This is a genomic window from Oribacterium sp. Sow4_G1_1 (assembly GCF_052116105.1).
GTDB lineage: Bacteria > Bacillota > Clostridia > Lachnospirales > Lachnospiraceae > Oribacterium.
Map to the genome: position 1 here is coordinate 57,672 of NZ_JBQKLS010000003.1, position 204,387 is coordinate 262,058.

The 204,387-nt window shown below is 55.5% G+C and carries 171 protein-coding genes, 7 tRNA genes, 4 pseudogenes and 1 other annotated feature (1 of these 183 cut by a window edge); of the genes and pseudogenes, 48 read left to right on the forward strand and 134 right to left on the reverse strand.

Annotation, left to right across the window (positions count from 1 at the left end; all coding sequences use genetic code 11):
* A protein-coding gene (locus ACTQ52_RS02950) for a LysR family transcriptional regulator (RefSeq protein WP_410042770.1) crosses the window boundary here: on the forward strand, positions 1-754 show its 3' portion. 137 nt of this gene lie to the left of the window's left edge; only the last 754 of its 891 coding nucleotides appear in the window; its start codon lies beyond the left edge, outside the window; it ends in the stop codon at positions 752-754.
* A gap of 52 nt (positions 755-806) precedes the next feature.
* Here the strand turns inward: ACTQ52_RS02950 and ACTQ52_RS02955 are convergent, their stop codons facing one another.
* From ACTQ52_RS02955 to trmB, 4 genes are all read right to left on the reverse strand, one after another.
* A complete protein-coding gene (locus ACTQ52_RS02955; RefSeq protein WP_441981763.1) occupies positions 807-2,405 on the reverse strand; it encodes a C40 family peptidase in 1,599 nt (532 codons plus the stop codon).
* A gap of 220 nt (positions 2,406-2,625) precedes the next feature.
* A tRNA-Lys gene (locus tag ACTQ52_RS02960) sits at positions 2,626-2,698 on the reverse strand.
* Positions 2,699-2,723: 25 nt separating this feature from the next.
* Positions 2,724-2,796, reverse strand: a tRNA-Lys gene (locus ACTQ52_RS02965).
* A 163-nt stretch (positions 2,797-2,959) separates the two neighbouring features.
* Positions 2,960-3,628, reverse strand: a complete 669-nt coding sequence (gene trmB, locus ACTQ52_RS02970; RefSeq protein WP_441226461.1) for a tRNA (guanosine(46)-N7)-methyltransferase TrmB — start codon at positions 3,626-3,628, stop codon at positions 2,960-2,962.
* A 396-nt stretch (positions 3,629-4,024) separates the two neighbouring features.
* On the opposite strand from trmB, the gene ACTQ52_RS02975 reads away from it, so the two are divergent.
* The 4 genes from ACTQ52_RS02975 (at position 4,025) to ACTQ52_RS02990 (ending at position 10,085) form a co-directional block, all read left to right on the forward strand.
* Positions 4,025-5,335, forward strand: coding sequence for an SH3 domain-containing protein (locus ACTQ52_RS02975; RefSeq protein WP_441981764.1), 1,311 nt, complete (start codon positions 4,025-4,027; stop codon positions 5,333-5,335).
* A 157-nt stretch (positions 5,336-5,492) separates the two neighbouring features.
* Positions 5,493-6,200, forward strand: coding sequence for a response regulator transcription factor (locus ACTQ52_RS02980; protein ID WP_410042774.1), 708 nt, complete (start codon positions 5,493-5,495; stop codon positions 6,198-6,200).
* Positions 6,200-8,374, forward strand: coding sequence for a sensor histidine kinase (locus ACTQ52_RS02985; protein ID WP_441981765.1), 2,175 nt, complete (start codon positions 6,200-6,202; stop codon positions 8,372-8,374). Before ACTQ52_RS02980 ends, ACTQ52_RS02985 begins: the two co-directional genes overlap by 1 nt.
* On the forward strand, positions 8,364-10,085 hold the full coding sequence (locus ACTQ52_RS02990; protein ID WP_410042776.1) for a D-alanyl-D-alanine carboxypeptidase family protein: 1,722 nt from the start codon (positions 8,364-8,366) through the stop codon (positions 10,083-10,085). The genes ACTQ52_RS02985 and ACTQ52_RS02990 overlap by 11 nt, the downstream gene beginning before the upstream one ends.
* A gap of 46 nt (positions 10,086-10,131) precedes the next feature.
* Here ACTQ52_RS02990 and ACTQ52_RS02995 read toward each other — a convergent pair whose 3' ends face one another.
* A complete protein-coding gene (locus ACTQ52_RS02995) occupies positions 10,132-10,725 on the reverse strand; it encodes a M48 family metallopeptidase (protein WP_441981766.1) in 594 nt (197 codons plus the stop codon).
* A complete protein-coding gene (locus tag ACTQ52_RS03000) occupies positions 10,718-10,948 on the reverse strand; it encodes an HPr family phosphocarrier protein (RefSeq protein WP_410042778.1) in 231 nt (76 codons plus the stop codon). Before ACTQ52_RS03000 ends, ACTQ52_RS02995 begins: the two co-directional genes overlap by 8 nt.
* 435 nt (positions 10,949-11,383) lie before the next feature.
* Between ACTQ52_RS03000 and ACTQ52_RS03005 the strand changes: the two genes are divergently transcribed.
* Complete coding sequence (locus tag ACTQ52_RS03005; RefSeq protein WP_410042779.1) at positions 11,384-11,986, forward strand: hypothetical protein; 603 nt, start codon at positions 11,384-11,386, stop codon at positions 11,984-11,986.
* Positions 11,987-12,157: 171 nt separating this feature from the next.
* On the opposite strand, the gene ACTQ52_RS03010 is transcribed toward ACTQ52_RS03005, so the two are convergent.
* The 14 genes from ACTQ52_RS03010 to ACTQ52_RS03075 form a co-directional block, all read right to left on the reverse strand.
* Positions 12,158-13,648 (reverse strand): UxaA family hydrolase, encoded by a 1,491-nt coding sequence (locus tag ACTQ52_RS03010; RefSeq protein ID WP_441226465.1) that lies wholly within the window; start codon positions 13,646-13,648, stop codon positions 12,158-12,160.
* A gap of 182 nt (positions 13,649-13,830) precedes the next feature.
* Positions 13,831-15,324, reverse strand: coding sequence for a tagaturonate reductase (locus tag ACTQ52_RS03015; RefSeq protein WP_441981767.1), 1,494 nt, complete (start codon positions 15,322-15,324; stop codon positions 13,831-13,833).
* A gap of 256 nt (positions 15,325-15,580) precedes the next feature.
* Complete coding sequence (locus tag ACTQ52_RS03020) at positions 15,581-16,039, reverse strand: MarR family winged helix-turn-helix transcriptional regulator (protein WP_410042782.1); 459 nt, start codon at positions 16,037-16,039, stop codon at positions 15,581-15,583.
* Positions 16,040-16,118: 79 nt separating this feature from the next.
* Entirely contained in the window at positions 16,119-16,523 is a 405-nt protein-coding gene (gene fabZ / locus ACTQ52_RS03025) for a 3-hydroxyacyl-ACP dehydratase FabZ (protein WP_410042823.1), read from the reverse strand.
* A gap of 167 nt (positions 16,524-16,690) precedes the next feature.
* A complete protein-coding gene (fabF, locus tag ACTQ52_RS03030; RefSeq protein ID WP_410042783.1) occupies positions 16,691-17,974 on the reverse strand; it encodes a beta-ketoacyl-ACP synthase II in 1,284 nt (427 codons plus the stop codon).
* A 31-nt stretch (positions 17,975-18,005) separates the two neighbouring features.
* The gene (gene fabG, locus ACTQ52_RS03035; protein ID WP_441981768.1) at positions 18,006-18,761 is read right to left on the reverse strand and encodes a 3-oxoacyl-[acyl-carrier-protein] reductase; all 756 of its coding nucleotides are present in this window, start codon (positions 18,759-18,761) and stop codon (positions 18,006-18,008) included.
* Between the two features lie 117 nt (positions 18,762-18,878).
* Positions 18,879-19,937 (reverse strand): ACP S-malonyltransferase, encoded by a 1,059-nt coding sequence (locus tag ACTQ52_RS03040; RefSeq protein ID WP_441226468.1) that lies wholly within the window; start codon positions 19,935-19,937, stop codon positions 18,879-18,881.
* Between the two features lie 104 nt (positions 19,938-20,041).
* Positions 20,042-20,968 (reverse strand): nitronate monooxygenase, encoded by a 927-nt coding sequence (locus ACTQ52_RS03045; RefSeq protein ID WP_410042786.1) that lies wholly within the window; start codon positions 20,966-20,968, stop codon positions 20,042-20,044.
* Between the two features lie 9 nt (positions 20,969-20,977).
* A complete protein-coding gene (locus tag ACTQ52_RS03050; RefSeq protein WP_441981854.1) occupies positions 20,978-21,991 on the reverse strand; it encodes a ketoacyl-ACP synthase III in 1,014 nt (337 codons plus the stop codon).
* Between the two features lie 105 nt (positions 21,992-22,096).
* Positions 22,097-23,023, reverse strand: coding sequence for an acetyl-CoA carboxylase carboxyltransferase subunit alpha (locus ACTQ52_RS03055; RefSeq protein ID WP_441981769.1), 927 nt, complete (start codon positions 23,021-23,023; stop codon positions 22,097-22,099).
* Positions 23,020-24,054 carry an acetyl-CoA carboxylase, carboxyltransferase subunit beta gene (accD, locus tag ACTQ52_RS03060; protein WP_441226470.1) on the reverse strand — a complete coding sequence of 345 codons (1,035 nt, stop codon included), beginning with the start codon at positions 24,052-24,054 and terminating at the stop codon, positions 23,020-23,022. The genes ACTQ52_RS03055 and accD overlap by 4 nt, the downstream gene beginning before the upstream one ends.
* 84 nt (positions 24,055-24,138) lie before the next feature.
* The gene (acpP, locus tag ACTQ52_RS03065) at positions 24,139-24,360 is read right to left on the reverse strand and encodes an acyl carrier protein (protein WP_410042789.1); all 222 of its coding nucleotides are present in this window, start codon (positions 24,358-24,360) and stop codon (positions 24,139-24,141) included.
* A 423-nt stretch (positions 24,361-24,783) separates the two neighbouring features.
* A complete protein-coding gene (locus ACTQ52_RS03070) occupies positions 24,784-27,702 on the reverse strand; it encodes an AAA family ATPase (protein WP_441981770.1) in 2,919 nt (972 codons plus the stop codon).
* Between the two features lies 1 nt (position 27,703).
* Positions 27,704-29,059, reverse strand: a complete 1,356-nt coding sequence (locus ACTQ52_RS03075; protein ID WP_441981771.1) for an exonuclease SbcCD subunit D — start codon at positions 29,057-29,059, stop codon at positions 27,704-27,706.
* Positions 29,060-29,351: 292 nt separating this feature from the next.
* Between ACTQ52_RS03075 and ACTQ52_RS03080 the strand changes: the two genes are divergently transcribed.
* Positions 29,352-30,818, forward strand: coding sequence for a bifunctional metallophosphatase/5'-nucleotidase (locus ACTQ52_RS03080; protein WP_410042792.1), 1,467 nt, complete (start codon positions 29,352-29,354; stop codon positions 30,816-30,818).
* 210 nt (positions 30,819-31,028) lie between these two features.
* Here ACTQ52_RS03080 and ACTQ52_RS03085 read toward each other — a convergent pair whose 3' ends face one another.
* The 9 genes from ACTQ52_RS03085 to ACTQ52_RS03125 all read right to left on the reverse strand — a co-directional run bounded on the left by ACTQ52_RS03085 (position 31,029) and on the right by ACTQ52_RS03125 (position 39,807).
* Positions 31,029-31,694, reverse strand: a complete 666-nt coding sequence (locus tag ACTQ52_RS03085; RefSeq protein WP_441981772.1) for a hypothetical protein — start codon at positions 31,692-31,694, stop codon at positions 31,029-31,031.
* Between the two features lie 175 nt (positions 31,695-31,869).
* Positions 31,870-32,370, reverse strand: a complete 501-nt coding sequence (locus ACTQ52_RS03090) for a GNAT family N-acetyltransferase (RefSeq protein ID WP_441981773.1) — start codon at positions 32,368-32,370, stop codon at positions 31,870-31,872.
* Positions 32,363-33,454 (reverse strand): alpha/beta hydrolase, encoded by a 1,092-nt coding sequence (locus tag ACTQ52_RS03095; RefSeq protein WP_441981774.1) that lies wholly within the window; start codon positions 33,452-33,454, stop codon positions 32,363-32,365. The genes ACTQ52_RS03090 and ACTQ52_RS03095 overlap by 8 nt, the downstream gene beginning before the upstream one ends.
* 99 nt (positions 33,455-33,553) lie before the next feature.
* Positions 33,554-33,907, reverse strand: a complete 354-nt coding sequence (locus ACTQ52_RS03100) for a cupin domain-containing protein (protein WP_410042797.1) — start codon at positions 33,905-33,907, stop codon at positions 33,554-33,556.
* 138 nt (positions 33,908-34,045) lie between these two features.
* The gene (nspC, locus tag ACTQ52_RS03105) at positions 34,046-35,257 is read right to left on the reverse strand and encodes a carboxynorspermidine decarboxylase (RefSeq protein ID WP_441981775.1); all 1,212 of its coding nucleotides are present in this window, start codon (positions 35,255-35,257) and stop codon (positions 34,046-34,048) included.
* Positions 35,257-36,516 carry a saccharopine dehydrogenase C-terminal domain-containing protein gene (locus tag ACTQ52_RS03110; RefSeq protein WP_441981776.1) on the reverse strand — a complete coding sequence of 420 codons (1,260 nt, stop codon included), beginning with the start codon at positions 36,514-36,516 and terminating at the stop codon, positions 35,257-35,259. The genes nspC and ACTQ52_RS03110 overlap by 1 nt, the downstream gene beginning before the upstream one ends.
* An 84-nt stretch (positions 36,517-36,600) precedes the next feature.
* Positions 36,601-37,455, reverse strand: a complete 855-nt coding sequence (gene speB, locus ACTQ52_RS03115; protein WP_441981777.1) for an agmatinase — start codon at positions 37,453-37,455, stop codon at positions 36,601-36,603.
* Positions 37,455-38,312: a polyamine aminopropyltransferase gene (gene speE, locus ACTQ52_RS03120; protein WP_441981778.1), complete on the reverse strand. Its 858-nt coding sequence runs from the start codon at positions 38,310-38,312 to the stop codon at positions 37,455-37,457. Before speE ends, speB begins: the two co-directional genes overlap by 1 nt.
* 25 nt (positions 38,313-38,337) lie before the next feature.
* The gene (locus ACTQ52_RS03125; protein ID WP_441981779.1) at positions 38,338-39,807 is read right to left on the reverse strand and encodes an aminotransferase class I/II-fold pyridoxal phosphate-dependent enzyme; all 1,470 of its coding nucleotides are present in this window, start codon (positions 39,805-39,807) and stop codon (positions 38,338-38,340) included.
* Between the two features lie 612 nt (positions 39,808-40,419).
* Here ACTQ52_RS03125 and ACTQ52_RS03130 point away from each other — a divergent pair.
* The 3 genes from ACTQ52_RS03130 to ACTQ52_RS03140 all read left to right on the forward strand — a co-directional run bounded on the left by ACTQ52_RS03130 (position 40,420) and on the right by ACTQ52_RS03140 (position 42,849).
* The gene (locus ACTQ52_RS03130) at positions 40,420-40,701 is read left to right on the forward strand and encodes a DUF1294 domain-containing protein (protein WP_441226477.1); all 282 of its coding nucleotides are present in this window, start codon (positions 40,420-40,422) and stop codon (positions 40,699-40,701) included.
* 159 nt (positions 40,702-40,860) lie between these two features.
* Positions 40,861-41,826, forward strand: a complete 966-nt coding sequence (locus ACTQ52_RS03135) for a ketopantoate reductase family protein (protein WP_441981780.1) — start codon at positions 40,861-40,863, stop codon at positions 41,824-41,826.
* Between the two features lie 111 nt (positions 41,827-41,937).
* Positions 41,938-42,849 carry a hypothetical protein gene (locus tag ACTQ52_RS03140; RefSeq protein WP_410042800.1) on the forward strand — a complete coding sequence of 304 codons (912 nt, stop codon included), beginning with the start codon at positions 41,938-41,940 and terminating at the stop codon, positions 42,847-42,849.
* A gap of 188 nt (positions 42,850-43,037) precedes the next feature.
* On the opposite strand, the gene ACTQ52_RS03145 is transcribed toward ACTQ52_RS03140, so the two are convergent.
* The 3 genes from ACTQ52_RS03145 to ACTQ52_RS03155 all read right to left on the reverse strand — a co-directional run bounded on the left by ACTQ52_RS03145 (position 43,038) and on the right by ACTQ52_RS03155 (position 46,144).
* Positions 43,038-44,327, reverse strand: a complete 1,290-nt coding sequence (locus ACTQ52_RS03145) for a TRAP transporter large permease (RefSeq protein ID WP_441226479.1) — start codon at positions 44,325-44,327, stop codon at positions 43,038-43,040.
* Positions 44,327-44,815, reverse strand: a complete 489-nt coding sequence (locus ACTQ52_RS03150) for a TRAP transporter small permease (RefSeq protein WP_441981781.1) — start codon at positions 44,813-44,815, stop codon at positions 44,327-44,329. Before ACTQ52_RS03150 ends, ACTQ52_RS03145 begins: the two co-directional genes overlap by 1 nt.
* Positions 44,816-45,001: 186 nt before the next feature.
* Positions 45,002-46,144, reverse strand: coding sequence for a TRAP transporter substrate-binding protein (locus ACTQ52_RS03155; RefSeq protein ID WP_441981782.1), 1,143 nt, complete (start codon positions 46,142-46,144; stop codon positions 45,002-45,004).
* Between the two features lie 386 nt (positions 46,145-46,530).
* On the opposite strand from ACTQ52_RS03155, the gene ACTQ52_RS03160 reads away from it, so the two are divergent.
* Both ACTQ52_RS03160 and ACTQ52_RS03165 read left to right on the forward strand, forming a co-directional pair.
* Positions 46,531-48,213 (forward strand): alpha-glucosidase, encoded by a 1,683-nt coding sequence (locus ACTQ52_RS03160; protein WP_441981783.1) that lies wholly within the window; start codon positions 46,531-46,533, stop codon positions 48,211-48,213.
* Positions 48,214-48,462: 249 nt separating this feature from the next.
* Positions 48,463-48,954: a DUF6935 domain-containing protein gene (locus ACTQ52_RS03165; RefSeq protein WP_441981784.1), complete on the forward strand. Its 492-nt coding sequence runs from the start codon at positions 48,463-48,465 to the stop codon at positions 48,952-48,954.
* A 442-nt stretch (positions 48,955-49,396) separates the two neighbouring features.
* Here ACTQ52_RS03165 and ACTQ52_RS03170 read toward each other — a convergent pair whose 3' ends face one another.
* The 3 genes from ACTQ52_RS03170 to ACTQ52_RS03180 all read right to left on the reverse strand — a co-directional run bounded on the left by ACTQ52_RS03170 (position 49,397) and on the right by ACTQ52_RS03180 (position 51,774).
* On the reverse strand, positions 49,397-49,705 hold the full coding sequence (locus ACTQ52_RS03170) for a type II toxin-antitoxin system RelB/DinJ family antitoxin (RefSeq protein WP_410042806.1): 309 nt from the start codon (positions 49,703-49,705) through the stop codon (positions 49,397-49,399).
* A 160-nt stretch (positions 49,706-49,865) separates the two neighbouring features.
* Entirely contained in the window at positions 49,866-51,068 is a 1,203-nt protein-coding gene (locus tag ACTQ52_RS03175; protein WP_441981785.1) for a type I restriction enzyme HsdR N-terminal domain-containing protein, read from the reverse strand.
* 40 nt (positions 51,069-51,108) lie between these two features.
* Positions 51,109-51,774 (reverse strand): EcsC family protein, encoded by a 666-nt coding sequence (locus ACTQ52_RS03180; RefSeq protein ID WP_441981786.1) that lies wholly within the window; start codon positions 51,772-51,774, stop codon positions 51,109-51,111.
* Positions 51,775-52,047: 273 nt separating this feature from the next.
* On the opposite strand from ACTQ52_RS03180, the gene ACTQ52_RS03185 reads away from it, so the two are divergent.
* Positions 52,048-53,880, forward strand: coding sequence for a zinc-ribbon domain-containing protein (locus ACTQ52_RS03185; RefSeq protein ID WP_441981787.1), 1,833 nt, complete (start codon positions 52,048-52,050; stop codon positions 53,878-53,880).
* A 141-nt stretch (positions 53,881-54,021) separates the two neighbouring features.
* On the opposite strand, the gene ACTQ52_RS03190 is transcribed toward ACTQ52_RS03185, so the two are convergent.
* Entirely contained in the window at positions 54,022-54,243 is a 222-nt protein-coding gene (locus tag ACTQ52_RS03190; RefSeq protein WP_441981788.1) for a hypothetical protein, read from the reverse strand.
* Between the two features lie 123 nt (positions 54,244-54,366).
* On the opposite strand from ACTQ52_RS03190, the gene ACTQ52_RS03195 reads away from it, so the two are divergent.
* From ACTQ52_RS03195 to ACTQ52_RS03230, 8 genes are all read left to right on the forward strand, one after another.
* The gene (locus tag ACTQ52_RS03195) at positions 54,367-54,558 is read left to right on the forward strand and encodes a hypothetical protein (RefSeq protein WP_441981857.1); all 192 of its coding nucleotides are present in this window, start codon (positions 54,367-54,369) and stop codon (positions 54,556-54,558) included.
* A complete protein-coding gene (locus tag ACTQ52_RS03200; protein ID WP_441080832.1) occupies positions 54,555-55,361 on the forward strand; it encodes a hypothetical protein in 807 nt (268 codons plus the stop codon). The genes ACTQ52_RS03195 and ACTQ52_RS03200 overlap by 4 nt, the downstream gene beginning before the upstream one ends.
* A gap of 67 nt (positions 55,362-55,428) precedes the next feature.
* Positions 55,429-55,854, forward strand: coding sequence for a phage holin family protein (locus ACTQ52_RS03205; protein ID WP_010936765.1), 426 nt, complete (start codon positions 55,429-55,431; stop codon positions 55,852-55,854).
* Positions 55,844-57,322 carry a GH25 family lysozyme gene (locus tag ACTQ52_RS03210; protein ID WP_441981789.1) on the forward strand — a complete coding sequence of 493 codons (1,479 nt, stop codon included), beginning with the start codon at positions 55,844-55,846 and terminating at the stop codon, positions 57,320-57,322. Before ACTQ52_RS03205 ends, ACTQ52_RS03210 begins: the two co-directional genes overlap by 11 nt.
* Before the next feature lie 115 nt (positions 57,323-57,437).
* A complete protein-coding gene (locus ACTQ52_RS03215; protein WP_441981790.1) occupies positions 57,438-57,644 on the forward strand; it encodes an SHOCT domain-containing protein in 207 nt (68 codons plus the stop codon).
* 52 nt (positions 57,645-57,696) lie between these two features.
* Positions 57,697-59,256: a recombinase family protein gene (locus ACTQ52_RS03220; protein ID WP_441981791.1), complete on the forward strand. Its 1,560-nt coding sequence runs from the start codon at positions 57,697-57,699 to the stop codon at positions 59,254-59,256.
* Positions 59,257-59,260: 4 nt separating this feature from the next.
* Complete coding sequence (locus tag ACTQ52_RS03225) at positions 59,261-59,677, forward strand: integrase (protein WP_075714313.1); 417 nt, start codon at positions 59,261-59,263, stop codon at positions 59,675-59,677.
* Complete coding sequence (locus ACTQ52_RS03230) at positions 59,677-61,245, forward strand: recombinase family protein (protein WP_441981792.1); 1,569 nt, start codon at positions 59,677-59,679, stop codon at positions 61,243-61,245. Before ACTQ52_RS03225 ends, ACTQ52_RS03230 begins: the two co-directional genes overlap by 1 nt.
* A gap of 44 nt (positions 61,246-61,289) precedes the next feature.
* On the opposite strand, the pseudogene ACTQ52_RS03235 reads toward ACTQ52_RS03230, so the two are convergent.
* Positions 61,290-61,595: pseudogene (locus ACTQ52_RS03235) on the reverse strand (phospholipase D-like domain-containing protein); the annotation flags it as partial.
* Between the two features lie 107 nt (positions 61,596-61,702).
* Between ACTQ52_RS03235 and ACTQ52_RS03240 the strand changes: the two are divergent.
* The gene (locus ACTQ52_RS03240; protein ID WP_002575858.1) at positions 61,703-62,503 is read left to right on the forward strand and encodes a helix-turn-helix domain-containing protein; all 801 of its coding nucleotides are present in this window, start codon (positions 61,703-61,705) and stop codon (positions 62,501-62,503) included.
* Between the two features lie 80 nt (positions 62,504-62,583).
* On the opposite strand, the gene ACTQ52_RS03245 is transcribed toward ACTQ52_RS03240, so the two are convergent.
* From ACTQ52_RS03245 to rlmD (ACTQ52_RS03255), 3 genes and pseudogenes are all read right to left on the reverse strand, one after another.
* On the reverse strand, positions 62,584-63,804 hold the full coding sequence (locus ACTQ52_RS03245) for an MFS transporter (protein WP_002584949.1): 1,221 nt from the start codon (positions 63,802-63,804) through the stop codon (positions 62,584-62,586).
* 728 nt (positions 63,805-64,532) lie between these two features.
* Complete coding sequence (locus ACTQ52_RS03250) at positions 64,533-65,192, reverse strand: hypothetical protein (RefSeq protein ID WP_441981793.1); 660 nt, start codon at positions 65,190-65,192, stop codon at positions 64,533-64,535.
* Between the two features lie 246 nt (positions 65,193-65,438).
* Positions 65,439-65,885, reverse strand: a pseudogene (gene rlmD, locus ACTQ52_RS03255) (23S rRNA (uracil(1939)-C(5))-methyltransferase RlmD); the annotation flags it as partial.
* A gap of 217 nt (positions 65,886-66,102) precedes the next feature.
* On the opposite strand from rlmD (ACTQ52_RS03255), the gene ACTQ52_RS03260 reads away from it, so the two are divergent.
* Positions 66,103-67,527 carry an ATP-binding protein gene (locus ACTQ52_RS03260; RefSeq protein ID WP_441981794.1) on the forward strand — a complete coding sequence of 475 codons (1,425 nt, stop codon included), beginning with the start codon at positions 66,103-66,105 and terminating at the stop codon, positions 67,525-67,527.
* 131 nt (positions 67,528-67,658) lie between these two features.
* On the opposite strand, the gene rlmD (ACTQ52_RS03265) is transcribed toward ACTQ52_RS03260, so the two are convergent.
* From rlmD (ACTQ52_RS03265) to ACTQ52_RS03290, 6 genes are all read right to left on the reverse strand, one after another.
* A complete protein-coding gene (gene rlmD / locus ACTQ52_RS03265) occupies positions 67,659-69,173 on the reverse strand; it encodes a 23S rRNA (uracil(1939)-C(5))-methyltransferase RlmD (RefSeq protein ID WP_441981795.1) in 1,515 nt (504 codons plus the stop codon).
* 5 nt (positions 69,174-69,178) lie between these two features.
* Positions 69,179-70,783: an ABC transporter substrate-binding protein gene (locus ACTQ52_RS03270; protein WP_441981796.1), complete on the reverse strand. Its 1,605-nt coding sequence runs from the start codon at positions 70,781-70,783 to the stop codon at positions 69,179-69,181.
* Complete coding sequence (locus ACTQ52_RS03275; RefSeq protein WP_410044063.1) at positions 70,776-71,582, reverse strand: ABC transporter permease; 807 nt, start codon at positions 71,580-71,582, stop codon at positions 70,776-70,778. The genes ACTQ52_RS03270 and ACTQ52_RS03275 overlap by 8 nt, the downstream gene beginning before the upstream one ends.
* The gene (locus ACTQ52_RS03280) at positions 71,582-72,367 is read right to left on the reverse strand and encodes an ABC transporter permease (protein ID WP_410044051.1); all 786 of its coding nucleotides are present in this window, start codon (positions 72,365-72,367) and stop codon (positions 71,582-71,584) included. The genes ACTQ52_RS03275 and ACTQ52_RS03280 overlap by 1 nt, the downstream gene beginning before the upstream one ends.
* A 14-nt stretch (positions 72,368-72,381) precedes the next feature.
* Entirely contained in the window at positions 72,382-73,836 is a 1,455-nt protein-coding gene (potA, locus tag ACTQ52_RS03285) for a polyamine ABC transporter ATP-binding protein (protein ID WP_441227381.1), read from the reverse strand.
* Between the two features lie 136 nt (positions 73,837-73,972).
* Positions 73,973-74,530 (reverse strand): cupin domain-containing protein, encoded by a 558-nt coding sequence (locus ACTQ52_RS03290; RefSeq protein WP_441227380.1) that lies wholly within the window; start codon positions 74,528-74,530, stop codon positions 73,973-73,975.
* 1,031 nt (positions 74,531-75,561) lie between these two features.
* Here ACTQ52_RS03290 and ACTQ52_RS03295 point away from each other — a divergent pair.
* Positions 75,562-76,530, forward strand: coding sequence for a 3'-5' exoribonuclease YhaM family protein (locus ACTQ52_RS03295; RefSeq protein ID WP_410044054.1), 969 nt, complete (start codon positions 75,562-75,564; stop codon positions 76,528-76,530).
* A 209-nt stretch (positions 76,531-76,739) separates the two neighbouring features.
* Here the strand turns inward: ACTQ52_RS03295 and ACTQ52_RS03300 are convergent, their stop codons facing one another.
* Positions 76,740-78,107 (reverse strand): S1C family serine protease, encoded by a 1,368-nt coding sequence (locus ACTQ52_RS03300; RefSeq protein WP_441981797.1) that lies wholly within the window; start codon positions 78,105-78,107, stop codon positions 76,740-76,742.
* Positions 78,108-78,174: 67 nt separating this feature from the next.
* Here ACTQ52_RS03300 and ACTQ52_RS03305 point away from each other — a divergent pair, with 67 nt between their 5' ends.
* From ACTQ52_RS03305 to ACTQ52_RS03315, 3 genes and pseudogenes are all read left to right on the forward strand, one after another.
* A complete protein-coding gene (locus ACTQ52_RS03305) occupies positions 78,175-80,661 on the forward strand; it encodes an endonuclease MutS2 (protein WP_441981798.1) in 2,487 nt (828 codons plus the stop codon).
* Positions 80,662-80,777: 116 nt separating this feature from the next.
* Positions 80,778-81,147 (forward strand): annotated as a pseudogene (locus ACTQ52_RS03310) (response regulator); the annotation flags it as partial.
* A gap of 350 nt (positions 81,148-81,497) precedes the next feature.
* Positions 81,498-81,797, forward strand: a pseudogene (locus ACTQ52_RS03315) (winged helix-turn-helix domain-containing protein); the annotation flags it as partial.
* 85 nt (positions 81,798-81,882) lie between these two features.
* Here ACTQ52_RS03315 and ACTQ52_RS03320 read toward each other — a convergent pair.
* The 5 genes from ACTQ52_RS03320 to ACTQ52_RS03340 form a co-directional block, all read right to left on the reverse strand.
* Entirely contained in the window at positions 81,883-83,295 is a 1,413-nt protein-coding gene (locus ACTQ52_RS03320; RefSeq protein ID WP_441981799.1) for an ATP-binding protein, read from the reverse strand.
* Position 83,296: 1 nt separating this feature from the next.
* Positions 83,297-84,247, reverse strand: coding sequence for an ROK family glucokinase (locus ACTQ52_RS03325; protein ID WP_441981800.1), 951 nt, complete (start codon positions 84,245-84,247; stop codon positions 83,297-83,299).
* A gap of 15 nt (positions 84,248-84,262) precedes the next feature.
* A complete protein-coding gene (locus tag ACTQ52_RS03330) occupies positions 84,263-85,549 on the reverse strand; it encodes a DUF5711 family protein (RefSeq protein WP_441981801.1) in 1,287 nt (428 codons plus the stop codon).
* Positions 85,550-85,553: 4 nt separating this feature from the next.
* The gene (locus ACTQ52_RS03335; protein WP_441981802.1) at positions 85,554-86,474 is read right to left on the reverse strand and encodes a sugar phosphate nucleotidyltransferase; all 921 of its coding nucleotides are present in this window, start codon (positions 86,472-86,474) and stop codon (positions 85,554-85,556) included.
* Positions 86,475-86,543: 69 nt separating this feature from the next.
* On the reverse strand, positions 86,544-87,731 hold the full coding sequence (locus ACTQ52_RS03340; protein ID WP_441227196.1) for a hypothetical protein: 1,188 nt from the start codon (positions 87,729-87,731) through the stop codon (positions 86,544-86,546).
* A gap of 471 nt (positions 87,732-88,202) precedes the next feature.
* Here ACTQ52_RS03340 and ACTQ52_RS03345 point away from each other — a divergent pair, with 471 nt between their 5' ends.
* Complete coding sequence (locus ACTQ52_RS03345) at positions 88,203-89,246, forward strand: threonine aldolase family protein (protein WP_410043283.1); 1,044 nt, start codon at positions 88,203-88,205, stop codon at positions 89,244-89,246.
* Positions 89,247-89,289: 43 nt separating this feature from the next.
* Here ACTQ52_RS03345 and ACTQ52_RS03350 read toward each other — a convergent pair whose 3' ends face one another.
* A complete protein-coding gene (locus ACTQ52_RS03350) occupies positions 89,290-89,736 on the reverse strand; it encodes an HIT family protein (RefSeq protein ID WP_441981803.1) in 447 nt (148 codons plus the stop codon).
* A 124-nt stretch (positions 89,737-89,860) separates the two neighbouring features.
* Positions 89,861-91,078: a M20 family metallo-hydrolase gene (locus tag ACTQ52_RS03355; protein WP_441981804.1), complete on the reverse strand. Its 1,218-nt coding sequence runs from the start codon at positions 91,076-91,078 to the stop codon at positions 89,861-89,863.
* Between the two features lie 305 nt (positions 91,079-91,383).
* Here ACTQ52_RS03355 and ACTQ52_RS03360 point away from each other — a divergent pair, with 305 nt between their 5' ends.
* Positions 91,384-92,421 carry a L,D-transpeptidase family protein gene (locus ACTQ52_RS03360; protein WP_441981805.1) on the forward strand — a complete coding sequence of 346 codons (1,038 nt, stop codon included), beginning with the start codon at positions 91,384-91,386 and terminating at the stop codon, positions 92,419-92,421.
* Between the two features lie 259 nt (positions 92,422-92,680).
* Here the strand turns inward: ACTQ52_RS03360 and ACTQ52_RS03365 are convergent, their stop codons facing one another.
* The 5 genes from ACTQ52_RS03365 to ACTQ52_RS03385 all read right to left on the reverse strand — a co-directional run bounded on the left by ACTQ52_RS03365 (position 92,681) and on the right by ACTQ52_RS03385 (position 98,609).
* Positions 92,681-93,976 (reverse strand): ATP-binding protein, encoded by a 1,296-nt coding sequence (locus ACTQ52_RS03365; RefSeq protein WP_410043294.1) that lies wholly within the window; start codon positions 93,974-93,976, stop codon positions 92,681-92,683.
* A gap of 253 nt (positions 93,977-94,229) precedes the next feature.
* Positions 94,230-95,081, reverse strand: coding sequence for an alpha/beta hydrolase family protein (locus ACTQ52_RS03370; RefSeq protein WP_441981806.1), 852 nt, complete (start codon positions 95,079-95,081; stop codon positions 94,230-94,232).
* Between the two features lie 121 nt (positions 95,082-95,202).
* Positions 95,203-96,453 carry a dicarboxylate/amino acid:cation symporter gene (locus tag ACTQ52_RS03375; protein WP_441981807.1) on the reverse strand — a complete coding sequence of 417 codons (1,251 nt, stop codon included), beginning with the start codon at positions 96,451-96,453 and terminating at the stop codon, positions 95,203-95,205.
* Positions 96,454-96,641: 188 nt separating this feature from the next.
* The gene (locus tag ACTQ52_RS03380; protein ID WP_441981808.1) at positions 96,642-97,958 is read right to left on the reverse strand and encodes an MATE family efflux transporter; all 1,317 of its coding nucleotides are present in this window, start codon (positions 97,956-97,958) and stop codon (positions 96,642-96,644) included.
* 66 nt (positions 97,959-98,024) lie between these two features.
* Entirely contained in the window at positions 98,025-98,609 is a 585-nt protein-coding gene (locus tag ACTQ52_RS03385; RefSeq protein WP_410043298.1) for a cysteine hydrolase family protein, read from the reverse strand.
* Between the two features lie 246 nt (positions 98,610-98,855).
* Between ACTQ52_RS03385 and ACTQ52_RS03390 the strand changes: the two genes are divergently transcribed.
* From ACTQ52_RS03390 to ACTQ52_RS03405, 4 genes are all read left to right on the forward strand, one after another.
* Entirely contained in the window at positions 98,856-99,458 is a 603-nt protein-coding gene (locus ACTQ52_RS03390; RefSeq protein ID WP_410043299.1) for an ECF transporter S component, read from the forward strand.
* Between the two features lie 268 nt (positions 99,459-99,726).
* Positions 99,727-100,500, forward strand: coding sequence for an energy-coupling factor transporter transmembrane component T family protein (locus tag ACTQ52_RS03395; RefSeq protein WP_441981809.1), 774 nt, complete (start codon positions 99,727-99,729; stop codon positions 100,498-100,500).
* Positions 100,501-100,671: 171 nt separating this feature from the next.
* A complete protein-coding gene (locus ACTQ52_RS03400) occupies positions 100,672-102,486 on the forward strand; it encodes an ABC transporter ATP-binding protein (protein ID WP_441981810.1) in 1,815 nt (604 codons plus the stop codon).
* A gap of 272 nt (positions 102,487-102,758) precedes the next feature.
* Positions 102,759-103,370 carry a uridine kinase family protein gene (locus ACTQ52_RS03405; RefSeq protein WP_441981811.1) on the forward strand — a complete coding sequence of 204 codons (612 nt, stop codon included), beginning with the start codon at positions 102,759-102,761 and terminating at the stop codon, positions 103,368-103,370.
* Positions 103,371-103,652: 282 nt separating this feature from the next.
* Here the strand turns inward: ACTQ52_RS03405 and ACTQ52_RS03410 are convergent, their stop codons facing one another.
* The 14 genes from ACTQ52_RS03410 to feoB (ACTQ52_RS03475) all read right to left on the reverse strand — a co-directional run bounded on the left by ACTQ52_RS03410 (position 103,653) and on the right by feoB (ACTQ52_RS03475) (position 121,874).
* Positions 103,653-105,284 (reverse strand): ATP-binding protein, encoded by a 1,632-nt coding sequence (locus ACTQ52_RS03410; RefSeq protein WP_441981812.1) that lies wholly within the window; start codon positions 105,282-105,284, stop codon positions 103,653-103,655.
* Positions 105,285-105,376: 92 nt separating this feature from the next.
* Complete coding sequence (locus tag ACTQ52_RS03415) at positions 105,377-106,924, reverse strand: vWA domain-containing protein (RefSeq protein WP_441227184.1); 1,548 nt, start codon at positions 106,922-106,924, stop codon at positions 105,377-105,379.
* A 21-nt stretch (positions 106,925-106,945) separates the two neighbouring features.
* Positions 106,946-107,932: a leucine-rich repeat protein gene (locus tag ACTQ52_RS03420; protein ID WP_441981813.1), complete on the reverse strand. Its 987-nt coding sequence runs from the start codon at positions 107,930-107,932 to the stop codon at positions 106,946-106,948.
* A complete protein-coding gene (locus ACTQ52_RS03425; RefSeq protein WP_441981814.1) occupies positions 107,889-108,734 on the reverse strand; it encodes a GDSL-type esterase/lipase family protein in 846 nt (281 codons plus the stop codon). Before ACTQ52_RS03425 ends, ACTQ52_RS03420 begins: the two co-directional genes overlap by 44 nt.
* A 65-nt stretch (positions 108,735-108,799) precedes the next feature.
* Positions 108,800-111,199, reverse strand: a complete 2,400-nt coding sequence (lon, locus tag ACTQ52_RS03430) for an endopeptidase La (RefSeq protein ID WP_441981815.1) — start codon at positions 111,197-111,199, stop codon at positions 108,800-108,802.
* Positions 111,200-111,456: 257 nt separating this feature from the next.
* Positions 111,457-112,308: an SDR family oxidoreductase gene (locus ACTQ52_RS03435; RefSeq protein ID WP_441981816.1), complete on the reverse strand. Its 852-nt coding sequence runs from the start codon at positions 112,306-112,308 to the stop codon at positions 111,457-111,459.
* A gap of 148 nt (positions 112,309-112,456) precedes the next feature.
* Positions 112,457-113,479, reverse strand: a complete 1,023-nt coding sequence (locus ACTQ52_RS03440; RefSeq protein ID WP_441981817.1) for an SPL family radical SAM protein — start codon at positions 113,477-113,479, stop codon at positions 112,457-112,459.
* Positions 113,480-113,624: 145 nt separating this feature from the next.
* On the reverse strand, positions 113,625-114,608 hold the full coding sequence (locus tag ACTQ52_RS03445; protein ID WP_441981818.1) for a hypothetical protein: 984 nt from the start codon (positions 114,606-114,608) through the stop codon (positions 113,625-113,627).
* A gap of 96 nt (positions 114,609-114,704) precedes the next feature.
* A complete protein-coding gene (locus ACTQ52_RS03450; RefSeq protein ID WP_441981819.1) occupies positions 114,705-115,841 on the reverse strand; it encodes a TlpA disulfide reductase family protein in 1,137 nt (378 codons plus the stop codon).
* Between the two features lie 178 nt (positions 115,842-116,019).
* Positions 116,020-116,904: a 4Fe-4S binding protein gene (locus ACTQ52_RS03455; protein WP_441981820.1), complete on the reverse strand. Its 885-nt coding sequence runs from the start codon at positions 116,902-116,904 to the stop codon at positions 116,020-116,022.
* The gene (locus ACTQ52_RS03460; protein WP_410043374.1) at positions 116,897-117,034 is read right to left on the reverse strand and encodes a CD1871A family CXXC motif-containing protein; all 138 of its coding nucleotides are present in this window, start codon (positions 117,032-117,034) and stop codon (positions 116,897-116,899) included. Before ACTQ52_RS03460 ends, ACTQ52_RS03455 begins: the two co-directional genes overlap by 8 nt.
* A 157-nt stretch (positions 117,035-117,191) precedes the next feature.
* The gene (locus ACTQ52_RS03465) at positions 117,192-118,829 is read right to left on the reverse strand and encodes a DUF4234 domain-containing protein (protein WP_441981821.1); all 1,638 of its coding nucleotides are present in this window, start codon (positions 118,827-118,829) and stop codon (positions 117,192-117,194) included.
* A 26-nt stretch (positions 118,830-118,855) separates the two neighbouring features.
* Entirely contained in the window at positions 118,856-119,257 is a 402-nt protein-coding gene (locus ACTQ52_RS03470; RefSeq protein ID WP_410043313.1) for a DUF2752 domain-containing protein, read from the reverse strand.
* 205 nt (positions 119,258-119,462) lie between these two features.
* Entirely contained in the window at positions 119,463-121,874 is a 2,412-nt protein-coding gene (gene feoB / locus ACTQ52_RS03475) for a ferrous iron transport protein B (protein WP_441981822.1), read from the reverse strand.
* A 264-nt stretch (positions 121,875-122,138) separates the two neighbouring features.
* On the opposite strand from feoB (ACTQ52_RS03475), the gene ACTQ52_RS03480 reads away from it, so the two are divergent.
* Positions 122,139-122,882 carry an MATE family efflux transporter gene (locus tag ACTQ52_RS03480; protein ID WP_441227175.1) on the forward strand — a complete coding sequence of 248 codons (744 nt, stop codon included), beginning with the start codon at positions 122,139-122,141 and terminating at the stop codon, positions 122,880-122,882.
* 302 nt (positions 122,883-123,184) lie between these two features.
* On the opposite strand, the gene ACTQ52_RS03485 is transcribed toward ACTQ52_RS03480, so the two are convergent.
* Complete coding sequence (locus tag ACTQ52_RS03485; protein WP_441227174.1) at positions 123,185-123,784, reverse strand: hypothetical protein; 600 nt, start codon at positions 123,782-123,784, stop codon at positions 123,185-123,187.
* Between the two features lie 250 nt (positions 123,785-124,034).
* Between ACTQ52_RS03485 and ACTQ52_RS03490 the strand changes: the two genes are divergently transcribed.
* Complete coding sequence (locus tag ACTQ52_RS03490) at positions 124,035-124,949, forward strand: class I SAM-dependent methyltransferase (protein WP_441981823.1); 915 nt, start codon at positions 124,035-124,037, stop codon at positions 124,947-124,949.
* A 93-nt stretch (positions 124,950-125,042) separates the two neighbouring features.
* Here the strand turns inward: ACTQ52_RS03490 and ACTQ52_RS03495 are convergent.
* The 17 genes from ACTQ52_RS03495 to ACTQ52_RS03575 form a co-directional block, all read right to left on the reverse strand.
* Positions 125,043-125,114, reverse strand: a tRNA-Gly gene (locus ACTQ52_RS03495).
* 68 nt (positions 125,115-125,182) lie between these two features.
* Positions 125,183-125,254 (reverse strand) — tRNA-Gly (locus tag ACTQ52_RS03500).
* Positions 125,255-125,358: 104 nt separating this feature from the next.
* Positions 125,359-125,431 (reverse strand) — tRNA-Phe (locus ACTQ52_RS03505).
* 4 nt (positions 125,432-125,435) lie between these two features.
* Positions 125,436-125,506: transfer RNA gene (locus ACTQ52_RS03510), tRNA-Gly, on the reverse strand.
* A gap of 199 nt (positions 125,507-125,705) precedes the next feature.
* Positions 125,706-127,799, reverse strand: coding sequence for a glycoside hydrolase family 13 protein (locus ACTQ52_RS03515; RefSeq protein WP_410043318.1), 2,094 nt, complete (start codon positions 127,797-127,799; stop codon positions 125,706-125,708).
* Between the two features lie 167 nt (positions 127,800-127,966).
* On the reverse strand, positions 127,967-128,497 hold the full coding sequence (gene hpt, locus ACTQ52_RS03520; protein WP_410043319.1) for a hypoxanthine phosphoribosyltransferase: 531 nt from the start codon (positions 128,495-128,497) through the stop codon (positions 127,967-127,969).
* Positions 128,490-129,908 (reverse strand): tRNA lysidine(34) synthetase TilS, encoded by a 1,419-nt coding sequence (tilS, locus tag ACTQ52_RS03525; RefSeq protein ID WP_441227172.1) that lies wholly within the window; start codon positions 129,906-129,908, stop codon positions 128,490-128,492. The genes hpt and tilS overlap by 8 nt, the downstream gene beginning before the upstream one ends.
* A 69-nt stretch (positions 129,909-129,977) precedes the next feature.
* Entirely contained in the window at positions 129,978-130,289 is a 312-nt protein-coding gene (locus ACTQ52_RS03530; RefSeq protein ID WP_410043321.1) for a septum formation initiator, read from the reverse strand.
* Positions 130,286-130,525, reverse strand: coding sequence for an RNA-binding S4 domain-containing protein (locus ACTQ52_RS03535; RefSeq protein ID WP_410043322.1), 240 nt, complete (start codon positions 130,523-130,525; stop codon positions 130,286-130,288). The genes ACTQ52_RS03530 and ACTQ52_RS03535 overlap by 4 nt, the downstream gene beginning before the upstream one ends.
* Positions 130,526-130,723: 198 nt before the next feature.
* On the reverse strand, positions 130,724-131,014 hold the full coding sequence (locus ACTQ52_RS03540) for an HU family DNA-binding protein (protein WP_410043323.1): 291 nt from the start codon (positions 131,012-131,014) through the stop codon (positions 130,724-130,726).
* Between the two features lie 178 nt (positions 131,015-131,192).
* Positions 131,193-134,879 carry a transcription-repair coupling factor gene (gene mfd, locus ACTQ52_RS03545; protein ID WP_441981855.1) on the reverse strand — a complete coding sequence of 1,229 codons (3,687 nt, stop codon included), beginning with the start codon at positions 134,877-134,879 and terminating at the stop codon, positions 131,193-131,195.
* Between the two features lie 112 nt (positions 134,880-134,991).
* Positions 134,992-135,585 (reverse strand): aminoacyl-tRNA hydrolase, encoded by a 594-nt coding sequence (gene pth, locus ACTQ52_RS03550; protein WP_410043325.1) that lies wholly within the window; start codon positions 135,583-135,585, stop codon positions 134,992-134,994.
* A gap of 428 nt (positions 135,586-136,013) precedes the next feature.
* Complete coding sequence (gene spoVG, locus ACTQ52_RS03555; RefSeq protein WP_410043326.1) at positions 136,014-136,289, reverse strand: septation regulator SpoVG; 276 nt, start codon at positions 136,287-136,289, stop codon at positions 136,014-136,016.
* 15 nt (positions 136,290-136,304) lie between these two features.
* Positions 136,305-137,426 carry a glucose-1-phosphate adenylyltransferase subunit GlgD gene (gene glgD / locus ACTQ52_RS03560; RefSeq protein WP_410043327.1) on the reverse strand — a complete coding sequence of 374 codons (1,122 nt, stop codon included), beginning with the start codon at positions 137,424-137,426 and terminating at the stop codon, positions 136,305-136,307.
* Positions 137,423-138,697, reverse strand: a complete 1,275-nt coding sequence (locus tag ACTQ52_RS03565; RefSeq protein ID WP_441981824.1) for a glucose-1-phosphate adenylyltransferase — start codon at positions 138,695-138,697, stop codon at positions 137,423-137,425. The genes glgD and ACTQ52_RS03565 overlap by 4 nt, the downstream gene beginning before the upstream one ends.
* Before the next feature lie 400 nt (positions 138,698-139,097).
* Positions 139,098-140,489 (reverse strand): asparagine--tRNA ligase, encoded by a 1,392-nt coding sequence (gene asnS / locus ACTQ52_RS03570; RefSeq protein ID WP_410043329.1) that lies wholly within the window; start codon positions 140,487-140,489, stop codon positions 139,098-139,100.
* Between the two features lie 142 nt (positions 140,490-140,631).
* Positions 140,632-141,072, reverse strand: a complete 441-nt coding sequence (locus tag ACTQ52_RS03575) for a hypothetical protein (protein WP_441981825.1) — start codon at positions 141,070-141,072, stop codon at positions 140,632-140,634.
* A 557-nt stretch (positions 141,073-141,629) separates the two neighbouring features.
* Between ACTQ52_RS03575 and ACTQ52_RS03580 the strand changes: the two genes are divergently transcribed.
* The 3 genes from ACTQ52_RS03580 to ACTQ52_RS03590 all read left to right on the forward strand — a co-directional run bounded on the left by ACTQ52_RS03580 (position 141,630) and on the right by ACTQ52_RS03590 (position 146,483).
* A complete protein-coding gene (locus ACTQ52_RS03580; protein ID WP_441227169.1) occupies positions 141,630-142,709 on the forward strand; it encodes a metallophosphoesterase family protein in 1,080 nt (359 codons plus the stop codon).
* Entirely contained in the window at positions 142,709-144,940 is a 2,232-nt protein-coding gene (locus ACTQ52_RS03585) for an ATP-binding protein (RefSeq protein WP_441981826.1), read from the forward strand. The genes ACTQ52_RS03580 and ACTQ52_RS03585 overlap by 1 nt, the downstream gene beginning before the upstream one ends.
* Positions 144,941-146,273: 1,333 nt before the next feature.
* Positions 146,274-146,483: a CopG family antitoxin gene (locus ACTQ52_RS03590; RefSeq protein ID WP_441226642.1), complete on the forward strand. Its 210-nt coding sequence runs from the start codon at positions 146,274-146,276 to the stop codon at positions 146,481-146,483.
* 112 nt (positions 146,484-146,595) lie between these two features.
* Here the strand turns inward: ACTQ52_RS03590 and ACTQ52_RS03595 are convergent, their stop codons facing one another.
* Entirely contained in the window at positions 146,596-146,853 is a 258-nt protein-coding gene (locus tag ACTQ52_RS03595) for a hypothetical protein (RefSeq protein ID WP_441981827.1), read from the reverse strand.
* Positions 146,854-147,223: 370 nt separating this feature from the next.
* Here ACTQ52_RS03595 and ACTQ52_RS03600 point away from each other — a divergent pair, with 370 nt between their 5' ends.
* Positions 147,224-148,315, forward strand: coding sequence for a hypothetical protein (locus ACTQ52_RS03600; protein WP_441981828.1), 1,092 nt, complete (start codon positions 147,224-147,226; stop codon positions 148,313-148,315).
* Between the two features lie 169 nt (positions 148,316-148,484).
* Here ACTQ52_RS03600 and ACTQ52_RS03605 read toward each other — a convergent pair whose 3' ends face one another.
* The 3 genes from ACTQ52_RS03605 to ACTQ52_RS03615 all read right to left on the reverse strand — a co-directional run bounded on the left by ACTQ52_RS03605 (position 148,485) and on the right by ACTQ52_RS03615 (position 150,792).
* The gene (locus ACTQ52_RS03605; RefSeq protein ID WP_410043334.1) at positions 148,485-149,177 is read right to left on the reverse strand and encodes a 5'-methylthioadenosine/adenosylhomocysteine nucleosidase; all 693 of its coding nucleotides are present in this window, start codon (positions 149,175-149,177) and stop codon (positions 148,485-148,487) included.
* Between the two features lie 11 nt (positions 149,178-149,188).
* Complete coding sequence (locus ACTQ52_RS03610; RefSeq protein ID WP_441226645.1) at positions 149,189-150,271, reverse strand: undecaprenyldiphospho-muramoylpentapeptide beta-N-acetylglucosaminyltransferase; 1,083 nt, start codon at positions 150,269-150,271, stop codon at positions 149,189-149,191.
* 92 nt (positions 150,272-150,363) lie between these two features.
* Positions 150,364-150,792 carry an HIT family protein gene (locus tag ACTQ52_RS03615; RefSeq protein ID WP_441981829.1) on the reverse strand — a complete coding sequence of 143 codons (429 nt, stop codon included), beginning with the start codon at positions 150,790-150,792 and terminating at the stop codon, positions 150,364-150,366.
* 214 nt (positions 150,793-151,006) lie between these two features.
* Between ACTQ52_RS03615 and ACTQ52_RS03620 the strand changes: the two genes are divergently transcribed.
* Positions 151,007-151,183 (forward strand): DUF4250 domain-containing protein, encoded by a 177-nt coding sequence (locus ACTQ52_RS03620; protein ID WP_441981830.1) that lies wholly within the window; start codon positions 151,007-151,009, stop codon positions 151,181-151,183.
* 112 nt (positions 151,184-151,295) lie between these two features.
* Positions 151,296-151,751, forward strand: a complete 456-nt coding sequence (gene dtd / locus ACTQ52_RS03625) for a D-aminoacyl-tRNA deacylase (RefSeq protein ID WP_441981831.1) — start codon at positions 151,296-151,298, stop codon at positions 151,749-151,751.
* 58 nt (positions 151,752-151,809) lie between these two features.
* Here dtd and ACTQ52_RS03630 read toward each other — a convergent pair whose 3' ends face one another.
* Positions 151,810-157,107, reverse strand: coding sequence for a Spy0128 family protein (locus ACTQ52_RS03630; RefSeq protein WP_441981832.1), 5,298 nt, complete (start codon positions 157,105-157,107; stop codon positions 151,810-151,812).
* Between the two features lie 571 nt (positions 157,108-157,678).
* Between ACTQ52_RS03630 and ACTQ52_RS03635 the strand changes: the two genes are divergently transcribed.
* Positions 157,679-158,512, forward strand: coding sequence for a hypothetical protein (locus ACTQ52_RS03635; RefSeq protein WP_441981833.1), 834 nt, complete (start codon positions 157,679-157,681; stop codon positions 158,510-158,512).
* Between the two features lie 79 nt (positions 158,513-158,591).
* On the opposite strand, the gene ACTQ52_RS03640 is transcribed toward ACTQ52_RS03635, so the two are convergent.
* Complete coding sequence (locus ACTQ52_RS03640) at positions 158,592-158,903, reverse strand: type II toxin-antitoxin system RelE/ParE family toxin (protein ID WP_441226651.1); 312 nt, start codon at positions 158,901-158,903, stop codon at positions 158,592-158,594.
* A complete protein-coding gene (locus ACTQ52_RS03645; protein WP_441226652.1) occupies positions 158,893-159,153 on the reverse strand; it encodes a type II toxin-antitoxin system Phd/YefM family antitoxin in 261 nt (86 codons plus the stop codon). The genes ACTQ52_RS03640 and ACTQ52_RS03645 overlap by 11 nt, the downstream gene beginning before the upstream one ends.
* A gap of 252 nt (positions 159,154-159,405) precedes the next feature.
* On the opposite strand from ACTQ52_RS03645, the gene ACTQ52_RS03650 reads away from it, so the two are divergent.
* A complete protein-coding gene (locus ACTQ52_RS03650) occupies positions 159,406-159,657 on the forward strand; it encodes a DUF3791 domain-containing protein (protein WP_441981856.1) in 252 nt (83 codons plus the stop codon).
* Between the two features lie 181 nt (positions 159,658-159,838).
* On the opposite strand, the gene ACTQ52_RS03655 is transcribed toward ACTQ52_RS03650, so the two are convergent.
* The 10 genes from ACTQ52_RS03655 to rpmG all read right to left on the reverse strand — a co-directional run bounded on the left by ACTQ52_RS03655 (position 159,839) and on the right by rpmG (position 168,214).
* Entirely contained in the window at positions 159,839-161,128 is a 1,290-nt protein-coding gene (locus ACTQ52_RS03655) for a replication-associated recombination protein A (protein WP_441226653.1), read from the reverse strand.
* 2 nt (positions 161,129-161,130) lie between these two features.
* The gene (locus ACTQ52_RS03660) at positions 161,131-161,529 is read right to left on the reverse strand and encodes a VOC family protein (protein WP_441981834.1); all 399 of its coding nucleotides are present in this window, start codon (positions 161,527-161,529) and stop codon (positions 161,131-161,133) included.
* 129 nt (positions 161,530-161,658) lie between these two features.
* Complete coding sequence (locus ACTQ52_RS03665; protein ID WP_441981835.1) at positions 161,659-164,637, reverse strand: zinc-ribbon domain-containing protein; 2,979 nt, start codon at positions 164,635-164,637, stop codon at positions 161,659-161,661.
* Between the two features lie 254 nt (positions 164,638-164,891).
* Entirely contained in the window at positions 164,892-165,263 is a 372-nt protein-coding gene (gene rplL, locus ACTQ52_RS03670; protein WP_410043346.1) for a 50S ribosomal protein L7/L12, read from the reverse strand.
* 144 nt (positions 165,264-165,407) lie between these two features.
* Positions 165,408-165,905, reverse strand: coding sequence for a 50S ribosomal protein L10 (gene rplJ, locus ACTQ52_RS03675; RefSeq protein ID WP_410043347.1), 498 nt, complete (start codon positions 165,903-165,905; stop codon positions 165,408-165,410).
* A gap of 40 nt (positions 165,906-165,945) precedes the next feature.
* Positions 165,946-166,081: a sequence feature (ribosomal protein L10 leader region), on the reverse strand.
* A 44-nt stretch (positions 166,082-166,125) separates the two neighbouring features.
* The gene (gene rplA, locus ACTQ52_RS03680) at positions 166,126-166,818 is read right to left on the reverse strand and encodes a 50S ribosomal protein L1 (RefSeq protein WP_410043348.1); all 693 of its coding nucleotides are present in this window, start codon (positions 166,816-166,818) and stop codon (positions 166,126-166,128) included.
* Positions 166,819-166,836: 18 nt separating this feature from the next.
* Positions 166,837-167,262 (reverse strand): 50S ribosomal protein L11, encoded by a 426-nt coding sequence (gene rplK / locus ACTQ52_RS03685; RefSeq protein ID WP_036606756.1) that lies wholly within the window; start codon positions 167,260-167,262, stop codon positions 166,837-166,839.
* A gap of 65 nt (positions 167,263-167,327) precedes the next feature.
* Positions 167,328-167,858 carry a transcription termination/antitermination protein NusG gene (gene nusG / locus ACTQ52_RS03690; protein WP_410043349.1) on the reverse strand — a complete coding sequence of 177 codons (531 nt, stop codon included), beginning with the start codon at positions 167,856-167,858 and terminating at the stop codon, positions 167,328-167,330.
* Positions 167,859-167,867: 9 nt separating this feature from the next.
* Entirely contained in the window at positions 167,868-168,065 is a 198-nt protein-coding gene (gene secE / locus ACTQ52_RS03695) for a preprotein translocase subunit SecE (protein WP_410043350.1), read from the reverse strand.
* Entirely contained in the window at positions 168,065-168,214 is a 150-nt protein-coding gene (rpmG, locus tag ACTQ52_RS03700) for a 50S ribosomal protein L33 (RefSeq protein WP_410043351.1), read from the reverse strand. The genes secE and rpmG overlap by 1 nt, the downstream gene beginning before the upstream one ends.
* Before the next feature lie 311 nt (positions 168,215-168,525).
* On the opposite strand from rpmG, the gene ACTQ52_RS03705 reads away from it, so the two are divergent.
* On the forward strand, positions 168,526-169,437 hold the full coding sequence (locus ACTQ52_RS03705) for a LysR family transcriptional regulator (protein WP_441981836.1): 912 nt from the start codon (positions 168,526-168,528) through the stop codon (positions 169,435-169,437).
* Here the strand turns inward: ACTQ52_RS03705 and ACTQ52_RS03710 are convergent, their stop codons facing one another.
* The 16 genes from ACTQ52_RS03710 to ACTQ52_RS03785 form a co-directional block, all read right to left on the reverse strand.
* Positions 169,438-170,295: a double zinc ribbon domain-containing protein gene (locus tag ACTQ52_RS03710; RefSeq protein ID WP_441981837.1), complete on the reverse strand. Its 858-nt coding sequence runs from the start codon at positions 170,293-170,295 to the stop codon at positions 169,438-169,440.
* Positions 170,276-172,618, reverse strand: coding sequence for an SF1B family DNA helicase RecD2 (gene recD2 / locus ACTQ52_RS03715; RefSeq protein WP_441981838.1), 2,343 nt, complete (start codon positions 172,616-172,618; stop codon positions 170,276-170,278). Before recD2 ends, ACTQ52_RS03710 begins: the two co-directional genes overlap by 20 nt.
* Before the next feature lie 155 nt (positions 172,619-172,773).
* The gene (locus ACTQ52_RS03720) at positions 172,774-173,778 is read right to left on the reverse strand and encodes a rod shape-determining protein (RefSeq protein WP_410043355.1); all 1,005 of its coding nucleotides are present in this window, start codon (positions 173,776-173,778) and stop codon (positions 172,774-172,776) included.
* Positions 173,779-174,485: 707 nt separating this feature from the next.
* Positions 174,486-175,685, reverse strand: coding sequence for a pyridoxal phosphate-dependent aminotransferase (locus ACTQ52_RS03725; protein WP_441981839.1), 1,200 nt, complete (start codon positions 175,683-175,685; stop codon positions 174,486-174,488).
* A gap of 744 nt (positions 175,686-176,429) precedes the next feature.
* Positions 176,430-177,662: a putative ABC transporter permease gene (locus ACTQ52_RS03730; protein WP_441981840.1), complete on the reverse strand. Its 1,233-nt coding sequence runs from the start codon at positions 177,660-177,662 to the stop codon at positions 176,430-176,432.
* Between the two features lie 28 nt (positions 177,663-177,690).
* Positions 177,691-179,031 (reverse strand): acyltransferase family protein, encoded by a 1,341-nt coding sequence (locus ACTQ52_RS03735; protein WP_441981841.1) that lies wholly within the window; start codon positions 179,029-179,031, stop codon positions 177,691-177,693.
* Positions 179,032-179,246: 215 nt separating this feature from the next.
* Entirely contained in the window at positions 179,247-180,929 is a 1,683-nt protein-coding gene (locus ACTQ52_RS03740) for a phospho-sugar mutase (protein WP_410043359.1), read from the reverse strand.
* Positions 180,930-181,109: 180 nt separating this feature from the next.
* Positions 181,110-182,627 (reverse strand): CCA tRNA nucleotidyltransferase, encoded by a 1,518-nt coding sequence (locus ACTQ52_RS03745; RefSeq protein ID WP_441981842.1) that lies wholly within the window; start codon positions 182,625-182,627, stop codon positions 181,110-181,112.
* A gap of 88 nt (positions 182,628-182,715) precedes the next feature.
* Entirely contained in the window at positions 182,716-184,152 is a 1,437-nt protein-coding gene (proS, locus tag ACTQ52_RS03750; protein ID WP_410043361.1) for a proline--tRNA ligase, read from the reverse strand.
* A gap of 155 nt (positions 184,153-184,307) precedes the next feature.
* Entirely contained in the window at positions 184,308-184,691 is a 384-nt protein-coding gene (locus ACTQ52_RS03755) for a VOC family protein (RefSeq protein ID WP_410043362.1), read from the reverse strand.
* A 132-nt stretch (positions 184,692-184,823) separates the two neighbouring features.
* Positions 184,824-186,038: a chorismate synthase gene (gene aroC / locus ACTQ52_RS03760; protein ID WP_410043363.1), complete on the reverse strand. Its 1,215-nt coding sequence runs from the start codon at positions 186,036-186,038 to the stop codon at positions 184,824-184,826.
* Between the two features lie 23 nt (positions 186,039-186,061).
* On the reverse strand, positions 186,062-187,141 hold the full coding sequence (locus ACTQ52_RS03765) for a lactonase family protein (protein WP_441981843.1): 1,080 nt from the start codon (positions 187,139-187,141) through the stop codon (positions 186,062-186,064).
* 212 nt (positions 187,142-187,353) lie between these two features.
* Positions 187,354-187,575, reverse strand: coding sequence for a FeoB-associated Cys-rich membrane protein (locus ACTQ52_RS03770; RefSeq protein WP_410043365.1), 222 nt, complete (start codon positions 187,573-187,575; stop codon positions 187,354-187,356).
* 142 nt (positions 187,576-187,717) lie between these two features.
* Positions 187,718-189,925 (reverse strand): ferrous iron transport protein B, encoded by a 2,208-nt coding sequence (feoB, locus tag ACTQ52_RS03775; RefSeq protein ID WP_441981844.1) that lies wholly within the window; start codon positions 189,923-189,925, stop codon positions 187,718-187,720.
* 92 nt (positions 189,926-190,017) lie between these two features.
* Complete coding sequence (locus ACTQ52_RS03780; RefSeq protein ID WP_410043367.1) at positions 190,018-190,248, reverse strand: FeoA family protein; 231 nt, start codon at positions 190,246-190,248, stop codon at positions 190,018-190,020.
* 119 nt (positions 190,249-190,367) lie between these two features.
* Complete coding sequence (locus ACTQ52_RS03785; RefSeq protein ID WP_441226665.1) at positions 190,368-190,586, reverse strand: FeoA family protein; 219 nt, start codon at positions 190,584-190,586, stop codon at positions 190,368-190,370.
* Between the two features lie 236 nt (positions 190,587-190,822).
* On the opposite strand from ACTQ52_RS03785, the gene ACTQ52_RS03790 reads away from it, so the two are divergent.
* The gene (locus ACTQ52_RS03790; RefSeq protein ID WP_410043369.1) at positions 190,823-191,278 is read left to right on the forward strand and encodes a metal-dependent transcriptional regulator; all 456 of its coding nucleotides are present in this window, start codon (positions 190,823-190,825) and stop codon (positions 191,276-191,278) included.
* Between the two features lie 291 nt (positions 191,279-191,569).
* On the opposite strand, the gene ppk1 is transcribed toward ACTQ52_RS03790, so the two are convergent.
* The 7 genes from ppk1 to ACTQ52_RS03825 form a co-directional block, all read right to left on the reverse strand.
* Positions 191,570-193,693, reverse strand: coding sequence for a polyphosphate kinase 1 (gene ppk1 / locus ACTQ52_RS03795; RefSeq protein ID WP_441981845.1), 2,124 nt, complete (start codon positions 193,691-193,693; stop codon positions 191,570-191,572).
* Positions 193,642-194,562 carry a Ppx/GppA phosphatase family protein gene (locus ACTQ52_RS03800; RefSeq protein WP_410043371.1) on the reverse strand — a complete coding sequence of 307 codons (921 nt, stop codon included), beginning with the start codon at positions 194,560-194,562 and terminating at the stop codon, positions 193,642-193,644. The genes ppk1 and ACTQ52_RS03800 overlap by 52 nt, the downstream gene beginning before the upstream one ends.
* A 219-nt stretch (positions 194,563-194,781) precedes the next feature.
* A complete protein-coding gene (locus ACTQ52_RS03805; protein ID WP_441981846.1) occupies positions 194,782-195,516 on the reverse strand; it encodes a glycerophosphodiester phosphodiesterase in 735 nt (244 codons plus the stop codon).
* Positions 195,517-195,529: 13 nt separating this feature from the next.
* A complete protein-coding gene (locus tag ACTQ52_RS03810; RefSeq protein WP_410044018.1) occupies positions 195,530-196,987 on the reverse strand; it encodes an ABC transporter substrate-binding protein in 1,458 nt (485 codons plus the stop codon).
* A gap of 111 nt (positions 196,988-197,098) precedes the next feature.
* Positions 197,099-198,016: a carbohydrate ABC transporter permease gene (locus ACTQ52_RS03815; RefSeq protein WP_410044019.1), complete on the reverse strand. Its 918-nt coding sequence runs from the start codon at positions 198,014-198,016 to the stop codon at positions 197,099-197,101.
* Entirely contained in the window at positions 198,016-198,879 is an 864-nt protein-coding gene (locus tag ACTQ52_RS03820) for a carbohydrate ABC transporter permease (RefSeq protein WP_441981847.1), read from the reverse strand. The genes ACTQ52_RS03815 and ACTQ52_RS03820 overlap by 1 nt, the downstream gene beginning before the upstream one ends.
* A gap of 2 nt (positions 198,880-198,881) precedes the next feature.
* Positions 198,882-200,024 (reverse strand): ABC transporter ATP-binding protein, encoded by a 1,143-nt coding sequence (locus ACTQ52_RS03825; RefSeq protein WP_441981848.1) that lies wholly within the window; start codon positions 200,022-200,024, stop codon positions 198,882-198,884.
* Between the two features lie 357 nt (positions 200,025-200,381).
* Between ACTQ52_RS03825 and ACTQ52_RS03830 the strand changes: the two genes are divergently transcribed.
* Positions 200,382-200,452 (forward strand) — tRNA-Cys (locus ACTQ52_RS03830).
* 148 nt (positions 200,453-200,600) lie between these two features.
* Here the strand turns inward: ACTQ52_RS03830 and ACTQ52_RS03835 are convergent.
* Together ACTQ52_RS03835 and ACTQ52_RS03840 are read right to left on the reverse strand one after the other, a co-directional pair.
* Positions 200,601-200,732 (reverse strand): hypothetical protein, encoded by a 132-nt coding sequence (locus tag ACTQ52_RS03835; RefSeq protein ID WP_410044022.1) that lies wholly within the window; start codon positions 200,730-200,732, stop codon positions 200,601-200,603.
* Positions 200,733-200,936: 204 nt separating this feature from the next.
* Positions 200,937-202,163 carry a class I SAM-dependent rRNA methyltransferase gene (locus ACTQ52_RS03840; protein ID WP_441981849.1) on the reverse strand — a complete coding sequence of 409 codons (1,227 nt, stop codon included), beginning with the start codon at positions 202,161-202,163 and terminating at the stop codon, positions 200,937-200,939.
* A gap of 182 nt (positions 202,164-202,345) precedes the next feature.
* Between ACTQ52_RS03840 and ACTQ52_RS03845 the strand changes: the two genes are divergently transcribed.
* Complete coding sequence (locus tag ACTQ52_RS03845; RefSeq protein WP_441981850.1) at positions 202,346-203,164, forward strand: PHP domain-containing protein; 819 nt, start codon at positions 202,346-202,348, stop codon at positions 203,162-203,164.
* Between the two features lie 28 nt (positions 203,165-203,192).
* On the opposite strand, the gene rpiB is transcribed toward ACTQ52_RS03845, so the two are convergent.
* Positions 203,193-203,660 carry a ribose 5-phosphate isomerase B gene (gene rpiB, locus ACTQ52_RS03850; RefSeq protein WP_410044025.1) on the reverse strand — a complete coding sequence of 156 codons (468 nt, stop codon included), beginning with the start codon at positions 203,658-203,660 and terminating at the stop codon, positions 203,193-203,195.
* A gap of 287 nt (positions 203,661-203,947) precedes the next feature.
* On the opposite strand from rpiB, the gene ACTQ52_RS03855 reads away from it, so the two are divergent.
* Positions 203,948-204,190, forward strand: a complete 243-nt coding sequence (locus tag ACTQ52_RS03855) for a polya polymerase (RefSeq protein ID WP_441981851.1) — start codon at positions 203,948-203,950, stop codon at positions 204,188-204,190.
* Positions 204,191-204,387: the final 197 nt, after the last annotated feature.

Here is a 204,387-nt window from a genome sequence, read left to right on the forward strand (position 1 = left end):
TAAGCTCATGCACCGCGGGAAGCGTGGCATCACCCTGACACAGGTCGGGCAGAAGCTCTACGAGCATGTGTCGATCGCGTACGAGCAGCTGAGTTTCGGTGAGCGGGAGCTCCAGAAGGATGTCAATATGGAAAGCGGTCACGTCACCATCGCCGCCTCCGAGAACGCACTTCGTCTCGTGCTGCTGCCGGTGCTGCGGGACTTTAAAAAGAACTTCCCGGAAATCAGCATCAGCATCTCAAATCACTCGACGCCTCGCGCACTGAAGGCACTGCGGGACGGCCTCGCCGATATCGCACTCGTGACCACACCGCTGGCGATTCATGGTACGCTCTCGATGGAGCCACTCTTTGCCTTTAAGGAAATCCCCATCGTCGGTCCGGGGCTCCGGCACCTTGCGGAGCAGCCCATGTCTCTGCGTGAGCTCGATACCTATCCACTCATCAGCGTCGGCCGCGATACCGGCACCCGCGAGCTCTATGTGCAGTACTTTCTGAATCATCAGCTGCCGTTCGATCCGGAGCTGGAGGCCTCCTCCACGGATCAGATCCTGCCGATGGTGGCGTATGATCTCGGGATCGGTTTCTATCCAGAGGCACTCGCGCGGGATGCCCTCGCGCGTGGTGAGGTCTATCGTATCCAGCTCACCGACCCGCTGCCGGACCGGACCTTCTGCGCGGTCGTCGATCAGTCACGTTCACTGTCGACAGCGGCGGAGACGCTGCTGCAGGAGTTCGTCAAGCTTCGGCATTAAAAAACTCCGTTGGAGAGGGGCACGTCCCTTTCTAACGGAGTTTTTATATTGATCAGCTGAAGATTCTCCAGCCGGCGATGAAGTGGTTCGCCCACCATGGACCGAGTGATCTATGTACGACACGTCCGTTCGAGGAGGATGCATCGATGACGCTGCCGCCACCTGCACAGATGCCGACGTGGCCGGATACGACGATGATATCTCCTGCCTGGAGCTCGTTGTAGGATACGCGACGGAATCGTCCCGGATTACGCCATCCGGAGGAGGTCATGTAGGATACACCGACACCTGCCTGGTTGAGACACCAGTAGACGAAGCCGGAGCAGTCAAAGCTGTTCGGTCCCTTGGCGCCCCATACGTATGGGCAGCCGATCTTCGATGCGGCGATGGATACCAGTGCACCTGCGGATCCGGAGACCGTCGCTCCGCCGCCGACATTGCCGCTCACTGCACTGCTGTTATTCTTACTGCTGCTCTTATTACCGGACGAGCTGCTGTTGTTCCGGTTCGTACCTGTGCTGCTCGAGCTGTTCTTCGGCCTCGACTTCGCCTTGCCGCTGTAGAACATGTTCATGGTCTGTGCACCGGCCGCACCATCCTGGCCGAGTCCGTTTACCTTCTGGAAGCTTGCGACGGCGTTCTTCGTCACTTCACCATAGTAGCCGGTGATGTTGCTCTTATCGAGGTAGCCGTACTTCGCGAGGTACTCCTGCAGGTTCTTGACGGAATCGGACTGCTCGCCGAGACGCATCGCGAACGGCATCGCGTTCGGATTCTCGAGCGCTGCTCTGGTATCCGGACCGAGGTAACCATCGACGATCTGGTCGTTTCGTGCCTGGAAGGCCTTGATGGCCGCCTGCGTGCCCTGTCCGAAGTTACCATCCGCTTCCCCACTGAGATAGCCGAGGTTGATGAGGTACTGCTGGTACTTCTTTACGAGGTCGGACTGCTCGCCGAGAGCGACGATGTTTGCCTTTACCTCATCTGAATAAAGAAGATTATAGGTTGCGGTGCCGTATATACCATCCGGATTCAGTCCGTTCTGTGTCTGGAGCTTTTTCATCGCCTCCACGGTCGTCTCGTCATAGGTACCATTGACATCCGAGGCGTGGTAGAGATAACCAAGGTTATACAGACGATACTGCGCATTCGTAACATCCGCACCCTGGAAGCCCGGCTTCAGCGCATAGTGCGGAGCCGTATCACTCATGATCGCATCCCAGGTCTGGACACCGCAGATACCATCCTGCGCCATGCCGACCTGACGCTGGAAATACTTGACCGCCTGTGAGGTCGCTTCTCCATAGTAGGTTGTCGGTTCATCAGGATCCATAAATCCGAGATCCATCAGGCGCTGCTGGAGATCGGCAACGACGGAGTTGATGACGCCGACCGTCAGGTTAACCGGTGCGAGGTCCTCGGCGGATCCGTCGATGGTGACACCGGCGATGGACGGAAGGACGTTCGAGTTGACCCCCAGCGCGGCGACGGCATCGACCGTGGCGGCTTCCGGAGCCGTGGTCACCACGATCTCTGATTCTGTCTCGGTCGCCATCCGGGTATCCCCGATCTGCTGCTGACAGCCGGTCAGCACCAGCATACTGCCCGCCAGCATCAGTGCTGTCAGACGGGTAAAGTTTCGATTTAACATATATTCGTAACCTCTCTGCTGCGTGTTCACTGTGCAGGATACACCGCACAGCTTGCCATTTTAAATTTCATCTGTATAAAAGTACATTATACCATGTCATGGCCGCTGTACATTTAAAATTCTCTTACGATATGTAAATTTCGAGACAGGAGACCGAATGGTCAGCCTGAACTTTTTCATAAAAAACAAGCCACATGCTTTCACATGTGGCTCTTCGTCGTGCACCTTCAGGGACTTGAACCCTGGACAAACGGATTAAGAGTCCGCTGCTCTACCAACTGAGCTAAAGGTGCATAAAACAGATATGAACTTTTCGAGTGCACCTTCAGGGACTTGAACCCTGGACAAACGGATTAAGAGTCCGCTGCTCTACCAACTGAGCTAAAGGTGCATTTGTCTTTCGTGTCGTGTCTTCCGCTCGACGCCTATGTAATATACAAAATCTGTTTTTGATTGTCAACAGGTTTTCAAAACTTTTTCAAAAAAATTTTGACCATATGTAACAGTTCAGGCAGGCAGGGGACCCTCCGGGTCCCCTGCCTGCAGAATTCTGTTTATGCTTCGTGTACTGGCGGTGTCGCGATCAGCTTGAAGATCGGATTTCCCTTTGCGGAGAACTTCTCTTCATATTCGGTCATGATATTGCCCTGGTTCATACGCTCGTCGTGGTGAAGGTCGCGGGTAACGGCGGTCAGGGTCCAGCCGGCTTCCGGGATGGACAGGAGGGAGTAATCAAAGAGGCCTTCGTTATCCGTCTTAAACTCGAGGTCGCCGTCCTGCTTCAGGAACTGCTGATAGATCTTCATGAAAACCGGGCTGGTGAGACGGCGGTTCGCCTGGCGGTCCTTCGGCCACGGGTCGGAGAAGTTCAGGTAGACGCGCTCGATCTCGCCGGCCTCGAAGACATCTGCGAGGAGGCGAGCGTCGATAGAGATGAAGGTGAGGTTCTGGAGTGCTTCACCTTCCGCCATCAGAGCTTCTCGCTTCTTCAGCGCCTTCAGCATCACGGTATCGTAACGCTCGATGCCGATGTAGTTGATCTCCGGGTGCGTCAGCGCCATCTGCTCGATGAACTGGCCTTTACCCATGCCGATCTCCACGTGGATCGGGTGCCCGTTACCGAAAAACTGCTGCCACTGTCCCTTGTTCTTCTCTGGTTCGTGTACGACGTACTCAGACTGCGCGACGTAGTCCTCTGAGCCGGTGATATGTCTTAATCTCATAATCTTTCACTTTCTGTTTCTATGTATAGGATGCCGATTCTGCACTCGCCTTCGAGACGTGCACGAAAACGACGGTTTTTCGCAGTGTAACATACATTCCGCGCAGTCGCAAGCAGGGGCTCGGCATTGCGCCCCGCCGATATCCACATCCCAACCCTACTTTTTCAGCACTGCTTCAGTTACGGCGTCTATACTGCTTCTGAATAACCGTTCATGCAGGGGCAGCTGCGTGACTGAAAAAATGCTTTTTCCTTGAAGTGATTTTGGAAATTGGTTATACTTAGACTGTATATTTAAAGAAGGTTTTTCCGAAAAAAGACATTCTTTTTTCTCAAAAAAATATCTTTCCGTGCCGTTTTCCGGCGCTGGGACATGTTCCCGTCAAGGAGGTTTCTGATGCCAACACCAAGAGAAGCTAGTATCTGGGGCAAAATTCGCACCGACTTAAATGAGGCTCAACAGAATATTCTGAACGGTCGCTATGCTGAAGCCATGGTTCTGGACCGTGAGATTCTGAAGCGGATCGTCCGTATGCAGGTGGATAAGGCGGTTCTCGTTTCGAACAATCTCGAGAGTGATATCGAGCAGCTGTTTGAAAACCGGCTGATTTCAAAGGAGACGCGGGATCAGTATCACGCCATCCGTTTATATGCGGAGCAGACCGAGAACGGTGTCCAGGCGACGGCGCAGGCGGCGAATGATTCCTTCTCTCTTCTGAAGGATGCACTCGAGCATTATGTAGACTCGAACGCGCAGCGTTCATCCGGAGGCGGCTACGAAACACGCAGCTTCCAGGGTTCCAGCCGCTTCTCCAGCGGTTACAGCGGACCGGCGGCAGGTGAGAGAAGTTTCGCTGCGGCAGGTTCAAATTCGTATGCTTCTACAGATGCAGCAGACAGCGTGAGCAGCAGCTATGAGGCAGACGGTTCAGACGATGCCGATACCGTGCGCCGTTATACTGCGACAGAAAACGAGGGCGGATACGATACGGCTGCCGGTTCGGAAGATTTCGGCGCAGGAGCTGCTACAGCACCACGTTCATCCTTCGATGCGAGTGGTGTCGATCTTCCATTAGGAAATGCGCCACGTCGTTCCGGCAGTAATGTGCATCACCGCTCCAGCCGGAATACGAACCAGCGTCCGACCCGGCCGCTTCGTGATTCCGAGCGCGTATCCCGGAATGGAAATCGTCGTCCGGCCGCAACCAGTACAGCGAAGCGGGCAGCCGCTTCTGGTCGTCGCAATGCGAACCGTCCACGTGGCGGTCAGAAGGGCAGAAAGCAGGAGCTGGATCTGTACGGCATCCTGAAGTACGTGATTCCGATTCTCTGTCTCATCCTCGCGGTCATTCTGATCCGCGTTCTGATGGGCAACTCCGGCAGTGCGACGATCGAGACGACACCAGCTGCCACCGTAGCCGCCACCGAGCCGGTGATGGAGACCGAACCGATCGTTCCAGAGACGACGGCCACACCGGAGCCGACGACCGCGATCTATATGACCACGACCGGCGTCAAGGTTCGTACCGAGCCGAATACCGACTGCCGTGTACTCGCCGTTCTCGATGCCGGCACGCAGGTCACCTATAAGGGTGAAGCCGATGGCTGGGTCAATATCGACTACAACGGCGAGGATGCCTACATCAAGAGCGATTTCGTTCAGCCGGTAGCCGCAGAAACACCAGCTGCAGAAACCCCTGCCGCCTGAATCCGCATAACATCACCCGAAGAGCTGTGCCCGCTGCACAGCTCTTCTTTTATCTTCATAAAACCGTCACATATTTCGATGCTTTCTTTTTTTGCATTGCTCCTCATAGTACGGTATACTAATGTAGTTAATTTATATTTTTTCATGGAGGTTTTCTATGCAGACAATACTGGTATGCGATGACGATAAGCAGATCGTCGAGGCGATTTCCATCTACCTGACCGGTGAGGGCTTTCATGTTTTAAAAGCCTACGATGGCTATGATGTACTGGACATCATGGAAAAGAATAAAGTTGATCTTCTGATCGTCGATGTGATGATGCCGGGGCTCGATGGTGTACACACTGTACTGAAGGTACGTGAAACGAGCTCGATCCCAATCATCATGCTCTCCGCAAAGGGGGAGGATAACGATAAGATCCTCGGTCTCAATGTCGGCGCCGATGACTATCTCACGAAGCCGTACAATCCGCTCGAGCTGGTGGCCCGCGTAAAGTCTCAGCTGCGCCGCTACACACAGCTCGGCAACATGGGTGAAACCACGAGCGAAAATATCTATGCCTGTGGTGGTCTCGTCATGAACGATGACACGAAGGAGGTCACCGTCGATGGCAATCCGATCAAGCTGACCCCGATCGAGTACAATATCCTGCTGCTGCTCGTAAAGAACGCGGGCAAGGTATTCTCTATCGACGACATCTACACCTCGATCTGGAACGAGCAGGCGATCGGCGCGGATAACACCGTCGCGGTGCACATCCGCCATATCCGTGAAAAGATCGAGATCAATCCGCGTGAGCCACGCTACCTCAAGGTCGTCTGGGGTGTCGGCTATAAGATCGAGAAGCAGGACGGCGACAAGTAATGATCAAAAAAGTAATCAGCGCGATTGTGAACGCCATCGCCATCCTGATGGTGCTCGTGAGCATCGGCATCCTCACCTTCGGCGCGGCGGGCGGAAATGCGCTCGAGTATGTGTCGCAGCCGGACTACATCGAAAGCAATGCCTTCGAGAACCAGGCCCACCAGACCATGGCTGACGTCTTCGACTATATCAAGCTCACGGATATCTTCGAGGAGGACGGCAAGTTGAATCTGAATCAGATCATCGCACAGGCCGACGTCAATGGGCAGAACGTTTCCTATTCCCTGGATTATCTCATCCAGTACGGGCGTTCCATGGGCTACTACTTCGATACGAAAAACCAGCTTCGGGAGGGCGGCGTAGCGACCGTCACGAAGGAGATGGATGAGCTGAAGCATCAGATCGTCGTACAGTACCGGGCCTACATGCCGAACTATAAGCAGCAGAGCCCGACCGATGGGCAGATGTCGCTCGGCACACTGACGAAGGAGGCACTCAGCCATCTGGCACGCTACTATGCCGTCAAGAGCGAATTTGATCCTGCACGTACAAACTTCTATTTTAATGTCATCTATCAGAAGGATCAGGAAAGCCGCGTCTATACCAACGCCCCATCACTGAGCGAGGACGAGATTCGCAGCCTTCCGAAGTACGCCTATACCGATTCGAGTTCGCTGGAGGTCATCTCTGACTACCACGACCTGCCGCAGGATCTCATCATGCTTCTGCAGGCGAGAAGTCCGTTCGGCAGTAACTGCCAGTATCGTTTTTCCACGGGTATCGACACCAGCTTTCCGGTGCAGGATTCCTTCGCAGACGCTTCACAGGAGTACAACGAGCGACGTGAAAACAGCATCATCGGTCTGACACTCCTGATCCTCTCGAGCGTCAGCTTCATCGTAAGCCTCGTGCTCCTCATCACCTGGACCGGCCATGGCGCGGAACAGAGCGACCGAAAGCCCCATCTTCTTCCGTTTGATCACCTGCCGGTCGAGCTTCGGATGCTGATCGGTGCCCTCTTTGGACTGATCGCCTTCCTCGTTACACCGGTATTCCTGAGCTCGCTCGAAAACATCCTCGGCGTCATCGATAACTGGAGCTTCTGGGAGAACTGCATCCGCTTCCTCGCGGATTACTTCGTGGCACTGCCACTCACGCTTTCGATCGTGCGCAGCTTTAAGGCCGGTCGTCTCTGGGCGGATTCGCTTCTGAACGGCACCGCTGGCCTCATCGGGCACTATATCCATGCGGCGGAAAAAACCACCCCGAAGATATTTACCTATGTGCTCTTCGTGCTGCCGAATCTGCTGGCTGCCGGTATGGTCGTAACGCTCTTCGTCCATTTCTTCCAGGCACAGAGCCTCCGGGCCTTTCTGTCGGCACTTGGCATCGCGATCATCATCCTCGCGATCGACTGCTACGCCTGGCGGATCGCCACCGGTCTCAGTCAGGCCGTGGATGAACAGGTCAAGGCAGAGCGCCTGAAAGCAGACCTCATCACGAACGTCTCGCATGACCTCAAGACACCGCTGACCTCCATCATCAGCTACGTCGATCTTCTGAAGCGAGAGAACATCGATAATCCGAACGTGCAGGCGTATCTGAAGGTGCTCGATCAGAAGTCCACACGTCTGAAGACACTGACGGAGGATCTGGTCGAAGCCAGCAAGGCAAGCTCCGGCAACGTCAAGATTGACTTCGCCGATATCAACTACACGGAGATCGTCGAGCAGGCACTCGGTGAGTTCGAGGACAAGACTTCAGCTGCAAAGCTCGAGATGATCCTCAGCTATCCGGAGCATCCGGTCATGATCCGTGCCGACGGCCGCCACCTCTGGCGTGTCATCGAGAACCTGCTGAACAACTGCTGCAAGTATGCGCTTCGTGGCTCCCGCGTCTACGTGGATGTCACCGAGGATACAGAGACAGGCACCGCTGCCTGCACGATCAAAAACATCTCCTCCCGTCCGCTGAATATCTCCCCGGAGGAGCTCACCGAGCGTTTCGTACGCGGTGATGTCAGCAGGACCACAGAGGGCTCAGGCCTCGGTCTCTCGATCGCGAAGAGCCTCACGAAATTAATGGATGGCGAGCTCGTCATCTCCATCGATGGCGACCTGTATAAGGCCGCGATCGTGCTGAAGACCGCCGCCAGGGATACAAATGAAGGATAAGAAAAAGAAACAAACGAAATATCTGTCACGCTTCGTCCGACGCAGTCTCCTGACACTGAGCGCGCTCTCACTGCTCTCCGCCACCGTCGTTTCGGATCCCTCTGGAACGATGCGGTCTGAGGCAATGTCGTCGACCGGGAACATCCTCACGGATGCCGGACGATCGGTGACATCGGTACTCAGCTCCGCGCTGTCTGCAAGTGGATGCGCACCACTCACCGCCTATGCAGCGACCTGGCCGACACCGGAATTCAACGTCGAATCCGAGGGCGCGATCCTCATCGATGCCGATTCCGGCGCTGTACTGTATGAAAAGAACGCGACGACCGCCTACTATCCGGCTTCGATCACGAAGGTACTGACCGCCATCATCGTCCTCGAGAACTGTACGAATCTCGAAGACAAGGTCACATTCTCCTATGCCGCGGTCAATGGGAATCTCGAGCAGAACTCGACGATCATCGGTGCGGTTCCGGGCGATAAGCTCTCCGTGCGGGACTGTCTCTATGGTCTGCTGCTTCAGTCGGCCAACGACTGCGCAAATGCCCTCGCCGAATACATCGCCGGCTCCAATGAAAAGTTTGCGGAGCTCATGAACCAGAAGGCAGCGGAGCTCGGCTGCGTGAATTCACATTTTGCGAACCCGTCTGGTCTGAATAATCCGGAGCACTATACCTGTGCGGCGGATTTCGCAAAGATCATGCAGTACGCGATCCAGAACGATACCTTCCGTTCCATCGACGCGACGCAGGTCTATACCCATGCGCCGATCAACAAGTATCCGAACGCGGATGCGCCGGAAAACACGATTTACGCCCATCACCATATGATGCGCCGTTCCTTCTCAGATTACTATCCGGGTGTGTTCGCCGGTAAGACCGGGTACACAACCCTCGCCGGCAACACACTGGTGACCGCCTGTGAACGCGACGGCATGACGCTGATCTGTGTCATCCTGAATGGACACAACTCGCAGTATCGCGATACACGAAATCTCTTCAATTTCGGATACGACCACTTCCAGTCGCTCGAGGTCGCCACCGCCGATGAGAGCTATAATAAGCTCGCCTCCAATCTGAAGGTAGACGGCATCCAGCTCGTGAATACGCTGGATTTCACCATCGATGCGTCCAACCATGTGACGCTCCCGAAGAACGAAAGCTTCGACAGTGTCCAGCGTTCGATGCGCTATGACCTGTCCGACAAGGAAAAAGCCGACGGCTCCTTCGCCCGGGTGGACTACAGTATGGACGACCGAAGCCTCGGCCAGGCCTATATCCGGCTCACGGATGACAGCGCGGCGAAGGCCGCGGCATCTCAGGATGCCGCGGTGATGGAGGCGAAGGTGCAGGAAACCGTACCAGAGACGATCCATCTCTCGGGGAAGACCGTGGAGGATACGAAGCCGAAGGTCGCCGGTCAGCTGCCACAGGAAAGCACGGCGAACCACGCACCGATCGTCCTGAACCGGGAGAAGGGCCGGATCGAGCTGCCGAAGCCGATCGTTCGGGTGCTGCTCATCCTGGCGGTCATCGCACTCGTCGCCGGACTCGTCTTCGTCATCTACTATCTTCTGGAGCGTCGGGAGGAGTTCCTCCGCTCGCGTCGCCGGAAGCGTATGCTGAAGCATACGAGGGACCTTACGCGGGAGCAGAAGGCCCGACGCGATATGATGCTGAACAGTCGTACCGGACGCCGGAAACGCAAATAAAAACCAGGGCGGAACGCCGCCCTGGTTTTTTATTATTTATTTTCACTTATGCTTCCAGCCGTCCGATGATGACACCACCGTGCTCCCGCAGCCAGCGCTTCTGCTCTGTATAGTCCGGAAGAATCGATGCAACCAGCGTCCAGAAGCGCGCGGAATGGTTCATTTCCTTCCGGTGACAGAGCTCATGCACGATGACATAGTCGATGACCTCCGGCGGCGTCAGCATGAGGAGACAGTTGAAATTGAGATTTCCCTTCGTGCTGCAGCTTCCCCAGCGGGTCCGCTGATGACGGATCGTGATACGTCCATAAGAGACGCCGATGCGCTCCGCGTACAGCGCTACACGTGGTGGGATGTACTGCGCCGCCTGATGGCTGAGCTGCCGCAGCTCCTCGTCCGTCAGCGGAGACAGTGTATCGGCAGATACACGCGCAGACTGGACCCGTGCCACGTGGGTACGGATCCAGTCCTGCCGTTCGAAGAGTATACGATTGATTTCTGCGTTCGTCGTCCGGTAAGGCACCTTGAGGATGACCTCCGCCCTACTGTTCACGGACAGCACGATCGATCGGCGTCGACTCCGCTCGATGCGAACGGAATCGTTCTGCTCGACGGTATGCCCCTGTGACAGCTTACTCAACGATGAACTTGTGAAGGGTCTGCTTCGCTGTCGGCAGATGCTCGGTATCGAGCTTCAGATTAAGAACCTTGCCAAGACCCATATATAAAATACCAAGAAGTGATTTTGCATCAACAACGCGAGAGCCCTGTACGAGATCCATATCAAACGGCATGCTGGTCGTTGCAGCCACGAACTCTGTAACCGCGTCGCGATCCTGTAACATAATGTTTAATGTGCTCATAATTTCCTCCTGCAATAACGTGAGAGTAAAACAGTGAAAACCTCTCGAAATACATCTCTGTTTTCCGGGATGATACCATCGAAAAAGCGCTCTTGTCATCGACGAAATAGGCTAAAATTTGCACAGTTACGCGTGCCTTACTTCAGCATAATAACGAAAAAATATTACAGTTTTGTCACTATGTAAAATTACTGTGAATTTTTTCGGTAATTACAGTGAAATGGCGGAATTCCGTCACTTTTTCAGCGTTTGACTGATATATCAGTTGTTCAAAAAGTTCGATTACCTGCCCGTAAAATCCGGTACCACACGTTTTAAAACTGTTCCGCTGTTATTTATAGTGCACTTTTATTTTTACGTTCATTCTGCTATGCACTTGAGAATCAAGGAAAGAAAAGGTAAAATTTACGAATGATGAAAAAGGAGATTTCCAGTATGGATCAGCATAAATTAAATGAAGTAAATGAACTTATGGCGCGGAATCAGGTGGAGGGTCCAGACGATCCTGTCTCCGGTGAATCGACGGAAGACCGCGCAGAAACTGCGGAGAGCACCGTAGTGAATGAAGCGGAGACGACGAACGCTCCGACGCCGAAGCCCCCGGTGCAGGCGGGCGAATCGGCGCTGGGAACCTATCGAAAGAATGCACGGAAGTTTGCACTGCTTGGTGTGGGCGGCTGCGTACTCGGTCTTGCCGCGCTTCTCATGCTACAGCAGCAGAATAATCCGCTGATGATTCTGGCCGCGGTGGTGATGCTCGGTGGTGCACTGTTCATGGTGACCGGCATGTCCGCGCTGCGCCCGGATGGCATGGTACGCGCCTTTGCACAGGTGGCAGCGATACAGCCGACGACCGCGCAGATGCAGGACCTTCTGGACGCCGTAAAGGGCCTGAGAGGTGGCGCCCTGCATCCGCAGGTGAAGCAGCAGGTACTTTCCGCTGTCGCCCGCTATCGTGGCTTCGAGGGCTATGACGAGGCGATCGCCGCTGAGATCGAAGAGATCATACAGCATACACGGAAGCGCGGCATCATCTGAATAAAGACCGCTGACGACTTCTGTCTTTGTCAGCGCTTTTTCCATATATGAACGCATTAAAAACGTCCCTGGAAACATTCCGGGGACGTTTTTAATGCAGATCGCCAGCCTCGGGCGTCCTGCGAGAAGTTCGCAGGACTGTGCCTCCGAATACTGGCATCATCATAAAATTTACAGCACGACGCCATCCTTGAAGATGGAGATCTCACGGAAGCCGTTCTGCTCTGCCTTCGTCTTCTTACCAGACGCGATTTCCTTCACGAGGTCGAGGAGACGACGACCGGCGTCATCGACGGACTCACCCTGGGAAGCCACCGGACCAGCGTTGAAGTCGATCCAGTTTGCCTTGCGCTCGGCGAGGCGATCGTTGGTCGCGATCTTCGCAACGGGTGCCGGTGCGCCGAACGGTGTGCCACGGCCGGTGGTGAAGAGAATCACCGTGCAGCCGGCAGCGGTCAGGTTCGTGCTGGATACGAGGTCGTTGCCCGGTCCATAGAGGAGGTTCAGGCCCTTCGTATGTACCGGCTCTGCATAGGCGAGGACGTCGGAAATCGCCGCCTTGCCGCCCTTCTGTACACAGCCGCAGGACTTGTCCTCGAGGGTCGTGATACCGCCCTGCTTGTTTCCAGGGGACGGGTTATCATAGACCACCTCGTTGTGGCTGATAAAGTAATCCTTGAAGCCGTTCAGCATGTGTGCTGCCTTGTCAAAGATTTCCCGATTCACGCATCTGCCCATCAGCATGCTCTCGGCACCGAACATCTCCGGGACCTCGGTGAGGATGGAGGTACCACCCTGCGCCACGATCAGATCGGATACGCGGCCGACGGTCGGGTTCGCCGTGATGCCGGACAGGCCATCGGAGCCGCCGCACTTCATGCCGAGCACCAGCTTATCGAGACCGACCGTCTCACGCTTAAACTGGCCGGCATACGCTGCGAGCTCATGAAGCAGCTTCGTTCCGGTCTCGAACTCATCCTCGACGTCCTGGCAGGTCAGGAACTTCACACGATTCGGATCGTACGCACCGAGCTCCTCGAGGAACTGCTCGTGGGTCAGATTCTCGCAGCCGAGGGAAAGCACCAGCACGCCGCCTGCATTCGGATGACGTACGAGATCTGCGAGCAGCTTACGGGTGGTCGCGTGATCATGACCAGTCTGAGAGCAGCCGAACGGATGCGTATAGGTATAGAGGCCCTCGATGCTGCCCTGCACGATGTCCTGATTCATCTCCACGAGATGCTTCGCCACATCATTGACACAGCCGACGGTCGGGATGATCCAGATTTCATTTCGCGTGCCGACCTTGCCATCCGGACGCACGAAGCCCTCGAAGGTCTCGACCGGCATGGTCTTCTTCTCCGGCACCGCCGGCTCGTAGGTATACTCCACCTCGCCGGACAGATTCGTCTTCATATCGTGGGTATGCACCCACTGACCTGGCTTCACATCCTCGGTGGTGTGACCGATCGAAACGCCGTACTTGATGACCTGGCCCTCTGCCGCGATCGGCGTGACGGCCACCTTATGTCCCTGTGGGATGTCCTCCGCTGCGACGAGGTCAATGTCATCGACCTTGATTTCATCACCCTTCGCGATCGGAGCGATGGCCACGACGACATTGTCCTCCGGGCTGATATGCACTACCTTTGCTCTTGCCATAATTTTCCTCCTGAAACCACAGGCCGGAGCAGTGATCTGTCCCGGCCGATGATGTAAGCATTGAACGAATCCACATCACGAAAGGTCCGCGATGCGAAGCCGCTGTTCGATTGTTTGCCACGCTGTCCCAGGCGATATGCTTTCCGGCTCTTCCAGAAAGCATATGTGCCGACAGGTTCACTTTACAGTACGCTTGCGTAAGCCGCCTTCGCACCCTGTTCACGGATGAGGGTGAGGTTCTGTACGGTCGCCTCCTCGAAGCCGGCGATCTCGGTGAGATCCTGGCCCCAGAACTCGGTGTTGGTCATCACAGCGTGTACGAGGGTCTTCACATCGTCATCCTTGTGTGCGAAGTAGAAGTCGAGGACGAAGGCGTCGTCCTGAATCTTGTACTCGTTGCCTGCCGGACGCTTGCATACGAGGCCATCCTCCTCACGACGCTGGATATCACAGCTGTAGAATGCCATGTACGCTGCGAAGCTCATCGTGAGCACTGCCGGAAGCTTACCGAACTTCTCAACATACTCGAGGAAGGAAGGCATATTTCTCGCTCTCCACTTCGAGGTAGAGTTGAGAGAAATGCTCATCAGCTGGTGATCAACGAACGGGTTGTTGAAACGATCCTCAACCGCAGAAGCGAACTTCTCGCAATCCTCCTTATCCAGCGGAAGGATCGGGATGATCTCATCCTGGAGCATCTTGTTCATGTAGTCACGGATGACCTCGTCGTGCATGCAGTCACGCACGATGTCGAAGCCTGCGAGGTATGCACCGAGTACGAAGCCGGTGTGTGCACCGTTCAGGATTCTTACCTTTCTCTTCTTATAAGGAGCAACCTCTGGAACGACATGTACATTTACGCCGGCCTTCTTGAACGGAAGCTTGTCCTCGAGCTCCTTCGGTCCCTCGATGTACCATACACCGAATACCTCGCCGACATCGGTCAGCGGATCGGTGTAACCGTTCTCCGCCTCGAGCTCTGCAACCTCCTTCGGATCGCGGATACGGCCCGGAACGATACGGTCTACGAGTGTGGAGCAGAACAGAACCTTCTCGTTTACCCAGTTCTTGAAGTCCTCGCCGAGGCCCCACTCATCGATGTGACGGTTTACGATCTGCTTCAGCACCTGACCGTTCGCGTCGATCAGCTCGCAGGAGAGAACGACGAGTCCGCCCTTGCCGGCCTTGAAACGCTCATAGAGCACTCTCGTCATCTTACCAGGGAAGGAAACCGGCGGCTCCTGATCGAACTTCGTGTCCGGATCATAGACGATACCGGCCTCGGTGGTGTTCGAAACGATGTACTCGAGATCATCCGACTTTGCAAGCTCCAGGAGTGCCTTAAAGCCCTCTGCAGTATACGGATTGATGCAGTCCTTGACAGCGGAGATCACACGCTTGTTGTTCACCTTCTGACCATTCTCAGAACCACGAAGGTACAGGGTGTAGAGACCCTCCTGCGCATTGACATACTCGGTGAGACCCTGTGCGATCGGCTGAACGAGGGTCACCTTACCGTTCCAGTCCGCATGCTCGTTTGCCATATCGAAGAAATAGTCAACGAATGCACGGAGGAAATTACCCTCGCCAAACTGCATCACCTTCACAGGTGCATCCTTCAGGACATATCCCTGATAACCAGACTGATCAAGTACCTGATAATTTAACTTCTCCATCTTAATTCGTTCCTTTCAGCTGTGAAATGCTCTAAAAATCGATGTCTATGCTTACCAGGGCAGCGCTTCCCTGCTCTTTATGTAAGCGCTTACATAGAATATATGCTTCTTCTCAAAATATGTCAATCAGAAAATCAGAATTCCCGAAAAGAAACGCAGAATTCGTCAAAAGAAACGAAAAAACCGGCCTGTTTTATGCTGATAGCACAAAAAGCCGGTTGATATCCCTCTTCTCCTGTTCACATTGATTTCCGAATCAGTCCCGCTTTCTGAGGTGCTCCGGATCGAGCTCCGGGATCATCTCCTTCGTGATGACCTGCAGCATCTCGTCGAGCTTCGCGAGGTCCTCCTCAGAGAAGCGTTCCTCGAAGCGCTTCACGACTTCATCGAGAAACTGGTAGCTACGGTGATAGTAGTTCTCGAGCTTTTCCGTCGGGTGGAGGTAGAACTCGCGGTGGTCTTCGTCCGACTGCACCTTCTCGATATATCCCTTCTGGACGAGTGCATTGACTTTATATGCCGCGTTCGGAGCCGAAATGCCCATCATCTTCGCAAACTCCGCCACCGTCGGCTCCCCGAGCGCCTTGATGCACTCGAGACTGAAGGCCTCAACCGAGGTCAGAGACTCATCCCGGCTGCTTTCCTTCGAAAAGACCCGCTTGTAGAAGTGGATGCGGAAGCGATTATAGAGATCGGCGATAGACTGGTTCAGCATGTAGCACCTTTTCCTTTAACTTACATTTCGTATGAACAGTTCGATTATATCATGCTCTCGCCGATTCTATACAATTTTTTTACTGTACCGCGAAGGTGAGCTCCGCCTGCACAGCGGTTTTTCCGTTGATGGTGGCGACGGCGGTACCCATGCCGACCGGGCCGTGCATGCGGGTGAGCTCACAGTGGAGCTCGAGGACGTCGCCCGGACGTACCTGCTTCTTGAAGCGGGCGTTCTTGATGCCGCCGAACAGCGCGATCTTTCCCTTATTCGCCGGCATGCTGAGGAGCGCGACGGCGCCGGTCTGTGCGAGGGCCTCGATGATGAGGACGCCTGGCATCACCGGATACTGCGGGAAGTGTCCCTGGAAGAAGGGCTCGTTCACCGTGACGCACTTTCGTGCATCGGCAAACTTTCCCGGCTCATAATCCACCACCTGATCGATCAGGAGAAACGGATAGCGGTGTGGGATGATCTCCTTGATCTCATCGACACGGAGCGGATGCGCTGCGCGTGCCGCCTCGACCGTGGCTGCGTTTTCGCCCGCTTCCGAAGAAGCGTGCATCTCTGCTGCCGCTGCGGTCATGATCTCAGCATCCGCCTCGGAAACAGACGGGTTCGTGTTCATCTCTTCTGTCATGGCATCTCCCTTCAGGCCTTCTTGAAAATCAGGCAGGCGTTGTGTCCGCCGAAGCCGAGGGAGTTCGAGAGGACGTAGTCGAGCTTCGCCGCACGTCCTTCGTTCGGCACGATGTCGAGGTCGCACTCCGGATCCGGCACCTGGTAGTTGATGGTCGCCGGGATGAACTGCTCCTCGAGGGCCTTCACGCTGAAGAGGGCCTCGACGCCGCCGGCCGCACCGAGCAGGTGACCGGTCATCGACTTCGTGGAGGAAACCGGAATCTCGTAGGCCTTCGCTCCGAAGACCGCCTTGATGGCCTTCGTCTCACAGGCATCATTGAGATGCGTGGAGGTACCGTGGGCGTTGATGTAGGAGATTTCCTCTGGCTGGATGCCCGCGTCTGCGATGGCGAGGCGCATGCAGTCGGCACCGCCCTCGCCCTCCGGGTTCGGGCTTGTGATGTGGTAGGCGTCGCAGTTCGCGCCGTAGCCGACGATCTCTGCGAGGATCTTCGCGCCACGGTGGAGCGCATGCTCACGCTCCTCGAGCACCAGGATGCCGGCACCCTCGCCCATGACGAAGCCGCCACGCTCCTGATCGAACGGGATGCTCGCGCGCTTCGGGTTCGTCGCAGCGCAGAGGGCACGCATGCTGGCGAAGCCGCCGATGCCGAGCTCCGTGATGCTCGCCTCGGTGCCGCCAGCCACCATGACGTCCTCATAACCATCACGGATGCGGTGGAAAGCGTCGCCGATGGCGTTCGAGCCGCCGGCGCACGCGGTCACCGGACAGGTGCACATGCCCTTGAAGCCGTGACGGATCGCAACGTTCGCTGCCGCCATGTTGGAAATCGCCATCGGAATGAAGAACGGAGACACACGCTCGAAGCCACGCTGAAGGGCCTTCGTATGCTCCTCCTCAATGGTGCTGAGGCCGCCGATACCGGACGAGATGATAACGCCCATACGGCTCGCCTCATATTCCTTCGGGCCGATGCCGGCGTCCGCGGCGTCGGAAGTCTTCAGCTCCGCTGCGCTCCCGATGCCGCTCTCGCGGATCGCCTCCTCGGCAGCCACGATGGCGAACTGCGCATAGCGCGACATATGCTTCTGCTCACGACGGTCGATGATGGCAGACGGATCGAAATCCTTCACCTCACCGGCGAGCTTGATCGTGAAATTTTCTGTATCGAAATGGGTGATCGGGCCGATGCCGCACTGTCCGGCGCGGATGGCTGCCCAGGAAGTCTCTGTATCATTGCCGGTCGGATTCACCGTACCGAGACCAGTGACGACGACTCTACGTTTATTCATTGTGTTCTCCTATATTTCTATATTAACTTTATCAGCAGCCCATGCCGCCATCCACACCGAGTACCTGACCGGTGATATAGCGGGCGTCGTCCGATGCCAGGAAGGCCGCCGCCTTCGCGACATCCTCCGGGCGTCCGAACTGGCGAAGCGGAATCTGCTGCAGCATCGCTTCCTTCACCTTCTCCGGCAGCACCTTCGTCATGTCGGTGTCGATGAAGCCCGGGGCGATGGCGTTCGCGATGATGCCGCGGCTCGCATACTCGAGGGCGGTGGTCTTCGTGAGACCGATGAGACCAGCCTTCGAGGCCGCATAGTTCGCCTGGCCGGCATTGCCATGCACGCCGACGACGGAGGAGATGTTTACGATGCGTCCGGAGCGCTGGTGCAGCATTTCCTTTCCGACGTACTTCGTCATCAGGAAGGCACCACGCAGGTTCTTCTCGATCACGAGGTCGAAGTCCTCTGCGCTCATGCGAAGCATCAGATTGTCACGTGTGATGCCCGCGTTGTTGATGAGCACATCGATGCGTCCGAAGCGCTCGAGCGCACTCTTTACGAGACCCTTTACGGCGTCCTCGTCAGATACATCCGCCTGCACAGCGAAGGCATCGACGCCTTCCGCCTGGCAGAGTGCAACCGTTTCCTCGGCGGCGGAAGCATTCCCCGCATAATCCACGAGGATGTGATAGCCATGACGCGCGAGCTCCACCGCGATGGCACGGCCGATCCCCCGGCCTGCACCGGTGACGATCGCTGCACCTGTGATCTTTTCTGTCGTTTCTGACATTTGTTTTTCCTCCGGCTGTTTCCAGACAGTCACTTCTGTTCCTGTGGAACACTGTATTTATAGAAAAATTGCGTTAAAAATGGATTTCTTCGACGCGACGCTGCGGGCGCTCTGCCCTCAGGCTTCCGCACAGAGCTTCGCGATGTCCTCAGAGGTCTCGATCGCGGTGACCGTGAACTCCGTGATGCCCATATCGCGGGCGACCTTCTTTACGAAACCGGCGAGCGTATGGCCCGGGCCGATCTCGATGAAATTCGTCACGCCGTCCTCAAACATCTCACGGAGAATCGCCTCCATGCGGACCGGCTTCTGCACCTGCTCTTCGAGAAGCTCCGGGATCGCCCGGCGAAGTCCAGCGAGGGTCGTCGCCGTCGTGGACTCCACGGATGCACTGACCTCCTCACAGGTCCCGCCGAGGTAGTTAAACATCACCGGGCACTTCGGGCGCTGAAAACGGATGCTCTTAAAGTAGCGTGCGAGCGCATCGCCAGCGCTCTTCATAAAGACGGTATGGAACGGTCCGGACACGCGAAGCGGGATGCTCTTGCCGCTGCCACTCGCGCTGATGATTTCGGCCGCCTTCGTGACAGCTGCCTTCTCACCACCGATGACGATCTGTCCCGGGCAGTTCAGGTTGCAGAGAGAAACGATCTTTCCGGTCTCGAGCTGCGCCTGACGGCAGACCGTCTCGAGATCCTCAGCCGCTACACCGAGGACCGCGCTCATGCCGCAGTCGATGCCCTCGGACGCAGCCGCCATGCTGGCACCACGGAAGGCGACCATGTTCACCGTGGTCTCTGCGTCCATCACCTCTGCCGCCTCGAGTGCCGAGTACTCACCGAGCGAAAGGCCGGCGGTCACATCCGGACGGATGCCATGTACACGGAGGATCTCGGTCACGCCACAGGCGAAGGCCACCATCGCCGGCTGGGTGTAACGGGTCTCGTTGATGACACCATCCGGATCCTGGAAGACGAGACGGTGGAGATCATAGTTCTGATCGACGCCCTCGCCCCCTGCAAACTCCTTACGGAAGTCCTCACTCTTCGTATAGCGCTGAAGCGCATCGCTGACACTGTCAAACACCCGGCGGAACTCCGGATAATCACGGTACAGATCGGCACCCATGCCGACATACTGGCTGCCCTGTCCTGCGTATAAAAATGCTGTTTTCATGTTCTACCTTTCTATCTGCTTTCGATGACAGCCCGCGTGAGGCTACGCCACCGGAAATGCATCCTTTCTCACGTCCACCGACGCTGCACGAAACGCGCTTCGATTTATCCCTGACAGATATCCTCGAGGATCTCCGCGAGCGGTCGAATCGTATGCAGCTGTCCGCATACCTGCCCAGCCATCAGGGAGCCGGTCTTCACATCGCCCTCGAACACGGCGCGACGGAGGGAACCCAGGGTGAACTTCTCGAGCTCCATCTTATCGGCGCCAGCCTTCTCCTGCTTGATATAGGCGACGGTCATCTGGTTTTTCAGTACACGCACCGGTGTACCGCCGATCCGTCCGGTCACGATGGCGTCACTGCCCTGTGCCTTCAGAAGCGCGGCCTTATAGTTCTCATGGATCGGGCACTCCTCTGCGGACAGCAGCACCGTACCGATCTGTACGCCACAGGCACCGAGGGCCATGGCTGCCTTAAACTGACGGTGATCTGCGATCCCGCCGGCCGCGATGACCGGAATCGACACGGTGTCCACACACTGCGGCACCAGGGTCATCGTCGTCATCTCGCCGACATGTCCGCCGGACTCACAGCCCTCGGCGATGACGGCGTACGCACCGAGGCGCTCCATCAGCTTCGCGAGGATCGGGGCACCGACCACCGGAATCACCTTGATGCCGGCCTCCTTAAAGGCCGCCATATACTGTCCCGGATTGCCGGCACCGGTCGTCACCACCGGCACCTTCTCTTCGATGCACACCTGCACAAACGCCTCCGTGCATGGATTCATCAGCATGAGGTTCACACCGAACACCGGCTCGTAATCCGGTGTCGCAGCCTCCTCGATCAGCTTCCGTGCGGTCCGGATCTCGGTACGGAGCTCCTCCGCCAAGTGGATACCACCGGTTCCGATGAGGCCGAGCGCGCCGGCACAGGCACAGGCCGCCGCAAAGCGACCCGTGGCGATGTTGGCCATACCGCCCTGGATGATCGGATATTTCGTTCCCAGTAATTCATTCAGTAATGTCATATCTCTCCTTTACCGTGTCGGTGCGTCATAGCTCAGGATGCAGCCGCCCCAGGTGAGTCCGCCGCCGAAGCCTGCGAGGATCAGTCGCTCGCCACGCTGAAGGCGTCCCTGCTGCTGCATATCGTAAAGCGCCGTCGGAATCGATGCAGCGCTGGTATTTCCAAGCTTTTCCATATTCATAAAAAACTTCTCTGCCGGCCAGTGCATCGCCCGGTAGACATGCCGGATGATGCGGGCATTTGCCTGATGGCAGACCACATGATCGATGTCCTCCATCGTCTCGCCGGACTGTTCGAGCAGGCCGCCGATGATGCGCGGGATGATGTCACAGGCGAACATGAACACTTCCTTACCGTCCATCAGCATATGGTCAATGCAGACGGTCTCTGCGTTCGTCTCCTCCCGCGCTTCATACGCACCCGTATAGACCCCCGGCGCGAGGATCACATCGGATCCGCGGGAGCCGAAAAGACGTACGTACGGTGCCGCTTCTTCTCTGTTTCCCGCTGTTTCTGTGCACTCGATCACGGCTGCACCCGCACCATCGCCGAAAAGAATCGCGGTGGAGCGGTCCTCCATCGAGAGGAGACGGGACAGCTGCTCTGTGCCGACCACGAGGGCATAGCGCCGGCCGCTCACAGCGGCGAGGCTGCGTGCGACCTCGAGGCCATAGATGAAGCCGCTGCAGGCGGCGTTGATGTCGAGGGCCGGCACCTCCAGAAGCCGGAGCTCCCGCTGAAGGATCGCTGCGATGCTCGGGGTTGCGAGGTCTGCGGACATGCTCGCCACGACGATCGCGCCGATGTCCGACGCCGGAACGCCCTGGCTTTCCGCCTCTGCGAGTGCCTTTCCGGCCGCCTCGATGGCGAGGGTCACGGCACTTTCCTCTGCCGTGCAGAAGCGGCGTGCGTGGATACCGGTACGTGGATAGATCCAGGCATCGGAGGTATCCATCTCCAGACTTAAGTCGTCATTGGTCACCAGTCGGCCCGGATACGCGGCCCCGAGGCCGATGAGTTTCATTTCGTTCAAGGTTTCTCCTCACTTATGTCAAAGCGCCTCCGCACCGGGCGACAGTGGTGTTCACACGCCGCTGCGCACCGGTGTACGCGGTGCCTGCGCTCACAATTAAATATTCCGGTACTTCTCCTGGCGCTGCTTCCGAACCTCCTCCGGGCTCAGCTTCAGAAGGTCATTCAGGCTCTTTTCAAGCACGATGTCGAGGCTTGCATAGAGGCGCTCCGGATCGGTCTGCGCACCGCCGAGCGGCTCCGGGATCAGATGATCCGCGACACCGGCCTCACGAAGATCGCGGGCGGTCAGCTTCATGACCTCGCAGGCCTCCTCGTGACGGCCTGCGTCCTTCCAGAGGATCGAGGCGAAGCCCTCCGGGCTCAGTACCGAGTACACGGCGTTTTCGAGCATGAGGATCTGGTTGGCAACGGAAATCGCAAGCGCTCCGCCGGAGTTGCCCTCACCGGTAACGACCGCGATAACCGGCACATGCAGGCTGCTCATCGCCGCGAGATTCCGTGCGATGGCCTCACCCTGTCCGTGCTCCTCTGCCTCCATACCAGGATAGGCACCCGGCGTATCGACGAAGGTGATGATCGGGCGTCCAAACTTCTCGGCCTGCTCCATGAGGCGAAGTGCCTTACGATAGCCCTCCGGACGCGGCATGCCGAAATTGTAACGGATATTCTCTTCCATCGTGCGGCCCTTGCGATGCCCGAGAACGGTCACCGGCATGCCCTTGTAGCGGGCGATGCCACCATAGATGGACGCATCCTCATCATAGAGATGATCCCCCTTCTGCTCGAAGAAGTCGGTGAAGAGATGCTCGATGAAATCGTCGATGTGCGGACGCTTCGGATGACGGGCCAGATAGACACGATCCGCCGCCGAGAGATCCGCACACTGGGCGAGCAGCTGTGTACGCTTCTGGTCCAGACGGCGGATTTCCTCCGCATTGGCCTCCATCTCTTCTTTCGTCAGTGAAAGCGTATGGATTCTCTGTTCGAGTGCTTCGGCCTGTTCGATGATGTCTTTAATCATGCATTTACCTCCCTGGTGGTGACCGCTCCAGGCTGCACGCCGGAATCGACATGCAGCTTCAGGATGTCGGTCAGTACATCGCGCATCTCACTGCGCTTCACGATGCGGTCCACGAAGCCGTGGTTCTCGAGATACTCGGCGCGCTGGAAGCCTTTCGGGAGCTTGCGGTTGATGGTCTGCTCGATAACACGTGGTCCGGCGAAGCCGATCAGTGCGCCCGGCTCTGCGAGGGTGATGTCCCCGAGGGTCGCGAAGCTCGCGGTGACGCCGCCTGTGGTCGGGTGGGTCAGGAAGCTGATGTAGAGACCGCCGTGCTCGCTGAAGGTCTCGATGGCTGCGCTGGTCTTCGCCATCTGCATGAGGCTGTAGATGCCCTCCTGCATACGGGCGCCGCCGCTTGCGCTGAAGATGAGGAGTGGCAGATGATGTGCGTCGGCATACTCGACCGCACGGGTCACCTTCTCGCCGACCGCACGGGACATGGAGCCCATGAAGAAGCGGCTGTCGAGGACGACCGTCACGAGGCGGATGCCCTCGATGGTGCCGACCGCGGAGATGACGGACTCGGAAAGGCCGGTCTTCTCCTCCTGCTTCTCGATCTTCTCCTTATAGCCTGGGAAGCCCAGCGGATCCTCGGCCGCGATATCTCTATCCAGCTCCTTGAAGCTGCCTGGATCGAGGATCAGCTTGAGACGATAGTAGCCGCCGAGCGGTGCATACTTTCCGCAGGTCGGACAGATGAAGCAGTTCTCCTCCCATCTACGACGGAGTGCACGACGTCCGCAGCTCCGGCAGGTGATGAAGCTCGACGGGATCATCACCGCCGGAAGACTCCGACCGCTGCTCTTCTCTCCCTCTGCCTTCGTATCCGCCTTCGCCTCTGCCTTTTCTGCCTTCTCAGCACCCGCGCTCTTTCCGGCAAGCGGCCAGGTAAAGTGAACACCGACGTGTCCGATCATATCCTCCCGGGCCTTCTTCTCGAACGCACGGTTCTTATACAGCTCATAAACCTTCTTGATAGGCGACTTCATGGCCCACCTCCTATATAAACCTTCTCTTTAGAACAGCCCGATTTTCTGATGAAAACCGAGCTGAACGCTTACATATACTCTGTTTTAGTTCTGGCAGTAATCAACGAGATCCTGTACGGTCGCCATCTTGCCGATCTCGCCATCCGGGATGGTCTTACCAAGTGCATCCTCGAGGGCCATGTGCAGCTCTACGAGCGAGAGGGAATCCACCTCGAGGTCCTCCTGGAAGCGTGCCTCCGGGGTAACCTTCTCCTCATCACATGCGAGTGTATCTACGATAATGTCCTTAACCTGCTCGAAATCCATTTTGTTCTCCTTTTGCCGTAGCCCGGCGATTCATCTTATGTTTGTGTTCTGTTTACGAGTATTTATAGTTAAACATTTTTTATTAAAATATTTTAACTTTCCTCGCGATGGTGCATAGAATACGTGAAGTAGCATAGGAAGTCAATGGAAGAAATTCAGAAGTGGAAATAGTTTTGAAAACTATGACAAACGGAGAGGAATGGAAAAGACGCATTTCCGTCCTTTTCATCCTCTCCGTTCTTTAAAAAATTTGAACTATGTATATTTTTTTAAATAATCGATGAACCATGTTTCGTATCTGGAGTCAAAGGGGTCTGACCCCCATAGGGCAGAATTCAGGTTCTCTCCGTAAGCAAATGGGGGTCAGACCCCATGCTTCTCACCACTTCATCGAAGCCGGTGAACACAGCTTCTTACCTGTTTTCAGGCGATCACCTCGACCTGGCTGCCGCCGGCGCGGTCCTTCGTGACGACGAGCTGCTTATCGATCTGCTGCTTCAGCTCTCCGACATGGGAGATGATCCCGACGAGGCGATGCCCCTCGGTGAGCTCCGCGAGTGCCTGGATCGCCGCATGCAGCGAATCCTCGTCGAGGGAGCCGAAGCCCTCATCGACGAACATGGTGTCGAGACGGATGCCGCCGACGCTCGAGCTGATCTCGTCGCTGAGTCCGAGGGCGAGGCTGAGGGAGGCCTTGAAGGACTCTCCACCCGACAGCGTCTTCACCGAACGCAGTGTTCCGTTATAGTGGTCGAGCACGTCCAGCTCGAGGCCCGATTGCGATTTGATATTGTCGGCACTCTTCCGACGCACGAGCTCATACTGCGCATCGCTCATGATCATGAGGCGCGTGTTCGCCCGCCGAAGGATGCGGTCGAAGTACGTCGTCTGGATGTAGGTCTCGAGCGTCATCTTCTCGCTGCCGGCTACCGTGCCGTTTGCGGTGTTCGAGAGCTCGCTCATCCAGGCATAGTGCCGCTCCTTCTCGCTGAGCTCTGCTGCGCCCTCCTTGATTCGTGTAAGCTGCGCCTTATTCGTCTCTATACGGGCAATGACACCATCGGCCTCCGCCCGCCGCTGCTGTCGGAGACCGCTGAGGCGTGTCTGCTCCGCCCGCTCCGTCCCGGCATCATACTGCGCACCTTCCGCCATCTTCACCTGCTCCGAAAGCTGCTGCAGCGAACCGCGCAGCTCCGCGAGTGTCTTCTCTTCGGCACGAAGCGCCTGCTCTGCCTGTGCGAGTGCCGCGTCGGCCTGGGTCCTAAGACCATCGAGGCGACTGATTTCTGCCCGGGCTTCGCGTTCCGTCGGGAACGGAAGCTTCGCCTGCTGCTTTTCGATTTCATCATGGGTGGCCTTCTGTGCCGTCTGCAGCTCGATCTGCTTCGCCTCCGCCTGTCGGATTTCTCCGCTCAGTGCTTCGAGCTTCCGCTCTGCCTCCGGGATCTGCTGTTCAAGGCCAGTTTTTCGCTTGGACCGAAGCGTCAGTTCCTGCACGGCAGCCTCAAGCGTGCCTGCTGCTGTCTGCGTGTCGGCACACGCCGCCTGCACACGCTGGTAGCCCTCGTTCAGTACCGCGGCGGTCACCACCACGGTTCCGGTCGGTGCCTGTGCGTCGCTGTGCTCCGATGGCCTACGTACCGCGTCCTCGTGCTTCGTTTCTGTCGTGCCCTCGCAGGTTGCGGCTGCCTCCGGTGCATCCGGGGTCTGCATCTTCACATCACCGAGGAGCATCGCACACTGCTGCAGCACATGCTGTGCCGAGGCCTCGTAGTCACCCTTCAGTCCATTGGCAGTCCGGCTCTTTTCATCCATCGCCCGGTGAAGCTGCTCCGACAGCTGCTGTGCCTTCTGCACATCGGCTTCTGTCGGTGCCGTCTCGGAAAGGGTCGCGAGATGACTCTCTTCGGTGATGACATGCCCGCAGACCGGACAGGTATCCCCTGACTTCAGATCGCGTGCGAGGATACCCGCCTGCTCACAGAGAAACGCCCGGTTTCGCTCCTTATAGGAAGCATCTGCTTCTTCGAAGCGGGTCATCGCCGTCTTCAGGGCCTCCTGTGCCGTCTTCAGCGCACGATGCTTTCGGCGGAGCGCCTCATAGTTCGCCTGCAGGGAACGGAGTTCACTCTGCTTCCGTGCATTGGCCTCCTGCGCCGCCTGCTTCGTCGCAAGCTCCGCCTCCACACTACCGAGGGTCTGCAGCTCCCGCTTCGTTGCTTCGAGCTGCTGCTGTCCCTTCGTCTGCTTCGCTGTCCGCTTCGCCTGTTCGGAAATCAGCTTGTCGAGCGCCTTCTCCCGCGCCGTCTGTGCCTGCAGAAGCGTACTGAGCTCCGCGTACTGCGGCAGCATCTCTGTGAGCACGGTGATCCGGCGCTCCAGTTCTTTTCGTTCCGGCTCCCGCGCCTGCTCCGCTTCATAGCGCTTCTGCAGCACGTCGAGCTTCGGCTCCGCCTCCTCGAGCTGCGCCTTCGTACGGTCGAGATCCGACTGCAGCTTCTGATACGCTCCGAGCGCCGTCAGGTGGCCGCTGATCTTTTCGAGCGCCGCGCTCGCCTCGTTGATTTCCGTCTCGAGCTGTCCGCGTCGCATCTCGTCGTCCGCGATGATCCTCTCGAGCAGTGTCAGCACGTCCGCCGTCAGCATCGCCCCTTTATGCGCGTACTCCAGTTCGACAGAGAGCGGGCTCAGCGGATCCGCCGTCGTGGACTGCACATAGTGCTCGATGGCCTTCCGCGCATCCTCCTTTTCGACGAAGAGCCGCTTCGCATCGCTCAGGATCTGCATCTGCAGTGCCTTATAGTGCTCGGTCTCGAAGAGCTTTCGGAAGATTTCCTGGCGCTCCTTCGTGTCCGCGAGCAGCAGCTTCAGGAAGTCGCCCTGCGCGATCATCGCGATCTGCGAGAACTGCTGGTGGTTGACGCCGAGTATCTCCAGGATCTTCCGGTCGACCTCCCGCGGCTTCGTGAGCACCGCGCCGTCCGGCAGCGTGAGCTCTGCGTCCGCCTTCTGGATCGTCGTGCCACCGCCACGCTTCGCCGGGCGCTCGTACTCCGGATTTCGCTTCACGGTATAGTCCTGCCCACGGTAACGGAAGCACATCTCGACCTCCGTCGGGGTCTCCGGCTCCGCATACTTCGAGCGCAGCATCCCGGCGGTCCGGTTCTCACCCGAGGCCTCGCCGAACAGAGCGAAGGTGATCGCGTCGAAGATCGTGGTCTTGCCGGCACCGGTGTCGCCCGTGATGAGATAGAGCCCGCGTTCGCCGAGCTTCTCCATATCAATTTCTGTCACGCCCTTATAGGGTCCGAAAGCGGATAGCTTTAATTTCAGTGGTCGCATTCTATGCCTCCCAGATTTTCTCCATCTGCGCCTGTACGTAACGTGCCTGCTCCTCGGTCATCTCCTTATGGTTCTGCTTCTCGAAGAGCTCTGAAAACAGGTCGAGCGGTGACTTCTCCTCGAGCTGTTCGAGCTCCAGACGCTCACTGCCCTGCCCACGCGTCCGCGCGTTGTCGTAGTCAAGCTTCATCAGGTTCGGGTAGATCACCTGCAGGTGCCGCGCCGCGTCCGGGATCTCGATCTCGTCGGTGAGCGTCGCGTGGATGTAATCGTCCGTCGCCGTGCCCTCGTAGTTCGCGCGCAGCGTAAGCTCCTCATAACTGCCACGGATCTCCCGCATGTCATGAAGTGGCCGGAGTTCCCGTGTGCTGATGCAGACGTCCACCACGCCGTCTGCTTTCTTCTCCCCGATCTCGACGACCGTCACGGACTTGTGATGGCGAGCCTCCGAAAAGCTGTATTTCAGCGGGGTGCCGGCGTAGCGGATGATCGGGCCGACGGTCGTGTTTTCCACCGTCGATGCGGGGCTTTCTGAACGGTCTGTTGAGGATGTTGCCGGGGTCGCATCCTGATCGGAAGCATCCTCCTCGGGTGTCGGCTGGAACCGGACCTGCTGCGGTCCGTGCAGGTGCCCGAGCGCCACGTAATCAAACGGTGCAAACACCGATGCGTCGACGTTATCGCTGCCGCCGACGGAGATGTCCTCTGAGTCGGAGCGGCTCGCACCGGTCACGAATTGATGCGTCACGAGGAGGTTCCGGTGCGTCGGATCGATGTCCATGTACGCGATCGCGACCCGCATGGCATCCGTGTAGCTCTCGATGGTCTCCTCCGGGTAGAAGCGACGGACATTGGCCGGCTTCAGGAACGGCAGGAGATAGACATCGACCGGTGGACAGGTGGATGCAGCTGCGGAGGTCGACGCTGATTCTACGGAGTGGGTACCGGCGTTCAGGTCGACAGCATTGGCGGCGGAGAGCGTGACGGACGCGGCGCTGTCCGGGCAGGTGATGCGCTTCACGTGGCCGTCGTACACCGGTGAGAGGTAGATGCCGGAGCGGTCCATGAGACGGTTTCCGAAGGCGATGCGCTCCGGCGAGTCGTGGTTGCCCGCGATGATGAACACGCGCAGCCTAAGCGCGGCGAGCTGGGTGAGGAACTCGTCGAAGAGCTCGACCGCCTCCGCGCTCGGAATCGCCTTATCGTAGATATCGCCGGCGAGGATGACGCCACCGTCCGGCCGCTCCTCGCGCAGGATCGTGAGAATCTGTTTCAGAATGTAACGCTGATCCTCCAGCATCGGAAATGCATTGACGCGCTTCCCGATATGAAGATCCGCGAGATGGATGAATTTCATGGTAAATCCTTTCGAACACTATCCTATTTCAGCCACACCGACATTAAGCTGGTAAGCTTTCACACGTATTTTATTATAAATGATTTTTCCTATATCAAGGAATGATTTTCCACTTTAACAATTCAGGGATATTGTGCCCTTATTTTTCAATAACATTCATTTTCAGAACAGAATCGCCTGCATTTTATATTTTCCACCCACTCATTTCATTAAAATAAAAATATTTAATATTGATTATAAGTTATACTATGAGTATATATCTGTCATTACCGCTGAAGAAAGGAGGCGCTTTATGAAGAACCTGAAGAAGCTGACGATTCTGCATTCGAACGATATGCATGGTGATTTCCTCGAGGAGGAGATCGACGAGAAGCTGGTGGGTGGTGTGTCACTACTCTCCGGCTATGTCAACAAGGTCCGCCGGGAGGAGCGGAATGTGATCTATGCCGTCGCGGGCGATATGTTCCGTGGCAGTGTCATCGATTCGGAGTATAAGGGCACCTCCACGATCGGCATCATGAACCTGGTCGGACCAGATGTCGCAACCATCGGAAACCATGAGGTCGACTACGGTCTCGCGCATCTCCTTTTCCTCGAAAAGTGCGCCGACTTCCCGATCATCAACGCAAATCTCCACATCAAGTCGAACGGTCGCCGCATGTTCCGGCCATACTGGATCGCGAAGCTCGACGGCATGAAGATTCTTTTCATCGGTATCATCACCGAGGAGGTCCTCGCTGCCACGAAGAGTGACGAGCTGATCGGCTCCTTCGTCGATATCGCGGAAGCCGCGCATGAGGTCGGCAACATCTGTAACGCGTACAATGCCATCGATATCGACTTCACCGTGCTCCTCACGCATATCGGCTTCGAGGAGGATAAGAAGCTCGCCGAGATGCTCGACCCGGACTGGGGCGTGGACATCATCATCGGCGGCCACAGCCATACACTTCCGGAGGCGCCGGCGAAGGTCAATGACATCTACGTCGTACAGGCCGGTACGGGCACGAATCAGATCGGCCGCTTCGACATCATGGTGGATACCGACCGGAACGCCATCGACAGCTTCACCTGGCAGATCATCCCGATCGACGACAGCCACTGCCCGCGTGACCGTGAGGTGGAGAACTTTATCCGACACTACCGGGATGTCACCTCTCAGAAGTACGATCGCATCGTCACCCGTTTCGCACATGAGCTGACACATCCGAAACGCAATCAGGAAACCTCGCTCGGTAACCTCATCGCGGATATCCTGCGCGACAGCTTCGCGATCGACCTCATGCTGATGGGCTCCGGTGCGATCCGAAGCGAGGTCCTCGGTCCGGTGGTGCACTACGGCGACCTCGTCGAGTGTCTGCCGTATGACGACGCAGTCTTCATGCTGAAGGTCACCGGCACGCAGCTCGAGCGCATGATCCGGCATATCCTCCGGGAGGATGCCTTCGTCGGCGAGCACACGGAGTTCTACCAGTTCTCGCATGGCATGCACATCGTCTGGTCCCGCAGCGCCCAGGCCTTCCGTGAGCTGACGCTCGACGGTGAGCCGCTGCACGCCGACCGCCTCTACACCGTCGCGATGCAGAAGTACCACTACACGAACCTGAAGCCGTTTCTCGACATCACCCTCGAGGAGGCAGAGGAAAACGGCAAGACCAGTGTACTCTCCACCTCGGCCCGCGATGTCGTCGAGGAGTACATCACCGTGAACCAGCACCTCGCACGCGAAGTGGAGGGACGTCTCGTCGTGGAGGCGTGATGCTCACATCCCGCTGCCGCCCCTCCGGCCTGAACAGTAACAGCCGGTGAGCGGATTTTCTGCTCACCGGCTGATTTTTAATGGAGCCTTTAGTGGACATCTCTTGCTTGACTGCCCACCTCAGTATACATCCTATCTATTCATATCTCGTTCCCACTCCATGCTTCTGATATTTAGCATTACCGGTGCTGACATATGACCGATTTTCTCTTAGAACGGGAGCTGGATCTTCGGAAGTGAGCCGAGGAGGCTCTTGAAGGTCTCGACATAGCCCTTCAGTTCGCTGACGACATCGAAGAAATCGTCGATCTGACCGCTGTAGGCCTGGTAGGTGCGCTGAAGCCTGCCGACCATATCGTCGATCTTTTCCATGGTTTCAAAGGCATCCTGCAGCTGCGTTTCGTAGGTCTGGAAGGTGCGGTAGATGTAGATGCCGAAACCGAAGAAGGTGATGAGCATGATCAGCACCAGTACGAGCACTGTAATCATGATGTAGCGGTTCCGCCGGATTTCGATCATCAGCTCTGCATTGGTCGGTCCCTCATAGCCGGCACCCGGCATGAAGCTGTCGCTGTTGCGGCGGGACTTCGCCTGCTTCGCGGCGGCTTCCTCTGCTGCGAGTCCACCGGTGTAGCTCGATGCATCTTCCTTTTTCACCGCCTGCAGCGGTACACCCATCCGCTCCGGATCGGCCGGACGGTTTTGGATGGCACGACGCGGTGGCTGGTTATGGGTCAGCAGCTCATTCGGATCGGCCGGGCGGCGCAAGCGCTCTGTTCTCGGCACGCCATTCACATCGTTTCGCGGTGCCCGCTTCTGCGTTCCTGCAGGTACGGTGCCGGCACCTGTCGTCGTATTCTTCAGCTCATCTGCCATCGCTGTTTCCCCCTCTTTATCGTCTGCAATAAGAATCAAAACTCATCATGATAAAGCCATTTTCTTCATGATAAGGACGTTCCTTTCAATCCGGTTTGAAATTTCATTTGAAGTAGTACAGATATATTTATTATACCACAGCGCCGCTTGCTTACCATCGGTCCATCAGAGGAAATTAATCGCCGAAGGTCAGCCGCATCTGGTGCCACTCGACGTTTCCATGTTTAGAGTCGCTGATGCCCTCATCCACGAAGCCGAAGCACGCGTAGTAGTGCACCAGGCGGTCCTTACAGGTCAGGACAAGGCCTTTTCGCCCCTGCTGCCGGGCGTCCTCGATGGCGCGGCGGAGCAGTCGTCCGGCGTAACCCCGATTCCGGTACGCCGGCAGAGTATTTACGCCGAAAATCATCTGCCATGCACCATGTTCGTCGTGCATCTCCGCACGCTCATACATCTCATCCGTGAGATCTGCTTCATCCGTCACGAAACCATCCACGAAGGAAATCAGCTGATCCCCCTCGTACAGCAGCCAGAAATGATCACCATAATACTGGATGCGCCCTTCAAACTCCTCCCGCGTCGCGGCCTCCGTTGCCGGGAAGCACGCAGCTTCCACTGCGGTGATCGCATTGATATCCACTATACGCGCATGTCGGATGTTAAACTCTTCACTCATTTTTTCCACACTCCAGGTTTGTTGAGCTTATACTATCTTCACTGTACAGTAGCCAGTCGATGGCGCGTTCGAACCAGTCGGCGATGTGGAGATCGATCTCGCGATGCTTCGTCGGTTCGACGACCTCCTCGGTCGAGAGACTGAGGCCATGCACACCCTTCGGATAGAGGTGGTACTCCACCGGGATGCCGTGCTCGACGAGTGCGTTCACGAGGAGCAGCGAGTTCTGTACCGGCACGGAATCGTCCTCGACGGTCTGCCATACGAAGGTCCGCGGAGTCGATGCGTGCACCTGGGTCTCGAGCGAGAACCAGCGGCGTGCGCGTTCGTAATCCGTATCCTCACCGTACTTCGCGATGAAGTCCTCTCGTTTTCCTAGCAGACGCTCGAAGCTTCCGGGATGACAGAACGCTCCAGAACTGATGACCGGATAGCAGAGTATCAGTCCATCCGGACGGAAGAGCTGCGCAGGATCGGCCGAGGTCTGATGCAGCGCCTCCAGTACCTCGGTGAAAATCGGATCGCCGTTCCAGTCCGTATCATCGAAGTGAATGCCGACAGAGGCAGCAACATGTGCGCCGGCGCTGAAGCCGCATAGATAAACCGGCTCCTCCGGGAAGAGCTCCCGCGTCTTTCCGATGGCCCAGGCGACCTGTTTCAGCGGGCGTAAGCCGAGGATTTCGCTCGCACAGTCATAGTTGAAGACAAGTGCACGAAAGCCATAGGCGTTAAAGGCATGGGCGATTGGTTCCCACTCCCGGTGGCTGAGAAAGCGGTAGCCGCCACCCGGAATCACGATCACCGTGCCACACTGCTTTCCAGTATGTACCGGATGCGGATAGCCCGGAATCGATACGCCTGTCTGCATCGCCCGATTTGCGCACCCACTGAGCGGATCAGCGAATTTCTCAGCATTGGCCCCGGAAGAGCCATGGGCACGCGCTGCGGTGAGGGCATCTGAAAAACCACCCTGGATGGCCTCCGCCTGCGCGGCGACGTTCAGCGGGAGCCGACCGGCGGAAAGCGTAGCCTCCTGGGCTTCCTCGTAGATCAGTTTTGCATCGTATATACCTGTGTAAATCATACTTGCCTCCATCTATCGTAAAAATCACGGGGCCTCGACGTTTCGAGCATCCCCGTGATATGGTCGTTCAATGCAGTCGCCCGGCAGTGCGTGTCGTACTCAGTCCTTCACGAAATCCTCGCGGTATGGTGTGAAGATGTCGATGAGCTGTCCGGCTTCGAGGCAGACACAGCCGTGCTCGACACCGTCGGTCTTCAGAAGGGTATCGCCCTCGGTGACGATGTGTTTCTCCCCATCGATCGTGAACTCGAACTTACCGGACTTGATATAGGTGATCTGGGTGTGCGGGTGATGATGGAGCTTGCCGATGGCACCCTCATCGAAGGTATTCTCGACGACCATCACGTCATCGGAGTACGCAAGGACACGCTTCGTGACGCCCTCCCCACCGGACTCTGTGACGATATCCTTATAAAATACCCAACGTTCATTCTTGTGCTCATGATGTAACATCTGTGGTTCTCCCTTTTCTGTGTCGCGGTCGCAGACGACCGCCTGTGATGCCTCTATTTTAGCGCCAGGTGAACCGCTTTACAAGATACATCAGCCGGTGAGCAGAAAATCCGCTCACCGGCTGATGTATTTTTTCCGTCACATCCGGCCCAGCCGGTACTTGAAGTCCCGGTAGCCGAAGTGAACGATCTCCTCGGTGCGGCCATCCGGCTTCCGGGTGTAAATCGCCGGCAGCGGCATGCCGTTGAAGGTGTTGTTCTTGCAGGTCGTGTAGATTGCCATGTCACCGAAGACGAGGAGATCCCCGATCTTCGGCTCCGTGTCGAAGCTGTAGTCGCCGATCACATCGCCGGCGAGGCAGGTCGGTCCGGCGAGGCGGACCGTGCAGGCCTTTTCGCCCACATCACCGGCCTGAAGCAGTGGCGGGCGGTACGGCATCTCGATGACGTCCGGCATGTGACAGGCCGCACTGGCATCGAGGATCGCGATGGTCGTATCCCCGTTTTTCACGACGTCCAGCACATGGGTCAGCAGGTAGCCGGCATTCAGCGCGCAGGCCTCGCCCGGCTCAAGATAAACCGTCACATCCCAGCGGTCCTGAGCGCGGCGGATGCACTGCTCGAGCAGTGCGATGTCATATCCAGGACGCGTGATGTGGTGGCCACCACCGAAATTGAGCCACTTCAGCCTCGGCAGGAGATCGCCGAACTTCTCCGCGACGGCGTCCAGGGTCTCCGACAGTGCATCGGCATCCTGCTCACAGAGCGTATGGAAATGCAGTCCGTCGAGAAGCTGTGGCAGCTCCGGATGGGCTGCCACAGCAGCCTCCCACTGTGCCCGTGTCGTGCCCAGGCGGCTGCCCGGGGCGCATGGATCGTAGATGGCATGGCCGTCCTGGGTCGAGTGCTCCGGATTGATGCGGAGGCCGAGGCTCTTTCCGGCGGCTTTCGCCTGTGGTCCGAACTTGAGAAGCTGCGCCGGGGAATTAAAGACGATGTGATCCGCGTAGTGAATCAGCTCTGCCATCTCATCTTCCCGGTACGCGGCACAGAATACATGCACTTCTTTTCCCGGCATCTCCTCTGCGCCGAGCCGCGCCTCGTAGAGGCCGCTCGCCTCGGTCCCCGCGAGATGCGGGGCGAGGATCGGATAGAGGTCATAGTTACTGAAGGCCTTCTGCGCGAGGAGAATCCGGCAGCCGGTCCGCTCCGCGAGGGCACCCAGGATCTCAGCATTGGCCTGAAGCTGTGCTTCGTCGAGCAGATAGCACGGGGTCGGCAGCGCATGAAAGGTCGCCGGGGTCACGCCGTCGATCGACGCGAACGGCGCACGGGTGTCCCGCGGCTCCATCAGTCAACGAGCGCCGGGTTATGATTCTCGCGGCGCGGAAGTCCGTACTTGTCGAGGGCGTCGAGGAAAGGATCCGGGTTGAACTCCTCGACGGTGTATACGCCCGGCTTGATCCACTCGCCGGTCAGCATCATGAGTGCGCCGCACATCGCCGGTACGCCGGTGGTGTAGCTGATGGCCTGGCTGCCGACCTCGCGATAGCACTCCTGGTGATCGCAGACGTTGTAGATATAGTAGTGCTTCTCCTGACCGTCCTTCTCACCGGTGAAGATGCAGCCGATGTTGGTCTTGCCCTTCGTGCGCGGGCCGAGGCTCGCCGGATCCGGGAGGAGTGCCTTCAGGAACTGAATCGGCACGATTTCCTGACCCTGGAAGCGGATCGGAGTGGTCGACAGCATGCCGACGTCCTCGAGACAACGCATGTGATCGAGGTAGCTCTGGCCGAAGGTCATGAAGAAGCGGATGCGCTTCACATCCGGCAGGTTCTTGCCGAGGGACTCGATCTCCTCGTGGTGCAGAAGGTACATATCCTTCTCGCCGACCTCGTCGAAGGTATACTCGCGCTTGATGCTCATGGCCGGGATCTCCACCCACTTGCCGTTCTCCATGTAGCTGCCCGGTGCAGATACCTCACGGAGGTTGATCTCCGGGTTGAAGTTGGTCGCGAAGGCATAGCCATGGTCGCCGCCGTTGCAGTCGAGGATGTCGATGGTGTCGATGCGGTCAAACTCGTGCTTCGCCGCATATGCGCAGTACGCCTGGGTCACGCCCGGGTCGAAGCCGCAGCCGAGCAGCGCGGTGAGACCGGCGTCCTCAAACTTCTTCTTGTACGCCCACTGCCAGCTGTAGTCGAAGTAGGCAGAGAAACCGGCTTCCTTGCAGCGCTTCTCGTAGATCGCACGCCACTCCGGATCATCGGTGTTCTCCGGCTCATAGTTTGCCGTATCCATGTAGTTGACACCACATGCGAGGCAGGCATCCATGATGGTGAGGTCCTGGTACGGAAGCGCGATGTTCATCACGAGATCCGGCTGGTAGCTGCGGATCAGCGCGCAGAGCTGCTCCACGTCATCGGCATCGACCTGTGCCGTCGTGATCTTCGTCTTCGTCGTCGGTGCGAGCTTCTCCGCGAGGGCATCACACTTCGACTTGGTACGGCTGGCAATGCAGAGCTCCGTAAAAACGTCACTCACCTGACAGCACTTGGAAATCGCAACACTGGCTACACCACCGCAGCCGATCACTAATACTCTACTCATAAGGGTACTCTCCTTTATATAAAATCATGTAACTGCCCCAACCAGATGCCCAGAGGGCCGGGCGGAACGATAACAAAACGAATACTACTTCAATGCCAGCAGGAGCTCACGGAGCACCTTGCAGGCGGTCGCGGTGGAAACACCGCTCGTATCCAGCATCGGGGCGAGCTCGTTCACATCGGCGGCGACGATGTTTGCCTTCGTCGCCGTGCGGATGGCTTCGAGCAGCTGCAGGAAGCCCACGCCGCCCGCCTCCGGTGTGCCGGTCCCTGGGAAGGCCGACGGGTCGAGGCAGTCGAGGTCGATGGTCAGGTAGACCGGCGTTCCCTTTTCCCGAAGCTTTTCGACGAGCTCCGAAAGTCCGGTGAAATCAAACCTGTGCATATCGGTATGCTCCGCTGCGAAGCGGAACTCCTCCCGCTCGCCGCTCCGGATGCAGAACTGGTGGATGCGGCCATCGCCGAGGAGGTCATGGCAGCGGCGAAGCACACAGGCGTGACTGAGATGCGCGCCGAGGTAGTCGTCCCGCAGGTCCGCATGGGCATCGAAGTGAATGATCTCGAGCTCCGGATACTTCGCGGCAACTGCGCGCACGGCACCGAGCGTTACGAGGTGCTCCCCGCCGAGCAGCAGTGGCAGCTTGCCATCCTGCAGGATCTCCGTAGCGCGGACCTCGATGTCCTGAAGCGCCATCTCGCTCGAACCGAAGCAGAGCTCGAGGTCTCCGCTGTCAAATACCTTCGTATCCATGAGGTCCTTATCCTGATACGGGCTGTAGGTCTCGAGGCCGAAGCTCTCGTGCCGCATCGCCGCCGGGCCGAAGCGTGCACCTGGTCGGAAGCTGGTGGTCGAATCAAACGGCGCGCCGTAGAGCACGATGTCCGCTTCCTCGTAGCCCGCGTCACAGCCGATAAAGTTTTCAATATTTGGTGTAAGCATCAGTGTCCCTCCACTTCGCGAAGCATCTCCTCGAGGAAGGCCGGGAGATAAAATGCACCCACATGCAGGCGGGTGGTGTAGTACCGGGTGCGCATATTGAGTGCCTGCCAGGCCTCTGCGTCCATGTCGTTGATCGGATGGTACTTCTTGCTGGCGAAGCCGAAGAGCCAGTAGCCGGCAGCGAAGGTCGGGATATGCGCCTGGTAGACCTTACTGATCGGGAAGGTGCTCGCAATGCGCTGATGACTGCGCTGCATCGCGGTCGCATCCTCGGTGTAGAACGGGCTGCCCTGCTGGTTCACCATGATGCCGTCCTCCTTCAGTGCCTTGAAGCAGGAGCCGTAGAACTCACGGGTGAAGAGACCCTCGGACGGCCCGAACGGATCGGATGAATCCACGATGATAAGATCATACTCGGCCTCGCACTGACGAATGAACTTGAGTGCGTTCTCATAGTAGATGTGCACGCGACGATCGTCCATACGGCAGGCATTGCCCGGAAGATACGCACGGCAGGCCTCGATGACCTGCGGGTCCATCTCGACGAGGTCGATGCACTCGACGCGGTCATAGCGGGTGAGCTCCCGCACGACGCCGCCGTCACCGGCACCGATGACGAGGATGTCCTTCGCGTTCCGGTGGACGGCCATCGGTACATGGGTGATCATCTCATCGTAGATGAACTCGTCACGCTCGGTCAGCATGACGTTGCCGTCGAGGGTCAGCACACGACCGAACTCCGGTGTTTCGAAGATGTCGATGCGCTGGTAGTCGCTCTGCTTCGAGTAGAGCTGACGGTTCACACGGATGCTGTGCTTCACATCCGGTGTATGAAACTCTGAAAACCACATTTCCATTTGTCTTTCCTCCTTCCGACGATGCTTACTCGGCGATGACGTTCAGGTGCAGAATCTCCGCATCCTCCGGTCCCGTCATGCTGCAGCCCTTCGCCTTCGCGTACTCGATATAATCGAGGATCTCCGCGGTGATCCGCTCGCCTGGTGCCAGAATCGGAATGCCTGGCGGGTAACACATGACGAACTCACTGCAGACCTTGCCTACGGTTTCACGCAGCGGCAGGCTCTTCTTCGGTGCGTAGAACGCCTCCTGCGGACTCGCAGCCACCTCCGGGTCGATGTACTCCTGGCTGAGCAGGCCCTCGCCGTTCGTATGGTAGCGTCGCTTGATTTCGGACAGCGCGCTCACGAGACGCTCGATCTCCTGGATGCGATCGCCGATGGAGAGGTAGGCGAGGATGTTGCCGATGTCGCCGAACTCGATCTGAATATCGTATTCATCCCGCAGGATGTCATAGACCTCGATGCCCGCGAGTCCGATGTCCAGCGTATGAACACTAATCTTCGTGGTATCGAAATCGAAGATGGAATCTCCGTTGCATAGCTCCTTGCCGAAGGCATAGTAGCCGCCGACGGCATTGATCTCCTCACGGGCGTACTCGGCCATATCCGCCACCTGATGGAAGACCTGCCGGCCGCGCAGGGCGAGGTTCCGGCGGGAGATGTCGAGGCTCGACATGAGGAGATAGCTGCCCGAGGTCGTCTGGGTGAGGTTGATGATCTGACGCACGTAGCCTTCATTGACGTTCGGTCCCGTCAGTAGGAGACTCGACTGGGTGAGGCTGCCGCCGCTCTTATGCATCGAAACCGAGGCCATGTCGGCGCCGGCTGCCATCGCGGACACCGGAAGACCGCCACCGAAATAGAAGTGGGTGCCATGGGCCTCATCGGCGAGGCAGAGCATGCCGGCATCATGGGCCATACGCACGATGGCGCGAAGGTCACTGCAGATGCCATAGTAGGTCGGGTTGTTTACCAGCACGGCGACCGCCTTCGGATGCTCGGCGATGGCCTTCGCCACCTGCTCACGCTTCATGCCGAGACTGATGCCGAGGCGGGTGTCCACCTCCGGATTCACATAGACCGGCACGGCACCGCAGAGCACCAGCGCGTTCAGGACGCTGCGGTGTACGTTTCGCGGCAGGATGATCTCATCGCCGCGCTTGCAGGCGGTCAGCACCATGCTCTGTACGGAGCTCGTCGTACCGCCGACCATCAGGAAGGCGTGGGCTGCGCCGAAGGCATCGGCCGCCAGCTCCTCTGCTTCCCGAATCACCGACACCGGATGGCAGAGATTATCGAGGGGCTTCATGCTGTTGACGTCGACGCCGACGCACTGCTGCCCCAGGAACGCCGTCAGCTCCGGGTTGCCGCGGCCACGCTTGTGTCCCGGCACATCAAAAGGGACCACACGCATGCGCCGGAAGTTCTCCAGCGCCTCGTGGATCGGTGCACGCCGCTGATCCAGACGCGTGCGTTTCGCATTTCCATTCATGTATTACCTCCGTTCGTGGGCCCCACCATGACATGCACGCTACTCACGCATTGCTTCTCGTTCGAATTCTGTTTCGCAGGCAACTCGAGTGCGCAGCTAAGCATGCATGCTCACAATGCGCTCATCATCCGCTGCTGCGAAGCAGAAATAAAAAAGGCAAGTCTGCATATACGCAAACTTGCCTGAAATCAGCTTATGTAGGGACAGGAAACGCCCTCCTCGGAGTCCGAAACCGGGTGTTCATCTGTCGTTTCAAAAAACTGAGCGTGTCGAGAGTCTATATAGCAATCTTACTTTTACTACTCTTTATTGACCAATTCACAAGTCTGCGCGTTTAACGTGCAATTTCATGGTTGTAAAGGAACCAACTTATAAAATCTGAGCTTCTAACTCAATCAATAAGGTAACCGAAGTTACCGATCGGCAGTGGACCCGGCTGTCCGTATGGCCTTAGCCCCAGTGGAGCGGTCCGTAGGTAAATTGCTTTGAAAAACTCTTACAAACACGATTCGTCTTTCAAATCGAGTTGATTATAAACAGAATAAAATTTACTGTCAATTATTTTTATGTGTTATTCTATCCCTGTAACATTTCAAGTATGAGGAACCGATTATGAATCAGTATGTAGATCAGAGCATCGCGCTCTGGGTCATCTTTATGAGCGTCATCGCCTTTCTGCTGTATGGGCTCGACAAGTATAGGGCGATCCACCATCGGTGGCGGATTCCGGAGCAGACGCTGATTCTGGCGGCGCTCGTCGGTGGCGCACCGGGTGCCCTGCTCGGCATGCGGATGTTTCATCATAAAACGCGGAAGTGGAAGTTCCGTATCCTGGTGCCGCTCGCCACGATCGCGTGGATGGCGCTGCTCGGCTATCGCTTCGTTATAGTGTAGCGCTGTGGATGCGAGAACCAGATGGAATGACATATGAAGAAATTTTGTTGTACTATGTAGTAAAGTCCCGCTATGCTGGAAACATCGCGACCGTTGGTCGCGCTGCTTTTTAGAATGTCCAGCGATGTGTGGACGAATCATGATATGACTGGAGAGAAAATGGAAAAGATAAAGTCAGTTGCGTTACTTGGGGCTGGTGCCGTCGGCTCCTATGTGATCTATGGATTTTCAGGCTGCCCTGATCTTCGCTTCAACCTCGTCGCTGAGGGCGCGCGTGCGGAGCGCTTAAAGAAAGACGGCTGTCTCATCAACGGGGATGTATACCATCCGGAGGTCCTGTCGTCTGCCGAGGCACACGGAGTCGACCTGCTGATCGTCGCCCTCAAGTATGGTGCCCTGAAGGAAGCATTGCCCGAGATCCGGGCGGTCGTCGGCGAACACACGACGGTCATGAGCCTCATGAACGGGGTCGACAGTGAGGACATCATCGCCTCTGCCATCGGTGCGGAGCACATGATCTACTCGATGATCAAGGTGGCGTCCTCCCGCCAGGAGGGCCGGGGCTGCTGCTTCGACCCGGAGACGACCGTCGGGATCATCTATGGGGAGGCCAATGCTCCTTACGAGAGTGCACGGATCCGCGCGATGGAGGATGTCTTCGGAAGGTCCCGCCTGCATACGCGGCACACGGACTGCATCCGCGAGGAGATCTGGAACAAGTTCCGGCTCAATGTATGCAACAACCTGCCACAGGCCATCCTCGGCGTCGGCGTGGGCTGCTACCGGGACAGTGCGCACATGAAAGCCATCAGCGATGGACTCCGCCACGAGGTGGAACAGATCGCAGAAGCGAGGGGTGTCGACATGGAGAAGCTCGCTATGCTGGACAGCAAGGGCTGTCTGGTGTCGCCGGCCGCGCGCTACTCAACTCTGCAGGATCTCGATGCTGGACGGCATACGGAAATCGATATGTTTTCCGGGACGCTGATGCGGATGGGCGAGGAATGCGGCATTCCGACGCCGTTTAACACCTGCATTTACCACCTGATCAAGGCACGCGAGGAAAAGAACGACGGCCTCTTCGATTATGAGGGAAAGACCGATAAAAGCTGCTGGGCGAAGTAAAAAGATCCTATCACGAAACAGCCTGCCGTTAAAACGGCGGGCCGTCTTTATGTGTGCGAAGCTGTAAAGTTTTTATGCGTCGACATCATCTGACGGATAGAAGGAGGTATCATGCCTGTCGAAAACACCACAAAAGCCTGGTTTCATCTGCCTGGCCTGTTCGAATATTATGAGCTCTATGCCCGTTTTCTCCCGCTGTACCGTGCACATCGGGCGTACTTCTATGATTGGTGCGAGATCGGCTCGATCTATGGCGCACCGCGCGACGCGATCTGGAGCGGTGGACGCATCAGTGATGGCACAGCCGCCCCGGAGAATGTGCTGACACTCATGCGGGACTACGGCATCTCTGCCCGCCTCACCTTCAGTAATTCCCTGCTGCAGCCGGAGCATCTGCACGATCCGGCCTGCAATGCGCTGTGCCGTCTGTTTTCGGAAGGAGCAGCGCCGGCGAACGGCGTGATCGTGTCCTCCGATCTGCTGATCGATTATCTTCGGACGCACTATCCGAAGCTCTATCTCGTCTCCTCGACCACGAAGGTACTGACGGATTTCACAGAGCTTCGTCATGAGCTCACGCGGCCAGAATTTCGTTTCGTCGTGCCGGATTTCCGCCTGAATAAGGTATGGCCATCTCTTCGTGCACTGCCACAGGCAGCGAAGAACAAGGTCGAATTTCTCTGCAACGAGTATTGCTGGTTCGGCTGTCGGGACCGAAAGGCCTGCTATGAAGCAGTCAGCCGCATCGCCCTCGGGATACCCGGTCCGGAGCATCACTGCGCTGCCCCGCATGCAGCCGAAGGCTATCGCTTTTCGAAGGCGATGGAGAATCCAGGCTTTATCAGCCTGGACGATATCCGGAACGTCTATCTTCCGATGGGCTTCTCGCAGTTTAAGATCGAGGGGCGGGGCCTCGGCAGTGCGCTGATCCTCGAGTTCCTGCTCTACTACCTGACCCGCCCGGAATACCAGATTCACGTGCGCGAGGCACTCTACCTCGACAACATGCTGGATCTCTTCTGATCCACTGCCTGCGTGGCGCCATCCTCACCTTAAGAATTTCGTAAGGGGGTCAGACCCCATTACGAAATTCTTAAAAAACGTTGAAGTCGCCGTAAGGGGAGCTGCCCTTATAACTGCAGACATCAAAAAAGCTCCCTCGCGGGAGCTTTTTCGTTATGCGCATGATAAACATACGCTTCATGGTATCCTTATGCAAACAGTGCCGGGAACAGGAAGGCTGGAATCTGAAGCCAGATGTCCGGGAACAGAATCATAACCGCAAGTACCGCAAGGGAAGACAGGAAGTACGGTAGTGTTCCCTTGAAGGCATCCTCGATCGAGATCTTCGCGATACTCGATGCGATGAGGAGGCAGAGGCCGTACGGTGGTGTAACGAGGCCGAGGGCCAGGGTTACGATGATGATCAGTCCGAGGATGATCGGGCTGATATTGAGTGCTGCTGCGGACGGAAGGATGATCGGGCAGAACAGGATCATCGCCGGTACCGCATCCATGAAGGTTCCGATGAAGAGAAAGAACAGCACAACGACGATCAGGAATACGGTTCTTCCACCCGGGATGGAGACGAAGAAGGACTGTACGATCATGTTCAGCTGATAGTAGCTGAGGAGCTCACCTAGTGCGTTCGCGGTTGCAAGTGCAAACAGGGAAAGGGAGGACAGCTTCATGGTCTCGATCAGGATCTTCGGAAGCATGTTGAACTTCAGTGAACGGTAGAAGAACAGGCCGATCAGAAGTGCATATACGCAGCATACAGCGGATGCCTCGGTCGGCGTGAAGAAACCGGTGACGATACCACCGATCAGGATAACCGGGGAAAGCAGTGCCGGAAGAGAATCCAGTACGAGCTTCGCCACATCCTTTGCAGGAACCGGGTCCATCTTCGGGAAGTTCTTCTTCTTGGAATACATCTTAACGACGGCCATCTGAGACAGTCCGAGGAGGATGCCAGGAAAGAGACCCGACATGAAGAGGGCACTCGTCGAGCAGTTTGCAATACCCGCGTACACAACCATGGTGATACTCGGAGGGATGATCGACCCGAGTGTAGAGGATGCTGCGGTGACACCGACAGCCGTTCCCTCATCATAACCGGTGTCGATCATGGCCGGGATCAGGATGGAACCGATACCTGCGGTATCTGCCTGTGAAGAACCGGAGATACCACCGAACACCATGGACACGAGAACGTTCGAGTATGCGAGTCCACCACGGAAACGGCCGACCAGCGCGTTACTGCAGGCAACCAGACGGTCCGTGATATCACCCTCGTTCATGAGGTTCGCTGCGAGAATAAAGAGCGGAACCGCGAGCAGGGTGAAGGAGTTCATACCATTGAACATCTTCGTGAATACAACCGTATTCGGGATCGTCGGCATCGACATGATACCGGTGAAGGAAACGACGCCCAGTGCGAAGGAAATCGGCACACCGATGGCAACAAATACGATAAATAAAATAACCAGTAGAGCGCCCATTATGCCTTACCTCCGTGAACAAGCTTCATAATCTCTTCATAGATCTGATAAACCAGATAGATGCTGGCGGTACCGCCGCAGATCGGAAGACACATCCAGGTCGGGCCTCTCTTGAAGCTCGGGATGTTCGTCCAGGTATAGTTCCAGAACTGCTTCGTGATCTGAATGCCATACACAAGCATCAGCACAGCGAAAATCAGCATGACGATGTCGATGACGATCTGAAGTACGCTCTTCGCCTTCTCATTCTTCAACTTGTCATAGAAAGAGGTGAATGCGAAGTGACGCTTGTCATCAACCATCGCAGCTCCACCCATAAATACTGCCCAGATGAACGAATACATCGATACATCCTCGGTCCATGTTGCAGCGATTCCCATAAATCTCGTCGCCATCTGGATGACGACGGTCATCAGGAAGATGAAAAGGAATACAGCTGCGACCATAACCTGTAGATTTTTCAGACCTTTAATTGCTTTTTTCATCATTTAACCCCAAGTATGTAGTGATAAAAACAGAGAAGCTGCAATCCGTTCCCTGCAGCGTCGATGATCTGCTCTTCGTTACGGTTTGCCCGCTTCTCTGTCTGAGATCTGTTTCAGTTTCTGATCTTTGTTTCGATGTCCGCTGTCAATTTCAGCTTCGATCGAAACAGATGTCCGAATGCCGGATGATTACTTGTTGGCTGGATTTGCCTTCTTTACCATCTCAAGCTCTTCTTCCATGCCGTTGTCCTTTGCGAACTTCTCCTGGATCGGCTCTGCAATCTTCTTGAATGCATCGATATCCATATCCTCAAATGCAGTAACCTCTGCGCCGTCCGCAATTACCTTCTCCTTGGAAGTCTTGAACATCGTGTAAACGGTCTCACGCTCAACCTCGGTTGCCTTCTTGCAGGCTGCGTCTACCCACTCCTTCTGCTCATCGGTCAGCTTGTTGTAGCGGTTGCCATCCATGAGGAGAAGACGGGTGGTGAAATCGTGGTGAGTCTCACAGATATAGTGACCGTTTGGCGTCTTGTGGTGCTCCTTCAGCATGAAGGATGTGTAATCGTTCTCAGCGGAATCTACAACGCCCTGCTGTAATGCCTGGTAAAGCTCGCCCCATGCAACAGAGGTAGGAACCGCGCCACACTGCTTCCAGAACTCCTGCTGAACCTGTGAGGACTGTGTACGGATGGTCATACCCTTCAGGTCTGCCGGTGTCTTGATGGCCTTCTTACCATAGTAATCACGTACGGAAGAGGTCCAGTAGCTCATAACACGGAAGCCGTTGTTTGTCTTGTCGAGGATGGTCTGCTGCATCTTGGCACCGAAATCGCCGTCAAGTGCTGCCTCCCAGTGATCGAAGCTGTCGAAGATGTAGTACAGGGAGAAGAAATCTACCTCTGGTACACCGATGGATGTCATGAATCCCGGAGATGCAACAACGAGATCTGCTGCACCCATGGAAAGCTTCTCTACGAGCTCGTTCTCGTTCTCGCCGAGGGTTCCCTTATGAACGGTTGCGGTCGCCTTTCCACCGGAAACCTCCTCCAGTGCATCCTTGAATGCGTCCATACCGATGGAGTATGGGTTCTCCTCAGAGGTCTGGTTCGATGCGATGATCAGGTTCAGCTCAACCTGTGCCGGATCTGCGCCGCCCTTGTTGTCCTCCGCCTTTGACTCAGCTGCTGCCTGGGTTGCTGCCTGACTTGCTGCCTGACTTGCTGCCTGAGTTGCTGCCTGAGTTGCTGCCGGTGTGCCGCTGCCTCCACATGCTGCGAGTGACATGGCCATCGCGCCTGCTACGACGAGTGATAAAATACGTTTTTTCATTATGCCTCCCTATGGTATAGAAAAAAATTCGTTTCGACGAAAGCGCACACTTTCGTCCAGTATCGTTATTATACAACTTATACAAATAATGTCAACTTATCCAGCATGCTGCCCATCACATTTTTGTGGTTATCCGGTCAACTATTTTATGTGCATTTTACAAAGCACAAAATAATATCCAAAACTCCATCTTCTGTTTTGAGCACTTTTTATATTCTCGTTTCATCGACGGCCTTAAGAATTTCGTAAGGGGGTCTGACCCCATTAAGAAATCCTTACGAAATTATGAAAGCGTCGTAAGAGGGTCTGCCCCCATAAATTCTTTTCTTTTGCGTCCGACTGATGTAATCTACATTATATATTTTTTCGAGGGGAAGGTACTTACTATGGAGAAACAATGGTGGCACACGAAAACAGCTTATCAGATCTATCCGAAAAGCTTCTGTGATACGAACGGAGACGGCATCGGCGATCTTCCGGGCATCATCGATAAGCTCGATTATCTGAAGGATCTCGGCATCGACATCCTCTGGCTCTCACCGATCTACTGCTCTCCGCTCGCCGATCAGGGCTATGATATCTCAGATTACTACAACATTGACCCTCGCTTCGGAACGATGGAGGACATGGATCGGCTGATCGCGGAAGCGAAAAAACGCGATATGTACATCCTGATGGATCTCGTCGTCAACCACTGCTCGGATGAGCACGCGTGGTTCCGGAAAGCCTGCGAGGATCCGGAAGGTGAATACGGAAAGTACTTCTACATCGAAGACTGTCCAGATGGAAAGCGGCCGTGCAACTGGCGCTCCTACTTCGGTGGCAGTGTCTGGGAACCGCTTCCGGGGCATCAGGACAAGTGTTACCTGCACATGTTCCATAAGAAGCAGCCGGATCTCAACTGGGAAAACCCGAAGCTGCGTGAGGAAATCTATACGATGATCAACTGGTGGCTCGATAAGGGGCTCGCCGGCTTCCGCATCGATGCGATCATCAACATCAAGAAGCCGCTTCCGTGGCAGGATTATCCAGCAGACCGCGCGGATGGCCTGTGCAGTGCGGGCGAGGTGCTGAAGCACGCCGACGGCATCGGTGCCTTCCTGAGTGAGATGCGTGACCGCTGCTTCCTTCCACACGGCGCCTTTACCGTCGGTGAAGTCTTCAACGAGAAGCCGGAAGAGCTTCCGGATTTCATCGGTGACCACGGCTACTTCTCCTCGATGTTTGATTTTAACGAGACCATCTTCGGTGGCAGTGGGAACGGCTGGTACGACCAGACGCCGATCACACCAAACGACTACCGAAGCTGCTGCTTCGCCAGTCAGAAGAAGGTCGGTGACATCGGTATGCTGTCCAATATCATCGAAAATCACGATGAACCGCGCGGCGTGTCCCGCTATATCCCAGAAGGTGAATGCAGTATCCCTGCGAAGAAGCTGCTGGCCACCATGAATATCATGCTTCGTGGCCTTCCATTTATCTATCAGGGTCAGGAAATCGGTATGGAAAATGTAGAATTCCAGTCGATCCGCGAGGTAAACGATATTTCAACGCTCGATGAATACCAGGTCGCACGGAAGGCCGGACTGACACCGGACGCCGCACTGAAGGCCGTCAACCGTCTGAGCCGTGATAACGCCCGGACACCATTCCAGTGGGACGCTTCGGCCAATGCTGGATTCACGGATGGCACCCCGTGGCTGCCTGTAAACCGTAATTACACGCGAATCAACCTGGCCAGTCAGAAAAACGACCCGGATTCCGTTTACCAGTACTACCGTCGTCTGCTGGCGCTCCGGAAGGACCCTCGCTATGCCGAGACGGTCGTTTACGGTGATCTGGTTCCAGTCTTCGAGGACCAGGACCGCGTCATGGCCTACTACCGAACGAGCGCTGCGCAGACCCTGCTCGTCATCGGAAACTACAAAACCGAGCCCCAGACTCTGACCCTCTCGTCGAAGATTCGAAAGGTCGTACTGAACAACCTGCCTCAACTGAAGACCGAAGGCGATACCATCACGCTGGAAGGCTATCAGGCCGTCATCCTGGATGTTTCCTCTGATAGCTGAGCAGAAAACACATTCCATCACAAGACATTTTCCGAGGATAAAGAGAAGAGCGAAGCCAATGTTGCCGAATCCGAAACATTGGCTTCGCTTTTTTATCGGAAATATGCGTATATAAAAATAAAAGAAAATATCCGTGTCCTGCCATGGTAAACTATAGCTATAAGGTAAACTCTTTTGTGATGATCCGTGCAGATATGTAAGTATGGGACGAGATGAAGGTTCCCGTACATAACGAAAAGGAGGTACGATATGAGCGTGATTACGATGGACCGCCTTCCGAAGACACTGGGAGAATGTAAGGCGATGCCGCAGGCAACACTGAAGAATCCGGAGGAAGTAGCCGCACTCACGGTCGCTGTGCTGGCCCTCTATCCTGAGAATCCGGCAGAGACCGAAAAGATGCTGGATTTTCTGCGCGGACCGCGACCATTAAATGGTATGGATAAGCAGTTTATCAAGGATCGTTTCCGCGGAAAGACCTATCTGATGCGATCCTATTTTGTCGGTTCGACACCAGAGAATAACTACACGCCGGCACTTCCGTATCGTGTTTCGGTATCGGAGAATGCAAACAGCCGGAGCGAGGATGGCTATCTTACACTCTATGTGACCTGCAGTGGTGCCGACAGCCCGAGACCGCTAAAACTCCGGAACAAGCCGTCGACCGGCGAGTGGTTCCTGTGGGAACAGCAGCTGCTGACCGGCATCCGGATCCCGAAGGCGGAGGATGCGTGGGCATAAATGAGTGAGTACATCATTTGAATCAACCACTCCTGGTATCCGTCAAAGTATCATTCTGATCCTTGGGATCTTCAGGCGCAGAAAATGCAAAAGCAAACGACCATCAACCTGCTCCGATGAGGAGTAAGTTGATGGTCGCAAAAGTGCCGTAGCTTCTTCTACCCATGCAATCAATTCATTAATCCGCCATAGGCAGATTCTATCATGTGTGCTGAAACCCCTTCCAAAATCTGTTCTTTTTCATTATACTGTTCGAACCTGTCGGAAATTCCGACAGGTTAAATCTTCATCTAACTCGCCTTCTTCATAGATATTTCGTATATGTTCCACGATATTGGTTCGAGATGATTGAAACAATTCTGCCATCTGTGCCTGCAGTTCAAAAGCAATGTATTCGAAGATTTCACGAAGGTCTGTCTCGGCCTGATCTGAAATCACGATATCATAAATCATAATCTTTGCGAATATCAGCAAAAACAGATTTTGCTGATCTAGTACGACCTGCCTGCATATCCGCATATCCTTTCTCAAGTTCTGTATTCATCTGTGCTTCTGATAATGCACTAACATCTACAGGACGAGCGGATGGCATTTTCACTTCAAAAGGAAGTCCTCTTTGAAGAATAATTTGTTTGTAAAACATATTTATTGCATTGGATGCAGGAATTCCTAATGCTGCTAAGATTCCTTCTGCCTGTTCTTTTACATCAGGCTCAATGCGTGCGTATAAATTTGCTGATTTTGTTGCCATAGTAAACACTCCTTTCGAGTTTTTTCTAACTATATCATATACATTTGTACAGACAAAAGCAATGCAAAATCAATATTTGACCCGTAGTGGACAATCGCTGACCGCTATGGGAGCCAACTGTCAAAAAACTTCCTATCTTTCGGTCATTAAGCCACCTGATTTAATGACGCTTCGCCTTCACATATTCTCTATATTCATCACGAACGATTGAATATGAAATCAAATTCTCTATAAGCCCAATGACATCTGGATCATCCAGACGCCATAGCCGATCATGTACGATACTGCCGAGAAAGAATCGTTTTCCACTGATGATTCGCGGATACCGATCTTCGACAAACATCCTGAGTTCATCAATTTTACCACTGCCCTGTCTTCCGACCGCAATTTTCCCACTATGATAAAAACTCACTTTATCACCAGTGATGGCCACATTATCCTCGACAACTAACTGTAACGCATGATGTGCCTCTTTTTCATCATCATGAGCAACCACGATGCAGGTTTTTACCTTATCCGGACTCGTGCTTTTACAATATGTTATAACGCCGATGGAGAAGAATTCTGTATTCTCATTGACCTTCACGAGAAACGATCGGTAAGGGCCAAAGAACTTACCGCCAGCTGCATTGCCATACGATAACATTCGTACGCCGTAATCTTCAATCAATTCAAACAGGCCATATTTTCCGGTCGGCATCTTGACGCGTGTATCCAGCAGACCTTCCCACAGATTAAATATCGGAACGGCGAGACTTAGTGGCGTTAATTTGCTGATACCATCCCCGTAATCATCGTCTTCTCTATCAGAAAAATCTTTCTTCAGGTAGGATTCCAGCCGGTCGAATGGGATTCGTGGTGGAAGCTCTCCGAGATCCCATTCTTCATATTGATCCGACAGCATCCCCTTATAATCCGGTAATGTCGTCAGGCTTATGTAATCATCCTTTTCCGCATCATATCTGAAGCAGTACTGATCAATTCCATTCGTAAGCATGGCATACGTAGCCCCCATCAGATCACAGTATTCAAACATCTGCTCCTTCGCCTTCATGTCCAGATACACGTTGGGTGCCTTGCACTCAATCACTGCGATCGGTACCGACTGCTGATCTGCATCCAGCGCATGAATGACGATATCCGCCCTCTTTTTGCTTGTGATGCCATAGTGCGATAAGTGCTGCTCCGAAATGATTTCCTGTATCGGAACATGCAGCGTATCCGTCAAATACAGGATCACGCTCTGCCTTACCGTTTCTTCCGGCGTAATATAAATCAGTTTTTTTCGGATAGGATCCAGATAGCATTCTCTGCCATTACGCTTATATATCGGGGGTAGTTTCCCCGAAAAGGCTGCTTCCATGTCTTTTCCTCCGGAATACTCTGTTGATGTAAGGCGATACCTAGTCGCTTCCGTAATCGAAATCGCCCTTGATGAATTGGTTATATGCTCGATTTCCAATAAACTTTGTGTCGACGAAATCAAAGCCACCACCAATAACTCCACCAACCACCGGGATTGCCTTTCCAATGTTAATGGCACCTTTCTCACCGAACTTCGTCAACATACGGAACCCAACCTTTTTGTTGATGGCAATTAGCACTTTACCAGGAATTTTATCTATAAGATTCTCCAGACCTTTCTGTCCAATCTTGATTCCGGCTTTCTTTACCACCTCCATAACCGATACTCCTGCCAGACAAGCATATACAAGGGTCTGTACTTGATCAGTATGAACATCGTATCCTGCCATATATGCTGCACATGCTATCATTCTCATCTGCACATACATAACAGAACCAACATTTGCAGGAATCGCTACAGGCAATGTGATGACGCCACCCAGGTTCGTTATAAATCCAGAAGTAGTACATTTGATCACCTGTTTATTGATCATATCTTTTGCGGCATCTTCAACTGCAACATTGTGCTGTAAATAGTCATCGGCCATTTTCTCGATAGGAGAACTGATCATAGGGATGCCTTGTATGCTTTTCGAGTACAAAGAATCCAAAAGATTCATCATATCCGCTTGAGATAAAACTTTCTGCATTTCTTTTTTTGCCATCTCAGTTCTCCTATAACGTGGTTCTTGTCATGTGTAACTATGCGAAAAAGCGCAGAGTCCGATAACCCGCGCTTCCAAATATACCATATGTGGTCAGAAACACATCGTGCTCTTAACATTTTAAATATATCAGAATTTCCACCTTCTCTCAATGAATTAAACTGGAGGTGATAACACTGATTTCTGAAGTGAAGTGCCATATTTTCTGCTATAGTAAATGTGGCTGCAGTCATTAACTGGTCAGCCAGAATGCACCGAAAGGAGCTGATCTTATTGGCGAAACGTTTTGTTGTTGGACAGCAATTTGGTGAATTGACCGTCCTTGAAGAGCTTGAACCGCACATAACGCCGAATGGTTCTCCTCAGAGAATTGTTAAAGTCCGTTGCTCTTGCGGAAATATCTACGAAACAAGGCTGACCTCTGCTCAGAAAAGCAGAATGTGCAAAGCCTGTCTCGACAAAAAGCGTAGGCAGGATATCACTGGTCAGCGTTTTGGAAAACTCATAGTCACATCGATGGCTGATGACTACATCTCCCCCAGTGGTCACCGGTTGTCACGATGCAACTGTCTTTGTGATTGTGGAAACACCTGTGTCGTAAATATGTCAGCACTTATTACCGGAGCAACAACTTCCTGCGGATGCACGCGGAATTCCAGAGGTCTTCTAAAAGATAATCAACACTTGGTGGCTCAATATGACTTTAAAAAAAACAAGGAACTGGATTTAGAATTCGATAAACTGACAGCTGCTTCAAACGTGAAAGTTTGGTGGAAATGTAAAAAATGCGGGAATAGTTGGTTGGCAACGATTGCAAGCCAAAATGATAAACACAAAAAACATGGCTGCCCTTACTGTTCTGGAAGATTTGTTATTAAGGGAAAAAACGACCTTCTGTCTCAGCATCCAGACGTTGTTGCTGAATGGGATTACGATAAAAATGCCATAGGCCCTGATGAAGTCTCCTCCAATTCCGCGAAAAAAGTCTGGTGGAAATGCAAGGAAGGGCATGAATGGAGAGCAACCATTGCAAACCGAGTCAAAGGCTCTGGTTGTCCACGCTGCAATATCGAGAACGTAAACTCCTTCTGTGAGCAGGCCGTCTTTTATTACATCAGCAGATACTTCCGCGATGCTGTCAACAGTGACATGTCCATAGGTATGGAGCTTGATATCTATATTCCTTCCATAAAGACAGCGATTGAATACGATGGAGAAGCCTGGCACTCTACTCAAAAAAAAATCAGAACCGATGTTAAGAAAAACCGGATATGTGATGAAAAAGGCATAACCTTAATCCGAATTCGTGAGCCGCGGATTGGCAAGCTTGAAAACTGTGTCTGTTTTGTTCGTAAAGACTCTACCACGAATGAAACGCTGGATACTGTTATTAAAGAAGTCTTACAGTATCTCGGCGTACAGAATGCCGATGTGGATACTACATCTGACAGTGGAAAAATATTGGCCCAGTTCGCTACGAAAAAGTATAAAAACAGCTTATCATACTGCTACCCTGAAATAGCTGCAGAGTGGCATTCAACAAGAAACGGAGGTCTGACACCAGACCGTGTCAATAAAAAGGCTCGCCTAAGAGCTTGGTGGCTAGGCAAGTGTGGTCATGAATGGCAGATGACAGTTTCTGATCGTACAAGAGATCCGGCAATCAGAAAAGATGGTAAAAGAATTAAAGGTCAGGGATGTCCATACTGTGCTGGAAAAAAGATTCTGATTGGATTCAACGATCTTCAATCTCAGTATCCGGAAATTGCTGCTGAATGGCATCCAACAAAGAACGGCGCTCTCAAACCGATGGATGTTATGCCTGGAAGTAAGAAAAAGGTATGGTGGCTTGGAAAATGTGGACACGAGTGGCAAGCAACTATAAGCGCCAGATGCAAGAGCAGCCAAGGCTGTCCTCTATGTTTTCAGCAAAAGAAAAGCCCTGCCGTAATCTGCATAGAAACTGGGAAGGTCTTTAATCACGGCACAGAAGCTGCCGCCTTTTTGGGGATTAATACAGCTGCATCGATATATAAATGCTGTAGAGGTGAAATAAAATCAGCCAGTGGTTACCATTGGAAATATTATCAAGACAGTGATAAATAATGTAAGAAAGGGATGTAGATTATTGCTGTCTGCGTCCCTTTCTTTTCATATCAGTCATCCAGTTCTTTCATTATTCCAAAGGTCGGCCCTGCCGACACCTCCCATTGATGGGAAGGATTATTCTTCATGCATTACTTTAATTTATATTTTTGCCAAAGCTCCTTTCATTCCAGTCAAAACTGTCTCCCCAAAATAGCGGATCATCCTTGGGAAAGAGCCAATTACCATTCCCGCAACCATTGCTTCGATAACAAGCGACCACTCTACCGGTGGCATAAACAGACAGCTCAGTCCTGCCAGGATGATAAAACCGCCTATCAGGCCAAATATAAAGTCAAATACTCCACCCGCAAAATTCATCATACAGATAAGCATGGTTAATACGATCTGCGCCGGTAACAGCACAAGCTGTACTACGACGGCAGACCTGCCCTCTACGTAAGAAATAAGGACACTTATACGGACGGTGAGCAGTGGGGACATCGTATGGTCTCTATGTATAAGACCTACGCCTATCAGGAATTTTTCTACAGCTACTACGGATATCATTTCCGTAAGGAGCTGTATTTGTATACGCCGTACCTCGCCACCATCAACAATCTCTCCACACCCGTTATCAAGACGGCGGATAAAACTATGAAAGTCACCTATACGCTGACAGAAACGGAGGAAGCATGATAAAGTTTGAAATCCCATATAACCTTGATCCGGCCTATCCGGAAAAGCTCCTGCAGAGGCCTGCTCTGATTCCGTACATTGATTGCATCTATGCCGCTGCGTGGAAGGATGACTGCGATAATACCCGCTTTGACATTACCTTCCGGAGCGACTATCCGAAAACCTACGAGGAATATGTCGAGCGCATCAAAAGCCTTCTCGCCCTCGGCATCCCTGTCTGCATACTCGCCCAGAAGAAGACAACCATCACCATGATCCGAAAATACCGCGCCCTTGGCATCCACCAGTTTATTCTGAATGATGACAAGCTGGCGGCAAGGATCAAGCAGGAATATCCGGAAGTGCGGCTTACGTTATCCATCACGCGGGCGCTGACCCTATCCGAGCTTCAAACCGGTGATTATTCCATGTATGACCGGATTGTATTGTTCCACTGGTTTGCCCGGCATCTGGAAGCTCTGCAACAGCTCCCGACCGGCTATCAGTACACCATGATTGCAAACAGCGCCTGCTACCATGACTGCAAATGGCATGACGAGCACTGGTTTCTTAAAGGCGATACACCGGAAAACTACGCCAAGGAATCTGAACACGTCTGTTCAAGCTGCACAGCGCTTCTGTCAAAAGGGAAACAGCAGTCAGCATATATCGAGCCAGAAGACCTGAGATACTTTGACCCATATGTCTCGTGCTATAAGCTGGTTGACCGCTATGATGATACGGACACCATTTTCAACACTTTGTATTCCTACTCCGCACGCATCGGTAGCGGCGGGAAGCCAAAAGAATACTATAACCTGTAACTCGGAATTAGGCAGCGCCAAGGCGGCAGCTGCTTTTTTCATGCCAAGAAAAAGGAGGAATCACAACATGAAAGAATTCTGGAACTCTATTCAATTAGCTTTTGCCGCTGTCGGAGGATGGCTGGGCTACTTCCTTGGAGGATGTGACGGGCTGCTGATTGCCCTGATTATCTTTGCTGTCTGCGACTATATCACTGGTGTTATGTGCGCCATCGTCGATAAGAAGCTGTCCAGCGAAGTGGGCTTCAAAGGTATCTGCCGCAAAGTGCTCATCTTCGTGCTTGTCGGCATTGGAAACGTCGTTGATGTTCAGGTGCTCGGCCAGCCGGGAGTGCTCAGAACGGCGATCATCTTTTTCTATTTGTCCAATGAGGGTCTGTCTCTGACAGAAAACTCCGCTCATCTCGGACTACCTATCCCTGAGAAATTGAAAGCGGTTTTAGAGCAGCTCCACGACCGCGACAGTGAGGAGGAACACAAGCATGATGAATAAAGGAATTGACGTATCCCATTGGCAGGGAAACATTGACTGGAACAAGGTCAAAAAGGCCGGTATCGAGTTTGCCATCATCAAAGCTGGCGGCTCCGATGCCGGTTTTTATACGGATAGTAAGTGGGAAGCAAATTACAAAGGTGCGAAAGCAGCCGGTATTCCTATCGGCGCATATTATTTTGTCGGTAAGGACTGCGTGACCGCTGCCGCCGGAAAAGCTGATGCAGAGCGCTTTCTGAAAATCCTGAAGGGAAAACGGCTTGAATACCCGGTCTACATGGATAATGAAGCACAACCTGCTTCTGCCAAGGTCGGTATCACGGAGGCCACCATTGCTTTCTGCGAGACAATGGAATCCGCCGGATACTTTGTCGGTGTTTACGGCTCCGCTGTTTCCGGTTTCAAAGAGCGCATGGGCGACTCCAAGCTCACGCCTTACGCTCACTGGGTAGCGCAGTATACCAGCAAGTGTTCCTATAAGGGCAAATACGGCATCTGGCAGTATTCTTCCAAAGGCTCTGTCGATGGCATCAGCGGCAACGTAGATCTGGACTATGGCTATGTGGATTATCCCGCCATCATCAAGAGTGGCGGCTTCAACGGCTATACGAAGGATGCCTTTGACGACAACACCCCTGCTCCAGCGACAAGCTCCCAGCGTGACCAGATCATCGCACAAGCAAGAGCATGGCTTGGAAAGAAGGAATCCGACGGCAGCCATAGAGAAATTATTGATGTCTATAACAGCCACAAGCCCCTCGCCAGAGGATATGCCGTGAAATACACGGACGCATGGTGTGCTACCTTTGTCTCAGCCCTCGCCATCAAGTGCGACCTGACCGATATCATTCCGAACGAATGCGGCTGCGGCCAGATGGTCACCCTTTTCCAGAAACTCGGTGAGTGGGTGGAGAATGATGCCTATCTCCCTTCTCCCGGCGATGTCATCTTCTATGACTGGCAGGATTCTGGTTCCGGAGACAACACCGGCTGGCCGGATCACGTCGGTATCGTCGAGGCTGTTTCAGGCAAGACCCTCACCATCATTGAAGGAAATAAGAGCGATTCTGTCAGCAGACGCTCTCTGCAGGTTGATGGAAAGAACATCCGTGGCTATGGCGTACCGAAGTACAATACCGGCTCCGTCACTCCTGATCCGGTCGCTCCGGGAAAGACCGTGGACGAGCTCGCCAAGGAAGTGCTGGACGGCAAATGGGGAAACGGTACCGACCGCAAAAACCGCCTCACTGCTGCCAGATATGACTATTCTGCCGTGCAGGCCAAAGTCAACGCTCTGGTGAAAGCAAAGAGTGAATCTGCTGTTTTCTATACCGTGAAAAGCGGCGATACCCTCTCTTCCATCGCCCAAAAGTATGACACCAGTGTTTCTGCGATTCAAAAACTCAATCCAACGCTCATCAAAAACGTAAACCTGATCCTGACCGGCTGGAAGATCAGAGTGAAATAACTGAATACCCAATCTGCATGCCTGCGAGTGTTCTTCGGAATGCCCGCAGTTTTTTTTATTTTCCTCCGCTCAAAACAGCCTGCAATCTCCAGTGGAAACTGGAGGTGGATATGTTATGCCAAACGAAAATACATATATTCAATCTGGATATTTTACACAGGAGCGGATTCAGGGCGATCTGGACTATAGCCGAGCGCAGGACATTGCCAAAAAGATGCTCAATGACGGTCTGATTTCTGTGGCTGAATTCAACAAATTAACCGCCATCAATCGGGAAACTTTCTCTCCCTTGTTCGCGGAAATAATGCCAGAAATACCTTGATATGTAGCGGCTTTAGAGTGATGTATAGACGTACGGAAAGGAGGGACTTCCCTTGAAAAAAGTAACAAAAATCGCGGAAGCAGCGAACACAAAAGTCAAGCTCAAGAAGATCAGGGTAGCCGCCTACTGCCGCGTCTCCACAGATTCCGATGCACAGCTTGAAAGTCTTGAGGCTCAGAAGACTCACTACGAGAACTACATCACTTCCCGTGATGACTGGGAGTTCGCAGGCCTCTACTACGATGAGGGCATCACCGGCACTAAGAAAGATAAGCGCCCGGAGCTCATGCGGCTCATCGGCGACTGCAAAGCCGGTAGGATTGACTTCATTGTTACGAAGTCCATCAGCCGCTTTAGCAGAAACACTACGGACTGCTTGGAGCTGGTCAGAAAATTGCTCGACCTGAACATTCCTATCTTCTTCGAGAAAGAGAACATCAACACCGGCTCGATGGAGAGCGAGCTTTTTCTGGCAATCCTCTCCAGCATGGCTGAAGGCGAGTCTGTTTCCATTTCGGAAAACAGCAAGTGGTCAATTCAGAAGCGCTTCGAAAACGGAACCTTCAAATGCAGCTACCCACCCTACGGATATGATTGGGACGGCGAACAAATGGTAATCAACCCTGAGCAGGCGGCTGTGGTAAAAGAAATCTTCGCGTCGCTACTCTCCGGCAAAGGCACCCACGCCATCGCGGATGACCTGAACCGGCGCGGCGTTTCTTCCAAGCGAGGCGGACGCTGGACAGCCACAACCATTCGCGGCATGCTTTCAAACGAGAAATACGTCGGCGACTGCCTTTTCCAGAAAACCTATTCCGATTCACAATTTGTCCGACACAACAACCACGGCGAGCAGACGCAATACATGGTCACGGATCACCACGAGCCTATCATCAGTCGGGATGATTTTGAGGCAGCAAAAGCTTTTATAAGTCAGCGGGCATCCGAAAAAGGCGTGACAAAGGGTACCGATAAATACCAAAACCGATATGCTTTCTCCGGCAAGATCATCTGCGGTGAATGCGGCGACACCTTCAAGCGCCGGATTCATAGCTGCACCGATCACAAATACATCGCGTGGTGCTGCAACACCCATATCAAAGACAAGGATAGGTGCCACATGCTATTTGTAAAAGACGATGCGCTGAAGCAGGCATTCACCACGATGTTGAACAAGCTGATTTTTTCACACCGGCAAATCCTGAAGCCTTACTTAGAATCATTGAAAACATCATCGTCAGATGATTCTCTTCATCGTATTCAGCAGATTCAAACCCTTCTGGCGCAAAATACCGAAAAGCGCGAGACTCTTACAATGCTCATGACGCAGGGCATCATTGATCCGGTGCTCTACAGTCAGGAAACAAACGAACTGCTTTCTCAAGCGGACAGCTTCCGGGATGAGATTGAAGCCCTGAAGAATGAAGTTTCCGGAGATGTAAACAAAGTCACCGAAACCACAGCACTGATTCATTTCGCAGAAAAGAGCGCCATGCTTCAGGAGTTCGACAAAGACTTATTTGACAGATATGTAAAACGCATCATCGTTCATTCCAGAAACGATATCCGGTTTGAACTGAAGTGCGGTCTAACGCTCAGGGAAAGGAAGTGAGGGCATGGGACATACACCATACGGATACAGAATTGAAAACGGCTGCGCTGTGATTAACGAAGATGAAGCCGCCAAAATCAGGAACCTATACGAGAATTACCTCGCCGGAATGGCACAGTCAAAAGCTGCCATCGAGGCAGGTATCGAGGCCTACCACAGCTCAGCAAAGCGTCTGATGCAAAACAGGCACTACCTCGGCGATGACTTCTACCCGGCAATCATCGATCAGGAGACCTTCGACAAGGCAGAAGCGATTCGTCTGGAACGTGCCGGTAAGCTCGGAAGGCTGAACCTTCTGAAAAGCTCAAAGCCTATAAAGGTTCCGACACACTTCTGGTTTGCAGAAGCGGAGAAAGAATACGAAGATCCGAGGCTACAGGCAGAGTATCTGTACAGCCTCATTGAAAGCGAGGCGATCTAATGGGAAATGTTATGGTCATCCCGGCCAAAAGGCAGGTCGGGAACACGGTAAAACAATCCGAGCAGAAAAAGCTCCGCGTCGCAGCCTATTGCCGCGTCAGCACGGATTCCGACGAACAGGAAACCAGCTATGAGGCGCAGGTCACGCATTACACGGAGTACATCCAGAAGAATCCCGACTGGGAACTGGCAGGCATATTTGCGGACGATGGCATATCCGGTACCAACACCAAAAAGCGTGACGAGTTCAACCGCATGATTGACGAGTGCATGTCCGGAAACATTGACATGATCATCACCAAGTCCATCAGCCGATTTGCCCGAAACACTCTCGACTGCCTCCAATACATCCGGCAGCTCAAGGACAAGAACATTCCGGTCTATTTCGAGAAGGAATCCATAAACACGCTGGATGCCAAAGGCGAGGTGCTCCTTACGATCATGGCGAGCCTTGCTCAGCAGGAAAGCCAATCAATGAGCGAGAACATAAAGCTCGGCCTTCAATACCGCTATCAGCAGGGCAAGGTTCAGGTTAACCACAACCGCTTCCTCGGCTATACCAAGGATGAGAACGGCAACCTTGTCATTGATCCGGAACAGGCCGAGATCGTAAAACGCATCTACCGGGAATACCTCGAAGGCTCCAGCATGGACAAGATTGCTTCCGGTCTTATGGCTGACGGCATTTTAACCGGCGCAGGAAAAGAAAAATGGCACACAAGCACCATCAACAAGATTCTCCGAAACGAGAAGTATATGGGTGACGCGCTGCTTCAAAAGACCTACACCACAGACTTCCTGACGAAGAAGCGCATCAAGAACAACGGCACCGTACCTCAATACTACGTTGAAGGCGACCACGAAGCGATCATTCCGAAAGACCTCTTCATGCAGGTGCAGGCCGAGCTTGTCCGTCGCCGGGCAGTTCACATCAGCCCGACCGGAAAGAAACGAGGCTTCTCCTGCAATCACTGTTTTGCCCAGATGATTTTCTGCGGTGACTGCGGTGAGCTTTACCGACGTGTCCACTGGAACAATCACGGCTGCAAGTCTATCGTCTGGCGCTGCATCAGCCGCTTGGAGCCGAGCTCGGCAGAAATGAACTGCACCAACCGGACAGTAAATGAGCTCCTGCTTCAGGAAGTCACGGTCAAAGCCATCAATCAGATTCTGACTGAGAGCGATACCTTCCTAAAACAGTTGCAAGCCAATATCGCCAAGGCTGTAGTCAGCGCTGACACCCTCTCGCCGGACGGCATCCAAGCTCGGCTGGAAGAACTGCAAAAAGAGCTTATCAAGAAGGCAAACAACAAGCAGGACTACGACGCCATCGCCGATGAGATTTTCCGCCTCCGGGAGCAGAAGGAACAGTCCGAAGTTGACAGCCACCACCGGGAAGAGACCATGAACCGAATCAAGGAGCTGCAAAGCTTCATCGCCAAACAGAAAACTGACATCACGGAGTTTGATGAGGCTCTGGTAAAAAAGCTCATCAAGAAGGTAAACGTTTTTACCGACCACTTCACCGTGGAATTCAAATCCGGGCTTGCAATCGAAATCGAAGCATAAAAAGGCTCCTCGCCACTGGATTTCCAGTGATGGGGAGCTATCTCTTATGAATTCCAAACTTTTTTATTCTTTAATTTCATAAATTCATCTGCAAAAGCAGTTGCTGTTGAATGATTCTTATCAATACTAATATGCTCTTTGTTATAATTTGCAGCTTTCGTCCAGTTAAAAGTCCCATGTATTGATGTATATAGGTCTATCACGCAGAATTTCTCATGCATAATATTCTGATAGTAAGATTGAACCGTTATCCAGTAAACCGGGAAGTCATCTTCTAATGAAAATTCCGCATTATGATTTCTATCACAATCATCGAGAGCAATTTCTATAACCAGTCCTTGCTGTTTTTTCTTGAGTAAATGGTAAAATAAAACTGTAAATGCCTATGCCGTTATGCTATGAGCATAGTACATAGCATAACGGCTTCTCTTTCGTTGAGCTAGCAAGGAGGGTGAATATGTCTTTATCCATACAAGAGCGATTAAAAGACCTACGTGTGGAGCGTGGCTTGACGCTGGGGCAGCTTGCGGAGCAGACCGGGCTTTCCAAGTCTGCGCTGGGCAGTTACGAAACGGAAGACTTCAAGGACATCAGCCACTATGCCCTTATCCGGCTGGCGAAGTTTTACGGTGTGACCGCTGATTATCTGCTGGGGCTGTCTGAAATGAAAAATCACCCAAACGCCGATCTTGCAGACCTGCGTTTGAGTGATGAAATGATTGACCTGCTGAAAAGCGGGAGGATAGACAATACCCTGCTGTGTGAGCTGGCGGCGCACCCGGATTTCCCCCGGCTGATGGCTGACCTTGAAATCTATGTGAACGGAACGGCACTGAAACAGGCGCAGGGTGCAAACGCCATAGTGGACACGATGAGCGCAACTGTTATAAAAAAGCATAATCCTGGCATGAGTGATACGCAGTTAAGACAGCTTATCACCGCCCATATTGATGAGGACGAGTTTTGCCGCTATGTGATACAACGGGACATAAACGGGATTGCCCTTGCTCTGCGGGAAACACACAAGGACGATTTTTTCAGCGTCCCAGAGGATAACCCGCTAAAAGAAATGCTGGAAACTGCTGGTGAAATCGTCAGCCAGGACAGCGACACGGAACAAGCGTACTTGGCGTTTATCTGCAAACGGCTCAAGCTGAATTTTAGGAAGCTGTCAGTAGAAGAACGGAAGTGGCTGAAAAAGATTGCGGAAAAATCCGACTTGCTGAAGAATCCAAAACCGCAGAGAGGACGAAGATAAAAAATGCCTGAACGGCGGTTCTGGTTTTTCAGAACCACCATCCAGGCATTTTGTTTAGTAATAGAAAAAGGTGCAGTTGATTATTGCGTATTGTCAATCTCTCTCAAACCGGGTAGTAAAAATACGGCAAGCGCAACGATGATAATGCCAATTCCGCAAATGACAAACCATTTCTCAACTCCCAGCCGCTCCGCCAGAGGCCCGGAAATGACAAGGCCAAACGGCATGGCGAGGGAAGCGGCGCTTGTCAGTAGAGAAAAAACTCTCCCCAGATATTCTGGTTTGACCGTTTCTTGAAAAATCGCATTTTGCACACCGTAAAATGGAGCGGAAATTCCCATAACAGTACAGCACACAACAAAGACAAGAAATGCGTCTGGCGGCAAAAGCCCGGAGAGCATATTGCTAACGCCCATCAGGAGAACGGAAAGACCGATGGTGTACCGCCGTTTCTTAAAACCGCCCCAAATGCTCAGAATGACTCCGCCAAGCAGCATACCAACCGCAAAAGCAATTTCAGCGGCAGAGGCATGGGCCGGTGTTCCTTTGAAGTATGACATACAGATGAGAGGAAAAAGCGTACTGATTGGCATATAAAAGAACATATAAATTACACCAATCCAGAGCAGAGCAAAGAGGCCCCTGTTTTGCTTTAATACCACATACCCCTCTTTCATATCCTGTAAAAACTGTTGTCTTTTCGTTTCTGGACATAGTTCAGGCGTTGGTATGGACGAAATCGCAACAGTCACACAGGCAAGGATTGCACCCACAATATCTAACAATATAATTGCATTAAGAGGCCAAACAGCATATAAAAACGCTGCGGCAGCTGGACTGATAATCGCACTTACTGCTTGCATGGTCTGCGTGTAACCAGCGCATTTTGTAAGTTCCTCTTTTGGCACAATCATAGGTGTTGCTGCGCTGAATGCTGGAGAATGAAAAGCAGTTCCCGCACTTCGGATTAACAGGACAACCATAATAGACCATACGGGCAATTCCATGTAAAACGCCACCAGCGCCAGAATACCGCCAGCGGCGGCAATTATCAAATCCGCACCAATCATTACGCTTTTACGGCTGTGCCGGTCAACAAAAGCACCTGCAAACGGGCCTAAACAGGCTTGCGGCAAAAATCCAATCAGTGTTGCCGCCGTCAATATGATTGCAGAATTAGTTTTCGCAACCAAATAAAAGATAATGGCCATTTGCAAAATACCGCTGCTAATAAAGGATATTGCTTGTCCGGCAAGAAGTGTAAAATAAGTTTTTCTCCATGAATTGTTGTTTTGGGTCATAATGCGAACCTCCTTTTTTATTGCATTGTTCCTTTGTTTCTGCAATAAAAAGCAGGCGTTGTCCCACAGAGAGGGCAGACGCCTGCATAACAACAAAGCACGAAAAAACACCACGATACAGTTCAAAGACTGCTCGTGTCAAACCTACGTGTTCCTTTGCATACGCACGCAAAAAAGCCCACCATCATGTGGAAAGGTACTTCTACTTTTTATTGCTTATTAGCGTACACAAATTAACACACGTAAGCCTCCTTCCAATCTCAAACTGTCGCACAGTATAACACACATCCGATAGACTTGTCAACCATTTTTAACCTTGTTTTCCATCTTGTTTTTCCATCTCTTACGGGCAGTAGCAAAGCCATTTTAGGGCTTTCCCGCCCATTTCAATTTTGGGAGAAGAAAGGCCCCAAAATGAACGAGTGCGGCCAAACACTTTTAGGGATTGGCCACCTTGTCCACCCATCCAGCGGGGCGGCGGGGAACGGTCAAGGCCGGGCGTCAGCCCATTCATTTCAGCCTTGACGGTTTCCTGCCGTCCTGCTACTTTTCCCGGAGTGTGGCCACACATCTGGTCACGGTGTCCAGAGCTTTGGGACTTTTTGTCCCATAGGCCGGGGGCGGAGGACGAGGGACGGGGGCTTTCATAATACGCCCTGTCTGCTGCTGAAATCAGCCCTTTGTTTCCGGCTTACCAGCCCCAAACAAAGCCCTGCTTTCCTGCCGCGTCAAATGCCCTTGCCCTCCCCGGCGGCAACGGTATTTTCAGGGCAACGCCGACAGAGCGTATAACACACTACACTTTGCTCCGCAAAGTCGTGTGCCAAATGGGGCGCTGCCCCCTTTGGAAACCCCCGCAACAAACAGGTGCTATGCACCCAGCCGGGAGCATAGCGCCGTTTGTTGTCAGCAGCCCGTTTCACGGTCTGCGTGTAGTTCCTTGTAAACTGACCTAATTCTTGATATAAAACCGGATCTGTAAACCAAGCCACAGAAATCCAGATCATATATTTTGCAGCACGGATCTCCTCAATAATCTGATTCCTGATATTTTCAAATAGTATTTCTTGACTAATATCTTCAGTGTCAGGCATAGCTCCCGGTTTAATCTCCACTCCCCACAGCTCATAATCATCGTTTGGAGGATAGATCTCATATATCATTTTTTTAAGATAATCGGCGTGTTTCTTTAACTCAATCATCTTCTCCGGAACGATACAAATATGAATATACTCTTGGAAATGATTCCATAAGTTTCTGGTAAAAACATTAGTCTTTTCAAACCTTAATGAGCAAATATTCAACAATTCAAGCAGCCCATCTTTTTCAGGGTAATCTCCGGCACGCACTGAATCAATGAGTAGTTTTCTATATTCAATTTCTGTCAATTATAGTCTCTCCTCCCTTAATAATTTTTCGCTCATCACTCAACAAGTAACATCTATCTCACAGCCACAACTACCCCAACATCTAACTCGGCAACTCAACATAGTAACATCTATCGTGGCAACTCAACTCTCACACTTTTTGACCCGATCTGCCTTTGGATAAGTTACCGAGAAGCGTTCGCTTTGCCCGATGCCAAATTTTCCCAATTGCCCGAAAACCGCAGTATTACTGGGCTTTCACGGCTATTATTCTTTGACCTTTGACATCAATACTACCGTCTCGACGTGTACCGTTTCCGGGAAGTTATCCACCGGGCGGACATGGCGGAGCTCATAGCCGGCGGCGCGGAGGTACTTCACGTCGCGGGCGAGGGTCGCGGAGTCGCAGCTCACGTACACGAGCTTTTCCGGAGCCATCTGGACGATGGTGTTGAGGGCCTTCTCATCGCAGCCCTTTCGTGGCGGGTCGACGCAGATGACGTCAATGCGCTCGTCCTGATGTACTTCATACCAGGCCGGGAGCACTTCTTCGGCGGCACCGACGTAGAACTCTGCGTTCGTGATGCCATTCAGCGCCGCGTTCTGACGGGCATCCTCGATGGCCTCCGGGATAATCTCGACGCCATAGACCTGCTTCGCCTTCTGGCTTAAGAAAAGGGAGATCGTACCGATACCGCAGTAGAGATCCCACATCGGGATATGCGCATTGGGGCCAGGCACCATAAACTCGAGTTTAGAATATTTTAACAAAAACTTAACGGTGCCTGGCCCCAATGTCAAATAGCAAAAGATCATTCCGAAGGACGATCCTTTGCTCCTTCGCTGAGCTCTTTGCTTCTATCATTGCAATAACTTTCTCCGCTAGGTATAATCAAAAAGGTCATTCTACAACCTCAAAGAAGGGATTTCTATGATAGAACAGCTCATTGCCGAAGCAACAGAATGTGATTTCAAAGTTGCTCTCGAAACAAAAAAGCCAAAAAGCTGGTTAAAAAGTGTCAGTGCCTTTTCCAATGGAATCGGCGGCACTCTGTTTTTCGGAGTCTCTGATGACCGGGAGCCTATCGGCTTGTCCGATGTTCAAAAGGATGCTGAAGCGATCAGCCGCTTAATCAAAGAACGTATCACACCATTACCGCAGTTTATCTTAAAGCCATTGCAGGAAGATGGTAAAAACCTGTTGGCTCTGGAGGTTTCTCCTGGCCGCAGCACCCCATACTATTACAAGGCAGACGGAGTGATGGAAGCATATATCCGTGTTGGAAATGAAAGCGTAATTGCACCGGATTACATTGTGAATGAACTGATCTTAAAGGGAACCAATCAGTCCTTTGACACCTTAACAACAGAAGCTGTGAAAAAGGATTACAGCTTCACACTCCTGGAGGCAACCTATCTGGAACGAACCGGCCTCCGCTTCGAGTCATCCGATTATGTCTCTTTCGGTTTGGCTGACAAAAATGGGTTCCTGACCAATGCCGGAAAGCTCATGACCGATCAGCACACAGTTTATAACTCCCGTATGTTCTGTACCCGGTGGAACGGCTTGGAAAAAGGCTCTATCTTTGATGATGCGCTGGACGATAAAGAATACGAAGGGAATCTGATTTATCTACTGAAAAGCGGCAGTGAATTTATTCGCAATAATTCCAAAGTCCGTTTTGTCAAAGAGGCACAGTATCGTGTAGACAAGCCGGATTATGCTGAACGAGCTGTGACTGAGGCTCTTGTCAATGCGCTTATCCATCGTGATTATATTGTGCTTGGCAGCGAAATCCATATTGATATGTTTGATGATCGGGTGGAAATCACATCTCCTGGCGGCATGTTTGGCGGCGGCTCAATTCAGGAATACAATATTTACAGTATTCGTTCGATGCGACGAAACCCTGTGATTGCTGACCTGTTCCACCGTATGAAGTACATGGAACGCCGTGGAAGTGGCCTGCGCAAAATCGTCAGTGAAACTGAAAAGCTGCCTGGATACACAGCGGCATATAAGCCTGAATTTTCCTCAACAGCGACAGATTTCAGAGTCATCTTGAAAAATGTAAACTACAACATGTGCGGTGCTTCCGTACATGATGCCGCACATGATACAGCACATGATGCCGCGCATGATACATCTGTGATCAGCAAGCAAAACTTGCTATTGAAATTTTGTGCAGATCCTAAAAGTCGAGATGAAATGCAAGCATATATTGATGTTTCCAGCCGTTCTCACTTCAGCAAATATTACCTCAAGCCTTTATTATCTTCTGGTAAACTTGAAATGATGTTTCCAGACAAGCCCAAAAGCAAAAATCAGAAATACACTACCGTTCATTCCAAATAACCAAGAAGCAGGGCATTGGGTCTCATCTCCCATTGTCCTGCTTCTTTTCATTCCAAATAATCCTTATGCATATCAGGACTAATCGGCACTTCCATCTCAACCCGGAAGTCTCTCTTTTTTTCTTTCCTAAGTCACTTTTTAGTTAAAAGAGCTACCGTCTCCACATGTACCGTTTCCGGGAAGTTATCCACCGGGCGGACGTGGCGGAGCTCATAGCCGGCGGCGCGGAGGTACTTCACGTCGCGGGCGAGGGTGGCGGAGTCGCAGCTCACGTACACGAGCTTTTCCGGAGCCATCTGGACGATGGTGTTCAGGGCCTTCTCATCGCAGCCCTTTCGTGGCGGGTCGACACAGACGACGTCAATGCACTCGTCCGGGTGTGCTTCATACCAGGCCGGGAGCACTTCTTCGGCCGCACCGACGTAGAACTCTGCGTTCGTGATGCCATTCAGCGTCGCGTTCTGGCGGGCATCCTCGATGGCCTCCGGGATAATCTCGACGCCATAGACTTGCTTCGCCTTCTGGCTTAAGAAAAGGGAGATCGTACCGATACCGCAGTAGAGATCCCAAACATTTTCCGTGCCCTGAAGGTCGGCGAATTCGAGCGCCGCGCCGTACATCTCTTCGGTCTGCACCGGGTTCACCTGGTAGAAGCTGAGCGGTGAGATGCGGAAGCGGACCTCGCCGATGGAATCTTCGATATATCCAGGGCCATAGAGATGCACGATCTTCGTCCCCATAATCACATTTGTATTTTCCATGTTCACGGAGAAGCTCAGGCTGTCCACATGCGGGCACTCCTTCGCACATCCGTTCCTGTCATCCGCTGCTTTATCCACATCCGCAGCGCGGCCATCCGACACATTTTCGCCGTTTTCCACCGTATCTGCGGAATCAACGCTGCGCAGCTCTGCTGCCGCGCCCGTCTGTCCACCATGCCCACAGAGCTTCTCCACCAGCGCCTCCTGGTGCGGGAGGCTCGTGCCGTTGATGACGAGGCAGACCATGTGCTGGCCGGAGCGGAAGCCCTTGCGACAGAGTACATGACGCACGAGGCCTTCGCCGCTCTTCTCGTCATATGGATCAATGCTGTAGTCCTCCATCCAGGTGACGATGGCTTCCAGTATCGCCTTATTTTCTTCGACGCCGAGGAGGCAGTCGTCGCAGGCGATGACGTCGTGGGTCCGGCCGGCGTAGAAGCCGGCGATGATCTTTCCGGACTTGTCACGGCGGATCGGGTACTGCGCCTTGTTCCGGTATCGGAACGGACTCTCCATGCCGACGATCGGCTGGAAGACCTCATCGAGAAGCGCCTGCGGCACCTCGCCGATGCGAAGCAGGTTGTTGTAGACCTTCTCCTGCTTGAAGTGGAGCTGTGCCGGGTAGCGCATCTGCTGGAGCTGGCAGCCGCCACACTGACGGGCGATCGGGCAGGCCGGGGTCTCCCGCGCCGGGCTCGGCGTAACGAGCTTCACGAGGCGGGCGAAGCCGTAATGCTTCTTCACCTTCGTCGCGGCGGCGATGACCTCATCACCGATGACCGTATCCTTGATGAACCAGACGAACTGGCCCTCGGTCTTTCCGATGCCGAGTCCCTCACTGGAGTAATCTGTAATCTTTACCTGAAACTGCTGATTTTTTTCCATAAATTTTATTCTTCTCTCTTCACACGCCGGATCTTCTGTACCGAAAGCCAGAGGATGCCGCCGAGGGCCGCGACCGCGAGGCACCAGCCCCACCATGGCATGTGCTCAACATTATAGCAACGCACATTGACCCACATGCTGTTGATCGCCTGGTTCTTCGCATCATCGAAGTACTGCATGATGCAGGTGCGGTGGATGTTTTCGGTGCTCGGATACTGTGCGCCGAGCTGCCGGCGGGTCTGCTCCTCCGGAACGGTCAGCACATAATCCGGATCTACGGTCTCGTCGTCGCCGGTGAAGAAGTAGGTCACATCGTACGGTACGGTGTCCTCCTCGCCTTCCTCCGCGCCGTAGTTCCAGTCGAGGTACTCAAGGATACGCGGATCATCACCACCCGATACGAAGGAGGTGTAGCCGATGTAGTACATGTTCCGGATTGCGTTATCCGGGCGGGACAGGAAATTGATCCACGCCTCGGCCGCCTGCTGCTTCGCCGGATCATCATGGATGCCGTTCTTCAGCATGATCCAGCCATCGAAGTAGATGTTGGACGCCTCATCCGGCATCGCAAATTCGAGCTCGTAGCCATCCTCCTCGGCCTGATCCATGGTATAGACGGCATCGCCGGACCACTGGTAATTGCCCGCCACCTTTCCGGTGACCATGTCTGCCTTTCCGGAATCGACCTCGAAGCTGTAGACATTGTCCTTCATGCCTTGCAGCCAGTCCTGCACACGATCGATCATCTCCGGCGAGGTGTCGTTTAAGTGGCTCTCCAGCTTCTCCTTATAGTCCGGATCCGCGAGAAAGGCTTCACTCGTCAGCTCGTCGTGGTTCAGCGCACCGACCGCGGCGAAGTAGCACTCACGCACACTGTCCTTGATGGTGACGCGCTTCCGGAACTTCGGATTCGTCAGCACATCCCAGGTGGAGGCCTCCTCACGGGTCATCAGCTCCGGGTTATACACGATGCCGGTGACGCCCCACATATAGCCGGCGGCATAGCGACTCCATGGCTCGCCGTGGATCTCGTGGTCCTCGAAGATCTTTCGAAGATACGGGGACACGCCCTTGATGTAGTAGTTATGCTCGTCCGTCGTGTCGAAGAAGTGCTCAGAAAGCGGCTGAACCTTGCCCTCACTGATCAGCTTCATGAACATGTACTCGGACGGGCAGATGAGGTCGTAGGTGTCGCCGAGGGTCAGCATGTTGTAGAGATCCTCGTTGGTACCGAAGGTGGAGTACTCGACCTTCACCTTCTGGCCGTAGGTCTCCTGGTACCAGTCCTCGAAGTCCTTCACCAGCGAATTTTCACCGAGGATATCCCCGCTTGGGAGGTCAATGACTTCATCAGCGTTCCACCCGCCCTGGTCGATGTACTCCTCCCAGTTGCAGACGCGCAGCGTGATGGTATCGTCGGACTTCGGGGCAGCGAAGGCCTCGAGGGTGCCGAGCGATGGAAGGAAGGAACTCAGTGCGAGGCACCCCGCCGTGAGAAGGGCGAGCGGCTTCCGGCTGCGATCGCCGACTGTCTGGCGCATGCCGTGTACTGTCCGGCGCGTGCCCGATGGAAGCATTGACCTGCGATAGGATGTAAACAGTTTATCCATGTACCGGCTCCTTTCTCTTCTCCTCCTGGATGGCACGGTAGTTTCCGACGGCCACCACCAGAATCACGATGAGGAAAATCACCGTCGACAGGGCCCAGAGTGCGGTCTTGATCGTCGTCTGGGAACCCTTCGTCGCGTTCACGACGTAGGTGCTGATGGTATCAAACATCGCCGGCTTCGTGTAGGTCGCGATGAAGTAATCGTCGAGGGACAGGGTGATGGCGAGGCCGAAGCCGGAGACGATGCCCGGCATGATCTGCGGGATCACGACCTGCTTCAGCGCGCGGAACGGAGTGGCCCCAAGGTCGAGCGCGGCCTCATAGAGGCTGGAGTCCATCTGCTGGATCTTCGGCATGACATTCAGGAACACAAATGGTGCGCTCAGGGTCACATGGCCGATGAGCAGCGGGATGTAGGTATCCTTGCTGATGCGCATGACGACGACCATCAGTACACAGATGGAGAAGCCGGTCACGACGTCGGCATTGATGACCGGAATCTGGTTCATCGTGCTCATCGCGGTCTTCACGCGCTCCTTCGAGTAGAAGGCGCCGATGGCACCGAGGCTGCCGAGGATGGTCGCGATCAGCGCCGAGGTGACGGCCAGGGTCAGGGTACCGAAGATCATCGTCCGAAGCTCCTCGGTCGTGAAGAGGGTCACATAGTTCTGAAGGGAGAAGCCGCGGATCGTACCGATCGTCGTGGCGTCGGTGAAGCTGTAGACGGCGAGGATCAGGATCGGCAGATACAGAAGGAGCAGCATCGCCACGAAAAATATGGATTTCCAGAGCTTTTTCATCACAGTACCGAGCCTCCTCTCCGGTGGTCGTCCTCACCCGTGCCGGTCAGCAGGGTGAAGAGGCAGATAAATGCCAGCAGGATCAGTGCGATCATGGAGCCTCCGTGCCAGTTGTACGCAGAGAAGTAGCTTCCGATGAGCGATCCCATGATATAGGTGCTGTTGTACAGCATGTCGAGCACAACATAGTTCGTCATCGCCGGCAGGAAAACCATCGAGATACCGCTGACGACGCCCGGCATCGAGAGCGGCAGGGTCACCTTCCAGAACGCCGTCTTCTCATCCGCGCCGAGATCAGCGGCGGCCTCCAGCAGGGAGTGGTCGAGTCGTGAAATCGTCGTATAGATCGGAAGGATCATAAACGGCAGGAAATCATAGCTCATACCGATGACCGCATTGAGAAACGGATGCATCGCGAGGTTGCCTTCAAGGAAGGTCAGCACCTCCTTCAGTGCCGTGATGCGCAGTGAGAAATTGATCCACATCGGCATCACGAAGATCATCACGATGACCGACTTCGCGCGGAAGTGGCTGGTCGCGAGGATGTACGCGAGCGGATACGCCAGCAGGACGCAGACGATGGTCGTCACTGCAGCGATCGCGAGGCTGTAAAACAGGGTGCCCACGGTGTTCGGATTCGTGAAAAAGCCGATGAAGTTCATCAGCGTGAACTGTCCGGAGCCGTTCGTGAAGGCATAGTAGAACAGCACCGCCAGCGGTGCAATCACAAACAGAATCAAAAAGAGCATATACGGGATGCCCAGATTTTTTCTGGAGAAACGCATAGATCGGCTCCTTTCTACTTCTTGATCGTAAAGCTCATCTTCTCGGTCGGCATGATGAGTCCGACACGGTCACCCATGTTCCAGAGGTCCTCATCGTAGACGGCGAAGTCCTGCTCGAGCTCGGTGTGGATGATGTAGAGGTAGTGGGATCCGAGGTAGATCAGGTTACTGATGTTGCCCTGGATGAGACCCTCCTCCTGGTTATCGGTCATGTCGATGTCCTCCGGCTGGATGGACGCCATGACGCGGATACGGCTGAGGTCGATGACTTCACCGTTCGCGTCGATGATGGTACCGTCCTCCTGACGCTTGCCACCCTTGATGAGCTTCGTGAGGCTCGCGTGGAGCAGCTGGCCGTTGTACTCGAGACGATAGTCCTTGTTGATATCTACCTGGAAGGTATTCGTATGATCCTCTGCGATCATGATGTGAATGCCGTCCGGCTCCAGGCATATACCTACGCGGTCGCCGACATTGGCCGCCTTCGTGGAGCGGGCCACGATCTCGTTCTTTCCGGACTGGATCGTGATTTCGTAGTGCATGCCCTTGAAGATCACGGCAGTCACGACGCCACGGATGGTACCGTTCTCCGGCTTCGTGATCTCGACATCCTCTGGACGAACGACGGCGGTGATGTGGGTGCCCTCCGGGACATCATCGACGCACACGAACTCACCACCGCAGAAACGGGTGGTCAGCTTCCCGGTCATGATGCCGCCGAAGATGTTACTCTCTCCGATGAAGTCGGCCACGAAGGCGTTCTTCGGCTCGTTGTAGATGTCCTCCGGGGTGCCGATCTGCTGGATCTCACCCTCACTCATGACGACGATCTTGTCGGACATGGTGAGCGCCTCCTCCTGGTCGTGGGTGACGTAGATGAAGGTGATGCCGAGCTTGTCATGCATGGCCTTCAGCTCGATCTGCATCTCCTGACGCATCTTGAGGTCGAGCGCGCCGAGCGGCTCATCGAGGAGGAGGATCTCCGGCTCGTTTACGAGTGCACGTGCGATGGCGATACGCTGCTGCTGACCGCCGGACAGGGTCGACACACTGCGGTCCTCGAAGCCCTCGAGGTCGACGAGGCTCAGCATACGCTTCACCTTCCGATCGATGACGTCCTTCGCTACCTTCTTCTGACGGAGGCCGAAGGCGATGTTGTCATAGATGTTCATGTGCGGAAAAAGCGCATAGCGCTGGAAAACCGTATTGATCGGACGCTCGTATGGCGGAAGTGAGGTGATGGACTTTCCGTTCAGGAGGATCTCGCCCGAGGTCGGGATGTCGAAGCCTGCGATCATCCGAAGGGTCGTCGTCTTCCCACAGCCGGACGGGCCGAGGAAGGTGACGAACTCGCCGCGCTTCACTTCGAGGTTAAAATCATGTACGGCGATGAAACCGTTGTCGTCGTACTGGCGCATCACATGCCTGAGCTCGATGATGTTCTCGCTTTTTACTGTTTCGTTTCCCATAATTCTTTCCCTTTATATATAAATAATATATGCGTTCAGTGTAGTGGGGACTCGGAGGGGCGGCAACGAAGGCACAGTACTCCGAGACCGGTGAAATCTAAGCCGGGTCCCCATTTGCTTGAACTGTAACTGAAACTTAAAACTCCGGCGGCGTGCTGATCCAGAGGAACTTCGCGGGCTTCGCGCTCGGATTCTCGATCCGGTGGACCTGCGTCGTTCGGTAGTAGAAGCTCTCTCCGGCCTTCACCGTGTAAACCGCCTCCCCGAAGTGCACCCGGATCTTCCCGTTCATGACATAGCCGAACTCCTCACCGGTATGCGGCTTATCCTCTTCGAGTGTCTGATGCGGGGCGAGTGTAACCAGCAGGGGTTCCATCTCGAACTTCTGCGCGGTCGGCACCAGCCACTTACGGCAGTTGCCCTGCTCATCCACCTTCTCGAAGCAGTCTGCTCCAGTGAAGACGATCTGCTCCTGCGTCGATTCCTTGAAAAATTCACCGGGCGTCGTCCCGAGGCACTCGATGAGATCCATCAGCGTCACCACCGACGGCGACACCTGCCCCCGCTCCAGCTGCGAAATAAAGCCCTTCGTCAGCTCCGTCCGATCCGCCAGCTCCTGCTGCGTGAGACCGTTTCGGTTCCGGAGATTCTTGATTTTCCGCCCGATCTCGACGTTCACCTGCTCTGCTGCCATGAGCGCTTCCCTTCCTGTGTATAACATGATAATTTCGTCTTCCGTCCCAGCTGATTCGCATCGTAATCCTGCAAAACCATGTCATGTACACACTAAACTTTTTGCTAAACTTGCAATATGCTATCACTAAACTTTTAAGCCGGAATTCATTATACTATAACTAAACTTTTAATCAATTAATAATTGACTTTTTACAGAAAAAATCGAACAAACTTGCAATGCAGCCCTATGGAGATCCAGATGGGTGGCGCGGTGGACGTTGCTGGTACCGGTCGCATAGCCCTTTACTATGGAAATCTGAATGGGTGGCACGGAGGGGCTCCCGGCCCATACTGTCACATTCCTATCTAATATGGTTTGATTTTGAAAATACTGGATACGTTTTTTGACCATAATCATCGAAATTGATTGTGAAGTATCCACTTTTAGGCGATTCCAAAAATATTGGATACGAAAAGCTTTATTTCATAAGAGCTCTCCGGGGTCTGGTATCCAGTATTTAAAAAAAGAAGTTATATTGGATATCTGCTTAAAGATATGTTTCTTTGAAGCACGAAATACATATCCACTATTTGAAAAATCGAGGAAGATTGGATAGTACGCATATATGCGTATGCCTGATTCTACGGAAAACTATCCAATAAGCGCCCTATCTCGAAATCGTGGATATTTTAGCTCTGTGTGCAAAAATGGTAAACGTTGCTGAAAGTATCCACGATTTCGAAATCCGTCGGTTATTGGATAGTGCCATCCATCTTTATCTAATTCCCCCACCCCGGGATTTTACGTGCATGACGCAATGGAACGTTGCGAGATGCCTTCGCTTGTGTTAGTATGGGCGACAGTGACGCGTATCCATAGACGCGCCCGGAACCTGTGATGATTTCCACGAAAAAGCGATGAGGATACCGTACCCCTCATCCGACGATGAGAAATCGTTGTGTTATTTAGAGCTATGGATTAGAAAGAATACATAAATGGAATTTAACGAGTTTTTCAGAGAACAGAACGCATCCACCCAGAACGGCGGAATGCGCTTTATTGAGAGCTTCTATGACGGCATGCGGGTAGCGGATATCTACCTCGTAAAGACGAAGAACGCTGCGCTCACGAAGAATGGTAAGGAGTACCTGAACGTGACGCTGCAGGATCGCACCGGTCAGGTGGATGCGAAGGTATGGGAGCCAAACTCCCCGGGCATCGCAGAATTCGATGTACTCGACTACGTCTATGTCGAGGGCAATGTCACCGTTTATAATGGCAGCAACCAGCTGAGCATCCAGCGCCTCCGCGTGGCGAAGGAGGGCTCCTTCGATCCGAAGAATTATCTTCCGGTGTCCGGTCGTCCGATCCCGGAGATGGATCAGGAGCTGCAGCAGATGATCAAGTCGGTGAAAAATCCGTACCTGAACAAGCTGCTCAATATGATCTTCCTCGAGAATGAAGGCTTCCATAAGGAGTTCATGCAGCACTCTGCCGCAAAGTCCGTACACCACGGCTACGTCGGCGGTCTCGCAGAGCATACCCTGTCGGTCGCAGCCATCTGTGATTTCTATGCGAAGCATTACCCGGATCTGCACCGTGACCTGCTGATCACCGCGGCGCTCTGCCACGACATCGGAAAGGTACAGGAGCTGACCGCGTTCCCACGCAACGATTACAGCGATGTCGGACAGCTGATCGGTCATATCGTCATCGGCTATCAGGCTGTTATCAATACGGCAAAGAAGATTCCGGATTTTCCGGAGACCCTCGCCGCAGAGCTTGGTCACTGCATCCTCGCGCACCATGGTGAGCTCGAGTACGGCTCCCCGAAGAAGCCGGCACTGATGGAGGCGATGGCACTTTCCTTCGCCGACAACGTCGATGCGAAGCTCGAAACCATGCGCGAAGCCATCGCTGCCGCAGGTAAGAACGGCAAGGCGCCGGACAGCAACGGCTGGCTCGGCTTCAACCGCCTCATCGACTCAAACCTTCGAAAGACCAGCGACCTTTCATAAATCATAAGTGAACGAAACGCCGTCACACAGAGGATATCCTCCGTGTGGCGGCGTTTTTTAGAATTCACCGACAGAAATCGGCGAGGAGCCTCGGAGTACTGTGCTGCTGTTGCCGACTCTCCGGGGCTTCTCGTTTAGATTTTTCCGGTCTCGGAGTACTGTGCTGCTGATGGCAGTCCTCCGGGGCTCCTCGTAAAATCCTCATGGAATCATCGTGCGCCGACCGTCAGCTTATACTCGACCTCACTGTACTCGGAGCCGCGCTGGCGCTGCACCTTCACCTTGATGTCGTCGCCGACCTCGAGCTCACCGAGCACCTTACGGAACGTCGGCATGTCATCGATCTCGCTGTCGTCGATCATGGTGAGGACATCACCGCTCTGGATGCCTGCATTGAACGCCGGCGAACTCTTATCGCACTCCTCGATGTAGAGGCCGGCCGGAAGTCCTGCACGGGCCATCTCGGACGTCACCTCCTGCGCATGGAAGCCGAGGTACGGGTACGCGATGCCATTCGACAGCTTCTGGATCTGTGCGAGGAAATCCGTCGCGACGGCGATGCGATGATAGCCATCCACCGTTTCCCCGAGGCGGCTGCTCACCCAGCCGATCAGCTCGCCCTTCGTATTCAGCACGAAGGCCCCGCTCTCCGGGCTCGCATGAAGATCCGCGATCATCGCGGCGATACTGCCATCGATGTAGGATGTGTTATAGCTGATGGACGAAATCCTGCCGGTCGTGCAGGATGGATAGCTGCCATCCGGGGCCCCGACCGCGAGGAGCAGGTCCCCACGCTGCAGGCGGCCTGCATTGCCGATGGTAATCGTCCGAAGCTCGTGACGGTCCTTCGCGCTGAGCGTGTGCTGGGCGATGGAAACCACCGCGATCCCATCCGCCTGGTCCTGTGCCTTCAGCTGTGCTTCATAGGAGGAACCGTTCACACTCACCGTGATCGCGTCGTTCTCCTTTATGATGTCCGCAGAGGTGAGCACCAGAAGCTCGTCACCGGTGCGTGCGATCAGGATACCGGCGGCCTGTCTGCCAGACTCCACCTCCATGCCGAACATGTCGGTGCTGGTCACGCGGCTCTCGACCTCGACGAGGCTCTGCTCCGCCTGCTGCGCGACATGCTTGAGCGCCGCGTTCAGCTTCTCGTAATCCGCCACCGTGTACGCATAATCTGCGAGCTCCTGCCGCACGATGTCCTCGACTGGGCTCGTCTCCGGCGGGGCACTCACTTCCGCAGCCTGTACCACTTCTGCAGTGGACTGTCCGACTTCCCCGGATGCCTCTGCTGTGGTTTCCGCTTCAGATGGAGCACTGCCCCCGGCTGTACTCTCTTCCGGAAGTGCAGCACCGCCCTCCGAAGCGATCACTTCCGTTTCCAGGACGACAGCCTCGCTCTCCATCGGATGCAGGCGCTCCCGGATCTCCGGCTCCAGGCCACCGAAAACAGCGGCGCTGACGGAACCAAACAGAAGTGCGGAAATCAGCACACGTGCATAGTGCCGCGTACGCTTCTTCCAGTCTCCCTTCCGACCTACGATATTTTCTTTGATAAAGTCTTTTTCTGCCATAGCACAATTATAACCATGAAGATATTTTCACGCAAGAAATTTGCCTTCATGTGCTATACTGATAGGCATGAATGAAAAAGTATTACACACACTCGAATTTAATAAGATTAAGGATCGCCTGACAGACTGTGCGAGCTCCCAGGAGGGACGCAAGCTCGTCCAGGCGCTGCTGCCATCGACGGATCTCGCAGAGATCGATCGAAACCTCGCGGAAACCGACGCGGCCATGCTCCGGATCGGTCTCTATGGCACGCTTTCATTTTCCGGCGTGAAGGACGTCCGTGACAGCCTGAAGCGGCTCGAGATCGCGGCTTCTCTGTCCGCGGCAGAGCTGCTCTCCATCAGTGGCGTGCTGACCGTCGCCGGTCGTGCGAAGGCCTATGCCCGTGACAGTGAGAAGACACCGGAGGCACCGAAGCCGGTGCCACGGGCGGTGCGTTTAAACGCCCACTACACAAAGAATCAGCCGGATCCGGAGAAGCTCCGGGAGGACGCGGCAGACGATGCACTGTCGCCGTACTTCCGTGACATCGAGCCGCTCTCTCCGGTCAATAAGGAAATCGTCCGCTGCATCCTCTCGGAGGATGAGATCGCCGACGACGCAAGTGCCGGTCTCTTCAGCGTACGTAAGAAAAAGCATGCCCTGGAGGAGCGCATCCACACGACGCTGAACGGCATCCTGAACGGCAGCCGTGCCCTGCTGCAGGACGCGGTTATCACCATGCGCGATGGCCGCTACTGTCTCCCGGTGAAGGCGGAGTATAAGTCGAGCTTCCCGGGCATGGTCCACGACCAGAGTGCGACGGGATCGACGCTCTTCATCGAGCCGATGAGCATCGTCAAGCTGAATAATGACATCCGTGAGCTCGAGGCCGACGAAAAGAAGGAGATCGAGAAGGTCCTGGACACCCTGTCCGGCTCCCTGATGCCTTACACGAACGAGATCCGTCGGAACATCGAGATCCTCGCGCACCTCGACTTCGTCTTCGCGAAGGCGAAGCTGGCGGCCTCCATGCGGGCCACCCGTCCGGTGCTGAACGATCACTACTACATCAACATCCTGCAGGGCCGTCATCCGCTGATCGACCCGAAGAAGGTCGTGCCGATCACGGTGTACCTCGGAAAGGAATTCGATCTTCTCGTCATCACGGGACCGAACACCGGTGGTAAGACCGTGTGTCTGAAGACCATCGGTCTCTTCCAGCTGATGGGCCAGTCCGGTCTCTTCATCCCGGCCGCCGAAGGCTCGGAGCTCGGTGTGTTCGAGGAGATCTTCGCCGACATCGGTGACGAGCAGTCCATCGAACAGAATCTGTCGACCTTCTCCGCGCACATGACGAACACCGTCCGTATCCTGAGCGAGGCCGACAGCCACAGCCTCTGTCTCTTCGATGAGCTCGGTGCCGGTACCGATCCGACCGAGGGTGCGGCGCTCGCGATGGCGATCCTCAACTTCCTTCATAATATGAAGACACGGACCGTCGCGACCACCCACTACGCAGAGATCAAGGTCTATGCCCTCTCCACCGAGGGCGTCGAGAACGCGAGCTGCGAGTTCGACGTGAATACCCTGAGCCCGACCTATCGTCTGCTGATCGGTGTCCCTGGTAAGTCCAATGCTTTCGCCATCTCACAGAAGCTGGGCCTGCCATCCTACATCATCGAGGATGCGAAGAGCCGCCTCGAGAACGAGGATGTCAAGTTCGAGGATGTCATCGCGAGCCTCGAGGAGAGCCGCGTGACCGTCGAGCGTGAGCGTGAGGAGATCGCGCGCTATAAGGCGGAGATCGAGGAGTATAAGCGCCGTGCGCGGGAGAACTCCCGCGGCGTCGAGAAGGGCCGTGACAAGATTCTCCAGAAGGCCCGTGAGGAAGCCGCACAGATCCTGGCGGATGCCAAGGAAACAGCGGACTCCATCGTGAAGGAGCTCCGGAAGCAGGAGCAGAACGGTGCGGCAGTCTTCGAGGCCGACCAGACCCGCTCCACGCTGAATAAGAAGCTGCGGGAGACCCAGGCGAGCCTCTCTGCCGCACAGAAGGTAAAGGGACCGGCCCAGCCAGTATCGGCGAAGAGCCTCCGCATCGGCGACACCGTCCATGTGGCTTCCATGAACCTGAACGCCACGGTCTCGACGCTGCCGGATCGCAACGGTAAGCTCTATGTCACCGCCGGCATCATCCGCACCCAGGTATCGGTGCGCGATATCGAGCTCGTGGATACCGGAAAGGTATCCGGCCCTGGTCTCGAGCCGACGAAGAAGGGAAAGAAGTCTCATGCCGGCAACATCCGCATGCAGAAAACGATGAGCATCTCTCCGGAGATCAATCTCATCGGCCAGACCACCGCAGAGGCGATCCCGGAGCTGCAGAAGTACCTCGACGACGCCTATCTCGCGCATCTGCCGCAGGTCCGTGTCGTCCACGGACGTGGTACCGGCGTGCTCCGAAAGGCGGTGCATGCACAGCTGAAGAAGCTGAAATACGTGGATTCCTTCCGCCTCGGCGAGTTCGGCGAGGGCCAGGATGGTGTCACGATCGTCATGTTTAAGAAGTAAGGGCACGCGAGTGCCTGCGATCGATGCGCGCAGGAACCCCCGGTGAAGAAACACCGGCGGACGGGTGCCTGCGGCAGCGTCGGAAGCATTGGCAGAAGAACGAGGAGGAAAGCCGGATGGCGGAGAAACAGAAAATTCTGATCGTGGATGATGACGCTTCGATTTCGGAGCTCATCTCCCTCTATCTCGAAAAGGAGATGTTTGATACGCGCTGCGCCGCGGATGGCGAGGAGGCGCTGCAGCTCTTTCCGGAATACCAGCCAAATCTCGTGATTCTGGATCTGATGCTCCCGGGCATCGACGGCTATGAGGTCTGCCGGCGGCTCCGGGCGAGCTCGCAGGTGCCGGTCATCATGCTGTCGGCGAAGGGGGAAACCTTCGATAAGGTGCTCGGACTCGAGCTCGGCGCGGACGACTACATGGTGAAGCCGTTTGAGTCGAAGGAGCTCGTGGCGCGGGTGAAGGCGGTGCTTCGTCGCTACCAGCAGGCCCAGGCGCAGGTCAATGCTGCCGTCGATGCCGCACTCTCCGCCCAGCAGGCGAAGGCAGGCACAGGGCTCACGATGAATAGTGCCGCGGGCGCGGCTGCTGCGGGCTTCGCGAAAAACGGCGGCGTCGGCGCGGCTTCACCGCAGGCACGGATGGGCGCGGGCTTCCTCGATACGACGGGGCTTCCAGCAGCGGATGCCGACGGCAATATCACCTTCCGGGCGTATGCTGAGGGCGACAGCGGCTCCGGCGAGCTGTACACCTACAACGGACAGACCGGACAGCTGCATCGCGGTGGTACGGACGCGCGGACACATGCGACGGATATGCTCGACGCCTACCGGAACGGTGACTACATCGAGTACAAGGATCTTATCATCAATAAGTCAAATTACGCCGTTTACTACAGTGGCCATGTCGTGGAGATGCCGCCGAAGGAGCTCGAGCTTCTCTACTTCCTGGCATCCTCACCGAATCAGGTCTTCACGCGAGAGCAGCTCCTCGATCACATCTGGGGCTATGAGTTCGCCGGAGATTCCCGAACGGTCGATGTGCACATCAAGCGGCTGCGCGAGAAGCTGCCGGGGAATCCGGACTGGGAGATCTCCACGGTCTGGGGCATCGGCTACAAGTTCAGAGTCATCTAACTGAGATATCATAAAGGACCCCCGAATGGGCGTCTGCAGATGCACGATACATCTGCCGTCGCCCATCCGGGGGCCTCTTTTCATCTTATGACTCTGGCAACTCGTAGCTGGCCTGTGGCAGTGTGAAGGTGAACTCGGTGCCGACGCCCTCCGTGGAGACGCAGTCGATGTTCTCACCGTGTGCGGTGATGATGGACTTCACGATGCTGAGGCCGAGACCGGTACCGTGCTTATCCTTGCCGCGGGACTGATCCGCCTTATAGAAGCGGTCCCAGATCTTCGCGAGGTCCTGCTTCGGGATACCGATGCCGGTGTCCTTTATGGAGACGAAGACCTTCTGGCCGCGTATCCCGGTGCGGATCGCGATCGAGGATTTCGGATTACTGAACTTCAGCGCGTTATCGATCAGGTTATAGAGCACCTGCTGGATCTTGCTGTAGTCTGCGTAGACCATCTCCTTCTTCTCGGCGAAGGTCAGCTCGAAGACGAGCTCCTTCTTCTGACAGGTCATCTCGAAGCTCGCACAGACGTCACGGATCACGCGGTTCACATCAAAGTTCGTCCGGCTGAGGAAGCCCTTCTTATCCAGGGTGCCCAGACTCAGCATTGACTGCGTCAGCTTCGTAAGGCGCTCCGTCTCGGAGATCAGGCGCATGAGGTACTTCGGCTCCAGCTCCTCCGGGATCGTACCGTCGAGGATGGCCTCGAGGTAGCCCTTGATGGAGGTCAGCGGGGAGCGGAAGTCATGGCTGACGTTCGCGATGAACTGCTTCTGATAGTCGTCCGACTTCGAGATCTCATCCGACATGAAGTTCAGGGTCTCCGCAAGGTAGCCCATCTCATCCTCCGAGTTCGTCGTGATCTTGTAATGGTAGTCGCCGGCGGCATACTTCGTGGCCCCCTCCGTGATACGCTTCAGCGGGCGGTAGACGATGACATAGAAGACGGCCATGATCAGCAGCGACAGGATGAAGATGATGAGCGCCGTGAGGTAGACGATGTTCAGGATGTCGTTCTGTGAAGCGACGATGTTTTCGACCGGCTCATGGATGAGAACATAGCCGCCGGTCGTGTAGCCACGGGTCACCGGCGCCATGACCGAGAGGACCTCGTCCGGATACAGATCGTGATAGCGGCCGAGCTTATAGCGCATGCCGGTCATCGTGCTATCGAAATCCGGGATCTCGATGTTCTTATGTGCCTCCTCCGCGGTGTCGCTCAGCACCTTTCCGTTTCGGTCCACGATCCAGATGTCGACATCAAGGAAGGTGGAGACCGCCTTCATCTGCTGACTCACCGCGTCGGTGCTCAGGTTCAGGTTTCCCGTCTCGGAATAGGTCGAGGAGATCAGTGTCGCCTCACTGTAGAGACTGTTCGCCCGCTCCCGGATCAGGTAGCGGTAGGTGAGTCCGGAGGACAGGATCGCCACGACCATGAAGCCCAGCACACCGAAGACGATATACGCCACGATAAATTTTACAAATAAGGATCGTTTCACTTTAGTTCGTCAGGACGAGCTTCGCGCTGCCATAGATGCCGGCGTCGTTGCCGAGGGTGGCGAGCACGATGTCTGCCTTCTTCGTGAGGATCGGCGTGTAGTCTACATAGTGCTTCTTCACGAGATCGATCAGGTACTGACCGGCTCTGGAAACACCGCCGCCGATGACATAGATCTCCGGATCCGCCACCATGGAAATCGTGGCGAGGGCACGGCCGAGGTAGTACATACTGGTGTCGATGGTCTTCACCGCGAGCGGGTCACCGGCCTTCGCACAGTCGCAGACATCACGGGCACTCAGCGCATCGCCGAACGCACGCATCGTGGAGGCTTCGTCGCTCGCCGCGAGATTACGCTTTGCCTCGCGGACGATACCGGTCGCACTGGCCACCTGCTCGAGACAGCCATGGCCGCCGCAGTTGCAGGCCTCCTGCTCACCGTCACGCACCTGGATATGACCGATCTCTGCGCCGGCGCCATGGACGCCTGCGATGATCTGACCGTCGATGATCAGTCCGCCACCGACACCGGTGCCGAGGGTCACCATCACGAGATTTGCGTGGCCCTTACCGCCACCCTGCCACATTTCGCCGAGGGCGGCAACATTGGCATCGTTACCGACGGCACAGCGGATCCTTCCGCCCATGAGCTCCTGCATCTCCTTCGCCGGCCAGTGATCATGCCAGCCGAGGTTGACGCAGACGTGCACATAGCCGTTCGGCTCGACCGGACCCGGCACACCGATACCGATGCCCTCGATGTCCGTGCGCTCGATGCCCTTCTCACAGAGACGCTTCTTCAGCGCATCCGCAACATCCGGGAGGATATACTTTCCGTCCTCTTCCTTACGGGTCGGAACCTCCCACTTATCCATCAGAACACCGGTGAGTGTGAAGATACCGCACTTCACCGTCGTTCCGCCTACATCAACGCCTACACAATACTGATTCATATGAGCCCCCTCCTGCTACTTCAGCTTTACAGATTCCATCGCGCCAGCACTTCCGATGAGCAGATCGAGGCCCAGCGGATTCTTCATGCCATGCGCTACCCGCGCTCTGGAGATCGAGGTATCGATGTTGCCGCTGTACTTCAGTGTGCCGCTCATGTCGTAAAGCTGGAGCGTGGTATTATTATAAACCAGGACCCTGTCCTGATCGATATCGAAGTTTGTATAGTTCAGCTGGAACGGCGTCGAGAACACCGTCTGGCCGTTCAGCCGGTATACGGTCAGCATGTACGGATCCGCGGAGGTCTCCGAATCGCTGTTATCCGTGATGATGCCAATGTAGTCGTCCGCATAGGTAATCGCCTGGATCGTCTGCTCGATCTCGACCTTCTGGCTGAGCTCCGGACTCGTCAGCACCTTCGTACTGAAGAAGGCGATGCCGCCATCATAGAAGGCCTGTGCATGCGTATCATCCGAGAAATGCACCCGTCCGGCGAGATGTCCGCTGAAATCGTCGGTGAAGCCACCCACGACACGGTTACTGCCGGCATTCTGGCCGATCTCACTCAGATTATAGAAGATGACCTTGTTCTGGATCGTTCCATTCTCGATGGAGGCGAACGACGCGATCAGCTCCGTGCCATCCGGTGATACTGCGATGTCCACCGGATATCCGTCACCGTCGAGCACCGACTTGATGGAAATATCCAGCGCCGCACCCTCCTTCGAGAAGACGGTGATATAGCTCGCCTTCGAATCCTCGAGAAGTGCATAGGTGACGCCGGTGCCGGCCACTGAAATCTTCGTAATCGGTAGATTCGTCTCTGCCTGTCCGGTGGTACCGGTCTTATTCATGATATAGATCGCGGTCTTACCCTGATCGGCGATTGCACAGTAGTCTCCACTGATGGACACATACGGACTGTTCATCTCGTAGGACTGATTCCAGATGGTCTTCCCCGACGAATCGATATAGGTCGCACCATCGCGGGTCACCTTCAAGAAGCCGTCGCCGAAGATCTCATAGTCCTCATAGTCCGACTCGCTCACGCCGTTTTCACCGGTGAAGCTGTTTCGCCAGTTCTGCGAAAAGCCCGTATACGGCCGCTTCATCATATATACTGCACCCGCCACAAGCGCGCCGAGCACCAGTACGACGACGAGAAAAACGAGGAGGCGGCGACGACTACGTCTCCGCTTCCCCTTCTCCTCAGCCTGCTCCGCCTCCTGCTGCAGCAGCTCCTTCGTATCGACGACGCGACGGCGCAGCTCCTGTTTTCGATTTTCTCTCTCAATATCTGCCATGTTTTTAATATAAGCTGTGCGGATATACGCCCTGATCTACGAGCTCCTGTAAGGACTGCTGCACGGCTTCCTTATCCTCTGCATAGGTCACACCGAACCAGCGGTCATGATCCTCCAGCACCTTGACCGTCGCCTTACCCGCGAGCATCAGCTTCGAAATCTCCGCCGGAAGGAGGTACTCGCTCTTCATCTCCTGACCGTGCTCGTCGAGCCATGCCGGGAAGTTCTCGATGAGGACATCCAGGTACTTCTCCGGAAGACCGAACATGTTCATGGAAACGATCGCACCGGCATCGACCTCGACCGGATTTCCATCGCCATCCTTACCCATGAGCTTTCCATCCGCCTGCTTCGCGATGTCGTAGGTCTCGTCGATCTCGTGGAGATAGCCGCCCTCGCCCATCACACAGACACCACGGTTGACGGTGCCGTGATCGGACAGGGTGTTTCCCACGATGTAGCCGGCCATGCACATATCGAAGGCCGGTGCATCCTCATCCATCGTATTTACGAGGTAGTCATGAATCAGTTTGAAGCCCTCACGGCCATAGAAGTCGTCCGCGTTGATGACGGCGAACGGGCAGTCGATGAGATCCCGCACCTGGATCAGTGCATGCGCGGTGCCCCACGGCTTCTTTCTGCCCTCCGGTACACGGTAGCCCTCCGGCAGCTTGTCGATCTCCTGGAAGGCATACTTGCACTTCGCGATCTTCTCGACACGGTCGCCGATGATCTCACGGAAATCCTTCTCGATGTCCTTACGGATGATAAACACGATCTCGTCAAATCCGGCTTCCAGTGCATCGTGGATGGAATAATCCATGATGATCTCACCACTCGGTCCCAGCTTCGCCAGCTGCTTGATACCACCGCCGAAACGGGATCCCAGACCTGCCGCCATAATTACCAGTGCCGTTTTTTTCATTTTACTTTACTTCCTCTCTTTTATTGTAACAATTCAAGTCGGGGGGCCTGCCTGAACTGTAACTATTTATTAATATCCGAGCCACGCGCCGTCTGCGCCGACATGAAGACCATCCGGGGTGGTCGTGTTCGTCAGCATCGCCCCGAAGGTGCCGTCGTGCAGCTGGTTGAAGTAGTAGAACTTATCGTTGATCTTCCACCAGCCATGGAGCATCGCGCCGTAGGTCGCGCCCTCGGTCGTATTGAGCAGATACCAGCGGCCATCCACGCGCTGGAGGCCGGTCAGCATCGCGCCGTCTGAACCCATGAGGTACCAGTTGAGGCCGTCTGGACAGATCCAGCCGGTCAGGAACTGATTGCCGGCGATGTAGTACCACTTATTCATGTACTGCATCCACTGTCCGCTGCCCGTGCCGGTCACACCGGTCGGATTCAGGGTGCTCGCCGGACTGCCCTGCTGGAGGTTGAAGCCCGGACCGAAGACCTTTTCTGCGTTGTTCTTCACCTTAACGGTCGAGTTACTCGTCACGATCGCGTTGGAACGCGCGGTCGGGATCGAGAAGCTGTAATCGGATTCGGTCTTATCACCATCGACCGTCGCGTCATCACAGATGAACATGGACTTCGCGATGAAACCGCCGCCATCGCCGGAGGCCGCTGCCTGCACGGAGATGTGGTCGACCGAGCGGCCACCCGAGCTGTAGCTGGAGACATTGACCGCGTGCTTCGGACCGGTCACCGAGGTTTTATTCTCGTGATAATCACCGTCTGCGTCCGTCCAGTAGATGTAGACGTTATACTTCGTCGCGTACATCACCTTATCCCAGCTGATCTCGTCGCCGTTATGCTCGAAGCCGGTCGGATTCTTCAGTACGTAGAACGGGTAGGTGGTGCAGCGGAGGCGGATCGCGTTTTCGTTCCGGCTCAGCATCTCGACCTTCGTCGCGCCGAGGACCTCGACGGCACAGGTTTCGGTGAAGCTGTTGCCCGCCATCGGGTGAACCTCGATCGTGTAGGTGTAGGACTTGCCCGGCTTCGTGCGATCGCCGGAGGTGCTGTAATCATACACGAAGTAGAGATGATCGTAGGTCGCCGGCTCCTCACCGCTCGACATGTCGCCGGCGGTCATGCTGCTCTCCTCTTCCGGGGCCAGATCGATGCGGACCGTGCTGATCCCGGCTGCCAGGGCCGTCATCGCGCTCATCGCAGACAGCATCACACAGGCTGCCGCCGTCAGGAAAAACGTACGGAGTTTCATCCTCGCTGCTCCTTTCTTTTCTATATCATGAACCTTTTCGAAGGGTTCGTAAAGTGTCGATAATGTATCATCTTATTGTACCAAGTTATGCAGGGGTTTTCAATAAGAGGGCGGCTACTGTTCAGACAGGGGACCCGGAGGGGGGCAACGGAGGCACAGTACTCCGAGACCGGTTCAATCTAAGCCGGGGACCCTAAGCGGCACTAGGCCCTCTGCAATCGCTGAGTTTTCTTCATGAAAACTCAGCGTTGCTAGAGGGTGCTAAGGAAAAAAGTACCAAGTGCCGCTAAGGGGACCCGGCTTGATTTCACACGGTCTCTACGTATGGCCTCCGTTGCCGCCCCTCCGGGTCCCCCGCCTGCCTGAACTATTACAAAATCTTCAAATCAGTTGGCTTTAACGCCGCGTAGTGTTAAAATGCTATCTATGTATGTTTCCGCACAGGGCGGAGAGAAATCCAGGAGGACGATCATGCTGAATTTTGCAAGTGATTATACAGAGGGCTGTCATCCGAAGGTGCTGGAGGCACTGACACGGACGAATATGGAGCAGCTGACGGGCTACGGTACCGATATCTACAGTGACCGTGCGAAGGAGAAGATCCGTGCATTCATCGGACATCCGGAGGCGGAAATCTTTTTCCTGACCGGTGGCACGCAGACGAACCAGACGGTGATCGATACGACGCTTCGGATGTACGAGGGTGTGGTCGCTGTGCAGTCCGGTCATGTCAACTGTCATGAGGCGGGCGCCATCGAGTTCACGGGACACAAGGTCCTGGCGCTTCCGAGCCACGACGGCAAGATGGATGCCGCGGAGCTCGACCACATGGTGGCAGCGTTCTATGCGGACGGCGACCACGATCACATGGTGTTCCCGGGCATGGTCTACATCAGCCATCCAACGGAGTACGGCACGCTCTACCGGAAGGCGGAGCTCGAGGCGATCGCTGAGGTCTGCCGGAAGTGGAAGCTTCCGCTCTTCCTCGATGGCGCACGTCTCGGCTACGGACTCATGAGCCGTGACACCGACGTAACGATCGAAGACATTGCCCGACTCACGGATGTGTTCTACATCGGTGGCACGAAGGTCGGCGCACTCTGTGGCGAGGCTGTCGTGTATCCGCACGGCGGGGCACCGAAGCAGATGGTGACGATGATCAAGGAGCATGGCGCGTTGCTCGCGAAGGGCCGCCTCAACGCCGTGCAGTTCGACGCGCTGTTCACCGACCAGCTCTACACGGAGATTTCGGTCAATGCCATCGACCGCGCAGAGGAGCTCAAGGCGGTTTTCCGTGACCGCGGATACGCGTTTTTCCTGAACTCTCCGACGAACCAGCAGTTTGTGATCCTGCCGAAGACGACGCTCGAGGCGCTGAAGGCACGGGACGTCATCTGCACCCCATGGGAGCCGTACGGCGAGGATCAGATGGTCGTCCGTTTCTGCAGCTCCTGGGCGACCACGAGTGCACAGGTCGCTGCACTCGCTGAGATTCTCGACGAAGTGAAGAAATAAAAAAACCGGAAGGCACTGCACGGGTGTCTTCCGGTTTTAAATTTTACTTTCCGAGAATCGCGTCGCGAAGCGGTGCAGCGATCTTCTCGAGCTCAGCCTCGTCGGTGATCTTATTCATGTTCGGATCCATCGCGAAGGTGCCGCCCCACTCGAACTGATCCTTATACTTCGGAACGAGGTGCATGTGAAGATGGCAGCCCGTGTCGCCGTACATACCGTAGTTCAGCTTGTTCGGGTGGCATACCGCATGAATCGCATTGGCAACCGTTACGACATCCGCGATAAAAGCTGAGCGATCTGCCTCGCTGAGTTCCAGCATCTCGGATACGTGGTGCTTCGATGCCACGATGCATCTGCCCGGATGGCTCTGCTCCTTGAAAAGATAAACGGTGGAAGCCGGAAGCTCACAGATCTCATAACCGAACTTCTTTACCAGCTCGCCCTTTGCGCAGTATGCACAGTCTGGATGTTCCTTCGCCATATCTGCCATATCAAAATCCTCCTTTTTCATGCTCATGCTGTCGACCAGCACGCTTATGTTCATTCTCTACGATTATATCACCGATGGCGCAGTATGGAAAGCGCTTACAGAGTGATGTTGCAGACCATCCTTTTTATTCTGATAACTCTTTTAACACATCACAAAGCAGTTCAAAGCCGGTCTGTATATCCGCTGCAGCGGTGGCTTCTGCCGGATTATGACTGATACCTCCGATACTCGGCACGAAAATCATCGCGGTCGGGAAATGCTTTCCGAATACCATCGAGTCGTGACCTGCACCACTGTTCATATGCTTATATGCCAGTTGTTTTTCTTTACAGTGCCGTTCGATCACCTGAATCACGTTCGGATCCATCTGTGCGGACGCCAGGCAATGATTCTTGCTAAGCCGGGTCTTAAAGCCCTTGCGTTCGATGGATTCCAGCGCACGCTTCAGAATCACTTCATCCTGAAGCAGTGCCTCTTCGCTGCCATCGCGCATATCGATGCGCAGATCTACGTGATCTGCGATGACGTTCTGCATCCCAGGAAATACCTGCAGCATGCCATAGGTCAGGGTGGCGGAAGGGGCCTGCTCCATCATCTGACGGGTAGACTCTGTGATAAATTTCGCAGCAGCCACCACCGGATCGTGCCGTAAAGACATCGAGGTGGTACCTGCATGGTTCTGGCTTCCCTGAATGGTCAGCTCATAGTTAAAGATACCGACGATGCTGTCCACAATACCGATCTGCTTCTGCTCACTTTCAAGCACCGGTCCCTGTTCGATATGTAGCTCTACGATCGATTGAATATCATCACGTTTCGCGCTTTTCAGCGCTTCCGGCTGATACCCGGCAGATAACAGTGCTTCACGAAGTGTGACACCATCACGGCCGACTTCCTCAAGATCCTCCTCTTTCAGCGTGCCACAGATCGCACGGCTCCCCTGACAGCCAGAAGCGAAACGACTGCCCTCTTCCTCCATCAGACCGACCACTTCCAGGCTGTGCTTCGGAACGTAGCCCGACTGTTTGAGGTATCCCAGCGCGGCTACACCGGTCACAACGCCCAGTGCGCCATCATATTTTCCACCATTCTTTACAGTATCCAAGTGGGATCCCGTCAGTACGGTACCTGGCTCTGTCCCCGGAAGCCGCCCATACACGTTCCCGATCGCATCCTCTCTGTATTCCAGCCCCTGCTCTTCGATCCACTCACGCAGGATGTTCTTCGCGATTCTGTCTTCCGGAGTGTACGCTGCACGCCAGATCTCTCCGTCGATACGTGTCGCATCGGCCAGCTGACACAGCATCTCTTCTATTTTCAACCCAGCTTCGTTTCCCATCATAAATGTCACCTCATTTTCGAGAGCACTATCGAATAACCGTCAGATTTTGAATATGTGAATACTTTAATACTTTTCATCGTTTTTGCAAGAGAACCTGAACTATTACCGAATACCTAATAATATCGTAAGAATCGGTAAGCTTCTCTCTATAGCATTTTCCGTTCGGATTCGCTAACATAGAGATAGTGAACTTCGCGTGATACGTATCCCGAATCGTAGACGGCTTTTGCTGTCCATCGCAGGGGCTGGTGAAATCCGTTTTCACGAGTATATGACGTTCCCGGAAGTTTTTGGAGGGTGAATGTATGAGAAAGAGCATGAAGAAGTATCTGGCGGCGGTTGTGGCGATGAGCGCGCTGCTGCAGCTGACCGCGTATGCGGGGCCTGGTTTTTCGGCGAGCAGTTCGCGGGCGGCTGCGGCGGCTGCAAACGCGCAGTATGAGGCAGCGGCTCAGGCGGCAGCTCAGAAAGCAGCTCAGCAGAAGGCGCAGAATAGCAAGGGTACGGGCGCTTCCTCCATCGACATGAATTCGATCAATCAGGGCACCGTATCCCCGGCGGAGGCCATGGCCATCGGTCAGAAGCTCGCCACCGTGAACGGCATGAGTGTCACCTACCAGCTGCCAAACAATCAGACGGAGGTCCTCGACGGTCTGACGATCGCAACCTGGGTAAATGGCAGTCAGGGCCTGACCGTATCCGTCGATGCGGCGAAGGTGGCCGCCTATGTACAGGGGCTCCGGAATAAATATGATACCCCGGCCGGTACACAGACCTGGCAGAGTGCGGACGGCACGGCGAAGTCCATCAAGACGAATTATGGCTGGCACATCGATCAGGCGAAGGAAACCGAAGCCCTGATTGCAAACATTCAGAGCCTTCAGTCCGTGACCCGCGAACCGGTGTACGCCTCCCGCGCCGTGCAGACCGAGATGCCACAGTGGGGAAAGACCTTCGTGGAAATCGACATCTCCTCTCAGCATGTCTACTTCTATCAGAATGGCAACTGCGTCTGGGACAGCAAGTGCGTCACCGGTACCGCAACAGATCCGGACCGTGCCACCCCGACCGGTGTCTTCGCGCTGAAATACAAGCAGCGGGACCGTGTCCTCCGCGGACGCATCAATCCGCAGACCGGAAAGCCGAGCTATGAATCTCCGGTCGCCTACTGGATGCCGTTTAACGGCAACATCGGTCTCCATGATGCAAACTGGCGTTCCAGCTTCGGCGGAAACATCTACCTGAAGAGCGGAAGCCACGGCTGCATCAACCTGCCACCGAAGAACGCGAAGACGCTCTACGAGCTCATCACGCCAGGCACGGTCATCGTGGTATGTGACTGATGGAAGGTCGGAGACATTGACCTAAGCCAGCGTGTTTTCTGCTTTCAGAGCCCTATACAAAGATTTGAATCATCATTGCCAGAAAGGCCGGCCCATATCAACTAAGATTAGTTAAGCGGTCCGGCCTTACCTGTGCCTGGTCACGAGTGAACAGCAACCACGATGATCGATATTTTTATGCACATTCTTCAGGCTATAACTATTCGTAAATCATAGTGTGCTATACGGAATCTTATGAAGAATTCGTCTGCGATCATACTTATTTTTCCAGTATCTGCGGATCCAGAAGGAAGTCATAAATATTCACAGTCAGGATACCATACTCATCGTAATATGGCTGAACGATGTCTTTGGTAACAACGATTTTCTTGAAAGAATCATCAATCTTTCTAAACGGTCTGATTTCCTGAGTGCGCTTTGCTTCATCTGGCAGCGAGTATGCAGACTGGATATAGTATCTAAGCGAACCAAGATTGCATACAAAATCAACCTCAAGTTGTTTGCGAATAACTTTACCGTCCTGATCACGATCTGCAATGGGGATTACACCTACATCAACACTGTAACCACGCATACGAAGTTCATTATAAATTACGTTCTCCATAGAATGGGTTTGCTCAAACTGGCGAAAATTGATTCTTGCATTGCGAAGTCCAAGATCGGAAAAATAGTATTTCTTTGGAGTTTCGATATAATCCTTTCCTTTAATGTCATATCTTTGTGCTGATTCAATCAGGAAAGAATCCTCAAAACAATCCAGATATTTCTTAATGGTAGCGGAAGTAATTCTGGATTTCTTAACCGTCTTGAACGTATTCTTCAATTTTTCCGGATTGGTCAGCGAACCAATAGCAGAGGAAAGAATGTTCAAAAGATCTTCCAGTTCTCCAATGTTCTTCACTCGGTTACGCTTGATAATATCTCGAAGATAAATTTCATTGAACAGATTCTGTAATACAACTGCCTTCTCGTTTGCTCCCTCACGAAGAACAACCAGAGGGATACCGCCATATAACATATATTCAGATAATCCCATGTATTTATCACCGTTATAAATGGTCATAAACTCGGCAAAGCTCAGAGGATACATATGAACCTCGTCGCCACGACCGGCGAACTCGGTGGCAATGTCTTTGGACAGGAGCTTTGCATTACTTCCAGTCACAAATACATCCATATTATCTTTGCGCAGATAACCATTCAGAACAGCCTCAAAGCAATCCAACATCTGAATTTCATCAAGAAGCAGATAATACATTCCTTCGTCTACGACTTTGGAATGGATATATGCCATGAATTTTTCGGGTTCAACTCCACGCTTTTCCTTTTCAATCTGAATCAGGCTTTCGCCAATCAGATAAAGATCATCTGCTGAGTCAAAGGCAAAACGAATGATGTGGTCATCATCGACTCCGTTTTCCAGCAGGTGATGATAAAACAGATTATTCAATAAGTAGGATTTGCCACATCGACGAATACCAGTAATTACCTTAATCAGTCCATTGTTTTTTCTTTTTATCAACTTATCCAAATAAAAATCTCTGCGAATCTCCATATCAAAATCTCCTTACGAAAGATTTTTGCAACATGTTGCACTTTTCTATTTTATTATGTCCAGATAGACTTCAAAAATCAATATGGCAGTAAGAAATCAGAATAGATTTTTGTAACTTGTTGCATTTTTCTATTCTACAATCACATTATATGCTGATGAGATATCGTTCCGATCTGAAAAACCACAAAAGAAAATCCGGACAGGCTGTCCACAAACAACCTTCCGGATAAGAAAAAACAGTCAAAAATATAATTCAGATCAGCTCCAGCAGCCAGTCGGTGATGGTTTCGATGAGGGCGATGCGGCAGCTCTGGAAGCCATGGTCACCCGGGAGATAGACCTTCCGGTGGTTTGCGGCGGTGCCGAGCTTCTCGAGCTCGGTCCAGAGTGGCTCGATCATCTCCTGTACCGGTGCGACCTGATCGAGGATGCCGCCGATCATCAGAAGGTTTCGATCCTTCATGTCCTGTACAGCCTGGGTGAAGTGAAACGTCTCCCAGTGCGCCTCCGCATCCTGGAAAACACGATTCTGTTCTTCCTCTGTGTTGAGACGGAGAAGTCGGCCATCGGAGGATGCGATCATGTCCCGGAGGCTCTGCTCCTCATGCTTCGTGAAGGCATAGGCGAGGTCATAGGGTGCCATCATGATGGTACCCCGGATCCACGAAAGTGCCCGCGTCGCCTGGAGAACGGTGTTGCCGCCCATGCTGTGTCCGCAGAAGAAGATCCGCTCTGGATCTGCACCATAGCGCTCTGCGCCCTCGCTCGCCGCATACTTCGCGAGCGTGATGGCATCCGTGACGCAGCCGGAGATCGCATAGCTGCCCTCGGAGTTCCAGGCTCCGCGGTGATTCATGCGCATCACGAGGAAGCCGGCACGGCAGAGCGCCTGGGCGAGGTCGTCGCTCGAGACGATGCCCGGAAAACCGTGCACGAGCAGCACGGTCGGCAGCGGACGTTCATAGATCTCACCGGGCACATAGATCTCACCATACAGCTCGGCACCCTCTACGAAGATGTCCAGTGTGTCGACATAGGAAATTCGCTTCGCGGGATCGGCACTGTAGTCCGGATCCCGAAACAGATAGTCTCGATTCTGATACATGAGAAAATCCCTTTCTATACTTTACGCATGGGCCCGTCCAGCTTCGGCGGCCTACCTCTGGCTACTGCCGAACTGTACAGGTCCGTGCACGGATGTAGTCATTGGCCTGAGATGAGGTAGCTTAATCCGCCTTTTCCGGGGCGCGCTTATACCAGTCCTTACCATAGAGGAAGCGGCTGACCATCATGGACGCGACGGTGTCACCGCAGGAGTTGACGAGGGTGCAGCCCGGGTCGAAGAGCTGAGTCATCATGATGAGGATCGGCAGGGCCGCACTCGGGAAGCCGAAGCTCGAGATCAGCATGGTTTCCATGGCGGCACCACCGCCCGGCACGGAAGACACGGCGATGGATGCGGCGACGGCGATCACCAGTGCATACGCATAGTCACCGAGGCCGTTCAGCGGATGATTGAAGAGCGCGCAGCAGAGCACGATCTCATAGACCGTCGCGAGGCAGGCACCATCCATGTGCATCGTCGCGCCCATGGGACATACGACCGAGGAGACCTCCCGCGGCACGTTCATGTTGTCGCAGGCACGGAGCTGGAGCGGCAGCGCGGCGGCGGAAGAACGGGTACCGAGCGAGGTCAGGGCCGGTACGAAGATTTCCTTAAAGAAATGCTGTACGCCCCACCGTCCGGCAGCTACGAAAGCATAGAGGCCGAGGAAGATGAAGAAGTACGCAAACATCGTCGGATAGTAGATGAGGAGTCCGCGACCATAGGAGGCGAGCAGCTCCGGGCCGTAGGTACCGGTCAGGTTTGCGAAATAGCAGGCGAGGCCGATCGGTGCGAACTTCATGAGGATGTTGACCATCTGGTAGAACACCGTGGACATGTTCACGAGCCACTCGGAAACGGCACGGCCCTTCTCACCGAGAGTCGACACGGTCATGCCGAAGAACACGGTAAATACGATCAGCGGCAGGATGTGCGCACGGGTGATGACATCCGGGAAGTCACTGACGGTGAAGGTGTTGACGATCTGATCACCGATGGACTGCTCTGCGCTCTCGACGGCGGCACTGGTCGTCTCGATCGTGATGCTGGTGTCCGGCTTGAAGATCGCCGTCACGATGAACATGATGGTACCCGCGATCGCAGCGGTGATGATGAAGATCGCGATCGTCATGATCAGAAGCTTTCCGACACGGCGCGTATCCCCGATCGCGGCGATGGAGCTCGAAATCGAAAAGAAAATCAGCGGCACCAGAAGCACGAAGAGCATGTTCAGCCAGATCTGACCGATCGGATATAGAAACGCTGCCTTGTCGCCCAGCACGATGCCGAGAACCGCACCCACCAGCACACAGGCGATCAGAATCACCGGCTGCTTATAGGCTTCCCACTTACTCTGCTTTTCAGTACTCATAATTTTCCCCTTTCCACTTATGCTGAAAGATAGTAGATAGCTATCGTTATAGCACTTTAAAGCAGTAAAGGCAAGTAAAGAGACGCCCGGTCTGGACATCTCTTGAAAATCATTTCGTAACAGTTCGGGCAGGGAGACCCGGACTGTTACAATTATTCAGTTTACAGATTCTCCGGCTGAAAGTTTACCTATCTTCTGCTCCTCCGCAGCGCGACGAGGAGCAGCGCGGCGGTGAGGGCTTCGGCGGCGGTGAAGGCAAGCCAGATGCCGGTCATGCCGAAGAGCCACGCCATGAGGAGGGCACAGAGGATGATCGCCACGATGCCGCGGACGATCGAGACGAGGAAGGACCACATCGCGGATTCCGTCGCGGAGAGGTAGCCCGCACCGACGATGTTCGCGCCGGCGAAGAGGTAACCGAGGAAGTAGAGCCGCATGCCCTGCACGCCGAGTCGCGCCATGTCCGGGTTCTGCTCGCTGTTAAAGATCTCCACGATCTGCACCGGGAAAAGATTAAACACGAGCAGGAACAGGAGCGCAAACACCAGCGACGAGATCATCGCGAGCCGCAGCGTTTCACCGACCTGCTTCGTCATCCGCCGGCCGTAGAAGTCACTGAAAAGCGGCTGCGCCCCCTGCGCGATACCGCCGAAGACCGCCGTTTCCACGAGGGCAATGTTGCAGACCACACCGAAGGCGGCGACGCCGACCGTGCCTGTCAGCGAGAGGATCAGGAAATTGAAGACCAGCATCGTCACACCCGATGCGATGTCGCCGACGAATGCAGAGGTCCCGAGCTGCGAGGCCTGCAGAATCATGCGCCATGACGGTTTCCAGTTCTTCATCCGGATCGAACACTTCTTCGTAAACATATGCGTTCCGCAGACCGCGCAGCTCACGATCGGTGCGATACCGGTCGCGAGCGCGGCACCGGCGATGCCGAGCTTCATCGGGAACATGAAGATGTAGTCGAAGATGATGTTGAAGACACCGCTCAGGAACACGGCGACCATCGCGGTGCGCGGCGCACCGTCGTTCCGGGTGAAGGCGCTGACACAGCGGTTCAGCATAAAGAGCGGTGAAAACATCATGAAGATCCGGGTATACGGAATGCCCATCGCAGCGACCTCCGCATCCGCACCGAGGAGCTGCAGGATCTGTGGGACGCAGAAAAGTCCGAGCAGCATGAACGGGATGCTGCAGATCAGCGACCATACGATGGAATTCGTGAAGTAGCGGTCCGCCTCCTCCTCGTTGCGTGCCCGGCAGATCGTGAAGCGTGTCGCCGAGCCTACAGAAAACATATCGCCGAAGGCGAAGATCAGATCATAGAGCGGAAGCACCAGGTTCAGCGCCGCCATACCGGTCGCCCCACCCGCGATGGAGATGAAGAAGGTATCCACCAGGATGTAGGCGGACATACCGATCTGCCCGATGATATTCGTCGCTACGTATTCTGTAAAGAGCGCCGCGACACTCTGCGTCCGCGCATGATTCTGATTCATAAAAACCTCACTTTTCATTGCTATGTCACCATGGGCCCCGGCGAGTCGGGTTCCCCATCTAAATCATTACCTTTCAGCGATGTACTCCGCGGTCGTCATGAGTTCGACGTGCAGTGGGCTTAATCCCTGCAGGATCGTCTGCACCGCGCGCTCACTGTCCGCATCCACCCCGGCGCAGGCGTCGGTGAGATACACGAAGCGATAGCCGGCATCCGTGCCCTCGAAGAAGGTCGAGAGGACGCAGCACTCCGCCACAACACCCGTGAGGACGATGCGTCCGCCATGCACCATGCTGCGGTCGGCGGCGACGCGCACGTACTCGTTCGAGAAGCAGCTGTAGGTACACTTGTCGATATACGGGAACTCCTCCACGTAGCGGGCGATCGCCGGGATGAACTCGCTCATGACCGGATTCTCGTTGATGGCGCGGTTTTCCCGATTGTAGTCGGCCCAGACGCCCTGCGCATCCTCGTCTGCCGGCGCGATGTAGCGGGTCAGCAGGACGCTCGGCGCGTCGCGAAGCTCCAGCACATGATCGAGGAGCATCTCGATCTGCTGTGCGGCCTCGTTCACGTGCGCGCAGGCCCAGGGATTCCCCGGCTGGTAGACCTTCTGCATATCGATCACCAGGATCGTATCTTCTTTTCTCATAGCTTCCATCCTTTCTGACGCATAGTGTCACGAAGCGTACCATATATTTGAAAAAAGTCACGCGGTAATAGCGCCGAATTCCTTCTCGAATACATCACATACTTGTGTGATTCTTAACAAAGATTTCGAAACATCCGCTCTTTTCGGTAAAATACATGTAAATTTTGATACTCCATGTTATAATCTTTTGTAACTATAGCATATTTTATGCGTTGAGCTATAGACCTGTATGTAAAGGGGAGAATCATGGGAAAGCTTTTTAAAACAAACTTCACCACACCTGTCATCGTTCTGATCCCGGCCTGTATCGGTATCAACTACCTCGGTAAGCTGTTCGCAGCGGTACTGAAGCTGCCACTCTGGCTCGACTGTATCGGTACCTGCATCGGCGCGATCCTGGGCGGTCCGGTCATCGGCGGTATCTGCGGTGCAGCCAACAACCTGATCTATGGCTTCACCACCGGCGACAACATCACACTCGTGTATGCACTGACGTCCTTCTTCATCGGTATCGCGGTCGGCGTGATGGCACGTCTCGGCTACATGAAGACCCTTCCGAAGGCAATGCTCACCGCATGTGCCGGCGGCTTCGCAGCGGTTCTGGTTTCCACACCGCTGAACATCATCTTCTGGGGCGGTACTACGGGCAATGTCTGGGGCGACGCTGTATTCGCAGCGACACAGGCAGCGAAGATGCCGGTGTTCCTCGGTTCCCTCCTCGACGAGATCGTGGTCGATGTACCGGATAAGATCATCACCCTCGCGATTGTCTACTTCATCATCAAGGGTCTGCCGAAGAAGCTCACTGCGCTCTATGATGCATCCAGCGATATTCAGTCGCTCGACTGATGTTCGCTGAATCCCGGAGGGGCGGCAACAGAAGCTCAGTACTCCGAGACCGGTAAACTCTAAGCCGGGGTTCCTAAGCGGCTTGTGTCTCGACGGATGGATAAACATTTGCTACAATAAAAATTGAACATTGAAACATGGGCGGTCATCGGATTTGGGTGGCCGCCTTTCTTTTAAAGATTCTGTCTGCTCTGGCTCATGCATCCATCGGGATGCCCGCCCGTCCGGGACCGAAAGCCGCTGCAGCGGAATCGACAGGGTGAACATCATGAAATCCATCTCTCTTTATACGAACAACGGCTCCTGGCTGACGAAGCTTCATCCGTTCTCGAAGATCTTCTATCTCGTCGCGGCGATCGCGGTGCCGCTGATTTCCGGGCATCTCACGGTCTTTCTCGGCGTGATCCTGCTCAGCATACTGCTTCTGAAGAGTGCGGGGCTCGTGCACAAGGCCTTCCCGCTGCTGGCCTTCTCCTTCACGATCATCCTGACCGTCGTGATCATCCAGGGCATCTTCAACCAGAAGAACATGACCGTCCTCTTCTCCCTGGGACCGGTTCATTTTTATAAGGAAGGACTTCTCTACGCTGCGCACATCGGCCTCAATATCCTGAACATGCTGCTCAGCTTTGCGATCCTCGTGCTGACCACGAGTCCGTCGGAGCTGGTCGAGGAGCTCGAGAAGAAGGGCTTCAGTCCGAAGTTCGGCTACATCATCAATTCCGTGTTCCAGATCATCCCGCAGATGACCGGCACGATGAATACGATCTCCGACGCCCAGCGAAGCCGTGGCATGGAGACCGAGGGCAGCCTCCTTACCCGTGCAAAGGCGTTTCTGCCGCTCATCTCCCCGGTCGTCATGTCCGCACTGACCTCGACCCGTGAGCGTGCCATCGCCCTCGAGGTACGTGGCTTCGGCGGCTCCGCGAAGAAGACCTATCTCTACAGCCACCCGTACTCGAAGGCAGACCACGTGTTGAAGACGCTCAGCATCCTCGCCGTGGTGGTGACCCTCGTGCTGCGCGTCACCCACGTACTGTGACGGCCGACGGCATACACCTGTCGCAGCCACTGTGCTGCAGCACCCGGCATTTATGTGACGGCCGACGGCATTGGCCCAGGCGACGGCTGTCGGGACCAGACCATCATGGGGTTATAAAGCGGGCCCGCCGCGTGTGGTGAGCATCGCGTAAGTTCGAAATCGGAGGAAATCATGTCTCTCATCGAAGTGAAGGATCTTAAATATCGTTACCCGGGAACGACGCAGCTCGCGCTCGACGGCGTCAGCTTCACGGTCGAAAAGGGCGAGTTCATCGGCATCGCCGGTGAGAATGGCGCGGGCAAGAGCTCGCTCAGCCAGGCGCTGCTCGGTCTCATCCCTCAGTTTTACAAGGGCGCGTACGGCGGCTCCGTCACGGTCTGTGGCATGGATGCGCGCAGCACGCCGGTGTCCGAGCTCTGCCGCCACGTCGGCCTCGTCTTCCAGAATCCGTTCAATCAGCTGAGCGGCGCGAAGGACACGGTCTACGACGAGGTCGGCTACGGTCTTCAGAACCTCGGCTTCCCGCCGGAGGAGATCCGCACCCGCGTCGAGTCCGTGCTCCGCTGCTTCGGCATCTGGGAGTACCGCGACCGGAATCCGTTCGACCTGTCCGGCGGTCAGCTTCAGCGCGTGGCCATCTGCTCTGTGCTTGCGATGAAGCCGGACGTCCTCATCCTCGATGAGCCGACCTCCCAGCTCGATCCGGAGGGCTCCGAGGAGGTCTTTCATACCGTGGACGAGCTCACGAAGATGGGCATCACGATCATCATGATCGAGCAGAAGATCGAGAAGCTCGCCGGCTACTGTGACCGCGTGCTCCTCATGCACCAGGGTCATGTCGTCGACTACGACACGCCGCGGAAGATCTTCTCCCGCGAGGATCTCTATGATCTCGGCGTGAATCCACCGGCCTATACCTGCTTCGCCCGTGCCAATGCACTCGTCTTCGAGGATGGCACCCTCCCGGTGACGCATGCGGAAACGCTGGAACGCGTGAAAGCGTCCAGTGTGGACCGTGCGACGCTCATCGCGTCGCTCCGGACGATGACCGCCGGGGTTCAGATGGAGAGTGCGACGCCGCAGGCAGCGGCCGAAAACAGCGCCGGCATGGCAACGCAGATAGACGATGAAAGCAGCGTCGGCATGGCGGATGTTGCACAGCCTGCGGGCGCCGGCGCAGAGGCGGTTGCTGCCGAAGCTTCTACTTCGACGAGCAGCGATCACGCTTCGGCGAGCGCCACCTTCCAGGTGAAAGATCTGCGCTTCTCCTATGTAAAGGGGCGTGAGGTGCTACATGGGCTGAACCTCGCACTCGACCACCGGCCGACGGCGATCATCGGACAGAACGGTGCCGGCAAGACGACCCTCGTGCGTGTGCTGAAGGGCCTGCTGAAACCGGACAGCGGCGAGATCCGCTACCAGGGAGAGAACCTCGAGACGAAGACCGTCGCAGAACTCGCGTCCCGCGTGGGCTACGTCTTCCAGAATCCGGACGACCAGATCTTCAAGTATAAGGTGCTCGAGGAGGTCATGTTCGGCCCGCTGAATATCGGCATGTCCCCGCAGGAGGCGGAGGCCAGCGCCCACGAAGCGCTGCGGATGGTCGGTCTCGATGAGAAGGCCGCCGAAAACCCGTATGACCTCGAGCTTTCGGATCGGAAGATGATCGCCATCGCTTCCGTGCTCGCGATGAACACGGACGTCATCATCCTCGATGAGCCGACCATCGCCCAGAGCTGGAACGGTCGTGAGAAGATCCGCGAGATCATCCAGGCGAAGGCCGCAGAGGGGAAGCTCGTCATCGCGATCCTCCACGACATGGACTTCGTCGCGAGCTCCTTCGCCCGCGTCATCGCGATGGCGCACGGCGAGATCCTCGCCGACGGCGCGCCGGCTGAGGTCTTCCGGAACCACCCGGTCCTCGAAAAGGCCGCCCTCGCCGCCCCGCCGCTCTACGAGCTGCTGGAAGAACTGGAAGAGATGTGATGATCAAAGAAGCATTGCCGCCCCTCCCGGATCCCCTGTCTGAACCGTCTACGAAAACTTGACATAAATTTAGGAAGCGCCTACAATCTAAAAGATTCTGCAGAGTAAAATCTGCGTAAAACGCACAGGAGTGGTCTGTATCGAGACCACGGTCGGTGCACTTGTGGCGACGGGGAGCTCACTCATGTAGACATTCGCCTGCGCAGGGATTGGAAAGCGCAGGGCCCGCGAGGGTGTTGTCCGGCACGGGTGGGAGTTCCAGAAGGAAAATTATGGCAAGTTCATATGAGCAGCAACAGCGGGATCGCGCGCGTTTCATGCCGGTGGTCCTCGCAATAGAAGAGCTGATACGTACCGAAGATGATACGCTGCTGATCGCGATCGAGGGCCGTACGGGTGCCGGAAAGACCACCATCTCGAAGTATCTGCACGAGAAGTTCGGTGGGAATCTGTTCCATCTCGACGACTACTATCTCCAGGCGCACCAGCGCACACCGGAGCGTCTCCGGGAGGTCGGGGGCAATGTTGACTACGAGCGTTTTAAGGCCGAGGTGCTGGAGCCTGTGCTCCGGAAGGAGGTCGTGTACTACCGTCCGTTCAACTACCACACGATGGACTTCGATCCCGAGTTCGCCCGGGAGGTGCCGGTGAAGCGCCTGAACATCATCGAGGGCACCTACTGCATGAACCCGTACTTCGGCGATCCATATGATCTTCGCATCTTCATGGACATCAAGTATCCGCAGCAGATCGAGAACGTCATCGACCGCGAGGGAACCGCCGAGCTCGACGATTACATCGATAAGTGGATCCCGAAGACGGACATCTATATCGAGCGCATGGGCATCCAGGAAAAGTGCGACATCACGATCATGTTTTCATGATACCGTATTTCGATCGCACATGTTGCCGCGGATCTCATGAAGCGGTCAGACGATTCTGTCACGCGTAACGCATCCACACATGTTGCCACCATGCCAGACCGACAAAAACAGAATAAAATCCAGATACCAGAAAGCCGTCAGCGATTGCTGACGGCTTTTCTTATTCTTAGAATCCCTCCCTGCTTCATGGGCCACGTCATACCTTGTTATATCTTGTTATATCTTCATTCTTTTGTTATATCTTGTTATATCTCCCAGTGTATACAATCGAAGATTTCCGCTTTACAGCTCGAGCATGCGGGCGGCTTCTGCGCGGAGGGTGCTGCGCTGGTCGTGAAGGAGCAGGAACTGGTTGTACTGATAGTACGCGTCGTTTCCGCACTCCCGGATGAAGCGGAGGCAGGCGCTGCTGGCGTTCAGGTTCGAGAGGAAGAGGACGATTTCCTGGCCGTCGGAGAAGGCGTCGTGGAGGAAGCCGAAGGCGTTCGTGAGCTCGGCGCCGGTCTTCTCGATCGCGGCCTTGCGTGCGCTCTCCCGCTTCGTGAACCACTGCTTTGCGAGGGCGTACAGCGCTTCGTCCGTGGTGGCCGTTCCGTCGCCGCGGGCGAGGCTGAGCTCATGCATGAGCTCCTCGAGTGCGAGGATGGCCTTCCGCTCGATGCGCTCTGCGCGGTGGCTGAGCAGGTGCGCCTTCTGCCGGCGCTGGAGCTCGGCGACCATCGCGTCGTGATCCGCCGCGAGCTGCGCCTGGAGGTTGCCTGATGTGAGGGCGTCGCTCGAACCAGAGGCTTCTGGCTGTCGGTCGGCAGCGTTCCCTGCCGGGGCCGTCGGCGCGACCGGCGCGGTATGTGCGTTCCGGTCGATGGCATTGGCCGACGAAAGGGCGTCGCGGAGCTTCTTCATCTCGGTGAAGACGGCGCGCTGGATATCCACCTGCTCACCATAGGCGCGGAAGTCCTGGCCGAGGGCGTCGGTGAGGAGGCCGATGAGGGAGAGCTTCTCGTCGAACGGGGCGCTGACGAGCGCGTGGAGGTCGGTCGGGCGCTGGCCGGCGAGGATCTCCTGCACATGATAGCTCGTGCGGTACTTCTGATAGAGGGCGTAGTAGGTCGCGAAGTCGCGCGCCACCTCCGGGTCCTCGAGGTACTGGAGGACGAGCTCGCGCGTGATCGGGAGGCCCATCTCCTCGTAGACCGTCATGATACGGCTCAGGTCCTCCCAGCCACGGGCGGTGACGAACTGTGCGCCCGCGAGGTCAGCCTTCACGATGTAGAAGTTCTCCTTCTTGATGTCGAGGTAGGCGAGGATCGCGCCGTGGACGCCCATCTGGTAGGCGTAGCGCTTCCAGGCCTCGACATCCGCGGTGATGTCGAGACGCTTCACACGGTCGAGGATCACGATATCAAAGTCGCGCACCGAGCGGTTGTACTCCGGCGGATTGCCGGCGGTGACAATCACGAAGCCATCCGGGACCTTATGGGTGCCGAAGGTCTTGTACTGCAGGAACTGCAGCATCATCGGGGCGAGGGTCTCGGACACGCAGTTGATCTCGTCGAGGAAGAGGATGCCCTCGTGGATGCCAGAGCGCTCGATCTGCTCATAGACCGCGGCGATGATCTCGGACATGGTGTACTCGGTGACAGAATACTCTTCGCCGCCGAAATCGCGCTTCGAGATGAACGGGAGGCCGATGGCGGACTGGCGCGTGTGGTGTGTGATGGTATACGACACGAGGTTGATGCCGAGCTCCGACGCGATCTGCTCCATGATGGCGGTCTTGCCGATGCCCGGCGGGCCCATGAGGAGCATCGGGCGCTGCTTCTCGACCGGGATCCGGTAAGCGCCGGTCTCGTCCTTCATGAGATAGGCGCGGATCGTGTGGATGATTTCCTGTTTTGCTTCGATGATGTTCATTTCTATGCCTTTCGTGGGTTTGAGTGCGGCTTAGGTGGGGGCCGGAGGACCGGCAACAGAAGCACAGTCCTCCTGGCCTCCTGTCTATGTGTCTATATTTGGGCTGTGTCTTTCAGGTAAAGCTTCAGGGCCCAGTCGGGGGCGGACTGGTCGTCGATGTCGGCCCAGGTGTCGTAGACGAAGGCGGTCTGGTAGTCGGTCGGCTTCGTCGGGTACGGGCCGTGGCCGTCGGTGAAGTACATGAGTCCGCGGAGCTCCGGCAGTGCGCCCTGGGTCCGCAGCTTCTCCACGTACTGGAAGACGGGGCGGAAGTCGGTGCCGTAGCCACCCTTCATCTCGAAATGGGCAGCGTAGTCTTCGATCTCCTCCGGTTTCGTCAACACGATGTCCTCCTGCACGCGGTCGTCGCAGAGGACGAGGTGCACGCGGATCCGCTGGAAGAAGTTCGTCCGCCGGCGGAGGATCGCGGCGGTTTCGTCGAGGAAGCGCTGGACCTGTCCCTGCTCGGTCGAGGCCGAGGTGTCGATGGCGATGACGAGGTCCGAGATGCGGCGCTCCTCGCGGAATTCGTTCTCCTCGATGAGCGGCATGTTGCCGTAAACCTCCATGCCGTAATTGTAATAGCCGTAGTCGAAGCTGTCCGGGTCGACGTGCGTGACCTCGCGGAGCACGGTCAGCTTCTCGAGAAAGTCGCGGAAGTCGGTCTCCTGGCGGTACTGCGCGGCGAGCACCCAGGCGAGGCTGCCGGTCTCGTCCGACGCCTCGGCACCGAAGGTCGTGAGCTCCGTCTGCAGGCGCTCCGCCGTGTCCTTCCACTGCTCATCGAGCACCGTTTCGTCCACCTGGGCCAATGCTCCTGTCCCGTTCTTCGGTGGTGTGGCGGGGTCTGGCTCGGCGGCCGGCGGGCTGTCGGGAGTTCCGGCATCCGAAGCGTTCGACGCGGCCGCCGGATGATCTGGATTTTCAGGATCTGTGGCGTCGGAGCCATCTACGTCCGGGTCGCCTGCATTGGCATCCGGCGGGGTCGAGGCGTCGTCCAAAAGATCCTCCGGGATCTCCGGCTGGCTGCCGCCCGCCGGATCCTCCATCCGCTTCCAGAACTGATGGTCACATTTGTGGAACTCGAGGGTCAGCTGCTGCAGCGTGTCGAGGTCCGGCTTGTTCAGGTGAAAATAGTGGTAGATACGCTCGGCGCTCAGCACGCGGCACTCCGCCCGCAGGCGCTCGTACCACTCCTCGCGGAAGGGATAGGCCGGGCGGTTGATGATGTCGTAGTCCATCGAGTCGAGGACAGACTCGACCTGGATGTCCGCGGCGAGGTCCCAGAGCGCCTGATCCTCGTACTGGTCCGAGCTGAACATGTGCCGGAAGATGCAGTGCAGGAGGATGTGGAGGTAGAGGCGGTCCAGCTTCTGCGGACTCTCGAGGAAGAGCGCGAAGACGAAGTTCGGATTATAGTGGATCGTCCGCGCGTCGGTGCCCATGGACTGCGTCGCGAGGTCCATCGTGTAGCCGAGGCTGTCGAGCGCACGCGCCATGAAGCGGAGGTGGATGTAGAGCTCGGTCCGCGCTTCGTTCAGTATTCGGTTTCCGAAATCGATCAGGTCCTGATGGGCCCGCATGCGTTCCAGTTTCGCCACGACGGCTCCTTTCTATACTGATTACAGTTCGAAGATTTCCGGGCCGCTGCTCAAGGCAGCGGCGAAGTGCTTCCGGTTATAGTCCATGAGGAGGGCAGCGCTGGTGATGTCCTGCACTTCGGTGCAGACGTCGAGGGCCGGCTGGATGGCTTCCTCCAGGATGAGTTCGTGCGTAACCAGGAAGCTGAGGCGCTCAGCGGTGCGTGCCGGCTCCTGCGGGATCCAGCGAAGCTCGCCTTCATGGCCGAAGCGTTCCTCGCGTTCGCCGCGCAGCATGCGCGGCAGGATCGTCGGACTCTGCGCGCGGAGGTAATCCTCGTACTGTGCACGGAACGAGGGTTCCAGACGATAGGGATGCATCAGACGACCGAAGGCAGCATTGACCGCACTCGCGGGCTCGTCGTAGGTGAAGCGCTGGAACTGGCGGTCGTAGCCCTGGAAGTCGATACCGGTCCGGGTGACGAGCTGGCGCGTGGCGTAGCCGGCACCCTCGATGTGCTCGTGGATCGCGCGCGCCATCGTGTCCTCCTGGTAGTTGTCCGCATAGGACGGGAAGGTCAGCGCCGCAGTCGCGCCCATAGGTAAATGGATCGTCAGCGGGAGCATCGCGTCGCTGTCGCCGACGAGCTCCTTCAGAAGGCGGAAGTGGCCCGGGGTGTGGAGCATGAGCTCGATGTCCTGGAGCTCGGGGCACTGGCGGAGCGCGCCGTCATAGTAGTCGACGACGCTGTCGCTCAGCTTCACGTAGTGGAGGTGGGCGCAGTTATGGAAGGCAAAGGAGCGGATACAGCGGATGCTCTCCGGGAGGATCAGCTCCTCGAGGTCTGCGCGGGAGGCGAAGGCGCGGCCGGCGATTTCCTCGACCGGGATGTGATCCGCGGTTTCTGCCGGCACAAAAAGCGTCCGCACCGGGCCGTCATAGCCCGTCACGGACGCAAAGGTACGATTTCGTTCGGTTTTGATTTCAAATGTGAATGCCATGTGCGATCCAAAGTCCTGTCGTTTCATAATTCGGGTACTTCTGACGGAGCTCCGCAAGGGCGGCTGCCTTTGCGGCACGCTCAGCTGCCTGATACTCGGTGGCCTGCTGGAAGAGGCGGTTGTTTTCCGCCTGCACTTCCGGGGAGATCGGCTCGACCGGTGCTTCTACATATGAAGCGCTTCCCTGCATCGCCTGGTACACCAGCTTTGCGAGCTTTCCATACGCAGTGCCGGTGAGGTGCAGGCCGTCGCTGAGGTAGTCCTCCGGGTGCCCGAGGAAGAGGTAGTACGGGTTGATCACGATCGCCGGGAGCTGCTGCCCGAGGGTCATCACCGGCTGAATCGTCTGCTGGATCAGGCCGAAGTGAAGGTCACGGGAGTCCGGTGCGATGATGAGATAGATCTTCGGGTGCTTCTTCGTCTGCCGGAAGCTGTCGATCAGCTCCCTGTACTGATTCTGGAAGTAGAGCGGCGTGAAGTTGTAGGCGCCCACATCATTGGCCCCGAACATAAAGATCAGGATGTCGGCGTCGTACTGGATGGCCGCGCTGTAATCCTCGGTGTTCCGGTACTCGACCGGGCCGTCGTCGATGACGTAGCTCGAGGTATGACCGAAGTTCCGCACCTCATACTGCGCGCCCAGGAGCTGCTGGAGCTGCGCCGGGTAGGACTGCGCGTCCTCGAGGAGATAGCCGCGCGTCAGCGAATCCCCGATGCAGGCCACCTTCGTCTTCGTGTTCGTCTGCGCACAGACGCTCATCGTGAAGCTGAGAGCGAACAGTGCGCTGAGAAGGATACGGGCCAGCACAGACGTAGTGATCGACTGCATTGACAATCTCTTTATAATACGATGAGGTGGATAGTTTCGCTTCATAATATCCTCTTCTGGTGGAGTCACTTGTGTTTCAGGATGCCGAGTGCGGTCAGCACTTCTTCGATGCTTTCCACCGGGATGATCTCGAGCCTGTCGCGGACTTCGGCGGCGACGTCGCGGAGGTCGTCAATGTTCTCCTTCGGGATGAAGACCTTCTGGACGCCGGCGCGCTCTGCGGCCATGAGCTTCTCCGGGAGGCCGCCGATGGCGCTGACGACGCCTTCGAGGGAAACTTCACCGGTCATGGCGATGTTCGGCGGTACCGGGATGCCGGTTACGAGGGAGGCGATAGCGGTCGTCATGGTGATGCCGGCCGATGGGCCGTCCTTCGGGGTCGAGCCGTCCGGCACGTGGATATGCAGGTCGTTTTTTTCGAAGAGCTCCGCCTGCTCCGGGAAACGGGACTGCACGAGAGCCTGCGCGATGGCGCTGGATTCCTTCATGACGTCGCCGAGCTGGCCGGTGATGATCGTCTTGCCGCTGCCCTTCGTGAAGAGGCTTTCGATATAAAGGATCTCGCCGCCCACCTGGGTCCAGGCGAGACCGGTGACGACGCCCGGCTGTGCAGAGGCCTTCACCTTGTTATGCGGGAGGGCGTGCATGTCGAGGAAGTCGCGCAGGTTCTCGCGGGTCACCTGGATCACCGGATGCTTTTCAGCAGCTGCGGTCGAAGTGGAGACGGCGACCGGCGTACCGGCTTCCGGCTGCGAGGCCGTGGTGGCTTCAACGGTCGTCTCAGCATTGGCCAGAGCAGACGCGGCGGTCTCCTCTTCCTGGATGTACTTCACCGCGGCGATACGGCAGAGGGTGTCGAGGCGCTTCTTCAGGCCACGGACGCCGCCTTCGCGTGTATAGTCCGAGATGATCGTGTCGAGGACGTCATCCGTGAGCGCCACATCGCCCTCCGCGAGGCCGACGTTCTTCAGGGCCTTCGGGAAGAGATGACGCTTCGCGATCTCGAGCTTCTCGCTCGGAGTGTAGCCCTGGAACTCGATGACCTCCATACGGTTCAGCAGCGGAGACGGGATCGTGTCGAGGGTGTTGGCCGTGCAGACGAAGAACACGTCACTGAGATCATACGGTACGTTCATGTAGTGATCGGTGAAGCTGTTGTTCTGCTCCGGATCGAGGACCTCGAGGAGGGCGCTCGCCGGATCACCGTTGAAGGAGCTCGAGAGCTTGTCGATCTCGTCAAGCACCATGACCGGGTTCGACACGCCGGCCTTCGCGATGCCATCCATGATACGGCCCGGCATCGCTCCGATATAGGTACGGCGGTGGCCGCGGATATCCGCTTCATCCCGTACGCCGCCGAGGGAAACGCGCACGTACTTCCGGTGCAGCGCCTTCGCGATGGACTTGCCGATCGAGGTCTTGCCGGTACCCGGGGCACCGACGAAGACGAGGATGGAGCCGGCCTGGGACTTCCGGAGGTTCATCACCGCGATCTGCTGGATGATACGCTCCTTCACCTTCTTCATGCCGAAATGATCCTCATCGAGGATCTGCTGGGCCTCGCCGAGGTTGATGGTCTCCGGAGCTTCCTTCTTCCAGGAAAGACCGGTCACGAAATCGAGGTAATCGTAGAGCATGCCGGACTCGGCAGAATTCGCGCCGTCGTTCTTCACACGGTTCAGGACCTTCGTCGCTTCGCGCTTCGCCTCCTCGTTCATGCCGGATTCCTCGATCTTCCGCTCATACTTCCGGGCATCGGATACCTGCTCCGGATGCATCTCGTCGAGCTCGTTCTGGAGATAGTCGATCTGCTTACGGAGTGCCTGCTCCTTATATGCCTTCTGGTAGTCCTCCTGCTGCGCCGACTGCGCGTCGGAGGTCACCTTCGCGACCTCGGAATACTCATAGATGATGCGCTCGAGGCGTTCGAAACGCTTCTTCGTCGAGTCCTCCTGCAGCAGGCTGTAGCGCTCCTCGTTCGTGAGGGTGAACCATGAGCTGAGCACCGACGCCGCCTCCTCGATCGAGCTGTACTGATCGATGTAGGTGCGCATCATGTCGCCGAAACGGAAACGGGACACCATCTCGCGGAGCCCTTCCTTGATTTTCGCGAGCTTCATGTGCGCCTCGGCCGGATCCATATCCATGATGTCCGCGCGCTTCGTCGTCTCAACGAAGATTTCGTGATTCTCGTTGACCAGCACCTGATGCACGTCGACACGCGCCGCGGTCTGCACGACGACGTAACCGTCCGTACTGATCTCCTCGACGACGCCCTCGACGCCGATCGGATAAAAGCTCTCCGCCGTCATCTCCTCGCGCGTCTGCTGATCCCGGAGGACGAGGATGGTCACTTCATCACCCTGGTAGATGTTATTCCCGGCCATCGCACGGAAGGCCTGGGTCTGGAAAAATATATTGGAGTGCGGTAACACCAGCACGTTGTAAAGTGGTAAAACTTTCATATTTTATGCTCCTGAAAAGAGTTTGTGTGAACACAAGGCTTTTTGAACGACACTCTCCCACTGCAGGTCGCAGCCTGTTAGCAGTCTACTTATACGAGTGCCAATTCTATAAAAGAATACCACTCGCCCTATGTGCTGTCAATTAGTCGCCGGGAGTTCATGGTTTTTTTAGAACTCGCCTAGGCCAATGTTTCCGCCGGTCAGCAGATGACCGCCCGGGGACATTTTCTTCCCGAGCAGCCATGCCGGCACTCGCTTCACTTCTTCTTGATCCGGTGGAGCTGCGGCCGCAGGATGATCTCCGGGATGCAGGTGCCGGCGCGGGTAGTCAATGCATACTCGACAGCGTCAGCGACATCTTCTGCTTCGAGGTGCGCGTCCATCGCGGGATCCGCCGTGAAGTCGGCATGGCGGTAAAGCTCGGTGTCGGTCATGTCCGGGAGGATCGCCGTCACGCGCACACCATACTTCCGCGCTTCATCGAAGAGACTCCGGCTGAAGCTGAGAAGCCCAGCCTTCGTCGCACCGTAGGCGACGCCGTGCGGGTTCGAGCCGATCGCGGTCACCGAGGAAATGTTGATGACCGTGCCGTGGTTCTGCTTCAGTGTCCGAAGCAGCTGCTGCGTGAGGAGCATCGGCACCTCGAGGTTCACGCGCACCATCTCGGAGATTCCTTCCGGACGCAGCTCCTCGTGAAGCCCATAGTACGCGGTGCCGGCGTTATTGACGAGGAGTGTGAGGGTTCTCTTCTCCTGCTTCCACTCCTTCTGAAGTGCCGCCACGACACTCTGCAGCTTCTTCGTATCCAGGAGATCGCAGACGATCGGGTGGAAGGCAGCGGGCGACCCGGCGGCTGCAGCGATTTCAGAAGCAGACGGATTCGTCGGCGTCCTGGCCGCTGCCTCTGCTTCCGGCGCGAGCGGGGCCTGCGGACGGGTGCCTGCAGACCGATCGGTTGCATTGACCAAAGCCTTCGGAAGCTCCGCCGGGAACTGCCGGCCAATGCCATAAACCTCGTAGCCGAGCGCGAGGAGGCGCGCACTGATCGCGCGGCCAATGCCGGAGGAAGCGCCGGTCACCAGCGCCACTTTTTTCTGACTTTCTTCCATAGTAATATCTCTTTCTTTCCGTGACATGTTTTCGAGGATGCATCGATGTCGCGACACCGGGATGTCGTGCGGAGCGCAACGGAGCCGTGACGCCCGGAGCGGGTCCCGGCGCGGAGGCCGACTGCATTGGCCGAATCACCGAGGGAAGTCAGCTCTCCCAGCGGAAGATCCGCTCGCGCGGCAGGACGGTCGTGAGGCGCTCCAGCATGAAGCGCTCCATCTCCTCCGTCAGCGCTGCGTCATAATGATAGACGCCGTTTTCATTGACGTACGGGTACTGGACGACGGCGCTATCCGGCATGTTCCGGCGCATCTGCTTCAGGTAGCTGTCGCTCAGGCGGAAGCTGCCGAGGCTGACGTCGCGCACCGCCGCCATCGGAATCGTGCGGAGCACCTCGTCCAGCATCCCACCGTAGACCGTGCGCCAGTCCGGGCAGGCGATCATCGGGTCGAAGCAGAGACGGATCGTGAAGCCGAGCGCCATGCCGCGGCGGATACTCGCGAGCCGCTGGGTGAGGGTGCCGGTCCGGTGCTCATAGTGCGAGACGACGTAGTCCGGCGACAGCGTGAAGGCGAAAATGTTCCGCGGGCAGGGATTGAAACCCTCCCACAGGTGCTCGCTGCCGGACTTCGTGCGGATCTCAATGCTGAGATCGGGGTGCGCGGCGGTGAAGTCGGTCCAGGCCTTCACGTAGCCACAGAGCGGCTCGATCGCGAGGAGGTCCGTGTCGTAGGAGATGCAGAGGTAGACCGGGTGCTGGCGAAGCAGGGCCTCGACCTCCGCGAAGATGTCCTCCAGATTCAGGAAAATCACGAGATTCCCGGACGGGTACATGCCCTTCAGGTAGCAGTACTCGCAGTCGAACAGGCAGTTCATCATCGAGCTCGCGTAGTAGAAGTGCTCTTCACCCATGCTCTGGCACACCGGCGCGCCCGGATAGACGGAGCGGCCATGCTTCACCGCGAGGATCAGCGCCTGCGTGCGATGCTGCGCCGGATAGCTCTGGTGCCGCCGGTTGAAGACATCCTTGTAGTGCTCGATCGGGATGCAGGTCGCCCGCGGAAAGTGCCGCAGGATCTGCTCCGCCCGCGCCCGCCAGCGCGGATCCTGGTCGACCGCCCGCTCGATGTAGATATGTGAAAATGACGGGTTCAGAAAATCCCCTTTCATACTGTTTCCCTTCTCTTTATCTGGCCAATGCAGGCGACCACCACTTGGGTGGTGCGCATCGACACTGCGCCGCTGGCACTAAGCTCTGCACGCCCGATTTGATTTCGGCAGCTGCATATCCATGCATCCTGAAATCACTTGCCCTTCACGCTTTCATGCCTGCGGATTGATCTCTTTTACAGCGATCATCGAGGATGCGCGCCCTTAGGTGCCGCTCCAGGATGATCTTCCCGGCGCGCTTATCGCGGGTCGGCACGAGACCCTCCGCGTAGAGTGCCGCGATCGGCTGCTGCCAGTCGAGCTCGCTGAGCGCCGCATAACGGATGAGCTGTACACATTCATCCGCCATCACCTTCGAAAAGTGCGCATCGGCGATGAGTTTATCCACCAGCTGCTGCTCGTTTTCCGTGAGCACCTGGTGCCCGGCGGCCTCCGCCGCCATCAGCGCGCGGAGCTTATCCACCACTGTGACGATGGTATCCACCTGCTGCTCGACGCAGTCGGTCACATGCGCAGCGAGGGAGCGAGGGGCGGACGCTTCCGTACCTACTGCCGGCTTCGACTCGGTTCCAGATGCTGCATTTGTTACCGTACGCATGGTCATTCCGGTTTCCATCTCTTCCTGCGTCAGCCCATCGTCGGTCACGATGCGCAGGAAGTTCATCTGATGCGGTCCGAGAAACATCGACGCCGCCTGGTAGATCGCGGCGGCCTCCATGTCGTAGAGATCTGCCGCATATCCAGATTCCTGCTTCGTATACAGCTTCGCGCCGGTGATCAGCGAGGCCTCCGGAAGGCCTGTGTTCAGAAGCATATCCGGATAGAAATCCCGCATGGTAGCTGCTTCCGTGATTTTATTTACATGACACATGGATGCCGGGCACGTGGTCAGTCGAGCCGCGGTGCCGAGCGAGAGGAGCTGGTCCTGTGCACCGGCGTCGTAATCCGTGAGGACCGAGGCAGTCACAGCGGCCGCCTGCATTGGCCCCACACCGGTGATGGTCAGACTGAGGTCCCCCTCCTCGGAGAGGAACTGCTGGTAGTGCGTCTGGGTGGCGCGTTTTTTCAGGCTGAGCGCCTGAATCAGCGGCTTCGCCTCCGGATAAAGTGCGGTGAAAATGTGAATCATGTTGCGTCCCTTCAGTTTATGGGGTCTGACCCCATAAACTTCTGTTTAGATTCTGTTTAGAAAAATTTAATGGGGTCAGACCCCCTTACGAAATTCTTAAGACAGGGCCTGGTCGATGAGGGCGTTCAGCTTCTTCATCTGCGCGTCGGATGAGATCCCACCGACGATCGGGTCGCCGACGATGCGGCCGTTCCGGTCGACGACGTAGGTGGTCGGGAAGGCGTAGAGTCCGGCGGTAAAGAGGCCGGCGTCGCTGTTCGAGGCGAACCAGATGTTCGGATAGGTCACGCCCTGCTGCTCGAGCACGGACTTCGCTTCGTTCGTGTCCTTCGTGCTGCCGTCGAGGGTGAAGGCATTGATGCCGATCACGGTGCCGCCCTTTTTCGCGAGCTCCTGATGAAGCGCCTCGAGATCCGGCAGCTCGCCGACGCAAGGCTTACATGTGGTGAACCAGAAGTTGACGACGGTAACGGCGTTGTTCGAGAAAAGCGTCGCGCTGTCGACCGGGTTGCCATCGAGATCCTGGCCCTCGAAGCTCGGGAAGGCGTCCGCACTGTCACCCGCGGTGCCTGCATCGCCCCCCGCCGTATTCGCGCTTCCACCCGTCATGCCACTAACCCCGGTGTCTCCTGTCATGCCAGCAGAACCGGCACTTACGCTTTCACCTGCGGCACCGGCACTCGCGCTGTCGTCCGGCTGGGTAGCGCAGTCCGGATACTTCTCCTCGAGCGCGCTGAGCTTCCCCTCGATCTTCTTGACCTTCTCTCCTGCCGTGTTCAGGCGTGCGAGCTCATCCGTCGTGAACTGCTCCTTCGCGCCGTCGATGGCCTTCAGGAGGTAGTCACCGTAATCCGCGCCCTCATCGAGCTTCTGCTGATCCTTGTCGATGGAGAGGAAAACCTTCTCCCAGAGTGCGCTGTCCTCGGCGAGGATTTCATTTTCCTGCGCCATCAGCGCCTGGTAGAGCTCGGTCGCCGCGTGGGCATCCGCTGGTTCCTCGGTCATCAGGGTCGCGAGATCCGCTGCGTTTCCAGTGCCAATGCCGGCACCACCTGCAACTGTGCCTGCCGTTTCGTTACCGGTATCGCTGCTTTCTGCGCCCATGCTTCCGTCGACACTTTCTGCACCTGCCGCCGCAGTAGCTGCTGCGCTGTTCGTATTTGCAGCGCCGCCACACGCTGCAAGACTCAGGCTCAGTGCAAAAGCGAGGGCAAAGGTTTCGATTTTCGTCATTCTTGTTTTTCTCATTTTTCTTTCCATTTCTTTCTATATTTGATGGTCGGGCTTTTCACAAACAAATCCTTTCCGGAAATTCTACATTATCAGTGTTCGCAGACTCTGTTTCTTTCCAGAATTCAGCATTATGGGGTTGGGACAATGCTGATTTTCCGAAACTTTCTCGTTTGTGTAATTATGTATCTGCCTGCTGCTTCTGTTCCCCGAATCCGTAGCGGAAGTGAAGCGCGTCGGTCGGGCAGGCGCTGATGCACTTGCCGCAGCGGATGCACTCCGCGTGGTTCGGGGACTTCAGGATGTCGACATCCATCTCGCAGGCTTTCGCGCATTTCCCGCAGGAAATACAGTTCTCAGCATTGGCCTCGATCGTGAGCAACGACACGCGGTTCATGAGTGCGTAGAAGGCACCGAGCGGGCAGAGCCACTTGCAGAACGGGCGGTAGATGAGGATGCTCAGGACGACGACCACGATCAGGATGAGCAGCTTCCAGCGGAAAAGCGGACCGAGCGCCGAGCGGATGCCGGCGTTTGCCAGCGAGAGCGGGATCGCGCCCTCGAGTACACCCTGCGGGCAGAGGTACTTGCAGAAAAACGGATCGCCCATGCCGAGCTCGTCGCCCGCGAAGGCCGGAAGCAGCACCACCATGAGGAACAGGACGAGGTACTTCAGGTACGTGAGCGGCTTCAGCTTCTTCGTGGAGAGCTTCTTCCCAGGAAGCTTGTGCAGCAGCTCCTGAAACCAGCCGAACGGGCACAGGAAGCCGCAGATGAAGCGGCCGAGCAGCACGCCGAGGAGGATCAGGAAGCCGGTGATGTAGTAGGAGAAGCGGAAGCTCGACGAGCCGACCACAGCCTGAAAGGCACCGATCGGGCAGGCACCGGACGCCGCCGGGCAAGAATAGCAGTTGAGCCCCGGAACGCAGGCGATCTTGCCCTGCCCCTGGTAGATGCGGCCCGTCCGGAAATTCGGCAGGTGGAGGTTTGTGAGCAGCGTCGCCTCCGCCTGAATACCGCCGCGGAAACGGCTGATCATTTTTGATTTTGTACTTTTCTTATCCAATGCCGACACACTCCAGACATAATCGAATCGCCTTCGCGAGAACGGTATCCGCCTCACCACGCAGCGCGCCGAAGCTCAGCATCGCGACGCCGACAACGAGCAGCGCGAGCTGCAGCACAGATTTCTTTATTCTAAACACGATGTACTCCCTTCCATAAAAAACCTGTTTTCTATTATACCATGGCATCCATGAAAACTCTGTGAACGCGTATAATTAAGAAATCAGAATGGCGTATGACATAAAAATCCCTCCGCACATGGCGGAGGGTGATGAAATCGAGCGTTGATTACCGCTGCTGGTTGTACGCACTGCAGATGGCGTTCACGTTATTCAGCAGGAAGTAGATGCCGACATAGCTTCCGATGAAGCAGAGCAGCGAGCCGATGAGCATCCAGAGGAGGAGCGTCGTGCCGTTTTCCTGGAAGTGGAGGCCGTAGCGCGGTGCGTTGTCCGCGAGGCGGTTGCCGACACTGTAGAACCAGTAGAGGTCGTAGATGCCACAGGTCAGGATGCCGAAGAGGATGAACTCGAGGAGTCCCGGGGTATGTCTGCCGTCACCATCGCAGGCGACATTGACATCACGCATGATGGTGTAGAACACATACAGCTGGTAGATGCCGCAGGTCAGGAAGCCGAGCAGGATATAGAGCACGAGGCTTCGATCCGTCTTCAGCGGGCCGGTGTACACGCTGCCCGTCTGGCTCTGCGACTGGTAGTAGCGGTTGAAGTTTCCGTCGGCGTCGGCACTGGTCGCTCCACCCGCCGTGCTGTGGCCTGCGGTACCGGTCTGTGCGCCAATGCTGCCGTCCGCAGCGCCATATGCCTTCGCGTCCGCTGCATTGGCTCCCGCTGCCTGAGGGTTACCGCCGCCGAAGGTATTCGTGTCATAACCGCTGCCATCGGTGGCGCCGCTGTTCTTTCCCTGCGCGAGATCAGTCACGCGGTCCAGGTCGCGGCGAAGTCCGTCCGCAAAGTTTCCAGCGAGACCGGCGAATGGATTCAGCTGCTTCTGGGTGATCAGCACGACGAGCAGCACGATGGCGAGGATGGCGAAGCCGATGCCCCAGCTGGCGCTGCCGATCGCATAGTAGCGCTGGAAAAGAGCGGAAAGGATGCCACGGAGCAGGGCCTCAAGCACGAGCATGACGCCACCGGCGATGACGGTCATGAGGAGCGGCTCGGCGTCACGATCGGACCACTTCTTCCAGACGAGGTACAGGCCGCCACCGATGAAGCCGTAGCCGGCGAGCTTCACGACGTTCAGGATGAAGTTCAGGAAGCTGTACATGAGGTTTACGAAGCCGTGGAAGCTAAAGCTGACCAGATTCTGGAGGATGCGGAAAAAGGAAGCGATGGTAGTCCAGATCTGCGGCACGGCAAACAGCACCGTGAGGATCAGCAGGATGAAACCGACCGTTCGGATCGTGCCATCGCCGTCCGGCTCGGACGGGATACCGTTCATGGCCGGACCATGGTTCACCGGAGGTGGCGTCTGCTGCTGCGCTGTTCCGCTGTTCGGCTGAGTCTGATCCGAGCTACCGCTATGCGACTGTGCAGTGCTGCCGTTTGACTGTGTGTCAGTGGCTGCGGCGTGTGTACTATGCGCAGCACCCGAGGTGTTCCCCTCGGTACCGGACGCGGCGCGCCCCTCCTCGAGGCGGTGCTTGTACTGCTCCGTCGTGTTGCCAAGCGGTGTATCTGCCGGCGCGCTCTCCGCTGAAGCTTCTGCATCGGCTGCTGCCGACGTATCTTCCAGGGCTGCACTCGCAGCTGTGGTGCTCTCCACAGTCTCCACGGCTGCATCATCTGCGCCGAGGTCAGAAGCATTGGCCGCGTCTGCAGTTTCCGGTGCCACCAGCTGACCACAGTTCGGGCAGAACTTCATGCCATCCTCGAGTTTCTGTCCACAATTCGTGCAAAACATACTATCACCTCCGTAAGAATGTCTTTCTATGTCGTAAATAAAAGTCGCAGCAGGCGTCCGACGAGGCCGTTCCATGGCGCAAACACCACGATGTCCTGGCCCGGGATGAAGAAGCGCGCGATCCACACGAGGAGGAAGGCCGCGATCATCAGTCCGAGGAGTCCCTGGTAAAGCACCCTCGGGATGCGCTCCCGCAGCATCCACAGGGCGAGCGCCAGCGGCGGGAGTGGCCACAGCGGATGGAAATAGAAGGCGCGCGGGAAGTCGCCCCGCAGCACCGCCGCGAAGGCACGGCTCATGCCACAGCCCGCATCCGAGATACCCGTCAGAAATTTGAACGGGCAGCCGATACCGAGCAGCATCTCCAGCACGATATAAAACAGTGCGATCAGCGCCAGCGCGCCCAGATCCTCCAAGCGATGTTTCATGGCGCTATGATGCCCTCCGGTCCATTACTTGAAAACGATTGCTACTTTATTATACATCAACTGACAGATGCAGACATTAAATTATCGTGAAATATAGACTTTTTTAACCGCCGGGAGTTTATGGGGTCTGACCCCATAAACTTCAACTTTAGATTCTGTTTATAAAAATTTAATGGGGTCAGACCCCTCGGCATCTCGGCTTCACTTACAGGATGATCTGTCCGATCAGTACGACGATGCCGGCGCAAACATACGCGATGGCGCACTGAAGGAGCACCATGCCGACGGCCCAGCGGGTGCCGAGCTCACGCTTCACGGAGGTGATGGCGGCGATGCACGGGGTGTAGAGCAGGCAGAACACGAGGAGGGCAGCGGCTGCGAGCGGGGTCAGAACCGCACGGAGCGCATCCATGCCGCCGAAGAGGATGTTCAGAGTCGATACGACGCTCTCCTTCGCGAGGAAACCGGAAATCAGCGATACCGTGATGCGCCAGTCACCGAAGCCAAGCGGTCGGAAGATCGGCGCGATCGCACTCGCGATCGCCGCGAGGATGCTGGCCGAGGAGTCACTCACCATATGAAGTCCGAAGTCAAAGTTCTGCAGGAACCATACGATGATGGTGCCGAGGGTGATGATCGTGAAGGCCTTCGTAAGGAAGTCCTTCGCCTTCTCCCAGAGCAGCTGCAGTACGTTCTTCGCACTCGGCAGGCGGTAGTTCGGAAGCTCCATGACGAACGGCACCGCCGAACCCTTGAAGGTGAAGCGCTGGCTGATCTTCGCAAAGAGGATGCTGACGAGGATGCCGGTGAGGTAGAGCGCGATCATGATCGGCCCGCCCTTCCCCGGGAAAAAGGCCGCCGTGAAGAAGCCGTAGATCGGCAGCTTCGCCGAGCAGCTCATAAACGGGGTCAGCATGATGGTCATCTTACGATCCCGCTCCGACGGCATGGTGCGCGACGACATAACCGCGGGCACGGTACAGCCGAAGCCCACCAGCATCGGCACGATCGAACGACCAGAGAGACCGATGCGGCGGAGCAGCTTATCCATGACGAAGGCGATACGCGCCATATACCCTGTATCCTCGAGGAGGGACAGGAAGAAGAACAGCGTCACGACGATCGGCAGGAAACTGAGCACCGAACCCACGCCGGTGAAGATACCGTCGATGATGAGCGAATGCAGCGCGTGGCTGACATTGGCCGCCGTCAGCAGCTGGTCGACGAGCTGTGTCAGGAGGTCCACCAGCGACGCGAGCGCATCCTGCAGGAAGGCACCGATGACGTTGAAGGTCAGGTAGAACACGAGGCCCATGATGACGATAAACGCCGGGATCGCCGTATGCCGGCCAGTCAGGATCTGGTCGATCTTCGCCGAACGGACCGCCTCCCGGCTCTCATGCGGCTTCGTCACGCAGCGACGGCTCATGCGCTCGATGAAGTCGAAACGCATATCCGCGATGGCGGCGGCACGATCGAGCCCACGCTCCTCCTCCATCTGGACGATGATGTGCTCCACCATCTCCTTCTCGTTCTGACTAAGTGCCAGCGCTTCCTCGACCCGCGCATCCCCCTCGATCAGCTTCGTCGCTGCAAATCGTACCGGGATGCCGGCTGCGACCGCGTGATCCTCGATCAGGTGCATGATGCCATGGACGCAGCGATGAACCGCGCCGCCGTGGTCGTTCTCCGCACAGAAGTCGAGCCGCTGCGGCTTCTCCTGGTAGCGCGCGACGTGCAGCGCATGAGCCACCAGCTCATCGACGCCTTCATTTTTCGCCGCCGAAATCGGCACGACCGGTACGCCGAGGTGACGCTCCATGCGGTTGATGTCGACGGAGCCGCCGTTGCCCTGCAGCTCGTCCATCATGTTGAGGGCGACCACCATCGGGATGTCCAGCTCGATCAGCTGCATCGTGAGGTAGAGGTTTCGTTCAATGTTGGTGGCATCCACGATATTGATGATGCCTTTCGGTCGGTCGTTCAGGATAAACTGACGGGAGACGATCTCCTCGCTCGTGTACGGCGACATCGAGTAGATGCCCGGCAGATCCGTGACCTCCGTTTCCGGATGGCCCTTGATGGAGCCGGACTTCCGGTCCACCGTGACGCCTGGGAAATTACCGACGTGCTGGTTCGAGCCCGTCAGCTGGTTAAAGAGCGTCGTCTTTCCGCAGTTCTGGTTGCCCGCCAGTGCGAAGCTGAGCTTCGTATCCTCCGGAAGCGGATGTTCGCTCGCCTTATCATGGAAACGACCGCCCTCACCGAAGCCCGGGTGCTCGTCATCATCGAAGAACTTTCCGTCCTTCGCTGCTTCTGCCGCATCGAGCTCTGCCTTCGTCGCCGGGTGCTGCTCCTTCTTCCAGAGCTGATGCTCTTTATGCTCCTCCGCCGTGATCGGCCGCGCCTGAATCTGCGCCGCATCCGCGAGACGAAGGGTCAGCTGATAGTCATGGATCCGCAGCTCCATCGGGTCGCCCATCGGTGCAAACTTCACGAGCTGCACCTCTGCCCCCGGAATCACGCCCATATCCAGGAAATGCTGTCGAAGCGCGCCCTCGCCTCCGACCGTCGTCACGATGGCACTCTGGCCGATGTCAAGATCCTTTAATGTCATAAAATCACTCCCTGATGAAATTTATACTCCTGTAAAATCAAAGCTATACCGTCTCGAACTTCCCGTTAAGACAAAATCACTTAGAAACGTCCATTTCCAGATGAAAACTCGTCAGTTTAAAAAGCCGATACCATCTTGTATATCTTTAAAACTAACATTATAATTCGCGATTAGCAAACGTAAAGACGTTTAAAAAAGATTACCGAAAAATCGCTTTAAAAGAATTAAAACGATTACCGAAAAAACACATTTCAGGAGATTCGTATGACACTTGATATGACGAAGGGAAACCCGTTTCCGATCATCTTAAAATTTATGATTCCGCTGTTTATCGGCAATGTCTTCCAGCAGCTCTACAACATGGCAGACACCATCATCGTCGGGCGCTTCGTCGGTGCTGATGCGCTCGCTGCGGTCGGTGCCACCGGCACCATCATGTTTCTCGTGCTCGGCTTCTCGCAGGGCCTCTGCACCGGCTTTACCGTCCCGACCTCTCAGGTCTATGGTGCAAAGGACTACGCACGCGTGAAGCGCAGTGTTGCGAACGGCATCCTTCTCGCCGCGATCGTCATCATCGTGATGACCACGCTTTCCGTATCCACGATGCAGACACTGCTCCGACTCATGAATACACCGGCTAACATCTTCGAGGATGCCCACACCTACATCAGCATCATCTGCATGGGCATCGTCGCAAGCGTCTACTACAATCTCTTCTCCGCCTTCCTGCAGGCCGTCGGAAACAGTAAAGTGCCGCTCTGCTTTCTGGTGTTCAGTGCCTGCCTCAATGTCGTGCTGGATCTTTTCTTTATCATCGTCCTGAAGCTCGGTGTCGCGGGTGCCGCACTCGCCACAGATCTCTCCCAGGGCATCTCCGCCACCCTCTGTCTCTTCTATATCTATAAGAAAGAGAAGGTGCTCTGGCCGGAGCATCACGACTGGCGCATCAACGCCGGTGTCTACCTCGTGGTGATCCGGAAGGTACGGAAGGAACTCGCCGCATCATAAAACCAAATACCGATACCGAAAGGGAGCTTCGCACCGCCAGGTGTAAGCTCCCCTTTTTTCGTCCGAATCGTGCATGATGCAACAAGTCGTCCCGTCATCTGTTTTCAGCGTGGAATCCCCTGTACTTTTTAAGGCGTTCAGACTTCTGGTCGGTACAGTAAAAGTAATGGCTGTGACGTCCGAAGATGCCACAGCCATATATGAAAACTCTCCCCTCTCCGACTCAGCGCCGGAGCTATCGTAAACTGTCGCAGAGGCCGATGCTTCGGCCTGTCACGCAGTCATGCGAACATAAATGGTGCTCAGTCCAGCATGAAGAACTGTGCCAGACTGCTTTTCAGTGATACGATCATGCTGTCATCGGCGGCACACTGTCCGCTCGGAATCGGATCATACTGCCGGATATACTCTGATTTTCCGGTTTTCTCGAAGATGATCGTGTTTGTCTGATCCGGAAGGACCATGCCGTACTTCTGGACCGCATCCCTGTAAATCTGATCCGGGTTCACCGCGTCGTTGATCTTCGCCTGAAGATCTGCGTTCTGCACCCGCAGCTGCTCGAGCTGAGTACGCTTCTGCTCGATCGTCGAGAGACGCGTGGAAACCAACGTATCGAGGTGTACACATTGGTAGCAGGTCAGGAAAATGAAAATAATCGAACAGGTCAGTAACAGACGACAGGCACCATCGAGCACACGCTCCGGAATCAGCCGGAAAAGCGGGGCGATGATGCTTTTATCTTCCTGGTACTCCAGCCGAAGCTGTCCGTCGTACCGGTCCCGATAGAGATGAATCTGATTCCGTCTTCCGCGTTCCTCTACGACCAGAGTCTCACGTACCAGCGGACGTCTCTCCGAAACATCGGCACGAACTGTATTCCCATCCACATACGTTCGTCCCATACTACACTGCTTTCCTTACATGATTCTGACATCTGCGAAATCACGTTCAGACGCAGATATCAGTTTTTACACATTTTTTCAATACTTCACGCACCTGTTAATTACCCAAAAGTAATTATTCAGCAATCATTATACATCAGATCGTAAGAATTCATACGGTTTCTTGATATTTCCGTGGATAATTTTTTTAAATGGATGATATAATTCTTTCTAGAGACTTCCCGAAAACCGGGCTTGACAGGAGGATACTATGAATGACCGAATACCGATCGTGCTGAAAGCAGATGGCGACTGCGCCTATGCAGAGGCACTGGCCGCGCATCTGAAGACAGCACTGCTGCATACGACGCCGGATGCACCGGTCTGGCTCTCTGTGAACGCAGCCGGCCTTTCGCTCACAGATGGCGATCAGGCGATGCGTGGCGACTTCACGAAGCTGCAGAAGCGCCTCCAGTACCATAATCTGACGCATGAGCTCCTCGTGAAGGCGACGAAGGTGAAGGGTCGTGAGAATCTGCGTGTGATCGATGCGACCGCAGGCATGGGTGAGGATTCGCTGCTGCTTGCAGCGGCCGGCTGTGAGGTCACGCTTTACGAGCAGGATCCGGTCATCGCCGCACTCCTGCAGGACACGATGCGACGCGCACTCGAGGAAGCGACGCTTCACGAAATCGTCATGCGCATGCAGCTCGTCGAGGGCGACAGCATTGACCATCTCCGGAGGCTTGGAGAAGCAGGCACGGGTTCGGATGCACCAGAGGACGATGCTGGACACGCCTGTCCGGCTCTAACAGCGTCGGCTGCCACGGGGAACGGCGCTGATGCCTCGACAAGCGGTGCAGAAGTCACAACGAACGACGCAGCTGCCACGACGAACAGCGCAGATGAAGCGCTGAAGCGCCTGGATGTCATCTACCTCGATCCGATGTTCCCGGAACGGCAGAAAAGCGGCCTCGTAAAAAAGAAGTTCCAGCTCATCCACTACCTCGAGGCACCAGCGGAGAACGAAGAGGCGCTGATGCAGGCCGCCATCGCCGCGCACCCATTTAAAATCGTCGTGAAGCGCCCCGCGAAGGGCCCGTACCTCGCCGGCCTGAAGCCATCCTACTCGCTCGATGGAAAGGCCATCCGCTATGACTGCTATGTCTTTCCGGAAAACGTATAGTTAAAGAGGCTGTCGTAACAGAGACAGCCTCTTTACATTATCGATCTGATCACCAAAAAAGCCCTCCTGATTTCTCAGGAGGGCTTTCAGTCGAGCGCGAGACGGGGATCGAACCCGCGATCTTCGCCTTGGCAAGGCGACGTAGTACCACTCTACTACTCGCGCAATATGCGTTTATCCGTTTGACCGGATAAATCGGTTTGTCTGGATGATGTTTCTCAATCGCTCCATAGAGCGCGAGACGGGGATCGAACCCGCGATCTTCGCCTTGGCAAGGCGACGTAGTACCACTCTACTACTCGCGCATTTTTAATGTCCCAACCGACTTTCATTTCTGTGAAGGTGGGTGCATTATACAAAAGATCATCAGTGTCGGTGTGAATGTTATCGCCGTCTTAATCATCTTGAGTGCCCAGAACCGGAATCGAACCAGTGACACGAGGATTTTCAGTCCTCTGCTCTACCAACTGAGCTATCTGGGCATCGAGCGGGTGATGAGAATCGAACTCACATGTTCAGCTTGGAAGGCTGACATTCTACCATTGAACTACACCCGCAAGTGACTTCGTGTGTCGCCTTATCGGTGACGCGAGTGTTATAATACTCTACTCCGAAAGCTTTGTCAACACTTTTTCAAAAAAAGTTTTTTGGGTGCCGCTATGGGCGTAGCAGTTCAGACCGGGGCCCGTAGGTTCAGCACCAGAAGCACAGTATGCCTGGCTTCTGGTGCCTTTCCCCCTGAGGTTTCCGTCTGTTTTACATATCCGGATCAGCCTTCGGCGTCTTCTTCGCGTAGTAGATTTTTCCGGTGTGTGCCCACATCTGGGATACGAGGATGCCGTCCTCGCTGTGACGCTTCGTGATACCGACGTTGTAGCCCATGTCGTCGGTGCGGAGGAGACGGCGGATCTCGACGTCATCCTCGATTCCGGTCACCCAGGCCGGGATGTTCAGGGTGATCTCCTCTTCGCCGCAGTTCACAGCCATGATGGCGACCTCATCCTCATACTGTCTCGCATAGACCACATAGTTATGGCCAGCCATCAGCTTCATGAGGGCGCCTCTCTTCAGCACCGCATTACGCTTATGCATACCGCCGAGGTAATTATGGAACTCGATCAGCTCAAGGTCCTCGTGGCCCCACGGATACGGACGGCGGCAGTCCGGCTCGGTCCAGCCGGTCATGCCAGCTTCGTCGCCGTAATAGAGGGTCGGTGCGCCCGGCCAGGTCATCTGCATCATCGCCCCCAGACGGTAGAGTGCCTGCGAAACGCCGGCATCTGCAGCGGCTGAGCCACTCGTACCGATGCGGCCGACCGTCTGATTCGTGCGCGTCATGAAGCGGCTGTGGTCATGATTCGAGAGCTGGTTCATCGAGCAGAGAATCGAGTTCTCCGGCATGCGGGACATATGGTAGAGGATCGCGTTGAAGAACATCTCACCGTCACCGCGCATCGCCTCGTTTTTCGCGTCGGAGTGCTTCTCCATGCCGGTCAGGAACCAGGTCACCGGCTCCATGAAGGCATCGTAGTTCATGATGGTGTCCCACTCATCACCCTGGAGCCAGCTGAACGGGTCGCCGTAGTGCTCGGCGAGGATGATGGCGTTCGGATTCGCTTCCTTCACCACCATGCGGAACCTCTTCCAGAACATATGGTTGTAGGTCGCGGAGTGTCCGAGATCGGCGGCGACATCGAGACGCCAGCCATCGACGTTATACGGTGCGCTCACCCACTTGCGTCCGATCTCGAGGATTGCTTCCGCGAGATCACGGGAGCCCTCGTAGTTCAGCTTCGGGAGGGTATCATTGCCCCACCACTTCTCGTAGCTGTTGTTGTTCGGCCAGGCCTCGTCACGGTTGTCACTGAACGCAAAATAATCGTGGTACGGGCTGTCCTTGCGCTGGTACGCACCCGCGGCATAAGCATTGGCCCGATCCTTATAGTTATAGAAGCCGGAACGGTTCATCCACTTGTGGAAGGAGCCGCAGTGGTTGAACACACCGTCGATGATGACGCGCATGCCGCGGGCATGGCAGGCCTCGACGAACTCGACGAAGAGCCGGTCGCTGGCGTCCAGGTTTTCACGGCTCGTGGTGCGGATCGAGTAGCGGGTCGCGCGGGCATTGTCATCCTCCCAGTCCTCGACGAGGGTGCCGCCGTCCTTCACGATCTTGCCGATATGCGGATCGATGTGGTCGTAGTCCTGCGCGTCGTACTTGTGGTTCGACGGGGACACGAAAAGCGGATTGAAGTAGATGACGCTGACGCCGAGGCGCTGGATATAGTCGAGCTTCGAGCGCACGCCGGCGAGATCACCACCGTAAAACCGGTGCACGTCAAACGCCTCGACCGGGGCGTTCCAGTCCGCTACACCACGCGCTGCTCTGCCGAGGTAGATGTACTCGTTGTCGACGACGTTATTCGTCGGGTCGCCATCACAGAAGCGATCGATGAAGATCTGGTACATGATGGCGCCCTTCGCCCAGTCCGGGATATGGAAGCCCGGCATCAGACGGTACGAGAGCTCACGGTTCATGTCGTCGCAGACGCCGAGACGGTTGAAATGCAGTCGCTCCGGGCCCTTCTGGATGAAAAAGCTGTAGCTCTGGGTGGCCTGACCGACCATGACCTTATGCTCATAATAGTCGAAGCGTGCATCACGCTCGACGAGCTGCATCTTCGTGCTGCTGTTGGCTTCGTGGAAAAAGATATAGACGGCATCCACGTCCTGCCGTGCTGTCCGAAATCGGAGCGTAACGGTATCTCCAGGATTCGGCTCCTCCGGGATGCGGTAGCTGGCCGTCCCCGAGGTGTACAGTGCCGCCTGGTTAATCGTACTCTGGTTCATTTACTTTCTTACTTCCCTACTGACATATTCTCTGTACCCGGCCGCGCATCCGGCCAGGCGCTCTATCTCTCTCCTGTGTCTGATCGATCCCCGGCGAACATTCCCTTCGCCAGGTCGTCGGCACAGCGAAAACAGCCTGGCAGACGCCAGGCTCTCCGAAACTGAATTTACTGATCGAACTCGACCACCCCGATGAACGGGAGATTGCGGTAGCGCTGGTCATAGTCGAGACCATAGCCGACCACGAATTCGTCCGGAATCTCGAAGCAGGAGTACTTCACCGGTACTTCCTTCTCGCGACGGGACGGCTTGTTCAGCAGCGTGCAGATCTCGATGGACAGTGGCTTCCGGTCGAGGAGCATCTTGCTCAGATGGTTCAGCGTGTGTCCGGTGTCGATGATGTCCTCGACGATCATGACATGCTTGCCCTCGAGCGGCTCATCGAGATCCTTCACGATCTTCACGATACCGCTGGAGGTCGTGCCGCCGCCATAGCTGGAGACGGACATGAAGTCGAAGGATACATCCACGTCATGGATGCGCTTCGCGAGCTCGCACATGAACATCGCGCCGCCCTTCAGGATACAGATGAGGTGGAGGGACTCGCCCTTATACGCCTCTGAAATCTGATCCGCAATTTCTGTGATACGTGCTTCGATCTGATCCTCCGGGATCAGGACTCTGACATGCTCAGCCATGATTTTTTCTCCTTTTCACACTGATAACCTCTCGATTCTCCTGTAGAATCAAGGTTTTTTTACGATACTCTGCGCTCATCCGGTACGGAAGGTCGAGATGCGCGCCGCCCGGCCCGAAAATCAGGCGGTCGATGTCCCGGTAATGCACGGCGCTCCAGTCCTTCTGGGGCGTTCCGATCCGGCGGAGCAGCTCGCTGTAGACGTACTGCCGCACGAGCTCCGGGTACTCCCTCAGCGCGGTCACGGGCAATGCAATCGACCGTAAAATCGTCGCCTCGTCCGGGGCTTCTGCTGCGCCCTCCGCGCTTTTTTCTGCCAATGCAGGCGGCCTCGAGGTCGTACCTCGGGTCGAGGCACCTGGCTCCGGTAACGTTACCGGTGCATCCTGGAACACAGCCGTCTGTGGGCGGGTATGTGCATCTCGGTCGATTGCATTGGCCGAATCCGGGGCGACCGTCAGCGTCGCGTGCGCGTCCACGTACTGAAGAGCGAGCGCATGAAAGAACGCATCCGCTTCACGAAGGAGCGCTGCGCTGTGTGCGATGTGGGCGCTCGCCTCCGGGTTGATCTCGCGAAGCTCCGGCAGCACCGTGCTGCGGATACGATTCCGGGTGTAGTGCGGATCCGCGTTCGTCGAATCCGTCACGTACGGTATATCATACTGTTTAAGCCACTTCAGTATATCTTCTCTTTTTATGGAAAGCAATGGCCGGATCACGTGATTTCGCCGATTCTCCATGCCCGCGAGGCCGCGAAGCCCTGCGCCGCGCACGAGATTATGGAGGACGGTCTCCGCCTGATCATCGAGATGATGCGCCACCGCAATCCAGGCGGCAGGAGCAGACGGGGCTGGGAGGCCTTTCATCGACCGAGCATCCGGAAGACGCGACGGGGAGCCGGCGGTAAATGCCGGGGAGTCTGATGTTCTGGCGGAATCCGGCACCGGGGAGTCCGACGTTCGGTCGATTGCAGCTGCCGGGGCGTTTGACGTTCCGGCGGACGAAGCTACAGGGGAGTTTAACATCCGGTCGGCCGCCAGAGTCTGCCCCAGCTGCTGCCGTGCGGCCTCGAGGGCCTCGTAACGGAGGATGCGCGCGGCCTCCTCCAGGCTGAGCCCATGCTGCGCCGCGTACGCCGGAGCCGCGACATGCACGGCCTGGAACGGGATGTCGAGCTTCGCGCAGAGCTTCTCCGAAAACGCCTCGTCGCGGTCCGCCTCCGCTCCACGGATGCCGTGATGGACATGCACCGCCCGCAGCGTAAAGCCCATCCGGGCCTGCAACGTGTGCAGCGCATACAGCAGGAAGACCGAATCAGGGCCACCTGAAAGGCCGACCACGACGCCGTCGCCCGGACGGATCAGCTGATTCGCCTCGATATATCGTTTGATTTCCAGCATAAGCGCATCCATGCGAAGCTCCTCTCAAAAACAAAGGTGGAGAAACCTGCGTCTCTCCACCTCATTTTACTAAGTTCTCTCTTACTTTTCATCCGGTTTGATGATGATTTCGTCCGGCAGCTTCAGTCCGAAGATCTCGCGGGCCTTTTCCATCGTGAATTCCTTCGTTTTTACGTAGACCTTTTTCTCTTCCAGCTCCTTACCGTGCTGCTCTTCATCGGCGATAGCAGCATCCAGGCTTTCTTCCTGGGCCTGGTAATCCCGCTCCTGCTGCCGAAGCGTCTTGCCCCGGATGTTGATGGCGATCGCAAGGAACAGCACCACGATCGTGATGCCGATGATCGCCAGACGGTTGCTGGATAGATTTTTACGCGGACGCTGTCTTCGTTTCATAGATACTTAAAAAGGTCTCCTGCCTCTTCCTTATGTACAGTTTCCTGTACCGCCAGAACCTCTGCCCGGACGGATTTCTCACCGAAGCGGATCTCGATGACGTCCCCCACCTTCACATCGTAGGATGCGCGCTGCGGACGGTCGTTCACGAGTACTCGGCCTGCGTCGCAGGCTTCGTTGGCCACCGTACGACGCTTGATGAGTCTCGATACTTTCAGGTATTTGTCTAGTCTCATGATATCCCTAAGTTTATGGGGTCTGACCCCATTAAATTTTTCTAAACAGAATCTAAAGTAGTAGTTTATGGGGTCAGACCCCCTTACGAAATTCTTAAGGTAATGGTCGGTTTCACGAGGAGATATCCCCGCATGGCTCCGATCAAGAAAAAAGAGACGGCCATGTAAGGCCGCCTCCGGATTTTATCCGATTCGTGATTAACCGTTGATCTTATCCTTGAGGGCCTTACCAGCCTTGAATCTCGGAGCCTTGGAAGCCTCGATGTTCATGGTAGCACCAGTTCTCGGGTTTCTGCCCTCGCGCGCTGCTCTCTCAGCGACATCGAAGGTACCGAAGCCGATCAGCTGAACCTTATCGTTCTCAGCGAGTGCATCAGCGATGGTATCAAATACGGCCTTTACAGCTGCATCTGCATCCTTCTTGGAAAGGTCTGCGCTCTTTGCAACGGCTGCTACTAATTCAACTCTATTCATTTTGTTTTCCTCCACGTGATTAAAGGCAGATTTCTAAAAAAGCCCATAATCTCCATATTTAAAAATTGACATAAAAAGTATAATCTCTGCGCCTCTGCATGTCAATAAAGAAACGGCTTCCGAGGGGTCAGACTCCCGCGTGGATTTTTCGACCACCTTAAGAATTTCGTAAGGGGGTCTGACCCCATAAACTTTACAGCTGCAGGCGCCGGAGGATCTTTTCGGCGTCGTCCATGGTTTCGAGCAGGGTCCAGGCTTTTTCGCGGGTGCTCTGTCGGAAGACGAGCGTCGCCTGCCGGCCGCTCAGGAAGCGGAGGCGGCCCTGCTGCTCGCGGACGAGGACCGGGATCTCCTCGACGCGGATCCGGGCCTTCGGATCGAGCTGGATCTTCCAGCTGCCCTTCCGGATGTCCACCTCGGTGGCGTAGCTTCGGTGCGCCTCCGCACGGAGGAGCGCGATGCGGAGCAGGTTCGCACATGGCTTCGGGATCTCGCCGAAGCGGTCGATGAGCTCATCCTGCATCTCACTGTAGTCCTCCTCTGTCTCGATGGAGGAGATCCGCTTGTAGACGTCGAGCTTCTGCGACTCGTTCGGGATATAGGTATCCGGGATGAATGCGTCGATATCGCAGTCGATCTGGGTATCGAAGCTCGGCTGCTCCTCCAGCTCGCCCTTCTCCTCCTTCACGGCGGTGTTCAGCAGCTTACAGTACAGATCGTAGCCGACGGCCTCCATGTGGCCATGCTGCTCTGCGCCCAGGACATTGCCCGCACCGCGGATCTCGAGGTCACGCATCGCGATCCGGATGCCCGAGCCGAGCTGGGTGAACTCGCGGATCGCCTTCAGGCGCTTCTCAGACTCCTCCGTCAGCATCTTACCGCGGCGGTACATGAGGAACGCGTACGCCGTCCGGTTCGAGCGTCCGACACGTCCGCGAATCTGATACAGCTGACTCAGGCCCATCCGGTCCGCGTCCTGGATGATCATCGTGTTCGCATTCGGGATGTCGAGGCCGGTTTCGATGATCGTCGTCGACACCAGCACATTGACCTCGCCGTTGATGAAGCGCAACATGATATCCTCGAGCTGCGTCTCCGACATCTGGCCATGCGCATACGCGATGCGCGCCTCCGGGCAGAGCTTCTGCACATGCCCCGCGACGTCTGCGATGTTATTGACCCGGTTGTAGACATAGTACACCTGGCCGTTTCGCGCAAGCTCGCGGTTGATCGCCTCGCGCACGAGCTCGTCGTTGTACTCCATGACATAGGTCTGGATCGGCACACGGTCGATCGGCGGCTCCTCGAGCACCGACATGTCACGGATGCCGACCAGCGACATGTGCAGCGTCCGCGGGATCGGCGTCGCCGTCAGCGTCAGCACGTCGACGTTTTTCTTCAAATTCTTGATGCGCTCCTTATGCGTCACGCCGAAGCGCTGCTCCTCGTCGACGATCAGAAGGCCGAGGTTCCGGAACTCGACGTCCTTACTGAGCAGACGGTGGGTGCCAATGACGACATCGACACGACCGGCCTTCAGGTCGTCGAGGGACTTTCGGATCTGCTGCGGTGTCCGGAAGCGGCACAGCAGCGCGATGTTCACCGGGAAGCCCTTCATACGCTCGACGAAGGTGTTGTAGATCTGCTGCGCGAGGATGGTGGTCGGCACGAGGTAGGCCACCTGCTTACTGTCCTGCACGGCCTTGAAGGCGGCGCGCAGTGCGACCTCGGTCTTACCGTAGCCGACGTCACCGCAGATCAGGCGGTCCATGATCTTATGGCTCTCCATGTCGTGCTTCACCGCTTCGATGGCGAGGTCCTGGTCGACCGTCTCCTCGTACGGGAACATCTCCTCGAACTCCTTCTGCCAGACGGTATCCGGCCCGAACTGGTAGCCGGACTCCGACTGCCGCGCCGCATAGAGCTTTACGAGGTCACGTGCGATCTCCTTTACAGCATGCTGCACACGTGAGCGGGTTTTCGTCCACTCCGTGCCACCGAGCTTATTCAGCTTCGGCTTCGTCGCCTCCGCACCCGCGTACTTCTGGATACCCTCGAGCCGGGTCGCCGGCAGGTAGAGATTACCGCCGTCGCCGTACTCGACCTTGATGTAGTCCTTCGTCACGCCCTGGCTCTCGATGCGCTCGATGCCGCGGTAGATGCCGATGCCGTGGTCCTCATGCACCACGTAATCGCCGACACTCAGCTCGCTCAGCTTCACGATGTGCTGACCGTCGAGCTTCTTCTGCTTCCGCTTCTTCTGAACTGCGTTCGTGTTGCCGAACATGTCGCCCTCGGTGAGCAGCACGAAGCGCTCCGCCGGGAACTGGTAGCCCGTGTTCAGCACACCGAACATGACCATGATGGCTCCGCGCGTCTCCGCCTCATGTGCCGCACGGATCTCCCGTCCGGCCACATCGAGGATCTGCGCCGACAGGCTGCTGCCCTGACCGCTTCTCATGTTGGCCGCCTTACCCGAGGCCAATGCTGTCGTGCTCTGCTTTGTACCTGCGCTCGACGCATTCGCTCCCGCCAGCTTGCCGGTGCCGGCTGCGCCATCTGCTGACGCGCCGCCTGCATTGGCCTCCGGCACATCCGGGCAGTAGGCCCGCAGATCGTAGTCACGGAGGTTCTGTGCGAGACGCGACGCACGGGTCCGGGACGGGCTCAGCAGCACGATCTGGTACTGCTCGCTCTGCCAGCGCTGAAGATCCTTCAGCAGCATCTCGAAGCCGGACTTACTGTACGGCGTCACCTCGGCCGTCTCGAAGTGGAAGCACTGCTTTGTCTTCAGCGCGCTCAGGTTCGTGCCGAGGGCACTGAAGGCGATCGTCCGTGGCGTGTCGAGCCGCTCCATGATCTGGTCGATGCCGTAGATCAGCTTGTCCGAATCGCGCTCGTCCTTCTCTGCGAGGCCCTGCGCCTCGAGGGTCGCCGCCAGCTTCGCGTGGTGCTGCATCTCCTCCACCCGCGCCTCGAAGCTCTCGCGGAACTCGGTTTCGACCGCCGTGCCCCGCTCCCGGAGACGATCCGGCTCATCAAGGAAGAGCAGGGTACGCTCATCGAAATAATCGAGGAGACTCACCTCCTGCTTCTCACCGGCCGCGCTGTCCGCACGATCGGACGCCGGGTAGATCTCCACACTGTCCAGGGTGTCGATCGAGCGCTGCGTCTCCGCGTCGAAGGTCCGAATGCCGTCGACCTCCGTGTCCCAGAACTCGATGCGGACCGGATTCTCCGAGGTGAACGGGTAGACATCGACGATCCCGCCGCGGATCGAGTACTCACCCATCGCGTCGACCTCAACCACACGCTCGTAACCGAGGCGCGACAGCTCCGTGGAGAGTGCCTCCATCTCCATCGTCATCCCCGGCTCGACCGTCAGCACGGACTCCGAGAAATTCTCCCGTCCGAGCACCCGGTCCATGAGTGCGTCAATGCTGGCGACCACGACGCCGCCGTCGTCCTCCATGATGTGCTTCAGCACCTCGACCCGCTGCCGGGTGATGAGCGTACCCTGGGTATCCGCCTGATAGAAGAGAAAATCCTTCGCCGGGTAGTACCAGGCCTGCTCCGAAAAGGCATGAATGTCGCGCACGAAGCGCTTACCCGTCGCCTCGTCCTTCACGACCAGCAGCTTCCACGGAGGCCGATCGTTGCCGCCCTTCGTCGCCGGTGCTGTCTTCCTGGCGTCGAGGGCTTCCGGTGTCGATGCGGCCCGGGTCGCCCGTGCGCTCGTTTTCCGGGTGTTCTGGAGCGACACCAGGAGCTGTGCCTTCACCGGATCCACGGTTCCGGTCACTGCAAGCGGACCCACACCCGCGGTGAGGGCCTGCTGCAGCGCCTGATAGCTTTCGGTTTTCAGAAATGGGTTGATCATCATACTTCCTCTACTGAGCACATGGAGTGCAGGCATCCGGGACAGCCTGCCCGTCGGAAAACGCAGCGTGCACAGGGCAGCACTGCGTCGTCGGTATCATCGGCGCGCCGGCTTATGCCTGCGCGCAGTTCATCGGATTATAGTGATTCATCGCGTGTTCCACGCCCTGGTTCACGATGTCAAGGATGGCGTCCGCCACCGCGTCGTAGGTATCCGCCATCACCGCTGCGTCGTTCCGATCGAACTTCGCGAGCACATGATCCGCAAGGTCCATGTACTCCGGCTTCTGACCGACACCGACCCGCACCCGCGGGAACTGATCCGTGCCGAGGCACTGGATGATGGACTTGAGGCCATTGTGACCACCCGCCGAGCCACCCTTCCGGATCCGCATGCGACCGACAGCGAGGTTGATGTCATCCGACACCACGATGACCTGCTCCGCCGGAATCTTATAGAAGTTCGCGAGCGGCGCGATGCAGTTGCCCGACAGGTTCATGTAGGTCAGCGGCTTCACGATGATGAGCTGCTCCGGCCCCGCCGGCGTCATCACCCGTGCCTTCGTATAGACACCCTGAAACTTCGTCTCGTTCAGCTTCAGCCCGCCCAGCTTCTCGCAGAGCGCCTCCACCGCCGCGAAACCCGTATTATGACGTGTACCGATATATTTCTTCTCCGGATTTCCCAGACCCGCAATCAGATACATAAAACTCCTCCATATAGCAGTCACCGTTCAGAGCGACTCTCCAGACGCTTGTCTGAATGGTAACGGTTGTTAACGATTATAAGCACAACAAAAGCAGCACCGAAGGATATCCTACTCTCCGTCCGGTCCCACCGTACACGCCATCATAACACAAATTAATATATTTCACATCATATAAGCGATTCCATGAATGGATATATTTAAAGAGACGGTAACAGTTCAGCCGGGGTGATTTTGTAAGGCGGATAATTTTTAAGGGATGTCCATACCGGGCACCTCTTCTCGTTTGCCTGCATGGGGCGGGGCCGATAAGTAAATAGATAAAGGCAATCGAATGGGGTGGGCAAACAAACAAAAAGAGACGCCTGCCGAAGTCCCTTATCAAAAAATGGCGCAGGGCTCTCGCCCTGCGCCATATACTATTGAAATCAATATCCTTCCGTCTCGGAAATCATCTCCGCCTGATACTTATCCAGGATGATCTCATGGATCGCTTCTCTGGTCGAAGATTTGATCGGATGTGCGATGTCTCTGTACTCACCATCCGCCGTCTTTCTGGACGGCATCGCGATGAAGAGACCCTTCTCACCCTCGATCACCTTGATATCGTGGATGACGAACTCATTATCGAAGGTGATGGAGACGATCGCCTTCATCTTGCCTTCCTTATCCACCTTGCGGATCCGTACATCTGTTATCTGCATGCTTCGATCCTCCTGTTACATCTGATACCGTGTATTTTTTTCTACGACGATCTTGATGTCGTCCGGCGTACCGATGTAGGTCGTGTTGGCACGAATCGTGTCGCGGCTCTCGACGATACAGTTCTCGATAACGGTATTATCGCCAATGTATACATCATTCAGGATGATCGAGTTCTTGATCACGCAGTTGTTTCCGACATAAACCTTACGGAACAGAACGGAATTCTCGACGGTACCGTTGATGATGCAGCCACTTGCGAGAATCGAGTGACGCACGTTACAGTCCGGGTTGTACTTCGCAGGAGGATTATCCTCGAGCTTCGTGTAGATACCCGGCAGCTCCTTGAAGAAGAACTCGCGGATGTCACGGTTCAGGAAATCCATGTTGGTCTTATAGTACGACTCGACGGACGCGATGTTTGCCCAGTAGGTGTCGATCTTATAACCATAGATGCGCTTTACGTTCTTATAGCGTACCAGGATATCACTGACGAAATCGGTACGATCCTCATCGTGTGCCTTCTCGAGGAGCTCGATCAGCTGACGACGACGGATGACGTAGATACCGCAGGAGATGGTGTTCGCGTCGGTCGCGATCGGTTTCTCCTCGAAGTCGACGATCCGGCCGTCCTCGTTCATCTTTACGCAGCCGAAGCGGGTAGCATCCGTGTTCGGCTCCATGGTCTTCACCACTACGGTGATATCTGCCTTCTTGTTGATGTGATGCTCGAGCACCTTTGCGTAGTCGAGCTTGTAGATGCCGTCGCCGGAAGCGATGATGACATATGGCTCATGAGACTGCTTCAGAAAATCGAGGTTCTGATACAGTGCGTCGGCGGTGCCACGGAACCAGTCGCTGTGCTCTGCGGTGATGGTCGGTGTATAAACATACAGACCACCCTGCTTACGACCGAAATCCCACCACTTCGAAGAGGAAAGGTGCTGGTTCAGAGATCTGGAGTTGTACTGTGTCAGTACAGCCACTCTCTGAACATGAGAGTTCGACATGTTGGAAAGAGCGAAGTCGATGGCACGGAAGGATCCGGCTACCGGCATCGCAGCGATCGCTCTCTTATTCGAAAGCTCCCGCATACGCTTGTTATTACCACCTGCTAAAATAATACCTATCGCTCTCATAATGTTCCGTCCTCCTTGATGATTGCTCCGCCGCTTGCGAGTAATCCGTCAGGATAATCCTCTGCTGTCGTTACACCATAGATTGCGGTGTTTCTTCCGACCTTTACATTGTCCGGAATCACAGAATTCTCGCCGATGGTGGCCAGCTCTGCGTTGTAAACTCTCTGATCATATACACTCGGCTCGAACTCACCGACACCGATCTCACAGTTCTGACCGATCTTTACGTTCTGTGCGATGACGCCCTTATCGATTCTGGTACCTGCGCCGATGGTTGCACCGGACATGACGACAGAATCGTTCACCACTGCACCGGACTCGATGGTGACACCCTCGCCGATGACAGAATTATGAACCTCACCATGGATCTCACAGCCCTCTGCGATGATGCAGCGCTCTACGTGAGAGTTCTGGGAAATAAACTGTGGTGACGGATTCTTCGTGTCGGTATAGATCTTCCAGTACTCCTCGTAGAGGTTGAACTCCGGAATGATCGATACGAGCTCCATGTTGGCCTGCCAGTAGGACTCGAGTGTTCCTACATCCTTCCAGTAGCCGTTAAACTCATACGCGAAGATGCGGCTGCCCTTATTGAAAAGATAAGGGATGATGTGCTTACCGAAGTCCTCACCTGGAACATCCTTGTTCGTGATCAGCGCTTCACGAAGCACCGGCCATGAGAAGATATAGATACCCATGGATGCAAGATTTGACTTCGGTACCTTCGGCTTCTCCTGGAAGTCGATGATACGGTTATTCTCATCGGTTACAGTGATACCGAAACGGCTCGCCTCCTCCATCGGAACAGGCATCGACGCAATCGTACAGTCGGCATTCATCGCCTTATGGTACTCGAGCATAACCTCATAATCCATCTTATAGATGTGGTCACCGGAAAGGATGAGTACATAATCCGGGCTATAATTATCGATATACTCGATGTTCTGGTAGATCGCGTTTGCTGTGCCTGAGAACCAGTCCGCACCGTTCTGCGACTCATACGGCTGCAGAATCGTTACGCCTCCTCTGTTACGATCCAGATCCCACGGAATACCGATTCCGATGTGGGCATTCAGACGTAAAGGCTTGTACTGCGTCAAAACGCCGACTGTATCTACACCTGAATTAATGCAGTTCGACAGTGGGAAGTCAATGATCGAGTACTTTCCACCGAAGGATACAGCAGGTTTTGCGACATTCTTTGTGAGTACGCCAAGGCGAGAGCCCTGGCCGCCAGCGAGCAGCATGGCGATCATTTCTTTTTTAATCACGTCATCACCTCATTAGTAATATAAGTAGTAGAAAAATATCTAGCTGTACATAGTATAGCACTCTACGTCCCGCATGTTAACTAAGAAAATGGTTATTTTGACAGTAGAATAACGAATTTTACATAGGTGTTTCGTAATAATTACACAATTTACCACAATTCAATATGGCATACTGGTTCACCAGACATAAATTTTCTTCTTTTAGAGCAGTTGTTTCGGCAAAAATATCCGGTACTTTGCATACCGCAGGCATAGCACTCGATACTATCTATCTGTGACTGTCCAGATGTAGTGTAACTCGGCGGACAGTAGTCGGAAGCCGAGCTACGTCTGGACAGTCACGTCGGGAAATCTAAAAAACGCCGGGGCATCGCCCCGGCGCATTGCGCTCATCATCTGTTTAGATATCGCAGTTACCAACGGTTCTCGGATACGGAACCACATCGCGGATGTTCGACATACCGGTGATGTACATCACGGCACGCTCGAAGCCGAGACCGAAACCACCATGACGCGTCGTACCATACTTACGAAGATCGAGATAGAAATCATACTGATCCATCTCCATGCCCATCTCGTTCATACGCTTCAGAAGCTTGTCGTAGTCCTCCTCACGCTGTGAGCCGCCCATGATCTCACCGATCCCCGGAACGAGACAGTCGACCGCAGCGACGGTCTTTCCATCCGGATTCTGCTTCATATAGAAGGCCTTGATGTCCTTCGGGTAGTCTGTAACGAATACCGGACGCTTGTACAGCTGCTCGGTGAGGTAACGCTCGTGCTCGGTCTGAAGATCCACGCCCCAGCTTACCTTGTACTCGAACTCATCGTTATGCTTCATGAGCTCATTCACCGCATCCGTATAGGTCACACGTGCAAACTCGGAGTTCAGAACGTGGTGGAGACGATCGAGCAGTCCCTTGTCGACGAACTGGTTGAGGAAGGCCATCTCTTCAGGAGCATTGTCCAGCACATACTGAATCATGTACTTCAGCATATCCTCCTCACACTGGATGACATCATCGAGGTCTGCATACGCAAGCTCCGGCTCGATCATCCAGAACTCCGCCGCATGACGCTGTGTGTTCGAGTTCTCAGCACGGAAGGTCGGTCCGAAGGTGTAGATGTTGCGGAACGCCTGCGCGAAGGTCTCGCCGTAGAGCTGACCGGACACCGTGAGGCTCGTCTTCTTGTTAAAGAAATCCTGGCTGAAATCCACCTTGCCGTCCTCGGTCATCGGAACCTGGTCGAGCGGAAGCGTGGTTACCTGGAACATCTCGCCCGCACCCTCCGCGTCGGAAGCGGTGATGATCGGGGTGTGTACGTATACGAAGCCACGCTCCTGGAAGAACTGATGGATTGCAAAGGCCACCAGGGAACGGATCTTAAATACGGCCTGGAAGGTGTTGGTTCTCGGACGCAGATGATCGATCGTACGAAGGTACTCGAGCGTATGACGCTTCTTCTGCAGCGGATAGTCCGGAGAGGACGCACCCTCGAGCATGACCTCGTCGGCCTGCACCTCGAACGCCTGCTTCGCATCCGGCGTCGCCACGAGCTTACCCTTTACGATGACCGCCGCGCCGACACCGTACTTCGCCACCTCCTGGAAGTTCGCCATGGTGTCATGGTAAACGACCTGAAGCGGGGTGAAGAAGGTACCGTCGGAAATCGTCAGGAAACCGAACTGCTTCGAATCACGGTTCGAGCGGACCCAGCCGCCGACCGTCACTTCCTGATCATAGTAGGCTTCTTTATTCTTGAAAATCTCTCTTAATGTAGTAACTTTCATCTCTAACCTCTGTTTCTATCTCGGATGTTCTCAGAAAACCGCGGAAAACCGCGATGATTTAACTGATTATAGCGTAAGGCTTCCCTGTTTTCAATGTCTCCGACCGGCACATCGTCACTTTTCGGGGCTTTTCTGTTACTATTCACTCGTCAACTGGATTCAGGCAGGAGCCGGAGGGGCAGCAACGTAGGAACAGTACTCCGTTGCCGCCCCTTCGCCGCCCCTGGCCAACGTTACTATCCAATATGGTTTGATGATAAAAATACTGGATATGTTTTTTGGCTGTAAGCATGACAGGTGACTGCAAACTATCTACTATTATTTCACCCGGTTCGCCAGTAAAAATTTCCGGGCCGCGCTCGATGATCATCTGAAAATCGAACAGTATTCCAGCGCGGCATCCGCACGCAAAGAAAAAATCGTCGATTTTTTTGTTTGTTTGCACGGGGCGGGACCGATATGTAAATAGATAAAGGCAGTCGAATGGGGTGGGCAAACAAAAAGAGACGCTCGGCATAGGCGTCTCACAAAAACCAAACGAGGATGAAGACATCGCCTTGCCCGAACAGTAACGACTGGACATGCGATGCTTTTTTCGAAAATCGTGTATATGGATTTCCTGCCTGAAATCGAAAATCGACAGGTAAAATAGACATGGACGTTCTCATTCTGAAATCGTGTATATTTAATCGGCGATTGACAGCGAAAATCAGCATCTGATTTCGATTTTCATAGACACGATTTCCGAAAAAGTCCTTCCATGTATAGTTTCTCTCCTGAATCCGGTTTCGGAGCGTAATTTTCATAGACACGATTTCTGAAAAAGTCCTTCCGTGTATAGTTTCTCTTCTGAGTCCGGCTTCGATCACATCTTTCATATACTCAAAATCGTAAATCATCGAATCATGTAGATCGTCGCCTGCATCTGGCGAAAATGTACCTCCTGCAAGCAGAAAATCTAGTCGAAAAGACGACTGGATTCATATAAGTTTTCGAACCTCCGGCTGCCGTCCGCTGAGCCGCGAATGAACAGTAACTACACGCCCACGTTACCTCTTACGTGCCCCACGTTTATCTTTATATTTCTGCGTAATTACGTTAAAATATAGAAGACTATAAACATTTTACAGGGGAGCTGTCATGCGTTTTATTCATGTTGCGGATGTGCACTGGGGGATGGTGCCGGATGCGGATCAGCCGTGGGGCCGGGATCGTGCCAATGATATCAGGGCGACGTTTCGTCGTATCATCGAGAGGTGTCGGGAGTCGAATGTGGACTGTCTGTTCATCGCGGGGGATCTGTTTCACCGTCAGCCGATGAATAAGGATCTGCAGGAGCTGAACTATCTGTTCGGGACGATTCCGTCGACGCATGTGGTGATCATCTCGGGGGAGCATGATCGGGTCGAGGCGAACTCGGCACTGCTGAGCTTCAACTGGAGTCCGAATGTGCACTGGATCCTCGAGGATACGCCGCAGTCAGTGTACTTCGATGATATCAATACCGAGGTGTACGGCTTTTCCTATCATACGCGCGAGCTGCGGGAGACGGTGATCGACGGGATCCACCCGGCGGAGGATGGACACATCCATATCCTGCTGGCGCACGGTGGTGACCGGGACCACATGCCGGTGGAGACAGCGACATGGGCTGCACTGCCCTTCGACTATGTCGCCCTCGGGCATATCCACAAGCCGACCGAGCTCGTGGAGCGCCGCGTGATCTATGCGGGCACGCCGGAGCCGCTCGAGCAGGGTGAAACGGGGCCGCATGGCATCTACGTCGGGGACATCCACCCGATCACGCACCGGATCCAGAAGCTGGAGTTCGTACCGCTCGCCGCGGCGAGCTATGTGCCGCTGCAGATTTCAGTGACGGAACGCACGTCGAACGAGGAGCTTCAGCGCCTGATCTCAGCGGAGATCGAGAAGCGGGGCACGCAGAACATCTACCGGCTGCGCATCACGGGGAAGCATGATCCGGAGGTGAGCTTCGATCTCGCACCGCTCCGCGAGCGCTACCGCATCGTGACGGTCGAGGATATGTCCGAGCCGCAGTACGATTTCGTCGCGCTGTACCGGGAGCACCCGTCCGACATGATCGGCTTTTACATCCGAAAGCTCCTGCGGGAGAATCCGGATGACATGAGTGAAATCGAGAAGAAGGCGCTGTACTATGGTATCCATGCGCTGCTGCAGTCGCAGAAAGGAGGTCTGTGATGCGATTGATCGACCTCCATATCGAAGGCTTCGGCAAGTTCCACGACCTGAATCTCCGCTTCGCCGAGGGCATGAACATCCTGTACGGCCACAACGAGGCCGGCAAGTCGACGCTGCATGCGTTTCTGCAGGCGATGCTCTACGGGCTCGAGCGGCGGCCCGGCATCGGGAGCGCCGCGAAGCTGCACAAGAAGTACCGGCCGTGGGATGCGCCGGAGCGCTTCGGCGGGACGCTGCGCCTCGCGCATGAGGGGAGCATCTACCGTATCGTCCGTGATTTCAATGCAGACGACCTCAGCGCAGATGGCGCAGCCACGACGACAGCGGGCGGCGCAGGGCTGACAGGCGGAGCAGGCGCCGGCTACGGCGCGGCTGCGATGGCTGGCGCCGGGACAGCCGGGATGACCGGGGCCACAGGCACCGGAATGACCGGGGCGGCGACGCTGGCGAGCGTCGGGCGCGCGAGCGGAGCGGCAGCACCGGCGGCCGGCGCGGACGCCTGTCCGCTGGAGATCTGGGACGAGACGGCGGGCGTCCGGGTGCCGGATCCGCGGGGCTTCCTGCAGGCGATGCTGGGCGGGATTTCCGAGACGGCGTTCGAGAACACGGTGTCGATCGGGCAGCTCCGAAGCGCGACGAGCCGCAGCATGGTGCATGAGCTGAAGTCCTACATCACAAATCTCAGCACGACCGGCGATATGTCGCTCGACTCCGCCGGGGCGCTGAAGCTTCTCCGGCAGCAGCGCAGCGCGCTGGAGGCGAAACGGGTGCCGGAGGCGGCGAAGTCCTACGCGCAGCTGATCGGCGAGATCCGGAACATCGAGCGCGAGATCGCGCAGCCGGAGTACGAGAATCAGCTTCGGAAGTACCAGGCTCTGCGTTCGGAGGTCCGAACGGAGCAGGTCGACCGGCAGACACGCCGGGAGGAGCTGCTGCAGAAGACGGCGGCCCAGGAGGCGGTGCTCACGCAGGCCGGCTTCGACAGCGGCGACGATATCCTGGACGCAAAGGAGCACGCCGACATGCTGTACAGCCTCTATCAGATCGGCGCGGAGCCACGGGAACGGGTGATTCGCATCGCTCTCCCGCTTCTCTTCGGCCTTCTGACGATCCTCTGCGGCATCGCGGCTGTACTGATCACAGCGATCGAATCCCCTGCCTTCGCACAGCGCTTCCATCTCGCGCCGGAGAAGGTCCCGGGTCTCGTCGCGGCGGTGTCGGGAAGTGGCCTGAGCGCGACGATCCTTGTGGCCACGAGCATTGGCCTGCTCGTACTGTGCATGCTGCTCTTCGTCTGGCGGCTGTACGCCAATGCTGCGAGGACGGGCTTCCTTCGGGAGACGGCGGCCGAGCTCAGCGCGATGCTGACGAAGCAGATCGGTACGGCGGACGTCAGCGATGCCGCGATGGAAAGCTTCCGGACACACATGGACGAGCTGCTGCGGGCCGAGGAGGAGCTCGAGACGCAACGGACGACGCTTGCGGAGGTGAGCGCGGAGCTCCAGAATCTCAGCAACGACGAACGGCGCTACGATGTCGAGCTGCAGAAGCAGAACGAGAAGCAGACGGAGCTCGAGGGGAAGCTGCAGCACCTCGCAAATGTGAAGAACCGCGCGGAGATGCTGAAGCGGACGCTGGACGAGAACGACGCGATCTCGACGGAGATCGATGCGCTCAATCTCGCGGCGGAGACGATGACAGAGCTACAGAGCTCGATTCAGTCGAGCTTTGGACACTACCTCAACAAGGAGGCCGGTGAGCTGATCACGGGCATCACGGGCGGGGTGTACGACTCGATGTGGATCGACCAGAACCTCGACATCTTCATGAACACACCAGGGAAGATCGTGCCGATCGAGGACGTCTCCTCCGGCACGATGGATCAGATCTACCTGGCCCTGCGCCTCGCCGCCGCGCGCCTGATCCAGAGCGACACCGGCGCAGCGACTTCGACAGGTGGTGCCGGACAGGCCGGTGCTGACGCAGAGGCTTCGACGGGTGCCGCGGGGACGCAGACTTCGACGGCGGACGGAAGCGACGGCGCAGCGGAAGCACGGCTGCCACTGATCTTCGACGACTCCTTCGCGATGTACGACGAGCAGCGGCTCGCGTCCGCACTCCGCTACATCACGGAGATCCACCACGGCCAGATCCTGCTGTTCACCTGCCACACACGCGAACAGCGCATCCTCGAAAACGAAGACGTGAAATTTAACCTGATTGAGATGTGATGCTCTATCTAGTGAAATCGAGATTTCTTCAATGAAAATTTAAAAGCGCAGCGAAAAGAGGCCCGATCGGAGCCTCTTTTCGTTTGCCTGACTATTCGATTCTACTTCCTATATCTATTTACATATCGAATAGAGCTTTCTTTATTAAGTTTTCAATTTACACCATTATACGGACACAATGAGAAACTATACACGGAAGGACTTTTTCAGAAATCGTGTCTATGAAAATTACGCTCCGAAACCGGATTCAGGAGAGAAACTATACATGGAAGGACTTTTTCGGAAATCGTGTCTATGAAAATCGAAATCAGATGCTGATTTTCGCTGTCAATCGCCGATTAAATATACACGATTTCAGAATGAGAACGTCCATGTCTATTTTACCTGTCGATTTTCGATTTCAGGCAGGAAATCCATATACACGATTTTCGAAAAAAGCATCGCATGTCCAGTCGTTACTGTTCGGGCAAGGCGATGTCTTCATCCTCGTTTGGTTTTTGTGAGACGCCTATGCCGAGCGTCTCTTTTTGTTTGTTTGCCCACCCCATTCGACAGCCTTTATCTATTTACATATCGGTCCCTCCCCGTGCAAACAAACAAAAAAATCGACGATTTTTTCTTTGCGTGCGGATGCCGCGCTGGAATACTGCTCGATTTTCAGACGATCATCGAGCGCGGCCCGGAAATTTTCACTGGCGAACCGGGTGAAATAGATGAAGATGGATGGCACTATCCAATAACCAGTTGTTTTCGAAATCGTGGATATTTTTAACACCATCTATCATTTTTGTGTACGGAGCTAAACTATCTAAGATTTTCAAATAGGACACTTATTGGATAGTTTTCTGCGAAATCAGGCATACGCATATAAGCGTACTATCGAATAATCCTCGCTTTTTTAAATGGTGGATATGTATTTCTGACTTCAGAGAAGAGTTTCTTTCGGCTGATATCCAATAAACCTTCTTTTGTTAAATACTGGATATGCGAGCCCGGATTCCTCTTAGGAAATAAGGCTTTTCGTATCCAGTATTTTTGAAATCGCCTAAGAGTGGATAGTTTGCAGCCACCTGTCATGCTTACAGCCAAAAAACATATCCAGTATTTTTATCATCAAACCATATTGGATAGTAACGTTGGCCAGAGGCGGCGAAGGGGCGGCAACGGAGTACTGTTCCTACGTTGCTGCCCCTCCGGCTCCTGCCTGAATTCAGTTGACGAGTGAACAGTAACGCGGGCCCAAAACATGTCTCGCCTTTCTCGCAACATGTAGTGACATATATGGATTTTATATATATATAATATATAAATAGAAAATGAATGGAGGTGCAGTATGCGTGAAGAATATGACATCAAGAACTTAAATCCGCGTAAGAATCCATACGCGAAGGAGGCAAAGAAGCCGATTTCCATCAATCTTGACAGCAGTATCATCGTGTACTTCAAAAATGAAGCTGCACAGGTGGGTGTGCCGTATCAGACACTCATCAATATGTATTTAAAGGACTGCATGCTCCACGAGCGCCACTTAGAGTGGAAGTGAGCATTTATAAGAAACTACTTTTTCACATCAAAAAGACCGCTCCGGCAGCTGTGGCTGTGGAAGCGGTCTTTTTTGATTGGATGTTTTTTCACTGGAAACAAATTGGTTTTCCTCACTCCTCGATAACTTCGATGCGGAGGTAGTCGAAGCTGATCGGCTCCATGAAGCAGTCTTCGCGGAAGACGGTGACGGACTTCCGCTGGAACTCCCGGATGTTCGTGGAGAGCCAGATCGGTACGGCGAGGTCCATGTACTCACAGATTTCCTTCAGCGCGGTGAGCACGCGATCGGTACGGGACATGCTGTAATCCTCCTGGCGGGAAACACAGTCCCGCACGATGCGTCCATCCTTATAAATTGTGCCACTCATACGAAACATAGGATTCTCCTTTGTAATGTCAACTGACTCGACCGCTCTGGTGCCCTTGCCTGAACTGCTGTAAAGCGATGTCGAGAAACGATCTCGGTATCGTCACACTCTGGTGCCCCTGCCTGAACTGCTGTAAAAAATCGGGGATGTAAACCGTTCTGAAGCGCCTTTTCGTTTATCACGAAGTAGATAAATGCTATAATAGTTTCAGAACGGAAGAAATTTATTTTTGCGGTTCTGCGTTCATGGTTTATTCAAATATGGATACTATGATGAAGTAAATCTGTAGTTTATTACCTTAATGGAAATAAACAGAAAAGTAAAGACCGTGTGAATCATGAATTCATCGCTTTCAGGAGGACGGAAGATCATGGGACTGGAAATAGAGAATCCACAGCAGTTTTTAGGGGAGGCGAAAATCGCCGTCGCTGCTTATCAGAAGGTGAGTGAGAGTCTGAAGTCGCAGCGCGAGCAGGAGAAGCAGCTGTCTGCCGCACTCGATAAGGCGCGGAAGGAGATGCAGGACAAGATTCAGAAGACGCTGAAGGCGCGTGGTGATGAGATCACGGCGACCTACGATAAGCAGCTGAGTCAGGTCGATGCGCGTCTCAAGAAGGCGCAGGACGAGCGCGAGCATGCCCGCAAGGAGGGCATGAAGGGCCGCATCAAGCGGGAGACCGAGCCGCTGGTCACCGAGAACAAGGAGCTGAAGCGTCAGCTGGCCGCGATCTTCAAGCGGGATCATGTGCCGTCGATCTGCAACTCGAGTGTGTTCTACACCCTGTTCCGCCCATCCGGCTTCGTCGAACTCTTCCTCTGCCTGCTGACCTTCGTTGTGCTCTTCGCGGCACTCCCGTTCGGCATCTACTACTTCATCCCGGCGCATAAGATCTGGCAGCTGGTACTGATTTACGTCGTAGACATTCTCCTGATCGGCGGGATCTATGTGTCGTTGATGAATGCCACCATCGGGAAGCACTCCGCGGTGATCCGTGACGGTCGGAAGATCAAGAATCAGATCCGCAGCAATCGCAGGAAAATCAAGTCGCTGACGAAGTCCATCCGGACCGATGCGGATGACACGAACTATAATCTGCAGTCGTACGACGATGAGATCGCGAAGGCGCAGCAGGAGCGCAATGATGTCATCAGCCGCAAGCAGGGCGCCCAGAACACCTTCGAAACCGTGACGACGAACATCATCACGGATGAGATCGAGACCGCGGCCCGCCCGCAGCTCGAGGAGCTTCAGAAAAACTTCAAGGCAGCCACCGAGCTCCGCCAGCACTTCGAGAACCAGGAGAAGGAGCAGGCGCTGAACCTCTCCCGGACCTACGAGCAGTATCTCGGAAAGGCCCACATGAACGCGCAGGACATCGACCGCATCGCCGAGATGCTGCAGCAGGGCAGCGCGACCTCGATCATCGACGCCGTCGCACAGCTCGAGCACCCGGCGCAGTAAATTATTAAACGCATAGAAAGCGACCACACATCAGACAAATCCGTCCGGTGTGTGGTCGCTTATCGTTTTGCATCTCTCATAACGGACAGTCGCAGGTTTCCATCTTCTGACGATCGTTATGCATGCTTCAGATATTCTGATTTTAATCTGCGCACCTGCGCTTCGCGCATCAGATTCTCGCCACGAGTGCTTCGGTGAGCTTCACGCAGTGCTCGATGGCCTGCTTTTCAAAGGTCGGGTAGTCCACGTGGGCGGAGTCGTCGGCCTTGTCGGAGATGGCACGGATGATGACGAACGGCACCTTATTCTGCCATGCGATCTGGGCGATGGCCGCGCCCTCCATCTCGCAGCAGCGGCCCTGGAAGTGCTTGATGATCCAGTTCTTCGTGTCGCTGTCGGAGACGAACTTGTCACCGCTGCAGACGCGGCCGATGAAGGTGCGGATCTCCGGGTTCACGCGGCGGTTCTCCTCCTCCGCGGCAGCGATCAGGCGGTCGTCCGCATGGAAGGCCATGGTGCCGACGCGCGGGATCTCGCCGAGCTGGTAGCCGAAGTTCGTCGCGTCCATGTCGTACTGCACCGCATCCTCGGAGAGGACAATGTCTCCAATGTTGATGTGGGCGTCGAGGGATCCGGCGATCCCGGTGTTGATGACGCAGTCCACAGCGAAGCGGTCGATCAGCACCGCTGTGCAGGCGCCAGCATTGACCTTGCCAATGCCGGAGCGCACCACGGTGACGTCCTTCCCGTTCAGCTGGCCGGTCACGAAGCTGAGTCCGTTGTGTACTTCGGTCACCGCGTCGGTGATGTCCGCCTTCAGCTTCTCGACCTCTTCATCCATTGCTCCAATAATTCCAATCATTTCTAAACCTCTTAATTATTATTTACGACTTCCCGCAGCACGGCGATGACCTGGTCGACGCCGTTCCCCTGCTGGGACTGCTCCATCGCGGCGATGTACTGGGCGCGCTTCGCATAGACGGTCTCGATGGCCGTCGAGAGAAGCGTCGAGTCCTTCTCCATCGCATGCTGGTCGAGGACGTAGCTGAAGCCCTGCTTCTCGAAGGACTCCGCGTTCAGGATCTGATCACCGCGGCTCTGATCGAGCGGCAGCGGGATCAGGATATTCGGCTTCTTCAGTGCCAGCAGCTCGCAGATGACATTGGCACCGGCGCGGGAAATCACGACGTCGGCGAGGGCGTAGAGATTCCGGAGTCCGTCGGACAGGAACTCGTACTGCTTATAGCCCGGCGTGTCGGCGAGCGACTCGTCGAGGTTGCCTTTCCCGCAGATGTGGATCACGTCGTACTTCTCGAGGAGCTGCGGCAGCATCGCGCGGAGCGCTGTGTTGATCGCCACGGAGCCCAGGGAACCGCCGATCTCCATGAGCACCGGCTTGTCGCCGCTGAATCCGGTCATCGCGAGGCCCTCCTCGCGGGTGCCCTGGAGCAGCTTCTCACGAATCGGCGAACCCGTCAGCACGGCCTTGCCCGCCGGCAGGGACTTCGTCGTCTCCGGGAAGTTACAGCAGATCCGGCTCGCGGCACGGAGGCAGAGCTTGTTTGCGAGTCCCGGCGTCATGTCGGACTCATGCGTCACCACCGGAATATGCAGGGCATGCGCCGCCCAGACCACCGGCACGGCCACGAAGCCGCCCTTACTGAACACGATGTCCGGCTGGATCCGCCGAAGCGCCCGCTTCGCCTCCCCGTAGCCCTTCAGCACACGGATCGGGTCCGAAAAATTCCGGAGATCGAAGTAGCGACGCAGCTTACCCGTGGAGATCCCCGTGTACGGCACCTCCTCGCGCTCCATCATCTTCTTCTCGATGCCGTCGTAGGAACCGATGTAGTGCACCTCATAGCCGTCCGCCCGAAGACGCGGCATCAGTGCGATATTTGCAGTGACATGGCCGGCGGTACCCCCACCGGTCAGCACGATCTTTTTCGTCATCATCGAATAAACTTCTCCCATCTATGCTGCGGCCCCAGCATTGGCCCAGGCGCAGTGAAGCGCCCGCGTCCGCCCAGGGGCACAGCGACATGCTATCAACGCTCGTTGTTCAGCGCCGCCTGCAGCTTCTCGCAGGTATCCGCGAGCTCCGCCGCGTCGGTCGTACCCGGCTTCCAGAGCACCATCTCGTCCTCTGTGCCGTAGCGCGGGATCACGTGCGTGTGGAAGTGATGCACGGTCTGACCGGCCGCCTCGCCGTTGTTCTGCACGACGTTAAAGCCCTTCGCACCGAGCGCCTGCATCTCCGCGATGCCGATGCGACGCGCGAGCGGCATCACCTGCGCCGCCACCTCGTCCGGCAGCTGCGTGAGGTCCTCATAATGCTCCTTCGGGATGATCAGGACGTGGCCCACCGTCGCCGGGCTCGCGTCGAAAATCACGCGGAAGGTGTCATCCTCGTAGAGGGTGGTCGTCGGAATATCTCCATTGGCAAGCTTACAGAAAATACAATTCTCGTCTCTCATATGCTATACTCCTTTCGGATGCGGCTTCCTGTACCCTGTCCGAGGCCAATGCCTCCGGCGCCTGGTACATCTCGCCGCGGTCAGTCTGTGCGCGCTCATGACCGCGGGCGTGGCCGGCCTCTCAGTATCGGCCCGCGCGGCAGCTCATAGAACTGCAGATTACTGAACATTATAGTATTTTGATCAGAATTTCACAACATAGAAAGGAACGAAGATGAATTTACCGAAGGATCCCGTCATGCTGCTAAGCTACCTGAACACCCAGCTCCGCGACAACTACGACTCGCTCGAGGCCCTCTGCGACGCGCTCGACGCCGACCAGGCCACCCTCGAAGCGACCCTCGCCGGCATCGACTATCACTACAACCGCGAGCTGAATCAGTTTAAGTAAATACGAAGCTCGCACGCCGATGCGCGAATGTATACTAAGCTTGCCAGTGGACAGGTTTCCGTGTACATCGGCATCGCGCCGGTGCTTCATGAAAGAAACAGGAGAAACTACTATGAGATGTGTCATCCAGGTCGTCAACCACGCCTCCGTCACGGTCGACGGTGAACAGATCGGCCGCATCGGTCGCGGCTTCCTCATCCTCCTCGGCGTCGCCGAAACGGATACCGAGGCGCTCGCGGACCGCATGGTCAAGAAAATCTGCGGACTCCGGATCTTCCCGGACGAAAACGGCAAGACCAACTGCTCCCTCGCCGATGTCGGCGGTGAGCTGCTCGTCGTGAGCCAGTTCACCCTCTACGCGAACTGCAAGAAGGGCAACCGCCCGAGCTTCATCGAGGCCGGTGCCCCGGAGAAAGCCAATGCTCTCTACGAGTATTTCATGGCCGAGTGCCGGAAGTACGTGCCGACCGTCGAGCACGGCCGCTTCGGCGCCGACATGAAGGTCGAGCTGCTGAACGACGGACCATTCACCCTGATGCTGGACTCCCAGCAGCTGTTTGGAGAATAAGTTTTATAAAGAGGGGACAGGCCACATGACCTGTCCCCTCTCTTTCTACTCCACCGTATTAACGGCGATTTCTCTTCGTGAATCGAATGCCAAACCATCCGAGCAGTACCAGTACGGCTGCCAGGAATCCGAAACCGAAGATCGACATCATGGACTCATCGCCCGTTCTCGTCTTTCCTCTGCTTGCTCCCTTTACATTACCGCCATCCTGGCCCTTCTTATTCCGGCCACGGTTCGCACCGAGCACGTTACCGAACTCGTCGGTCTCGACCTCCTCAGACGGACCATGGTGACCACCATTGCCGCCACCCGGATTCGTCTCCGGCGCTGTCGTCTCTACCGGCGTGGTTTCCGGTACGGTCGTCTCCGCAGGTGTCGTCTCAGCCGGTGTAGTCTCCGGTGTCGGATGCGGATGATCTCCACCACCGCCACCACCAGAGGACTTGATCCGCTCATCACAGATTTTGATGACACCATCCTCAAGCTTGACATCCTCGGAGCTGCCCGCCAGCGTGATCTGACCCTTCGCATCCACCGTGAAGTTCATATCGCTGATCGTGTAATAACCACTCGGCGCTGTCTCCTCGTGAATCGTGTAGGTCTCACCCGCCTTCAGGCTCGAACCGAAATCATGCGTCTCACCCGACTTCGAAATACACTCCGCAATTACCGCGCCTGTGGAATCCTTAATCTGGATCTTCGCACCATCCAGCTCACGCGTACCGGTACGCTCGAACTTGTTGACCTTGAAATCAATCGAATAGTTCGTGAATACTGCACCGTCTGCATCATAATCGACAGCGGTATCAAGTGTTCCATCACCCTTATCGCTGATCTTTACAGTCACAGTCTCTACATGCTTATCGTACGTATAGCCCTTTTCGCCACCCTCCACCTCATGGATGGTGTAGATCTTCGTGCCTACGTCCGCCAGACTGTAGTTGATTGGAGCGAAGCTGATCGTTCCATCCGCTGCGTTTGTCACAGTTTCAAGCACCTTACCTGCCTTATCCTTCAGCTCAAATGAGAACTGACCTTCCGCGAGATTCTTTCCTTCAAGAACCTTCTTCGCAGTAAGAACTGCACTACCATTGGCTGTATAGGTATTCGTGAAGGTGTATCCTGCTTCTCCATCATATGTTGCGCTGGTCGCAAGTGTTCCGTCATTATTATCCGTTACACTTACTTTCACATCTACGATATGATCATCATACGTGTAGCCTGGTGCTCCTTCATTCACCTCCCGGATCTGATAGCTGTAGCTCTTTCCAGAATCTTCCTGTGTATAATCGATTGCATCAAATGTTACGCTGCCATCCGCTGCATTCTTTTTGGTCTGAAGTACTCTGTCGTCGGCTCCTACCAGTTCAAATGTAAACTGATTACCTGCGAGCTTTCGACCACTCAGTTCCTTCCTTACATTTAATACTACACTTCCGGCTGCCACATAGCTGTTCTTGAAAGTACAGCTTGTTTTACCATCATATGTCGCGCTGGTCGCAAGTGTTCCGTCATTATTGTCCGTTACACTTACCTCTACATCTACAACATGATCATCATACGTGTAGCCTGATGCTCCTTCATTCACCTCCCGGATCTGATAGCTGTAGCTCTTTCCAGAATCTTTCTGTGTATAATCGATTACATCAAATGTCACACTGCCATCCGCTGCATTCTTTTTACTCTGAAGTACTGTACCATCCGCTCCTAACAGTTCAAATGTAAACTGATCGGCTGCAAGCTTTCGACCGCTCAGTTCCTTCTCTGCCTTTAATACTATACTTCCGGCTGCTACATAGCTATTCTTGAAAGTACAGCTTGTTTTACCATCATATGTCGCGCTGGTCGCAAGTGTTCCGTCATCATTGTCCGTTACACTTACTTTCACATCTACAACATGATCATCATACATGTAGCCTGCTGCTTTTCCGTTCACCTCTTCGATTTTATAGGTCTTTGTTCCTACATCCGATAACGTGTATGTTATCTCCTTAAAGACTATGTTTCCATCCTTATCATTTGTCGCCGTCTGGAGTACTTTACCAGAACTATCCTTCAGTTGAAACGAAAACTGACCGGCTATCAGATCCTTTCCTTCAAGAACCTTCTTTGCCCCAAGAACGATGCTGCCTTTTGCTGTATTGATATAGGTATTAGTGAAAATCAGCTTGCTATCTTCATAATTGGCAGTGGCAGTCAATTTTCCGGATGCATCTTTCTCGACCTGCACAGTCACATTTGCAACATGCGTATCATATTTATAATTATGGTCTGTCTTTCGAAACTCCTCGATTGTATAGTTGAAGGTTTTTCCTGCATCCTCCTCATTATAAGTTATTTTATCAAACCTTATTTTTCCATCAGCCGTATTCTGTTTAGTCTGAAGGACACTGCCATCTGCTCCCTTAAGTTCGAATGAGAACTGACCTGCCTGAAGTGTTTGTCCCTCCAGTATCTTTGTGGCTTCAAGTTCAACACTCGTTTCTTCCTCTGGCGTTTCAAGCGTATTTGTAATTACAAATCCGACCGATTCGTCTCCAGTGATTGTCTTCTTATATCCTTTTGGTACCGGAACCTCATCAACAGTGTATGTATCACTTGATGTAGGAACTGTCCATGAATATGCCCAGTCATTTGATTCATTTAATGCCATAGGAGCGCCCTCTGGCTTACCATTTTTATATAACTGAACTATTATCTCTCCAGGTCTCTTATTTGCTTCATTATAATTATCATCCCAGATTTTCTTGACACTTATCGTGTTTGTAGCAGGAAGCTCGTGATTATGATAATGCCACTCACCGTTTAATCCTCTTGCATTTTGAGCGACGATTATACCTGCACTACTCTGCGTTACATTCATCGTACCATTTGGAACAATAAACTCACCCGTGAGTGATTTCTCCTTCAAGTTAACACTCTTTGCATTCGGAAAATAAAATGTCACTGCCTGTGGAATCCAGTCATTTGCTGGATTCGTGTCCGCCACCCAGTCGGCTGTTCCTCTTCCGTTTATCTCATAATCATGAAAGAAAATGTCTCCTGTCCCTGTACAATTCACAATTAATTTATGATTCTTATCTGTTTTCAAACTCAACAGTTTTCTAGAACCTGTATTGGTACTAAAATCATTCGCATCAAAATTTATCAAATATACGCCTGGTGTTTTATCAGTCAGGTCAATATTATAGATTTCATTTAATTCTCGGTTCAACGTAGTTGCTTCGGTACTTACGCTATCAACAATAGTACCGACATCGCTTCCAATCTTCTTCACGATAGAAGCCACGTCATAATTTTTGTTTTCAACGATTATTGGTCCTGTACCCTTGTTGAACGTTACTATTGATGTATTTGCGTTATAGTCATAATATGCATCATTTCCAAATAATATTTTTTTCGGTGCATAATGAAAGTTTAATGGAGATGCAGTTCCTGGCATAAGCTTGCCGATATAATCCACGCCACCTGCATTTCCATAGTTAGGTGAAGAACCAATTTGCGCAGCAGTACTACGGTATTGATCCACCATGACATTGGTCTCGGTATCACCTGTCCATGAATAATCACTTGCGATGACGCCATACCCAAATGCTTCATATTTATTCAGAATTGCCGGTAAATTCAGATTTACCTTTACTGCCTTTACTGCCTCTGGCTTTGTGCAAATGATAGCATATGTAGAAAATCCGTCGGTGGTAAACGTCACTTCATCTTTCGACTCTGCAACTTCCTTTTCTTCGTCTTCATCCTCCTCTGCATCTACGGTCGCGATCTTCGCTTCGGTGTCGAGGGTCACCTTTGCCTTCTTGACGTCTTCGACCTTGATGTCGTCTGCGCTGAGGTCGGTCATGTCCGCGGTGGTGCGCTGGCCGTCCTTCGCAGCGTTCTCCTTCACTTCATCCTTGACCGGAAGGTGCTTGATGACCACATTGTCCGCGTCGGATGCACCAAGCTCACCTGCGAGCTGGCCGCCGAGGAAGGAAACCTTCACGCTGACGTCCTCGCCCGGCTGGTACTCGTACTCCTGACCGTCTTCGTCGTGGCCGATGAAAGCGATGTCATAGAGCAGGGTATTCTCGTTGCTGTGCTTTTCGATTTCAGACGCGGATGCCTTCGCGGCGTCATCAAGCGCAGTCATGTATGCATCGAAATTCTGGTCTTCGTCGGTCACTTCCTGCACGCGGAGCTCGACGCCCTCCGGCAGATCCTTCTTGAGGTCGACGACGACCTTGATCTTTCCTTCTTCGATGTACTCAGCGTGACCGCTGCCCTTCGTCTCCGGAGCGCAGTAAACGAGCAGGATCTCGCTGTTCTCCTCGAACGCGGTCCAGTTCTCGCCGTCCATCGTGTACTCATATACGGTATGCTCATCCTCGTCCGTCGTCTTGCGGATCGCGCGGATGATATCGCCGTCCAGGGTTGCTTCCTTATATGTATAGTTCTTCGAATAGGTTCTCAGCAGTCCGAAGAGGCGGGTGCCGGTGAGCTTACGAATGTTTTTGACCGGTGCCTTCTCGCTGTCATCGAGTGTGAGCATGCCATCCTGATCGAAGGAAACCTTCACGTCAACATACTTTTCATCGATGTCTTCGCCGTCTTCATCCACGACATGGAAGCTGAGCTTCACCTTCTTCGCCGCCTCGGTGCTTTCCGGAACGGTCGTCTCCTCAACGGTAGTCTCCGGAACCGACTCGAGGGTCTCGGCCGGCGTCGTTTCGACTGCGCCGGTTTCTACTGCACTTTCGCCCAATGCTGTTGATCCTGCGCCTGCACCGCCCGTGGTGATGCCGGCACCGGAAGCGCCGGTAGATGTGCCGCCTGAAACATTGGCATCCGAACCTGCGGCAGTGCCGTCGGTGATATCCGTCGTTGCGCCGGTGGTTTCGATTTCTGTCGATGCTGCGCTGGTCTCCAGCACGATCATATCGCTCTTCTCAGCAGCAGAAGGAGCCCCGGTGTTCTCCGAGGTATCCGAGCCCACTGTACCAGAAGCGCTGGTGTTCGATGCGTCACTTACGTTCTCTGCACCAGAAACCACACCGGTATTCTCCATACCGGAAGCAGCGGTGGAAGAGGCGCTGTCGGAAGTGGCATTTCCAGAAGCATCCGTGGTGCTGTCGGTGTCATCGGCCACTGGTTTTTCGGCATCCCCCTGTTCAGATGATGCCCCCCCAGCTTCCGAATTTTCGGCATCTGCGGATGCGTCCGCAGATGCGGCATCAGCCTCGTAGCTGGCGTCCGCCTGCTCTACGGCGATGCCATCCGTCGCGGAATACGCCGGCAGCACGTTCGATGTCACCATCATGCCCGCCAGCATAAGCGCTGTGAAACGTTTTTTCAGATGAATCCTCATTTTCTTCTCCCCCAAGATGAAATCTTAAATATACTGAAAAATCTGATGCAGAACTTTAATTCTTACGATTTTCTTACAGAGATTCTGACTCAAACTTAATATATGCCCCTCGCGCGGCCAGTTCAATATATAAACCGGTTTTCGTACACGTTTTCGTAACTTTCGTGGTTTCGTTGCATTTTCGCTAAAATTTTCGTCATTTTTCTATATACTTTAGTAAATTAATGACAGTATTTATAAAGCCATCGGTTATAGAGAAAAACGGGCAGTGGGGGAACATGACGGCAGAATTTCTCCTGTCGCAGTAAGATCTTTTAAAATTCACAAAACAAACACAGCTTCCTATTATAAATAGTGCATCATTGCGAATCGGACGAAGCATGAACGGAATTTTAATAAAGCCTTAAGAGGAAAGAAATGGAACTGCGCGCCTCTGCGTGGTATCTTATAGTTCGCTTGATTTTATCGTCGGCTGTCTGGCTGCGGAAGCGCAGTGAGGAGCATGAGGATAAGCTTGTGTCAGGCTTCGCAACAGAGATATGGATTTACAGAATAACCAAAGGAGAACTACATGAAGAAGAAATTAACATACACATTACTGATGGCGATGATGGCACTGTCTCTTTCTGCCTGTGGCGGTAAGAAGGATGGAAAGCAGGAGACGGTCGAGGGTACGATCGCGACTGATGACATGAGCGACTTCTATGCGACTATTCAGAAGGCGGACGGTAATCAGCTGACCGTCGAGCTCGATGATGGCAGCAGCATCACGGTCGACCTCTCAGAGGCACACACGAATCCGGCATGGAGCTGGATGCCGGGTGACGAGGTCGACATCTACTACGCCGGCGAGGGTGACCCGACGGATGGCATGAAGGTCGCAGAGGTTCAGATGGATGTACCGTACGAGAACACCAACTCCGACTTCTCCGAGAACACCCAGGTGTACGGCGAGATCACGGCACTGACCGACGACTCTATCACCGTACGTGAGGAGGAAGGCAGAAACGAAGAGGACGGCCCGCAGGACGGCACTGAGTACACCTTCAAGCGCGCGAGCTATGGCTTCGATATCGGTGAGCCGGCGGTCGGTACATACGCACAGATCCTCTATATCGGCGAGCTCGGCGCAGACGACGCCACCTGCTTCCGCGTCCTGACCGACGACATGATGGACGACCCTGCTTCTGACGTTTACGCCGTACAGGGTACCCTCACGAAGCTTGAGGACGACGTCGTTTACCTCCAGTGTGACGACGCCACCGAGTTCAAGTTCAGCGTCAGCGGTGACGACCAGCTCCTCTCCGACGCCACCGCAGCCGTCGGCAAGAAGGTCAAGGTAAGCTTCGTAGACTCCCTCCGCATGCGTGTCGCAACCGCCGACACCATCACCGTCGTGGAGTAAGCTGAAAACAGAAAATAATCCATATGAAAGATCGAGCCCCACCTCTGAAGAGGTAGGGCTCAATTTTTTTCAAACGTTATTATAGCTTTACATGATAGTTTTCTTTCATGTGAAAAAAACCGATGATGTAGACGGTATCGAGGATGATTCGATATATGAGTATATAATCGTGTTTTTCTAATGAAAGTTTTCGGTATTCCTTGGAACGAAGATAAGGATCCTCACAAAAAGCAAATGATTCTGCGTACATTTCCAATGTGGTAAAAGCAGATTCAAGATCATCCAGTATTGCGGATGCGCCCTGTTTGCTGTGAAGAGAGTGACGAACATACTGAATGCAATTATCAATCTGAGCGTCGGCATGAGCCGATAATTCAAGCTTATAATTCATATTTTACCCTAAGATCCGCTAGTGCTTCTTTCGCCGGGCGCGTTTTCCCTTCTGCGACCTGTCTCTCTGAAATCTCAAGTTCTTTATAAATCTGGTCTCTCCTTATCGTCGCCTCATACGTTTCCATGCTCATGACGACCATATCGCCATATCCATTTTTAGTGATATAGATCGGTTCAGAGGATGCATGGCATAGTTCAGAAATCTTCGTAGTATCTTTGAGTTCTTTGATTGGAATAATCTGTGGCATATCGCACCGCCTTTCTTATGGGATTATTATGCCATAATTAGAGCATAATATTCAACATTTTAAAGCAGATTATGCCAGCCATACAAGTGACTTCAAAATAATGAAAGGGGTCAGCTCGATGATTTTGTACATTGTGATGTCTAAGCAAGCAATATATAATCACAATCAGGTATAGAATCGTAAAGAAAGGAGACACAGTTTATGACTGAGAGACAGAAGGATATCGCAGATATGCAATGTTGGGTGTTCCGAATGGCGCAGTCAAAGTGGGAAATGACGGCGAAGGATTGTGCTGAACTCTTTAAAAAATATGATCTTCTTGGGTTTATTTCCGAATGCTATGATCTCCTTCACGTAAGCAGTTATAATAACGCACTGGAAGACATCGAAGACATACTGAGAGCGAATGGAGTGAATGTATGCAAGAAAGCGACAGACGGGTGCCGCACATGCTGGATGCCAAGCCCGGAGAGGAGCCCCGGAAGCCATACAGAGCGACCGTGAAGAATCAAAATCCCATCCCTTAGAAGCACTTAGAGTAATTTTTCCTTAGCACCCTCTGCAACGCTGAGTTTTCATAGAGAAAACTCAGTGATTGCAGAGGGCTTAGTGCTTCTTAGGGATGGGATTTTAGATTCTTCCGGTCGCGGAGTACTGTGCTTCCGGGGCCCCTCTCTGGGCGTTATCAGTCGTGATTCCTTCTATGACTATGCGGGTAGTGGTAGAACTCCATGTCCTTCACGCCGTCCGGAAGGTACTGCTGCTCGACCCAGTTGCCTGGGAAGTCGTGCGGGTACTTGTAGCCGACGCCGCGATTCAGCTTGCTGCTGGCCTTGTAGTGGGCGTCCTGCAGGTAGGATGGGATCGGGAGGTTGCCGGAGTGCTGCACCTCCTGCATGGCCTCGAAGATCGCGGCGGAGCAGGCGTTCGACTTCGGTGCGGAGGCGACGTAGGTCGCAGCCTGAGCCAGGATGATCTGGGATTCCGGCATGCCGACACGTTCCACCGCCAGGAACGCGTTGGTCGCAACCACGGCCGCCATGGGGTCTGCATTGCCCACGTCCTCAGAGGCGCAGATCACGATGCGGCGGGCGATGAACTTGATGTCTTCGCCGGCGGAGAGCATGCGGGCCAGGTAATAGACGGCGGCGTCCGGGTCGGAGCCGCGCATGGACTTGATGAAGGCGCTCACGGTGTCGTAGTGGTTGTCACCGTCCTTGTCGTAGCGCACCGCGCGCTTCTGAATGCACTCGGAGGCGACGTCGAGGGTGATGTGAATGCGGCCGTCCGGGTCGCGGTCGGTAGTGAGGACCGCAAGCTCGATAGCATTCAGCGCCGCGCGGGCGTCGCCGTTTGCAGCATCAGCGAGGAACTCACGTGCGTCGTCGTCGATCCAGGCATGAAAGGAGCCGACGCCCTTCCGCGTGTCCGTGAGGGCGCGGTCGATGAGGGTCGCGATGTTTTCACGAGAGAGCGGCTTCAGCTCGAAGATGCGCGAGCGGGAGATCAGCGCGCCGTTGACCTCGAAATACGGGTTCTCGGTGGTCGCGCCGATGAGGATGACGGTGCCGTCCTCGACGAACGGAAGGAGGTAATCCTGCTGCGCCTTGTTGAAGCGATGGATCTCGTCGATGAAGAGAATGGTCTTCCGACCATAGCCGCCGTGGTTCTGCTTCGCGCGGGCGATGACCTCCTCGAGGTCCTTCTTGCCGGCGATGGTGGCGTTTACCTGCTCGAAGTCGGCCTTCGTGGTGTGCGCGATGACCTGTGCGAGGGTCGTCTTGCCGGTGCCCGGCGGGCCGTAAAAGATGAGGGAGCCGAGCTTGTCGGCGCGGATCGCGCGGTAGAGCAGGGTGCCCGGGGCGATGATCTGCTCCTGGCCGACGATGTCGTCGAGGGTTTCCGGGCGCATGCGGGAGGCCAGCGGCGCGTCGGACTCCTTCTGCTTCTCCGCCATATACTCAAATAAATCCATGGTTACTCTTCTTCCGGCCAGGACTGTGGCTTTGTGCGATCCGGGATCACCTCGATCCAGTAGCCGTCCGGGTCCTCGACGAAGTAGATGCCCATCGGGGCGTTCTCGAAGCAGACGCAGCCCATCTTCGTGTGGAGGTCGTGCGCTTCCTTGATGTTCGGAGTGCGGAGCGCGAGGTGGAACTCCTGCTCGCCGAGGTCATAGGCCTCGGTGCGGTCCTTGAGGTAGGTGAGCTCCAGACGGAAGCTCGTGGTGTTGTCGCCGAGGAAGGCGAGGGTGAAGTTCGGGCGGTCGTTGACCTCGACCGGCTCGAGACCGAAGGCTTCCTTATAGAACTTGAGGGAGCGGTCCAGGTCCTTGACGTTAAAGTTGAAGTGGTTGAATGCGAAAGTGTTATTCATCGTTTTCCTCTATGGTGTGTATGCATGTCGCCCGCGGGTTTCGGTGGCCGCGCGGGCGGAGTGAACGGAACTGCAGAGCCGCGGCACACGGGTGCGCGGGCGGGTGCAGGATGTAAGCATTGGCCGCGATCAGCCCTGGCTGCCCAGGATGAAGTCGAACTTCGTGATGACGCCGTCGTCGTCGAAGGTCGGATTCAGGATGCCGATGTGCGGCAGGAAGTGGTAGGCGTCGGTGACCAGCGCGTCCGGAAGCTTCTTATCGATGTAATGCATCCATGCGCGGTTGCTGATCTTCACGGTGACGTCGGTGCTGTCGCCCTCCGGTGTGTCGGAGCTGTGCGAATAGTATGCCTTCGCTGCGAAGGTCGAGTAGTCGCCCGTCTTCTGCCGGTCGGCGGTCTGGATAACCACCATCGCCTTCGGGTGCTGCTGGAACAGGGTCACGAGGTCGGAGGCCCTGCGGCCGCTTGCGTCCACGGCGATGCCGTCCGGTGTCGTGGTGTCCTTCAGCATCTTTCCGTCGGCACCGACGTAGTAGGTATCCTCGATCCAGACGTCGGTGAGCATGTGACCGGTCTCGTCGAAGAAGTACCAGTCGTCGTCCGACTGCTGCCAGCCGGTCTGCATCACGCCCTCTGCGTCGAAGAAGTAGGTGGCGCGGTCGATTTCCGTGAGCCCGGTCGCGCGGTAGCCCGCCTCGTCGAAGTAATACTTCTGGTCGTCGATGGTCTGCCAGCCGGTCACGAAGCGGCCATCCTCGTCGAGGTACTGCACGCCGTCGGCGGTTTCATGCCAGTCGTTCAGCGAGTACTTGTCCGGGTCGAGCCGGATTTCGTAGCTCTGCGTGAAGCTGCTGCCTGCCTCGCCGTCCTTCGCAATCGCGTGGGCGGTCACGGTGTAGCGGCCGCTGTAGCTGAGCTCGGCCGGGGTGGCATACTCGATCGTCTCCGGCGTCGTGCTGTCACCGTCCCGCTGGATCGTGTAGCGGATCGGATCGCCGGCGTCGGTGCTCAGCTTCACGCTGACCGGATCGCTGAAGTCGCCGCCCTCCGGGTCGAAGTGAACCGTCGGGTCCAGCGCCTCGAGCTCGTCCTTCAGCGCTCTGCTGTCCGGGTAGTCTGCGAGGTTGCTCTTCAGGAGCGCCACGGCCTCGGTGTGGTGTCCGGCGTCTGCGTAGGCGTCGGCGGCGTGGAGGCAGATCTCCTCACTCTGCACACCGTAGCCGAACAGCTGCTGGTAGGCCGCTGCGGCCGTCGTATAGTCGGCGGCTGCGTATGCCTTCTCCGCCTGTCTGCGGATCCGGCTTTCCTTCGTGGCTGGCATCTGGTACCATCCCGCCAATGCTACGGCCACGACTGCGATCACTGCGATCGCGACTTTCACAAACCGCTTCGCGCTGTGCGCGTGTGCCGCGGAAGCGGTGTCGGTGGTGACGTCGCTCACGCCCAGCATCTGGTCGACACGATCGTAATCATTGAGCGGAGTGATGGTTGCCGTGCGCTCGCCGTCAGCGGAGTCGGCATCCTCGGCGGTGGCGGACTCGGAGTCTTCGTCAGAGTCGTCAGCGGCGGGGTCGGAATCCGCGTCATCAGAGTCGTCAGTGTCAAGATCGTCGGAAGCGTCAGCATCGCTGTCGGGGGACTCGTCAGAATCTGCCTCATCGGAATCGAGGGACTCGTCGGAATCTGCGTCATCGGAATCAGCTTCTGTGTCATCGGCATCATCATCGAGATCAGCTTCTGTGTCATCGGCATCATCATCGATATCGTCATCGTCTGAATCATCTTCGGACTCTTCCTCGGACTCTTCCTCTGGATCATCCAGCAGATGATCCGCGATCGGGACCACCTCTGCGGTCTCAGAATCTTCGTCTGTTTCTTCGGTTGATTCCTCCTCGGAAGTTTCTTCGGTTTCCTCTACTGCTTCTGTTTCTTCAGATTCTGCTACTTCGTCCGTTGTTTCCTCAGTGGAAGCTTCCTCTGCTTCTACCAGCTCAACCTCATCGGAAGATTCGGTTGCTTCGGAAGTCTCTGCTTCTTCCTCGTCATCGTCGAACATGTGGGTGCCGAGGGTTTTATGGGCGGCGAGGTTGAGGAGCTCCTGCTTCATCGCTTCTTCGAGTTCGGCGCGTTCTGCGTCCTTCTTCGCCTGGGCTTCGGCTTCTTCCTGTGCCTTACGCTCGGCCTCCGCTCTCGCCTCTTCCTCTTCACGGGCCTGACGCTCCGCTTCTTCACGGGCGAGGCGCTCGGCTTCCGCTTTCGCTTCTGCCTCTTCACGGGCGATTCGCTCTGCTTCTTCGCGCGCCTTCCGCTCTGCTTCGGCTCTCGCCGCAGCTTCTTCGCGGGCGATGCGCTCCGCTTCTTCGCGTGCCTTCCGCTCGGCTTCGGCTCTCGCCTCGGCTTCCTCGCGGGCCTTGCGCTCTTCTTCCTCACGGCGGCGACGCTCCTCCGCTTCGAAGCGGAGGGCCTTCTTGTAAAACTCATCCAGGATCGCTTCGTCTTCCGCTGCCGGGTCGTAATCCTCGTCTTCCGAAGAAGCTTCTACAGCAGACGCTTTCGATGGAGCATCGCGTTTCCTTCCGAAGGAATCGCCGAAGTCTATATCGAAATCTGCGTCGATATCCTCACGCGCAGGCGTGTTTGCGGCATCTTCAGCATCTTCTTCCGAAGCATGCTCACCATCCTGTGTTACGCGAGGATCTGCCGCAGCGTCATCCGTGCCGAGATCGCCTTCATCAGCCGACGATGCAGCGCCTGCAGTGAGTGTTGAGGCTGCGCCATCTGCATTGAGGTCGCCTGCATTGGACGACGATGCGCCGGCGGCAGCAAGTGTCGAGGCTGCGCCATCCGCGTTGAGATCGCCTGCATTGGACGACGGGGTCTCTGCCATCTGATCGAGCTTCGCCGAAAGGTCGTCGCCGATGGTCGCCTTCTGACGTTCCCAAGCCGCGCGCACAGTTTCCGCGTTATAGACCGGAAGCGTCTCCGCTGAGCTCTCGAGCTGCGCCTCGTAGTGGATCCGGACTAAGCCGTCGGCAAACAGCGCTCCGCAGTAAGGGCAGAACGACGCGCCATCCTGTATTTCTTTTCCACAGTTTGTACAAATCATAAATATGCCTTGTTCAGTGCGCTTCGCGGGATGCGAAGCAAATATATTTAGACAGTCCTTATTTTATTATACCAAATAATCGTAGAGATAGTTATTAAAATTATAGTGCAGGGAGGACGGCTTGGGCATAAAAACGTACAAAATTTGCCAGACAGTGTCTGGTAATTCTTATCGTACTGATTCACATAAAAAAGCCGGAAGGCAAGTAACTTACCTTCCGACTCTGTATAAGATCTGACTTAATGTCGCTTTTATTACTTAAGAGTAACCTTAGCGCCCTCAGCCTCAAGCTTAGCCTTGAGATCCTCAGCCTCTGCCTTCGGAGCAGCCTCCTTGAGAACCTTAGGTGCAGCCTCAACGGCCTCCTTAGCTTCCTTAAGGCCAAGACCAGTAGCCTCACGTACAACCTTGATAACCTTGATCTTGTTAGGACCAACATCAGTAAGCTCTACGTCGAACTCAGTCTTCTCCTCAGCTGGAGCTGCAGCAGCGCCAGCAGCAACAACAACACCTGCAGCAGCAGATACGCCAAACTCTTCCTCAACAGCCTTTACAAGGTCATTAAGCTCTACAACGGAAAGCTCCTTGATAGCTGCGATAAACTCTTCTGTAGTTAACTTAGCCATTTTAATTTCCTCCATTTGAAATTTTGTGCTCATGCACAGTTCAAAATAATTCTTTTATGTTTTGCAGTCGATACTGCGGTACTCACCACCTGTGAGTTCAGGTTCCTCCGCACGCTTACGCGGCTTTGGATGTCCATCTGCTGATTAAGCAGCTGGCTCTGCGTTCTTCTCTGCCACCTGATTGATGACACGTGCGAAGTTCGCGATCGGGCTCTGCAGGGATCCGCAAAGTCTTCCGAGAAGCTCTTCTCTGGAAGGGATAGCTGCGAGTACCTTGACCTCGTTCTGATCGTAAAGCTTGCCCTCTGCTACAGCTGCCTTAAGCTCAAGCTTCGTAGCCTTCTCAGCAAACTTAGCGATGATTCTAGCTGCTGCTGCAGGATCATCCTTAGATACTGCAATAGCGGTAGGACCCTCAAGTACGCCGTCGAGCTGAGCGAAATCTGTACCCTCTGCTGCTCTCTTGATCAGGGTGTTCTTAAATACCTTGTAAGTAACACCAGCCTCTCTTAACTGCTTACGGAGCTCAGTATCCTGCTCAACCGTAAGTCCGAGATAATCAACGGCAGTAACAGCGACAGCGCCATCAAGGAGTGCCTTGATTTCGTCAACGATCGGCTGCTTTAATTCAACCTTTGCCATTTTCGGTTCTTCCTCCTTATAAGATTTTTTCGTATAAACCTTTACAAAAGGAAAACCCCATGCCAAAAGACACGGGGTTGAACAAACTAAAATCGTTTGTATCTTTCCTCGGCAGGCGTTCTGACTTACGGTGCGGACGCACCACCTGCTGTCTTCGGGTTAATACGCAGTGTATATTAACATCGGCTCACGCCGCTGTCAATACCCTATTTTGTCAAGATTAAGCACCGAACTGAACGGTATCCATCTTAACGCCAGGACCCATGGTAGAAGTCAGTGTAGCGGACTTCAGGTAGGTTCCCTTTAATGTAGCTGGTCTAGCCTTTACAATTGCGCTCATGATCGCATCAAGGTTCTCCTTGAGCTGCTCAGTTGTGAAGGAAGCCTTACCGATTGCTACGTGGAAGATGTTTGCCTTGTCAAGACGATACTCGACCTTACCAGCCTTAGTATCAGCGATTGCCTTGGTAACATCCATGGTAACAGTACCGGTCTTCGGGTTCGGCATTAAGCCCTTCGGTCCAAGTACACGACCGAGACGACCAACAACACCCATCATATCCGGAGTAGCGATGATTACATCGTAATCAAACCAGCCATCCTGGATCTTCGGAATAAGTTCCTCAGCTCCTACGAAATCTGCACCAGCTGCCTGAGCCTCATCGGCCTTAGCGCCCTTTGCAAATACGAGGATTCTTACCTTCTTACCTGTGCCGGCTGGAAGGACGACAGAACCACGAACCTGCTGGTCTGCGTGACGTGAGTCACAACCAGTTCTGATATGGAGCTCGATGGTCTCGTCGAATTTTGCTGTTGCATTCTTCTTTACAAGCTCAAGTGCGTCAACCTCGGTGAACTTTACCGTTCTGTCAAAGCCCTGAGCGGCTGCTGTATATCTCTTACCTGTCTTCATAATCAGTTGACCTCCCTATTACTTCTCTACTTCAACGCCCATGGATCTGCAGGTACCTGCGATCATAGACATAGCAGCCTCAAGTGATGCAGCGTTAAGATCTTTCATCTTAGTCTCTGCGATCTTCTGGAGATCAGCCTTGCTGATGGTAGCAACCTTGTTCTTGTTTGGCTCACCGGAAGCCTTCTGCAGCTTGCATGCCTTCTTGATCAGAACTGCTGCTGGAGGAGTCTTCGTGATGAAGCTGAAGCTTCTATCTGCATAAACAGTGATCACTACAGGGATGATAACATCACCCTCGTTTGCTGTTCTTGCATTGAATTCCTTAGTGAATGCAACGATATTAACACCATGCTGGCCGAGAGCCGGACCTACTGGTGGAGCTGGAGTTGCTTTACCAGCTGGAATCTGTAACTTGATGTATCCTTCTACTTTCTTTGCCATATGAGGCACCTCCTTGTGGTAATTGCGGGGTAATCAGCAGATCTGATTAACCCTCCCATACTTCGTTATCTGAGTTTCTGAATCTCTCCGTAGGATAACTCTACCGGAGTTTCTCTGCCAAACATCTCAACCGAGATGGTAACAGTCTTCTTCTGATCATTGATCTCACTGATGACACCCACCGTATCCTTCCATGCACCGGAAGTAACATTTACGGTATCGCCGATCGCGAAATCTACAAGGACCTCCTGGGCTCTGTAGCCAAGTGCCTTGATCTCCTCTTCGGAAAGAGGTGTCGGCTCTGATCCTGGGCCGACGAATCCGGTTACGCCACGTGTATTACGCACTACGTACCAGGTTTCCTGATTCATTATCATGTTTACGAGAACATAGCCAGGGAACATCTTCTTATCAGACTTCTTCTCGACGCCGTTCTTCATCTCGATGACCGGCTGCATCGGTACGCTGACTTCGAAGATCAGATCCTGAAGACCACGGTTTTCGATCGTCTTTTCCAGATCCATCTTAACCTTGTTCTCATAGCCTGAGTAGGTATGTGCTACATACCAGCGAGCTGCAGGATTAATTTCTGACATAGTTTCCCCTTATCTGATGATAAAACCAAGTCCCGTCTTCATAATAAGATCAAGAACAGCAATAAGCGCTCCGACCAGGAGACTGACAACGATGGTTGCGGTGGTCTCCTTGATGATGTCCTGTCTCGTCGGGAAAATAATTTTGTTATATTCCGTCTTAAGACCCTTGAAGAAGTCCTGTAAACCGGAATTCTTCTTCTCGCTCATTACTTCGTCTCCTTATGAAGCGTGTGCTTCTTACAGAATCTGCAGTACTTACGAACTTCCATTCTCTCAGGATGATTCTTCTTCTCCTTCGTCGTGAAATAGTTTCTCTGCTTACACTCTGTACATGCTAATATAATCTTTGTACGCACGGCTCTTCACCTCCAATGATTCTTAACTTCGCATGACTACGAAATTAGTGCATAAAAAATAGGGCCTAGCCCTTGATTACGGGGCAACTATACCATGAAGCACCCTATGCGTCAAGCGTTTGCCGCCGGGCGTCTATTATTTATTTTTTCAAGAGTTTGATAGAAGTTCTATTGCATAGATTTAGAGAGCCGTATATACTTGAATCACAGGTATCTTACTATGTTATGTCCACCATCCTTCGGCCAATGTTTCCGGCGCGGCATCATCGCCCGCCTGAGCACCGAAGGCAATACTACGTCAGGAGGCCACCATGGATCTACGTCGTATCGAAAATATCATCCGTATCGCGGAGGAAAAGAATATCACCCGCGCAGCTGACAAGCTCTTCATCTCCCAGCCTGCGCTGAATCTGCAGCTGCTGAATCTCGAGAAGGAGCTCGGCACCAAACTCTTCTATCGTCGTGGTAACGAGTGGGCCATCACCGAGGCCGGCCGGATCTATGTCGATACCGCCCGGAAGATGATCGCCATGAAGAAGGACTGCTACTCCCGCATCTCCGATATCGCGAAGCTGCACAACGAGGAGATCGCGGTCGGTGCCGCCGGCGTCGAGGCTGACTACATGATGACCTCTTTATATAAGAAGTTTCACCGTCAGCACCCGACCGTCAAGCTGCAGCTCAACCTCATGAAGGGGCTGAAGGCACAGGAGCTCGTCAAAAACGGTACGATCGACCTCGGTATCATCCTGATGGGCGACAAGCAGAACTACCGCCTGCACTACGAGTTCCTCGCCGATGTCGAAATCATGCTCGCCGTCGCGAGCTCGAACCCACTGGCTTCGGAAACCATCACCGACGAGAGTGGCGATGAGGTCATCGACATCCGTCGCTTCCGTGATGTCCCGTTCTGCCTCGGCGCGAAGGACTCCACCGAGCGTATGGTCTCCATGCAGGTCTTCGAGGAGGCCGGCTTCGAGCCAGACACCTACATGGATGCCGAGGGCATCAACTACCAGCTCGCCCTGGTCGCCGCCGACGAGTGTGCCGCGCTGATCAGCGCCTCACATCACACCACCATCCCGAAGGGCGTGAAGCTCATCCACCTCAGTACGCACCCGATGATGCACGCCGTCGCCGTCTACCGGAAGGACCGCTACACCTCGGAGCCGATGCTCGATCTGATCGAGCTGGCCCGCGACTACTGGACCCGCGTGAAGTGATCAGCGCTCGGAGCGGATCGCGAGCGCGAAGCAGTAGACCTCTTCCACTCCGGCCGCGAGCAGCGTCCGTGTACAGGATTCCATGGTGGCGCCGGTCGTGAAGATATCGTCGACCAGCAGCACCCGCCGGAGATCCTGCGGGATCGGCCCCGCGTAAAAGGCCGACATTAGATTTTTCAAACGTTCCGCCGCATTGAGCTCCTTCGATGCGGCGGTTTTTTTACGCCGGTAGAGTGCCGCTTCGTAAACCGGGAGGCCGAGCTCTGCGCCCATGACCTCGGCGAGCACGGTCGCCTGGTTGTAGCCACGCTTCCGCTTTCGGCTCGGGTGGACGGGCACCGGTACGATGGCGTCGATCTGCATGCGGCGAAGCTCCTCGCCTCGACGGCGTACGGCCTCCCGCCCGTAATAGTCGAGGAACTCGCGGGCACCGGTATACTTGATGCGGCTGATGGAGCGCGCCGCGACGTCGTCATAGCCGACGAGGGCGATGCTTCTCTTAAATAAGAAGCGATGGCGCTTACAGCTCTCGCAGAGCTCCTCATCGTCGGCGAGGATTTCACGGCCGCAGATCTGGCAGGTCGGCTCTGTCAGGAAGTGAAGCTTGCGTTCACAGTCCGGACAGATCAGCGCGCCGCGCGGCGAGACGATCTCCTCACAGACCGGACAGCGGTGCGGAAAAAGAACCGACAGGAGCCACTGCTTCGCCGCGGACGTCCTGGTCGATCGAGCTGCCGATGTCGTCATCGGCGGATAGGCTGCTGCGGGTGTCGGAGGGATGTCCGCAGCGTGACTGCGTGCAGCCGGAGACATTGACCTCGGACCCGGGATAGCCGATTCAGAGTGAATTTTCGTCATGAGAGACCTCCTGGAGCCGCTCACCGAGGGAGGAATAGCGCTTCGCCTCGGACGCGTTGTGAAGCATCTGGTCGAAGATCGGCGGGTTGCCGACGAGGCAGACGCAGGACTTCGCGCGGGTGACGGCGGTGTAGAGCAGATTCCGGTTCATGAGCATGGATGGGCCCTGGTACATCGGGACGATGACCGCCGGGTACTCGGAGCCCTGGGACTTGTGGATCGTGATCGCGTAGGCGAGCTCGAGGCTCTCGCAGTCCTTGAAGGCGTACTCGACGAAGCGGTCGTCGAAGCGAACCGTCAGGTTCTGGGCGAAGCTGTTGATCTCAGTGATGATGCCGATGTCGCCGTTGAAGACGCCCTCGCCCTTCTCGGTCGGGATGCCGTAGCGGCCACGGATCTCCCAGATGAGGTTGTAGTCGTTTCGGATCTGCATGACCTTGTCGCCGACACGGAATAGGGTGCCTCCGATTTCCTTTTCCGTCTTGCGGCTGCTCTTCGGGTTCATCTGCTCCTGAAGGAGCTGGTTCAGACGCTCGACGCCGAGCGCGCCCTTCCGCTGCGGGGTCATGATCTGGATGTCGAAGGGATCCACGCCGAGGTAGCCTGGGAGCTTGTTCAGCACGAGGGCGGCGATGGCCGCGAAGATCTGATCCGGCGTCTGGCTCTTGATGAAAAGGAAGTCCTTCGAGCGCTTACTGAGGTCGACCGGCTCGCCTTCGTTGATCTTATGGGCGTTCACGACGATGTCCGACGCGGCGGCCTGGCGGAAGATGTGGCGGAGCTGGATGGTTCGGATCACGCCGGAGGCGATGATGTCGCGGAGGACATTACCGGCACCGACCGATGGCAGCTGGTTCGCGTCACCGACCATGATGAGGCGGGTGCCGCGGTGGATGGCCTTCAGAAGGGCGTTCATGAGGAAGATGTCGACCATGGACATCTCATCGATGATGACGACGTCGCACTCGAGTGGGTTGTTTTCATTGCGCTCGAAGTGACCACGCACCTGGTCGCCGTCCTCTCCGTCCTCGTCCGGGCGGCCCTGGTACTCGAGGAGGCGGTGGATCGTGGAGGCCGGCCAGCCGGTGGCCTCCGACATACGCTTCGCAGCACGGCCGGTCGGGGCACCGAGCAGGATGGTCTTTCCTTCGTCCGCGAACATGCGGATGATGGTGTTGATGGTCGTCGTTTTTCCGGTGCCCGGGCCGCCGGTGATGACGAGGAGGCCGGAGTGGCCAGCGGTGAGCACGGCGTCGCGCTGGAGCGGGTCGAGCTCGATGCCGTGCTTTTCTGTGATCTCATCGATGGTCAGCGCACGCTTCGCGTCGAGCTCCGCGTTTTCGACCGTGACGTTCAGATCCTTCAGCAGCGTCGCGACCTGGAGCTCTGTGTAGTAGATCGTGGCGCGGTAGACGTGGGTCGCCGGGTCTGCATGCAGCGCCGGATTCGCGTCGTAGACAGGTGCATCGACATCGCCCGCATTGGCCGCGCTGTCCAGAAAATCGGAGATGCTGCGCGGACGGCTCGACTTCACCATGACGCGGCCCTTCATCTGGAGCTCGAGGAGGTACTGGTTCAGGTCCTGGATCGTGATGTTCAGAAGCGACTCAACGGAGGACCAGAGCTCCGGGAGCGGCAGGTAGCAGTGACCGTTGCCCTCTGCCATGCCGAGCGCGTACTGGATGCCGGACTCGATACGAAAGGCGGAGTCCTCCGCGATGCCGGCGTTCCGCGCGATCTCGTCGCAGGTCCGGAAGCCGAGGCCCTCGATATCCTCTGCGAGACGGTACGGGTTATCGCGGACGATGTCGTACATCTCGTTGCCGTAGCGGTTATAGATCTTGCCGGCGAGGTTGATGGAGATGCCGTACTTCTGGAGGAACATGACAGCGTCCTGCATGTCACGCTTCGCGTTCACGGAGGCCGCAATATCCATCGCCTTCCGCGCGGAGATGCCCTTGATCTCAGCGAGACGCTCCGGCTCCTCCTCGATGATGCGCATGGTATCGTCACCGAACTTCTTCACGATCCGGGAGGCCATCGCGGCACCGATACCCTTGATCGCGCCGGAGCCGAGGTAGCGCTCGACGGCTTCCTGAGTCTTCGGCGCGACGACCTGGTACTGGTCGATGACGAACTGGGTACCATAAATCTGGTGGGTGGCCTCGTGGCCATCCGCCTTGATATTCTCGCCTGCCTCGATGCCCGGTAGCGTACCGACGAGGGTGTAGGTCTTCCCCTCCATCACGCCCGTCATCACGGTGTAGCCCGTCGCCGGACTCTGGAAAATGATATGATCGATATAGCCCTCAAAATATTCCACGGTGTGTTCTCCCGAAAATGTAAACGTGTCGTGCCTGCTGAAGCCCTCACCGCCCGCCACCGCAGTTCCGTCGACTGCATTGGCCATACGAACGGTCGTCGGCTGAAGTCAATAAAAGGGCAGCCTGAATAAGGCTACCCCTGATGAATAAGATGTCAGTCCTCGTCGGTGTCACCGCTCGCGAAGTCGATGAACTTACCGGTGCCGATGGCGACCGCGGTGAGCGGGTCCTCGGCGAGTACGCAGTTGATGCCGGTCTTCTCCTGCAGAAGCTTATCGAGGCCATACAGGAGAGAGCCTCCACCAGTCATGACGATGCCGCGCTCATAGATGTCGGCAGCGAGCTCTGGTGGCGTGCGCTCGAGTACGTTATGCACAGCATTGACGATCATCATCGCCGGCTCCAGCAGCGCGTCCATGATCTCGTCCGAGCTCACGATGACGGTCTTCGGGAGAGCGGTCACGAGGTTGCGTCCGCGGACCTCCATGGTAACGTTCTCCGGGCGCTTGCTGGCGCAGCCGATGTTGACCTTGATATCCTCGGCGGTACGCTCACCGATGAGGAGATTATGCTTCTTCCGCATGTAACGGAGGATGGCCTCATCGAAGTCGTCGCCGGCCACCTTGATGGACTCGGAAACGACCGGACCGTCCAGTGCGATCACGGCGATATCCGCGGTACCACCACCGATGTCGATGATCATGTTGCCCTGCGGCTTACTGATGTCGATGCCGGCACCGATGGCCGCCGCTACCGGCTCCTCGATGATCGTGACCTCACGGGCACCTGCGTGGTAAGCGGCATCCTCGACGGCCTTCTTCTCGACCTCGGTCGCACCACTTGGGATGCAGACAGAGATACGCGGCTTCCGGAGGGTACGCTTGCCGACGGCCTTCTGAATGAAGTACTTCAGCATCTTCTCCGTCAGGGTGTAGTCCGAGATGACGCCCTGGCGCAGCGGACGAACCGCCGAGATGTTCTCCGGGGTGCGGCCCAGCATGAGACGCGCGTCCTCACCGTACGCCAGCACGGTGTTCGTATCGCGGTTAACGGCCACCACGGACGGCTCCTTCAGAACGACGCCGCGGCCTTTTATATATACAAGGATGCTGGAGGTACCCAGATCAATGCCGATATCATTTGAAATCAGTGAAAACATGAAAAACTCCTACTATATAACGATGTATAAAACGAAGCCCTGTCAGGATACGCAGCTCTCTGCGCTGCGCCACGCACGGTCGGTACCGTTTCCGATACCCGTCCGAAGAAATCCCGTCGAAGCTGCTCTCGTGAGCCACCCGGCTTATGGGCGCGCAGGGCGAATTTAGTAATTCAACATAGAATCTTCTATAGTATAATCGATGGCCCTCTGTTTTTAAAGTCAGAATTGTGGAGTTCGGGCACGAAAGAATCTCGTAAATGATCCTTTCGCTTCTGTTTAGACTTTGTTTAGATTCTTTAGAGTTCTTTTAGTCTGGCGACATACTTCAGTCACAAGTGCCCTGTATCATATATCATAGTTACAGAGATGTAACGAAGAAACGCTTTTCATACTCATACTCCGGAGTTGAAATACACTCCGGAGCCCCCTTCTAAAAAAACGGTCGCAAATGCTTACGATTCTTTATGAAAGACGGGGCGATGCACAAACGCTCCAGCAGATTCATGAAGCTCCATCGAGCATGACCGTTTTCCATATACTTCATAGGAGTTCGGCTCCCCCCCTTGGCTGATCTCTTGACATAAAGCACAAACATGAAAATCCCGTCGAAGCGAAGAAGCTCCGGCGGGATTTTTCAGTTTGAGAGGATGTACGTAAGGGGGTCTGACCCCATAAAGTTCAGTTTAGAATCTGTTTAGAAAAATTTAATGGGGTCTGACCCCATAAATTTTCGCGAGCTGTTCCCAGGCCGGGATGGAGCGTTCGATCATCGCGTAGTCGACGCAGTAGGCGATGCGTACATAGCCCGGGAGGCCGAAGCCGTCGCACGGGACGATGATGATGTTGAGCTTCTCCGCGGCGGCGGCGAAGTCCGCGGCGCTGCCATTCGGTGCCTTCACAAGCATGTAGAAGGCGCCCTCTGGTCGTACGCACTCGAAGCCGAGGCCGGAAATGGTGGCATACAGCAGCTTCCGGTTCCGGTCATAAAACGGAACATTGGCCTCTACCGCGAGACAGTCCTTCACGACGAGCTGCAGGAGGGACGGCGCGTTCACGAAGCCGAGGCAACGGTTCGCGATCGTCAGGGCCTGGATCATCGTGTCGTGATCGTCTGCGCGCTTCGCCAGCGCCATGTAGCCGATCCGCTCGCCCGGCAGTGACAGGGTCTTGCTGAAGCTGTAGAGGAAGACCGCGTTTTTGATGATATTCGGGATGTACGGGACGGTGAGGCCGTCGTACACGAGCTCGCGGTACGGCTCGTCGCAGATCACGTAGATCGGATGGCCGATTTCCTGCTCCTTACGTTCCAGCATCGCGCCGAGCTTCCGAATGGTTTCTTCGGTGTAAACGGCACCCGACGGATTGTTCGGGTTGTTCACGATGATGGCCTTCGTACGCTCGCCAATGCAGGCTTCCGCGGCGTCGATGTCGAGCTGGAAGTGTGCGGTATCCGGTGGGACGATGGTGAGCTTCCCGCCGAAGTTTGCGGCGTAGCTGCGGTACTCGGTGAAGAACGGGGCGAAGGTTAGGACTTCGTCGTCCGGGTCGAGGAGTGCGCGGAGGACGTCGTTCAGGCCGCCGGCAGCACCCACGGTCATGATGATGTCCTGGGCGTCATAGTCGGTGCCGTGGAGGCGATTCAGGTGTTCCGCTACCGCGGCACGCACCTCCGGGTAGCCTGCATTGGCCATATAACCGTGAACATAATTCGGCGCTTCCTCTGTCGCGATGCGTACGATGGAATCGCGCACCTCCTCCGGGACCGGCGAGGCCGGGTTGCCGAGGCTGAAGTCGTAGACGTTTTCACGGCCGACGCGTGCGGCGAGCTCCTGCCCGAGCTCGAACATCTTGCGGATCGCGGAGTTGCCGGCGACCAGCTGCTGCATACTTTTCGAAAGTGCCATATCTTCCTCCTTCGCCCGCGGATGGCGGGCGTTTGTGTCGTTCAGTGATTAGGGTCAGACCCCTTCCGAAATCCGGAAGGGGATGCCCGGGGGTACGCAGGGGTCAGCCCCCGGTACAGACGTTGCTTTTCATTTCTTCTCATTGTACCCCAACGCTTCGCGCGCTTGAAGTAGTATTTGGGAATATTTTCGATAGCCGAAAAAAAGAAGTGCGGGTGTCGTTCCGAATAGACCGGAAATGGACGCATGAAGAACAGTAGCGACGGAAATGAATGAGCACTATCCACTTTTAGCTCTTTTTATAAATAATGGATATGTTTTGCGGGTGAAAATCGATTCTTGCAGAAGAAACTATCCATTATTTTAGTATTTCAAAAATAATGGATATCAAAATGCTAGTTTCATAAGAGCTGATGCGTGACAACTATCCAAGATTTTTAAATAGAAGGATTATTGGATACGAAGAGATCGATGAAGGTAAGATATCTTCAAAATCCATATCTACTTTTTATGAATCAAGCCGATCTTAGATCGTACGCAAATAAGCGTATGTATGATTCCGTCCAAATTTATCCAATATATATCAAATATGAAAATAGTAGATAGTCTGAGTATCTGCGCAAGTTCGGTGAAATTAGTCATAATTATCCACTTTTTTCAAAATTATCAAATATTTGATATTTCTCATGATTTATATGAAAAACCCGCCGAAGTATCGGCGGGTTTGGGCTGTCAGACAGGATGTCATATCTCTTCAGCGGCGCGGTCCTTCGCTTTTTCGGCGTCGATGCGGGCTTCCATCTTTTCGAAGCTCTCGCGGTGGCGCTGTGAGGAGGCGCGGAGACGCGCGTAGAATTCGAAGTCTGCGCTGTGGCGTGGGTGATGGGTCATGGTCGGGTTGTTTCGAAGGGTGTTGCCGACCCACCAGTTCATGCGGCCGCTGCGGGCATCACCGCCATCCTCCAGGATGGCGAGGCGCTCTTCGAGGCGACGACGGCGTTCCTCGGCGAGGCGACGGCGCAGCTCGAGGCTGCGCTGGACGGCGGACTTGCCGAGCTCACCGGCGCTGCGGCCGGTTTCCGCAACCGTGCGCACGGCCTGCGCGCCGGTGTCGGCGACGCTTTGCGCCGCGCTGCGCGCGGTCTGCATGCCGCTGTCCACAGCGGCACGCGCCGCCTGAACGCCGCTTTCGGCGAGGCTGCGCGCCGCGAGGGTGCCCGTCTCACGGGCAGCCTGCAGAGCGCGGGCAGCCTCCTCGGTCGCGAGCTTCGCGGCCGCCAGACGTCCCTCCGACTCCGCGACGATCTTCACTTCAGAGGCATTGGCACGCGCCGCCTCCTGCAGCTCCTCGAGATGCTCGCGAGCTTCCGAGATACTCAGCTTCAGCTGCTGAATCTCCTCCGAATTTGCGGCGAGGGTCTCGAGACGCTTCCGGATATCGAGGGCACCGAGTACAGAGAAAATCACGTCTTCGACGAAGAGCGTGTAGAGCATGGTGACGACGACGATATAACCGATCGGGGTCCAGTCCACGGTGAGCTCCGCCACACGCGGATGCAGGAAATGCACGAAAAAGAGCGCCATCGCGCCCCAGCCGAGGGACGCCCCGAGGCAGATGTAGCCGCGGAAGTTCAGCGGATTCTGGCTGTAATCCCACCATTTCATGTGGAAGATGTGGTACATGAGCGGCCCGGTGATGAGCTCGAGGCCGGTGCCGACCAGCATGCCCATCAGGAAGGTCGCGATGAGGTTCGCGCGGTAGGGCCAGGCGAAGATGAGGAAAAGCGTGCCGCCGGCGCCGTAGATCGGAAGCCACGGGCCGTGACAGAAGCCGCGGTTCATGAGGCGCATCGACTTCAACGAGCAGTAGGTCGACTCGAAGCACCAGCCGAAGATGCAGTAGAACATGAAAAACCACGCCCACTGCAGCAGAGTGTAATTCTGAAAGACCTTTAAACCATTAACGAAAACCCACATTTTTCTTGAAATTCCTTTCTATGAAGACTCAGAGTAGCCGGTCCGGAAGCTTCTGGATGGCGTCGAAGAGGCGCTGGAGGATGCCAGCGGAAAGCACGAGGGTCATGAGGAGCGACAAGGTGATGAGCAGAAGGACGTGCAGGCTGTTTTCCGGGCCGGCGGCGGTGATGAAGCCGCTTGCGAGGAGGAGGTCACGGATCGGGCGGTGCAGGATGTAGATCTGCAGGGTGCGCTGCCCGATGGTGGTGAGGAGCGGGATCTGCCGGTTCGGCATCAGGGCGAGGAGCGTGAAGCTCATGAGGCCGGATACGAGGAACCAGGCGAGGCGGATCAGCCAGAGCTGCGAGCTGAGCGCGCCCGGAAAGGCGGCTGGGTTCTGCTCCGGATGGAAGCGGTAGTACCAGGCACCGTAGACGACGTTTCGGTACGGGAGCAGGCGGTCGAAGGTCTGCGTGCCGATCAGCACGAAGCAGAGGAGACCGAGCGCCGTCAGCACGAGGACAATGCCTCGATCGGCACGCTTTGAAGTCCCTTCCGTAGACCGGCGTCGGGAGGTCGCGCGTTTCGGTGCCGCTACACTCTCCTGCTGTCCTCCGAGAAACTTCATCAGTCGTTCCGGGCCGATGAAGTAGCCGGCGAAGAAGAACGGGGCGAAGGCGATGACGCGGTCGAGGGCGAGGAAGTCGCCGATACCGGCGAGGGCACCGCTCGCGAGGTAGCCGCCGGCGAGGGACAGGCCTGTGAGGAGGATCCAGGCGATCAGACTGCACGGGATGCCGCGCTGTGCCCTGCCCGCCTGCAGACCCTCGTCCGACTGCGCCCGCCTCTCACTCGGCTGGTGGCGACGATTCGAACATGCAGGCCGGAGCGGAAGCACTTTTCCTCGGCACCCGGCGAAGAAAGGGATCATCAGATACCAGAGGAGCAGGGCGAGGAGGTACCAGGGTGCACCGGAGGTATGAAGGAAGTCCGGGAAGCGGGTCGTGCGGCCGTAGGCGGGAATCTCCGAGAAGAACAGGATGAACTGAAACAGGAGGTACAGCCAGAGGGTCGAGCACCAGCGATGTCCGTTGAAGTGACCCACGGTAGTCACCTGCTGAGTGGCAGAAACATTGGTCGCGTGATGCGGGTGGCGCTGTGCACAGTTTTCGGCTGGAGCATGCGCCTGCTTCGGCACGCGGATGTAGATGCGCTGCGCGAGGAGGCCGGAGATGAAGACGAAGGCGGGCATGTGAAAGGCGTAGATCATATAGAAGAAATTTGTGACGCCGCGGGTCGTGCCCTGGATCGGGAGCAGCATGTGGCCGATCACCACCAGGGTGATCAGGATGCCCTTTGCGTTGTCGAGCTTCAGATTTCGTTCCTTCACAAAACACCTCACTAAATCTGAGAACCAGGCCCGGGTTGCACTTCTAGCGACCGCAAACGTATCCATCGCCGGGCCGGTCCAAATAAAAAACACGGTGGCAGGCCGCCTCTCTCTGATGGCAGCCCTCCACCGTGGCTTGATTCATATCTGCACCGCTCGTGCGTCCTGTCGTAACGGGCACCTACGATGCTTCATACTTCATCTTTGATCATCGCTTATTTAAACAGCGGCTCAAGTGCGGCTGCCAGCTTCTCCTTCTCGGCTTCAGCCTCTGCGAGGTCCTTTCCGAGGGTGGTGTAGTAGGCCTTGATCTTCGGCTCCGTGCCGGACGGGCGAACCACGACGGTAGAGCCGTCATCGAGGGAGTAGATCAGGACGTTCGCTGCTGGAAGTCCGGTCTCCTCCGGCTTCGTGTAATCCATGACCTTCACGACCTTCTTACCGGCGAAATCCTTCGGCGGATTCGTGCGGAGCTCGTTCATGATGCCGGCCATCTTATCCATACCGCTGAGGCCCGGGAACTCGAAGGAATCGACCTTGTTGAGGTAGCGTCCATACTCCTTGTAGATCTCCTCGAGGCGCTGCTTGATGGAGGATCCGATGGAGCGATAGTACGCAGCCATCTCGCAGATGAGCATGGAGCCGATCACGGCGTCCTTATCACGTACATACGGGCCGGCAAGGTAGCCGTAGGACTCCTCGAAGCCGAAGATGAAGCGATCCACTTCCCCGGCTGCCTCGAGCTGTGCGATCTGGTCACCGATCCACTTGAAACCGGTGAGGGTCTCCCGAAGCTCGACGCCATAGTGCTCGGCGACAGCATTGGCCAGCGGTGTGGAAACGATCGACTTCACAGCGACTGGCTTCGCCGGCATGGTGCCCTGCTCGGTGCGGCCTGCGCAGATGTAATCGAGGAGCAGTACGCCCATCTCGTTACCGGTGACGAGCTCATAGGAACCGTCCGGGCACTTCATGGCGATGCCGACACGGTCTGCATCCGGGTCGGTCGCGAGCATCAGGTCCGCGCCGGTCTTCTCAGCGAGCTCGAGGCCCTTCTTCAGTGCGTCGAGGATCTCCGGGTTCGGATAGGAGCAGGTGGTGAAGTAGCCGTTCGGGTACTCCTGCTCCGGCACGATCGTGATGTCGTGGATACCGATGTCGTTCAGTACACGGGTGACCGGAACGAGGCCGGTACCGTTCAGTGGTGAGTACACGAGCTTGAGGCCGGAGGTCGCCGCGATACCCGGGCGGATCTGACGTGCCTCGATCGCCTCGTAGAGTGCGTTCTTGCAGTCGTCCTCGACGAACTGGATGAGACCCTTATTGACGCCCTCGGCGAAGCTCATGTACTTCGCGCCGGTGAGCACGTCGGTCTTCTGGATCTGCTGGTAAACGATGTCCGCAGCCTCATCGGTCATCTGACATCCGTCCGGACCGTAGGCCTTATAGCCGTTGTACTTCGCCGGGTTGTGGGAAGCGGTCACCATGATGCCGGCGTTGCAGTGATAGTAACGGGTGGCGAAGGAAAGGGCCGGTACCGGCATGAGCTCATCGTAGATGCGCACGTGGATGCCGTTCGCTGCCAGCACACCGGCTGCGTCACGTGCGAAATTCCAGCCCTTCAGACGGGAATCGTAGCTGATCGCAACGGTCTGTGTTCCGCCCTGGGTCTTCACCCAGTCTGCCACACCCTGTGTCGCCTGACGAACGACCCAGATATTCATCCGGTTGGTTCCTGCGCCGAGTGTGCCGCGGAGGCCAGCGGTTCCAAACTTCAGTGCAACGGCGAAACGCTCCTTGATCGCGTCATCATCGCCTTCGATATTCTGAAGCTCGGTTTTTAAGTCAACATCCTGAAGCTCGGCATGAAGCCAACGCTTATATTCATCCTGATACATAGATAGATTGCCCTCTCTTTCTGAAAAATTCAGCTATTATAAATATATCAATTTTGCACATCCGCTTCAAGGCGTCGGGGCATGTTCACGGCAGTTTCACTGAATTTTTAGTAACAGTCCAGCCGGGAGGTAGAGCCCCTCCGGGTCCTCATCTGGCCGACTCTTCGTGTCCTCTTCTCTTCACTGCATCATGCCACGTGCGAGCTCCGTCAGTCGCGCGCGGTGGTTCTGCGACGGGTCCTGAAGCACCTGGTCGAAGAGTGCGTGCAGGATCCGCCCGATTTCCGGCCCACGCGGGATGCCGATCGCCATAAGGTCCTGTCCGCTGATCTCGAGGTTTTTCAGTTCAATGCAGTCGCCCGCGACGCGGATGGCCGCCACCTCAAACTGTACCCGTCGGATGCAGTCGAGGAGCTCCGCCGTAGGGTCTTCGTGCTTCTCCGGTGCGCTGCAGGCGCTGTCTGGCTTCGTCGCGGTCTGACAGCATGGCATGATCACGGTCTCCTGCTTCGGGCAGGCGGCGTCGAGGTACGGCCGCATCCACTCGGCATCACGTGCCGCGAGGAGCAGGCAGGTGACGGCCCGCAGATAGTTTTCGTAGGTCTCGTAGCCGACTTCCGACAGCTTCTTCCGGATCTTGTAGCGTGAGTCCGGCAGCGGTTCCTGGAAAAGCTGCGCGACGGTGCCTGCCTTCGCGATGGTATCATTGTCCATCTTCAGCTCCCGGAGGATGCCGCGCGCACGGTCCGGCACACCGCGCAGGAAAACGCCCCAGCGGAGGTAGCGCTCGGCCGGAAGGTCAGACGGCATCCACGGATAGACCGGATAGTCATCCGGCACGTCGATCGCGTCGTGGAAGGCGTCGGCGAAGTGCTCACTGATGTACTCGGAGAGGCCGCTCGTCGAGACCAGCGCGATGTGCTCTGGATGGTCGGACATCAGGAGCTTCGTGAGTTCGACGGCGATACGCTCCTTCGAGACGTGCTCGAGGTTCGGCGCGAGCTTCCGTACGGCCTCCCAGGTCGCCGGATCGATGTCGAAGCCGAGCTGGGCCGAGAAACGGAGGGCGCGGAGCATGCGAAGGGCATCCTCCTGGAAGCGCTGCTCCGGCTCGCCGACGGCGCGGACGACACGACGACCGAGGTCCTCGAGACCACCGAAGTCATCCACGATGCCGCTCCGGTCATTGACCGCCATCGCGTTGATCGTGAAGTCACGGCGCGCGAGATCCTCATGGAGCGACGGCGTGAACTGCACCGCGCTCGGATGACGCCCATCGAGGTAGGCACCATCGATCCGATAGGTCGTGACCTCGTAGCCCTCCCAGACCGGCATGGACCTCGCTCCCGGGTGCTCCGCTGAACGACCGGCATGCGCTGTGCCGGTATGAACTCCCTGCGATGCTGCCCTGCGCGCATCTCCCTGGATGCCAGACGCCTCACCAGCCACAGAAGAATCCGCCTGCTCCGCCGGCATCAGCACCGTCACGGTGCCATGCTGGATCCCGGTGTCGATGGTGCGTCGGAACACCGCCTTCACCTGCTCCGGACGCGCACTCGTCGTGATGTCCCAGTCGCCCGGAACCCGCCCGAGGAGACTGTCGCGCACACAGCCACCGACCGCGTAGGCCTCGTAGCCCGCACGCTCCAGCTGATGGATGATATATTCTACATTTGAAGGTAATTTGATTTTTTTCATTATACTTATTTTAACATGGAATGCCTGCATAGCGCAAAAGAGCTGTCGCAGTCGCGACAGCTCTACGGCACCCGATATTCAAATCAGATCAGTATGCACGTCCCCAGTATACCATCTTCGTCGCCGGCTTTCCGCAAACAACACAGGTATCGCTGATGGTCTCCTGCTCGAACGGGATACATCTCGAGGTGATGCCGGACATCTCCTTCAGCTTATCCTCGCACTCGCGGCAGCCGCACCACATGGCCTTCACGAAGCCACGCTTGGTGTTTACGATATCGACGAGCTCGTCCATGTTGGTCGCACTGGAGGTATGCTCCTCGAGGAAGGTCTTCGCGCGGTCGTACATATCCTGCTGGATCTGCTCGAGCAGCTTTCCGGTCTCCTCCGCGAGTTCGTCGAAGGAAACCTGGATCTTCTCACGGGTATCACGACGTACCAGTACGGCATGACCGGCCTCGATATCCTTCGGACCGACCTCGATACGAAGCGGAATACCACGTACCTCACAGTCCGCGAACTTGAAGCCCGGTGACTTGTCACCATCGTCTACCTTTACGCGGAAGCCGGACTTCCGAAGCTGATCTCTCAGCTCGTATGCCTTCTCAAGCACGCCTTCCTTCTTCTGCTGGATCGGAACGATGCAGATCTGCGTCGGCGCGATTCTCGGTGGCAGCTTGAGACCGGAATCATCACCATGTACCATGATGAGCGCACCGATCATACGGGTGGTCATACCCCAGGAGGTCTCGTATACCGGCTTCAGCTGGTTGTCCTTATCAAGGAACTGTACATTGAAGGCCTTCGCGAAATCCGCACCGAAGTTGTGGGAGGTCGCACACTGAAGTGCCTGACCATCATGCATGAGAGCCTCGATGGTATAAGTAGCTACGGCACCGGCAAACTTCTCCTTCTCGGTCTTCTGTCCCTTGACGACCGGGATCGCAAGCACGTTCTCCGAGATGTCCGCATAGATCTCGAGCATAAGCTTCGTTCTCTCCTCAGCCTGCTCCGCGGTTGCATGCACGGTATGTCCCTCCTGCCACAGGAACTCACGGGTTCTCAGGAACGGACGGGTGGTCTTCTCCCAACGAACGACCGATACCCACTGGTTGAGGATCTGCGGGAGATCACGATAGGACTTTACAACCTTTGAGAAGTAATCACAGAACAGTGTCTCGGAGGTCGGGCGTACACAGAGACGCTCCTCGAGCTTCTTCTGTCCACCCTCGGTTACCCAGGCAACCTCTGGTGCGAAGCCCTCGACGTGGTCCTTCTCCTTCTGAAGGAGGGACTCCGGAATCAGCATCGGCATCGCTACGTTCTCTACGCCGCTCGCCTTGAAGCGCTGATCCAGCTCATGCATGATGTTCTCCCAGATCGCATAGCCAGCCGGACGGATGACCATGAACCCCTTGACGGATGAATAGTCCGTGAGCTCTGCCTTCTTAACAACGTCTGTGTACCACTGAGCGAAATCCTCCCCCATAGGAGTGATCTGCTCGACAAGTTTCTTGTCTGCCATAATCATAGCCTTTCTTTTTGAATGCGTCGGCACCGTCGCACATCCTTCGTGCCTTGCCGTCGCAGGTTTATATGCGCATCTATTTTAGCATGTGAAAAAGGATTTACAAGAGAAAAGCCGGAGGATTATCCTCCGGCGCATAAGATTCGTATAAATCAGTACTGCTTCAGGTGAATCGCGAAGCCTGCAATCTGCTTATCGAGATAGATAAACATGAGGCTGCCGTCCGGGTTCTTCTTTGCGGTCTCCGGCTTCACGCCCATGCCGCGCTTCTCGAAGAAAGCGACCGCGGCGTCTACGTCATGGCAGCCGATCGCGATGTGGCCCTTCTCGCCCGGGCCGTCCTTCTTCATGATCTCGATGAGGTCCGAAGCGAAGATGGAGCTGTTGCCGACTCTCGGGATGAAGCCCATGAGGGTCTGGAACTCGTCTGCGATTCTGAGTGCATCCTCCTCGCCGTTTGCATTGATACCTACATGCAGTACGCAGAGACCGAGCTCCTTCACTGCATCATACTCCTTTGACATCTGATCTGCCATGTTCATACCTCCTGTTGTCTCGTCATCGTTTCCGCCACTGTCCCGGCCAATGCAGTCGTCCTCCGCGGAGGCACCCGCCCGCGCGACAGTAAAGCGCTTTACTTTACTAATAAAATACTCTTTCTCTCCCGCTTAATCAAGCGGATAGATTTCGTGCAGGAACTCCATCTGCGCACCCATATTCTCGAGAAGCGCATCGAGTACGGTGATGGCCACCATACACTCCACGACGACACAGGCCCGCTCGACGACGGTCGGGTCATGACGGCCCTTGATTTCGATCGTGATGTTGTCGCCCTCTTCGTTCGCGGTTTCCTGCGGGCGGGCGATGGACGGCGTCGGTTTGAAGTAGGCACGGAGGACGATCTCAGCGCCGTCGGACATACCGCCGAGGATGCCGCCGGCGTGGTTCGTCTTCACACGGAAGACCTCCTCCATGCCGTCGAGCTCACCACTTGCGAGCATCTCCTCGAACTCTTCTTCCGTGAGTGGCGTCTCGTCATGGAGCGCACGGGCGCGGTTCACATCCTCGAGGCTCGGCTGGTGCTCGTAGTCCTCGTCGTCATCATCGACCTCCATCGGGGCGATCGGCACCGCGACGGCCTCAAAGCCATCGTTGTTCTCGGAGCCGAGGGCGCGGGCTGCCTTCGTCCCGTCGCCGATCTCCACGGCCTTGACCGCACCGATCGACATCACGGCCTGAGCGAGGCGAGCGTCGAGCTTATCGAAGACCGGCTCACCGATGCCGGTCGGCATGTTGTTGACGAAGCAGGTCACCACGCCACCGGCGCTGTCCTTCTCCTCGCGGAGCTCGAGGATGCGCTGGTCGGCCGCCTCCTGGCCAGCCGGAGTCGTCACGTCGATACCGGCAAGCTCCGTCACCTCGGCGTCCACCGTGATGCCGAGATCCGACAGCACCTTCGCTGCGACGGCACCACCAGCAACACGCGCGAGGGTCTCGCGACCGCTGGAGCGACCGCCACCACGGTAGTCGCGGAAGCCGTACTTCTCATAGAAGCCGTAATCGGCGTGGCCCGGACGGAACACGTGGGCGATATCCGAGTAGTCCTTACTGTGCTGATCACTGTTTCGAACCATCATCGCGATCGGCGTACCGGTCGTCTTTCCCTCGAAAACACCGGAGAGGATCTCGATCTGGTCGTCCTCCTTCCGCTGGGTAGCCTTCAGATTCTGGCCCGGCTTCCGCCGGTCCATATACGGCTGGATGTCCTCGACGGACAGTGCGAGGCCAGCCGGACAGCCATCGATGATGACGCCGAGTGCCGGTCCGTGTGACTCACCGAAGGTAGTGATGCGAAAAAGTTTCCCAAATGTATTGCCTGCCATGGATGTCCCCCTGAAACGCGTTTTTATTTACCGGATGGCAGCTTCACCATGCAGATGCAGTTCGGCTCATCCACCGGGATATCGCGGGCGCTCATCACGAGCATACCCGTATCATAATCCATCGAGAAGAAGGTGATCGTGCCGGACTCGTTGTTCGCGGCCGCGATGTGCTTCTCATCCGGGAAGATACAGAAATCCTTCGGATAGACACCGGATACCGGGAGTGAGCTCTTCATGGTCAGAAGGCCGGTCTCGACATCACGCTCATACATCGTGATCGTATCGATGCCAGCATTGGACACAAACAGATGCTTCGCATCCTTATCCGGTGAGAAGCGCATCTGACATGCCGCGATCAGCGGGCTGTTCGACGGGTCGTTGTGGGTCGAGATGGTCTGGATCTTCTCGAGGTTGATGTCGTTCGGCCTCTTACCCTCGGTGAAACGGTAAACATCGACGACATTCTTCACCTCATACATGAGGTAGAGGAACTTACGATCCGGCGAGAAGCGGAAGTGACGCGGTGCGGACTTCAGCTCACAGCGGAGCGTGTCGATCTGACGCATCCGTCCGTCCAGCTTATCAAAGCGGAATATGCGTACCTGGTCGATCCCGAGGTCTGCGACGAGGATATACTTCTGATCATCCGTCATGCGTGCGCAGGATACGTGTGGACGGAAGGTCCGCTCTGCGACGGAGCCGATGCCCTTATCGAAGACGCCATCAACGATCGGACCGACGGAACCGTCCGGATTCAGTGCGAGCAGGGTCGCCTTGCCATCGTGGTAGCCGGAGACCATCAGGTACTGATCGAACTGGTCGATCGCGAGGTGGCAGCCACGCATGCCACGGATGTTCTGGGTGTTCAGCTTCTGCAGTGCACCGTTCTCGAGGATACGGAAGGAAACCACGCCCTCATCCGCGATGGAATACAGTGTCTTCTGATCTCTCGATGCGACGAGGTAGGAGGAGTTGTTCACCTCGATCTCGGTCCGCTTCGTGAAGGTTCCTTTCTCTACATTGACATCACAGACGGTGATGCCCTTTGCATTGCCCGTGTAGCTGTAGGAACCGATATATGCCATGTACTTCTCTTTACTCATTTTCTGCCTCTCCCGACGTCCTTCCGGGCGTACATTCATAAAATTGTATCTATTTTATCACAGTTTACGGCCCTGTTACAATGATAACGATGTGTCCAGGGGAAATTTCCTGGGCACTTCGCGGCTATAATGTGTTAAAACGCGGGAACAGCAAAGAAGCCAGCGTAATGACGATCATCTCGAGGATTCGTCATCACACTGGCCCCTTTCAGTTAATTCTGTCTGCGATGTTTCGCGAGAATCGCTTTCTGGGTGGCGTTCAGCCGGCTTTCGGCGCGCTCGAGGTCGAGCTCGTGATGGCCGACGTGGTCGCAGCCGTTTTTCGCGTAGCTGCAGAACGCGCAGGCGCCGCTTTTCGCGACGGCCTTATGAAGACTTCGGAGGATGAGGATCACCATAAGTGCGATCAGTCCTCCCACGATGAGATCTCCCATAGTTCCTCCTTTCTGAGAATGATGCTTCGATCCCGTGATCATCATCGTCCGGGAAGCATCTGTCGGATCCTTCGGTGGGCAATGCCTCCAGCTGCACCATCTGCGTGGTGCCCGGAGACATTGACCTGAAATACTTCTGAAATTACTTCTGTGCCGCGGCGGCTACGGAGTCGAACTTGTCGGAGAGCTCCGTCGCTTCGTGGTACGGGCGAACCAGGGCCCAGATGCCGAGGACGACGAGGGCGATGGCGATGATGGTGAAGATACCGAAGTGTGCTTCACCGGTGAAGAGGCCGACGATCTGGTAGATGACCGTACCGACGCAATACGCGAGACCGCACTCCCAGCCGATCGCTCTCCATGTCCACTTCGCGTTGTTCATCTCACGACGGATCGCGCCGATCGCTGCGAAGCAAGGTGCGCAGAGCAGGTTGAAGGCGAGGAAGCTGTAGCCGGCAGCGACACCGGAGTAGTTGGCCTGTACGAGGTTCCAGATCTGGTCACCTGCCTCGGCGAGCTCCTCTGCTCCTTCATAATGGAAGAGGATACCGAAGGTACCGACGACGTTCTCCTTGGCGACAAGGCCGGTCACGGCAGCCACAGCGGACTTCCAGTCTGCCCAGCCGAGCGGTGTGAAGATCCAGGCAATCGCGTTACCGATAGCTGCGAGGATGGAGTTGTCCATGTCGACCATACCGAACTGGCCGTCCTGCATACCGAAGGAGGAGGTGAACCATACCGCGATGGTGGACAGAAGGATGATCGAGCCGGCCTTCTTTACGAAGGAGGAGCCACGCTCATACATGGACTTCAGGATGTCGATCGGTCTCGGCAGGTGGTACGCCGGGAGCTCCATGACGAACGGAGCCGGGTCACCTGCAAACCACTTCGTCTTCTTCAGTACGATACCGGAGAAGATGATGGCTGCGATGCCGAGGAAGTACGTGGATGGTGCGACCCAGGAAGCACCGCCGAATACCGCACCTGCGAGGAGGGCGATGACCGGGAGCTTCGCGGAGCACGGGATGAAGGTCGTGGTCATGATCGTCATACGACGGTCACGCTCGTTCTCGATCGTTCTCGATGCCATGACACCCGGAACGCCGCAGCCGGAGCCGATCAGCATCGGGATGAAGGACTTGCCGGAGAGACCGAAACGACGGAAGATTCGATCCAGGATGAAGGCGATACGCGCCATGTATCCACAGCCCTCGAGGAAGGCGAGGAAGAAGAACAGGACGAGCATCTGCGGCAGGAAGCCGAGCACCGCGCCGATACCTGCGACGATACCGTCGAGGACGAGACTTGTCAATACCTCACCGGTGCCGAGTGCACTGAGGATGCCTTCGAAAAGGCCCGGGATCGACGGCAGCTCGCAGAGGCCGAAGAAAGACCACGGGTCTGAGCCAAACAGGACATCATTGACCCAGTCGGTACCGATCGCACCGATCGTCGAGATGGAGATGTAGTATACGAGCCACATCACGGCTGCGAAGATCGGGAGCGCCAGGAAGCGGTTCGTGACGATGCTGTCGATCCGGTCGGAGGTGGACAGCTTACCGACATGCTTCTTCGTGTACGCAGCGGCGATCATGTTCTGGATGTAGCTGTAACGCTCGTTGGTGATGATGGACTCAGCGTCGTCATCCTCTGCCTTCTCGACCGCAGCGATGATGGACTCGACGTCGACGTTCTGGCCGGCACCGATCATCTCGTGGCGGATCTTATCATCACGCTCGAAGAGCTTGACCGCGAAGAAGCGCTTCTCGCCCTCCGGGACGTACGCAGCGATCTTCTCCTCGATCTGGAGGATGGCATCCATGACTTCTTCAGAGAAGCTGTGTACGATCTCGGTGGAACCGGTCTGTGCCTCATGAATCGCGAGCTCGGTCGCCTCCTTGATGCCCGTGCCGTTCAGCGCGGAGATCTTCACTGCCTTACAGCCGAGGTACTTCTCGATCTGGTCGAGGCGGATCTGGTCGCCGTTCTTCTCTACGACATCCATCATGTTCACGGCCATCACCACCGGAATCCCGAGCTCCTTCAGCTGTGTGGTGAGGTAGAGGTTACGCTCGAGGTTCGTACCATCCACGATGTTCAGGATCGCATCCGGCTTCGTGTTGATGAGGTAGTTTCGCGCGACAACCTCCTCCAGTGTGTATGGAGAAAGTGAATAAATACCCGGAAGATCGGCGATGGTCACATCTGCGTGGCCCTTCAGCTTACCTTCCTTCTTCTCTACTGTAACGCCCGGCCAGTTACCAACGTACTGGTTGGATCCGGTCAGCTGATTAAACAGCGTCGTCTTTCCGCAGTTCGGATTACCTGCGAGTGCAATCGTGATTGCCATTTGATTTTCCCCCTCTAAGATTTTCATTCTCCGCCACGTCCTCCGTGGCCAATGCTTCCATCCGGGCACCGCCCGCTCAGGATCTGCTGTGCTCAGGCCTTCGTCTCGACCTGTACCATCTCGGCGTCGGCCTTCCGGACGGAAAGCTCGTAGCCACGTACGGTGATCTCGATCGGATCGCCGAGCGGCGCTGCCTTACGCACATGAAGAGTCGTCCCCTTCGTGATTCCCATATCCATGATTCTTCTCTTGATGGCACCCTCACCGGTGATCTTCGCTACAACGCAATCCTCACCTGGCTGAACCTCTCTTAATGTTTTCAACTCTATTCCCTCCTCATCTATCTATAAAGCGCAGACACGCTGCGGATGATACTGTGTTGCTGTGGCTATGGACTCACCCACGATGCTTCCTGTGCTCGTCTACGGATGTTATCGCGTCTTCACGCACTGATCATGACCTTACGGGCCATCGTCTCGTCCAGTGCCAGTCTCGACTCCTTCACCTGTACGATCAGATTGCCGCGATTACAGGAAACGATCTTCACCTTGCCTCCGGCATAGAATCCCAGTGACTCCAGGAAATGCTGCGTCTTGTCATTTCCTCCGATGCGCTGAATCTCATATTCTTCACCCTGTGTTCCCATCGATAATGGCATCATCGTACCTCCTTTACATGATGTTGATGGCCACCGCCTCTACATAAAAGTATAAATTAGTCCCGTCTAATTAGTCGAAGCTAACTTCACGCTAGTAAGTTAACACTAACTTTTTTTCAAGTCAATAGCTTTCGTTAAAATAATTAGTTATATCTAACTTTCGCGGATATCCGCTCAGATGTGTTATACTATCGGGGATACATGATGAAATCTTCAAGTTTCTGAAAAGGAGTTTCGATATGAGTACGTATGCGACACATGAGTCGTCGGAGAATTATCTGGAGAGTATTCTGGTGCTGGCGATGAGCCAGCAGGTGGTGCGTTCCATCGATATCGCAAATCTGCTCGGATTTTCGAAGCCGTCGGTTTCCGTGGCGATGAAGCATCTGCGTGAAGAGGGCATGATCACGGTGGATGACAATGGCTACATCGCGCTGACGGAGGCCGGGATGGCGGCGGCGAAGGCGACCTACGAGAAGCATGTGGTTCTTACGAATATGCTGGTGCGGCTCGGGGTGAGTGCGTATACCGCAGGTCAGGATGCCTGCCGGATCGAGCATGTGCTGAGTCCGGAGACCTTCGAGAAGATCAAGGAGCACTATCTGAAGCAGCCGGGCATCAAGGACAGCGCGGAGTACCAGAAGCTGCAGACGATTCAGAATTTCGTACAGACCGTGCCGGGGCGGCAGGACTAAGTTTCTGCCCATCAGAAATTCGGAGGAGCCAGGAGCGTCGGCAGCAGAAACACAGTACTCCGAGACTGGAAGACTCTAAAATCCCACCCATAAGAAGTACTAAGCCCTCTGCAATCGCTGAGTTTTCTTGATGAAAACTCAGCGTTGCTAGAGGGTCCAGGGAAAATACTAAGTACTTCTAATGGGTGGGATTTTGATTCTTCACGGTCTCTACGTATGGTTTCTTCTGCCGACGTTCCTGGCTCCTCCCGCCCTGTCGTTCCAGACAAAAGAGGACTTATGGCCTCTTTTTTATCGTCTGAATTTATCCAGCAGGCCGCGGAGGCGTTCTGCGAGGCGGATCGGTTCCGCGACGGCTTCCGTCGGCTTATGCATGGAGGTATGCAGGAAGTAGTCCTGGGAGTCGAACGGCTCCGCACTGTGCTTCCGGCAGTAGGCGCCGTCCGGGAGGACGAGGCTCGCCTTCGCGCTGTCGCGGAGCTGGGCGTCGAGGATCCAGCGGAGCTCGTCACGGAGCTCTTCATCCTGTATCGGACACGCGATCTCGACACGGCGGTTCAGGTTTCGTGTCATGAGGTCTGCCGAAGCTATGTACATCTCAGCGTCTGCGCCACGGCCGAACTGGTAGATGCGGGCGTGCTCAAGGAAGCGTCCGACGACGGAGGTGACGTGTACGTTCTCGGTTTCACCGGCAACACCCGGAAGGATGCAGCAGATGCCTCGGATGATGAGCTGCACTTCGACGCCTGCGCGGGAGGCTTCTGCAAGCTTATCCATGACCTCGCGCTCGGTGACAGAGTTCGCCTTGATGCAGACATATCCGTCGCGACCGCGTGTGATCTGCTCGTCGATCTTCCGTAGAAGCATTGGCTTGATCCCGTATGGGGAGACGAGGAGTCGCTTGTACTCGCCATCGAGCTTGTTCACGAGCATGTTGCGGAAGAAGGCCGACGCGTCCTCACCGATGGTCTGGTCAACCGTCATGAAGCTGAGGTCCGTATACATCGCGTTCGTCTTCTCGTTGTAGTTGCCGGTGCCGACCTGGGTGAGGTAGATCGTACGGTTGTGACTACGCATCGTGATGAGGCAGATCTTGCTGTGGCACTTGAAGCCCTCGGTGCCGTAGATAACCTGGCAGCCGGACTCCTCGAGCATCTTCGACCACTCGAGGTTGTTCTCCTCATCGAAGCGGGCACGCAGCTCCATGACGACGAGGACCTCCTTGCCGTTCTCGGCCGCGCGGCAGAGGGCCTGCGCGATCTTCGAAGAGGAGGCCATACGATAGATCGTGATCTTGATGGAGAGCACCTTCGGGTTTTCAGCCGCCTCGTTCAGGAGATGCAGGAACGGGTCCACCGAATCGTACGGGTAGAACAGGAGGCGATCGCGCTGACGGATCTGCGAAATCATCGGCTGATCCCGGCGGAGATCCTCGGCCCAGCGCGGATGATGTGCCGGATACTGGAGGCGCATGGAGAGTTCCTTCGGGAGTGCCCCGATCAGACGGAAGACATAGCGCATATTGAGCGGACACTTATCCACAAAGACTTCATGGGTTTCCACACGGACGACGGAGGACAGCAGCTTCCGAAATTCTCCGGAAATCTGCGTGTTCAGCTCGACACGCATGACCGCGAGGTGGTCACGGAGCTTCAGGAGCTTCGTCATCTGGTTGCGGAAATCCGCCTCATTATCGTCGAACTTATCATCATCGAAGCTGATGTCGGCGTTACGGGTGACTGCCAGTACACAGCTCTCCTTCACCGTGTAGGCATCGAACATGGTCGGCAGCCAGCGGAGGAGGATATTTTCCGTACGCACGTAGCGCTTTCCATCCGAAAGCGTCAGGAACGGTGCGGCGGTCTCCGGCATTGGCACGATCCCGAGGGCTTTATGGCCCTTCTTATCCTCGAGGAGAGCCGCGCCGTAAAGACGCTTGTTGGTGAGGTGTGGCACCGGATGGTTCGGTCCGATGAGGATCGGTGACAGCACCGGCAGCAGCTCCGTCTTGAAGAAGTGGTTCACGAGCTTCAGCTCGCTGGCGTCCAGCTTCTCCATCTCGACATCCTGGATGCCGCTTCGTCCGAGCTCCTCCATCACGGCGCTGTAGATCTGCTTCTTCATCGTGAGAAGTCCCGGGATCACCTCATAGATGTGGTGAAGCTGCTCCTCCGGCGTCCAGCCACTTTTATTATCACGGTCATCCGGTGTCATGCGCGCGAGGTCGAAGATGCTGCCCACACGCACCATAAAAAACTCATCCAGATTGCTAGAGAAAATCGAGATGAACTTGAGGCGTTCGAGTGCAGGTACCGACGGATCAGCAGCTTCCTCGAGCACGCGCTGATCAAAGCGCAGCCAGCTTAATTCTCTGTTCTGGGTGTATCTGTATCGTTTCTGAGTATTCTCTTGCATAAATAGCCTTCCCGTACGCCGTACCTGCTGACGAGCAGCTGCTGCGCCTGAAATACATGTGCGATGTGCTGCAGTACCAGGATGCCCGGTACCAGGGTATGAATCCGCTCCGGTTCGAGCTTCAGGATGAGATCAATCACGGCCTTATCCCCGCTGCAAAGGAAATCACAGAGGCCGTCCAGCTGCTCTGCCGTGATGCTGCGGCAGTCCTCCGAGCAGTGGTAGTAGACCCGCGCGAGCTTCAGCACGGCACGCGAGGTGCCACCGACACAGACCAGCAGCGGCCGGGCCTGCTGCCCGTCCGTGAGATAGATCGTTTCTTTCACCGTTTTCCGAATCCGCGCGAGGGACTTCTCTCCCGGCAGGATCTTCTTCACGCAGCGCCGGTAGAGGCTGAGTGAGCCGACCGGGAAGCTCTGGTAGTCCACCGGTTTTCCCTCGTCGAAGGTCACGATCTCCGAGCTCGCACCGCCGACATCGAGGAAGGCACCGCTCGACATGAAGAGCTCACGCATCGCACCGGTGTAGCCGAGAAGCGCCTCGTCCTCGCCGGACAGGATCTCGACCTGGTAGCCGGTCGCCGCCTGGATCACGGCGAGCGCCTGTGCTGTATTTGTAATATTTCGAAGCGAGGCCGTCGCGAAGACCCGCGCGCCCTCGATGTTCAGTGTCTGCAGAATCGTCCGGAAGCTGAGTAGACCCGCGCAGGCACACTCGATGCCCTCTGCGCTCAGTCTGCCATCCTCCACATAGCCGGCAAGACCCGCCATGATCTTCTCCCGAAAGAGAATCTGAAAATCCTGCGCATTCGTTTCATACAGTGTAAGACGGATCGAGTTCGATCCGATGTCAATGATAGCCTGTTTCATGTACACCCCTCTCTGGCCGTTCCGGCGACCGTTCACTTTTTTCTAATTATAGTCCAGTCATAAGCCAGCAAACATAAAGATATCGTCGAATTGTAAAGTTCACACTTTGGGCTATGTAAAATTTAAGTAAATTCAGTCGACAAAGACAGTCAGAACCCCGGAGGACCGCAGCGGAGTCCTGTGTTTCCGCTGGCTGCCCTCCGGGGCTCTGTACATTAGCTACATCATATCTCTTACAGCAATCGCGATGTCCGGATAATTCGTGATCACCGCGGTGACGCCGGCGTCGATGAGCATCTTCATGTCGGCGCGCTCGTTGACCGTCCAGACACGGGTCTTAAGGCCGCTCGCGAGGTACTCCGAGAGGAACTCCGCCATCTTCACGTGATATACGGCCGGGTGGAGTCCATCCACCCCGCTCTTCGCTGCATAGTCGTCCACACGCAGGATGACATCACTGAAGAGATACGCGGTTTCGGCGTCCGGCACAATGGACTTCAGCTTCTGCACGCTGTAGTGATTGAAGGACGAATAGATCACACGATCCTTCATCCCGGTCTCCTCCACGATGGCCGCCACCTTTTTCTCGATCTCCGGGTACCAGTTAATCCCTGTTTTCAGTTCAATGTTGACTGCTATACCCGATGGTCTGACCGCGTCGAGCACCTCTCGCAAGGTCGGTATGCGCGCGTCCCGATACTTCGCGAAGCGCTCCCGGAGGACCACCATCTCCTTCAACTCCTGAAGGGTGAAGTCCTTGACGAAGCCACTCTGCCCGGTGACACGATCCACCGTTTCATCATGGATGACCACCGGAACGCCGTCCTTCGACAGCTGTACGTCCAGCTCGATGCCATCCGCGCCCTGTTCGATGGCGAGCAGAAATGCTTCGAGTGTGTTCTCCGGTGCATAACTGCTCGCGCCTCTGTGTGCAAAAACTTCTGTCTTACTCATGTTCTGCCTCTTATTAACCGTTCACGAGATTGTACTCGGTGATGGACTTGTTGATCTTATCGGCCATGTTCTTGACTGCAGTGTCCACATCCTCCTTGCCGTTCAGCATCGCCTCGATCTCGGACTCAACGGTTGCACGTGCCTCCGGGAAGACGCTTAAGAGTGCGCCGCAGTACTTCGGTGAAGAATCGTGGAGCTGGTCGATCGCGGTTTCAAACTGCGGATACTTCGCGATGTTGTCCTTGAAGACCTGCTCGTCCTGTGCCTTCGTGGTCACCGGGAAGTAGCCGGTCTGCTCGTTCCAGTACGCCTGCGACTCTGGAGAGATCAGGAACTTGACGAACTCCCAGGTCGCACGAAGCTTCTTCGGGTCGTTGTTGTTGAGTGCCCAGAGGGATGCACCACCGATGGAGACACCGCCCTCATCGCTGGACTTGATCTTCGGGAAGTATGCCGTACCTACCTCGAACTTGCCGTTGACATCCTGAAGGATCTGCTTCAGCGAGGCCGTGGAGCCGAGGGTGATGGCGGACTTGCCGGCAGAGAAATCGGCGAGTCCGGAATCGCCGCCCTTGCCGACGATCGGTGCATAGCCATCCTTGTTCAGCTTCTGCCACTCGGTGAGGATGTTCTTCGCCGCGCCGTTCTGATCGAAAGCAACGGCGGTCGCTGCTGCGTCACGGCCGTTGCCGTTGTCTGCATACGCGAGCCCCTGCTTGCCGATGAACTGCTCGAAGAACCAGCCGTAGATACCGAGGGACATCGCTTCCGCTGCGCCGCCCTTCGTCGTCAGCTGCTCACCGATCTGGTCGATCGCCTCGAGGCTGTCCGGGATCTCCGTGATGCCGGCCTTCTCGAACATATCCTTGTTGTAGTACATGATCGGGGTCGAGGAGTTGAACGGCATGGAGTAGAGCTGGTTGTCGATGGTGTAGTATGCCGCAAGGTTCGGCTCGATCGCGGATACGTCATACTGATCAGCGTCGACCATGCCCTGCATCGGGACGATCCAGCCGGACTCGATCATGAAGCGGGTACCGATCTCATACACCTGTACGAGGTCTGCGCCCATGTTGCCCATCTGTGCGCTCTTCAGCTTGTTGAGGGAGTCGTCATAGGAGCCCTGGTACTGTGCGTCTACCGTGATGCCGTACTCATTTTCGTCGTTGAACTTTTTTACGAGGGTATCGATCGCCTGGCCATTGACACCGCCCATGGAGTGCCAGAAGGTGATGGTGGTGCCGTTTACGTCCTTCGCATCCGCCATATCAACGCTTGCTGCTGCGGCTGCCTCGGTGGTTTCCGCCTCACTCTGTGCAGCGGTCTCCGCGGCTGTGGTCTGGTCGCCTGCATTGGCCGCCGTCGTCGCTGGTGCCGCATCTGTCGCGGCTGGTGTTCCGTTTCCACAGCCGGCCATCATGGCAGCGGTCATGGATGTTGCAAGCACTAAGGATAATGCTCTCTTTTTCATTTTTCCTCCTCCGTAATCGTGGGATTACGCAATGTGATATATAGAATCGGGACGGTCCCGTTTCTAATGTGATATTTCAAGTTTATGGGGTCTGACCCCACCATTGGCCTGTTATCCCTTCACCGCACCCGAGAACATGCCGCGGATGAGCTGCTTCTGACCGATGATGAAGATCGAGATCGACGGGATGATGATCATCACAACGCCGGCAATCATCAGGGTGATGGACTGGGAATCGACGCTGTCGAGCATGCTGATACCGATCTGGACGGTCCGCATGCGGTTCGAGCCGGTGACGAGCAGCGGCCACATGTACATGTTCCAGGCATTGATGAAGGTGTAGACAGCCATCGCGCCGATCGCGGATTTCGTGAGCGGAATCAGGATCTTCACGATGAAGCACAGGTTGCTGCAGCCGTCGAGCTTCGCGGACTCATAGAGTGACTTCGGGAAGCTCATGTAGAACTGTCGAAACAGGAAGATGCCCATCGCAGAGGTCAGGTATGGGATGATCAGCACCGGGTAGCTGTCGAGCATGCCCCAGCCGGCCACCGTCAGGTAGTTCGAGATGATCGTCGCCTCGCCCGGCACCATCATGGTCGCCATGACGAGCGCGAACAGGATGCCCTGGCCCGGGAACTCGAGGAACGAGAAGGCGAAGGCCGCGAGTGAGCAGGAAATGATCTGTCCGAAGGTGATCGTGCCCGCGACAAGGAACGAATTCACGATGAAGCGGAGGAGCGGCACCGTGGTCAGCGCCTCCGAGAAGTTCCGGAGTGTCGGGTGCTTCGGAACGAGATTGAGCTCGGTGGTGAAGAGCTCGTTCGACGGCATCAGCGCGATACTGATGGCGTACAGCAGCGGGAGGAGGACAATGATGGCGAACACAACATTGGCACCCAGCCTGAGCGCAGTCCGTGCCCGGCGGCGTGCCAGCGCCCGCGCATTCATCTCGTTTTTCAGTGTCAGCAGCTCACTGGCTGACATCCTGCCTTCCATCGGAATTACCATACTTTCGATTTGACTCATCAGTAACTTACTCCCTTCTTCTCGAGACGGAACATCACCAGCGTGATCAGCATGATGATGACAAACAGGATGACCGACTGCGCCGATGCATTGCCGAAGCGGTAGTTAAAAAACGCGTCGCGGTAGATCGAGTAAACGATGACATTGGTCGATTCGCTCGGGCCGCCCTCGGTCAGCAGCTTGATCTGTCCGAAGGACTGGAAGGCCTGGATGATGTTGACGACCAGCGTGTAAAACATGATCGGAGAGAGTCCCGGCAGCGTCAGGCTGAAGAACTGCTGTACGCCGCTCGCGCCGTCGACTGATGCACGCTCGTAGATGGTTTCGTCGATGTTGCCGAGCCCGGCGGAGAAATACAGGAAGTTGATACCGCTGTTCAGCCAGGCGGTGAGGATCGCTACACAGTAGAGTGCCGTGGCCGGATCGTTCAGCCAGTTGATGTCGAGGCCGAGAAGCTTGTTCACGATGCCGACCGCCGGGTGCAGCATGATCTTGAAGATCATCGCCGCAGAACTCGACGCGATGGCCATCGGAAGGGCGTAGGCCGTACTGAAGGCCCGGATCCCCGGGAATGCCCGATTGCAGAGCACCGCCGCCGTGAGACCGAGAACCATGCTGCCGAAAACGACGATGACGACGAAGATGAGCGTCACCTTCAGACTGTTCAGAAAGGAGGCCGATCTCAGAAGATCGGTATAATTCTGAAGTCCCACGAAGAGCTTCGCCTGCCCCATCTTGTTCGTCATGAAGAGGCTGAGATAAAGCGTTTTAAAAAACGGATAAAAGAGAAAGACGGCAAAGATCAGAAGACTCGGCACCAGATAGAGGTACGAGGTCAGTGGAACATGCTTTCTTTTTCCCATGCTTACCACTCCTTTCTATAGAGAAGATTCTCCTCGGTTTCCATGTCGAAGACGTGGGCACGATCCATATCGAAGTAGAGCCGGAGCTTCTCTCCCACCTGCGTCTGGTTCGTCGGCTTCAGACGAACGGCACAGGTCGCCTGCTGTTCATCGAAATAGAGGATGCCCTCGGAACCGAGCATCTCACGCGTCACGACCGTCTCCTCGACGTCGACGCTGTTCTCCGCGAAGCCGCCCTCAAGGGCATCTGCTTCTTCATAGATGTCCTCCGGACGGATGCCGAGAATCACGCGGCGACCATCGTACTTTTCTCCGATATGGCGTGCATGCTGCCCGGTGAGGTAGACCTTTCGGATCGGGCCGGTGCCGGCGAAGATGAGTGCGGTGCGGTCCCGCTCGACTGAAACATCACACTCGATGAAGTTCATCGACGGAGAGCCCACGAAACCGGCCACGAATTTATTGATCGGGTTATCGTAGATCTGCTGTGGTGTGTCTACCTGCTGGATGAGACCGTCCTTCATCACGACGATCTTCGTGCCGAGGGTCATCGCCTCGGTCTGGTCATGGGTGACGTAGATGATGGTCGTGTTCAGCTGCTTATGCAGCTTCTGGAGCTCGACGCGCATCTGCCCACGCAGCTTCGCATCGAGGTTACTGAGCGGCTCATCCATGAGAAAGGCCTTCGGCTGCCGTACGATGGCGGCGCCGATCGCGACACGCTGCTTCTGTCCGCCGGAGAGTGCGACCGGCTTCCGATCGAGCAGCTGCCCGATCTCCAGGATATCCGCCACCTCGCGCACCTTCCGGTCGATCTCCTGCTTCGGCAGCTTCCGAACCTTCAGTGCATACGCGATATTTCCATACACCGTCATGTTCGGGTACAGCGCGTAATGCTGGAAGACCATCGACATATCCCGCTCACCCGGCTCCAGGTAGTTGCAGAGGTTTCCATCGATCCACAGCTCCCCATCCGTGATCTCCTCGAGCCCCGCGATGAGACGAAGCGTCGTCGACTTACCGCATCCGGATGGTCCGACGAACACCACGAACTCATGATCATGGATGTCGAGGTTAAAATCCTTTACGCCATAATGCGTTGCATCAAATTGCTTACAGACATTTCGAAGTGCAATTTCTGCCACTCTATATCCTCCTTTGCAGTCATCTGGACTGCACCTTCTTTTTTCGGAACTGGCTTTCCAGCCAGATGCAGCTCCGCCTGCTACAGCCGAACAGCTTATGAAATCTGCAGAGCAGAGATTCTCTGTTTCGACAGCGGAACGTTCGCACGCCCCATATATAACCACATCGGACGGGATGGCATCTATCATGCTGTCGCTAAATTTACGTAAAATAGAGGTAAGGCGGTAGCGGATACCTGCAAGTAACAGTTCAGACAGGCAGGGGACTGTTCCAACTTCAAAATATGTGATTGCTTATTTCCTATAAATACGCTATACTATGGGAAGTCGAAAAACGATGCACTGCATCGCAGATATGGCGAGATAGCCAAGTGGTAAGGCATGGGTCTGCAACACCCTGAGCGCCGGTTCGAATCCGACTCTCGCCTCGAAAAAAAGAGGACATCTACTGTACAGTAGATGTCCTCTTTTTGTATTCTCAGAACAGCCAGAGCGCCGAATGCTTTAAGTCGGAGAACTGATGAGCTGTTCATAACGTGGCTTGTTCCTTCTCCATCAGCAGTCGCGCATTGCAAGCTATTTATACAGCGGGATGACTTCGATCGTCGTCTGTGCGATCTCGATCGTCTCTTCTTCCTCTAGGGTGACGATGATAAAGCGTTCTGCTTCTTCAAATGAACGGGACAGCTTCACGAGATTATCGATCAAAAAGAAAAGTTGTCGAGTATAGTCGACAGTTTCGTATAGTTTTTGTCGACTATACTCGACAACTTTATACTGTTTTCGTCGACTATACTCGACGGCTTTGATTCTGACCACCTAAAGAAGTAGGTAGCCAGCCCTCTGGATCTTCTGGCTGAACGGTTCCGAAAGAAAAAATGGCCAGCCCTTTTCATCGGGCTGACCTCTTTTTTACTTCTCGTCACATACCTGGAAGATATAGAACTTGAGATAATAGGAGTTTTCGTCACCGGACCAGAGAATCGGGTGATCGCAGGCCTGGGTGCGGTACTCGATCTGGCGGAGGCGACGATGTACGGAGCCGGCCGCCTCTGCGATGGTCTTCGTGAAGAGCTCCGGTGTCATGAAGTGGCTGCAGCTGCAGGTGGCGAAGTAGCCACCATCCTTCACAAGCTTCAGGCCCTGCATGTTGATCTCGCGGTAGCCGCGGATCGCGGCCTTCGTCGCCTCGCGGGACTTCGTAAAGGCCGGCGGGTCGAGGATGACGACGTCATACTTCTCGCCGCGCGCATTCAGCTTCGGCAGCTCGTCGAGCACATCCGCCACACGGAAATGCACGGTGTCCTCGAGATGGTTCCGCTTCGCGTTCGCCGTCGCCTGCTGGATCGCGAGCTCCGAGATATCGAGGCCCTCGACCTCCGCTGCGCCCGCGATGCCGGCATTCAGCGCGAAGGTGCCCATGTGCGTAAAGCAGTCGAGGACGCGCTTCCCCTTACAGATCCGCTGCATCGCCCGCCGATTATACTTCTGATCGAGGAAAAATCCGGTCTTCTGTCCATTCACGACATCGACCATATACTTGACGCCATTCTCCGTGATCTCGACATTCGTGTCAAACTCCGGGCCGATGAAGCCCTTATACACGTCCATGCCTTCCTTCTTTCGAACCGGCGCGTCACTCCGCTCGTAGATGCCGCGGATATGAATGCCGTCTTCCCGGAGGATCTCCACGAGATCCTCGAGAATCATCGGCTTCAGACGATCCATGCCGAGTGCGAGCGACTCCACCACCAGCACATCCTCATATTTATCGACCGTAAGTCCCGGCAGCCAGTCCGCCTCGCCGAAAATCACACGGCAGGCATCCGTATCCTCGCCCATGACGGTCTTTCGGTATTCCCATGCTGCCTTCACGCGATCACGCAGAAATTCCGCGTCGATCGGCTCCTTCCGCCAGCGGCTCAGCATCCGCACGCGGATCTTCGAGTTGTGGTTGATGAAGCCATAGCCCATGAAGAAGCCGTCGAAATCCTCTACGCGGACGATATCCCCGTTCGCGTAGTCACCTGCGTACTGGTCGATTTCATTGTCGAAAACCCAGGCACCGCCCGCCTTGATCGTGCGGCCCTCGCCCTTACGCAGAATCACCTTTCCATCTGAAACCAATGATGTTCCCATAGTCACCTCTCTTTTTTCCTGATTTGCAATTTAGCGCACTTGTGTTATGATTGCAAGCAATTTAGAAGTGTTTCTGCGCGCTTTTTCGAGGCCAATGCAGACGGCGGTGCTGCGGCACCCGCCCGCGACATCCACGAGCCGCGCGACCCGGCGATTCCGAGGCGTTTTCAGAGAGGTTTATTATGTACGAAATCAAATGTGACACGCATACCCATACACTGTACAGTCGGCACGCATTTTCCACGATTGCGGAGAATGTGAAGGAGGCAGCGGACACCGGACTCGAGCTGCTCGGCTCCACCGACCACTTCTCGGCGATGCTCTGGCCGGATGTCGAAAATGCGAAGAACTACCAGTACCTCGCCAATGCACCGGCGACCTGGCCACGGACCTGGATGGGCGTGACGCTGCTCGCGGGCTGTGAGGTGGATATCGTGGGGCTGGACGGCGCGCTCTTCGGCGAGGACATCCCGAATACGACGTCGATCGTCGGCGATACGTATAAGGAGCCGACCACGCTCTTCGAGCACACGACCCGCCAGATGGATTACGTCATCGCGAGCGTGCATGGCAAGTCCTTCATCGGCGATGCGTCGCGCGTCGCGCTGACGGACATGTATATCAAGGCGCTGTCGAAGCCGAAGGTTTTCATCCTCGGCCATGTCGGCCGCACGGGCCTCGATGTCGACTACCGTGCGCTCGCAGAAGCGGCGAAGGCGATGCATAAGTGCCTCGAGGTGAACGAGCACAGCTTCGGCTTCCCGTGGAGCGGCGGTGTCAATAAGGATCGCTGCCGGCAGATCCTCGCGGCCTGCGCGGAGGTCGGCTGCCAGATCACCATCGCGACCGACGCACACATCGCACCGCACATCGGGAAGTTCGAGGAGACGAAAAAGCTCCTTACGGAAGTCGGATTCCCGGAGGAGCTCATCGCAAGCCGCGACCGGCAGAGCTTCCTCAGCGCACTGAAGGAAAGCGGTGTGAAGGACCTGCTGAAATAAAAAAATGGGGGATCATACCCCCATTTTTTTATGCCTCGTCGGCCACCTTCAGCTTCTGAGTCGCCTCGATCTCCATGATCTCATCGACACGTCTCTGGTGACGTCCGCCCTCGAAGGTCGCGCCGGTCCATGCGTCTACGATCTGCTTCGCGGTCTCGATACCGATCACACGTGCGCCGAAGCAGATGACATTCGAGTTATTATGGCGCTTACTCATCTCTGCAGAGTAAGGCTCGCTGCAGCAGCACGCGCGGATCCCCTCTACCTTATTACATGCGAGGCTGATGCCTACGCCGGTACCGCAGATGGCGATACCTCCATCCACTTCACCGGAAGCGACCATCTTTCCGACACGGTAGCCGGAAATCGGATAATCGAAGCTCTCCGGAGAATTCGTGCCGACATCGATCACCTCGATGCCCTTCCCCTCGAGGTACTCCTTGATCTCGTTCTTCATCTCAATCGCTGCATGATCGTTGCCAATGACTAATTTCATGATTCCTTCTCCTCGTCCGCTCGTTGAATGCGCCTTATGTTTTTGTTAATTTTTAAACAGGCTTTTGCCTGTATCACCTGCAGTATAGCATAATTTTTACATGAAGGTGAATCCGTACTGTCACATACATAAGAAAAACGCCACAAAGCGGGCTGTAAATGTACACAAGAATTTACTTGTATATTTGTACAATGTGCTATATCATCGAAGCATGATACAGATAAATGAATGCTGTATCAGGAAGTGTCGATAAGCACGAACGATAATACAAACAAAGGAGGTTTGTTATGAAGCTTGTAAATGTCAATAATGTAGAAGGTCTCTTCGAGGTGCTCGATAAGTGCAAGGGTGATGTATATCTCGTTTCCAAGGAAGGCGATCGTATCAATCTGAAGTCCAAGCTTTCCCAGATGCTCTTCACAGCAAATCTTTTCACGAAGGCCAACATCAACGAGCTCGAGCTCATCGTGGCAGAGCCGGAGGATATGAAGCGTGTCGTTGATTTCATGATGGGTGGCGCAAATATCTGATTTTAAACGAAATGAGTATACGAGCTGCTGATGTCCTGGTTCACAGGACCGTTCAGACAGCTCATAAAAGAGCCCGTGGAGCATGCGTGGTGTGCTACCCGTCAAGTGGACAATGAATAACAATAAGTTCTAGGTTTACCCTGGCTGACGAAAAGTCAGCCAGGGTATTTCTCTATGCTGCTGTCTGATACTGATCA

Coding starts and splice junctions, on each gene's coding strand:
- ACTQ52_RS03390 (WP_410043299.1), top strand. CDS start 98,856: ATGGGAAAGCTTTTTAAAACAAACTTCACCACACCTGTCATCGTTCTG.
- ACTQ52_RS02955 (WP_441981763.1), bottom strand. CDS start 2,405: ATGTTAAATCGAAACTTTACCCGTCTGACAGCACTGATGCTGGCGGGC.
- trmB (WP_441226461.1), bottom strand. CDS start 3,628: ATGAGATTAAGACATATCACCGGCTCAGAGGACTACGTCGCGCAGTCT.
- rplK (WP_036606756.1), bottom strand. CDS start 167,262: ATGGCAAAGAAAGTAGAAGGATACATCAAGTTACAGATTCCAGCTGGT.
- ACTQ52_RS03810 (WP_410044018.1), bottom strand. CDS start 196,987: ATGAAAAAGAGAGCATTATCCTTAGTGCTTGCAACATCCATGACCGCT.
- ACTQ52_RS02985 (WP_441981765.1), top strand. CDS start 6,200: ATGATCAAAAAAGTAATCAGCGCGATTGTGAACGCCATCGCCATCCTG.
- ACTQ52_RS03170 (WP_410042806.1), bottom strand. CDS start 49,705: ATGGCAACAAAATCAGCAAATTTATACGCACGCATTGAGCCTGATGTA.
- ACTQ52_RS03330 (WP_441981801.1), bottom strand. CDS start 85,549: ATGGCAGATATTGAGAGAGAAAATCGAAAACAGGAGCTGCGCCGTCGC.
- ACTQ52_RS03140 (WP_410042800.1), top strand. CDS start 41,938: ATGCCTGTCGAAAACACCACAAAAGCCTGGTTTCATCTGCCTGGCCTG.
- ACTQ52_RS03515 (WP_410043318.1), bottom strand. CDS start 127,799: ATGAACCAGAGTACGATTAACCAGGCGGCACTGTACACCTCGGGGACG.
- ACTQ52_RS03385 (WP_410043298.1), bottom strand. CDS start 98,609: ATGAGAAAAGAAGATACGATCCTGGTGATCGATATGCAGAAGGTCTAC.
- mfd (WP_441981855.1), bottom strand. CDS start 134,879: ATGATCAACCCATTTCTGAAAACCGAAAGCTATCAGGCGCTGCAGCAG.
- ACTQ52_RS03610 (WP_441226645.1), bottom strand. CDS start 150,271: ATGATGACGAAAAAGATCGTGCTGACCGGTGGGGGTACCGCCGGCCAT.
- ACTQ52_RS03645 (WP_441226652.1), bottom strand. CDS start 159,153: ATGCCACAGATTATTCCAATCAAAGAACTCAAAGATACTACGAAGATT.
- ACTQ52_RS03070 (WP_441981770.1), bottom strand. CDS start 27,702: ATGCGACCACTGAAATTAAAGCTATCCGCTTTCGGACCCTATAAGGGC.
- ACTQ52_RS03075 (WP_441981771.1), bottom strand. CDS start 29,059: ATGAAATTCATCCATCTCGCGGATCTTCATATCGGGAAGCGCGTCAAT.
- ACTQ52_RS03100 (WP_410042797.1), bottom strand. CDS start 33,907: ATGTTACATCATGAGCACAAGAATGAACGTTGGGTATTTTATAAGGAT.
- ACTQ52_RS03245 (WP_002584949.1), bottom strand. CDS start 63,804: ATGACCCAAAACAACAATTCATGGAGAAAAACTTATTTTACACTTCTT.
- potA (WP_441227381.1), bottom strand. CDS start 73,836: ATGGGAAACGAAACAGTAAAAAGCGAGAACATCATCGAGCTCAGGCAT.
- ACTQ52_RS03125 (WP_441981779.1), bottom strand. CDS start 39,807: ATGAATGGAAATGCGAAACGCACGCGTCTGGATCAGCGGCGTGCACCG.
- ACTQ52_RS03040 (WP_441226468.1), bottom strand. CDS start 19,937: ATGAAAACAGCATTTTTATACGCAGGACAGGGCAGCCAGTATGTCGGC.
- ACTQ52_RS03800 (WP_410043371.1), bottom strand. CDS start 194,562: ATGAAACAGGCTATCATTGACATCGGATCGAACTCGATCCGTCTTACA.
- ACTQ52_RS03755 (WP_410043362.1), bottom strand. CDS start 184,691: ATGGCAGATCAGATGTCAAAGGAGTATGATGCAGTGAAGGAGCTCGGT.
- ACTQ52_RS03840 (WP_441981849.1), bottom strand. CDS start 202,163: ATGGGAACATCATTGGTTTCAGATGGAAAGGTGATTCTGCGTAAGGGC.
- ACTQ52_RS03600 (WP_441981828.1), top strand. CDS start 147,224: ATGGGACTGGAAATAGAGAATCCACAGCAGTTTTTAGGGGAGGCGAAA.
- ACTQ52_RS03270 (WP_441981796.1), bottom strand. CDS start 70,783: ATGGATAAACTGTTTACATCCTATCGCAGGTCAATGCTTCCATCGGGC.
- ACTQ52_RS03020 (WP_410042782.1), bottom strand. CDS start 16,039: ATGCTGAACCAGTCTATCGCCGATCTCTATAATCGCTTCCGCATCCAC.
- ACTQ52_RS03705 (WP_441981836.1), top strand. CDS start 168,526: ATGGATCTACGTCGTATCGAAAATATCATCCGTATCGCGGAGGAAAAG.
- ACTQ52_RS03095 (WP_441981774.1), bottom strand. CDS start 33,454: ATGATTTACACAGGTATATACGATGCAAAACTGATCTACGAGGAAGCC.
- ACTQ52_RS03650 (WP_441981856.1), top strand. CDS start 159,406: ATGGCGCAGTCAAAGTGGGAAATGACGGCGAAGGATTGTGCTGAACTC.
- ACTQ52_RS03350 (WP_441981803.1), bottom strand. CDS start 89,736: ATGGCAGATATGGCGAAGGAACATCCAGACTGTGCATACTGCGCAAAG.
- speE (WP_441981778.1), bottom strand. CDS start 38,312: ATGGAAATGTGGTTTTCAGAGTTTCATACACCGGATGTGAAGCACAGC.
- ACTQ52_RS03215 (WP_441981790.1), top strand. CDS start 57,438: ATGCCAAACGAAAATACATATATTCAATCTGGATATTTTACACAGGAG.
- ACTQ52_RS03635 (WP_441981833.1), top strand. CDS start 157,679: ATGAAGAAGAAATTAACATACACATTACTGATGGCGATGATGGCACTG.
- proS (WP_410043361.1), bottom strand. CDS start 184,152: ATGGCAGACAAGAAACTTGTCGAGCAGATCACTCCTATGGGGGAGGAT.
- ACTQ52_RS02975 (WP_441981764.1), top strand. CDS start 4,025: ATGCCAACACCAAGAGAAGCTAGTATCTGGGGCAAAATTCGCACCGAC.
- ACTQ52_RS03305 (WP_441981798.1), top strand. CDS start 78,175: ATGAATGAAAAAGTATTACACACACTCGAATTTAATAAGATTAAGGAT.
- ACTQ52_RS03720 (WP_410043355.1), bottom strand. CDS start 173,778: ATGTTTTCACTGATTTCAAATGATATCGGCATTGATCTGGGTACCTCC.
- feoB (WP_441981822.1), bottom strand. CDS start 121,874: ATGACATTAAAGGATCTTGACATCGGCCAGAGTGCCATCGTGACGACG.
- ACTQ52_RS03405 (WP_441981811.1), top strand. CDS start 102,759: ATGGCAAGTTCATATGAGCAGCAACAGCGGGATCGCGCGCGTTTCATG.
- ACTQ52_RS03080 (WP_410042792.1), top strand. CDS start 29,352: ATGAAGAACCTGAAGAAGCTGACGATTCTGCATTCGAACGATATGCAT.
- ACTQ52_RS03440 (WP_441981817.1), bottom strand. CDS start 113,479: ATGAAAGGGGATTTTCTGAACCCGTCATTTTCACATATCTACATCGAG.
- ACTQ52_RS03790 (WP_410043369.1), top strand. CDS start 190,823: ATGAGTACGTATGCGACACATGAGTCGTCGGAGAATTATCTGGAGAGT.
- ACTQ52_RS03785 (WP_441226665.1), bottom strand. CDS start 190,586: ATGATGCCATTATCGATGGGAACACAGGGTGAAGAATATGAGATTCAG.
- ACTQ52_RS03180 (WP_441981786.1), bottom strand. CDS start 51,774: ATGGCAAAAAAAGAAATGCAGAAAGTTTTATCTCAAGCGGATATGATG.
- ACTQ52_RS03740 (WP_410043359.1), bottom strand. CDS start 180,929: ATGTATCAGGATGAATATAAGCGTTGGCTTCATGCCGAGCTTCAGGAT.
- ACTQ52_RS03665 (WP_441981835.1), bottom strand. CDS start 164,637: ATGATTTGTACAAACTGTGGAAAAGAAATACAGGATGGCGCGTCGTTC.
- ACTQ52_RS03630 (WP_441981832.1), bottom strand. CDS start 157,107: ATGAGGATTCATCTGAAAAAACGTTTCACAGCGCTTATGCTGGCGGGC.
- glgD (WP_410043327.1), bottom strand. CDS start 137,426: ATGAGAGCGATAGGTATTATTTTAGCAGGTGGTAATAACAAGCGTATG.
- ACTQ52_RS03275 (WP_410044063.1), bottom strand. CDS start 71,582: ATGAAAAAGCTCTGGAAATCCATATTTTTCGTGGCGATGCTGCTCCTT.
- ACTQ52_RS03445 (WP_441981818.1), bottom strand. CDS start 114,608: ATGATTCACATTTTCACCGCACTTTATCCGGAGGCGAAGCCGCTGATT.
- acpP (WP_410042789.1), bottom strand. CDS start 24,360: ATGGATTTCGAGCAGGTTAAGGACATTATCGTAGATACACTCGCATGT.
- ACTQ52_RS03380 (WP_441981808.1), bottom strand. CDS start 97,958: ATGAATCAGAATCATGCGCGGACGCAGAGTGTCGCGGCGCTCTTTACA.
- ACTQ52_RS03575 (WP_441981825.1), bottom strand. CDS start 141,072: ATGTCCAGTCGTTACTGTTCGGGCAAGGCGATGTCTTCATCCTCGTTT.
- nusG (WP_410043349.1), bottom strand. CDS start 167,858: ATGTCAGAAATTAATCCTGCAGCTCGCTGGTATGTAGCACATACCTAC.
- ACTQ52_RS03660 (WP_441981834.1), bottom strand. CDS start 161,529: ATGAATAACACTTTCGCATTCAACCACTTCAACTTTAACGTCAAGGAC.
- ACTQ52_RS03240 (WP_002575858.1), top strand. CDS start 61,703: ATGTCTTTATCCATACAAGAGCGATTAAAAGACCTACGTGTGGAGCGT.
- rlmD (WP_441981795.1), bottom strand. CDS start 69,173: ATGGAAAAAAATCAGCAGTTTCAGGTAAAGATTACAGATTACTCCAGT.
- ACTQ52_RS03260 (WP_441981794.1), top strand. CDS start 66,103: ATGATAGAACAGCTCATTGCCGAAGCAACAGAATGTGATTTCAAAGTT.
- pth (WP_410043325.1), bottom strand. CDS start 135,585: ATGTATCTGATTGCGGGTCTGGGAAATCCGGAGAAGAAATATATCGGT.
- ACTQ52_RS03005 (WP_410042779.1), top strand. CDS start 11,384: ATGGATCAGCATAAATTAAATGAAGTAAATGAACTTATGGCGCGGAAT.
- ACTQ52_RS03375 (WP_441981807.1), bottom strand. CDS start 96,453: ATGAGTACTGAAAAGCAGAGTAAGTGGGAAGCCTATAAGCAGCCGGTG.
- ACTQ52_RS03595 (WP_441981827.1), bottom strand. CDS start 146,853: ATGAGTGGCACAATTTATAAGGATGGACGCATCGTGCGGGACTGTGTT.
- ACTQ52_RS03815 (WP_410044019.1), bottom strand. CDS start 198,016: ATGAGTCAAATCGAAAGTATGGTAATTCCGATGGAAGGCAGGATGTCA.
- ACTQ52_RS03605 (WP_410043334.1), bottom strand. CDS start 149,177: ATGATTGGAATTATTGGAGCAATGGATGAAGAGGTCGAGAAGCTGAAG.
- ACTQ52_RS03225 (WP_075714313.1), top strand. CDS start 59,261: ATGGGACATACACCATACGGATACAGAATTGAAAACGGCTGCGCTGTG.
- rplL (WP_410043346.1), bottom strand. CDS start 165,263: ATGGCTAAGTTAACTACAGAAGAGTTTATCGCAGCTATCAAGGAGCTT.
- ACTQ52_RS03050 (WP_441981854.1), bottom strand. CDS start 21,991: ATGAAACTCATCGGCCTCGGGGCCGCGTATCCGGGCCGACTGGTGACC.
- ACTQ52_RS03135 (WP_441981780.1), top strand. CDS start 40,861: ATGGAAAAGATAAAGTCAGTTGCGTTACTTGGGGCTGGTGCCGTCGGC.
- ACTQ52_RS03770 (WP_410043365.1), bottom strand. CDS start 187,575: ATGGGAGATCTCATCGTGGGAGGACTGATCGCACTTATGGTGATCCTC.
- ACTQ52_RS03400 (WP_441981810.1), top strand. CDS start 100,672: ATGTCTCTCATCGAAGTGAAGGATCTTAAATATCGTTACCCGGGAACG.
- ACTQ52_RS03295 (WP_410044054.1), top strand. CDS start 75,562: ATGCGCTTTATTGAGAGCTTCTATGACGGCATGCGGGTAGCGGATATC.
- secE (WP_410043350.1), bottom strand. CDS start 168,065: ATGAGCGAGAAGAAGAATTCCGGTTTACAGGACTTCTTCAAGGGTCTT.
- ACTQ52_RS03165 (WP_441981784.1), top strand. CDS start 48,463: ATGAGCGTGATTACGATGGACCGCCTTCCGAAGACACTGGGAGAATGT.
- lon (WP_441981815.1), bottom strand. CDS start 111,199: ATGAAAGTTTTACCACTTTACAACGTGCTGGTGTTACCGCACTCCAAT.
- ACTQ52_RS03480 (WP_441227175.1), top strand. CDS start 122,139: ATGACACTTGATATGACGAAGGGAAACCCGTTTCCGATCATCTTAAAA.
- ACTQ52_RS03150 (WP_441981781.1), bottom strand. CDS start 44,815: ATGATGAAAAAAGCAATTAAAGGTCTGAAAAATCTACAGGTTATGGTC.
- nspC (WP_441981775.1), bottom strand. CDS start 35,257: ATGGAGCCGCGGGACACCCGTGCGCCGTTCGCGTCGATCGACGGCGTG.
- ACTQ52_RS03160 (WP_441981783.1), top strand. CDS start 46,531: ATGGAGAAACAATGGTGGCACACGAAAACAGCTTATCAGATCTATCCG.
- ACTQ52_RS03355 (WP_441981804.1), bottom strand. CDS start 91,078: ATGATGGGAAACGAAGCTGGGTTGAAAATAGAAGAGATGCTGTGTCAG.
- asnS (WP_410043329.1), bottom strand. CDS start 140,489: ATGAAAGTTACTACATTAAGAGAGATTTTCAAGAATAAAGAAGCCTAC.
- dtd (WP_441981831.1), top strand. CDS start 151,296: ATGAGATGTGTCATCCAGGTCGTCAACCACGCCTCCGTCACGGTCGAC.
- ACTQ52_RS03710 (WP_441981837.1), bottom strand. CDS start 170,295: ATGACGAAAATTCACTCTGAATCGGCTATCCCGGGTCCGAGGTCAATG.
- ACTQ52_RS03485 (WP_441227174.1), bottom strand. CDS start 123,784: ATGGGACGAACGTATGTGGATGGGAATACAGTTCGTGCCGATGTTTCG.
- ACTQ52_RS03855 (WP_441981851.1), top strand. CDS start 203,948: ATGAAGCTTGTAAATGTCAATAATGTAGAAGGTCTCTTCGAGGTGCTC.
- ACTQ52_RS03805 (WP_441981846.1), bottom strand. CDS start 195,516: ATGAGTAAGACAGAAGTTTTTGCACACAGAGGCGCGAGCAGTTATGCA.
- ACTQ52_RS03130 (WP_441226477.1), top strand. CDS start 40,420: ATGAATCAGTATGTAGATCAGAGCATCGCGCTCTGGGTCATCTTTATG.
- ACTQ52_RS03535 (WP_410043322.1), bottom strand. CDS start 130,525: ATGAGACTAGACAAATACCTGAAAGTATCGAGACTCATCAAGCGTCGT.
- ACTQ52_RS03725 (WP_441981839.1), bottom strand. CDS start 175,685: ATGGCACTTTCGAAAAGTATGCAGCAGCTGGTCGCCGGCAACTCCGCG.
- ACTQ52_RS02980 (WP_410042774.1), top strand. CDS start 5,493: ATGCAGACAATACTGGTATGCGATGACGATAAGCAGATCGTCGAGGCG.
- ACTQ52_RS03230 (WP_441981792.1), top strand. CDS start 59,677: ATGGGAAATGTTATGGTCATCCCGGCCAAAAGGCAGGTCGGGAACACG.
- ACTQ52_RS03845 (WP_441981850.1), top strand. CDS start 202,346: ATGTACGAAATCAAATGTGACACGCATACCCATACACTGTACAGTCGG.
- ACTQ52_RS03015 (WP_441981767.1), bottom strand. CDS start 15,324: ATGGAGAAGTTAAATTATCAGGTACTTGATCAGTCTGGTTATCAGGGA.
- ACTQ52_RS03765 (WP_441981843.1), bottom strand. CDS start 187,141: ATGAGTAAAGAGAAGTACATGGCATATATCGGTTCCTACAGCTACACG.
- fabG (WP_441981768.1), bottom strand. CDS start 18,761: ATGTCAGAAACGACAGAAAAGATCACAGGTGCAGCGATCGTCACCGGT.
- ACTQ52_RS03655 (WP_441226653.1), bottom strand. CDS start 161,128: ATGGATTTATTTGAGTATATGGCGGAGAAGCAGAAGGAGTCCGACGCG.
- fabF (WP_410042783.1), bottom strand. CDS start 17,974: ATGAATAAACGTAGAGTCGTCGTCACTGGTCTCGGTACGGTGAATCCG.
- ACTQ52_RS03640 (WP_441226651.1), bottom strand. CDS start 158,903: ATGAATTATAAGCTTGAATTATCGGCTCATGCCGACGCTCAGATTGAT.
- ACTQ52_RS03280 (WP_410044051.1), bottom strand. CDS start 72,367: ATGCGTTTCTCCAGAAAAAATCTGGGCATCCCGTATATGCTCTTTTTG.
- ACTQ52_RS03360 (WP_441981805.1), top strand. CDS start 91,384: ATGAGAAAGAGCATGAAGAAGTATCTGGCGGCGGTTGTGGCGATGAGC.
- ACTQ52_RS03010 (WP_441226465.1), bottom strand. CDS start 13,648: ATGGCAAGAGCAAAGGTAGTGCATATCAGCCCGGAGGACAATGTCGTC.
- accD (WP_441226470.1), bottom strand. CDS start 24,054: ATGAAGTCGCCTATCAAGAAGGTTTATGAGCTGTATAAGAACCGTGCG.
- ACTQ52_RS03435 (WP_441981816.1), bottom strand. CDS start 112,308: ATGGAAGAAAGTCAGAAAAAAGTGGCGCTGGTGACCGGCGCTTCCTCC.
- ACTQ52_RS03745 (WP_441981842.1), bottom strand. CDS start 182,627: ATGAAAAAAATCAAATTACCTTCAAATGTAGAATATATCATCCATCAG.
- ACTQ52_RS03195 (WP_441981857.1), top strand. CDS start 54,367: ATGGTCTCTATGTATAAGACCTACGCCTATCAGGAATTTTTCTACAGC.
- aroC (WP_410043363.1), bottom strand. CDS start 186,038: ATGGCAGGCAATACATTTGGGAAACTTTTTCGCATCACTACCTTCGGT.
- ACTQ52_RS03465 (WP_441981821.1), bottom strand. CDS start 118,829: ATGTTTTGCACGAATTGTGGACAGAAACTCGAGGATGGCATGAAGTTC.
- ACTQ52_RS03420 (WP_441981813.1), bottom strand. CDS start 107,932: ATGAAACGACAGGACTTTGGATCGCACATGGCATTCACATTTGAAATC.
- ACTQ52_RS03155 (WP_441981782.1), bottom strand. CDS start 46,144: ATGAAAAAACGTATTTTATCACTCGTCGTAGCAGGCGCGATGGCCATG.
- ACTQ52_RS03205 (WP_010936765.1), top strand. CDS start 55,429: ATGAAAGAATTCTGGAACTCTATTCAATTAGCTTTTGCCGCTGTCGGA.
- ACTQ52_RS03000 (WP_410042778.1), bottom strand. CDS start 10,948: ATGAGCACATTAAACATTATGTTACAGGATCGCGACGCGGTTACAGAG.
- ACTQ52_RS03190 (WP_441981788.1), bottom strand. CDS start 54,243: ATGATGAATTTTGCGGGTGGAGTATTTGACTTTATATTTGGCCTGATA.
- ACTQ52_RS03340 (WP_441227196.1), bottom strand. CDS start 87,731: ATGAAACTCCGTACGTTTTTCCTGACGGCGGCAGCCTGTGTGATGCTG.
- ACTQ52_RS03045 (WP_410042786.1), bottom strand. CDS start 20,968: ATGACATTACTGAATGAATTACTGGGAACGAAATATCCGATCATCCAG.
- ACTQ52_RS03425 (WP_441981814.1), bottom strand. CDS start 108,734: ATGCAGTCGATCACTACGTCTGTGCTGGCCCGTATCCTTCTCAGCGCA.
- ACTQ52_RS03085 (WP_441981772.1), bottom strand. CDS start 31,694: ATGGCAGATGAGCTGAAGAATACGACGACAGGTGCCGGCACCGTACCT.
- hpt (WP_410043319.1), bottom strand. CDS start 128,497: ATGGCTGAGCATGTCAGAGTCCTGATCCCGGAGGATCAGATCGAAGCA.
- ACTQ52_RS03200 (WP_441080832.1), top strand. CDS start 54,555: ATGATAAAGTTTGAAATCCCATATAACCTTGATCCGGCCTATCCGGAA.
- spoVG (WP_410043326.1), bottom strand. CDS start 136,289: ATGCAGATAACAGATGTACGGATCCGCAAGGTGGATAAGGAAGGCAAG.
- ACTQ52_RS03730 (WP_441981840.1), bottom strand. CDS start 177,662: ATGTGGGTTTTCGTTAATGGTTTAAAGGTCTTTCAGAATTACACTCTG.
- ppk1 (WP_441981845.1), bottom strand. CDS start 193,693: ATGCAAGAGAATACTCAGAAACGATACAGATACACCCAGAACAGAGAA.
- ACTQ52_RS03615 (WP_441981829.1), bottom strand. CDS start 150,792: ATGAGAGACGAGAATTGTATTTTCTGTAAGCTTGCCAATGGAGATATT.
- ACTQ52_RS03110 (WP_441981776.1), bottom strand. CDS start 36,516: ATGAGTAGAGTATTAGTGATCGGCTGCGGTGGTGTAGCCAGTGTTGCG.
- ACTQ52_RS03345 (WP_410043283.1), top strand. CDS start 88,203: ATGCTGAATTTTGCAAGTGATTATACAGAGGGCTGTCATCCGAAGGTG.
- ACTQ52_RS03325 (WP_441981800.1), bottom strand. CDS start 84,247: ATGAATCAGTATTGTGTAGGCGTTGATGTAGGCGGAACGACGGTGAAG.
- rplA (WP_410043348.1), bottom strand. CDS start 166,818: ATGAAGACAGGTAAGAGATATACAGCAGCCGCTCAGGGCTTTGACAGA.
- ACTQ52_RS03450 (WP_441981819.1), bottom strand. CDS start 115,841: ATGACGAAAATCGAAACCTTTGCCCTCGCTTTTGCACTGAGCCTGAGT.
- rplJ (WP_410043347.1), bottom strand. CDS start 165,905: ATGGCAAAGGTTGAATTAAAGCAGCCGATCGTTGACGAAATCAAGGCA.
- ACTQ52_RS03055 (WP_441981769.1), bottom strand. CDS start 23,023: ATGATTAAAGACATCATCGAACAGGCCGAAGCACTCGAACAGAGAATC.
- ACTQ52_RS03145 (WP_441226479.1), bottom strand. CDS start 44,327: ATGGGCGCTCTACTGGTTATTTTATTTATCGTATTTGTTGCCATCGGT.
- ACTQ52_RS03290 (WP_441227380.1), bottom strand. CDS start 74,530: ATGGCAGCAGAGCAGGTGAACGTCGAGATCGGGCGGAAAATCAAGAAT.
- ACTQ52_RS03530 (WP_410043321.1), bottom strand. CDS start 130,289: ATGAAACGAAGACAGCGTCCGCGTAAAAATCTATCCAGCAACCGTCTG.
- ACTQ52_RS03620 (WP_441981830.1), top strand. CDS start 151,007: ATGAATTTACCGAAGGATCCCGTCATGCTGCTAAGCTACCTGAACACC.
- speB (WP_441981777.1), bottom strand. CDS start 37,455: ATGCTTACACCAAATATTGAAAACTTTATCGGCTGTGACGCGGGCTAC.
- ACTQ52_RS03335 (WP_441981802.1), bottom strand. CDS start 86,474: ATGAAAAAAACGGCACTGGTAATTATGGCGGCAGGTCTGGGATCCCGT.
- ACTQ52_RS03210 (WP_441981789.1), top strand. CDS start 55,844: ATGATGAATAAAGGAATTGACGTATCCCATTGGCAGGGAAACATTGAC.
- ACTQ52_RS03490 (WP_441981823.1), top strand. CDS start 124,035: ATGAATGACCGAATACCGATCGTGCTGAAAGCAGATGGCGACTGCGCC.
- ACTQ52_RS03395 (WP_441981809.1), top strand. CDS start 99,727: ATGAAATCCATCTCTCTTTATACGAACAACGGCTCCTGGCTGACGAAG.
- ACTQ52_RS03300 (WP_441981797.1), bottom strand. CDS start 78,107: ATGGCAGAAAAAGACTTTATCAAAGAAAATATCGTAGGTCGGAAGGGA.
- ACTQ52_RS02990 (WP_410042776.1), top strand. CDS start 8,364: ATGAAGGATAAGAAAAAGAAACAAACGAAATATCTGTCACGCTTCGTC.
- ACTQ52_RS03580 (WP_441227169.1), top strand. CDS start 141,630: ATGCGTTTTATTCATGTTGCGGATGTGCACTGGGGGATGGTGCCGGAT.
- ACTQ52_RS03090 (WP_441981773.1), bottom strand. CDS start 32,370: ATGAGTGAAGAGTTTAACATCCGACATGCGCGTATAGTGGATATCAAT.
- ACTQ52_RS03470 (WP_410043313.1), bottom strand. CDS start 119,257: ATGAAACATCGCTTGGAGGATCTGGGCGCGCTGGCGCTGATCGCACTG.
- ACTQ52_RS03585 (WP_441981826.1), top strand. CDS start 142,709: ATGCGATTGATCGACCTCCATATCGAAGGCTTCGGCAAGTTCCACGAC.
- rpiB (WP_410044025.1), bottom strand. CDS start 203,660: ATGAAATTAGTCATTGGCAACGATCATGCAGCGATTGAGATGAAGAAC.
- ACTQ52_RS03590 (WP_441226642.1), top strand. CDS start 146,274: ATGCGTGAAGAATATGACATCAAGAACTTAAATCCGCGTAAGAATCCA.
- tilS (WP_441227172.1), bottom strand. CDS start 129,908: ATGGATGCGCTTATGCTGGAAATCAAACGATATATCGAGGCGAATCAG.
- ACTQ52_RS03365 (WP_410043294.1), bottom strand. CDS start 93,976: ATGGAGATTCGCAGAGATTTTTATTTGGATAAGTTGATAAAAAGAAAA.
- ACTQ52_RS03820 (WP_441981847.1), bottom strand. CDS start 198,879: ATGGGAAAAAGAAAGCATGTTCCACTGACCTCGTACCTCTATCTGGTG.
- feoB (WP_441981844.1), bottom strand. CDS start 189,925: ATGGCAATCACGATTGCACTCGCAGGTAATCCGAACTGCGGAAAGACG.
- ACTQ52_RS03175 (WP_441981785.1), bottom strand. CDS start 51,068: ATGGAAGCAGCCTTTTCGGGGAAACTACCCCCGATATATAAGCGTAAT.
- ACTQ52_RS03410 (WP_441981812.1), bottom strand. CDS start 105,284: ATGAACATCATCGAAGCAAAACAGGAAATCATCCACACGATCCGCGCC.
- ACTQ52_RS03370 (WP_441981806.1), bottom strand. CDS start 95,081: ATGTATCAGAATCGAGACTATCTGTTTCGGGATCCGGACTACAGTGCC.